Consider the following 221674-nt stretch of genomic DNA (forward strand, 5'->3'; position numbering starts at 1 on the left):
ACGCTTTCCCCAGCACCTACTACGGCTATTGAATTGGATTTAAAAAAGAACTAATCCTTGAAACAGCAGATGAGGCAAACGTTCAGCGCCAAGCGGTTGAGTCCATTGCGCTTCGCCCTGGCCTGTGGAACCGTGGGAAGCCGCTCAGAATGGTTTGCCCGGACGTTGACGCCATGAAATTGGTCTGTTCTCAGGCTGAACTCAACGCCGCTCTGCAGCTCGTCAGTCGGGCCGTTGCGTCCAGACCTACCCATCCGGTGCTGGCCAACGTGCTGCTGACTGCGGATGCCGGCACCGGGCGGCTCAGCCTCACCGGTTTTGACCTCAACCTCGGGATCCAGACGTCCCTGCCCGCATCGGTTGAGAGCAGCGGTGCCGTCACCTTGCCGGCGCGTCTGTTGGGGGAAATCGTGTCGCGTCTCTCGAGTGAGTCACCCGTGACCCTCGCGAGCGATGACGCCGGCGAACAGGTGGAGCTCACCAGCCTCAGTGGCTGCTACCAGATGCGGGGCATGCCCGCCGATGAGTTTCCCGAGCTGCCCCTGGTGGAAAACGGCACGGCCCTGAAGCTGGAGGCTGCTGCGTTGGCTCGCGCCTTGCGCGCCACCCTGTTCGCCAGCAGCGCTGATGAGGCCAAGCAACTCCTGACCGGGGTGCATCTGCGTTTTTCCGGTTCCCACCTGGAAGCAGCGTCCACGGATGGCCATCGCCTGGCGGTGCTCGCCGTGACCGATGCCCTCCGCGAAGCTCCGACGCTGGAGGGTGGGGAAGCCAACGACGGAGAAGCCGCCGATCTTTCCGTCACCCTGCCGGCTCGGTCGCTGCGGGAGGTGGAACGTCTTGTGACCAGCTGGAAAGGCGACGATCCAGTCACCTTGTTTTACGACCGTGGGCAGGTGGTGGTGCTCGCGGCCGATCAGATGGTGACCAGTCGCACCCTGGAGGGCACCTATCCCAACTACCGCCAGTTGATCCCCGACAGCTTCAGTCGGGTGTTTGAACTGGATCGCCGTGGTTTCGTCGCTGCCCTGGAGCGGGTGGCGGTGCTGGCGGATCAGCACAACAATGTGGTGCGGATCAGCAGCGAGCCTGAGTCGGGGCTGGTGCAGATCAGCGCTGATGCCCAGGATGTCGGCAGTGGTTCTGAGTCGTTGGCGTCTGATCTCAGCGGTGAGCCCGTGCAGATCGCTTTCAACGTGCGTTACGTGCTGGATGGCCTCAAGGCCATGGAAGCCGACCGGATCAAGCTGCGTTGCAATGCGCCCACCACGCCGGCCGTGCTCTCCGCCGCCGATGATGACTCCGGGTTCACGTATCTGGTGATGCCCGTTCAGATCCGCAGCTGAGGCCTTGTCCCGTCCTGATCAGATCCTTCTGAGCGATCTGTTGCGCCATCGCGTACGTTGCGACCAGGGGCTCGACCATGGTCCCGGCGTCATGGCCTGGATGCATCCGCCCGTGCATCGTCTGCTCGGTTGGGTCAGTCGTCCATCGGCGCTGCGCACCCGTCGTGCGGTCTGGCGTCTGGATCAGTGGCGCGGGCTCAGTGAGCAGGAGGTGTTCGTCAAGGGCCCACCGGCTGAGGCTGATCTCGTGACGCTGGAACGGCTTCCCACACTCCTGGAGGCCGATCTGCTCGATCGACAGGGTGAACGCCTGGGGAGCATCGCCGACCTGGCGGTGGTGCCGGCCACAGGCCAGATCCTCCACTATCTGGTGTCGCGCAGCGATCCGCGCCTACCCGGCAGCAGCCGTTGGCGACTCACACCCGACCGCATCGTCGATCAGTGCCCCGGCCAGGTGTCCACGGCGCTGAGGGAGCTGGATGAGCTGCCCCTGGCCCGCTCCAGTGTTCGACAGGATCTGCTGCGTCGTTCCCGCTCCTGGCGTGAGCAGCTGCAGCAGATCGGTGATAAGGCCGGAGAGCGACTGGAGGGTTGGCTGGAGGAGCCTCCCTGGGACGAACCTCACGATGAGAGGCCTGATCGCCCTTCCCGCTCCCCCCATTCTGATCGGGGTGATGACGATCCGGATCCCTGGATCTGAACCGCTGTCGGCAACACTGGAGACAGCTGATCAACCTCCAGTGGCCCAGTCCCCCGCTTCGGCGCCGTCGTTTGACGTGACGGCCGCTCTCCGCAAGGAGGGACTCACCGAGGAGGACTACCGCGAAATTCAGCGCCGTCTCGGTCGTGATCCCAACCGGGCGGAACTCGGCATGTTCGGGGTGATGTGGTCGGAACACTGCTGTTACCGCAACTCCAGGCCGCTCCTGCGAGGTTTTCCGACGGAGGGGCCCCGCATCCTGGTGGGACCGGGGGAGAACGCCGGGGTGGTGGATCTGGGCGACGGGCACCGTCTCGCGTTCAAGATCGAAAGTCACAACCATCCCTCGGCGGTGGAGCCCTTTCAGGGCGCGGCCACGGGGGTCGGTGGCATCCTGCGTGACATCTTCACCATGGGCGCCCGTCCGATCGCCCTGCTGAATGCCCTGCGTTTCGGCCCCATGGAGGAGCCCTCCAATCGGGGACTGCTGGAGGGGGTGGTGGCCGGCATTGCCCATTACGGCAACTGCGTTGGCGTGCCGACGGTGGGCGGTGAAGTCGCCTTTGATCCCTCCTACAGCGGCAACCCGCTGGTGAACGCCATGGCCCTGGGGCTGATGGAAACGGAGGAGATCGTCAAATCCGGAGCCTCCGGTGTCGGCAATCCCGTGGTGTACGTGGGCAGCACCACCGGTCGTGACGGCATGGGGGGTGCCAGCTTTGCCAGCGCTGAACTCAGTGGCTCCTCCCTCGATGACCGCCCGGCTGTGCAGGTGGGTGATCCCTTTCTGGAAAAGGGGTTGATCGAAGCCTGTCTGGAGGCCTTCCAGAGTGGTGATGTGATCGCCGCCCAGGACATGGGAGCGGCCGGTCTCACCTGCAGCTGTGCCGAAATGGCCGCCAAGGGGCATGTGGGCGTGGAGCTCGATCTGGATCGGGTGCCCGCACGGGAAGAGGGCATGACCGCCTACGAATTTCTTCTCTCCGAGTCGCAGGAGCGCATGCTCTTCGTGGTGCGTGCCGGTCGCGAGCAGCCGCTGATGGAGCGTTTCCGCCGCTGGGGGCTGCAGGCGGCCGTGGTGGGACAGGTGTTGGCGGAGCCCGTGGTGCGGGTGTTGCAGCACGGAGCGGTGGCCGCTGAAATTCCCGCCCGCGCCCTGGCGGAAGACACGCCGATCAATTCCCACAGCCTCTTGGCCGATCCCCCCCTCGACATCCAGCAGCATTGGCAATGGCAAGACTCCGAGCTTCCCGGTGCCGCGTTGGAGCACGACTGGGGTGCCGATCTGCTCGCCCTGCTCGATGATCCGACCATCGCCAGCAAGCGCTGGGTGTATCGCCAGTACGACCAGCAGGTGCTGGCCAACACCGTGATTCAGGCCGGAGGCGCTGACGCCGCGGTCGTGCGACTCCGGCCTCAGCAGGGGGACGGGTCCCTGCAGGGAACTGAGCGCGCTGTGGCGGCCACGGTGGATTGCCCGAATCGCTGGGTGGCGCTGGATCCCGAGCGTGGTGCGATGGCGGCGGTGGCGGAAGCGGCCCGCAACCTGAGTTGCGTCGGTGCCGATCCGCTCGCGGTGACCGACAACCTGAACTTTCCCTCACCCGACACCGATCGCGGCTACTGGCAACTGGCCATGGCCTGCCGTGGTCTGGCTGAGGCCTGCCGCCGACTGAACACCCCCGTGACCGGTGGCAATGTCTCCCTCTACAACGAGACCCGCAGTGATGATGGCGCGTCCGTGCCGATCCATCCCACGCCCGTGGTGGGCATGGTCGGGGTGGTGGAGTCCATCGCCAAGGTGATCGGTCTGGGGTGGCGGCAGCCGGCGGATCCAGTGGTGCTGCTGGGGGTGCCGATCGATGGGCAGGCCGATGATCGGCTCGGGCTGGCAGGCAGTGCGTATCAGGGGGTGATCCATGGTGCCCTCACCGGCCGCCCGCCTCGTCCGGATCTGGATCTCGAGGTGAGAGTGCAGGCCCTGGTGCGGGCGGCGATTGGCCAAGGCCTGTTGGCGTCCGCCCACGATTGCAGCGACGGTGGCCTGGCGGTGGCGTTGGCGGAGAGTTGCCTGGCGGTGGGCCTGGGTGCCGCGATTGACCTGGGCAGCAGCGGGTCCCGTCCGGAGCAGCTGTTGTTTGCGGAGGGTGGCGCCAGGATCATCGTGTCGGTGAAGGCGGAAGCCCTTGAGGCCTGGCAGGCGCTGTTGGCTGGAGCGCTCGGTTGTGACGTTCCGGCCACGCCCCTCGGCTTCGTCACGGATCAGGGGCGGTTGACGATGCGCTCGGGAGATCAGGCCCTGCTGGATCTCGATGTCGCCGCGATGCGCCTGGCTCACGACCAGGCACTGCCCCGACGCATGGCGGCATGATGCAAAATTGTGACCACATCATGACGTCGAGGCGCTCTGTGCATCAGTCCGAGACGGAGCGCCCCGACCGGATGGAGGAAGCGTGCGGCGTGTACGCCGTGCTCGCCGCAGAGCAGCCGGTGGCGAACCTCACTTATTTCGGCCTGTATTCCCTGCAGCATCGCGGCCAGGAGTCGGCGGGAATCGCCGTTTTCAACCAGGGCAAGGTGCGCCTGCACAAAGACATGGGCCTGGTCAGCCAGGTGTTTGATCAGGACGTCCTGGCCCGCATGCCCGGTCATCTGGCCGTGGGCCACAACCGCTATTCCACGACCGGCAGCAGCAGGGTCTGCAATGCCCAGCCGGTGGTGCTGATGACGCGCCTCGGCCCTTTCGCCTTGGCTCACAACGGCAATCTCGTCAACGCAGCGGAACTGAGGCAGCGTGTTGATGATGGCCAGGCCGAATTCACCTCCACCACCGATTCGGAATTGATCGCGCTGGCGATTCAGCAGGCGGTGGAGCGCGGCCTCGATTGGCAGCCGGCGATCACGGAAGCCGTGGCCTTGTGTCGTGGTGCTTTCAGTCTGGTGATCGGCACCAATGACGCCCTCTATGCCCTTCGCGACGGCTATGGCATCAGACCGCTGGTGTATGGCCGCCTTGGCGATGCCAGCGAAGGGCACTGGGTGGTGAGCAGTGAAACCTGTGGGCTCGACATCATCGGCGCCAGTTATGAGGCGGATGTGCAACCCGGCGAAATCGTGCGCTTTCATTGCGGTGAACCGGAGCCATCGATTCAGCGGTGGGTGGAACCTTCCACCAGGATGTGCGTGTTCGAAATGATCTATTTCGCCCGGCCAGACAGCCGCTTCTTCGGAGAATCGCTCTACAGCTACCGGCAACGCATCGGTCAGATCCTGGCGAAGGAATCGGCGGTGGAAGCCGATCTGGTGATCGGTGTGCCTGATTCGGGCATTCCTGCCGCCATCGGGTATGCCCAGGCGAGCGGATTGGCGTTTGCCGATGGCCTGATCAAAAACCGCTACGTCGGTCGCACCTTCATTCAACCGACCCAGGCGATGCGGGAAGCGGGGATACGGGTGAAATTGAATCCGTTGCCGGATGTGCTGGCCGGTCAGCGGGTGGTGGTGATCGATGACTCGATCGTGCGCGGCACCACAAGCCGCAAGCTGGTGCAGGCCCTTCGCGATGCCGGTGCCACCGAGGTGCACATGCGGATCAGTTCCCCACCGGTCACCCATCCCTGTTTTTACGGCATCGACACCGACACCCAGGATCAGCTCATCGCCGCCCGTCTCACGTTGGCGGAGATCCAGGAGCATCTCAAGGTCGATTCCCTCGCCTATCTCAGCAAAGAAGGCATGGTGGAAGCGGCGCGGGCCAGTTCGTCCCAGTTCTGCACCGCCTGTTTTGACGGTGCCTATCCGGTGCCGATGGATGAGGCGATGCGCTCCAGCAAGCTCATGCTCGAGCCGGCCGGTGTGGCGGCCTCACTCCGCTGAGTCCTTCGTGCCGTTGATCAGCGGCACCAGAGCCTTCAGTCTCTCGCCTTCTCGCAGCGGCAGTTCCAGGCTGTCATCGGTGCTGATCGCTGTTCCGGCCAACCGTCCATGCCGCCCCTGGCTGGAGATCAAGCCCAGCAGCGGCGTCGCCAGGCAGACGGACACGAGGCGATCGTCCGGCGCAGCCGTCGCGTTCAGATCGATCGCCAGATCGCCCAGATCGCCGCGGTGGCACAGTCTCAGATCACCGAGAGGGCGTCGGATCAACCGACCCTGACGGGTGGCGGCGATCAACTGGCCGGGAGCATCGGCAGCCAGGCTGACAGCCCCGACCAGCTGTTCTCCCGGCAGCAGGCGCAGCGCCACCGGCCCCTGGGCCAGCTTCCCCATCAACGGCAGCGCCGTGTCATCCACCGGCAGCCGTAGCACCCGGCCGATGTCGGTCACCAGGGCGATCGTTCCCCCCTCGGAGCAGATCACTCCAGCCTGGAGGCTGACGCCCTCCTTGAGCTTCAGCACGCTGGCGGCCCGCCCCGACAGTTCCTGCAGGTCCTGCAAGGGCAGACGCTTGAAGCGACCATCGCTGCTCAGCAGACCGAGGGACAAAGTCCGGCTGGCGTGATCGTCGTCGGTGTCGGGAAGCTGCAGCAGGTTGATGACGGTTTCACCCTCCATGGCGGTGGGTAGAAACCGTTCGAGCGCTCCTGGCTGTTGTCCGGCGAATTCCCAGCGCACCAAGGCCACCCGGCCCTGGGCGGTGAGGGCCAGCAACCGGGGGGGTGGGGCGATCGGCAGGATCAGGCGGGCTGGTGACGGTTCATCGCCGAGGGCGGCGGCGTCCTGCAGATGCATCCGGCCCAGCACCTGGGGGCTGATCACCTTGACCTGGCCATCGGCTTGGATCAGCAGACGGGCATCGCCAGGAAGTGCGCCCAGGGCCTGCTTGCGTTGCAGTTCGGCATTCGGGCGTTGGCTGGCAGCCCGTTCGGCCAGCAGATGGTCGCCGCCTTCGATCAGGCGGGTGCGGCGCGGCGTGGCGAATCGTTTCCTGAGCTGCTTCAGTTCATCCACCAGAGCCGCCAGCAGAACGTCCCTTTGCTCGAGCAGGCGTTGCAGGCGACTGCGTTCCTGACGCAGTTCCTCGGCTTCTTTCCGCAGGCTCTCCTGCTCCAGTCCGGTGAGTCGACGCAGCGGCATCGCCAGAACGGCATCGGCCTGTCGTTCGCTCAGGTCGAGGTGCACCATCAGGCTGGCCCTGGCGCTGGCCGCATCCCGCGCCTCCTGGATCATGCTGATCACCTGTTGCAGTGCCTCGAGTGCGCGGTTGAGACCCTCCACCACCTCGAGGCGATCCTCGGTTTTGCGCAGGGCATGGCTGGTCCGACGGATCAGGGTCTGCTCGCGGTACTCGAGGAAGGTCTGCAGCAGCTGGCGCAGGGAGAGCTGCTGCGGTTGACCGTTCACCAGCGCCAGCAGGATGGCTCCGAAGTTGCTCTGCAGTGACGTCCGTCGTTGCAGGTCGGCAAGCACCTTGCCTGGATCGGAATCCCGCCTGAGTTCCACCACCACCCGCATGCCGTCGCGGTCGCTCTCATCCCGGATGTCAGCGATGCCACCGATGCGCCCCTCGTTCACCTGCTCCGCCAGCTTTTCGATCCAGCCCGCTTTGCTCAGTTGAAAGGGCAGTTCGGTGATCACCACGGCATTGCGCTTGTGGCGCCCCTTGCCCGGCTGCACCTCCTCGATGTGAGCCACGCCCCGCATCGGGATGCTGCCGCGACCCGACAGGTAGGTCTCCCGGACGCCACTGCCTAACAGCACTTCGCCGCCGGTTGGGAAATCCGGGCCGGGAATCAGGGTCAGGAGCTTGTCATCGCTCAGCTCCGGTTGGCGCACCAGGGCCACCAGGGCATCCACCACTTCGCCGAGATTGTGGGGCGGGATGTTGGTGGCCATGCCCACGGCAATCCCGGCACAGCCGTTGAGCAGCAGGAAAGGCAGCTGGGCCGGCAGCACGGTCGGTTCCTGCTGGGAGCCGTCGAAGTTCGGAGCGAAATCAACGGTGTCGTCGCCGATCTCATCGAGCAGTCCCTGATGGGCGATCGGAGCCAGGCGGGTTTCGGTGTAGCGCATGGCAGCCGGCGGATCGTCATCCACGGATCCGAAGTTGCCGTGGCCATCCAGCAGGGGGTGGCGGCTGGAGAAGGTCTGCACCAGCCGCACCAGAGCGTCGTAGACCGCCTGATCACCGTGCGGGTGATATTTGCCGAGCACATCGCCCACGACGCGGGCGCACTTGCGGTAGGGCCGATCCGGTGTCAGGCCCAGTTCGTGCATGGCATAGAGGATGCGACGCTGCACCGGCTTGAGGCCATCGCGGGCATCGGGCAAGGCCCGACCCACGATCACGCTCATCGCGTACTCGAGGTAGGAGCGCTGCATCTCCTGATGCAGGGCGATCGGTTGAACGCGCTCCTCGGCCATCCGGATCGGAAATTCTGAGGGCGGAAGGGGCTCAGCCTACAGATCTCCCCTGGGATGACCAGTCCTCTCAGCTGGCGCTGCTGGGATCGGCGTTGGCTTCTGCACGCTCCACCGCATCCTGGAGGGCCGGGTTTGCCAGCAGCGTGCGCGCCGCCAGCCTCAGGTTCAGCCCCCACAGCTGCTGTTTCTGATGCCCGGGGAGCACGTAATTCGGATCGTCGGCCAGGGCTTGTCGCGCCAGGGTCAGCGCCTCTTCATCACCCGGTGATTGGCTGTTCAGTGCAGCGGCCAGGGCGAGCATGGGTTCGGCGTTGCGCTTGATCGTGAGCACGCGTCGCCAGCGTTGAATCGCCTCACGGGTGTTGCCCATTTCGAACAGCACGATCGCCTGGTTGTTCACCGCTTCCCAGAAGGTGGGTTTGAGGCTGGCGGCTTTTTCAAAGGCCTTGAGTGCGGCGCCGTAGCGCGATTGCATCACCCTGGCGTTCCCCAGGTCGAAATAGGCGGCGGGATTGTTGGGATCGAGCTTCAGCCCTTCATCGAGCAGGGGGATGGCATCCTCCGGCCGGTTGTCGCGCAGGGCCAGGGAGGCCTCGGCAAACCAGAGTCCGGCTTTGTTGGGATTGAGTTCCTTGGCCTTGGCCAGGGAGCGGGCGGCCGCATCCAGTTGCTGGCTGCGCAGTTGGGCCTCAGCCAGTACCGACCAGAGCCGTTCATCCTCCGGCTGGAGCCGCACGGCCAGCGCCGCCAGCCGGGCGGCTTCTTCCGGTTGACCCAGCTTGAGCAACTGCGCCGCCGTGCGCCCGATGCCGATGCCGGATCCCTCCAGTTCCTGCTGGCTCGGCACATACACCGTGGGAATGAGCGCCTTGGCAGGCAGGGGCAGAATCGCGCCGGCCAGGGCGAGCAGGGTCGCTGCACACCTGGTTGCACCGGGTTTGAAGCGAACGTTGCGACCCATCACTTTGATGTCGATCCGTTCAGGGTAGGAGGGCTCTCCACGCGCGCTGCCTCGGCGTTGCGTCTCCACATCCAGGGCTTGATTCTGCGCAGCGCCGAACCGCGCAGCTTCTCCAGCCAGGTGGCGTCATCCCAGCTCAGGGCCTGGTCGCGCTGCAGGCTGAGGATCCAGGGCCGGGGCTGCACATCGGGATCCTCACTGCAGGGCAGGGGCCCCTCATTCCAGGGGCAGACCTCCTGGCAGATGTCGCAGCCTGCAAGCCATGGACCCAGGGCGGCCTGGATCGTCTCCGGTAGTTGCGGGCTGCGGTTTTCAATCGTGTGATATGCGAGGCAGCGGCGGGCATCGACCACAAAGGGTTCCCGGATCGCGTCCGTGGGGCAGGCGTCGATGCAGCGTTGACAGCGACCGCAGAGGGGTTCGGCGGGTTGATCCGGCGGCAGGTCGAGACTGGTGAGCAGGTGGCCGATCACCATCCAGGACCCCCGTTGGCGGTGGATCAGGTTGCTGTGTTTGCCGATCCAACCCAGACCGGCCTCCTCCGCCCAGGCCTTGTCGAGCAGGGGGTCGGCATCCACGCAGGCTCTCCAGCCCACGCCGGGATGCTGCTGCTCCAGCCAGCGTCCGAGTCGCTTCAGCCGTTGCATGACGACGCGGTGGTAATCCCGGCCCCAGCCATAGCGGGCGATCGCCAGCGTTCCTGGTTCCCGCCTGGCTGCCACGTGGTAGTTCAGACCCACCGCCAGCAGGCTTCTGGCACCGTCGAGCAGCCGTTCCGCCGCCAGCCGCCGTGGTGCGGCCATCCAGGCCATGTCGGCCTGATGTCCTGCCTCCAACCAGCGTTGCAGGGCTGCCGTCCGCAGTTGGAGTCGGGCACTGCCCGGCAACCGGGCGAGACCCACCGGCTCGAAGCCCTGCTGCCGAGCTTCCCGCTTCAGGGCTTCGGCCAGCCTGGCCAGATCAGTGTCAGCGGACACGGAAAGCGACCGTACAGTTGGACGACTTCAGGCATCTTGCCGTGTCCGCTTCTGCTCCAGGTTCCTCGTCCACGCTGCGACTCGCCCCTGTGCTGCGCTGGCTGGGTCTCACGCTGGTGGTGCTCCTGGTTCTGCAGATCGCTGTGGTCCTCAGTGGTGCCGACTGGGCGGAGGCGTCGTTTCAACAGCTGCTGATCGAACGGCTCGTCAGCCAGGCCCCGATGGGATTTGTCGGCTTGTTGCTGATGTTGATCGGGTCGCGCCTGGATCATCCCGTTGCCGATCGCCAGCCGATTCGTTGGGTGGTGTGCGTGCTTTCGGCTCTGCTGGCGATTGCCATGATCGCTGTGGTGCCGATGGCGATCAGTGGCAATCAATCGCTCGCCGGTCAGGCGGATCAGACGCTGCAGCAGCGCCGCAGCCAGCTGGAGATGGCCCGACAGCAGGGAAAGAATCCCGACAACGTGAAGATGCTGGGAGAGCAGCTGGCCCAGGCCGGACAACTGCCTGCTGACGCCACCGATGACGACAAGGCCAAAGCGGCCCAGGAGTTCATCGATGGTCAGCTGCAACAGATGAACGATCAGCTTCAGCAGGCGGAGCGCCAGCGCAATCTGGCGATGAATCAACGTCGTTTCGGTGGCACCGTCAGCGCCGTGGTGCTGGCCATTGCCTTTGTGCTCCTCGCATTCGCGGCTGTTCTCTGATTGCTGGTTAGGTTGGTTGGATCACGTCGCCTCAAGGACCGAGACGTTTCTTGGTGCAGTCCAACCCCAGACCCGATCTGCCGCTCAGCGCCAGACTTCAGCAGGATCTCAAGAATGATCTGATTGCTGGTCTGCTGGTGGTCATTCCGTTGGCCACCACGATCTGGTTGGCGACCACGGTGAGCCGTTTTGTTTTGGCGTTTCTCACGTCGATTCCAAAGCAGTTCAACCCCTTCATCACGCTCAACCCCCTGCTGCAGGACCTGATCAATCTGGCCCTCGGCCTCACGGTTCCCCTGCTGGGGATTCTTCTGATCGGTTTGATGGCCCGCAACATCGTGGGCCGATGGTTGCTGGAGTTCGGTGAGGGCACCTTGTCACGGATTCCCCTGGCGGGATCGGTGTACAAAACGCTGAAACAGCTCCTCGAAACCTTCCTTCGCGACAATTCCAAGCGGTTTCGCCGTGTCGTTCTGGTGGAGTACCCCCGCGAGGGTCTGTTCAGCGTCGGTTTCGTGACCGGTGTGGTGGGCCCCTCGTTGCAGGCCGAACTCGAGGAGCCCCTCCTGAGCGTGTTCATCCCCACCGCTCCCAACCCCACCACCGGCTGGTACGCCTTGGTGCCTGAGTCATCGGTGCGGGATCTCAATCTCTCGGTGGAGGATGCATTCCGCACGATCATTTCCGCTGGAATCGTCAATCCGGATGAACGGGAAGCCCCTGTGAATCGCAGTTTTTCCAGTCTTCTCTCCCAGTTGCGCGCTACCTCTCCGTCGTCCCGCGCCTCGGAAGCGTGATCAGCGATCTGCCTGTGCCAACCTTCGCTTGACCTCCATGCAGTCCCGTTCCCTGGCCCGTGAGCTGGCGCTCCTGGTGCTCGGTCAGCTTCCTGACCGTGATGGCCAGGTGATGGCAGATCTCTCCCTGGAGACCCTGCTCCAGAAGGCGCTCGACACCCTGATGCAGCACTGGCGGGAGACCCTGGATGGCTGTGCCGCTGATCTGGAGAAGGCCCAGCAGCATCTGCTCGACAGCGAACTGCAGGATGGTGGTGATCGCGGCAGCGATCGAGCCGGAACTCAGGTGGTTGCTGTCCGCGATCAGCTGCAGGCGTCGATCGGCGCTGCCGAACAGGTGCTCAATGGTCTCTCCGGATGTCTGGAGCTGCCCCGCCTGCTGGCACTGGCGGATCAGGATCAGGTGCGTGATGACGCCCGCCGCCGGGTGGCTCTGGTGCTGGAGCAACGCAGTGCGATCGATGCCCGTCTGGATGGGGTGATGGAAGGTTGGCGTCTCAGCCGTCTGCCACGGATTGATCGCGACATCCTCCGCTTGGCGGTGGTTGATCTCACCGCTCTCCACACGCCGGCAGCGGTGGCCTGCAACGAAGCCGTGGAGCTGGCCCATCGCTACAGCGATGATCAGGGCCGGCGCATGATCAACGGCGTTCTGCGCCGACTGCAGCAGGCGACAACAACTGCCGCCAGCTCCTGAGCCCCATCCTCTGATCTCTGGTCACCACCCTGCCGCTTCGATGGTTTACGACTGGTTCAACCGCACCTCCGTTCCCAACGATGAGGAGGCCCCGTCTCCACCAACCCCCGAGGTTGGTGAGGCTGCGGCTGAAGCAACGGAGGAGGATCCGCTGGAGTGGGCCCGTCAGGCCTACGCCCGCCTGAAAGCGCAGAAGGCCCAGGTTCAAGCCCAGGTTCAAGTCCCCTCGGCTCAGGACACTCCGGAGCAGGAGCGCGCGGCGGAACCTGACTCCCCACCAGCCCCGTCGGCTCCCCTGTCGTTGTTGGAGCTGGCGGCGGCGCAGCGTCAGGAGCGTCTGCAGGAGCTCGCGAGTCGGGCCTCCCGCCTCGAGGAGCCCGCACCGGTTCCCCCCGTTCGCACTGCGCAGACCTCCGAGACGGTTCAGGACAGTCAGGAGCCCCAGCTCGGTGACTTTGACGACACCTTCACCTGGTCGGCGGAGGTTCTGGCCGCCCAGGGCCGCGAGGTGGATCAGGTGTCGCTGGAGGAGATCGATTGGCTCGGTCGCCTGCGCCGCGGTCTGGAGAAGACCCGACAGGGCTTTGTCACCAGCCTGCTCGAGACTCTCGGTGATGACCCCCTCACCCCCGAGGTGGTTGATGATCTCGAGGCTTTGCTGCTGCGGGCGGATGCCGGAGTGCAGGCCACCGATCAGGTGATGGAGGCTCTGCGGCGTCGCCTCAATGAGGAGGTGGTGGATCCCGGAGAGGGGATCCGTTTTCTCAAGGAGCAGCTGCGCGGTCTGCTGGAGCAGCCGATTCAGGCCAGCGGCGTTGAACTGCTGGCGCCGGAACGGGGTCGTTTGAACATCTGGTTGATGGTGGGCGTCAACGGTGTTGGCAAGACCACCACCCTGGGCAAGCTCGCCAATCTGGCCGTGCGCAGTGGCTACAGCGCTCTGGTGGCCGCGGCCGACACCTTCAGGGCCGCTGCGGTGCAGCAGGTGACGGTGTGGGCGGAGCGGAGCGAGGTGCCGGTGATCTCCAATCCGTCAGCGAACGCCGATCCTGCCGCTGTGGTGTTCGATGCGATCGGTGCGGCCCGTTCCAAGGGTGTGGATCTGCTCCTGGTCGACACGGCCGGACGACTGCAGACCAAGCACAACCTGATGGAGGAGCTCCAGAAGATCCGACGCATCGTCGATCGACTCGCTCCGGAAGCCAGGGTGGAGTCGCTGCTGGTGCTGGATGCCAGCCAGGGGCAGAACGGCCTCAAGCAGGCGATGGCCTTTGCCAAGGCTGCTGATCTCACCGGTGTGGTGATCACCAAACTCGATGGCACCGCCCGCGGTGGTGTCGCTCTGGCGGTGGCATCGGAAGCCGGCTTGCCGATCCGGTTCATCGGCGCTGGCGAGGGGATCCGAGATCTCCGCCCTTTCAACAGCTTTGAATTTGTCGAGGCGTTGCTGGCTGGCCGCTGAACCCTTGCTACTTTGCGGGTCCTGCCATGGTCGGCCGTGAGCAGCAAGCCACCACGGCGCCATTCCACTCCGCGTCAACGCAGCAGCGTTCAGCCGTTGACGGCCACGGCGTCTCTGCGTCAGCTGCTCGACAGCCTCTCCAACGAGCAGCGCACCAATCAGGACCTTCTGGTTTCGCTGGGATTCGCCCTGCGCAGCTTCACCAACCTGCATCGGTTTCTGGAACTGGTGCCGGTGGTCGCCTCCCGTCTGGTGGGCGTGGATGGTGCCTTGCTGGTGCCCTTTCAGCCGGATGGTCGGCTCTGGCGGGAACAACTGCAGGTGCTTCCTGTGGAACGTTCGGAGGAACTGCTCCGCCAGATCGCGGCCTTTGGACCCGGCCATGCCGTCGGTTTTGCCTCTGAAGAGGCGCAGGTGCAGGCCCTGGATCAGCTTGTGCAGCGCCAGCTCGGCCGTTCCGATCTGTTCGCCACCTCCCTGGTGGCGCGGGGACGGCAGCGCGGGCGGTTGTATGTCTTCAACAGCACCGGGCCGCTGGTCTGGAGTGAGGTGCACCGCCGCCATGTGCAGCTCGTCGCCGATCTCACCGGCGTGGCGATTGAGAACGATCTCATGCTGCAGGAGGCGCGCCGGCATGAGCGGGTCGATCGACAGCTGAGCATCGGTGCCGAGATCCAGGCCCAGTTGCTGCCGGATCACTGCCCGGTGATTGAGGGCGTGGAACTTTCGGCCCGCTGTCGGCCTGCGTTTCAGGTGGGCGGCGACTACTACGACTTCATTCCCACCCGTCCGGAACTGATCGGTCGGCGCCGGGAGCGGGGGCGTTGGGCTCTGGTGATGGGCGATGTGATGGGAAAGGGGGTTCCCGCTGGCCTGTTGATGACCCTGTTGCGCGGCATGCTGCGCGCTGAGGTGCTGAGCGGCCTGCCGCCGGATCGGATTCTTCACGATCTCAACCAACTGGCGCAGGAAGACCTGGCCCAGTCGCACCGGTTTGTGACTCTCTTTTATTCCGATTTCGATCCGCGCACCCGTCGGCTCCGTTTTGCCAATGCGGCTCACAATCCGCCCTTGATCTGGCGAGCGCAGCAGCGCAGCATCGGGCGGCTGGATGCGCCTGGTCTGTTGATCGGACTGCAACCGGAAGCGGATTACGGCTGTGGTCAGGTGGTGCTCGAACCGGGTGATGTGATCCTTTATTACACCGATGGGGTCACCGAGGCCCCGGGAATCACCGGGGATCGCTTTGATGAGGCCAGGCTCATGCGCACCCTGGAAGGTGCTTGTCGATCCGGGATGGGATCCCAGGGAATCCTCGATCAGCTCTTCACCCGATTGGATCGCTTCGTGGGTGCGGACCGGCAGCTGGAGGACGATGCTTCGATGGTGGTGCTCAAGGTGCGCGAGGAGGTGATGCTGCCGTCCGTCCCCCGTGCGTCCCTCTGACAAGCTGAAGCTGTGTGCTGGGATCGGCAGCGATGACAGGCGGGGTGACGGGTGGCGGAACGACGACCTGGAGTGATCGTTTCGATCAGGGCCTGCATCCGGCGATTGAGCGTTTCAACGCCTCGATCGGGTTCGACATCCAGTTGCTGCAGGAGGATCTGGATGGGTCGATCGCCCACGCCAGGATGCTGGCGGAGTGTGGTGTGATCAGCGCCGCTGAGGCCGATCAGCTCTGCGGCGGGCTGGAGCAGATTCGCAGCGAGGCTGCGGCGGGAACCTTTCAGCCTGGGCTCGCTGATGAGGATGTGCACTTCGCTGTCGAGCGGCGGCTGATCGCCCTGCTCGGACCGGTGGGCAAGAAGCTGCACACCGGTCGCAGCCGTAATGACCAGGTGGGAACGGATCTGCGCCTCTGGTTGCGGCGGCGGATGGAGGGGTTGGAGCAGGGGATCGTGCGGTTTCAGCGTGCCCTGCTGGTGCAGGCTGATCGCCATCGTCAGACCCTGATTCCCGGGTACACCCACCTGCAGCGGGCCCAACCCCTGTGTCTGGCCCATCACCTGCTGGCCTACGTGGAGATGCTCGAGCGCGATCGGCAGCGGTTCGCTGATGTGCGCACGCGCGTCAACATCTGTCCGCTCGGTGCCGCTGCTCTGGCTGGAACCTCGGTGCCGATCAACCGGCGCCACACTGCTGCGGCCCTCGGCTTTGATCAGATCTATGCCAACAGTCTTGATGCCGTGAGCGACCGCGATTTCGCGGTGGAGTTCAGCGCTGCCGCCTCCCTGGTGATGGTGCATCTCAGCCGACTGGCGGAGGAGGTGATTTTCTGGGCGAGTGAAGAATGCGGCTTTGTGCGCCTGAGCGACCGTTGCGCCACGGGCAGCAGCCTGATGCCGCAGAAGAAAAATCCGGATGTGCCCGAACTGGTGCGCGGCAAGTGTGGCCGGGTCTTCGGTCACCTCCAGGGTTTGCTGACGATGATCAAAGGCCTGCCGCTCGCTTACAACAAAGACTTTCAGGAAGACAAGGAAGCGCTCTTTGATGTGGTGCGCACCACGGGCGATTGCCTCGAAGCGATGGCGATCCTGCTCGAGGACGGTGTGGTCTTCCAGCCGGAGCGTCTCGAGCAGGCTGTGGTCACGGATTTTTCCAATGCCACCGATGTGGCCGACTATCTCGTAGCGCGGGGGGTTCCCTTCCGAGAGGCCTATCAGTTGGTGGGTGCCGTGGTGAAACGGTGTTTGCAGGAGGGGCAATTGCTGCGGGATCTGAGCCTGGAGCAATGGCGCGCCTTTCACCCGGTGATCGAGGCGGATCTGCTGGAGGCCCTGGTGCCGCGTCAGGTGGTGGCGGCCCGTCTCAGTGAGGGTGGAACGGCGTTTGTGCGGGTGGAGGAGCAGTTGGCGCTGTGGTTGGAGCGACTGCCCGTCACGGCCGGCTGAACGAACCGTCTGACTGGGTCTACGCTGAGCAGGCCGTAGGCCATTGGCCCTTTCAACAACGGTCCACCAGGAAAGTGAGCATTTTCGTCGGCAATTTGCCCTTCCGCGCAGAGCAGGAAGACGTCATTGAACTGTTCGCCGCCTATGGCGAAGTCACCAATTGTGCCCTTCCTCTTGAGCGCGATACCGGACGCAAGCGCGGTTTCGCTTTCATTGAAATGGCAGATGAAGCGGCTGAAGCCGCAGCCATTGAAGCTCTGCAGGGTGCGGAGCTGATGGGTCGTCCGTTGCGGATCAACAAAGCCGAACCGCGTGGCAGCGCACCGCGTCGCGGCGGCGGTGGTTATGGCGGTGGCGGCTACGGGGGTGGCGGCTATGGCGGCGGTGGTCGTGGCGCAGACCGCGGCGGCTACGGCGATGGTGGCGGCTCCGGTGCGCGTGGTTGGGAAGACCGCAGTTATGGCGGCGGTGCGCCTCAGGCCGGTGCTGATGACGACGGCCGCAGCCGGCGTCGACGGGGTGGCGCTGCTCCTGCGCCTCAGAGTGATGACTACGGCGATTACGGCGGTGCCGAAGGCTGAGCGCTGATCGCCACCTCTGGCGCGCTGTTCAGATGGCGGGATGTTCAGAGCCCGGCAGCTTCCAGTTGTCGGGCGGCATCGTCGAGCACGCTCAGGTCAGCCCCCTTGCGTTGGGCGTTCTGACCAAGATCGCGGCGCCAGTGCCGCGCTCCCGGCACCCCTTCCACCAGATGCACCAGGTGGCGGCCTAGATCCCAGAGGCGGCCGCCGCGTTGGAGGTGGCGTTCGGCATGGGGAAGCAGCCCTCGCACCACGCCGGCGGCGCTGATGCTTCGGGCTGGATCGCCATAGATCAACGCATCGATGGCCGTCCATCGCAGTGGATGGGCGTACACAGCGCGGCCCACCATGGCGCCATCGCAATGCTGGAGAGCCTCAAGGCAATCGTCCGGAGTGTCCAGGCCTCCGTTCAGTTCGATCAACAGCTCCGGTCTGCGTCGCTTCAAGGCGATCACCCGGTCGTATTGAAGCGGTGGAATCGTGCGGTTCTGTTTCGGATCCAGACCATCGAGCCAGGCCTTGCGGGCATGCACGGCAAAGCGACTGGCGCCAGCGTCGGCCAGCCGATCCACAAAGGCCTGCAGCAGGGCATCGCTATCGAGGTCATCGATGCCCACGCGGTGTTTCACCGTCACCGGCAGAGGCGAGGCTCTGACCATGGCCTCGACGCAGCGGGCCACGGTGTCGGGTTCGGCCATCAGGCAGGCTCCGAAGTTGCCTGCCTGCACCCTCGGGCTCGGACAGCCCACATTGAGGTTGATTTCGTCGTAGCCCCAGTCGGCCGCCATCCGCGTCGCCTCTGCCAGGAGGGCGGGATCGTCGCCTCCCACCTGCAGAGCCAGGGGATGCTCCATGGGATCGAAGTCCAGCAGCCGCTCTCGCCGCTCGCTGTGGTGTAGGGCCTGCACCACCACCATTTCGCTGTAGAGCAGGGCCCGGCGGCTGATCTGCCGCATCAACATTCGGAAATGGCGGTCGGTGCAATCGAGCATCGGCGCCACGCTGAAACGCCACGGCGGTTCCCGTTTGGGCTCGATCGGAGGCTCCATGTCCCCATGCTGCCTCGCACCGGCTCCCGCCTCCTTTAAAACGGAGTCATTGGGTTGTTGGTCCAGTGATGACATCGGGACTTTCCGACAGGCTTCTGCCCCGCCGGTCGCTCCTGCTCAGCGGTGTGGCGGGTGTGGCGGCTTGGCTCGCGGCGCCGAGGCCTGTCCTCGCTGCCTCCAAGGCCGGTGAGTCTGCCTGGAACCTCTCCGATGCGGAGTGGAAGAAGCGTTTGTCTCCCGAGGCTTATCAGGTGCTGCGGCGGGAGGGAACGGAGCGACCCTTCAGCAGTCCGCTCAATGCGGAACAACGTTCCGGCACTTATCACTGTGCCGGTTGTGATCTCCCCCTGTTCTCCGCCAAGGCGAAATTCGACAGCGGCACCGGCTGGCCGAGCTTCTGGGCACCGCTCAACGGCGCGATTGCCACAAAAGTAGATTTCAAATTGATCATTCCGCGCACCGAATACCACTGTCGTCGTTGCGGCGGACATCAGGGTCATGTGTTCAATGACGGCCCAAAGCCCACAGGAAAGCGCTACTGCAACAACGGCGTCGCCCTGCGGTTCCAGCCGGCTGCATGACCTGATCGTGGTTGGGGGTGGTCCCGCTGGTTATCTGGCGGCGATCACGGCGGCGGAGCTGGGGCTGGAGCGGGTTGCGGTGCTGGAGGCCACGCCCGAGCCGCTCACCAAGGTGCGTCTCAGCGGTGGTGGGCGCTGCAATGTCACCCATGCCTGCTGGGATCCGACAGATCTGGTGCGCCATTACCCGCGTGGAAGTCGGCCGTTGCGTGGCCCGTTCAGTCGTTTTGCCTGTGGCGATGCGGTGGCCTGGTTTTCGGAGCGCGGCCTCGAGCTGGTGGAGGAGGCCGACGGCCGGATGTTTCCCCGCGCTAATCGTTCCGATGCGGTGATTCAGTGCCTGCAACGGGCGTCCCGGGACGCCGGTGTGCAGCTGCACACCGGATCACCGGTGCGGGGGCTGGTGCGCTGTGCCGATGGCTTTCAGCTGGAGGGTGCCGGTCGGCCGTCCCTGCCCCGTTCGTCCTGGCAGGCCCGACGCGTGCTCCTCGCCACCGGTGGGCATCCCAGTGGCCGCAAGCTGGCTGCTGGCCTCGGTCACCGGATCATTGCGCCCCTGCCGTCCCTGTTCACGCTGGCCCTCGACGCCGCCGGCTTGACGGCCTGTTCCGGCGTCGCCCTCGATAATGTGGAGCTGCAGCTCAGCCTCCCTGGCGGACGCTGGCAGCAGCACGGCAGGGTGTTGATCACCCACTGGGGATTGAGCGGGCCGGCGACGTTGCGCCTCACGGCTTTTGCGGCTCGGGCGCTCCATGCCGAGCGTTATCGCGGTGTTCTCACCGTGCGCTGGCTGGGCGGGTTGAGCCCCGAGCGGGGGGTGGCGGTTGTGCGAGCGCTCCGCCATGACCAGGCCCGACGCACCCTTGCCGCGGCCAGGCCCTGCTCCGATCGCCTGCCCCGTCGGCTCTGGTTGGCCCTATTGGAGCAGGTGGGGGCGGATCCTCAGCGCCGTTGGGCGGATTGCCCCGCCGCCTGGGAACGGGCTCTGGCGCAGGCGCTCACCGGCAGCAACTACAGCATTCGTGGTCGTGGACCGTTCGGTGAAGAATTCGTCACCGCCGGTGGCGTCGATCTGGGTGACGTGAATCTGGCCACGATGGAAAGTCGTGTGGTGCCCGGGCTGCATTTCGCCGGAGAGCTGCTCGACGTGGATGGCGTCACCGGCGGCTTCAATTTTCAACACTGCTGGAGCAGTGGCTGGTTGGCGGGTCAGGCGATCGCAGCAGCGCTCACTACTTGATCTGGTCGAAGACCGTGAACATCGGCAGATACATCGCCAGCAGAATCGAGCCGACAATGCCACCCACCACCACGATCATCGCTGGCTCGAGCATCGAGGTGAGCGCTTTCACCGAGGCCGTCACTTCATCTTCGTAGAAGTCGGCCACTTTGCTGAGCATCTGATCCATCTCTCCCGTTTCTTCGCCGATGGCGAGCATGCTCAGGGCCATCTCGGGCAGCACGTTCTGGCGAATCAGGGCAGCACTGAGCAGCACGCCTTCCTGCACGAGGCCACGGGAAGCGAGGATCGCATCGGAAATGATCGAATTGCCGGCTGTGTCGCTGGAAATCTCCAGCGACATCAGGATCGGCACACCGGCACGGGTGAGGGAACTGAAGATCCGGCAGAACTGTGCTGTGGCGGTTTTCATGATCAGATCGCCGAACAGGGGCAGGCGCAGCAGCAGACGGTCGATCGCGCGTCGTCCCTTGGCGGTGGCGTAATACCGGCTCAGCATCCACAACGCCATCAGCATCACGCCAGCGAGCAGCAAGGACAAGGGTGAACGCAGCAGCTCGCTGAGATCCACCATCAACTGGGTGAACAGGGGCAGTTCAGCCCCGAGGTCCTTGAAAATGCCGGCGAAGGTGGGAATCAGAAAGATCGTCATCCCCAGGAAGACGAGAATCGCGATCACCAGCACGGCCACGGGGTATCCCAGGGCTCCTTTGATCTGGTTCTGGAGTCGGGCGTTGTCTTCCAGCAGCTTGGCCAGCCGTTTGAGGGATTCGTCGAGCACCCCACCGGCTTCACCGGCCTCCACCATGGCGATGCTCAATGGGTCGAACACCTTGGGCCACTGGCGCATGGCCGCCCCCATGGCTGTGCCCTGGTTCACTTCAAGGCTGATCTGCAGCAAGGCCCGTTTGAACATCGGCAGGCGCTGCTGACGGGCCATCAGATCGAGGCTGCGCACGATTGGCACGCCTGCATCCACCAGGGCTGCCAGCTTGCTGGCAAACACCGCTTTGTCTTTCACCCCCGGGGCTTTTTCCAGGGCTGCGTTCCAATCGATGGAGAGCCATGAGCGTGAGCCAGCCCCAGTGCGCGGGCTGTCGCCCGTGGCGCTTGGGTCCGCCACCAGGCTGTTGGCGCGGATGCCGCGACGGCGCAGCAGCTTGCGGGCGCTGGTGACGTCTTTGGCCTGAATGCGAATGCTGCGGTTGTCGCCGGCAGGACCGCTGTAGGTGGCAACAAAACTGGCCATGGCTCAGCCGGATCAGGATCCGCCCAGCAAGCGGTCCAGTTCACCCGGTTTGCCCGCTTTGGCCATGGCCTCATCCCGGCTGATGCTGCCGGCCGTCACCAGATCGGCCAGGGCCCGCTCGAGGGTCTGCATGCCCAGATCCGCACCGGTTTGCAGCTGGGAATAGAGCTGGGCGGTTTTGCCTTCACGGATCAGGTTGGCGATCGCCGCTGTGTTGATCAGAATTTCCTGGGCCATCACCCGGCCGAATTGCCCCGGTTTCGGATCGAGCCGACGGCAGAGGGTCTGGGCGAAAACGGCCACCAGGCTGCCGGAGAGTTGCACCCGGATCTGGGTTTGCTGGCCGGGAGGGAACACATCCACCATCCGATCCACCGTCTGGGCGGCGGAACTGGTGTGCAGGGTTCCAAACACCAGATGACCGGTTTCCGCTGCGGTGATCGCCAGCTGGATCGTTTCGAGATCGCGCATTTCACCCACCAGGATCACGTCCGGGTCTTCGCGCAAGGCGGCGCGCAGTGCATTGGCAAAGCTGCGGGTGTCTTCATTGAGCTGGCGCTGGTGCACCATGCTGCGGTCGCTGCGATACACGAACTCGATCGGGTCTTCGATCGTGAGGATGTGTTCGCTGCGGCTGTGGTTGATGTGGTCGAGCAGGGCGGCGAGGGTGGTGGTTTTGCCCGATCCAGTCGGTCCGGTCACCAGCACCAGGCCCCGCGGTCGGGCACAGGTGTCCACCACCACCGGCGGCAGCTCCAGCGAGGCGATGCTGGGGATCGTGTTGCCCAGGGCCCGCAGGCAGGCGGCGTAGCTCCCCTTCTGCCGATACACGTTGACGCGGAAGCGGGCCACCCCCTTGAGGCCATAGGCGCAATCCAGCTCCCAGGTTTGCTCCAGGGTCTTGCGCTGGCTGTTGTTGAGCATCGAAAAGATCAGTCGGTTGCAGCTTTCTTCGCTGAGCGGCGATTCCGAGAGGGGGCGGAGCTGTCCGTTGAAGCGCCCATAGGGCGGCTGCCCGCTGGCCAGATGCAGGTCGCTGCCGCTGCCCTGCACCAGCTGCTCCATCAGGTCTTCGATCATCAGCTCCATGGCGGGCGCCTCACTGACGTGGGGTCAGACAGTACGGACATTCCAGCCAGCCTTCCTGCAGTCCGCCACCGCAGCCCTGGCAGGTGAGGCTGTGCAGGGCTCGGGCGCGGCGTTCCGATTCCAGACCGGCGTCGGTGAGGATCATCCGGCCCACTTCCTCCAGGGTCGTCTGGCCGCGGCGCACCAGCTCCAGGCTGTAGCCCAGCAGCGTCGTCATGCCGCTTTCCAGGGCGAGTCGCCGGATCACGTCGGTGGTGGCGCCACGGGCCACCGCCGTCGCCAGCTCCTCATTCATCCGCAGCACTTCGTAGACCCCTATCCGGCCCCGATATCCACTGCCCTGGCAGTGGGGACAGGCCTGGCCGTCGCCATCGTGGTGATGGGCTCGCACAAAGCGCACATCCGCTTCGTTGTGGGTCATCAGTCCGAATCGCCCCAGTTCGCTGGCATCGGGCTGATAGCTCTCGCAGCAGTGGTGGCATACCTTGCGCAGCAGGCGTTGCGACACGATGCCGATTAGGGAGGCGCTGACCATGAACGGTTCCACCCCCATCTCGCTCAAGCGGGCGATGGCACTCGGTGCATCGTTGCAATGGAGTGTGGTCAGCACCAGGTGACCGGTGAGCGCCGCTTCGATCGCTGTCTTGGCGGTCTCCAGGTCGCGGGTTTCGCCCACCAGCAGCACATCCGGGTCCTGACGCATGAAGGCGCGCAGGGCGGTGCTGAAATCAAAGCCTTTGTCGCGGTTCACCTGGCACTGCGTGATGCCCGGCAGGGTGTATTCGATCGGATCTTCCACGGTGGAGATGTTGATTCCCGGGTCGTTGCGCTCCGCCAGCAGGGAATACAGCGTGGTCGATTTTCCCGAGCCCGTCGGTCCGGTCACCAGGATCATCCCGAAGGGTTTGGCGCCGAGATTGCGCACCAGATCCAGGGCCGCCGGGTCGGTGATCAAGGTGTCCAGCCCCAGCTGGGTGGCGGAGCTGTCGAGCAGGCGCAGCACAATCTTTTCGCCGAAGCGGCTCGGCAGGCTGTTGACCCGGAAATCCACCGTGCGCTCCTGGAAGCGCCTGCGGATGCGGCCGTCCTGTGCCTGGCGGCGTTCGGCGATGTCCAGGTCGGCCATGATCTTGAAGCGGGAGGTCACGGCGGGCACTAACCGACTCGGCAACGGTTCGCTGTAGCTCTGCAGCACGCCGTCCTGTCGGAACCGCACCTGCAGGCCTGCCTGCTGCGGTTCCACATGAATGTCGCTGGCACCCAGTTGCAGGGCCTGCAGCAGGATCCGGTTCACCAGATTCACCACCGGTGAGGTTTCGGAATCCCTCAGGCTCTGCTCCAGATCTTCGTGCAGGCCCGCCAGTCGAGCGTTCTCGTCGGCGTCGTCCTCAAGCACTCCCTCCGGGTCGAACCCATCGAGCAGGGATGGCGCTGGGGTGTCGCGGCTGTCGTCGCGGCTGTCGTCGCGCCGGGCCAGGAGCGGTTGCAGCTGCTGGGTTAAATCCTTTCGGCGCATCGCCTCCTGCAGTTGCGCATCAGCGGCGGCATCGAGCCGCTCCGGCACAGGAACCTGAAGCAGCAGCTCCAGCTCCAGTCGCTGCTGGTGCCACGGGTTCTGTGCAGCGGCGGCAGGTGCGTGGACGGTCAAGCGTCACTCCGGGGCAGTGTCTGGAGCGGCAGGTGCGGGCTTCCGCCGCTTGTGGGAGGTGAGCCCCACCCATCAACATGTTTAAACGTGAATCCGCTTTCGGTCAGCATGAGTGGTGATCCCTCCTCCCCCGCGCAAGAGCCCGTCCGTGATGCGGCGCCTCAAGGCGAGGCCCAGGCATCGGTCGTCGAGCCTGCCGATGCCAACCCTGCGGCCGCGGAGCAAGCCGCTGCGAACCAATCCCCTGCTGACCAGCCCGCTGCGGACAATGAGGCCAGGCTGGAACAGCTGGAGCGCGAGCACAGCACCCTCCGCGATGAGCACGAGACCCTGCGCAGTCAGTACATGCGCATCGCTGCCGATTTCGACAACTTCCGCAAGCGCCAGAGTCGCGATCAGGACGATCTCAAGCTTCAGATCACCTGCAGCACCCTGAGCGAGATCCTGCCGGTGGTCGACAACTTCGAGCGGGCGCGCCAGCAACTCAACCCGGAAAGTGAGGAGGCGCAGTCGCTGCATCGCAGCTACCAGGGTCTCTACAAACAGCTGGTGGATGTGCTCAAGCAGCTGGGCGTTGCGCCGATGCGGGTGGTGGGTCAGGAGTTCGACCCGACTCTGCATGAAGCGGTGCTGCGCGAACCGAGTGATGAGCACGGCGAAGATGTGGTGATCGAGGAGCTACAGCGCGGCTACCACCTGCAGGGCCGCGTGCTCCGCCACGCCATGGTGAAGGTCTCGATGGGTCCGGGTCCTCAGGTTCAGGCCGGCGCAACCTCGGCGACGGAGGCTTCGGCCGAGAGTGCTGAGCCGGAGGGCGGACAACCCGACCATGACCAGGCCTGAGGGGCACAAGTTGGCCCTTAGGGTGACGCAGGGATGACGAGCTGATGGCCGATTACTACGAGATGCTCGGCGTCGGTAGAGACGCCGATGCCGACACGCTGAAGCGGGCCTATCGGCGTCTCGCTCGCCAGTATCACCCGGATGTGAACAAGGATCCCGGCGCGGAGGATCGCTTCAAGGAGATCGGGCGGGCCTACGAAGTGCTCAGCGATCCCCAGAGCCGTGCCCGCTACGACCAGTTCGGGGAAGCGGGGCTCGGTGGCGCTGCCGGCATGCCCGATATGGGCGACATGGGCGGCTTCGCCGACCTGTTCGAGACCTTCTTCAGTGGGTTCGGCGGTGCTGGCAGCGGTGGTCGGCAGCGGCGGCGTGGGCCCCAGCAGGGCGACGATCTGCGCTACGACCTCACCATTGACTTCGAACAGGCTGTCTTCGGGCAGGAGCGGGAGATCCGGATTCCCCACCTCGAAACCTGCACCACCTGCAACGGCAGCGGCGCCAAAACCGGCAGTGGACCCACCACCTGCACCACCTGTGGCGGCGTGGGTCAGGTGCGTCGCGCCACCCGCACCCCCTTCGGCAGTTTCACCCAGGTGGCGGAATGTCCCAGCTGCAATGGCAGCGGTCAGGTGATCGCCGATCCCTGCACCGCCTGTGGTGGTCAGGGGGTGCAGCAGGTGCGCAAGAAGCTGCGCATCAACATTCCTGCTGGAGTGGATACGGGCACCCGCCTGAGGGTCGCCGGTGAGGGCAACGCTGGCCTGCGGGGTGGTCCCGCCGGTGATCTGTATGTGTTTCTCACGGTCAAACCCCACCCCAGCCTTCGCCGGGATGGCCTCACCGTGCTCTCTGAGGTGAAGGTCAGTTATCTGCAGGCGATTCTCGGCGACACGATCGAAGTGGAAACCGTGGATGGGCCCGCCGATCTCGAGATTCCGGCAGGGACCCAACCCAATGCTGTGCTCACCCTCGAGAACAAGGGAATTCCCAAACTGGGCAACCCGGTGGCCCGCGGCAATCAACGCATCAGCGTCACGGTGCAGCTGCCCACCCGACTCAATGACGATGAACGGCGTCTGCTTGAGGATCTGGCCGGTCACCACTCGGCCCGCGGTGAGCAACACCATCACCACAAGAGTGGCCTGTTCGCCCGCTTGTTCGGGCAACGCTGACCGTGGCGTCGTCTGGGGCCGATCAGAGCCTTGATCTGCGCGGCACGCCCTGTCCGGTCAATTTCATTCGTTGCCGCCTGGCCCTGGAGACGCTTCCGTGCGGCGCTCAGCTGCAGGTGACGCTCGACCGGGGTGAGCCGGAGGCGATGGTGCTTTCTGGTCTGCAGCAGGACGGTCACGCCGTCTCGGTGCTTCACACCGATGCGGATTGGTTGAAGATTGTGGTGACCCGTGGACCGGCCTGAGCGCCAGCCCGGTGTGGTGGTGGCGCTGCAGGCCAATTACCTCGAGGTGGAGTTGGAGGGGGTTGGGTCGGGGCTGCGGCTTCTCTGCACCCGTCGCACCCGACTTGCCCATCGGGGTGCGGCGGTGCATGTGGGAGATCACGTGTGGGTGGAGGCGATCGATCGGCGCCAGGCCCGGGCGGTTGTGGCCTCGGTGGAACCGCGCAGCAGTTGGTTGGCACGACCGCCGGTGGCCAATGTCACCGCGGTGGTGGTGGTGCTGGCGGTGGAACAACCGGCTTTCGATCCCGACCAGGCCAGCCGGTTTCTGCTCACCGCCGAACAGACCGGCTTGGCGGTGCAGGTGCTGCTGAGCAAATCGGATCTGATCCCAGAGGAGCCGTTGCGCTTGCTGGTGCAGCGTCTGCAGGGCTGGGGTTATGGCGTGCTGCCGGTGTCGAGCCAGACCGGCATGGGCCTGGACACGCTGCGTTCCCAGCTGGCCTGCCAACCGCTGTCGGTGCTGTGCGGGCCTTCGGGGGTGGGCAAGAGTTCCCTGCTCAATGCCCTGATTCCTCAACTCGAACTCCGGGTCGGCGCGGTGTCTGGTCGGTTGCAACGGGGCCGTCACACCACCCGGCACGTGGAGTTACATCCCTTGGCTTCCGGAGCGCGGGTGGCTGACACACCCGGGTTCAACCGTCCGGAGTTGCCAGCCGATGCCCATAACCTGGAGGTGCTGTTTCCGGAATTGCGTTCTCGGATCGCCCAGCACCCCTGCCGTTTCCGAGACTGTCTCCACCGGGATGAGCCCGGTTGCGGCGTGGATCGCGACTGGGATCGCTACCCCCTCTACCGGCGTGCCGTGGAGGACCTGCTGGCTCTCAGCCGCCCATCCCGGGGAGGTTGAGGTTGAGCCCACCGGTGAGCTCCTCCATGCGCTCTTTCATCGTGCCGGTGGAGCGTTCGTAGGCGGATTGCAGGGCGGCGAGCACAGCGGCTTCCGCAGCAGCCTGGCCTTCGGCGAGCAGGGCGGGGTCGAGACGCACCCGCAGGGGCTGTTGATTGCCCGAGAGCCAGATGCTGGCCCTGCCATCCTCAGAGCTCCCCTCGATTTCCATGGCATCCAGTTCCTCCTGGAGCTTCTGGGCGTCCTGCTGGATCTGCTGGGCCTTCCGGAAGGCTTCCGTGAGCTGACCGAAATTGGGGAGTCCGAACCCTGCCATGACGCGTTGGGAAGAACAGGCAGGTTACGCGGTCAGTGCGGAGTGGTTTCGGGGAAACCGAGTCGCTTCACCTCCGGGTGCAGATGGATGCCGTGATGCTTGGTCACGGTGGTCTGCACCAGTTCGATCAGGTCGCTGATCTGTTCGGCCGTGGCGTGGCCCAGGTTCACGATGAAATTGGCGTGCATCGGCGACACCTGGGCATCACCGATGCGCTGGCCTTTGAGCCCGAGCGCTTCGATCAGACGTCCGGCTTTCAACGGCTCCGGATTACGGAACACACTGCCGCAGCTTGGCCACTGATAGGGCTGGGTTCCGGTGCGATGGCTGAGATTGCTGCTGGTGCGTTGGGTCAGCGCTGTCGGGTCGTGGCCGGGTTCCAGCTGGAAGTGACCCCGGATCACCAGATGGTGACCGTTCTGCAGACGGCTGTGTCGATAGTCGAAGTCGAGGTCGTTGGGCTCAAGCCTGAGCCTGGCTCCGCAGGTGTCGCCATCGAGACTGAGCACATCCACAGCCACCAATCGCTCGGCGGTGCAGCCCCCCTGGGCTCCGGCGTTCATCACAGCCGCTCCTCCCACGGTGCCAGGAATGCCCACCGCCCATTCCAGGCCGTGCAGGCCAGCGCGGGCCGCCCGCCGCGCCAGCGTCGGAATCGGTTCACCGGCCCAGGCGCTCACCGCTCCGCTGTCGGCATTGAGGTCACTGCCCTGCAGTTTGCGCAGGCAGAGCGTCAGTCCGGGCAGGCCGTCATCGTGGATCAACAGGTTGGAGCCCGCACCGATCACGCGGCAGGGGAGGCCTTCGTCCTGAGCCCACTGGAGCAGGGCATCGAGTTGCTCGTCGTGGGAGGGTTCCGCCAGCCATTCAGCTGGGCCACCCACCCGCCAGGTGGTGTACTCAGCGAGCGAGACCTGACGCTTGAGCAGGCCGGACTCCACCAGCTGCATCAGGCCGCTAACGGGGAATGCTGGGGCTGGGGCGAGGAAACGCTGTCGTCGGTCAGTCGTTTCCACAGGCTGTTCACATCACCGGCACCCATGGCCAGCACCAGATCATCCGGGCGACTGTGCTCCTGCACCAGAACGGTCAGCTCGTCCATGCTGTCGGCCACAAGCACGGCTTGTTCCGGCGCCAGATGGCGCATGGAGCCTGCGAGGGCATGGCTGCTGACTTCGGCGATCGGTGCTTCACCGGCGCTGTAGACGGGTGCCAGCAACACCAGGTCGGCCACGGTGAGAGCGGCGGCGAACTGATCCAGGAATTCCTGGGTGCGGCTGTAGCGGTGGGGTTGGAACACCACGGTGAGCCGTTGGGGCTGGCGGGGCAGGGGGCTGCGGCCACTGCTCACCATCAATCGCGCCATGGTGAGGGTGGCACTCACTTCGCTGGGGTGGTGGGCGTAATCATCCACGATCTGACGCCCTTGCCAGTCACCGCGGAAATCGAACCGGCGACCGGGTGCCTGCAACTGCTCCAGACCGCGTTGCAGTCGGCTGAATTCCACCCCAGCCAGACGGCAGGCGGCAAGGGCGCCTGTCACGTTGCTGAGGTTGTGCAGGCCCGGCAGGGGCAGGGTGATGCGGCCCACCAGCCCACCATCTTCATAGAAGTCGGCGACGGTGCGATCGCCATCGAGGCGCACCGGGAGGGCCGCGAAGTCAACACCTTCGCAGCGCTGCACCGACCACCAGGCGGTCGCCTGGAAATGGTCCCGCAGGATCGGGTCGTCCTGATTGGCCAGCAGCCGCTCGCAGCCGGAGGCGAAGCGCTGCAGCGTGGCCACGAGGTCATCGAGGCCGCTGTAGTGATCGGTGTGATCGAGCTCCAGGTTGGTGAGCACGCCGAGCTCGGCCTGGAATTTCACCAGGGACCCATCCGACTCGTCCGCTTCAGCCACCAGGTAGCGGCCGCTGCCGGCATGACCATTGCTGCCGTAGCAGGGCACCACGCCACCGATCACGGCGGTGGGATCTTCTCCCGCAGCGGCCAGCAACGTTGTGATCACGGTGCTGGTGGTGGTTTTGCCGTGACTGCCCGCTACGGCGATGGCCGGTTGTTCCGCAATCAGGGCAGCGAGGATGTCGGAGCGATGCCAGATGCTGAGCCCCCGGGCCCGCGCTTCAACCAATTCGGGATTGGATTCTGGGATGGCGGTGCTGACCACCACCAGAGGCGGGGAAGCCGAACCCGCGACGAGTCGGTCGATGCTGCTGGCCACCTGGGCATCCATCACGGTGATGCCACGCGCCATGAGCTGTTGCACGATGGCCGAGTGGCGCGGCTCCGAGCCGCTGATGCTGAAGCCCCGTTCCGCCAGGATCAGGGCGAGGGCCGACATGCCGATACCGCCGATGCCGATGAAATGAATGGGCTGCTGGCGGCTGAGCAAACGGGCCAATGGGCTGGATCGTGAGTCCGAAAGATAAGTCAGGCGTCGCGAGAAAGCTTGCCTTTGATCCGCCGCTGCGGCCTGGGATTGCGCCGTGTTACGGGCTGTGGTGGCACCGGGCGCCAGCAGGGGAATGGAGGCGTGGCATCAGGGAATTCAGAAGATTTCTGTATGATCGGCGGCCAAACACCCCATGCGGTAAGCCGCTGTTGCCATGACCCTGCGCGTTGCGATCAATGGATTCGGCCGAATTGGTCGCAACTTCATGCGTTGCTGGATCAGCCGTGGTGCTAACACCGACATCGAAGTGGTGGGTCTGAACGACACGTCGGATCCCAAGACCAATTCTCACCTGCTCACCTACGACACCATGCTGGGTCGGATTCAGGGAGCTGAGATCGGTTATACCGACGACACCCTGATTGTGAATGGCAAAACGATCAAGTGCTATTCCGACCGCAATCCTCTTAACCTTCCCTGGAAGGAGTGGGACATCGATCTTGTGATCGAATCCACCGGTGTCTTCAACACCGATGAGAAGGCCAGCATGCACCTCCAGGCCGGTGCCAAGAAGGTGATCCTCACCGCCCCTGGCAAGGGTGATGGCGTGGGCACCTTCGTGGTGGGTGTGAACGCCGACCAGTATCGCCACGAGGATTTCAACATCCTCTCCAACGCCAGCTGCACCACCAATTGCATGGCGCCGATCGTGAAGGTGATCGACCAGGAGTTCGGCATCGTCAAAGGGTCGATGACGACCGTGCACAGCTACACCGGTGACCAGCGCATCCTCGACGCCAGCCATCGCGACCTGCGTCGTGCCCGTGCTGCAGCCATGAACATCGTTCCCACCACCACCGGCGCCGCCAAGGCCGTGGCGTTGGTCTATCCCGCGGTGAAGGGCAAGCTCGATGGTCTCGCCCTGCGCGTTCCCACCCCCAATGTGTCCCTGGTGGACATGGTGTTCAACGTGAGCAAGACCACCACCTCTGAGGAAGTGAACGCTGTTTTGAAGGCTGCTTCTGAGGGGTCCGCCAAAGGCATCATCAAATACTGCGAGCTTCCCCTGGTGTCCACCGACCATGCCGGCACCGATGAATCCACCATCGTGGATGCTGAACTCACCAAGGTGATGGGCGGTGACCAGGTGAAGATCCTCTCCTGGTACGACAATGAGTGGGGTTACAGCCAACGTGTGGTCGATCTCGCTGAGATTGTGGCCAAGAACTGGAAGTGAGCTCAGTGAAGTGAGCTGAGTCAACATCAGCAACAGTGGCCCCCTCTGAGCAGGGGGCTTTTCAGTTTCAAGACCGAAGTCCAGTCTTGAATCAGTCCTGGAAATGTTGAAATTCTCCGCTCGCTGACACATTGCCTCGGCCATCACTCCAGTGGATGCCTGCGTTGGCGTTGGACGTGATCCGGCCGATCCGTTGCCGGCCCGGCGCCTGGGCAATCCATGGCGTGGCCCACTCCGGCGGCAGGCTGAGCACGAGTTCGAAGTCTTCTCCTCCGTTGAGGCACCAGCTCTCCCGGTTCAGCTGCGGGGGCCAGCCGGGAGCCAGGGGCAGCGCTGTGGGATCCAGTTCAGCGCTGCAGCCGCTGCTGTGGCAAAGATCCTGCACGGCTCTCAGCAGTCCGTCACTGCTGTCGGTGCCAGCTGCGCGCCAGGGCAGATCCAACGGCTTGCAGTCCAGGAGGTCGCGGAGTGCGGCAAAGCGTGGTTGAGGTCGTTGATGCTGCAGGATCGCCGCTTCATGGAGACGGCGATTGATCGAGTGGTGGAGAGGGTCGACCTCCCCGCGCAACAGGGCGAGCCCCAGCCGGCTGAGCCCATGGGGGCCACTCACCACGAGCCAGTCTCCGGCCTGCGCCTGGTTGCGATGCAGTCGCAGGGGTCCGCAGTGGCCCAGGGCGGTGATCGCGAGCATGCGCTGTTGCCCTGTCGTGCAGTCGCCCCCTAGTAAGGAGCCGCCATGGCGGCTCAGGGCTGCGCTGAGTCCTTCATAGACCCCTTCCGCCCAGCGCCAGGGCGTGTGGGCTGGTGCCACCAGGCCCACGGTGATCCCCACGGGTTCGGTGACGCCGCTGGCAGCCAGATCGGAGAGGTTGGCGCCGGCAGCCCGCCAACCCACATCCTGGGGGCTGGTGGTGGTGTCGCTGAAGTGAACACCCTCCACCAGCAGATCGGTGTTGATCAGCAGGGTGTCGTTGCCGCCTTGCACGGCTGCCGTGTCGTCATCGAACTGGCCTGGAGGGGCAAAGCGCGCCAGGCGGCGGATCAGCTCCGCTTCTCCCAGGTCGCGCAGGCATTCCGTCACGGCTGCGGTCTCAGGCAGGGCCATGCTCTCAGGCGTGGGCCTGCAGCCGATCGGCGCCGTCCGTCACGGTGATGCTCAGCACCCGGTCGTCCACACCGAGCTCCTCGAGCACGTCGAAGCCATCCACCACGTAGCCGAAGGCGGCGTTGCGTCCATCCACCAGGTTGAGCCCGGCGGGGGTGAGCTCGGCCTCATAGAGGAACATGAAGAACTGGGACGATCCGTCATCCAGCGCCTGATCGGAGTGGGCCCATCCCAGGGTGCCCAGGGTGGCGAAGGGAAGGGTCGGCGTCGCTTTGTAGAGCCCCACATCCTCGAAGGTCTGGTTGTAGAGCGTTTCAGGCTCGCCGGGCACCCGGATCTCCAGGGGCACATGGCGTTCCTGTTTGGTGCTCGGATCGATGTAGCCGATCTCCGGACCTTCCGGATCACCCGTCTGCAGGATGTAGAAATCCTCAGCCCGTGTGAAGGGAAGGCCGTCGTAGAAGCCTTTGCTGGCGAGATCGATGAAGGCGCCCGCCGTCAGAGGTGCGTTGTAGCCATCCACCACGGCCGTCATCGCTCCCTGGGTGGTGTTGATCGTCACGGTGGCCCGTCCCAGCAGGCGGGGCAGGGCGTTGAATTCGGCGGGGATCTCGGGGATCGCGTCCTGCATCAGCATCGCTTCCAGGTCGCCGATGCGATTCAGGGTGCTGCGGCGTGTTTGCAGGAAGTCGGCTTTGTCCTGGGCCTCCACCTCCTCCTGGAGCTGGTGGATGCCGTCCGAAACGGTGTCGAGCAGGTGCTCAGCGCTGGCCTGCTCCGGTTCGGGAATGGCCTCGAGGATGACCCGACGCCGGGTGGCGAGCAGGGCCTGGCTGCGGCTGAGCGATCGGGACAGGGCACTCCAGCGCTTGGCGCGCAGGTCATCGCTGGTTCCCTCCAGACGATGCTGAAGCTCGCGCAGATCGGGCTGATCGAAGGGCAGGGCATCCCGCAGGATCGCCGCCGGGTCTTTGACGGCGTTGCCCTGCGGTAAGCCGGCATGGGCCGGTTCAGCCAGGACCAGCCCAAGGGCGCTGATCAGGGCAACCAGCAGGGCGGAGAGACGCTGAAGTGCCATGGGGAACCCAGGTGCTGCCTGGACTTTGGCACAGCCGTATGATCCCCTGAACCGTTCAGCGGGAATGATCTCCAGCAACGACTTTCGCACCGGCACCACGATCGAGCTCGACGGTGCCGTCTGGCGCGTTGTCGAATTCCTGCATGTGAAGCCGGGCAAGGGGTCTGCCTTCGTGCGCACGAAGCTGAAGGCGGTGCAGAGCGGCAGCGTTGTGGAGAAAACCTTCCGGGCCGGGGAGATGCTCCCCCAGGCCATGCTCGAAAAGTCCACGCTTCAGCACACCTACATGGAGGGTGAGGATTACGTCTTCATGGACATGTCGTCCTATGAGGAGACCCGTCTCACCGCGCAGCAGATCGGCGACAGCCGCAAATACCTCAAGGAGGGAATGGAGGTGAATGTGGTCTCCTGGAACGGCAAACCCCTGGAGGTGGAGCTGCCCAACTCCGTGGTGCTGGAGATCACTCAGACCGATCCGGGTGTGAAAGGCGACACGGCCACCGGAGGCACCAAGCCCGCCATCCTTGAGACCGGTGCCCAGGTGATGGTGCCCCTGTTCCTGTCCATCGGCGAGAAGATCAAGGTGGACACGCGCAACGACACCTATCTCGGCCGCGAGAACGGATGACCATGCAGCTTGATCACGACCAGCTCCATCGCCTGCTCACGGCGCTTGGTGAGAGCGACATCCAGGAATTCCGTCTGGAAGGGGATGATTTCCGCCTTGAGGTGCGTCGCAACTTGCCCTCGGCCGTGGTGCCTGTTGCCGCTGCCGCATCGGTGCATCCCTCCGTGGCTGCTGCCGCTCCCGAGACCGCCGCAGCAACTCCGGCCACGCCACCGCCGGCGGTGGCGGCAACCCGTTCCGACCTGCAGGACGTGACCGCGCCGATGGTCGGCACCTTCTATCGCGCGCCTGCTCCCGGAGAGGATCCGTTCGTCGAGGTGGGCACGCGTATCGGTGTCGGTCAGACCGTGTGCATTCTCGAGGCGATGAAGCTGATGAATGAGCTCGAGTCGGAGGTCTCCGGTGAGGTGGTGGAGATTTTGGTGGATAACGGCACGCCGGTGGAATTCGGTCAGGTGCTGATGCGGGTCAAGCCCGGCTGAGACAGATCCCAGGCGGCGCGCAGTGCCGCCACCATGCTGTCGCTGCGAGCGATTCCACGGCCAGCGATGTCAAAGCCGGTGCCGTGATCGGGTGAGGTGCGCAGAAACGGCAGGCCGAGGGTGGTGTTCACCGCCTGGTCAAACGCCAGCAGTTTCACCGGGATCAGCCCTTGATCGTGATACAGCGCCAGAATTCCGTCCGGACTGTGGCGCTCCGGTCCCTGGATCCAGGCTCGAGCAGCGGGAAGCCAGCAGGTGTCCGGTGGCAGCGGTCCCTCCAGCTGAATCTCCGGGTGCTCTGACGCCCATTGGTGCAACAGGGGGATCAGCCAATCCCGCTCCTCCTTCCCCAGGTTGCCTTGTTCGCCGGCATGGGGGTTGAGGCCAGCCACCAGCAGGCGGGGTGTGGGATTGAAGCGTCGGCAGAACTCCGCCAGGTGGTTGAGCTTCTCCAGCAGCAGGTCCGGCGTGAGCGCCTGGGGAACGGCTGCCAGGGGAATGTGCGTGGTGGCCAGCAGGGTGTTGAGGCGCCAGCCGGTCAGGGGCGAGAGCGCGGTGAACAGCATGGCGGCGCGATCGGTGCCGCACAGTTCCGCCAGCCGTTCCGTCTGGCCTGGGTAGTGATGGCCAGCGGCGTGCCAGGCATGTTTGGCGATCGGTGCGGTCACGAGGGCGCGACCTTGACCGGCCAGCACCGCCCTGACCGCGTCAGTCAGCCATTCGAAACTGCACGCACCGGTGAGGGCCGACGCCTCCCCAGGTCGGATCGGGGCTGGAACGGGTCGATCGAGAACCTGCAGCCGCTCCGGGTCGGCCAGGCGGGTGATGCCGCGCGCGTGCAGATCGCGGTGGACCGCTTCCAGGCTGCGGCGACAGCCCACCAGCACCGGGGTCAATTCGCGGGGGAGCTCCTCGGAAGCCAGAGCTTTCAGGGTCACCTCCATGCCGATGCCCGCAGGATCGCCAAGGGCAATCAGCAGGGTCTGACTAGCGTCGGTGCACTCAATCGACATGGCGATGCTGCGCTGGTTGCTTCTGGGGCTGTTGTTGTATGGGCTCGGGACGGCTCTGCGTCATGGTTGGCTGGAGGTGCAGTGGCATCGTCTGTTGCATGACGCCGGTCTCACCTTCGTTGATCCGGATGAACCGATCGAGCTCCACGAGCTGCCTCTGTTCAAGCCGACGCCTTGAAGCCCTCCGCCTCCCAGCAGTCGAGCAGACCGCTGCGGTAGGTGGGATGCAGCAAGGTATAGCCAAGCTCCTCGCAGAGCAGAGTGTTGCTGACGCGCCGGTTTTCGGCCCAGAAGGAGCGGGCCATGGCACTCATTGTCTGGCTTGCGTCGCTGTAGGGACGCGGTTGGGGCAGGGTGATGCCGAGCAGCTCGGCCGCATAACCCTGGATCTGCGCCGAGGCCGCCGGTTCGTCGTCGCTGATGTTCACGACGGGCGGCCGCCTGCCCTGGGCTGCCTGCTGGATCAGGTGCCAGCAGGCTCCGGCGATGTCATCCACATGCACACGGGAAAACACCTGGCCGGGCTTGTCGATCGGTTGGAGATCACCGCGAAGAATGGCCTGAAACGGTGATCGCCCAGGACCGTAGATGCCTGGAAGCCGCAGGATCTGCACCGGCCCATCGAGGCTTTGCCAGGCCTCTTCGCAGGCCAGACGGCGTTGGCTGCGCTCCTGCATCGGCGTGGCTGGATCGGATTCGTGCACCCAGGCCCCCTGACGGTCGCCGTAGACGCCGGTGGTGGAGAGATAGCCCAGCCACTGCAGGGGCAAGCGTTGCAGGGTTTCGCCCAGGCAGCGGATCACGGGATCCTGGCCATCCCGTTCGGGAGGGATCGTGCTGAGCACATGGGTCACCCCCTGGAGCTGCTCCGGGTCGGGCAGCTGGTTCAGCTGGCTGTCGAAGCGCAGGGTGCTGGGGTCGCTGCGGTCAGCGGGCAGTCGCACGCTGGTGAGCACGCGCGTTCCGAGCTGCCGGGCCAGGGCAGCGAAGTGGCTCCCACTGAAGCCCGCACCCAGCACCAGCAGAGTCGGCTCAGCGGGCAGGGGCCGGCACCGGTTGACAAGATCCGAAAGCATCAGTACAAGTGTATTAGTTGCTGATCATCCGTGGCGAATTCCTGCCTCAGCCTCGTTGCGCCTCCCCCCATCATCGCTCCGCCGCGGCGCCAGCCGTTTGCCTCGCTTCGCCTCGGTGTTGTGACGGCCGCCTGTGTAACCGGGGCGTTGCTGCTGGCGCCGGAACAACCCCAGCAGCAGGCGGCGATCTGTGAGCGGCGTCAACCGGCGGCGGCTTGTCGGGTCTGGTGAGGCGTGGCTCTGACGCCTTGCCCATCAGGCCGGTTGGAGTTGCCAGCTGCCGCTCTGGAGGTCATCGTCGGCATCGCGGTTGTCCAGATCGGCAACCTGTGCGGTGTCGAGATCCGGCTGGGCCCACTGCAACAGGCGGAGTGCCAGACGTAGGTCCCCATCCATCCAGGCCCGGATCGCCATCGCGCGTCGCGGGTCGTAAAAACGCTGCCGGCGATACCAGTCGAACGCATCCGCGTCGGATTTGTGTCCGTTGCAGGAGAGGCAAGCGGGAACACAATTTTCGGTGACGCTCAGACCACCACGGCTGCGGGGCAGCACATGATCAATCGATTCGGATGGTTTGCCGCAATAAATGCAACTTTTTCCGGTGTAAGTGTGGAGCGATTGACGCCATCGTCGGACACGTAACTTCGGGCAGAGATCTTCAAGGAAAACCGCATCCCTGTTGTGCATCCGAGTGCCTCGGTTGGGCGCAGTGTGCCGCCTCCAGGCCCGACGTCAATGTGTCGAAGACTGCATTTCCGCCCTTTGGTTGCTGTGAGCCAGCTGCCATTCATGGCCCACTCATAGTTGACTGGTGCCTTTCGCCAGGCGGGCTACATTCATAGCTTCCGGTTGATTGATCACGGCTTCATCGGGGCTGCGCTGTTATCTCGGTTTGTCTCCCACCGGCCTCGTGCGGGTGATGCATCCCTACGACGCCGTGACTTACGCGCAGGTGCGACGCATTCGGCCGAGGGGTATCTGGCGCGGTGCCGCCCAGGGTTGGGACTTTCCCCTCGCCGCAGCTCAGAGCCTGCAGGAGCAGCTGGGCTCTCGTTTTCCCGTGCGCGATGACCTGGCGCGCTGGCTGCAGTGGCATCGCCATCCCCTGCCGCCGCTGCCGCCGCACCGCCAGCTTGTGGCGCTGGCTGATCTGGAGGTGCCCTTGCGGGATGGCCGGCTGCCCCTGCCCCATCAGCGCTCCGGGGCGCGTTGGTTGCTGGCCCGGCGTGGTGCCGTGCTCGCGGATGAGATGGGCCTGGGCAAAACGCTCACCGCTCTGCTGGCAGCACGGGCCATGCTGCGCGCCCAGCCCCTTGCTTTGCAGGTGATCGCTCCGGTGGGTTTGCACGATCACTGGCGCCGGGAGGCCAGCGGTCTGAATCTGGACCCCAGTCTGCTCAGCTGGGCCAATCTGCCGCAGGAGCTGCCGGAGGCGGGCACCCTGTTGCTGGTCGACGAAGCGCATTTCGGTCAGTCCATGGCTGCGCAGCGCACCCAGGCCCTGCTGCGCCTTGCTCGCCACCCCCGCTTGCGGGCGATCTGGCTGCTCACCGGTACGCCGATGAAGAATGGGCGTCCGGATCAGCTCTTTCCTCTGCTGGCTGCGATCGACCATCCGATCGCTCGCGATCAGCGTCGTTTTGAAGAGCGCTATTGCCACGGTCACTGGAGTGAGCGGAGTGGTCAACGCCGTTGGCAGTCGGGTGGAGCCAGCCATCTGGAGGAATTACGCCGTCTCACCCGCCCCCTGGTGTTGCATCGACGCAAACAGCAGCTGCTGGGTCTTGCTCCCAAGCAACGGCGCCTGCACCCCCTCGTGCTGTCGGAGCCGGAAGCTCGCGGCATGGACCATCGCGTCGATCAGGTGATCGACGACTACCGCCGGCGGGTGCGAGCCGGTCTGGTGCGCTCCGATGCGGAAGCCTTTGCCCTGCTCACGGCCCTGCGACAGATCGCTGCCGAATTCAAGCTGCCGGCAGCCGAGCAGCTCATTCGCGACTGTTGTGCCGAATCTGGCACCGTGGTGCTGTTCAGCACGTTTGTGGAGCCGCTGCATCTGCTGCAGCAACGGCTGGGCGGTGCCGTGCTCAGCGGTCGTCTTCGGCCGAGCGAGCGCCAGGCGGTGGTGGATCGCTTCCAGGCCGGTGGCATCGACCTGTTGCTCAGCACCTACGGCACCGGAGGCCTGGGATTCACCCTGCACCGAGCCCGGCACATCATTTTGCTGGAGCGCCCCTGGACCCCTGGTGCGGTGGATCAGGCGGAAGACCGCTGCCATCGCATCGGCATGGAGGGAGAGCTGATCAGCCATTGGCTGCAGCTCGGTGTGGCCGATCAGTTGGTGGATGGATTGGTGGCCAGCAAAGCGAAGCAGATTGAGGTGCTGCTGGGCCCGCGCCGGCTGTCGTTGCAGCGTCAACCCTTGCCAGCGTTGCTGACGCGTTGCCTGCAGGACGCCTGACGCACCTTCAGCTCATGGCGGACCATCGGATCCACCGTTGAGCCCTTGCTGTTCATCAGCGCCATGGCCCGATCCACATCCCTGCAGGCCTGGTCGATGCGGCCCAGCAGGATGTAGAGCAGGGAGCGATCGGTGAGCGGTGCCGGATCGGTGCGATGGGCCCGCACCACCGCATTGCAGCGTTGCAAGGCCTGGTCCAGCTGGCTCAGGTCAAGCTCCTCAAGGCAGGCCTGGCTGTTGAGTTCCGATGGTTCGGGTCGGGCGGTGGAGTCGGAGCGCCCGGCGCTGCCCAGACCTGCGATCAGAAGGCCGGCCATCAACAGGCCGGCCAGCAGGCGCCTGGGATCAGTAGCTGTAGCGCTGTTCACCGTAGGAAGAAGAGGAGTTGGATCCGTAGCTGGAGGTTTTGGGCTGGTTTTCAGGCAGTTGACCGGAGCCGCTGGAGGCCCCGAACAGATCGCCGAGGTAGCGGCCGCAATCGGGATAGTTGCCGGGTGAATTGACCACCGCTTCCGTGATCATCACTGAGGCATGCTCCGGCGACGTTTTGAACAGACTGTTGCCTTGCCGTTTGATCACGGCATAGGAGGCCTCCCAGCTGACGCTGTGGCTGTTGCCGTTGCTGCGCATGAAGCAGTAGATCTGCGCGCCTTTGGCAGCGGTCGGATCCGTGCTGGCCTGATTCGCCTGGGCACGGATCCCCACCAGCCCTGCGCCGGTCAGTCCGGCCAGGGAGAGGGCAACAGCAAGACGGTGACGGATCCTGACCATGGCTGGACGTTGAGGACGATCTGCGCCAACGTATCGATTCACCTGTTTCTGTCCAGGTCTGCTTCAGGACTCGCCGATCCCGAGGGGGGTGAGCAGTTTCACCACCAACGGCAGCACCAACAGCACGGTGATCAGACGCACGGCATGGAGCGCGGCCACGGCGGCTCCGACCCCGAATTCAGCGCCCACCAAACTCATGCCGCTGATGCCGCCGGGAGCGGCGCCGAGCAGGGCGACCACGGGATCAACCCCGAGCAGGCGACTGGTCCAGAGTCCCACCACGAGGCCGGTCATCACCAGGGTGAGCGTGATCAGCACCGCGGGCCGCCAGAGCTGTTGCAGCTGATGCAGGGCGTCCCGGGTCAGGCCTGTGCCGATCACCGTGCCGATGCCGATCTCCAGGGCTGTGCGCGTGCCGTGAGGCCATTCGGCCACTGGCAGGCGTCCGCTCATGCTGACCAGTCCGGCGCCGAGCAGAGCACCGGCGAGGGGAGCGGCGGGAATGCCGGTGCGCAGGGCCAGCAGGCCCAGGGTTGCTCCAGCCAGCAGATACACCAGAGGCGTTGCCGGAACAGGCATGGAAGGGATTCCGATCAGGAAGCCTTCCAGTCTGATCTGCCATGTGTTGTCATCGGCTCAGTCCTTCCGGCTCGCCGCGGCCATGACCCAATCCGTGTCCTTTCGCATCACCCGCACCGCTGAGGATGTGGCCCAGACCCTCAACGCCCTCTCGCAACGGTTGGTGAAACTGGAGCAGCGGCTTGAGAGCCTGGAGCTTCAGCTGCGCCAGCAGCAGCAGGCCGGCACGATGGCCGCCGAAGAGCTTGAGCGCCTCGATGGTGTGGATTTGATCCTGCAGGAGTGTCAGGACCTGCTGCGCGAGTCTGAAGCGATCACGGAACCATCCAGTCGTGATCAGGACATGGCGCTGGAGAGCCTGGCCGCCTGAGGCTGAGTGGCTCTGGAACACCAGCACATCCTGGCCTGAGGTGTCAAAATAAAAAGAAAGCCAACCATGGCACACACCAATTCCCTCTCTTGTGCTCCGGGTGCTTCCCTCCGCCCGGCCCGGATTGCTTCTCCCTCCTGCGCCCGCCGAGGTTTTGTGGAGGGGGGCCACCAGTTGGAGAAACTGGAATTTGCTCTGGCTGTGGCGATGAGCCGTGGCGATGATGACCGCTCCGCCCAGCTGCGTGAGCAGATTGACGCCCTCGGTGGCAATGTTGAAGAACCGGGAACCTGACGCCCTCGGCAGCAGTATCGATGCAGCAGGTCCAACACCTGACTGTTTTTTATGCTGAGTAGAGATAAGATTGAAACAGATTGATTGTTTGCATTGACCTCCACATTGCTGAAGTCCACGCCAGCGCGTTCGCTGTCTGTGGCTGGGGCGGATCAGCGACAGTCGCATCTCAACCAGGCACAGACACTGTTTGCTGAAGCACGTGCCCATGCCGATGCCGGGCGGATTGATGCTTCGGCTGCATGCATTCTCAAAGCCCTGGATCAGGAGCGGCGTGCCAGTAGCGTCGGTCCACAGGTGCTGCAACTGATCAAGCCGAGATCGTAATCACGGTTGATCGCCGTCAGCCAAATCTCATTGATCAAGTAAGCGGGTGACCGGACTCGAACCGGCGACGTTCAGCTTGGGAAGCTGACATTCTACCACTGAATTACACCCGCATGAGCGGCAGTGTATGTCACTGCCGCGGCGTTTTCGATTGCGTTCAGCCTTGCAGCGCTTCCGCTGCCGCGGCAACGCCGGCCCCCATGCTGCCCTTGTGTAGACCCAGCGCATGGAGTGTGGCCTCGATCGCCGACACGGCGGTGAGCACATCGCGATCACAGACGAAGCCGAGGTGGCCGATCCGGAACACCTGGCCCTTGAGATGGTCCTGGCCACCGGCCAGGAGGATGTCGAAGCGATCTTTCACGGCCTTGCGCAATTGCTCGGCGTCGAGGCCTTCGGGGGCCACGGCCGTGATCGCCGGGCTGCCATGACCTTCCGCGGCGTAAAGGCGCAGGCCGATCGCTTTCATGCCGGCCTGGGCGGCGGCCCGGTGGCGGGCATGACGGGCGAAGATCGCCTCCAGGCCTTCAGCCTGCATCATCTCCAGGGCCGCTTCCAGGGCGAAATAGAGGTTGACCGCCGGTGTGAATGGGTTGCTGTGTTTCGCCGCCGTTTTCCGATACGGACCCAGATCGAGATAGAACTTGGGCAGATCGGAGCGCTCGTAGGCCTGCCAGGCCCGCTCGCTCATGGCCACAAAGCTCAACCCCGGCGGCATCATGTAGCCCTTCTGGGAGCCAGAGGCCACCACATCCAGGCCCCAGGCATCCATCGGCACGTTGCTGGCCCCCAGGCTGGTGACACAGTCGGCGATGGTGAGTGCCGTGCCGTGGGCTTTCACGTGGGCGCTGATGGCTTCCAGGTCGTTGATCACCCCGGTGGACGTTTCCGAATGGGTGAGGATCACAGCGCGGATCTCTTTCTGCGTGTCTGCTTCCAGGGCTTTGCGGAAGGCCTCCGGATCGAGGGGCTGCCCCCACTCGGCCTTGATCACCTCCACGTTGAGCCCGTAGGCGCGGGCCACTTTCACCCAGCGTTCCCCGAACTTGCCGTTGTCACCACAGAGCACCCGATCACCGCGGCTGAGGGTGTTGATGATTCCCGCTTCCATCGCTGCGGTGCCGCTGCCCGTGATCACGAGCACATCGCCGCTGGTCTGATGCAACCAACGCAACTGTTCAGTGGTGCGTTGCACCACGGCCTGGAACTCACCGCTGCGGTGTCCGATCGGATGCCGGCCCATCGCCTTGAGCACCGTCTCGGGCACCGGGGTCGGCCCGGGGATCATCAGGGTGAGCTTGTCCTGCACGGGCCTCGGATCGGGAATCAGTCATTGTAAAAAATGACCACAGGCCGCCTGTTGCAACGCGAACACCCATGCCCGAGGCCCCCTGCACGGATCCGTCTGGCCTGACCCTGCCGGTGTGGGTGGCGGCAGCGGCGCGGGCGGCTCTCCAGTGCCTGCTGGGGATGCCGGTCGACGAGAGGCAGGTGTTGACACTGCCCGATCGCAGCGAGCCCCTGCACGTGCCGGTGCAGTCGGTCGCTCCCTTCGCCCAGGGTGAGCAGGCTCTGGCGATCAGCCGGTGTGATCCCGGCCCGGGGCTTGACCTGACCCGGGGGCTGGAGATCTGGGTGCGGCTCTGCTGGCGGCAGCCGGCGCCGATCGAAGCGGAGGGCGACGACTGGCTGGAGCTGGTGGCCGGGGAAGGGGTGGGGCGGATGGAGGCCAATCAGCGGCTCTGCATTTCTTCCTTCGCCCGCCAGTTGTTGCAACGGAATCTGCGGCCGTTGTTGCCTCCGGGCCGCGCCCTCAGGCTCGAGGTGATCCTGCCGGCCGGCCGGGCGCTGGCGGAGCGCACCAGCAATGCCGCCTTCGGGGTGGTGGATGGACTGGCCCTGATCGGGACCCAGGCCGAGGTGCAGGCCAGCGCCTCGCCCGACCAGCTCCAGGCGACGCTCGAGCAGCTGACGCAACTCACCCGGGCTGCCGCTTTTGAGGGCGGCCTGGTGGTGGTGATCGGTGAAAACGGCCTCGATCTCGCCCGCAGCAGCGGTCTGGCGGAACGGGTGCCCGTGCTCAAGGTGGGCAACTGGATCGGTCCGGTGTTGGTGGCGGCGGCGGAAGCGGACGTTCAGGAGCTGTTACTGCTGGGCTATCACGGCAAATTGATCAAACTGGCCGGTGGGATCTTCCACACCCATCACCACCTGGCCGATGGCCGCCTTGAGGTGTTGGTGGCCCTGGCGGTGCGTGAGGGCTGGGCCACGGAACGCCTGCAGCCCCTGCTCCAGCTGCCATCGCTGGAGGCGGCTCTCCTGGCCTTGTCGGAGTGCGACCCTGAGGCGGCAGGCGCTTTGTGGCAGGCGATCGCGGCCGCTGTGGAGCAGCGCAGCCGCACCTACCTGGAGCGTTACGGTCGTTGGCCGCTCCGCATCGGCGCCGCCCTTTTCGATCGTTCCCGTTGCCTGCGCTGGGCCGGGCCTGAGGGCCTGCGCCTGCTGAACCGCTGGGGTGGTGGCGTGCAGAGCCCGATCTGAGCCCTTCATTACGCTGAAGATCACGACGGTCGTCCTGATTCGACCCACCTGCCGAGATGTCCTCAATCCAGTCCGATGGCCAGCGCAAGCCGGCCATCGTCATTCTTGATTTCGGTTCCCAATACTCCGAGCTGATCGCCCGGCGCGTGCGTGAAACCGAGGTGTATTCGGTGGTGTTGGGCTACAGCACCTCCGCCGAAGAGCTTCGCGAGCTGGCGCCGAAGGGAATCATTCTCAGTGGTGGCCCCAGTTCGGTGTATGCAGAGGGGGCTCCCCTTTGTGATCCGGCACTCTGGAGCCTGGGGATCCCGGTGCTCGGCGTCTGCTACGGCATGCAGCTGATGGTGCAGCAGCTAGGGGGGCGCGTGGAGGCGGCCACCGGCAAGGCGGAATACGGCAAGGCTCCTCTGGTGGTGGATGACCCCACCGACCTGCTCACGAATGTGGATGACGGCTCGACGATGTGGATGAGCCACGGCGATTCCGTTGAGGCGTTGCCGCCAGGATTCGTGGGCCTCGCCCACACGGCCAACACGCCGATGGCGGCCGTGGCCGACCATCAACGCCAGCTTTACGGCGTGCAGTTTCACCCCGAGGTGGTGCATTCCACCTGCGGGATGGCCCTGATCCGCAATTTTGTGTATCACATCTGCGGTTGTGATCCCGACTGGACCACGGCGGCCTTCATTGACGAGGCGGTGCGGCTGGTGCGGGAGCAGGTGGGTGAGAAGCGGGTGCTGCTGGCCCTGTCGGGTGGTGTGGATTCCTCCACGTTGGCCTTTCTGCTCAAGAAGGCCATCGGCGATCAACTCACCTGCATGTTCATCGATCAGGGATTCATGCGGAAGGGGGAGCCTGAGTTCCTCATGGATTTCTTCGATCGCAAGTTCAACATTCATGTGGAGTACATCCACGCGCGTAAGCGCTTCCTCGACAAACTCGCCGGCATCACCGATCCCGAAGAGAAGCGCAAGATCATCGGCACGGAGTTCATCCGGGTGTTCGAGGAGGAGAGCAAGCGCCTCGGCCCCTTCGATTACCTCGCCCAGGGCACCCTGTATCCGGATGTGATCGAGAGTGCCGGCACCAACATTGATCCCAAGACCGGCGAACGGGTGGCCGTGAAGATCAAGAGCCACCACAACGTGGGCGGCTTGCCGAAGGATCTGCAGTTCAAGTTGGTGGAGCCGCTGCGCAAGCTGTTCAAAGATGAGGTGCGCAAGGTGGGCCGCAGCCTCGGTCTGCCCGAGGAGATCGTGCGCCGCCATCCCTTCCCCGGACCGGGCCTGGCCATCCGCATCCTCGGTGAGGTCACCGATGAGAAGCTCGACTGCCTGCGCGATGCCGATCTGATCGTGCGCGAGGAGATCAAGGAGGCTGGCTTGTATCACGAGATCTGGCAGGCCTTTGCCGTCTTGCTGCCCGTCCGCTCCGTGGGTGTGATGGGCGACAAGCGCACCTATGCCTGGCCGATCGTGTTGCGCTGCGTGTCGAGCGAAGACGGCATGACCGCGGATTGGTCGCGCCTGCCACCGGAGTTGCTGGAGCGGATCTCCAACCGGATCGTCAATGAGGTGAAGGGGGTGAACCGGGTGGTGCTCGACATCACCAGCAAGCCACCGGGCACGATCGAGTGGGAGTAGGGGGCGATTGGGGGCTGGTGATCCAGGCCCATCGTCGATACCCTGAGCGCCCGGCCCGAATGTGTTGTGACCGCTGCCGCCCAACAGCAGGACCAGCAGCTGCAGCGGCGTCTGCAGCAGGACAGCATTCAGCTGGCCGGCAAGACGATCTATATCAATCCGTTTCTTTACTGGCGCCGCTTCGACAGCAACACCGATCGCTGGTTGCGGGAACCCGGCCAGCTGGGTGAAGAGCAGATCAGCTCCAACCGTCGTCGCTTTTATCCTGAACTGGCCTGGGATCTGCTCGATGAAGACGCCGTTCGCATCAAGGACGGTGCTGTGGAGATGTTTCTCAAGAGCCTGGAGCTGATCAGCACCTTCCACCCCGAGCTCACCTCCGGCCAGCTCCTGGAGGTGGAGCGCAAGATGGCGGTCACCAAGAAGCGCTCATTTGAGCGCTGGGTGGAGAAGTCGTATCGCCGGCGCTTCAAGCAGGAGGTGCGGGAGCGGCGCCGTTTCGCCCGCGACCGTTTCCTGCGGGGCTGGCGGGAGTGGTTGGCGCTTGACACCACCCATCAGGCGATCGCTCCCCTGCTGGCCTTGATCGTGCTGGCGGCGGTGGGGGGGTGGACCCTCGGGGCCTCCCAGTCGCCTTGCCCCACGTTGATGCTGCCCGCAGAGCAGACTGGAGAGCGCTGATCGCCACCGGGCCATGGCCGACTCCCGACCCTTCGACGCCATGCGGCTGGCCCTGATGCAGGACGTGTTGCCGGTGGGGCTGGCCTTGCTGGACCGGGCGCGGCGTGGTGGTCCCGGCCGGGTGGTGGAGAGCTTCACGACCTCGCCTGAGCCGTTCAGTGATCTGCGCTCGGAGGGGGAGCCGGCGGCGCGTGAGGTGCGTGAGCGCCTCGATCAGGTGAGCCCTGGCCTGGGCAATCCGGTGATGGAGGTGGCTGTGGAGGTGGAGGACATGGTCGAGGAGATGATCGAGGAGAAGGGTGAGCAGGAGTTGCCCGTGTCTGCGGAGGATGAACGGCTGGCCCTGCAGGCGGCCCTGACCCGGATCGAGCAACGCCTTGTGCAGCTGCGGCAGCAGCTTGCATCCTGAGGGCATGGTCTGAACCCGCCATGACACGCACCATCAGCAGCCGGGATGGCCATCGCCACAGCGGCATGGGTCAGCAGCCTCTGGTGCTGTTGGGGCTGGTGCTGGTGTTCTGCGGCGCCATGCTGACGCGACTCACCTGGTTGCAGGTGCTTGAGGGTGCCCATTACAAGCAGCTGGCCGACGAGAATCGCATCCGCTTGGTGCCCCGTTCCCCGATTCGGGGCCGTCTGCTCGATCGCCATGGCAAGGTGCTGGCGTCGAGCAAGCTCACCTATTCGCTGTATCTCGAACCGCGTCTGGTGGATGACACCAGCTGGCCGGACCTGCGTGATCGCCTCGCCAGGCTGCTCAACCTCTCCGCCCAGGATCTCGACGCCCGCCGCGGTCGCGGTATCGATCGTGATGGCTATCGGATCACCCTGGCCACCGACCTGAAACCCGAGCAGGTGCTGCGTTTCCGGGAACAGGCCCTCGGGCTCAAGGGTGCCCAGGTGGATATGGACATCCTCCGCTACTACCCCCACGGATCACTGGCCTCTCACGCCCTCGGTTACACCCAGCCGATCACGGAAGAGGAATACGAGCAGCTGGCTGAGAAGGGCTACAAAATTCGTGACCGCATCGGCCGCACCGGTGTGGAGGCTGCATACGAAAGCCAGCTCCGTGGCCAGTGGGGTGGGCAGATGCTCGAGGTCAATGCGATGGGCGAGGTGCAGCGCAACCTTGGCGATCGGCCGTCGGTGGCGGGCAAAGACCTCACCCTCACCCTCGATCTCGATCTGCAGAAGGTGGCGGAACAGGCGTTGGCGGATAAACCCGGCGGCGCGATCGTGGCCATGGATCCCCGCACCGGTGCGGTGCTTGCTCTGGCGAGCAAGCCGAATTTCGACCCCAATTTCTTCTCGAAACTGGTCACCACCCAGAAGGAATACGACGCCCTGTTCTCCAATCCGGTCAAGCCGCTGTTGAGCCGGGCGATGAATCCCTATGACCCCGGCAGCACCTGGAAAGTCGTGACGGCGATGGCCGGCATGGAATCGGGCAAATTTCCGGCCGACACCAAGCTCAACACCACGGCCTGCATCACCTATGGCGGCCACTGCTTTCCGGATCACAACGGTGCCGGTTTCGGTCGGATCGGCTATGCCGATGCCCTGCGCTTTTCCAGCAACACATTCTTTTATCAGGTGGGTGTGGGCTCCGGCTCCAGGGCGCTGAAGAAGGCCGCCACCCAACTTGGTTTTGGCAGAAAGAGTGGCATCGAGATCGGCTGGGAGGAGAGTGTGGGCCTGGTGGGCGATGAAGACTGGGCTGCGGCCGGTCGTGGCTGGGCTCAGCCGGGCACCACCCCCTGGATTCCGGAAGACATGGCCAGCGCCTCCATCGGTCAGTCGGTGGTGCAGGTCACGCCGCTGCAGCTGGCGCGCGCCTATTCCGTGTTTGCCAATGGCGGTTGGTTGGTGACGCCCCATCTCGCCGATCAGGGACTCGACTGGACCGCTCCCTCCCGGCGCACCAAAGTGGCCATGAAACCTTCCACCCTCGCCAAGATCCGGGAGGGCCTGCGCAAGGTGGTTTCCGATGGCACCGGCTATGGCCTCAATGGACCGGGGATTCCCCCGGCGGGTGGGAAAACCGGCACGGCGGAAGACAGCACCGGTGGGCCTGACCATGCCTGGTTCGCCACCTATGCCCCTTACCCTGAAGGCGAGATCGTGATCGTGGCGTTCGCCCAGAACACCCCCGGCGGCGGCTCGGTGCATGCTCTGCCGATGGCCAAGAAGGTGATGGAGGTGTGGAACCGCAAGCGGGCGAAGTAAGGATCAGGCGACCTGGGCCAGCTCCGGCTTCAGCACGTTGCGGTAGTAGGTGCGCAGCTGTTCCGTGGCCCCGGCCCAACCCCAGCGCTCCGCTTCCGTCCGGGCCGCCCGGCGCAGGGCCTGCCGTTCGAGATCGTTGCCCAGCAGTCGTTGCGTGGCCTGGATCAGGCTTGCGGCGCCTCCATCGGCCCCATCCGGCTCGTAGAGGCAGCCGTTGAGGCCATCGCTGATGATGTCGGGGATGCCACCGCGGTTGGCGCCCACCACCGGACACCCCGCAGCCATCGCCTCCAGCAGCACCAGCCCGAGGGTTTCAGTGCTGGAGGGGAAGAGGAAGGCATCGCCGCTGGCGTAGGCACTGGCCAGCTCTTCGCCAGCGAGATAACCCACGAAGGTGGTGGCGGTGCCTTCGAAATGGCGCTCGAGTTGCTGGCGGTGCGGTCCGTCCCCCACCAGGGCGAGGCGAGTATCGGGCAGGGCTTCCAGCACCGGACGGATCCGCTCGATCTGTTTTTCGGCAGACAACCGGCCCACATAGAGCAGCAGGGCGCAGCGGTCGTCGTGTGCGCCCAGCAGCCGCTGACGCATGGCGTCGCTGCGCAGCTCGGGTCGGAACAGCTCGGTGTCGACGCCTCGCTGCCAGAGGGCGGTGTGCTGGATGCCCTTCTCGCTCAGCTCCTTCACCATGGCGGTGGAGGTGCAGAGGTTCAGTTCCGCCTGGTTGTGGGCCGCCTTCAGCAACTCCCAGAGCAGGGGCTCGAGCATGCCCATGCCGTAATGCTCCAGGTATTTCGGCAGATGGGTGTGATAGCTGGCGATCAGGGGGATCGCCTTGTTTTTGGCCAGCCAGATGCCGCCGAGGCCAAGAACCGCCGGATTCACCACGTGCACCAGATCCGGCTGGAAGGCGTCGATCGCTTCCGACACAGCGGGCCGCGGCAGGGCGAGCTTGAGCTCCGGATAGAGCGGCAGCGGCATGGCCGGCACACCGATCACGCCTGCGCCCATGTACTCGCTCGGAGCGCCTTCCGGGCAGAACACCAGCACCTCATCGCCGGCCTCCACCAGGTGTTTCACCGTCTTGGTGAGACGGGTGACGATCCCATCCACCTTCGGCAGAAAGGTTTCAGTGAAAAAAGCGATCTTCACGGAGTGGCGGTGCAGGCAGGGAATGCGGAATCAGGCTTTGGCCCGGATCGCTTCGGCTTGTTGGTTGGTCCAGGCTGACACGCAGGGGATCCGCTTTCGATCGCAACGGTCGGCGTAGCGCGTGGCGATCTCCACCACTTCCTTGAGCAGGCCGTCATCAAGGGTGGTGGGGTTGAGCCCAAGCTCGATGAAGCAGCGGTTGTCCACGATCAGATCGTTCTCCACCGCTTCGTTGCGCGGGTTGGGCAGGTTGTTGATGGCGGCGCCGGTGAGGGCGGCCACCTTCTTGGCCAGTTCGCCCACCTGATGGCTCTCGGTCATCTGGTTGAAGATCTTCACCCGCTCCCCCTTCTGTGGCGGGTTCTCCAGGGCGAGCTGCACGCACTTCACCGAATCACGGATGTGGATGAAGGCGCGGGTCTGACCGCCGGTGCCGTGCACCGTGAGCGGATAGCCGATCGCCGCCTGCATCAGGAAGCGGTTGAGCACCGTGCCGTAGTCACCGTCGTAATCGAAGCGGTTGGTGAGGCGCGGGTCGCGGTCGGTGGCGTCGGTGTTGGTGCCCCAGACGATGCCTTGGTGCAGATCGGTGATGCGCACCAGATCGTTTTTGTTGTAGTAGAGGAAGAGCAGCTGATCCAGCGTCTTGGTCATGTGATAAACGCTGCCCGGGCTGGCCGGGTGGAGGATCTCCTCCTCGAAGCGGGAGCCATCCGGCTGGGGCACCTCCACCTTCAGGTAGCCCTCAGGGATCGTGGCGCCGCGGTGGGAGCCGTAGCCATACACGCCCATGGTGCCCAGGTGCACCACGTGGATGTCGAGGCCGCTCTCGACGATGGCGGCCAGCAGGTTGTGGGTGCCGTTGACGTTGTTGTCCACGGTGTAGCGCTTGGTGGCGCTGCTCTTCATCGAATAGGGCGCAGCGCGCTGTTCGGCGAAGTGCACCACCGAGTCCGGGCGCTCCTCCAGGAGCAGATCGAGCAGGCGTTGGTACTCATGGGCAATGTCCATGTGCATGAAGCGCATCGGCTTGCCACCGATGTCCTCCCAGGCCTGCAGCCGCTCGCCGATGCTGGTGATCGGGGTGAGGGATTCCACCTCCAGATCGATGTCGATCTTGCGACGGCTGAGATTGTCGACGATCAGCACCTCGTGGCCCTGATCTGCCAGGTTCACAGCACACGGCCAGCCGCAGAAGCCGTCACCGCCGAGAACGAGAACTTTCACCCCAAACTCCTGCCGAAGCGTGCAAGCCGCTGATCTGGGGCAAGCTACTACAGGCTTTTCAGCTGATTGCCGCGGAGATGGCCATCAGGCTCAGCACCAGCACGGTCCCGCCGAGAATCAGCAGCCGGGAGCCGTTGCTGCGGCTGGCGGAAGCGTCCATCACCTCCATCCGGGGCTCTTTGGCGAAGGCGTTGAGACGGCCGCCGTCTTCCTGAGTGACCTGCATGGCCTTGCACTGCATCTGCGCAGACCTTATGGAGGCCGTTCAGCTGTGGCTTGCTTCTGCCATGCAGCTTCACGGCCGGTGATCCTTCGTTACGTCACCCGGCCGCTGCTGGGGGAGCTGGCGGAGGCCTCCTGACGCAGGGGCAGGCGACCGGCGCGATGGGCGAGGCGGCCGGCCCGCACGGCGTCAGCCATCGCTTCCGCCATCGAAGCTGGATCGCCCGCCAGGGCGATGGCGCTGTTCACCAGCACCGCGTCCGCGCCCATCTCCAGCGCCTGGGCGGCCTCACTCGGCACCCCGATGCCCGCATCCACCACCACCGGCACGCCGGCGTTTTCGATGATCAGGGCGATGTTGGCGGCATTGCGCAGCCCCTGACCGGATCCGATCGGCGAGCCCAGGGGCATCACCGTGGCGCAGCCCACCTCCTCCAGGCGTTTGGCGAGCAGTGGATCGGCGTTGATGTAGGGGAGCACGGTGAAGCCCTCGTTCACCAGCTGTTCCGCCGCTTCAAGGGTGCCGAAGGGATCGGGGAGCAGATGGCGGCTGTCGGGGATCACCTCCAGCTTCACGAAGGTGTTGTCCTCCTGGCCGGCCAGCTTGGCCAGCTCCCGGCCGAGGCGCGCGACCCGAACCGCTTCCTCAGCGGTGGCGCATCCGGCGGTGTTGGGCAGCATCCAGATCCTGGTCCAGTCGATCGCCTCCATCAAGCCGGCATGGCCGGCGGCCACAGCCTGCACGCGGCGCACGGCCACGGTCACCATCTCGCAGCGCGAGCGCTGGAGGCTGGCCTGCATCGTGCTGAGGTCGGGGTATTTGCCTGTGCCGGTGAAGAGCCGACTGCTGAAGCAACGGCCGCCGATGTGCAAAGGATCGTCTGCGGCGGACGGGCTTGCGGGGCTGGAGGTGAGATCCATGGCGCGTGCGGCGGATTGGTGTGAGAACCGGATCAGGCGGTGCTCCCGTCGTTCGGGATGGCACTACCGTGCGCCCATCATCCATTTCCATCCATGCCTGTTCCAGTCGCCGTGGATCTGCCGGTTCAGTCTCCGGTGGTGTTCGAGGCTGCCCTGCCGTTGGATTCCTCCCAACTGGCGGAGCCGATGGTGCTGGAGGGAACGGTCGACACCTTTGATCCGGTGGCACGGGCCGCATCGCTCGCCGCCTCGATGCCGCGTCAGTGGTGCGGCTCCTACCGCTCCTTCACCGGCGGCGCGGTGCAGCCCGTGGAGGTGACGCTCGCCAGCGTGCAGCCCATGGGGCAGATGGTGGTGCTGCGCGGCGACATGCGCATCGGCGAGACCAGCACGCCGGTGCAGGGCAATCTGAATGCCAAGTCGGATCAACTCGACCTGTTGCCCCTGGCGGATCCGCTCACCGCGGGGCTCGAGCCCGGTGGTTCCTTCCTAGGCCTGCAGGGTGCCACCCTCTCCGGCTGGGTTGCACCCCGGATGACCTCCCTCGGTGGTCGCCTCAATCTCGCTGCCGAGTGTGCGAACTCAGAAGCCCTTCCGATCCGCGGCCTCTGGTGAGGTGGTGCTGCGGGCAGCACTGCGGCGCAGTTGCTGCTCGACACGCTTCAGGCGGCGGGACGCGGTGGCGTTGGCCGGCTCCAGCTTCAGCGACTGGCGGTACAGCTCGGCGGCTTCGTCGAGGTCGAGAAGACGTTCCCTGGCGAAGGCCAGATTGTTGAGGGCCACGGGATAGTCGGGCTTCGCCTGCAGCGCCGCTTTGTAATGCTTCACTGCCCCCTCGAAATCCTTCTGGGCGGCGAGAGCGAAACCGAGCGCATTTTCCACGAGGGCCCGTGCTTCTTCCGGCTCTCCGGCCAGACGTTTCAGAGCCTGCCGCAGGGTGGTGATGGCCTGGGGATAGAGGCGTTTGCGCAGTTGCACCGACGCCAGTTCATAGAGCTGGCCAGCGTCGCGGGAACCAGCGGCACCCTCCTGTTCAAGGCGAATGAGGGAGAGCTCGTCGCGACGCACACGCAACAATTGCCGACCCACCAGCACGGCCACGATCGACAACAGGCCGATCAGACCGAGCAGGTAAGTCTGGGGAACGAGGATGTCCATGAACGCTGACTCCTCGGTTCAGTTTGACCTCAGGCCTTGGCGGTGGTGACCACGGTGGTGAAGGTGCCGGGATCGACCATGGCGAGCTGGGCGAGCATTTTGCGGTTGATCCGCACGTCGGCTTTCTTGAGGCCACCGATCAGGCGGCTGTAGCTCATGCCATTGAGGCGAGCGGCGGCATTGATCCGAGCAATCCAGAGACGGCGGAAATCACGCTTGCGACGACGACGGTCGCGGTAGGCGTTGCAGAGGGCCTTCATCACCCGCTGATTCGCGGTGCGGAAGAGGGTGCCATTGCTGCCGCGGAAACCGCGGGCGAGGCGAAGGATCTTGTTGCGGCGCTTGCGGGCGACATTGCCTCTTTTGACGCGAGCCATGGATGTGGAGAAAGCTGGTTAAAGGACGATCTGAACGCGGTTCCGTGTCTGTTCGCTCGAGGAACAGGCCTGGGATTCAGGCGTAGGGCATCATCAGGGCCACACGCTCTTCATCGGTGCGGTCCACCACAGCCTTGGTGGCGAGGTGGCGCTTCAGCTTTGGGCTCTTGTGATCGAGCAGGTGATTGCGGAAGGCGCGACGACGCAGGAACTTGCCAGTGGCCGTTGCTTTGAACCGCTTGGCGGCAGCTTTGCGGGTCTTGAGCTTGGGCATGTCTCTGGCAGCGCGTGGCACAAACAACAACAATACGCCTTCGACTGCCACCCTTGGATGACCCGCTGGCCCGCCGTAGTGATGCAGGGATGGATTGCGCCCGCCCTGGTGGCGGTCACGGCCCTCAGCGGCGGGTGCCGGGCCCAGGATCTCGCTGGGCCACCCGCCGCTGAGGAGATCACCTTGCCGCGGCCCACCCACCGGCAGGTGCCCAGGCCACCGGCGGCGACGGCCCAGGCCCTCTGGGTGGCGCTGGCGGACCATCTCGGTCAAGCCGCAGGGGGTGATCAGGCGGCCGCTCTACTGACCCTGCGCAGTGCCGGGGCGGCACCGCTGCGGTTGGTGGCGCCCGGCGGGGGCTCCGAGCCCCTGGCGTCGGGGGCCAGCCTTCGTTTCAGCTGGCGGGCGGTGCCGCTGGCCAAGCCGGTGGAGCTGGCGCGGCAGGTGGCCGGGCCTTTCGCCAGCTTTGAATCCGCCGATCGGGTGGCGCAGCGCTGGCGCGCGCAGGGGGTGGACGCCCTGGTGGCCCATCCCAAGGATTGGCAGGTCTGGGCGCCTGAGTCGGCGTCGCCGCTGCCGGACGTGCTCACCCGGCTCTGGACCGCCACGGTGCAGGCCACGGTGCAGCCGGTGCTGGAGGGGCCCAAGGGTGGTCGCACCCTGCAGGGCCCGCTGTTGATCGAGGCGCCGGATGGTTTGCGCTGGAAGGGGGGGGTGATGCGAGGGCCGTTCCGGCTCCAGGCCGATGCCTATGGCAGCTGGACCCTGCTGGAGCAGGTGCCGTTGGAGCGCTACCTGGAGGGTGTGGTGCCCCATGAGATCGGTGCCGGCTCACCGGCTGCAGCTCTGCAGGCCCAGGCCGTGCTCGCCCGCACCTGGGCCCTGGCGAACAGCCACCGCTTCGCGGTGGATGGCTACCACCTCTGCAGCGACACCCAGTGCCAGGTGTACAGCGATCCGCGGCAGGCCGGACCGGCCGTGCGCCAGGCGATTCAGGCCACCGCCGGCCAGGTGCTGCAGTGGCAGGGATCGCCGATCAGTGCGGTGTATCACGCCTCCAACGGCGGCGTGATGGCTGGGGCGACGGAAGCCTGGGCGATGGACCCGGCGCCCTATCTGCGTGGCCAGGCCGATGGCGATCAGAACTGGAGCGGTGCGGTGGTGTTGCCGCTGCAGAACGATGCGGCGGTGCAGGCCTTGCTGAACAGGCGGCAGGGGGCTTACGGCGCCGGCCATCCCCGCTTCCGCTGGTCGCGCACCTACAGCGCCAGCCAGTTGCAGGCAGCCCTGGCCACCCAGGCGCCGCGCTTGGGCGTGGTGCAGGCGGTGTCGGTGCTGGAACGGGGCCCGAGTGGCCGGGTGCTGGCGCTGCAGATCAAGGGCGATGGCCCGGGGGCTCCCCAGGTGTTGCGCCTCGATGGGATCCGTCGCACGCTGCAGCGCTTGCCCAGCACCTTGTTTGTGGTGAAGCCTGCCGGCGCCGGGCTCTGGCGCTTCCAGGGCGGTGGCTTCGGCCATGGGGCGGGTCTGTCCCAGGCGGGAGCGATCGATCTGGCCCAGCGCGGCCAGACCGTGGACCAGATTCTTCGTCACTACTACCCCGGCACAACCCTGGTTCCCGTATCCGCCCTCAGGCAGGCCCCTTAGAGTCCGGGCATTCCGGGGTGGTGGATGGCCGTGGCCGCAGTGATTGGCGATCACCGACGCGGCAAAACGGCCCTGTTTCTGGCGGCGTGCGGCTGTGCGGGGGCTGCTCCCCACTGGCTGGATCCGATGCGCAGCCTTCTGCCGGCGCTCACGCTGGCCCTGGTGCTGGGCGGTTATGGCTTGCGCACGGTGCTGCGCGCCCGTCGCCCTGCTGGCAGCGCCGATGCGGCGTCTGCGGCGGCGAGCGAGGTTTTGGATGCCTGGCCCAGCGTGGATGTGGTGGTGGGCGCCCGCGATGAGGAAGCGGTGGTGGCCCGACTGGTGGAGCGGCTTGCGGCTCTGCGTTACCCGACTGAGAAGCTGACGTTCTGGGTGGTGGATGACGGCAGCCAGGACCGCACCGGGGCGATCCTCGATGCCCTCAAGGCGGAGCATCCCCAGCTGCGGGTGCTGCACCGACCACGGGGCGCTGGCGGTGGCAAGTCGGGGGCCTTGAATGCGGTGCTTCAGCAGCTCCGCGGCGACTGGTTGCTGGTGCTCGATGCCGATGCCCAGCTCCAGGAGGACGTGCTCGAGCGATTGCTCCCCTATGCGGTGCAGGGGGGATGGGCGGCGGTGCAACTGCGCAAGGCGGTGGTGAATGCGGGCCAGAGCCTGCTCACCCGGGTGCAGGCGATGGAGATGGCCCTGGATGCCTTGATCCAGCAGGGGCGACTGCTCGGCGGTGGTGTGATGGAGCTGCGCGGTAACGGTCAGCTGTTGCGGCGCCCCAACCTTGAGGCTTGCGGCGGTTTCAACGAGCACACGGTCACCGATGACCTCGATCTGAGTTTTCGCCTGCTCACGGAGGGATCCCGGATCGGTTTGCTCTGGGATCCGCCGGTGCAGGAGGAGGCGGTGGAATCGGTTCCGGCTCTCTGGAAGCAACGACAGCGCTGGGCGGAGGGTGGCCTGCAGCGTTTCTTTGATTACTGGCCGCAGCTGCTCTCCAATCGGTTGAGCCCGAGCCAGCGGCGCGATCTCGCCTGTTTCTTCCTGCTGCAGTACGCCCTGCCGGTGGTGTCGTTTGCCGATGTCGTCACCAGTGCTGCCACCCGCACGGTGCCGGTGTATTGGCCGCTTTCGATCGTGGCCTTCAGCGTGTCGGGCCTGGCCTACTGGCGCGGTTGCCGGCGACCGAGCGAGGGTCCGGAGCTGCCCCAACCCGACCTGCTGTCGCTGCTGATGGCCATTGCCTACTTAGGCCACTGGTTTGTGGTGATCCCCTGGGTGAGCGTGCGCATGGCGGTGTTCCCCAAACGGCTGGTGTGGGCGAAAACCAGCCACCGCGGCGAGGCGACGGCGGACGTGTGAGCCTGGTCTCCGAGGCCCATCGACGCCACTGGCAGCAGCGGCGACGCCAAGAGGCGGAACGCATTGCAGTGCGGCGTGAAAAGGCGGAGCGCAAAGCCGAAGCAGCGGCAGCGCTTCTGAAGCAGCATTGGCCTCAGATTCAGGCTGTCTGGTTGTTCGGCTCGGTGCTGGAGCCTGGATTTGGCCTCAGATCAGATATTGATCTCTGCATTGAGGGTTTGCCCTCTGATGCTTTGTTTGCAGCAATGCATCAAGTGGATCAACTCCAACGGGATGTGGTGGATCCTGAATCGCTGATCCCTGTGGATCTGGTGCGACTGGAAGCCTTGCCAGAGCATTGGCAGAAGCGAATTCGAGAGCGTGCCCGATTGTTGCTTCCATGACCCAGCTTCCGTTTGATCGTGAGCTGCACGATCTCAGAGTGGACCTTAAGGTTGAGCGTTTGAAGTTGGCTTCGCTTGCGGAGAGCTTGGCGGATCTTCTCGCTGACTGGGAATTGGCCTCGGCTGCACAGGAGCGCTGTGATTCAGCGGCTCTGCGTTTGCAGAGTTTCTATACCGGGATTGAACGCTGCTTTGTGCAAATTGTGCGAGTTTTGAATGGTGGACCTCCCGACGGGGCCGACTGGCATCGGCGCTTGTTGGAGCGTATGGCTGTTGCCACCGAGAGTCGCCCTTCGTTGCTGACGGCATCCACGCTGAAGGATCTTGCTGAATTAATGCGTTTTCGGCACGTGGTACGTCATCTTTACTCCTATGAGCTTGAGAGAGGTCAAGTGCTGCGTCTGCTTCAGAAAGCGATCCAGCTTTGGCCCGATCTGATGCAAGAGCTGCAAATCTTCGAAGCTTGGCTTCAGGACGTTGCGCGTTAAATCAATTTTTGATGTTTTCTTGCGTGCTCGACAGGTGCGGGGGGGGATCAGATTCAGCGGAGGGATTTAGCCCGGGGTCTCCAAATCCACATCGAGAACATCGCCGTTGAAGAAGTCAGCAAAGCGCTTCACTTTCTCGTCCATCGGTGAGCTTGGAGGCCGAGAGTCTGGCGGTTGCTGTTGGGTGTGTTGGGCTTGCGCGGGTCTGGGTTGATCAGGCTCTGCATTGCCTGGGCTTGGTGCTGGAGCCGCTGGCCTTGGCGGTGAAGCCGCGGCTGGTGGTGGTGCTGTTGCTGGGGTGGGCGGTGCGGCCGGTGCGGTCGGCTTGGGGTTGGGCTTGGTGGCGGCGGTGCCGCTGTGCTGCTCCAGTACCAGCTGACGCGTTCCCCCCAGAGCTCGGCTGATCGCCTGCTCCAACAGGCTGGCCCGACTTTGCACCATGCCCATCCAGTTGCCGGCCACCTGCACCACGGCCCTGTGGGCATCCAGTCGCACCAGTTGGGCCTGCTGGGAGAGCAGCATTCGCGTGGAGGGCAGCTCCAGGCTGCCGAGGATCTGCTGCCACAGCTCCGTCAGGTTGGTGGGATCGGGCGCACTGACGCTCGCCTGCTCTTCTGGTGCTTCTGGCGGGGGCTTCGTTGCTGGGGCGACAGGCTGGGTGGGGGGCAGGCTCACCGCCGCTTTCGCTGGTGCTGCAGGAGGAGCCACCGTTGGGGTGACCGCAGGGGCTGAGTGCACCCCCTGTGTTGGCTGGGCCTGGGACTCAGGTTCCGCCAGCAATCCCAGCAGCAACACCTCCAGCCATAGGCGCGGCTGCACACTGAGGCGGAGCTGTTGCTCACTGCCGCGCAGACGCGCTTGCCACTGGAGCAACCGTTGGCGGCCGATGCGTTGGGCGAGCGGCGGCAGTTGATCCCGGAGCTGGGGTGACACGCTGGTGAGTTCCGGACGCTCGGGTGCAGCCGCCATCAGCACGAGATCGCGAAGGATCGCTGCCAGCCCCTGCAGCACCGCGCCGGGATCGCGGCCTCGATCGAGCAGGCGACGGCTTCCCTCGAGCAGGGGCAGGGGTTCGCCGTTTGCCAGGGCCTCCGCCAGGCCGATCAGCTCCTGTTCCGGCACGGCTCCCAGCAGCTCCCATACCGCTTCGGCCTTGATCGGTGCCGGCAGCAGGCTCAGCTGATCGAGCAGGCTTTCGGCGTCGCGCAGCCCCCCCTGGGCCCGTTGCGCCACCACATGCAGGGCCTCAGGCTCAATGCCGATCGCTTCCTGCTCGGCGATCCAGCGCAGGTGCGCTTCCAGAGCCTCCAGCGGAATGCGGCGGAAGTCGAAGCGTTGGCAGCGGCTGAGGATCGTGGGCAGCACCCGTTGCGGGTCGGTGGTGGCCAGCACGAACACCACCCGCGGTGGGGGTTCCTCCAGCGTTTTCAGCAGTGCATTGAAGGCAGCGGTGGAGAGCATGTGGCATTCATCCACCACATACACCTTCCAGCGCGCCTGCACCGGTGCGAAGCGCGAGCGTTCGATCAGATCGCGGATGTTGTCGACGCCCGTGTTGGAGGCGGCGTCGATTTCGATCACATCGAGGGCGGTGCCGGCGCTGATCGTGGTGCACAGCTCGCAGGTCCCGCAGGGCTCAGGCGTGGGGGTGTCGCTGCTGAGGCAGTTGAGCGAGCGGGCCAGGATGCGGGCGCTGGAGGTCTTGCCGGTGCCGCGCGGGCCGCTGAACAGATAGGCCGGAGCGATCCGATCGCTGCGCAGGGCGTGGCTGAGGGTGGCGGCGATCACGTCCTGCCCCACCAGCTGGTCAAACCGCTGGGGTCGGTATTTGTGATGCAGCGGCTGATAGGCCTGACTCATGCGCTGCCAGCGGAACCCAGAGACTACTCAGCCTGGTTCGGAGGCTTCCCTTCCGGAGCCCCCTCCAGCAGGGCGACGATCCGCTGCTCCATCTCCTCCACCGCGGCCAGTTCATCGGCCAGGGTCTGCCCCGCCTGCAGCAGGCGTCGACTGTGGCGGTTGCCCCGCTCGGCAGCGCCGTTGTCGGGCCCGCCCCGGATCCAGCCCTCCGCCTGCTCGAGGGTGGTTTCCAGCTTCTGGAGCAAGCGCAGCCGCAGCTGTTCCAGCTGCTCCAGGCCGCGCTTCGCCCGTTCGCGGGAGGCCTGATCCACCAGCCCCTTGCGCAGCAACAGGCCGAGGCCCGTGAGCAGGGCCGCCGGCATCAGCTGGCCCAGGGCCAGAGCGCCGAGACTGCCGGTGTGCAGCCAATCTTCCACCTGGCCGCTGCGGTGGCGACCCGTTTTGCACCAGGTGGCGAAATGCTCGCAATTGTTGAAGAGCAGGTTGTAGCGCTGCTCGCCGATGCGGCTCATCGCCCGGCGCAGGGTGATGCCCGCGGGCGAGGCCTGGGGGTGGTCCACCACCCGGATCTCCAGGCCACGGCTGAAGTCGTTCAGCGGGCTGCGCAGGATTTCGCGGCCTTCGAGGTAGTGGGCGACGCTGCCATCACCCAGATCGATGCCGTGATGCAGAAACAGGCCGTGCTGGCGGGGAACGGTGAGGTGATCGGCAGCGGCCACGGGGATTCAGATCACAGGCCTAGGCCGATTCCTGCTGACGCTCGTTGCCGGGCAGGGGCAGCACCTTGCCGCCGGTGTGTTCCTCCACCATGGCGCGCGTCACGGTGAAGGTCTTCACGTTCTTGCGAGAAGGCAGCTCATACATCAGATCGAGCATCAGCTCTTCCACGATGCCGCGCAGGGCCCGGGCTCCGGTTTTGCGGCGGTGCGCCTCGTGGGCAATCGCTTCCACCGCTCCCGCCTCGAAGTCGAGTTGCACGTTGTCCATGCTCAGCAGGGTGCGGAACTGCTTCACCAGGGCATCGCGCGGTTCGGTGAGGATCGATTCGAGCGCGTGCTCATCCAGGGGCTCCAGCACCGCACTCACCGGCATGCGACCGATGAACTCCGGGATCAGGCCGTATTTCACCAGGTCGTCGGGTTCCAGGTGCCGTAGCACCTGGGCCGCCTGCAGATCCCGGTTGGCCCGATGCCGGCCCCGGCCAGCGTCGGGCATGAAGCCGATCGAGTTGCGGCCAAGTCGTTTCTGCACCACGTCATCCAGGCCCACAAAGGCACCGCCGCAGATGAACAGGATCTGGCTGGTGTCGATCTGGATGCAGTCCTGATAGGGGTGCTTGCGGCCCCCCTGGGGCGGCACGTTGGCCACGGTGCCTTCCAGCATCTTCAGCAGCGCCTGCTGCACCCCTTCGCCCGACACATCCCGGGTGATCGAGGGGTTCTCGCTCTTGCGGGCGATCTTGTCGATCTCGTCGATGTAGATGATGCCCCGCTGGGCCTGATCCACATCCATGTCGGATTTCTGCAGCAGCCGCAGCAGGATGTTTTCCACGTCTTCGCCCACGTAACCGGCTTCGGTGAGCGTGGTGGCATCGGCCACGGCGAAGGGCACATCCAGCAGCTCCGCCAGGGTCTGGGCCAGCAGGGTCTTGCCGCAGCCGGTGGGGCCGATCAGCAGGATGTTGCTCTTGTGCAGCCGTGTGGCGGTCTGTTCGGTTTCGCCATTGCCGTCGCCCTGCCAGGCCAGGCGTTTGTAGTGGTTGTACACCGCCACCGACAGCACTTTCTTCGCCGCTTCCTGGCCCACCACCTGGCGGTCGAGGAAGGATTTGATCTCCTGGGGTTTCGGGATCGAGGCGAGTGTGGGAGCGGGTTTGCTGCTCTTGCGGGGGGCCTGGCCGCCCTTGCGGGCCGGTTCGGCGCCATGGCGGGGATTGCCCTGGGCGTCGATCAGTTCCTCATCGAGGATCTCGTTGCACAGATCGATGCATTCATCGCAGATGTACACACCGTGGCCGGCGATCAGCTTCCGCACCTGCTCCTGCGACTTGCCGCAGAAGGAGCACTTCAGATGGGCGTCGAATTTGGCCATCGGGCGCTGATCACTTCAACGGTTTGCAGACGGAGTAGCCGTGCGGCCGATCCGGACTCCAAGGATCGCGGCAGAGCTGAGCCATGTCAGCCCTCCGTAACGATTCCTCCGTCACCGGAACTGTCCACGACGCGATCAATCAAGCCGTATTCAACCGCTTCCGCCGGTGAAAGGAAGTAGTCGCGGTCGGTGTCTTCGGCGATCTTCTCCAGGGGCTGGCCGGTGTGTTCGGCCATCAGTCCGTTGAGGGTGTCCTTGAGGAAGAGGATCTCCTGGGCCTGGATTTCGATGTCCACCGCCTGTCCCTGAGCCCCGCCGAGGGGTTGGTGGATCATGATCCGGGCGCTGGGCAGGGCGAGCCGTTTGCCCTTGGTGCCGCCGGAGAGCAGGAAAGCCCCCATGGACGCCGCCAGGCCATAACAGATCGTCACCACATCGGGCGCGACCTGCTGCATCGTGTCGTAGATCGCCAGGCCGGCGGTCACCGAACCACCCGGGGAGTTGATATAGATCTGAATCTCTTTTTCAGGATCCTCGGCCTCGAGGAAGAGCAGCTGGGCCACGAGGGCATCGGCCACCTGATCGTCGATGCCGGTGCCGAGGAAGATGATTCGCTCTCGCAACAGGCGCGAATAGATATCGAAGGAGCGCTCACCCCGCCCCGACTGCTCCACCACTGTGGGCAAGACGCCCGGAGACGCGGAGGGCAGGCCCGAAACGGGGCGAATGCCCCGCCAGCGGTTCTGAATCGGATGGTGGTGTCGGGCGTCGATCACGCGGCGGCAGGAGGCGTTCTCAACTCAATCTATGGGTGCTGCTCGGCCTGATGCTGATCAGGCGTCCGCCGCAGCGGCGTCGGGGTCGGCTTTGGCCTTGGCCTTGGCTTTGCTCGTTTTGGCAGCGGCTTTTTCCGTGATGCTGCTGTTCTCTTCCAGCCAGCCGAGCAGCTTGTCGCGCAGGAGGTCGTCCACCACGGCATCGCGCAGGCGCTGGGGATCGATGTCGCGCTCGCCGGAGAGCTGGCGTTTCACCTCCTTCAGCTTCGCTTCGATCTCCTCTTCTTCCACCTTGAGGTTTTCGGCTTCGGCCAGGGCGCTGAGGGCGAGGCTGCGGCGCAGGCGTTCCTCCGCCTCAGGCCGGGACGATTCCATCAGGGAGCGCACCAGGTCGGGGGTGAACAGCGACTTCACGTCCATGCCCTGCTGGGCGAACTGGCCGGCGGTCTGTTCCACCAGGTTGCGCACCTCCTGTTGCACGAGGCTGGCGGGGAGTTCCACCTCCAGCTGCTCCACCAGGGCTGCCAGCAGGGCGTCATGACGATTGCTCTGTTGACGACGCTCGGCGTCGTCCTTGAGGCGCTTCTCCAGGTCCTGGCGCAGTTCCGCCATGGTGTCTTTGTCGCTGGCCTGCTTGGCGAAGGCGTCATCCAGCTCGGGCAATTCGCGGGTCTTGAGATCCTTGAGGGTGATCACGAAGCTGGCTTTGCGGCCGCGCGCATCCTCCTTGGGGTAATCCTCGGGGAACTGGCAATCCACGGTTTTCTCCTCACCGATCGCCATGCCGAGGATGCCCTCCACGAAGCCCGGGATCATCTGTCCGTCTTCCAGCTCCACATCCATGGAGTCGGCACTGCCGCCTTCGATCGCGGAGCCGTCGTCGCTGTAGGTGCCCTCGAAGCTCACCACCGCCACATCGCCGTTGGCGGCGGGGCGATCCTCCACCGGCACCAGGGTGGCCATCTGCTTGCGTGATTGCTCGAGCATGGCGTCCACCTGGGAGGGATCAAAGCGCACGCTCTCGGCTTCCGCTTTCAGCCCTTTGGTGGCTTTGAGCTTTGGAACCGGGGCCACATCGGTTTCGAGGGTCACAGTGAGGTCTTTGCCCGGATCAAAGGCCTCCAGCAGCGGTTCGAAACCACCGCTCAGATCCGGTTGCCCGAGGGCTTCGATGTTTTCCTGCTCGATTGCTTCGCGCCACACGGCGTCCACGATCGATTCCAGCGCCGTGGCCCGGATGCGCAGTGGTCCGATCTGTTGCAACAGCACGGCGCGAGGCACCTTGCCTTTGCGGAAACCGGGCAGATTGATCGTGCGACTCAGACGTGAAATCGCCGCTTCGTAACTCTCCTTGCAACGGGCCGCCGGAACCGCCACTTCCACCGACAGGCGGCTGCCAGGGCAGGCGGTGGTTTTGACGGTCAGGGTGGCGGCGCTCATGCGGAAGGGTTCGGGCAGCCCAACACTTTATGGAAGCGCCAGCGCCGGACCCGCCACGTATTGTTATGGCACCGTTTTCCCGGTCCTCCGGCCCGTTGCTCCCGCCGGAATCCGAACCAGGGCCTGAGGCCTGCGTCCTGACTGCCGTTCCCCATCCCCACCGCTTGCCCTCTCCTTCATCGCTGTCTCGAGGCTCCCTGCCTGACCGCCCGCTCACCGTCGCCGTGCTGGGGGCCAGCGGTGCTGTGGGTCAGGAGCTGCTTCATCTGCTCGAGACGCGCGACTTTCCTGTTGGCGAGTTGAAAGTGCTGGCTTCAGTGCGCTCCGCCGGCAGCAGCCTGGCCTGGAAGGGTCGCGATCACCGCATTGAAGAGGTGTCCAACGCCGCCTTCCAGGGGGTTGATCTGGTGCTCGCCTCCGCCGGTGGGTCGGTGTCGCGGCAGTGGCGGCAGGCGATCACGGAGGCCGGTGCCCTGCTGATCGATAACTCCAGCGCCTTCCGCATGGAGGAGGGCGTGCCGCTGGTGGTGCCGGAGGTGAATCCCCAGGCTGCCTTCTCCCATCAGGGAGTGATCGCCAACCCCAATTGCACCACGATCCTGCTCACGCTTGCCCTTGCTCCCCTGGCGGCGAAACGGCCGATGCGACGGGTGCTGGTCAGCACCTATCAGTCGGCGAGTGGTGCCGGGGCCCGCGCCATGGAGGAACTGCGCCGGTTGAGCCAGGTGGTGCTGGATGGTGGTACACCCACCAGTGAGGTGTTGCCCCATTCCCTCGCCTTCAACCTTTTTCTGCACAACTCGCCGCTGCAGCCGAATCTCTACTGCGAGGAGGAGATGAAGATGGTGAATGAAACGCGCAAAATCATGGGTCTGCCCCACTTGCGTTTTAGTGCCACCTGCGTGCGTGTGCCGGTGTTGCGGGCCCACTCCGAGGCGGTGAATGTGGAATTTGAGCAGCCGTTTCCAGTGGAGGAGGCCCGCGCCCTGCTCGCTGCGGCTCCCGGTGTTGAGTTGATCGACAACGTCGAGGCGAACCGGTTCCCCATGCCCATCGATGTGACCGGTCGGGATCCGGTGGCGGTGGGTCGGATCCGGCAGGACATCAGTGATCCCCATGCCCTGGAGTTCTGGTTGTGTGGTGATCAGATCCGCAAGGGTGCCGCCCTCAACGCGATTCAGATCGCCGAACTTCTGCTTCCCTCGCCATGAGCCTCGCCGCTGCCCTTTCCCCCACGCCCTTCGGCCGTCTGCTCACGGCGATGGTGACCCCCTTTGATGCCGAGGGTCGGGTCGATCTGGCCCTCGCCGGCCGCCTTGCGCGCTATCTGGTGGAGGAGGGGTCGGATGGGCTGGTGGTCTGCGGCACCACCGGTGAATCGCCCACCCTGAGTTGGCAGGAGCAGGTGCAGCTGCTGGAGGCGGTGCGCCAGGCGGTGGGTCCAGGCGTGAAGGTGTTGGCCGGCACCGGCAGCAACTGCACCGCCGAAGCTGTGGAGGCGACCCGGGAGGCGGCCGCGGCTGGAGCCGATGGCGCTTTGGTGGTGGTGCCTTACTACAACAAGCCGCCCCAGGAAGGGCTGGAAGCCCATTTCCGCGCCGTCGCCGAGGCGGCGCCCCAGCTGCCGTTGATGCTTTACAACATCCCCGGCCGCACCGGCTGCTCCATGGCGCCGGGCACCGTCGCCCGCTTGATGGATTGCGCCAATGTGGTGAGTTTCAAGGCCGCCAGTGGCAGCACCGATGAAGTGACGCAGCTGCGCCTGGCCTGTGGCGCCAGACTGGCGGTGTACAGCGGCGATGACGCGCTCACCCTGCCGATGCTCGCCGTGGGCGCTGTGGGTGTGGTGAGTGTGGCCAGCCATCTGGTGGGTCGCCGCATCCGCGCCATGATCGAAGCTCAGCTCAGTGGCCGCAACGCCGAAGCGCTCGGACAGCACGAGCAGCTGTTGCCGCTCTTCCGAGCCCTCTTCGCCACCACCAATCCCATTCCCGTCAAAGCCGCCCTCGAGGCCAGCGGCTGGCCGGTCGGAGCCCCCCGTCTTCCCCTTGTTCCCCTCAGTGCCGCCATGCGCGATGACCTGAACCAGACCCTCGCTGCCCTGCGTCAGACCTGACGCCACGGCTGGCAGGCGATCACGCCTTTTTGTTTCGACATCACCCCTTTGTTTCATGACCGCTTCGATGACCAAAAGCCATAACGGCCAATCCGTCGGCAAGGAACCGACGCTGCGCGTGATCCCCCTCGGGGGCCTGCATGAGATCGGCAAGAACACTTGCGTGTTCGAGTACGGCGATGACCTGATGTTGGTGGATGCCGGCCTGGCTTTCCCCAGCGATGGCATGCACGGCGTCAACGTGGTGCTGCCGGACACGAGCTTTCTGCGTCAGAACCAGAAGCGCATCCGCGGCATGATCGTGACCCACGGTCATGAAGATCACATCGGTGGCATTGCGCACCACCTCAAGCACTTCAATATTCCCGTGATTTACGGGCCCCGTCTGGCCCTGTCGATGCTCACCGGCAAGATGGATGAGGCGGGGGTGACCGATCGCACCACGCTGCAGACCGTCGGCCCCCGTGATGTGGTGCGGGTGGGTCAGCACTTCTCGGTGGAATTCATCCGCAACACCCACTCGATGGCCGACAGCTTCTCGCTGGCGATCACCACACCGGTGGGCACGATCATCTTCACCGGCGATTTCAAGTTCGACCACACGCCGGTGGATGGCGAGCATTTCGACCTGGCCCGTCTCGCCCATTACGGCGACAAAGGCGTGCTCTGCCTGTTCAGCGATTCCACCAACGCCGAAGTTCCCGGTTTCTGTCCGCCGGAGCGCTCCGTGTTCCCCAACCTTGATCGCCACATGGCGCAGGCAGAGGGCCGGGTGATCATCACCACCTTCGCCAGCTCGATTCACCGCGTGTCGATGATTCTGGAGCTGGCACTCAAGAACGGGCGCAAGGTGGGCTTGCTTGGCCGTTCGATGCTGAATGTGATCGCCAAGGCCCGGGAGCTCGGCTATATGCGTGCTCCCGATGATCTGTTCGTGCCGATCAAGCAGATCAACGACGTGCCCGATCGGGAAACGTTGCTGCTGATGACCGGCAGTCAGGGCGAACCGCTGGCGGCCCTCAGCCGCATCTCACGCGGTGAGCACCCCCAGGTGAAGGTGAAGTCCACCGACACGATCATCTTTTCGGCCAGCCCGATTCCTGGCAACACGATTTCTGTGGTCAACACCATCGATCGGTTGATGATGCTGGGCGCCAAGGTGGTGTATGGCAAGGGCGAAGGCATTCACGTGTCTGGCCACGGATTCCAGGAAGACCAGAAGTTGATGCTGGCGCTCACCCGCCCCAAATTCTTTGTGCCGGTGCACGGCGAGCACCGCATGCTGGTGTGCCATGCCAGAACCGGGCACGCCATGGGGGTGCCCGAAGACAACACCCTGATCATCGACAACGGCGATGTGGTGGAGCTCACGGCTGAGTCGATCCGCAAGGGCGATCCGGTGAAGGCCGGGATTGAATTGCTTGATCAGTCGCGCAACGGCATCGTCGATGCGCGGGTGCTCAAGGAGCGTCAACAGCTCGCGGAAGACGGCATCGTCACGATCCTGGCGGCGATCAGCACCGATGGGGCGATGGTGGCGCCGCCGCGGGTGAATCTGCGCGGTGTGGTCACCACGGCGGATGCCCGCAAGATGTCGCTGTGGACCGAGCGGGAGATCAGCTGGGTGCTGGAGAACCGCTGGAAGCAGCTCAGCCGCAACAGCGGCGGCAAGACGCCGGAAGTGGATTGGATGGGCGTGCAGCGGGAAGTGGAGGTGGGCCTGGGCCGGCGCATGCGCCGCGAGCTGCAGGTGGAGCCACTGATCCTCTGCCTCGTGCAGCCCGCTCCTGGAGGCACGCCGGTCTACAAGGGCCGTGCCGATGCCGAGCCCGATGACCGGCCCGCACCCCGGGGCCGCGGTGGCCGTGGTGGCCACGGTGGTGGTCAGGGTGGACACCACGGTCGGCGTGAGCGTGCGGCGGCTCCGGCGAAGGCAGCACCCGCTCCCGCCGCTGCAGCCGCCTCGCCCGCTCCTGCTGCTGCCAAGGTGGCCGCAGGACGGCCCGAGCCCGAGCAGGAGATGCCGGCCGGTCGCACCCGTCGCCGTCGTTCGGCTGCGGCCTGAGCGCCGCCGGCGCCTGGGCGCAGAACCTTCAGCGATCGCGCAGATCGAGTCGCAGCAGGGCCCCTTCGAGCAGGAGCAAGGGGTCGGGCTGGGGTGCTGGGATCGGTGACGCGGGCTCTGGTGACGCGGGCTTGATCGGCTCGGGCTCTGGCGGTTGCGGATCTGGTGGTGGCTCCGGTGGGGTGGCGTCACCCGCGGTTGGCGTCGCTGTGTCGAGCCAAGGTGTTGCCGAGCTCAGCGTCTCTTCCTGAGTGCTCACCAGCACCGTTGGCTCGCTGAGGAAGGGATCGCGGGTCAGGGCGTCGGCCTGATTCGCTTGTGAGGCTGGCGGCTTGGACACCGACTGCTCACAGGCTTCGAGCCCCTGTTCCGCCAGCTCCCGCAGGGTGTCGGAGGGTTGGCTGTCCAGCACCAGGCGGTAAGGGCCGTTGGCGGCGATCGGATCCTTGAGGCCATGGAACTGCACGTGGCCCAGCAGCAGGGCCACAAAGGCGCGCCAGGCCAGTCGCGCTTCGTCGTTGTCGCCGCCGGCCGGCACACTCTCCAGCTCCTGCAGCAACTGTTCGGTGATCGTCGCGGCACGGCGGTAGTCGCCAGCGCCGTAGGCCTGCTCCGCATCGAGATAGCGCTTCTGGAAGTCGTCGTTCATGGCGAGACGTGGTTCATGGCGAAACGTTGCGCTGTTCCAGTTGTACCGAGCCGGCATTCCAGTGAATCCGCCAACCGGCCGGCAGGTCGCGGCCGGCTGCCGCGGCGCCCGGGCGGATCGCCTGGGCCAGCTCGGCCAGACAGGCGGCGGTGACGGCGGGAGCGCCGTTGCGGCGCAGCCAGTGGGCCAGAAGATTGCGGCGCACGGGCTCCGGTTGGCTGGCCAGAGGCCGCCTCGGCAGGCGTCGGCGGGCCTGCGGGGCAGGGCCTGCGTCCAGGCCCACAAGACCCTGCAGGGCCAGATCCATCAGCTCGCTCTGGCTGTCCTGAAGCCCCGCCATCCGGTCCGCCAGGTTGGCCAGGCGCTCCGTGCAGCCAGGGTGCAGGCTCTCCAGCACCGGCAGCACCTCGGCGCGGATGCGGTTGCGTCCGTAGCTGGGGTCGTTGTTGCTGGGGTCCTGCCACACCGGCAGGGCCAGCTCCTGGCAGATCGTGGCGGTGTCTGTTCGGCTGAAATCCACCAAGGGACGCACCAATGGCAGCTCACCGTCGCTCTTCAGGGGGCGCTGGCTGCGCTGACCACCGAGTCCGGCCAGATCCGTTCCCCGTGCCAGCTGCAGCAGCAGGGTTTCAGCGCGGTCGCTGGCGGTGTGGGCGGTGATCACGGCGCAGCAAGGGCTCTGGGGGTGCAGGGCGTTGAGCCGTTCGGCTTCGGCGGCGAGGGCGCCATACCGCCAGGCGCGGGCACCGGCTTCGCTGCGCTCAGGGCTCTCCAACGCGGCGCGCGTCACTGTGACACGCTCAACAGCCAGATCCAGTCCCTCGGCACAGCACCAGGCCTGCAGGTCCGCCGCGATCCGGCTGGATCCCGCCTGCCAGCCGTGGTCACCGTGCCAGAGATGGAGCTGCCAGCGATGCAGGGGCTGCAGGTCCCGCAGCAGCGCCAGCAGGGCCATCGAGTCCTGTCCGCCCGAGAGGGCCAGCAGCAGCCGACCGCCCTGCGGCAACCAGTGCGGTTGGCGCAGCAGGCGCCGATGCAGGCGGTCGTGCCAGACGGTCCAGCCCATGGGACGCGGCGAGGGTGCGGTGGGAGAATTGACTGATCCGAACTCGAATCATGACGCGCCTCAGCTCCCTGCCTGCCGCCCTGCGTGAGCGCCTCGCGCAGCGCTCGGCCCTGAAGGTGATCGCCGGCCTGATGAATTTCGATGCCGCCTCGGTGGCCCGGGTCGCCCGCGCCTCCGGACGCGGTGGCGCCGATCTGATTGATGTGGCCTGTGATCCGGAGCTGGTGACGCTGGCGCTTGCTGAGTCTGCTGGCCTGCCCGTGTGCGTGTCGTCGGTGGAGCCCGAGCAGTTTGTGGCAGCGGTGGCGGCCGGTGCGGCGATGGTGGAGATCGGCAATTTCGACGCCTTCTACCCCCAGGGCCGGATCTTTGGAGCGGCTGAGGTGCTGGAGCTCACGCGCCAGACCCGGGCTCTGCTGCCCGAGGTGGTGCTGAGCGTGACCGTGCCCCACGTGCTGCCGATGGATCAGCAGGAGCAGCTGGCGGTGGATCTGGTGGCGGCCGGTGCCGACCTGATCCAGACCGAAGGCGGCACCAGTGCCAAGCCCTTCAGTGCCGGCAGCCTCGGCCTGATCGAAAAGGCGGCACCCACCCTGGCGGCCGCCCACAGCATCAGCACCGCGTTGCATCAGGCCGGCCTTTCGACCCCTGTGCTCTGTGCATCCGGCCTCTCGGCCGTGACGGTACCGCTGGCGATCGCCGCCGGTGCTGCTGGTGTGGGTGTGGGTTCGGCCGTGAATCGCCTCAACGATGAGCTGGCGATGGTGGCGGTGGTGCGCGGTCTGCGTGAGGCGCTCGGCAGCGCCCTCACCACTCGGGTCTGAAGGCTGCCGGGGCAGCAGGTCTTGGCCTCAGCGAACCACCACGATCTGGTCTGCCGTTGCTCCCGGCACAAGATCGTGGTGGATGCGCCGGTCGAAACTCACCAGGCAGCCGTCGTTGGCGACGGCCACAGCCAGCAGATAGGCATCCGTGATCTGGCGTGGACCCAGCAGACAGTGCCATTTCAGATGGCGTGGATCCAGCAGGCTCAGGGCACCTCCCCAGAACTGGTGGCTGGGATGGCGGCAGGCTTCGGCCAGCCGTGACGCGATGGCGGCGGGGGGCTGGGCATTGGGGTAGCTCGGCTGCGACATGATGCGAATCACACCGTTCTGGCTGATCGGACAACTTGCCCAGCCGGCTGCGGCATGGTGGCTGAGCCACTGACTGGCAGTGGAGTGGAGGCTGTGTTGCCCGTCGAGCAGGGCAATGATCACGTTGATGTCAAGCAGGGCGCGCATCAGAGATTCAGCGCATCACGCAGGGCCTCCACATCAGCGTTGTTGGTGATCCGGCTCGGATCCCCGGCAAAAGGGCGGAAGCCGCAGGGATGGGGTCGAGCCGCAGCCTCGCTGGGTGAATGGTGCGCTTGGGTGAGGGCTTGACGCAAGAGCGTCGACACCACCTGACCTGCGCTCATGCGCTGTTGCTTGGCGAGATCTTTGGCGGCTTGCAAAAGGTCATCATCAATGTCGAGGGTTGTCCTCATCTGATGCGCTGATGCAGTTGCATCAACCCTAGCCCCCTCGTCGCAACAGGGGCGCTTCTGGTCAGCTCTGGATAGTTTGCGTAGGGTTCCAGCAGCGTTGTTGGAACCCTGATGAACACCCTCGGCTGGTTGCTGCAGTGGCCGATCCGTGCGTTGGTGTTGCTGCTTGTGGCGGCGTTGCCCCTGGGGGTGGAGATGGCCAACTTCGGAACGGCCCTCTGGGCGGCGGTCCTGATCGGTCTGCTTGGCACCCTGTTGATCTGGCCCCTCAAGCTGGTGCTCGGACCGGCCTGGGCGATCACATCGTTGGGGGGTCTGATTTCGCCGGTGTCGTTTCTGTTCAACTGGTTGATCACGATCGTTCTGTTCGCGATCGCGGCCTGGTTGATCAACGGCTTTCGTCTCAAGCACGGCCTGTTCAGCGCCATCCTCGGGGCGGTGGTCTACAGCGTGATCAGCGCTTTCGTGCTCCGGGCCCTGGGGCTTGTGGAGCTGTAGGCCTCCAGGCTGGCGCGATGGATCACGCCGCCAGCTGATCGAGCACCTGGCGGGCCCGCTGCACCACAGGGGCGGGGACGCCGGCGAGGCGGGCGGCTTCGATGCCGTAGCTGCGGCTGGCGCCGCCGGCCTGCACGCGATGCAGAAACAGCAGGTCATCGCCGGTTTCCTCCACCAGCACCTGGAAGTTGGCCACATTCGGGCGTTCTGCCGCCAGGTTGTTGAGCTCGTGATAGTGCGTCGCGAACACGGTGCGGGCCTTGAGATCGCCAGCCAGGTGTTCGCTCACGGCCCAGGCGATGGAGAGGCCATCAAAGGTGGCGGTGCCACGGCCGATCTCATCGAGCAGCACCAGGGAGCGATCGGTGGCGTGATGGAGGATGTTGGCGGTTTCCGCCATTTCCACCATGAAGGTGGATTGGCCGGCGGCGAGATCATCGACGGCGCCGACGCGGGTGAAGATGCGATCGGTGATGCCCACCGTGGCCGATTCGGCCGGCACCCAGCTGCCGATCTGGGCGAGCAGTTGGATCAGGCCAATCTGGCGCAGGTAGCAGCTCTTGCCGCTGGCATTGGGGCCGGTGAGCACCACCAGATCGGTGCCCTGGCCCAGGTGCACATCGTTGGCGGTGAAGCTCCGTTCCACCAGCAATTGCTCCACCACCGGGTGCCGTCCGGCCGTGATCTGCAGTTCGCGGCCGTCGCTGATCGTGGGCGCGCACCAGGCGCTGGTGGCGGCCACCTCCGCCAGACCACACACCGCATCCAAGGCGGCCACAGCGCGGGCGGCCTGACGGATCGGAGCGGCCATGGCGCCCACCTGTTCCCGCAGTTGGCAGAACAGTTCGTATTCCCGCTGGCAGGCGCGGGCCCGCAGCTGAAAGATCGTGCCTTCCCGTTGTTTCAGCTCAGGGGTGATGAAGCGCTCTTCATTGGCGAGGGTCTGGCGTCGGATCCAGTGGTCCGGCACTGAGGCCGCCTTCGCTTTGCTCACCGCCAGGAAATAGCCGAAGGTGCGGTGATACTGCAGGCGCAGGTTGGCGTTGCCGCTGGTCTGCCGTTCCAGTCGTTCCTGCTCAGCCAACCAGGCCTCCTGATCGTCGAGCTGGTTGCGCAGGCCATCCAGCAGCGGATCAACGCCGTCGTGGATCAGGCCGCCTTCACTCAGCGACAGCGGGGGCGTGTCGATCAGGGCATGGCGCACCGCTTGCGCCAGCTCCGCCAAGGCCGGATCCGGTGTGCAGAGAGCCTGCAGCCAGTCGGGGTGCCGATCGTCGAGGCCAGTGTTGAGGCGCCCGGCCAGCTGGGGCAGCCGTTCGAGTCCATCGGCGATCGCCACCAGATCACGGGCTCCGGCATGGCCGGCACCGGCGCGTCCCGCCAGTCGTTCCAGGTCGGCCATGGACCGCAGCAGGCGGCGCAGACCTTGCCGCAGGCTGCGCTGCTCCACCAGGGTCGACACCAGCGCCTGACGCTGCTCGATCTGACGGCGATCCATCAGTGGCGCCTCCAGCCAGCGCCGCAGACAGCGACCACCCATGGCGGTGAGGGTGCGATCGATCGCCCAGAGCAAGGACCCCTGCAACTGCCCATCCCGCTGGGTGCTGGTGAGTTCCAGGTTGCGGCGCGTCTGGGCGTCGAGGATCAGGGCATCGCCGCTGTGGACAATCTGCGGCACCTCCAAGGGCACGTTCAGGTCGTCCTCCAGGGGCTGGGTGTCGCGCAGATAGCGCAACAGGCCTCCGATGGCACGCAGGGCCAGGGGTTGATCGGCCAGGCCGAGGCCATCGAGGTTCGCCAGGCCGTAATGCTGCTGGAGGGTGGCTTCCGCTTCCGGACGGCTGAACGGCGTGGTCGCCATCGGCGTCAACCGCAGCCCCTGCGGGCACCAGGCCGGCGCCGCCGATTCCTCGGGTGGCGCCGCCCAGACCAGTTCTGCCGCCTCCAGCTGGCTCAGCTGCTGATGCAGGCCGGCACTGCCTGTCTGCTCGATCACCCGCACATCGCCGGTGCTCACATCGGCATGGGCCAGGCCCCAGCGGAACGGTTGCGTCCCCTTCGCGGCCTCCACCACCACAGCGGCCAGCCAGTTGTTGCGTCGGGCGCGGAGCATGCCCTCCTCCAGCACCGTGCCCGGGGTGAGCACCCGGGTGATGTCGCGCTTGAGCAGGGCTCCTTTAGCGGGGGTGGTTTCGAGCTGATCGCAGAGGGCGACGGAGTAGCCGCGACGGATCAGATCGGCGCAGTAGCGCTCTGCGGCGTGATGGGGAATGCCGGCCATCGGCACCCGGCCGATCGCCTTGCCGCCTTCTTTGCCGGTGAGGGTGAGTTCCAGCACGCGCGCGAGCTCGATTGCATCCTCGAAGAAACACTCGAAGAAATCCCCCAGCCGGTAGAGCAGCACCCGTTCGGGATGGGCTGCCTTCAGCTCCACGTAGTGGCGCAGCATCGGCGTCAGCTGCAGCGGATCCACCTGGCTGTGATGGGCCCAGGCCGGCGCATCGCTGCCGTCATCATGTGCGTCGGCGGCTTCATTGCCGTGGTCGCTCGCCGGTGTTGCCTCCGCCTCCTGCTCGCGGCGCTGGCGCGGCCGTTGGCGGGCATCAGCGCTCAGGCTGGCATCACTGAGGTCTGCCGTTGCAGCGGCGTCCTGGTCGGAGCGGCTGCGTTGCGGCTGTGGGTCCGCGGCGGGTTCAGGAGCTCCGAACAGATTGCCCTGCAGGGCCTGTTCCGGGGGCTGGGCAGCGGACCTTGGCATGGGGGCGCGTCCGGTGCGGGCACTAGCGGGATCGTACCGATCCCGGGTGGGGTCAAAGGCGCCAAGGGTTCAGCACCTTCACCCCATCCAGCATCCGCTCATGACCGAAATCTTCGGAAAAGAGTACGGAGCAGTGGCTGCGAATGGCGGCTTCGGCGATCAGGGCATCAAACCAACTGAGTTGTTCCCGTGCGGCCAGCTCGTTGGCATCCAAAATCATCGCCGTGTCGGTCGTCACCACATCAAACCCAGCCATCGCTTCCAGCAGGGCGCGGATCTGAGCAGCGCTCAGGGCGGGCCGTAACTTGCGCGTTGCAACTGATCGCAGTTCGATCAATACCTGTGTGCTGATCACCACGTCATCCCGGCCGACCACCTCCGGCAGCCACCGTTGCATGCGTGCCTGTTTTTTGGGTTCGCGTCCGTCCAGTCGATAAGCCCAGACGTTGGTGTCGATGAAAACGCGCATCAGGACTGTGCATGCAGCGATTCCCTGCTCCAGGGTTCACTGCTGGCGCAATCGAGGCCGGAGGCCAGGGCTTCCAAGCGGTTCAGGGCTTCCAGACGCCGGCTGCGGCGGTCGACGTAGCGGTGGAGGAACTCGCGCACAACAGCGTTGACGGATGTCTTGTCGCGCAACGCCACTTCGCGTGCCTGTTGAAGCAGGTCGTCGTCGATCGCCAGGGTGAGGTTGGCCATGGCGTCATCGTGGCATAACTGCCGTGCAGCACGGATCCTGCGTTTGTGATTGCTGGTCCCGGGGTCATCCCCCGTAACCTGAACCACCGGCTGCCGGCCTTCGACCCATGCCCGCCTTCGAGCTCTCGGCGCCCTATTCCCCGAAAGGTGATCAACCGACGGCGATCCAGCAGCTGGTGGAGGGGGTGAACGGCGGTGAGCGCTTCCAGACCCTGCTCGGGGCCACGGGCACGGGCAAGACGTTCACGATGGCGAATGTGATCGCCCAGACCGGCCGGCCGGCCCTGGTGCTCGCTCACAACAAAACATTGGCAGCTCAGCTTTGCAACGAGCTGCGGGAATTTTTTCCCCACAACGCCGTTGAATATTTCATCTCCTATTACGACTACTACCAGCCGGAGGCTTACGTTCCGGTCAGCGACACTTACATCGCCAAGACGGCCTCGATCAATGAAGAGATCGACATGCTGCGGCACTCGGCGACTCGCTCTCTGTTCGAGCGACGCGATGTGATTGTGGTGGCCTCGATCAGCTGCATCTACGGCCTGGGGATTCCGAGTGAATATCTCAAGGCGGCGGTGAAGTTCGAGGTGGGAGACACCCTGAACATCCGCGCTCAGCTGCGGGATCTGGTGAATAATCAATACAGCCGCAACGACACGGAGATCGCCCGCGGCCGCTTCCGGATCAAGGGCGATGTGCTTGAGATCGGCCCCGCCTACGACGACCGGTTGGTGCGGATCGAGTTGTTTGGTGATGAGGTGGAGGCGATCCGCTACGTGGATCCCACCACCGGTGAGATCCTCCAGAGCCTGGAGGCGGTGAACATCTATCCCGCCAAGCACTTCGTCACCCCCAAGGATCGCCTCGATGTGGCGATCAAGGCGATCCGGCGTGAACTGAAGGAGCGGTTGGAGGTGCTGCACAGCGAGGGCAAGCTGCTGGAGGCCCAGCGGCTCGAGCAGCGCACCACCTACGACCTGGAGATGCTCCAGCAGGTGGGTTACTGCAATGGCGTGGAGAACTACGCCCGTCACCTGGCCGGGCGTGAAGCGGGCAGCCCACCGGAATGCCTGATCGATTACTTCCCCGACGATTGGCTATTGATCGTGGATGAGAGCCACGTCACCTGCTCCCAGCTGCAGGCGATGTACAACGGCGATCAGGCTCGAAAGAAGGTGCTGATCGAGCATGGCTTCCGCTTGCCCAGCGCTGCCGATAACCGGCCCTTGAAGGGGGAGGAGTTCTGGCAGAAAGCGCGTCAATCGGTGTTCGTGAGCGCCACACCGGGCGACTGGGAGCTCAAGGTGAGCAAGGGTCAGGTGGCCGAACAGGTGATCCGGCCCACCGGGGTGCTCGATCCGATCGTGGAGGTGCGGCCGACGACGGGACAGGTGGATGACCTGCTCGGGGAAATCCGCAGCCGCGCCGCCAAACAGCAGCGCGTGCTGGTGACCACGCTCACGAAGCGAATGGCGGAAGATCTCACCGACTACCTCGCCGAACATGAGGTGCGGGTGCGTTATTTGCACTCGGAGATTCACTCGATCGAGCGGATCGAGATCATCCAGGACCTGCGCCTTGGCGAATACGACGTGCTCGTGGGGGTGAACCTGCTGCGGGAGGGTCTGGACCTGCCGGAGGTGTCACTGGTGGCGATTCTTGATGCGGATAAGGAGGGGTTCCTGCGGGCGGAACGCTCCTTGATTCAGACCATCGGCCGGGCGGCACGGCACGTGGAGGGCGTGGCGCTCCTCTATGCCGACACGATGACCGACTCGATGGCCAAAGCGATTGAGGAAACCGAGCGGCGTCGGAAGATCCAGCAGGCCTACAACGAGAAGCACGGCATCGTGCCGACGGCGGCGGGCAAGAAGGCCAGCAATTCGATCCTGAGCTTCCTGGAGCTCTCCCGCAAACTGAAAAGCGAAGGCCCCGATGCCGATCTGGTGCAGGTGGCCGGTAAGGCGGTGCAGGCTCTCGAGGATGACGCTGAGGGCATGGCTCTCGATGCCCTGCCGGAACTGATCGAGCAGCTCGAAGCGAAGATGAAGGAGGCGGCCAAAAAGCTCGACTTTGAAGAAGCCGCCAACCTGCGCGACCGGATCAAGCAGCTGCGCCACAAGCTGGTGGGCAGCCATTGATCAGGTGGGCAGGGATCATGAGTCCAAGGGTGATGCCGTGCCCTGGGCTGCATGCCGAACGGCGCCCCCGAGGCCGAAGCCAGCATGCACCGCTTGCAGGGCCGCCACCCCATCCGCTTCCGCCACCACACAACTGGTGCGGATCTCACTGGTGGCGATCAGTTCGATGTTGAGGCCGGCCTCGGCCAGATAGCGGAACATGCGGCCCGCCGTCCCGGCGGTGGCGGGCATGCCGGCGCCCACGGCGCTGACCCGGGCGATGGCCGGGCCATCTTCCAGTAAGGCTCCAGGCCACTGGGCCAGCAGGGAGCCGAGGGCCTGGTCGGCAGCGGCTCGATCCTCGCGTTTGAGCGTGAAGCTGATGTCGCGGCTGCCATCCGCGTGTTGCCGCTCCGACTGCACGATCGCATCCACGCTGATGCCCGCGTCGGCCAGGGCTGAGCAGAGGGCTGCGGCGGTGCCGGGCCTGTCGGGCACATGGCGCACGCTCACCTGGGCCTGGTCGCGATCAAGGGCGACACCCCGCACCTCCGGCTCGCCGGCGCCGGAGGCGGGGGGGTTGATCTGCAGTTGCCGCTCCGACAACTCGAAGGCTTCGCTGGCGGCCCGCAGCGCCTTGCCGCCCATGGCGGCAGCGATCACGCAGCTCACCTTCACTTCGCTGGTGGCGATCAGACGCAGGTTGATGCCCTGCCGCGACAGGGTGTCGAACAGGCCGGCGGCAATGCCGGGGCGCCCCATGATCCCAGCGCCACTGATGCTCAGCTTGCTCATGCCGCCCTCGGCCACCAGCTCGCCGCCCATGGCGTCGACGAGATCGGTGCAGATCCTGCGGGCACTCTCCAGATCCGTTTCCGCCACCGTGAAGGTGATGTCGTTGCTGTTGCCCTCGTGGGTGGCCTGAATGATCAGATCCACATTCACCTCGCCGGCGGAGAGGGCTTCGAACAGGCGGGCGGCGACGCCGGGCTGATCGGGCACGTGGGAGAGGGCGAGCACGGCCTGCCGCTCCACCAGCTCCGCACCATCCACAGGACGGCCCAGTTCCAGGCCTTCGCGGCCGATCGGCCGGGCACTGCGGCTGGTGAGGGTGGTGCCGGGTTCCTCGCTCCAGCTGGAGCGCACGACCAGGGTGACGCCGTAGTTGCGGGCGATCTCCACGGCGCGGGGGTGAAGCACGGCGGCGCCGAGGCTGGCCAGTTCGAGCATCTCGTCGCAGCTGATCTGCTCCATCAGCTGGGCGTCGGCCACCTTGCGTGGATCGGTGGTGAGCACGCCGGGCACATCGGTGTAGATCTCGCAGGCATCGGCGCCGAGGGCGGCGGCGAGGGCCACGGCGGAGGTGTCGGAGCCGCCGCGTCCGAGGGTGGTGATTTCGGCGGTGCCGCCACTGCTTTGACTGGTGCCCTGAAAACCGGCCACCACCACCACCTGCCCATCACCGAGGCGGCTGCGCAGGCGATCGGTGCGCACGTCGAGGATGCGGGCCCGGCCATGGGCCGATTCGGTGACGATGCCCACCTGGGCGCCGGTCATGGACATCGCTGGAACGCCGAGGGCATGCAGGGCCATGGAGAGCAGGGCAATCGACACCTGTTCGCCGGTGGCGAGCAGCATGTCCATCTCCCGCTGGGGCGGGTTGCTGCAGAGGGCCCGGGCTTTGGCCGTGAGCTCATCAGTGGTGTGGCCCATCGCCGACACCACGATCACCAGGTCATGCCCTTCGTCGCGGCGGTTGGCGATGCGGCGGGCCACCGCCTGGATGCGCTCCACGCTGCCGACGGAGGTGCCGCCGAACTTCTGCACCAGCAGGGCCATCCATGCGCCTCATGTTGGTGGCGATTGTCTCACTGAGGCCGTGGAGTCCTTTCAGCGCAGAGGCGTGAGTTGCAGGCCTGCGCTGCAGAACCGTTCGAAATCCTGGTCGAGGCTGAGCAGCCGCCAGCCGCCTTGGATCGCCACGGCCGCCAGGTAGGCATCCATCCAGAGTTTCGGGGCGGGACGCTGATGATCCGCCAGCTGGAGCCAGAGTTCGCTCACGCCGGCCGGCTCATCGGCGATCAGGATCCTGGGATGGGCCAACAGGATCTCCAGTGAGGCACGGGCATCGCGGTTGCTGAGCGGCGGGGAGCCATAGGCGCGATGGAGAGCCGGTGTTGCCATCAGCCGCAGGTAGCTCTGCTGGGTGGCACGGCACCAGAGCCAGTGATCGGAGCTTGGAGTGTCTTGAAAGGCCCGGCGGGCCTGGGTATGGCCTGGATGGGTGTCGAAACTGATCGCCAGCCACACATTGGTGTCAATCAGCGTGGCCGTCATTCCTGTTGCGGAGATCGGTGAGCTCGTGGGTCTGGAGGAGGTCTTGCTCGAGCTGAAGCGCGTCCGGCACCGTGTGCACGGTCGGGGCTCTGGTGGATCGAATCAGGGGGAGTCCCGTCGCATCGGTTTCCACCAGGATGGATGCAGCGGGCGAGGTGCCGCATGACGGGCCCTTCAGGCCCTGGCGGATGTAGTCGGCAATCAGATCCTTGAGAGTGCGTTTCTGCTGGAGGGCCCGTTGCTTGGCTTGCTGGATCAGGGCATCGGGCAGATCGATGGTGGTTTTCATGGCGCTGCAATTCCCCCCAGACCTGAAGTCAGGTTACTGGCTGGCCAGCTTGCTGGGTCAGTGCCGCAGTCTTTCTCACGTCATCCCAACAGCCCGTCGCGGAAGGCGTCGCCGGGGTGGGCGCCCCGTTTGAGGGCGGCTTCCACATCCAGCAGCCGGCCCAGCAGCTTCAGGCAGCGGCTGGGAGGCCGTCCCTTCAGTTGCTTGCGCATCACGTAGATGCGCTTGGGGTTGCCGATGCCGGCCGCTTTGGCGATCACGCCCACGTCCCGTTCGCCCTGCTGCTCCAGCAGGCTCACCCAGAGCCAGCCGCGGATCTGGCCGGTGAGGGTGGCCACGATGCGCAGGGCCGGTTCGCCCGCTTCGATCAGGCCATCGAGGCGGCTGATCGCTTCGCCCACAGCCCCCTCCAGCAGGGCATCACCCACTTGCAGGGCGTTGCTGGCCTGGCCATCGATCAGTTGGGCGATGGCCGTGGCGCTGATGGTGTTGGCGCCGCTGCTTTCGGCGTGGAGGGCCAGTTTCTGCAGTTCCATGCTCAGCCTGGCGCTGTCGTTGCCGATCGCTTCGATCAGGGCATCGATCGCGTCGGGGGCGAGCTGCAGCTTCAGCTCGGCTGCAGTGCGTTCCACCAGCTGGCGCTGGCCGGCTCCATCCCACACTGCCGGCAGCTGGAAGCCTTGCTCTGTGGCCAGGCCGGCTTTCACGAGCTTCTGCAGGGCCTTGGTGGTGCGCAGTCGGCCGTCGGGCTTGGACGGGTTGGTGAGCAGCAGGTGGCTGTTATCAGGGATCAGCGCCGGGGCGGATTCGAAGCGGTCGGCCAGCTCGCTTGGGCAGGCATTGCAGAACGGCGAGCGCTGCAGCAGCACCACCCTTCCGCCGCCGCCGAACGGTGGCGTGCGCGCCTCCTCCAGCGCCTGCAGCGCCTGGCCCGTTTCAGCGCCATCAAGTCGGCTCAGGTTGATGCTGCTCCAGGCGGGATCCACCACATCCGCGATCAGCGAGTTGATGGCCCGCTCCAGAGCGGCACTGTCATCACCCCAGAGCAGGTGGATCGGCATGGTTAGGGGAGAGCGCTGAGGATGGGCAGTTCCGTGCAGGCGCTGAAATCCCGGTCATGGGTGATCAGGGCGGCGGAATGGCATTGAAGAGCTGTGCTGAGTTGCAACGCGTCGGGAAAGTTCAGTCGGTAGCGGTGACGCAGTCGGGCGGCGCGGCTGGCAATCGCCTGGGTCACGGGAACGAGTGTCCAGTGGTGGGGATCACTCAGCTCGGCTTCGTAGCGCTCTGCCAAGGCGTCTCTTTGCTGGCTGATCGGTCCTGTGAGGAGTTCGGCCAGGGTGATGGTGCTGATCACGCCGCGCCATCGGCCCTCCGCCAAGCCCCGAAACAGGGGGGCATAGGTGTCAGCCCAGGAGCTGGTGCCGTCGAGGAAATAGATCAGGGGAGCCGTGTCGATGCACACCGAGCTGCCGTCAGGCACGGTATCGAGCTCAAGCGGATCCATCAGCTGTCAGTCCCATTCGCTGCGCAGTTTGTGAACGACGTCGGCAGCGTCGCTGGAGCCTGTTGCCTGATCCCAGCAGCCGCTGCCGCTGCCGCGCAGGGCAAGTAAGCCAGGGTTGAATGTTTGAAGAGCACCTCCGCCTTGCGCTGGAACAAGGGCGGCGACAGGTTGGCCGCGTCGTCGGATCAGGATGCTCTCACCCTGTTCAGCTCGATGGAGCAATTCAGGAAGACGGCGCCGCGCGGCTTCAGAACCCAGGCTGTCCATCAGAGTCCCTGCCCCAGTGAACGTACAGACTGTACGTATCTTAAGGCGTTTGGCGTGTTGTCTTCTGCCCCGTTCAGCGGCGACCATCCGATCTTCACGGAAAGCATCCGGCGCATTCGTGAGTATCTCGGTGAGACCGGTCTGGAGCCGCTGCCACAGCAGGTGCTGGAGCGGTTGGTGCACAGCAGCGGTGATCTGAACCTGGCGCCCCTGCTGCGCTTCAGCGACGGAGCCTGTGGGCAGGGAATCGAGGCGCTGCGCCATGGCGCCCTGATCCTCACGGATACGGCGATGGCCGCCGCGGCGGTGGCGCCGATGGCGGCGCGCACCCTGGGCAATCCCGTGCGCTGCCTGCTCGAGTGGGCACCCACCCAGTCGCCGCCGGGCTCCACCCGATCGGCGGCGGCGATGGCGCAGGCCTGGCCCGAGCTCACCCAGGCCGCTGCAGCCGCTGGTCAGCCCATGCCCGTGCTGCTGATCGGCAGCGCCCCCACCGCGTTGGAGCAGCTGCTGGATCAGCTGGAGGCCGGGGCGGCGGCGCCTGCTCTGGTGATCGGTATGCCGGTGGGGTTTGTGGGGGTGGCGGAGAGCAAGCGGCGCCTGGCGGCCAGTGGGTTGGCCCAGATCCGCCTGGAAGGAAGCCGCGGTGGTGCCGGCCTGGTGGGCGCGGCGACCAATGCCCTGCTGCGGGCGGCGAGCTCAGAGTTCCCTTAGGGAATCGGTTTTGCTGCGGAAGGTGTTGAGCAACAGCTGCAGGTAACTCACGCTCCGTAATTTGATGTTGGCGGTGAGCGACATGCCCACCTGCAAAGGGAGGTTGGTGCCGTTCTTGAGCTTCAGTTGTTGGCTGTCGAGCGTGATCGTGGCCGGGAAGCGGTACTCATCACGACCCTTCTGGGCATCGGGCGCGAGGGCATCGGAACCCACCGACGACACACTGCCTTCGAGCACACCGAAATCGGTGGCAGGGAAGGAATCGATGCTGATTTCCGCCGGTTGCCCTTGGCGCACGAAGCCGATCTTGCTGCTGGGGATCTCCACATCCGCCTCGAGGGTGTTGAAGGGCACCACCTTCAGGGCTGGCTCGCCGGTCTGGGCCACGAAGCCGGGCGTGGTGAGCTTCAGATCGAAGACGACACCATCCACCGGTGCTCGCAACGACTGGTAGCCAAGGGTGACTTCCGCTTCCGTGATCTGAGAGCGCAACTGGGCGAGGTCGCTGCGTAGGCCGGCGATTTCGGCATTGATCTGCTCCACCTCCTGGTTCAGCACGCTCTGCTGGCGGCGCCCCTCCACCAACTCCTTGCTCACGTTGCCGCGCAGCTCCTCCACCTTGTTCTGCTGCTGCAGATACTGCAGTTCCGAGGAAGCTCCCTCCTGCGCCAGCTTGGTTAGGCGGTTGAGGATCTTCTCCTCCAGCGCCAGCCGGGCTTCGAGACTGCTGATCTGCTCACGGTTGATCTCGGCACTGCGCTGTTTTTCCTGCTGTTTCAGGGCCAACTGCTGTTGTTTCTGCTGCAGTTGTTGTTGCTTCTGGCGCTGGGATTCCTGGAGCGACTTCAGTTCTTGGCTGCTGCTCTTCTGATCGAGTTCGATCAACACCTGGCCTTTCTTCACCCGTTCGCCACTTTTCACCAGGATCGCCTTCACCACGCCACCGGAGGGGATCTGCAGATCCTTCACATCGCCGACGGGCTCCAGCTTGCCCTGGGCCACCACCACCTCTTCGGTGCGGGCGATCGCCAACCAGCCGATGCCGATCACGGTGGTGCCTACCAACGCCCAGGTCACGGAGCGAAGCCAGATGTGGCTCTGCTGCAGCACCGACTCGTTGTGGGTGAGCGAGCCGGCCCGTCGCTCCAGTTGATCCTGCGCTTTGCGGATCAATCCGCCCACGGGGTTGGTGTTGTGGTCCGACATCTCAACCGGCCTCCTGCTGGCGATAAAGGGCGTAGTACCGACCGCGTTGCTTGATCAGATCGTCATGGCTGCCGATCTCGGCCACGACGCCGTCATGCATCACCACGATCAGATCAGCGCGCCGCACGGTGGCAAGGCGGTGCGTGATGAAAAACACCGTGCAGTCCTGCAGGGCGCTCACCAGGTTGTCGCAGACCCGTCGCTCTGTTTCGTAATCAAGGGCGCTGGTGGCCTCATCGAGCACCAGCAGCTTCGGGTTGCTCAGCAGGGTGCGGGCGATGGCGATGCGTTGGCGTTGGCCGCCGCTGAGCGAGGCGCCCCGCTCGCCCACCGGGGTGCTGTAGCCACTGGGCAGGGCCATGATGAAGTCGTGGGCATCGGCGAGCTTCGCCGCCATCACGATCGCATCGCTGCCAGCATCGGGTTGGGTGAGCGCGATGTTCTCGCTGATCGAACCGGAGAACAGCAACGGGTCCTGAGGCACGATGCCGATCTGGCGGCGCAGGGAATACAGCTCCACCTTGTCGATGTCGTAGCCGTCGATCAGGATCCGGCCCTGATCGGGGCTGTAGAGCCGCGGCAGCAATTTCATCAGGGTGCTTTTACCGCTGCCGCTCTGGCCCACGATCCCCACGAAGGTGCCGGCCTTCACTTGCAGATTGATGTCTTTGAGCACCGGGTCCATGTCGGGCCGGAAGCGGAAGCTGAGGTTGTCGAAGCGCACCTCGCCCTCGATCGGCGGCAGGGGCACCTTGGCTTTGTCGAGCGAATCCGATTCCTGCGGCGTGTCGATCACGTCGGCCAGCCGCTCGAAGCTCACCTTGAGCTCCTGGATGTTTTGCCAGATGCTGGAGAGGCGCAGCAGCGGCTGGGTCACGTAGCCGGAAATGATCCGGAAGGCGATCAACTGGCCCAGGGTGAGGTCACCGCTGAGCACGAGCGTGGCGCCCACCCAGAGCACGAGCAGCTGCGACAGCTTCTGCAGCACCTGGGAGGTCTGGTTCAGCACGGTGCCGCTGATCGTTTTCTCAAACGAGCGGTTGATGTAGGTGGCGTAAAGCTCCTGCCAGGAGAAGCGACTCACCATTTCCACGTTCTGGCTTTTCACGGTCTGGATGCCGGTGAGCACTTCCACCAGATGGCTCTGGGTCTTCGCATTCGCCTCGGCGGCCTGCCGGTATTGGCGGCGGAAGAGGGGGGCGCCGATCAGGGTGAGGGCGATCTGTATCGGCAGCACCGCCAGAGCGATCAGGGTGAGCAGCCAGCTGTAGATCAGCATCACCACGATGTAGATCACCGAGAAGGCGGCATCGAGCAGGGTGGTGAGCGCCTGGCCGGTGAGGAAATTGCGGATCTTTTCGAGCTCGCTGATCCGAGAGCCCAGTTCACCGACGGGCCGTTTGTCGAAATAGCCGAGCGGCAGCCTGAGCAGATGATCAATCACCTCGGCGCCGAGGCGCTGATCGATGCGGTTGGTGGTTTCAGAGAAGAGGAAGGTCTTGAGGCTTCCCAGCACCCCTTCCAGCAGTGTCACGGCCACCAGGGCAATACCCAGCACCTGGAGGGTGTCGAGGCTGCGCTGGGTGATCACCTTGTCGATGATCACCTGGATCAGCAGGGGGTTGGCCAGGGCGAAGAGCTGCACCACGAAACTGGCGATCAGCACCTGCACAAGCACGTTGCGGTGACGGCGCAGGGCCGGCCAGAACCAGGAGGGGCCGAAGCTCTGGTTGAGGGTGGCGTTGGAGCGCTCGAGCAGCAGCACATCGAGGCCGTCTGGGAAGGCGGCTTCGAGTTGATCGGGCGCCAGCTCCACGATGCCGTCGCGGGGTGAGGCGAGGGTGAGACCGCTCTGGTTGCTGCGGGCCACCAGGGCGAAGCTGCCCTTCCAGGGCACCAGGGTGGGGGTCTGCAGGCGGGTGCCCATGGCGGCAGTCACATGGGCGCCGGACACATGCAGCCCGAGCCCGGCGGCGATCTGACCGCAGAGACGGAGGGTCGGTTCCTGACCGCGTCGGGTCATCTCCCGCAGCACTTTCTCGATCGCATCACGGCGGAAGGGCAGCTTCATCAGCTGCGCCAGCATCTGGAAACAGGCAAGTGTTTCCTGCAGCACGCCTTCAGCGCGAATCAGGCGCAGCCGTTCGAGCCAATCGCCATCCGGGCTGAAGCGGCTCACCGGCGTCGGTCCCGCTGGCGTTGGGGAGTCGCCATCGCTGGCGTTGTCTGGGGCGTTGTCTGGGGTGCTGGCCGCTGTTGTGTTCGGAGTCGGGGTGCGGAGGATCCGCTCCACCAGGTCGCTCGGCAGGCTGATCAGGCGCGCTGGGAAGGGCTGGCTCTCGGGGGGCAGGGCTGGGGGGGTGATGCGTGCGCCCGGGTTGCTGCCCCCCCAGGCCGATGTCAGAAACACCTGGCGCCCGGCCGTTTCTGCCTCCTCAAAGGCCGTGGAATCCAGGGGGACGCGGCGAGCGCTTTGGAGCGTCTCCTGCAGCAGCTCTTGGCAGGTGGCGTCGGCGCGGACGCTCTGCGATTGCAGATCCTGGATCAGGGCGGCGGTTTCCGAGACCCACAGCTGACCCTGGCACCAGCGGCGGAAGCTGTCTTCCTGTTGGTAGAGCTCGGCCCAGAGCTCATCGCTGATCGCTGCAGCGGTGACCGTATCGCTGGCGATCAGATTTTCGATGCCGCGCCCATTGAGCAGGCTGGCGGCACCGAGCACGGCGCCGGCTTCGAATTTCCCCAGGGAGAGCAGGCGGCCCTGGCTCTGGCCGACCAGGCGAGCCCGCCCGTTGAGCAGGATCAGCACCCGGCCGGGAATCACGCCGGGATCCACCAGTTGCTGCCCCAAATCGAAGGAGAGCAGCTGGGCCTGTTGCAACACCTGCTGTTGCGCGTCCTTACTCAGGCAGCCGAACCAGTCGTGTTGGATCAACTGACCGGCGAGTGCCTGGGTCATGGCTTCGAAGCGTCGCCCGAAGTCCGATCGAGCGCGCTCAATCTATGGGCCGTTTCCTGTTGGAGCCACTCCTGCAGCAGCTCCACGCTCATCTGTTCGGCCATCCGGGCATCGAAGCTGGCCGCCGCGTAGCGCTCGAGGCGGGCGATCACCCACCAGCGATCGATGCGGAACGGTTCGAGCAGGGCCCCGGGCTGGGCGGCGCGCAGCTTGTCGGCGAGGCTGGGGTGCGCCTGGTTGAGGGGGACTGGGCCCACCACGCCGTTGGTGCTCTGTTCCGGGCCCTGGGAGAAGCGGGAGGCGAGTTCGGGAAAGTCGGCCTCACCGTGGGCGATCTGCAGATAGAGCTCCTGGGCTTGCGAGCGGCTGTCCAGGCGCAAGAGGCTGTAGACAACACGATCCAGCCGGCCCTTCTGCTGCAGAAAGCGTGCTTCCGCTTTGGCGCCGAACTGGTCGCGGGCGAGTTTGGCCAGGCGCAGTTGGCGCTCCTGCGGCTCGCTGGGTGCGGCCTCGAGGCTGGCGGCATCCAGTTCCACTTTGGCGATCAAACTGCTGATCAGCATCCGCTCGATCAGGGTCTCCAGCAGCTGGTGCTCCCTGAGCAGATCCAGGCCCTGTGCACCGATCAGGGCGTGCAGATCGGGCAGCGTTGGCGTGAGCACGGGCTGGTGTCGGTCGAGGTGAGCGTAGGTCTCGCGTCATCCCCACAACCTGTAACGCTTCTCTGCCTGCCTGGGGAACGCAAGCACTCCTGCGTGTGAGAATCGCCCCACCGACCCGGCGTCGCTCCTCTCCATGCAGATCCTCAACACCCTCACCGTGCTGGCCCTGGTGGTGATGTCTTTCGCCCTGATCGTGGCCGTCCCTGTGCTCTACGCCTCCAGCGAAGACAGCGGTCGCTCCAATCGTTTGATCCTGCTGGGCGGCATCGTGTGGGTGGCATTGGTGCTGGTGAACTGGGGAATGAGCTTCTTTGTGGTGTGAGCCAGGGGGCTCCGTCCGTTTCGGGCTGATGCCACGATGGCTTTGCGCACACTCGGCATCCGCCCATGGCCACCTTTGAAGGACGTTTCACTGATGTGCAGGAGTTGCGCATCGCTGTGGTGGTGGCCCGTTTCAACGACCTGGTGACCGGTAAGCTGCTGAGTGGTTGTCTGGATTGCCTGGGCCGGCATGGCGTCGACACGTCGGCTGAGAGCTCTCAACTCGATCTGGCCTGGGTGCCGGGATCGTTCGAATTGCCTGTGGTGGCGCAGAGCCTGGCCCGCAGTGGTCGTTATCAGGTGTTGATCACCCTCGGGGCGGTGATCCGCGGCGATACGCCCCATTTCGATGTGGTGGTGGCGGAAGCGAGCAAGGGCATTGCTGCCGTGGCGCGCGACACCGGTGTGCCGGTGATCTTCGGGGTGCTCACCACCGACACGATGCAACAGGCGCTGGAGCGGGCCGGCATCAAGAGCAACCTCGGCTGGAGCTACGGCCTGCAGGCCCTGGAGATGGGCAGCCTGATGCGAGCTTTGCCAGGGGCTGCATGACGGTTGGATTGACCGAAGGCCCCTCCGTGTTGCATGCTCTTTGGGTCGCGAGGGACACAGCCCAAGCGCCCGACCTGCGGATGTAGCTCAGTGGTAGAGCATCTCCTTGCCAAGGAGAGGGTCGAGAGTTCGAATCTCTTCATCCGCTTGTCTTGATTCATTGTCTCCGGATCAGCAGCTGCTGGGGTTCGGCGGATTCGAAGCCCAGCAGCTGATAGAAGCCGGCGCTGTTGGTGGTCATCAGATACACCCGCTCCGTGTTGCGAATCGCTCGGGCGCTGAGCAGGGCCTCCACCACCCGCCGGCCCAGGCCCCGGCCCTGCAGGTCGCCGGCCACCACCACATCCCAGAGCACGGCCCGGTGGATGCCATCGCTGGTTGCCCGCCCGAAGCCCACCATTCGCTTGCCGCGCCACAGGCTCACCACCACCGTGCTGCCCGCCAGCATCCGTTTGAGCTGCCCGTCACTCCTGTTCTCGGCCCAGAAGGCGTGCTTATCGAACAGGCGGCGAAGCTTCAGCAGCCCCCGGCTCGGCCGCAGGTCGGGCCCCATGCCAAACCAGCGCAGCCCCGGGGCTCCGGGCGCATGTTCCACCAGGCGGTAGCGGGTCATGGCTGTGAACACGAGTGATCATCATCGGCCACGGCGAAAACACCCCACCCGGCCTCAGTAGGCTGGCCAGCACTGACCTCGGCCGCCTCCATGCTCAAGCTCCTGCTGGGTGACCCCAATGCCCGCAAGCTGAAGCGCTACCAGCCGATCGTTTCCGACATCAACCTGCTCGAGGAGGAGATTGCTCCCCTCAGCGACGACGACCTGCGCCGCCGCACCGCCGATTTCCGCCAGCGCCTCGAGAACGCCGGCAGCCTCGACAACCAGCGCCCCCTGCTCGATGAGCTGCTGCCCGAGGCCTTTGCCGTGGTGCGCGAAGCGGGCAAGCGGGTGCTGGGCATGCGCCACTTCGATGTGCAGCTGATCGGCGGCATGGTGCTGCATGAGGGCCAGATCGCCGAGATGAAAACCGGCGAGGGCAAAACCCTGGTGGCCACCCTGCCCAGCTTCCTCAATGCCCTCACCGGCCGCGGTGTGCATGTCGTCACGGTGAACGACTACCTTGCCCGCCGCGACGCTGAGTGGATGGGCCAGGTGCACCGCTTCCTCGGCCTTTCGGTGGGTCTGATCCAGCAGGACATGACCCCCACCGAGCGGCGCCGCAACTATGGCTGCGACATCACCTACGCCACCAACTCGGAGCTGGGGTTCGATTACCTGCGCGACAACATGGCCACCGACATCAGCGAGGTGGTGCAGCGCGAGTTTCAGTATTGCGTGATCGATGAGGTGGATTCGATCCTGATCGATGAGGCGCGCACACCCCTGATCATCTCCGGCCAGGTGGAGCGGCCCCAGGAGAAATACCAGCAGGCGGCCCAGGTGGCGGCCGCCTTGGAGCGGGCGGCGGAGATGGGCAAAGACGGCATCGACCCGGAGGGTGATTACGAGGTGGATGAGAAGCAGCGCAGCTGCACGCTCACCGATGAGGGTTTTGCCAAGGCCGAACAGCTGCTCGGGGTGAGCGATCTCTACGACCCCCAGGACCCCTGGGCCCACTACATCACCAATGCGCTCAAGGCGAAGGAGCTGTTCATCCGCGATGTGAACTACATCGTGCGCGATGGCGAAGCCGTGATCGTGGACGAGTTCACCGGTCGGGTGATGCCGGGGCGGCGCTGGAGCGATGGCCAGCACCAGGCGATCGAGGCCAAGGAGGGCCTTGCCGTGCAGCCGGAAACCCAGACGCTCGCTTCGATCACCTATCAGAACTTCTTCCTGCTCTATCCGCGCCTGGCCGGCATGACCGGCACCGCCAAAACCGAGGAGGTGGAATTCGAGAAGACCTACAAGCTTGAAACCACGATCGTGCCCACCAACCGGCCCCGGGCCCGGCAGGACCTGGCCGATCAGGTGTACAAAACGGAACAGGCCAAGTGGCGGGCCGTGGCGCGGGAAACCGCCGAGATCCATCGTCAGGGACGGCCGGTGCTGGTGGGCACCACGAGTGTGGAGAAGAGTGAGCTTCTCAGTGCTCTTCTGGCCGAAGAGGCGATCCCCCACAACCTGCTCAACGCCAAACCGGAGAATGTGGAGCGGGAGGCCGAGATCGTCGCCCAGGCCGGGCGTTCCGGCGCCGTGACGATCGCCACCAACATGGCCGGCCGCGGCACCGACATCATCCTCGGCGGCAACAGCGACTACATGGCCCGGCTCAAGCTGCGGGAGGTGCTCTTGCCCCGGTTGGTGCGCCCCGAGGAGGGCCATCGCCCGCCCGTGCCCCTGCAGCGCAGTGCTGAAGGGGGTGGTGGTTTTGCCGCTAAAGCGGCCCCCGCCAGCGGGCCCCATGGCCACGCCCCCAGCGAAGCCAAGGCGATCGGCAGCCTCTATCCCTGCCAGCTCAGTGATGACACCGATCAGGCCCTCGCCGATCTCGCCCGCGACCTGGTGAAGGCCTGGGGCGATCGGGCCCTGAGCGTGATCGAGCTGGAGGATCGGATTGCCACGGCGGCGGAGAAAGCGCCCACGGAGGATGAAGCGATTGCGGCCCTGCGCGCGGCGATCGCCCGGGTGAAGGCGGAATACGACGTGGTGGTGAAGCAGGAGGAGGCGCGGGTGCGCGAAGCGGGCGGCCTGCATGTGATCGGCACCGAACGCCATGAATCGCGCCGGGTCGACAACCAGTTGCGCGGCCGCGCCGGCCGTCAGGGCGACCCCGGCTCCACTCGCTTTTTCCTGTCGCTGGGCGACAATCTGCTGCGCATCTTCGGTGGCGATCGGGTGGCCGGTCTGATGAATGCGTTCCGCGTGGAGGAAGACATGCCGATCGAATCCGGCATGCTCACCCGTTCGCTGGAAGGCGCCCAGAAGAAGGTGGAAACCTATTACTACGACATCCGCAAGCAGGTTTTCGAATACGACGAGGTGATGAACAACCAGCGCAAGGCCGTGTACACCGAGCGGCGGCGGGTGCTGGAAGGGCGCGAACTGAAGAAGCAGGTGATCGGTTATGGCGAGCGCACGATGAACGAAATCGTGGAGGCCTATGTGAATCCCGACCTGCCGCCGGAGGAATGGGATCTCTCCCAGCTGGTGAGCAAGGTGAAGGAGTTCGTGTATCTCCTTGAGGATCTGGAGGCTGAGCAGCTCAAGGGGCTCTCACTCGATGAACTGAAGGCCTTTCTGCAGGAGCAGCTGCGCAACGCCTACGACCTCAAGGAATCCCAGATCGAGCAGCAACGCCCCGGCCTGATGCGGGAGGCGGAGCGCTTTTTCATCCTCCAGCAGATCGACACCCTCTGGCGCGAACATCTCCAGGCGATGGATGCCCTGCGGGAATCCGTGGGGCTGCGCGGCTATGGCCAGAAGGATCCTCTGATCGAATACAAAAACGAGGGCTACGACATGTTCCTGGAGATGATGACCAACATGCGCCGCAATGTGATCTACTCGATGTTTATGTTCCAGCCGGCACCGGCGGCTGCGCCGGCGGCCGCCGAGGGCGTCACCCCAGCGTGAGGGTCGTGGGGCCAGTCCACCTTCATCGGGCACCGTGGTGACGCCATGGGCATGAACATTAAGGACCCCCAGGTGCACGCCATGGCAAAGGAGCTGCAGGATGCTCTCTACGACGATCAGGGCTTGCCCAAATGAGCCACCCCAGGCTGTGCTGGTGCATCTCAGCGCCGCATCGAGACTGGAGTTGGGTTTGGTGTCCGAAGGTTCGCGTCACAGGGTGGAAGACACGGAGGTTGAACAGCTTCTTCTGATCTCCCCCTGCTGTTCAAGGGTGATGACTTCGCCCACAAAGATGTGAAGCAGGCGGTTTGAACGCTGCTCATTCAGCCTGCGCTACCGGGGTTATCCCCCAGGAACTCGAGAATCTCCCGGTCTTTGAGGTTCTGGGAATCGCCCTGGCAGATCTCGCTCAATGGTCTCCCCGCCGCCACCGCTTTGAGGCAGGTCTGCAGCGTGCCCACCTGACTTTCGAGCTGGTCGATCCGCTCCATCAGGTTGCGGATCACGTTCGCTTCCGCATCCGGTAAGGCGGAGTGGGCGAGGGGATTGATGCGCACGCCGCTCTGGTGGATCACCCGGCCGGGGATGCCCACCACCGTGCAGTCGGCTTCCACATCGCGCACCACCACCGAGCCGGCACCGATGCGCGTGTTGCTGCCCACCTGGATCGCCCCAAGCACCTTGGCGCCCGCCCCCACCACCACATCACTGGCCAGAGTGGGGTGTCGTTTGCCGTGCTCCTTGCCCGTGCCCCCCAGGGTGACGCCTTGATACAGCAGGCAGCGGTCGCCGATTTCGCTGGTTTCACCGATCACCACCCCCATGCCGTGGTCGATGAACACGCCGCTGCCGATGCGGGCACCGGGATGGATTTCCACCCCCGTGAGGCTGCGCCCGAGCTGACTGAGCAGCCGAGCCGGCAGTTTCAGTGGCAGGCGTGAGCGCCAGAGCCGATGGCTGATCCGGTGCAGGGTCACCGCCTGGAACCCCGGGTAGCAGAGCAGGATCTCCAGGGGGCCGCGGGCGGCCGGATCCCGCTCGCGGATAATCGCCAGGTCGGCGCGGATCGCTTTCAACATGCCTTTCCGCCGCCAGCACGCGCGCCTGAAGCCATTCTCGCAGCTGGCTCAACAGTGCTGCGGTCCGGTCGTGGGTAGAATGGTAGAAAGCGAAGGCATGGCGCGGTTGTCGCTGAGAGTTGCGGATGAGCATGAACATCAAGGACCCCGCCGTGCATGCCATGGCCCGCGAGCTGGCAGCTCACAAGGGCACCACGGTCACGGATGCTGTTCGCCAGGCCCTCAAGGCTGAGCTGGCTCGTGTTGGTTCCGCTTCGACGTCTCAGGCTGCCGAGCAACGGGAGCAGCAGCTGATGGAGCTGCTGCCGCGGTTTCGTCACTTGCCCTGGCCTGAGGGCGTGTCATCGAGGGAGCTGCAGGATGCCCTCTACGACGACAACGGCCTGCCCCTCTGAGCATGGTCATCGACACGTCGGCATTGATGGCCATCCTCAAGGCTGAGCCCGAGGCGGCTGACTTCCTTCGCTGCCTGAGCCGCAGTGAGCTCAGTTTGCTCAGCACGGCAACGCGTCTGGAAACCAGCCTGGTGGTGGAGGGGCAGCTAGGAGCAGCGGGGTTGCCCGAGTTGGAGCTCCTGCTCAGTCGCGCTGGGGTTGAAACGGTTCCCTTTGAGCTCACCCACTGGCATTGGGCACTGCAGGGATGGCGCCGCTATGGCAAGGGGCGTCACCGGGCGGCGCTCAACCTTGGCGATTGCTTCAGTTATGGCCTTGCCCGAGCCCTCGATCAGCCCTTGCTGTTCAAGGGAGAGGATTTCGCTCTCACCGATCTGGCCTCAGCCGGCCTGTAGGCCGATCTCCTTGCGCAGCAGTTCGATGGTGTCGCCGCTGAGGTAGCTCTCGGCGCAGTGCACCTGGGGCATGCGCATCAGCTGGGAGCGGTTCTGACGCAGACTCTGCTCCACCAGCGGCAGGCTCGGCCGGTCGCACAGCACATGGCTGGCGGCCCGCAGCAGCGCCAGCAGCCGACTGCCCACATCCGGGGTGGCGGTCATCAGCAGCAGCTCATTGCCGCGCATGCTGTGCAGAATCACCTCGGCGGCCCGCAGGATGCCGGGGCTGATGCTCACCAGACCGACGCAGCTGCCGGGCCGGAGCTCCTTGAGCATCGCCAGCTCCTCGCGGAAGTCGTTGAGGTCTACCGCCACGGCGCGCACGCCATGGCGCTTGGCCAGCTCCTCCACCGGTTGCAGAAAATAGCGGCTGGTCACCACCGTGCCGTTGCTGGCGCTCTCCAGCACGCTCTCCAGCTCCTCCATCGGCACCACCTCCACCGGCACATCGAGGTTGGGCTCCAGTTCCTCGGCGATCAGCATTGAGGCGCCGATGTCTTCCCTGGGGGTGCTTACCAGCACCCGGGCGCCGCAGCGCAGGCGCCAGTCGATTTCACGGGTGAGCAGCTCGCGGGTCTGCTGCAGCGTGCAGCCGGCATTGAGCAGGCCATCGACGCACTTGCGCACCTCCCGGTCGAGATCGGTGACCCCCCGGTTGCGGATCTGCACCGGTGTGCGGATTTCCCGCGGCTTCTGCTGGTCGCGCACATAGATGCCCGAGCCCGCCATCGCTTCCACAACCCCATCGGTTTCCAGCTGCCGATACACCTTGCTGATCGTGTTGCGGTGCAGGCCGGTCTGCATCGCCAGCTGGCGCGTGCTGGGCAGACGATGGCCGGGGGGGTAGTGACGGGCGGCAATCGCGAAGCAGATCTGGTTGTAGAGCTGGGTCGACGCCGGAATGTCGCTTTCCTGTTGGATGTGGAATCGCACGCCGGTAGACCGGATCGGAATGCGGCCACCCTAAGGAGCGATCGGCCTGGTGACAATTGGCGTGCTGGCCTGCGCTCAGGCGGGGCCGGTCTGGCTGGCCACTCTGGCGGCGGTGGTTCGTAGCGGTGCCGGAATCGTGCGCACCGCCTTGGTGGCCACCTGGCTGTCGTCGCCGTCTTTTTTCGCCAGCGGTGTTTTGCGCGGTGTGAGGAACATGATCATGTTGCGGCCCTCCCGCTTTGGGGCCTGCTGGATTTCCGCCTGCTCCTCCAGATCCTTGGCCATCCTGCGCAGCAGGGTTTCCGCCAGGGCGGTGTGCTGAATCTCGCGGCCGCGGAAGATCACGGTGCACTTCACCTTGTCACCGGCTTTGAGGAAGCGGGTGGCCTGACCGATCCGCACGTCGTAATCGTGCTGATCGATCTTGTAGCGCATCTTGACCTCCTTCACCTCGGTCTGATGCGACTTCTTCTTGGCTTCTTTGGCTTTTTTCTCCTGCTCAAACTTGTATTTGCCGTAATCCATGATCCGGCACACCGGCGGATCGGCCTTTTCGCTCACCAGCACCAGATCGAGCTCGCGATCTTTGGCCACCTCCAGGGCCTTCTCCCGGTCGATCACTCCCAGCTGCGCTCCGTCGGCGTCCACCACCCGCAGCTGCGGATAATTGATGCGATCGTTGATGTTGGGCAGCTCCCTGACGGGAGCACGACGGTCAAAACGGGGACGTGGAGGCATTCAGGGCGTTGAGGGGACAGGGAAGGGCCGCAGCTCGGCTGATCCAGCCGTGGCCCTTGACTTTTCACCTTAGACCGCTCCTGATCTGTGTCATCGCTTCGTTGAGGGCATCCGCATCGCTTAGCCAGCAGGGTTGATGCTGGCGGCGGAACCAGGTGCGTTGCCGTTTGGCGAACTGGCGCGTGCGCTGGCAGGTGCGGGCAATCGCGTCCTCCCGGCTGAGGCTGCCGTCGAGCAGCAGAGCAGCCTCGCCGTAGCCGATCGTCTGCAGCAGGGGCAGCTCCGGGCCGTAGCGCTCGCGCAGGCGGGCGGTTTCCTCCACCAAGCCATCGTCATAGAGCTGTTGGGTGCGGCGCTCGATGCGTTGACGCAGGTCGGCGGGATCGAGGCCCAGTTCCAGCACTCGCCAGGGTGGCGGGCTGCTGCCTTGCTGGCTGCTGATCGGTTGCCCACTGGCGTAGAGCACTTCCAGGGCCCGCTGGGTGCGCACGGCATCGGCCGGGGCGATCCGGGCGGCCGCCGCCGGGTCGGCCTGTCGCAGCAGCTGGTGGCACACCGGTTGCCCGAGCGCGTCCAGCTGGGCACGCAGCTCCGGCTGCGGTGGCACCGCCGGTGGCCGCAGGCCACCGGTGAGGGCTTTGAGATAGAGGCCGCTGCCGCCCACCAGAAAGGCGATGCCGCGTTGCGCCAGGCTTGCTTCCACCAGCGGGGTGGCGATCGTCTGGAACTCCTGCAGCGTCAGGGGTTGGTCGGGGCGGCGCAGATCGAGCAGATGGTGGGGCACCCGCTGGCGTTGCGCTGCCGTTGGCTTGGCGGTGCCGATGTCCATCTCGGCGTAAAGCTGCCTCGAATCCACATTGAGCACCTCCAGCTCGAGGCGCTCCGCCAACTCAAGCGCCAGGGCGGTCTTGCCACTGGCGGTGGGCCCGAGCAGCACCACTACCAGTGGTGTGTCTGTGGGGCGGGGCGCGCGCGGATCGAGCATGCGTCAAACCAAGGGGGTGCACCCCCTTGAGAAATGGCGCCTCAGAGGCCTCTGCAAGCGCCTCTGGCGCGCCGGTGGTAAATTAAGCCTGACAGGAGGCCCGGCACACGACGAACGCATGAGCGAAGCCTCAAAAGTTCAGGCCGCCTACGGAGCCGAGCAGATCCAGGTGCTGGAAGGCCTGGAGCCGGTGCGCAAGCGCCCGGGCATGTACATCGGCACCACGGGTCCGCGCGGTTTGCACCACCTGGTGTACGAGGTGGTGGACAACTCGGTGGATGAGGCCCTCGCCGGCCACTGCTCCGAGATTGAGGTGGTGCTCGGCGACGACGGTTCCGCTTCCGTCACCGATAACGGCCGCGGCATCCCCACCGACATTCACCCCCGCACCGGTAAGAGCGCCCTCGAAACCGTGCTCACCGTGCTCCACGCCGGTGGCAAGTTTGGGGCCGGTGGCTACAAGGTGTCCGGCGGCCTGCATGGTGTGGGCGTTTCGGTGGTCAATGCCCTCTCCGAATGGGTGGAGGTCACTGTGCGTCGCCAGGGGCAGGTGCATCGTCAGCGCTTTGAGCGTGGTGCCCCGATCGGCAGCCTCGCCTCCGCGCCCCAGCCGGTCGAGGAGAAGGGCCGCACCGGCACCAGCGTCTGCTTCAAGCCGGATCTGGAGATTTTCACCGGCGGCATCGTTTTTGATTACGCCACCCTTTCGGCGCGCCTGCGCGAGCTGGCTTACCTCAACGGTGGTGTGCGCATCGTCTTCCGCGATGAGCGGGAGAGCGCCCTCAACGCCGAAGGTGACGCCCATGAGGAGGTGTACTTCTACGAAGGCGGTATCAAGGAATACGTCGCTTATATGAATGCGGAGAAGGATCCGCTCCATCCCGAAATTATCTATGTGAATGCCGAGAAAGACGGCGTTCAGGTGGAGGCGGCCCTGCAATGGTGCGTGGATGCCTACTCCGACAGCATTCTCGGCTTCGCCAACAACATTCGCACTGTGGATGGCGGCACCCATATCGAAGGCTTGAAAACGGTGCTGACCCGCACTCTCAATGCCTTCGCCAAGAAGCGCGGCAAACGGAAGGAATCCGATTCCAATCTGGCGGGAGAGAACATCCGTGAGGGCCTCACCGCCGTGCTGTCGGTGAAGGTGCCCGAACCGGAATTTGAAGGCCAAACCAAGACCAAGCTCGGTAACACCGAGGTGCGCGGCATCGTTGACAGTCTGGTGGGTGAGGCCCTGAGCCAATACCTGGAATTCAACCCCTCGGTGATCGACATGATCCTCGAGAAAGCGATCCAGGCCTTCAATGCGGCGGAGGCCGCCCGCCGCGCCCGCGAACTGGTGCGCCGCAAGAGCGTGCTGGAGAGCTCCACCCTCCCCGGCAAGCTGGCCGATTGCAGCTCCCGCGATCCGGCTGAATCCGAGATCTACATCGTGGAGGGCGATTCGGCCGGTGGCTCCGCCAAGCAGGGCCGCGATCGCCGCTTCCAGGCGATCCTTCCCCTGCGCGGCAAGATTCTCAATATCGAGAAAACTGACGACGCCCGTATCTACAAAAACACTGAGATTCAGGCCTTGATCACGGCCCTGGGCCTGGGGATCAAGGGTGAGGATTTTGACGCCAAAAACCTGCGTTACCACCGGGTGGTGATCATGACCGACGCCGATGTGGATGGCGCCCACATCCGCACCCTGCTGCTTACCTTTTTCTATCGTTACCAGAAGGAACTGGTGGAAGGCGGTTTCATCTACATCGCCTGCCCGCCGCTCTACAAAGTGGAGCGCGGTAAGAACCACACCTATTGCTACAACGAGCAGGATCTGCAGACCACGCTCGCCGGTTTCGGTGAGAAGGCCAACTACAACATCCAGCGCTTCAAGGGCCTCGGTGAAATGATGCCCAAACAGCTCTGGGAGACCACCATGGATCCCACCACCCGCTTGATGAAGCGTGTGGAGATCGAAGATGCCCTTGAGGCCGATCGCATCTTCACGATTCTGATGGGCGACAAAGTGGCGCCGCGGCGGGAATTCATCGAAACCCACAGCGCCGAACTCGACATGGCCAAGCTCGACATCTGATGCCGATGGCGCTGACCTCCCTGTTGCGTTGGAGCTGGCTGCTGGCTGTGGCCCTGCTCGCCCCGGCCGCCCTGCCCGCTGGCGGTGCGGATCGGCGTCAGCCGGAGGTGCGTCGCCGCGAAGCGGGTGGGCCTCTGCTCAGTGGAGCTGATGCCCTGCTCCAGGGGTCGCCCCGTGTGGCCGCACCAACACTGCGCCGTCTGGAGCTCGGCACGCCCCTGCAGCTGCTGCGTCGTTGGCGCGCCGATAATGGCCAGGAATGGATTCAGGTGCAGGTGGCTCGCACCGCAGCGATGCCTGTGGAGGCTCAACCCCAACGGGGTTGGTTGCATGGCTGAATCGTTGCTCCTGCCGGGTCAGGCGTTGTTGGTGGGGCTCGGCGCCATTCCCGGTGCCTGGTTGCGCCTGCGGGTGGTGAACCACTTCGAGCCGATCGTGCCCCGCAAGCACTGGGGCACCTTCACGGTGAATCTGATCGCCGCTTTTGCCCTCGGCCTGGTGCTCGGTCTGCAGACGAGTGGTCGCTGCCAGCCCGCTGCCGCTGGGGCCTCGCCCCTGATGCTGCTGATTGCCGTTGGTTTTTTCGGCAGCCTCAGCACCTTCTCCACCTTTGCGGTGGAATTGCTCAACACCCTGCGCCAGCGCCACTGGGCGGAAGCGCTGCTGCTCGGCGTGGGCTCGATCGTGGGTGGTCTGCTGGTGGCCGGGCTCGGTTATGGCCTCGGCCTGGCGGAGGGGGCGGCATGACGGCGGATCCGCAGGCGCAGCAGCGCCAGCTCTCCCTTCGAGCCGAACTGGAGGAGCTGCTGCTGGTGGCGATCGGAGCCGTCCCCGGCGCTCTGTTGCGCTGGCAGGTGGGGGTGCACCTGCACGACAAGGACGTGCTCGTGAATGTGCTCGGCGCCTTGATCCTGGGCTGGATGGTCGGTCGCCGCGTGCCGCCCCGTTGGCAGCTGCTGGTGGGGATCGGTTTCTGTGGTTCGCTCACCACCTTCAGTAGCTGGATGGTGAACAGCGTCGCCCTGATCGCTCAGGGCGACTGGGCGTCAGCGCTCGGCCTGCTGGCGCTGACGCTGGGCCTGGGTCTGGGTGCCGCCGCCGTGGGATTCGGAGTCGGGCGGATCAGGCGGCCAGGGCAGTCTCGATCGCCGCTTTGAGCTCAGGATCCTCGGGGGTGACGCCGCTCTTGAAGCGGCCGATCACCGTGCCGTCTTTGCCCACGAGGAATTTTTCGAAATTCCAGGCCACATCGCCGGCGGGGTTGGTCTGGTTGAGGCTGGTGTAGGGCTCGGTGGTGCTGCCCGTCGCGTGCACCTTGTCGAACAGCTCGAAGCTGGCGCCGTAGGTGGTGGAGCAGAAGCTCTTGATCTCATCCAGCGTGCCCGGCTCCTGGGCGCCGAAGTCGTTGCAGGGGAAGCCGAGCACCTGCAAACCTTTGGAGCCGTAGGCGTCCTGCAGAGCCTGCAGGCCGGCGTATTGCTTGGTGAAGCCGCAGCGGCTGGCCACATTCACGATCAGCAGCACCTGGCCGCTGTAGTCGCCGAGGCTCTTCTCGCTGCCATCGGCGGCGCGCACGGTCACGGCGCTCACGTTCACGCTCATCGTTCTTGAGTGGGGCGGCCATACACTAAGCACGCCCTGACGGATGCCGATGGATGAGGCCAAAGGGGGGGCGGCATCGGCAAGCGTCACAGCCGCTGACGTGGCGGCCGTGGTGGCGCAACAGCTCGAGGCGATGCTCGCCACAGGCAATTACGACGCCGTCAAGATGCTGCTGGAGCCGGTGCAGCCGGTGGATATCGCCGAAGCGATCGGCAGCCTGCCCCGCACCCTCCAGGCCCTCGCCTTTCGTTTGCTCAGCAAGGACGAGGCGATCGAGGTGTACGAATATCTCGACCCGGCCGTGCAGCAGAGCCTGTTGGAACGCCTGCGCTCCGGTGAAGTGCTGGAACTGGTGGAGGAGATGTCACCCGATGACCGGGTGCGTCTGTTTGATGAGCTGCCCGCCAAGGTGGTGCGCCGCTTGCTGGCCGAGTTGAGCCCGTCGGAACGGCGGGTCACCGCCCAACTCCTCGGGTATGCGCCGGAAACCGCCGGGCGTCTGATGACGACGGAATTCATCGACCTCAAGGAATTCCACAGCGCTGCCCAGGCCCTCACGATCGTGCGCCGCCGCGCCCGCGACACCGAAACGATCTACAGCCTCTATGTGACCGATGGCCAGCGTCGCCTCACCGGCATCCTGTCGCTGCGCGATCTGGTCACCGCTGATCCGGAGGATCGCATCGGCGATGTGATGACCCGCGATGTGGTGAGCGTGAGCACTGACACCGACCAGGAGGAGGTGGCGCGGGCGATTCAGCGGTACGACTTCCTCGCCGTGCCGGTGGTGGATCGGGAGCAGCGGCTGGTGGGGATCGTCACCGTTGATGACGTGATCGACGTGATCGAGCAGGAGGCCACCCGCGACATCTACGCCGCCGGTGCTGTGCAGGCCGGGGATGAGGACGATTATTTTCAGAGCAATCTCTTCACCGTCGCCCGGCGCCGGGTGGTGTGGCTGGCGGTGTTGGTGGTGGCCAATGGCTTCACCACCCAGGTGATCGCCATGAACGATGGGGTGCTCAAGCAGGTGGTGATGCTGGCCGCCTTCATCCCTTTGCTGATCGGCACCGGTGGCAACGTCGGTGCCCAGAGCTCCACGGTGGTGATCCGCGGCCTCAGCACCCAGCGGATTCAGGCCCTCGGACCGCTGAAGGCGGTGGGTCGGGAGGCGATCGCCGGTGCCCTGCTTGGATTGCTGATGCTTGTGGTGGTAGTGCCCTTCGCCTGGTGGCGGGGCGAGGGCCCCCTGGTGGGTGCGGCCGTGGGCATCAGCCTGATGGCGATCACCACCCTGGCGGCAACGGCCGGGGCGGCGCTACCGCTGCTGTTCAACCGCATGGGCCTCGATCCGGCCCTGATGTCGGCACCCTTCATCACCACCGCCACCGATGTGGCCGGGGTGTTCATCTATCTGCGCACGGCCGCCTGGCTGCTGGAGCGCCTGCCGACTCTGGCGACCTGACGCTGCCTCCTCAAAGCTGGCGGGTCTAGGTAATTCCACTCAAAACAGGCCTGGCTTGCATTCCTGAGAGAGGCTTCACACTTCTTCAGGTGTAGGGTTCACATAACGCAAAGGAGCAGACATGGCCGTCTCCCCGCCCCCCAGAGCCGCCACCCCCAAAACTGTTTCCGCGGTTCCATCTCGTCCGACTGGTGACGTCGATCTGGTGCGCTCCTACCTGCGGGACATCGGTCGTGTGCCGTTGCTGAGCCATCAGCAGGAGATCACGTTGGGTCGCCAGGTGCAGGAGCTGATGGAGCTGGAGGCACTGGAGGCTGAGCTGCGCGATCAGCGCGGTGGTGAGGCGGTGCCGGCAGCGGAGCTGGCGACAGCGGCGGGGTTGAGTGCGCTGCAACTGAAGCGGAAGCTGCAGGCGGGCCGCCGCGCCAAGGAGCGGATGGTGGCGGCGAATCTGCGCTTGGTGGTGAGTGTGGCCAAGAAATACACCAAGCGGAATATGGAACTGCTGGACCTGATCCAGGAGGGAACGATCGGCCTGGTGCGGGGAGTGGAGAAATTCGACCCAACGCGGGGCTACAAGTTCAGCACGTATGCGTATTGGTGGATCCGGCAGGGGATCACGAGGGCGATAGCGGAGAAGAGCCGCACGATTCGGCTGCCGATCCATATCACCGAGATGCTCAACAAACTGAAGAAAGGGCAGCGAGAACTGAGCCAGGAGCTGGGGCGCACACCAACGGTGACGGAACTGGCGGGGTTTGTGGAACTGCCGGAGGAGGAGGTGAAAGACCTGATGTGCCGGGCACGTCAACCGGTGAGCCTGGAGATGAAGGTGGGGGATGGGGATGACACTGAATTGCTGGAGCTCCTGGCGGGTGATGGTGAATTGCCGGAGGAGCAGGTGGAGGTGGAGTGCCTGAAGGGCGACCTGCGGGATCTGTTGGAACAACTGCCGGATCTGCAACGGCGTGTGTTGCGGATGCGGTATGGGATGGACGGCGAAGAGCCGATGAGCCTCACCGGGATTGGGCGCGTCATCGGCATCAGCCGCGATCGCGTCCGCAATCTGGAGCGCGATGGTCTGGCCGGTCTGCGTCGCCTCAGTGATCAGGTGGAGGCCTACATCGCCTGCTGAGTGCGGCTGGTTTGCTTGGCGATGGCGAGGAGCAGCGGATTCACCAGCTCCGGCGCTTCGTCGTGGGGGCAGTGACCAACGCCGGGAAGGATCTGAAGCGAACGAATGCAGGGGAAACGCCCAGCCCAGGCCCGGGCTTCCGCCACCGGCTCCCACGGATCGGCTTCACCCCAGATCAGATGCACCGGCAGAGCCAGATCGGCCAGGAGAGCCGGGGCGAGATAGTCATCAAACAGGTTGATGAAACCGCGAAACGCTTCGGCGGCGCCTGGTCGGCGGCTGGGTTTGTAGAGCAGTTGCACCAGCTCGTCATCCACATGGGCGCCGCTGGGGTAGGCCTGCCGCAGCACCTGCCGGATCAGTGCCGGTCGGGCGGCGTTGCGGAACAGGGCCGTGCTCAGCCAGCGCTGCCGCACCATCGTCTTCAGCAGCGGCCGGATCCAGGCCATCCAGGCTGGCTGCCGGCTCAGTTGTTTGTCGTCCATCAGCCGCTGGGCACAGTCGATCAACACCAGGCCGCAGCATGGGCTCGGCCCCGCATCCGCGTTCAGCAGCTGGGCCGCTCGCAGGGCCACGACGCCGCCGATCGAATTGCCCACGAGCAGCACCGGCCGGCCCACGATCTCCCGGCAGAACGCGGCCACCTGGGCCCCCCAGAGCTCGAAGCCGTAGTGGATCGCCTCGTTTGCGGGATCATCCGCTGCTTCATCGGCGAGCCGTGCCCGCGGCTGGCTGCTGGCGCCGAACCCCACCAGGTCGAGCGCGTAGGTGGGCAGGTGAGCCCCAAGCGCGGGCAGGGTGTGGCGCCAGTGCTCCTTGCAGGCGCCGAAGCCATGGATCAACACCACAGCTGGCAGCTTGTCGCCGGGCTCAACAGCGTTGGGTTCAGCGGCATCAGGCGCGTTATGACCGCCCGTCCAGCTCACCTCCAGCTCAGGTCCCTGTCCCTGCGGGCGGGGCCAGCGCCAGAGGCCGCTCATGCCGGGCTGTCGGAGGGAGCGGCGTCGCCTTCCGCGTCACCCTTGCCGAACAGGCGCTCCTCCAGCCCCTTGATCACCACATAGAAGGGGGGCACCACCCCGAGCGAGAGGATCGTTGCCACCACCAGGCCGCCGAAGATCACGGTGCCGAGCGATTGCTGGCTCTGGGCGCCGGCGCCGTTGGCCACCACCAGGGGGAGGAAACCGGCGAGGGCGGCGATTGCCGTCATCAGGATCGGCCGCAGCCTCGATTCGGCCGACGCGATCACCGCTTCACTGGCGCTCATGCCTGAGTCCAGATGCTGCTCGGCCACTTCCACGATCAGGATGCCGTTCTTGGCGGCCAGACCGATCAGGGTGACCAGGCCCACCTGGGCATACACATTCAGATCGATCGAACGCAAGGCAAGGAAGCCAAGCGCTCCGAGCATGGCCAGAGGGACGGTCATCAGGATGATCACCGGCGTCACGTAGCTCTCGTATTGGGCGGAGAGCACGAGATACACGATCAGGATGCCGAGACCGAACACGAGGATGCTGGCGCTGCCGGCGGAGAGCTGCAGGGCCGCCAGACCGGTGAAGGCGTAGCCGATGTTGTTGAAATCCAGCTGCTTGAACAGGGTCTGGATCGCTGTGAGGGCCTGACCGGAACTCTTGCCGATGGCCTGGGCGCCCTGCACCAGCACCGTGCGGTAGAGGTTGTAGTGGCTGATGATCGGCGGTGCGCTGTCGAGCTCCGCTTCCGCGAACTGGGACACCTGCACCAGATCGCCATCCTTGTTCTTCACGTAGTAATTGAGGATGTTCTCCACCTGGGAGCGCTGATCGGCGCCCGATTGCACATACACGTTGCGAACCTGGCCGTTTTCGTAGGTGAGGCCGGTGTAGGTGCCGCCGGCCAGGGTGGCGATGGTGTCCATCGCCTCCTGGTAGTCGACGTTGAGGGCCCCCATCACGGCCCGATCCACCTTGAGGCCGAAGGCGGGAGCGCTGGGGATGAACTGGCTGTAGAGCGAGGAGAATTCACCGCTGGCTTTACCCGCCTTGATCAGTTTCTGGGCCTGATCATTGAGCTGGTTGAAGGTGTAATCGCCGCTCAGATCATTGAACTGGAAGTAGAAGCCACCCTGGGCTGAGAACCCCGGCACCGGCGGCGGTTGGCCGATCACGGCCATGCCACCGCTCAGTTGCGACAGCTTGGCGTTGAGCCGATCGGCGATCGCGAAGGAGCTGTTCTTCTGGCCGGGCCGCTCACTCAGGGGCTTGAGACCCACCATGATCGTGCCCTGGTCGGGGCTGGAGCCGTTGAAGCCATAACCGCTGATGACGGCCGCGGAGAGCACATCGTCTTCCTCCTTGAGGATGGCGGCGATCTCCTTGCCCATCGCCTGGGTCTGGCTCAGGGAGGCGCCGTTCTGCAGCTGATAGATGCCGAGGATGTAGCCCTGGTCTTCGTCGGGGATGAAGGCCTGGGGCAGGGCCGCGAAGGCGAGCACCGTGAGCACGATGCCGCTGCCCAGGGCCACCATCACCCAGCGCCGGGCCTTGATCAGGTTGGTCACCAGGCGGGCATAGCCGTTCTGCAAGCGATCGAAGAACCGGTTGAACACCCGAAAGATCAGGGGGAGATTGGCGCCGGCCAAGCCACCCACCACCACGCCGAGCACGTAGGTCCAGCTGCCGAACGATGCGGAGCTGAAACGACCGAAGGCCAGACCCACGATCACGCCTGCGACGGGCCAGGCCCAGCCTTTCGGCTCCTTCTGTTCGCCACCTTTAAGGATCAGGCCCGAGAGCATCGGCGAGAAGGTGAGGGCGTTGAAGGCGGAGATCGCAATCGAGAAGGCGATCGTGAGGGCGAACTGCTGGTAGATGATGCCGATGCTGCCCGGATAGAAGGCCACAGGAACGAACACCGCCATCAACACCAGGGCCGTGGCCACCAGGGCGCCGAACAGTTCACCCATGCAGGCGAGCGCCGCTTGCCGGGGCCGCAGGCCCGCTTCAATGTTTTTAGACACCGCTTCGATCACCACGATCGCGTCGTCCACCACCAGGCCGGTGGCGAGCACGAGGCCGAGCAGGGTGAGTTGGTTGATCGAGAAGCCGAACACCTTGATGAAAGCGAAGGTGCCGATCAGGGAGATCGGGATCGCCAGGCTGGGCACCACCGTGGCGCGCCAGTTCTGCAGGAAGATGAACAGAATCAGAAGCACCAGCACAATCGCCAGGCCGAGGGCATCGATCACCCCTTCCACCGACGATTCAATGAACTGACCGATGTTGTAAACCTGCTGCACCGTGACACCCGGTGGCACGGTGGCCGCGAAGGAGGTCATCTCCTTCACCACCGCATCGGCCACATCCAGCGCATTGCTTTCCGGGGTCTGGAACACGGCCACGGTGATCGTGTCGTAGTTCGATGTGTTGATCGCAGCCGTGGTGTAGTTGTTGAAGCCGTATTGCACCTCACCCACGTCCTTGAGCAGCAGCAGGTTGCCGGTGGGGGAGCGACCCACGATCAGATTGTTGAAATCGTCGATCGAGATCAGATTGCCGTTGTTCTGCACCAGCAACGGATAGGTGTAAGCCTGATTGCCCGCCGCCGGAGGGCCACCCACCAGACCACCGATGGCCGTTGTGTTCTGCGCCTGCACCGCATCCACCACCTCCTGGGCCGTGAGCTTGTTGGCAGCCAGCTTGTCGGGATCGACAAACAACCAGTAGGCGGGATTGCTGCCACCGAGGATGTTCACATTGGCAACTCCTTCCACCCGCCCCAGGGGGTAGTAGAGCTGTTCGTATACCAGGCCGTTCAGATAGGCAGCATCAAACTGCCCCTGGGTTGACGACACCTGATAGGCCAGCAGGATTGATGGGGTGCTCTGCTGCACCGACACGCCAGTAGCAGACACCTGGGCGGGCAGCTGCGGCATCGCCAGCGACACGCGGTTCTGCACATTCACCTGATCGATGTCGATGTCGGTGGTCTCATCGAAATAGACCTGAATGATGCTCTGCCCCTCCATGTTGCTGGTGGAGGAGATGTAGGAGGCGCCAGGAACACCGTTGATCTGCTGCTCAATCGGGTTGGTCACTGCCTGTTCCGTGACCAGGGAATTGGCACCGCCGTAGTTCGCCGTCACCTGGATCAGGGGCGGGGCGATATTGGGCAGGTTGGCGATCGGCAGGGTGGGGATCGCGATCACCCCCATCAGCACGATCAGGATGCTGCAGACGGTGGTGAGAACCGGCCGCTTGATGAAATTATCGGAAAACGCCATGTCGGTTTCAGTTGCTCCCACTCTTGCTGGCGAGCTTCACCGGCATGCCATTGCTCAGCAAGGCGGTGTTGCTGACCACCACCGTTTCGCCGCGATTGAGGCCGGATTGGATCGGGTAGAGATTGTTCTGCAGCGTGCCCAGTTGCACCGCTTTCTGCACCACGATCGGCGTGCTGGTGGGAAGGCTTTCCAGTTTCTTCTTGCTCGCTGCCGGGATCACCGTGGAGGCCTTGATTTTCGGTAGCGCTTTGCTCAGGGGCACCACCACATACACGAAGGGTTGCTGCGCCTGCATGAACACCGCCTGCACCGGCACAGCCAACGCCTGGGTCTGGCCGGTGATGATCTGACTCTTCACAAACTGGCCGGTCTTCAACTGGCCGGTGAGGTTTGGGAAGGTGGCCTTCACCATCAGGGTGTTCGGCGATTGCTTGCTGCCTGAAATGCCGAAATAGGGGGAGATGAAGGTGACGCTGCCTTCGCCGGTGATCGGTGGGGTCGTCTGGGAACTCACGCTCACCGTTTGCCCCACCTTCACCCGACCGGCCTGGGTGGCCGGGATCTGCATCAACGTCCACAGGGTGGAGTTGTCGACGATGCCGGTGATCGCCTGACCTGTTTTGACGTAATCACCCAGTTTCACCGTGTCGAGGTCTCCCACGACTCCATCGATCGGCGACCGCACGTATTTGTATCCCAGGTTGGCGGCGCTGGCGAGGGCCTGATCGCGGGAGGCGATCGCCTGGGTGGCGTACTGGTCGCGGGTCTTGGCTGAAGCCGCACCTTGCTTGTAGAGGAACTCGTAGCGTTCGGCGTTGAGTTTGTCGGTGCGGGCCTGGGCGCGGGCCGCATTGAGGGCAGCGCTCTGTTGCACGTTGTCGAGCACCAGGATCGGCTGGCCTGCTTTCACGCGTTGGCCTTCGGTGGCGATGATCTTCACCACCCGGCCGTCGGTTTCCGGCCGCAGGGCCACATTGGTGGTGGACTCCAGCATGCTGATGGCTTCAATGCTGGGATTGAAGGTGGCCTCGTTGATCTGAGCCGTTTTCACGGTCAGAAACTGTTGAGCCGGTTGCTTCGGTTTGCTGCAGCCCACCAGCAACGTCGCCGCGATCGCGGTGCAGGCCAGAGGACCTCTCACGTGCAAAAGAAAATCTGTGTGGACGTTACCGGGTTTTCTCGGGCTTGATCGTTTGTGTCTGCCACTCCTGGCGATGCCACAGGTTGGTTGCGGCCCGCGCGTTCAACGCGCATCGACCGGAGCTGAGGAGTGGTGCAGCACGATGCGGATGTCGCCCTTCTCGGTTTTGTAGAAGGTCCAGGTTTTCTCCACCGTGGTGGTGACGCCCTTGTCGTCGGTGAGGGTCACGAACCCCATCGTGTTGGCGGTTTTGCCGAACAGCTGCACAACGTTGTCGTTCACTGTGCAGGATTTCCAGCGGCGGTAGGTGGCGAATCCCTTGCCGATGGGGAAGGCGCTGTCGGGTCCAACGAAATAGGCGAGGGCGCCGGCGCGGGTTGGGCGGAAGGTGTCCTGACCGGTGGCCAGGGTGGGCTTGAAGGCCACGGGCCCGATCGCATAGCCATAGGCCACATCAATGATGGTGCCGGCCTTGGTGCGGGCTGCAGCTTCACCCTCCACATAGAAGCTGTTGCTGATGGCGATCAGCGCATTGCACCAGGCTTTCTGGGCCTGTTCCACCTCCTTCACTGTGATCGTGTTGTCAAACACCTGCACCTGAGGGTTGGCATGGCCAACGGTGGGGCTGAAAGCCGTCAGGGCCAGGGCGGCGCTGCTGCCGGCAGCGAGAAGCCTGCTCAGGTGCATCGTGAATCGTGGTGCAACAGATCGGATGGACAGTAGCCAGGTTGGATGGCTCAGGCACAACCCAAAGCGGCAAGGCCTGAGGCAATCGCTGCATAACAGCGTTCTAGCTGGCTGTCGCTGATGCAAAGCGGCGGCAGCAGATACACCACATTGCCGAGGGGGCGCAGATACACACCTCGCTGAAGGGCTTGGTGCTGCAGCTGGCGGCCGATCGGGTTGAGGTAATCGGTGGCGCCGATCGCCAGCTCGAACGCCGCCATCGTGCCCAGGCAGCGCACCCGCGCCACGCCGTTGAGCGTCTGCAGTCGCTCCAGATGCCGCCGGTGCCTGGATTCGAAGCCGCTGTAGGCCTCAGGGTTGGCTTCGAGCTGATCGAGGCTGGCGAGGGCGGCGGCACACCCGAGCGGATTGGCCGTGAAGCTGTGGCCGTGGAAAAAGGTGTGGCTCGGTTCCCGGCTGATGAACCCCTGATAGAGCCGTTCGCTCGCCATCGTCGCGCCCATCGGCAGGAAGCCGCCGGTGAGCCCCTTCGACAGAGCGATCAGATCGGGTTCGAGTCCGGCCAGGGCGCTGGCGAACAGGGCGCCGGTGCGTCCGAACCCCGTCATCACTTCATCGGCGATCAGAAGGGCGCCCCTGTCCTGCACGCGGGCCTGCACGGCTTGGAGAAAAGCGGGGCGCACCAGGCGCATGCCGGAGGCACCCTGGATCAGCGGTTCCAGAATCAGCGCTGCCGTTGGCGTCTCCAGGGCCTGGTCGAGGGCAGCCAGCGCCTCCCGCTCCCGAGCCTCAACGCTGCTGTCGCCCCAGTGGGTGTGCGGCCAGGGAAGGCGGCGAACGTCGAAGAGCAGGCTGTCGTAGGGGTCGGTGAAGACGGAGCGATCGCCCAGGGCCATCGCCCCGAAGGTGTCGCCGTGATATGCCCCTTCAAACGCGATCAGCTGACGCCGCTCGCTGCCCTGGTTTCGCCACCACTGCCAGGCGATCTTGAGCGCCACCTCCACGGCCGTGGAGCCGTTGTCGGAGAAAAACATCCGCTGCAGGCCGGTGTGGGCCGCCAGGCGTGTGGCCAGCTGCTCCGCGGGCGCATGGCTGAAATTGGCGAAGATCACCTGTTCCAGCTGTTCGGCCTGGCGGGCGATGGCGGCGGCGATGCTCGGTTCGCCATGGCCGTGCAGGGTGACCCACCAGCTACTGATGGCGTCGATCAGTTCGCGCCCGTCCTCGAGGCTGAGCAGGCAGCCCCGGGCGGCGCGCACCCGCAGAGGTTCGGGGTGCAGAGCCACCTGGGTGGTGGGGTGCCAGAGATGGGGGTGCCAGGCCATCGCCTCAGCTTCGCGCCCCGGCTGCCAGCGCGCGCAGGCAGCGGCACAACGTGGTCATGGGTCCGGGCTCAACTGCTCTGATCGGTGCTGTTGCGTCCTTGCAACAGTGCTTTGTGGTTCAGGGGCTTTCTCAGGATTGGCCGCCGCCGATACGGTCCCGCCGTCCTCCGTTTCGGACTTTTCCCGTGTTGACCCACATCGTCACCTTTGATCTGGCTGTTCCCTACAGCCAGTGGCTTGAAGGGTTTGATGCCCACGCTGCCAAGCGCACTGAGTTCGGCATCACCACCGTGTTCCGCGGCAAAGCGGCTGACGCCGACGACAAGGTCTGCGTGATCCTCCAGGCCGAACCCGGCGTGCTGGAGCGCTTCATGGAGGCATCCGCCGAAGCGATGAAAGATGCCGGCCACAAACCGGAAACCACCCAGGTGAAGGTTTACACCGCTTGATCGGCTGAGCCGTTCTCACTCCAGCGTTCTTTGTCCCCTCAGCCATGTCTGCCTCGGTCACCAACGTTCCGCCCCACCAGCCCGACGTCCTCAACGGTCTGCCGCCGGTGGCGGTGATCGGTGCCGGTCCCGGCGGCCTGGTGGCTGCGCGCTGGCTGCTGGCCAAGGGGTTTGACTGTTTGTTGCTGGAGTCGTGCGCGGAGCTGGGCGGTCAGTGGAACGGGGCGAATCGCCGCAGCGCCACCTGGCCCGGTCTGGTGACCAACACCAGCCGGGTGATGACCGCCTTCTCCGATCTCGATCATCCCGAGGGCACCGCCACCTATCCCAGCCGCGAGCAGGCGCAGGTCTACCTGCAGCGCTACGCCGAGCGCTTTGATCTGTTGCGCCGCATCCGTTATGGCTGCGAGGTCACCGAACTGGATCGTGACCCTTCAGGACAGGGGTGGCAGCTGCGTTGGCGCGAGAAAGGCGTGTTGCTGCAGGCCCGTTTCCAGCAGGTTGTGGTGGCCACCGGTGCCCAATCCTGTCCGAGCACGCCCAACCTTCCCGGCCTGGAGAGTTTCAGCGGTCGCCTCGGGGTGCACCACACCGCCCACTTCCGCGGTGCCGAGGGCTTCCGCGGCGCTTCGGTGCTCAGCGTCGGTTGTTCGATCAGCTCTCTGGAGATCGCCACTGCCCTGGCCCAGCAGGGCGTGGAGGTGCATGCCACCTACCGCCGGCAGCGCTACGTGCTTCCCAAGCTGCTGGCGGGTGTGCCCAACGATCATGTGATGTTCACCCGTTCAGCGGCTCTGGCGGCTGAATGTCTGCCGATCGAGGCGGTGGCGGAGGCACTCAAGGCTGAGGTGCTCCGCCATGCCGGCAGCCCGGAGCAGTGGGGGGCTCGCCAACCCCATGCCAACATCCTGCAGGCTGGTATCAGCGGTTGCCAGGGCTTCCTGCCCCTGGTGGCCGAGGGCCGCATCCAGGTGCATCCCTGGATCGAGGCGATCGAGGGCGACAGCGTGGTGTTTCAGGACGGCAGCCGCGAGCGCTTTGACGCCCTGCTGCTCGGGACGGGCTTCCGCTTCCACCTGCCCTTCCTCAGTCGTGACCTGTGCGAGCTCATCAACCTGCAGGAGAAAAGCATGGGCCTCTATGCCCAGACGCTGCACCCGCAGCTTCCCGGGCTGGCCTTCATCGGCTTTTATGGCTTGATCGGCCCGTACTGGCCTGTGCTCGAACTGCAGGCCCGCTGGCTCGCTGGTTGCTGGGGTGATGCCACCCAGCTGCCGGATAGGGAGACGATGCAGGCGGCGATCAATGCCCAGGCAGCCCGTCCGCTGCCGGCAGAAGGCGTTCCCATGCAAGGGATGGCCTTGCAGTTCGCCCGCCTGGCTGGTGTGGAACCCACCCTGTCGCGCTGGCCTGAGCTGGAGCGGGCATTGCTCTTTGGCCCTCTCTCGCCGGCCTCCTTCCGCTTGGAGGGCCCCGATGCGCTGGCGGAGGCGCCCCAGCGCACGCTTGCGGCGGCCGCCTGCTTCGGGCATCAAGCCGACACAGTGCTCAGGCCGGAGGAGGCGGGTTTGCGTGACGCCCTCAGCCAGCCTGCCCGGGAGGCTGTACCCCTGCCCTGATCTGGTCGGGTAGGTGGGCGCAGAGGTAGCTGATCAGTTCACGGGTGGCGGGGCTGGGGTGACGACTGCGGGGAAAGATCAGGTGAATCAGCTCCTCGCACTCGCCCTCCCAGTCGGGCAACACCCGCGCCAGCCGGCCGGCCTCGATGGCATTGGTCACGATCACGTTGGGTAGCAAGCCGATGCCGATGCCGGTCTCAACGGCCCGCAGTTGCACATCCAGGTTGTTCACCAGCAGTCGGGGCTGGTGGCTGAAGCGTTCGATCTGAGCGTGGCGGCGCAGGGCCCAGATCGGTCCCGCTTCGCTCACGGCGGAGGGCCAAGCCACGCTCGGCCAGTCGGCCAGGGCTTCGGGATCTTCGATCGCTCCGCGCGCCTCCATCAGCACCGGACTGGCCACCAGCCAGTTGCGCACCGGCAGCAGCGGCCGAGCCACCAGATGGCGACTGTCCTCCAGCTCCGGCCGCACCCTGAGCGCCAGATCGATCGGGTCGCGGGAGAGATCCACGATTCGATCGCTGGCCTCCACCTCCACCTGAATGCGCGGGTAGGCCTGCAGGAAGGCCGGCAGCAACCGTGTGAGGTAGGTCTGGGTGATCTGCACCGGGCAGGAGAGGCGCACGCGTCCGCTCGGTTCCGCCGCCAACTCGTTCAGTTCTTCGATCGCGCGCTCGAAGCAGAGCAGCCCTTCACGGCAGTGGGCATACACCCGCTCGCCAGCCGTGGTGAGTGTCACATGGCGGGGGGTGCGCCGCAGCAGCTGCACCCCCAGCGCCTGCTCCAGGCGCGTGATCCGCCGGCTCAGCCTCGATTTGTCGATCCCCGTCGCCCGCTCGGCAGCACTGAGGCCTCCGTGCTGCACCACCAGCACGAAATCATGCAGATCGGACGGGGAGACGGGAAGGCTCAAACCCTGCTGTTGAACACCTCAGCCGATCGGAGGGGTGCTGAGTTTGTAGCCGCTGTCGATGGTGCTCTGCGGCAGGGGCTGGCTTTCCTCGTTGGGGATCATCACTTCGATGTAGGCGGCGCCGTCGTGGGCGTCGATCTGATCGAGCACTGCATCGAGCTCCGCCACGGTGCTCACCCGGGCGCTGAGCCAATTGCGGCAGCCGAAGGCTTCCGGCAACAGGTGGTAGTTCACCGGCGCCAGATCGTCGTAGCCGTGGCCGCGTTCGCTGATCACATCCTCGATGCCGAAGAGGCCGTTGTTGAGCACGAAGATGCGCGGCTTCACGCCGTAGCGCCCCATCACCGCCAGTTCGTTCAGAGTGAGTTGGTGAGAGCCATCGCCGGTCACCATCCAGGTGTGCCCTGATGTCTTGGCCATCGCCACCCCGAGGCAGGCCGGAGTGCCCCAGCCGATCGAGCCCCACAGGCCCTGGCCTTCGGCGCTCACGCCCTCCGGCAGCAGCACCTTGTTGAGGTGGGTCATGCAGGTGCCGGTTTCGATCACCAGCGTGTCGCCGGCGCGCAGGCGGCGCTGCAGGCGCGGGTAGAACGTGGCCGAGCAGGTGGCATCGCCGGCTGCTCCCACCAGCGGCATCGGCTCAAGCTTGAGGCCGTGATCGTTGCAGCGGGTGCTGACGCGTTCGCAGAGGGCGTTGAGTACATCGTCGATCGCCACATTCACGAACACTTTGCTGCCGGCGCGCACAAAGTTGTCCTGGATCGACACCACCTTGGCGGGGTCATAGTTGCCCGTCCACAGGCCGGTGTTCAGTTCGGTGGTGATGATGCCGCCGATGTCGAGCACCAGATCGGCGTTGCCCACGAGATCGCGCACCGCATCCGACGACGACCAGTCGCCGGCGTAAAGCCCGGCGTACTGCGGCATGGATTCGTCGATGGTTCCCTTGTCGTTGGGGGTGAGGGCGGTGGGCAGATTGGTTTTGCGGATCAGCTCCAGGGCCTGATCGCGCACGCCATAGCGGCTCACCAGGTGGGTGAGCACGGCGACAGGTTTCTGCGCTGCTGCTAGGCGCGCCAGGATCGTGCCCACGGCGGCTTCCAGCTCCTGCGGCACGCTGTGCTGTCGTTTGATCGCCACCAGCGGTTGGCCCTGCACCGGGGTGCCGAGCACCGGCTGGCCGCCGTTCACCTCCGAGATCACCAGGTAGGCCGGTCTGCTCTGGCGCAGCGCCTCGCGGATCACGCGCTCGAGCTCATCAATGCAGTTGTCCGGCGTGAGCACCGCGCTCACGCAGGCCGCTTCGGCCGACAGCACCTGGAAGCGGTCGTAGACCGCATCCCCCAGGTTGTGGTGGGTGATCAGCCCCTGCTTCTGGATGCGTTCACTGGGCATGCCCACCAGGTGAAACACCGGCAGGCGATGGGCCTTGCTACCCATCACGCCATTGATGGCGGAGAGTTCACCCACGCCGTAGGTGGTGGTGAGCAGCGCCGCCCCGCGGATGCGGGCGTAGCCATCAGCGGCGTAGGCGGCATTGAGTTCATTGGCGCAGGCCACCCAGCTCAGGCCGGGCACCTCCTCCGCCGCATCGTCGATCGAGAAGGCGTAATCACCGGGAACGCCGAAGATCTGGTCGATGCCCAGCTGGGCGAGGCGGCTGAGGGTGTACTGAGCAACGCTGGGAGCGGCCATCGTTGGATCATCAGCGAGTGGGAGTGATTCGTTCATAAACAGGGGATCACATCGTTAACCTTCCCCTCCAAAATCTCTTTGGATTGTCGGAGCGTTGTCTCCTTTCAACGGCCTCACCACTCGAGCCCTCCTCCAGTGGTGGCAGCAGCACGGTCGCCGCGCGCCAGGCCTCAAGCCCTGGATGGTCACGCCTGAGGGGCGTTGGCCCCTGCCTGGGCAGGCGATTGATCCCTACGGCGTTCTGGTCGCCGAGGTGATGTTGCAGCAGACCCAGCTGCAGGTGGTGTTGCCCTACTGGCGGCGCTGGATGGCGGCCTTTCCTTCCTTGGAGGCCCTGGCGGCGGCGGAGGAGCAGGCCGTGCTGCTGCAGTGGCAGGGGCTGGGGTATTACTCCCGTGGTCGGCGCCTGTTGGCGGCAGCGCGATCGATCCGGGAGCAGTGGCGCTGCGGTGCCGATCGCTCCTGCGAGGCCTGGCCCCGGGAGCTGGAGCTCTGGCTTGCCCTGCCCGGGGTCGGTCGCAGCACCGCCGGCGGCATTCTCTCGTCGGCGTTCAATAGTGCACTGCCGATTCTTGATGGCAATGTGCGCCGGGTGCTGGCCCGCCTGCAGGCCCATCCGCGGCCACCGATGCGGCAGCAGGCCCTGTTCTGGCAGTGGAGCGAGGCCCTGGTCGCAGCGGCCCCCGGCCGGGGTCGGGATTGCAATCAGGCCTTGATGGATCTGGGCGCCACGCTCTGCACGCCGCGCCAGCCCTCCTGCGGTGTGTGTCCCTGGCGCGCGAGCTGTGCTGCCTACGCTGCCGGCACTCCCGATCACTACCCCGTGAAAGACGCCCCCCGCTCCGTGCCCTTTCAGGTGATCGGTGTGGGCGTGGTGCTCAATGCAGCCGGTGAGGTGCTGATCGATCAGCGTCTCAACGAGGGCTTGCTCGGAGGACTCTGGGAGTTTCCCGGCGGCAAGCAGGAGCCCGGTGAGGCGATCGCGCACACGATTCAACGCGAGCTGCAGGAGGAGCTGGCGATCGAGGCGGAGGTGGGTGACGAGCTGATCCGCCTGGAGCACGCCTACAGCCACAAGAAGCTGCGCTTTGTGGTGCATCTCTGCCGCTGGCGTTCCGGTGAACCGCAGCCCTTGGCCAGTCAGCAGGTGCGTTGGGTGCGGCCACACGATCTCGATGCCTACCCCTTCCCCGCCGCCAACGCCAGGATCATCGCGGCCCTGCGCCAGCATCTCGGCATCGCCGCCGGCGATCTGCCCCAGGCGGGCTGAACCCTGTTGGCAGCCAGGCGATCCCTGGCCAGGCTGCCAAGCAGACCGCTGCACGATCCACCATGGCCGATCCCTCCCCGCAGGTGCTCTGCCTCGGAGAGGCCCTGGTGGATCGGCTCGGTCCGCCGGGTGGTGATCCCCTCAGCGCTGCGCCGGAGCAGTGCGATGACCGGCTTGGCGGCGCGCCCGCCAACGTGGCCTGTGCTCTCGCCCGTCTGGGCACGGCGGCAGGCTTCATCGGCCGGCTGGGCGACGATGCCATCGGCGCCAGCTTCCGTGAAGTGCTGGTGGATCGCGGTGTCGATCTGCGCGGGCTGCAGTGGGATGCCGCTCGCCCCACCCGGGTGGTGCTGGTGCGTCGTCACCTCGATGGGGAACGGGTGTTTCAGGGGTTCGCGGGCGATCGGGGGCAGGGGTTTGCCGATCAGGCCCTTGAGCCGGAGGCTCTCGCCCTGGCCTGGCCTCCCCTGGCGGCCGCGGTGCGCTGGTTGCTGGTGGGCACCATTCCCCTCGCCAGTGAGGCCTCGGCCGCGGCGCTGGGGTCCGCGCTCGCGCTGGCCAAGCGTGATCAGGTGCGGATCGCCCTGGATGTGAACTGGCGCCCCACCTTCTGGAGGGCTGACGCCGATCCTGCGGCCGGTCCGGATGCCGCAGCCCTGGCTGCGATCGCCCCTCTGCTGGAGCAGGCGGCGCTGTTGAAGCTGGCGCGGGAGGAAGCGGAATGGCTGTTCGATACGGATGATCCGGTTGCCGTCAGCGCCCGTTTGCCGCAGCGGCCGGATGTGGTGGTCACCAATGGGGGTGATCCTGTGCGTTGGTGCATCGCCGGGCACAACGGCGCGATGCCGGTGCTCGCACCGCCTCGGGTGGTGGACACCACCGGTGCCGGTGATGCCTTCACCGCCGGCCTGTTGCATCAGCTGGTGCGGCTGACGCCTGCCGTTGGTCATCCCCTCGAGCTCAGTGAGGCTGTGGTGGAGCAGGTGGTGCGCTTCGCGGCGGCCTGCGGTGCTTTGGTGTGCGCTGGGGCGGGAGGCATCGATCCCCAGCCCTCGGCCGCGGCTGTGGAATCCTTTCTGGCTCAGGCGCCCGTGCAGGCGTCCAGCTGAATCGCTGGCTCGCGCAGCTGGGCCAGCCGCCCGCCCTCCTGGCGGTGGTTCAACCTGAGTGTCCAGGCATCGGTGAGCTCCAGGCTGAGCCGCTCGGGCCACTCCACCACCAGCAGGGCGCCGAGGGCGCGGGCCTCCTCCTCTTCCTGCAGAAACAGGTCATCGGCGGCAGCGGCCAGCTCCAGCCGGTAGAGATCGAGATGCACCAGCGGCGGCTGCCCCTGCGGGTAGTGCTGGGCGAGCGCGAAGGTGGGGCTGGTGATCGGTTCGCTGATCCCCAACCCCTCCGCCATGCCCTGCACCAGGGAGGTTTTGCCGGCCCCGAGCGGGCCCTGCAGCAACAGCAGGGAGCCGGCGGGCAACCAGCCGGCCAGCGCGCGACCGAGGTCGCGTGTCGCCTGCAGATCCGTGAGGATCCAGCTTCCCTCTGTAGATTGAAGGTCTGGCGAGCCCGAAGCCTCGGAGACTCTGCAGAGATTCCTGTCCACGTCCTCCCCAGGGAGTTTTCAACTCATGGTGGCAACACCCACGGCTACGACCGGCCTTCAGGTCGCTTCCGACTACGTCGTTGCGGATATCAATCAGGCCGATTTCGGCCGCAAGGAGCTCGACATCGCTGAGACCGAGATGCCCGGTCTGATGGCGCTCCGTCAGAAATACGGCAGCGAGAAGCCCCTCAAGGGCGCCCGCATCGCCGGCTCCCTGCACATGACGATCCAGACGGCCTGTCTGATCGAGACCCTGGTGGAGCTGGGCGCTGAGGTGCGCTGGGCCTCCTGCAACATCTTCTCCACCCAGGACCACGCCGCTGCCGCCATGGCCGCCCGCGGCATTCCGGTGTTCGCCGTCAAAGGCGAGACCTTGGAGGAGTATTGGGACTACACCCATCGCATCCTGGCCTGGGGCGATGGCGGTGCCCCAAACATGATCCTTGACGACGGCGGCGATGCCACCGGTCTGGTGATGCTCGGCAGCAAGGCGGAGCAGGACAGCAGCGTGCTCGACAACCCCTCCAACGAGGAGGAGACCTATCTCTTCGCCTCGATCAAGAAGAAGCTGGCCGAAGATCCCAGCTTCTACTCCCGCACCAAGGCGGCAATTCAGGGCGTGACGGAAGAGACCACCACCGGTGTTGCCCGTCTCTACAAGATGCAGAAGAGCGGCGAACTGCCCTTCCCGGCGATCAACGTCAACGACTCGGTCACCAAGAGCAAGTTCGACAACCTCTACGGCTGCCGTGAGTCGCTGGTCGACAGCATCAAGCGCGCCACCGATGTGATGGTGGCCGGTAAGCAGGCCCTGGTGATGGGCTACGGCGATGTGGGCAAGGGTTCGGCCCAGTCGCTGCGTGGGCTCGGCGCCACCGTGTGCATCGCGGAAGTGGATCCGATCTGCGCTCTGCAGGCCGCCATGGAGGGCTATCGCGTGGTGCGTCTGGAAGACGTGGTCGATCAGATGGACATCTTCGTGACCGCCACCGGCAACTACCAGGTGATCCGCAACGAGCACCTGCTGAAGATGAAGGACGAAGCGATCGTCTGCAACATCGGTCACTTCGACAATGAAATTGATGTTGCCTCCCTCAAGGCCTACGAGTGGGAGAACATCAAGCCCCAGGTGGATCACATCACCCTGCCCAGCGGCAACCGGATCATCCTTCTCGCCGAGGGCCGTCTCGTGAACCTGGGTTGCGCCACCGGCCACCCCAGCTTCGTGATGAGCAACTCCTTCACCAACCAGGTGCTGGCCCAGATCGAGCTGTTCACCAAGGGCAACGAGTACGGCAAGGAGGTGTACGTGCTGCCCAAGCACCTCGATGAGATGGTGGCCCGTCTCCACCTCGATCGCATCGGCGCCAAGCTCACCGAGCTGAGCAAGGATCAGGCCGATTACATCAACGTGCCTGTAGAAGGCCCCTACAAGCCCGACCACTACCGCTACTGATCCCCGCCTCGGGTTGCGTTGACGCCCCATGGAAGACTTGCGCGAACGTGCGCAGGCTCCATGGGGCTTTCTGAATTCCTCACCCAGCTGCCCCAGTGGATCGGGCAGGCCGTCGAGGCCAATCCCTGGGCGGGCTACGGCGCGATTTTCGCGGCGATGTTCCTGGAGAACCTCTTTCCGCCGATCCCCTCGGAATTGATCATGCCCTTGGGGGGCTTTTACGTGCAGCAGGGCCAGCTGCAGTTCATTCCGGTGGTGCTCGCCGGCCTGATCGGCACCGTGCTCGGTGCCCTGCCCTGGTATGGAATCGGTCGCCTGATCAACGAGGAGCGGATTGAGCAGTGGCTGGGCCGTCATGGCCGTTGGATCGGCATCAGCCCCGAGGAGCTGGCGCGCAGTCGCCGCTGGTTCAATCGCTACGGCACCGCTCTGGTGTTCTGGGGGCGGCTGGTGCCCGGCATCCGCACCCTGATTTCCGTGCCCGCCGGCATCGAGTTGATGCCGCTGCCGCCCTTCCTGATCTGGACGACGGCCGGCAGTCTGATCTGGACCCTGCTGCTCACCGTGGCCGGCATGGTGCTGGGTGAGGGCTATAGCAACGTGGAGCTGTGGATCGAGCCGGTCTCCAAGCTGATCAAGGTGCTGCTGGTGATCGCTGTGCTGGCGGGAGCGGTGTGGCTCGGGTTGAGGATCTGGCGGAGACGCAACACGGCCGACTGAAGCGTCGGCCGCGAAAGGTTTGCGGTTCCGGCCCTGTGGGCCCTTGACTCAGCTCAGAACGGCACTTCCTCTTCGCTGGGGCTGCCATCGCCGAAGTTGCCTCCGAAGCCGCCGGCCGCGGCATCGCTGTCGCGCTTGGAGCCGAGCAGCTCGAGACGGTCGACCCGCACCACGGGTTTGCTGCGCTCCTCACCGCTGTTGCGATCGGTCCAGCGCTCCAGCTTGAAGCTGCCGATGATGCCCAGCAACGATCCCTTCTTCACGTAGTCGGCGGCCACCTGGGCCTGTTTGCCCCAGATCTCCAGGTTGAACCAGTCGGGTTCGTCGTCGCGGCTGCGGCGGTTCACGGCCATGGTGAGGTTCGCCACCATGCTGCCGGATTCGAAATAACGCACTTCAGGGTCGCGGCCGGCTCGGCCGACCAGGGTGACGGAATTCACGCCCATGTCAGTCTCCAATGTGGTTGGGTCAATGATGCGCCACAGCTGTCTGGATCGACAGTTGTTGTGGCTGCTTTCAAGGAGTTCCACCGTTCGGATCGAGTGTCACAGGCTGGTGGGCTGAAGGGCCGCTCAACTGCCCCTATGATTCGCCGACCTGAGCCGGGCCAAGGTGCTTTTTCGTCGTTTCCAGCTGTCCCGTGACATCGGGATCGACCTGGGCACAGCCAACACCCTTATCTATGTGTCGGGCCGCGGCATCGTGCTGCAGGAGCCCTCGGTGGTGGCCCTGGATCTGGAGCGCGGTGTGCCCCTGGCGGTGGGGGATGAGGCCAAGCTGATGCTGGGCCGCACCCCGGGAAACATCAAGGCCGTGCGGCCCCTGCGCGATGGCGTGATCGCCGATTTCGATGCCGCCGAGCAGATGCTCAAGACCTTCATCCAGAAGGGCAACGAGGGCCGCGGCATCGTGGCGCCCCGCCTGGTGGTGGGCATCCCCAGCGGCGTCACCGGTGTGGAGCGGCGTGCCGTGCGTGAAGCCGGTCTGGCCGGAGCCCGTGAAGTGCATCTGATTGATGAGCCGGTGGCGGCGGCCATCGGTGCCGGTCTGCCGGTGACCGAACCCGTCGGCACGATGATCGTTGACATCGGCGGTGGCACCACCGAGGTGGCGGTGCTGAGCCTCGGCGGCACCGTGCTGAGTGAATCCGTGCGGGTGGCCGGTGATGAGATCAGCGATGCCATCGGCGTGTATCTCAAGAAGGTGCACAACCTTGTGGTGGGTGAGCGCACAGCGGAAGACATCAAGATCCGGATCGGCTCGGCCTTCCCCGACAACGAGTTCGATCAGACCGTGATGGATGTGCGCGGTCTGCACCTGCTGTCGGGGCTGCCCCGCACGATCCAGCTCCAGGCCGGTGACCTGCGCGAAGCAATCGCTGAGCCGCTCAATGTGATCGTGGAAGCGGTGAAGCGCACCCTGGAGCGCACCCCGCCCGAGCTGGCGGCCGACATCGTTGATCGCGGCATCATGCTGGCCGGCGGCGGCGCCCTGGTGCGGGGCATCAGCGACCTGATCAGCCACGAAACCGGCATCTTCACCCACATTGCTGAAGACCCGCTGCTGTGCGTGGTCAATGGCTGCGGCCAGGTGCTGGAGGATTACAAGCGTCTGCAGCGTGTGCTCGACACGCCCGAATACGTGCGCAACACGGTGACGGCCTGAACCGATGGGCTCCTCCCAGTGGCCGACCGTGCCACGCCTGCGGGGCTGGCGACGTCTCTGGCCCTGGTTGGCGCTGCTCGCCGCCCTTGCGGCCGTGCGCTGGAGCAAGGGGGCTGGTTTCGCTGATGCCTACGCCCTGTTGAGTCGCCCCTTCTGGCCCGGTTCTGCCCAGAGGGAATGGCTGCAGTCGGCCGCCAGCCTTGAGCAGCGCGCCCGCCTGCAGCTGTTGCAGCAAGACAATGCCCGCTTGCGGGGGCTGCTGGAGTTGGATCGCAACGCCGATGTCAGTCGCCGTGTGTCGGCGGCGGTGATCTCCCGCCGGGTGGAGGGTTGGTGGCAGCAATTGGAGCTGGGCCAGGGGTCCCTCGCTGGCCTCGCTGCCGGAGACGCGGTGATGGGCCCGGGTGGGCTGCTGGGCCGGGTGCAGAGCGTCACCCCCTCCACAGCTCGCGTCCGTTTGCTCACCTCACCGGGCAGTCAGGTGGGGGTGTGGGTGCCGCGAACGCAACAGCATGCCCTGCTGGTGGGCGTGGGCACCAGCAGGCCCCAGCTGCGCTTTCTCGATAAGGACGTGAAAGCCCGTGCCGGCGATCTGGTGAGCACCTCACCCGCCAGCACCTTGCTCCCCCCCAATCTGCCGGTGGCAGTGATCCAGTCGATCAACCCCCGCGGCGTGCCTGCGCCCGATGCGGTGGTGGAACTGGTGGCGTCACCGGATGCCGTCGACTGGGTGCAGGTGCAGACCCGCTGATGGCACGGCTGCATCAACAACCGATCTGTGTGGCCTCCGCCCTCTTGGTGCCGCTGCTCACCCTCGCCACCCCCACCTGGCTCACCCTCTCGGGGGTGGCGCCGAGCTGGGCGATTCTCTGGCTGCTGCCCTGGTCGCTGGTGGATGGCCCGGTGTCCGGGCTGGTGGCCGGCGCCTGTGTGGGGCTGGTGCTGGATGGCCTCAGCGGCAACGGCCTGACACAGGTGCCCGTGTTGATGCTGCTCGGTTGGTGGTGGGGGAGGTTGGGCCGCCGTGGGCGGCCGATTCAGCGCAGCCTCAACCTGGGGCTGCTCGCCTGGATCGGCAGCATGGCGCTCGGCCTCAGCCTCTGGGTGCAGCTGCGACTGCTCCAGGGCCTGGATGCTCCGGTGCTGCAGCACTGGGCCTGGCAGCTCTGTCTGTTGCAGGCTGTGCTCACCGGTCTGCTTGCGCCCATGCTCGCGTCCTGGCAGCTGCTGATCTGGCGCCGCCGCGCCCCGGCCTGATGCTCTTCGCCTGAGTTCGCCCGAGATGGTTCTCTCCCTGCGCCGCCGCACTGTTCTGCTCGCGCTGCTGCTGAGCGGCTCCACCCTGCTGGCCTGGGGCTGCCGCCCGGCGGCCCGCACCGAGGGGCCGCTGCAGCTCTGGACGCTCCAACTGGCGCCCAAGTTCAACGGTTACATGGAAGGGGTGATCGATCAGTGGGAGCGTCAGCACCCAACGGCACCGGTCCGTTGGACGGATCTGCCCTGGGGATCGGTGGAACGCAAGCTGCTCGCCGCCGTTTTCGCGCGCACGGCGCCCGATCTGGTCAACCTGAATCCACCCTTTGCGGCCAATCTCGCCAGCAAGGGCGGACTGGCGGATCTCACGCCCCTGTTGCCGGAGGGGGCATCCAGCCGCTATCTGCCGTCGGTGTGGCAGGCGGCGCGCGATCCCCAGGCCGGTCAGATCGCAGTGCCCTGGTATCTCACCGTGCGCCTGAGCCTGGTGAACCGCGCCCTCCTGGCGGAGGCGGGCTTGAAGCAGCCGCCGCAGCGCTGGGAGGAGGTGCCGGCGTTCGCGCGCCGGATTCGCCGGACCACCGGGCGCTACGGCCTGTTTGTGACCGTGGTTCCCGACGACTCCGCCGAATTGCTGGAGTCGATGGTTCAGATGGGGGTGACCCTGCTGGATGACCGCCAGCGGGCGGCGTTCGACTCGGCGGCTGGCCGCCGCGCCTTTGCGTTCTGGACCGATCTCTATCGCGAAGGCCTGTTGCCGCGTGAAGTGGTGAGTCAGGGACAGCGACGGGCAATCGAGCTGTATCAGAGCGGTGAGCTGGCCGTGCTGGCCAGCGGTGCCGAGTTCCTGCGCAGCATTCAGACCAACGCGCCTGGAATCGCGGCCCAGACCGAGCCATTTCCGCCCCTCACCGGTGTGGATGGCACCGCCAATGTGGCCCTGATGACCCTGGCGGTGCCCCGTCAGAGTGCGCGTCAACGGGAGGCGGCGGCCCTGGCCCTCTTCCTCACCAATGCCACCAACCAGGCCCGCTTCGCGCGAGAGGCCCGGGTGCTGCCCTCCTCGCGGCAGGCCCTCAACCAGGTGCGGGCCGAATTGGAGGCGGAGGCGCCGACCACACCGCAGCAGGCGCAGATCCGTCAGGCGCGCCTGCTGTCGGCCCAGACCCTGGAGTCGGCGAAGGTGCTGGTGCCGGCCAGCCCGGGCATCAAGCGGCTGCAGAGCATCATCTACACCCAGCTGCAGCGGGCCATGCTTGGCCAGATCAGCAGCGACGAGGCGGTTCAGGAGGCGGCGCTGCAGTGGAATCGCTACGCCGAGGCCCGCTGGCACTAGAGCGTTTTCTTAAGATAATCGGAAGTCTCAAGGCCCTGTGATCGCTTCTCTCGTAATCGGTTTGCCCTGAACGGTAGGGTTGCGACTCCTCACGAGCGGTTCGCATGCCCGAAGCCGGGCCATCCAGCACGCCGAAGGCGACGATCCTTGTGGTGGATGACGAACCCGCCGTGCGGCGCGTGCTTGTGATGCGGCTGCAGCTGGCCGGGTACCAGGTGATCTGCGCTGAAGATGGCGAGAAGGCGCTTGAGCTCTTCCACCGCGATAGCCCGGATCTGGTGGTGCTCGATGTGATGCTGCCGAAGCTCGATGGCTTCGCGGTCTGCCGTCGACTGCGGGCTGAGTCCTGCGTGCCGATCATTTTCCTCTCCGCTCTGGAAGCGATTTCCGAGCGGGTGGCCGGCCTGGATCTCGGCGCCGACGACTACCTGCCCAAGCCCTTCAGCCCCAAGGAGCTCGAAGCCCGGATCGCCTCGATCCTGCGCCGTATCGGCCGCGGCTCCGCCACGGCGGAACCGCGTGAGGTGCCGGTGGGGCAGGGCGTGCTGCGCCTGGGTGATCTGATGGTGGACACCAACCGTCGCCAGGTGACCCGTGGCAGTGAGCGTATTGCCCTCACCTACACCGAGTTCAGCCTGCTCGAACTGTTGTTCCGCGAGCCCGGCCGGGTGGTGCCTCGCGCTGAAATCCTGGAGCAGCTCTGGGGCTATCCTCCCCGCCGCGCCGCTGATCTCCGTGTGGTGGATGTGTATGTGGCGCGGTTGCGGGGCAAGCTCGAGCCCGACCCGCGCAATCCGGAATTGATTCTCACCGTGCGGGGCATCGGCTATGCCTCCCAGCGCATGGGAGATCTTCCCCAGGTGGCAACCGGCTGAGGCACCGCCGCTGGCGAAGCGGTCGGGCAGGATGGCGCCCGACTGCTGAAGGCCCGTTGTCTGAGCTGCGCGACACCCGTTTAGAGAAGGCCAACGCTCTGCGGGAGCTGGGGCGGGAGCCCTATGCCCTGCGGTTTGAGCCCAGCCACCGCACGGCGCAGTTGCAGGCTGACCATGCCGACCTTGCCAATGGCGAGGAGCGCCAGCTGGAGGTGGCGGTGGCCGGCCGGGTGATGACCCGACGGGTGATGGGCAAACTCGCCTTCTTCACCCTGGCGGATGCCTCCGGCCCGATTCAGCTCTTTCTGGAGAAAGCCAGCCTCGGTGACGCCTTCGCCCAACTCACCTCCCTGGTGGATGCGGGGGATTGGATCGGGGTGCGGGGGATTCTGCGTCGCACCGATCGCGGTGAGCTGTCGGTGAAGGTGGCCGAGTGGCAGATGCTCACCAAGGCACTCCAGCCCCTCCCGGATAAATGGCATGGCCTGGCGGATGTGGAGAAGCGCTACCGGCAGCGATACCTCGATCTGATCGTCAGCCCCCAGTCGCGCGAGACCTTCCGGCGCCGCGCCCTGATGGTGAGTGCGATCCGGCGCTGGCTGGATGACCGCGATTTTCTCGAGATCGAGACGCCCGTGCTGCAGGCGGAGGCCGGTGGGGCGGAAGCGCGGCCGTTCATCACCCACCACAACACGCTCGATCTGCCCCTCTACCTGCGCATCGCCACCGAGCTGCATCTGAAGCGCCTGGTGGTGGGTGGCTTCGAACGGGTGTATGAGCTGGGGCGCATCTTCCGCAACGAAGGGGTCAGCACCCGCCACAACCCGGAATTCACCTCCGTGGAGGTGTATCAGGCCTATGCCGACTACGTCGACATGATGAACCTCACCGAGCAGTTGATCGCCTCGGTGACCGAACAGATCTGCGGCACCACCCGCATCACCTACCAGGGCACGGCGGTGGATCTGACGCCCCCCTGGCGCCGGGCGACGATGCATGAGCTCGTGCAGGAAGCCACAGGTCTCGATTTCACTGCGTTCACAGGCCCTGGAGCCGCCGGTCGCGACGCCGCCGCAGCGGCCATGGCCGCTGCGGGGTTGGAGGTGCCGGATGCGGCCGACAGCGTCGGTCGCCTGCTCAACGAAGCCTTTGAGCAACGGGTGGAGGCCACGCTGATCCAGCCCACGTTTGTGATCGACTATCCGATCGAGATCTCCCCGCTGGCCCGCAAGCACCGCAGCAAACCGGGCCTGGTGGAACGCTTCGAATTGTTCATCGTCGGTCGTGAGACCGCCAATGCCTTCAGTGAACTGATCGATCCCCTCGATCAACGCCAGCGACTCGAGGATCAGCAGGCCCGTCGGGCTGCAGGTGATGACGAAGCCCATGGGGTGGATGAGGATTTCCTCCAGGCCCTGGAGGTGGGCATGCCCCCCACCGGCGGCCTCGGGATCGGCATCGATCGGCTGGTGATGCTGCTCACCGACAGTGCTTCGATCCGCGATGTGATCGCCTTCCCGTTGCTGCGTCCCGAGGCCCGACCCGTCAGCATGGATAATTAGACCCAGTGGCTGGGTTCTCTTCCCATGAGTGGTGAGCGCGTAGGTTTCCGCTTCAAGCACGCCGATGCGGTGGTCAAGCGCAATCCCCAGGGGCGCTCCCGGCGCGGCTGGGTGATGGAGCCGGTGGAGCAGACCACCAGCCGTGGCACCAAGATGCCCGCTTACCGCATCCGTTGGCGCGACAGTGAACGACCTGAGATCGTGCTCCAGCACATGCTGATTGCCGATCCTGATCCCACCCCGCCGCCGGAGAATGTGAGCCTCGAACCACCGGCTCCCAAGGCCTGATCAGCTGAGACCCTGGCGGCGCCGCAGCTCCTCCAGTTCCTGTTGAGCTTCAAACAGGGCCCAGTCCTCATCCAGGCTCCGTCCCTGCTGTTGCTGGGAAGCGCTTCGGTGCAAGGCATCGAGTTGGTGGTCGAGATCCCGGAACTGCTGGCCGAGCTGGCCCAGTTCCTCCCACAGCTGCCGCCCCTGATCCATCAGGGTCTGCGTATGGGCTTCAGCCCGTCGTGCCAGATCCATGGCGCCGGCAGCGCGAGCTCGATCACTGCGGCCGCGCCAGTCGCGCACTTCCCGGGCCAGGCTGAGCAGCTGGCGGCGATGCTCCTGTGCCTGCTCCTGCAGTTGGCGGCGACGGCGTTGCAGGTCCTGTTGCCGGTCGTGCAGGTGCTGCTGGCGCAGCAGTTGATCCTGCTGAGGGTTGGAGCGCAGAAAGGCGTTGAGACGCTCCTCCAGGTTGCGTTCGAGTTGATCCAGCCAGCTGGGAGCCATCAGTCGGCCTCGGGGGCTGGGGAAGCCGCCGGGGTTGCCGGTGAGGTGATCAAGGGCGCTTCGATCTCCTGCTGCAGTGGTGTGATCGCTCCGTCGCGGGAGCGCAGCAGCAATTGGGTGAGGCGGGCCACCGATCCCTCCCCGAGATCCAGTGCACTGAGCCGTTCAAAGGTCTGCCCGTAGAGCGTTTCCAGCTCTTCGATCAGGGATTCGCGCTGTTGGCGGATGGTGCGGCGCTGTTCCTCGCGACTCATGGCTGTTTCTCGCGACGCATGGCAGCGGCGATGACGGGATCAAACCTCAGTCTGCCGCTTCCAGCAGATGCAGGGAGAGGCTGTCGGCGGCGTCATGCCAGCGGGCTGCGCAGCGCCAGCCCGATTCCTTTGCCAGGGCTTCGGCCATCGCCGGGCTGTATTTGACGCTGTATTCCGTGACCAGGGGCTCCCCTGCCGCGAACTTCCACCGCTGGCCGTCGATGCTCACCTCTTGCTCACAGCAGCTGATCAGGGCCATTTCCACCCGGCTGTGGTCGGCTTGCCAGCGGGCCCGGTAGCGAAACCGCTCGGGGTTGAAATCCGCCTGCAGATCCTGGTTCAGCCGTTGCAGCAGGTTGCGGGCGAAGGCGGCGGAGATCCCGGCAGCGTCGTTGTAGGCCGCCTCCAGCTGCTGGGCCGGCTTGGGATGGTCAAGGCCGAGCAACAAGGGGCCTCCCGCCAGCAGGTGGCGAAAGCGTTGCAGCAGCTGCACGGCCTCCTGCCGATTGAAATTGCCCAGGGAGCTGCCGGGGAAGAAGCCGAGCCGCTTCTGGCCCTCCAGCAGCGGATGGGGGGGCAGGGCGTCGAGTTGGCTGTGGTCGCAGCAGATGCCGAGCATCGGCACCCGGGGGTGGACCGGTTGGAGTGCGGCGAGCGCCTCGCGCAGATGGGAGGCGCTGATGTCGAGGGCGACATAGGCGGTCGGTTGCAGGGCCGCCAGCAGGGGCCCCACCTTGCGGGCACTGCCGGCACCGAACTCCACGATCACCCCCGCACCGAGCCTGGTGGCGATCTCAGCAGCGCTGGCGTTGAGCAGGGCGATTTCGGTGCGGGTGAGGGTGTATTCCGGCTGCTCGCAGATCTGATCAAACAGGCGCGAGCCCTCGGCGTCGTAGAGAAACCAGGCCGGCAGCTGGCGGGGCTGACGTGCCATGCCCTCGTGCACCAGTTGGTGCATGTCGGCGGCAGCGGGATGAAGATCGATCAGGTTCATCGGCACAAGCGCAGGCCGGAGGCCATCCAGCGCGAGGCGGGTGGGAAGAAATTGCGGTAGGTGAGGCGGCTGTGCCCCGCTGGGGTCCACCGGCTGCTGCCGCGCAACACAAACTGGGAGGTCATGAATTTGCCGTTGTATTCCCCCACGGCACCGGCTGCCGCCTGGAAGCCCGGATAGGGCCGATACGGACTGGCGGTCCATTGCCACAGCTCCCCGTGGGCTTGATGCAGCGCGCCGTTGAACTGCCGCGCCGCCACCTCCCATTCCGCTTCGCTGGGCAGTCGGGCGCCGGCCCAGCGGGCATAGGCGTCGGCCTCAAACCAACTGAGATGACGCACGGGACGCTCGGGCTGCAGCGGTTGGCGACCCGCCAGGGTGAATTCCCACAACCAGGGGCCTTCGGGGGCATCGCGGCGCCAGTAGCGCGGTGCCTGCCACTGCCGCTCCTGAAGCAGCGCCCAGCCCTCGCTCATCCATAGATCCGGTCGTCGGTAGCCGCCGTCCTCGATGAAGCGATGGAACTCGGCATTGGTCACCAGCCGGTCCGCGATCGCGAACGGTTCCAGCCACACCCGATGGCGCGGCCCCTCGTTGTCGAAGTGGAAACCGTCGCAGCTGTGGCCGATCTCCACCAGGCCAGCGGTGGGCTCCAGCCAGCCAGGCCCATCCGCGGCTGCCTGGGTCCAGGTGACTGGCGTGGGCTGGTCGGCATCGCTGCGATACACCGGCTCCAGCGGCTGACGGCTGAAGCCATCGAGCAGGTCCATCAGCAGCAGCTCCTGGTGCTGCTGCTCGTGCTGCAGGCCCAGCTCCACCAACTCCAAGCAGTGGCGGTCGTTATTGCGGTTCAGCAACCGCTCCAGCGAGGCGTCGACCCGGCGGCGCCAGGTGAGCACCGCCTCGATCGTCGGTCGGCTGAGCAGACCGCGCTGCGGTCTCGGTTGCCGGGGGCCGATGGCGTCGTAATAGGAGTTGAACAGGTAGCCCCAGCGGCGATCCGCCGTCTCGTGCTCGGGCCAGAAGCGCTCCAGCACAAAGGTTTCGAAAAACCAGGTGGTGTGCGCCAGGTGCCATTTCGGCGGGCTCGCATCCGCCATGCCCTGCAGGCAGAGGTCCTCCGGCTGCAGCGGTTCGATCAGGCGTTCGCTGCGGCGGCGCACCTCCAGCAACCGCGACAGCAGGGAAGGCAACGTGCTCAGCGGCATGGCCTGCTGGTCATTCGGCGAGCCCCTTCTACCATCAGCCCACTGCGGCGGGAACGATGGAGATCGGCTCTGTGCTCGCGGAGCGTTATCGGATCGATCAGAAGCTGAGTGGTGCTGCGGCTGAGGCTGCAGCTGGCGTGGGTGCCACCGCTGGCTCAGCTCCCCAGGGGATCCTCTGGCGTGCGGCCGACACGCTCGCTGCCGATGCGCCCGTCGCCCTGCGTGAATTGCGCGATCCCGCCGCCCAGGCCCGTTTCCGGGCGATCTGGCCGGCGATGCAGGCGGTCTTGCACCCCCAGATTCCCCGCTTCGGTGGCCTGTTGGAGGAACACGGTGCCCTCTGGCTGGTGCGCGAGTGGCAGCAAGGTCAGAGCCTGCGCCAGATCCAGAGCCAGCGCAGGGAACGCCAGCTGGTGTTCGGCGCCGGGGAGGTGCTGCTGCTGCTGCGGCAGTTGCTGCCAGCCCTGGCCGTGCTCCATGGCCGTGAGCTCGTGCATGGGGATCTCAACCCGGGCAATCTGCTCCGCCGCGATCAGGACGGTCTGCCGGTGCTGATCGATTTCGGCCTGCTGCAGCAGGTGGGCCAGCAGCCGATCGCCGGAGCCACCGCCGGCTTTGCCCCTCGGGCCCAGGGGCGCGGCGAAGCGGCCGCGGCCTGGATGGATCTGCATGGCCTCGGGGTCACGGCCCTCACCCTGCTGAGCGGTCGTGCACCGGAGCAGCTGTTGGCTGAGGGGAGCGATCAGGCGAGTCCCTGGCGCCTGCCCGACAGCCTCAGCCTGGAGGCTCCTTTACGACGTGTGCTCGAGCGTCTGTTGAGCGAGCGTCAGGGCGAGCGTTTCGAGCAGGCCCGCGAGGCCTTGCAAGCGCTTCAGGCCGTGGCGATGCCGGAATCCACCGGTCCCCAGGCGCTCTCGGAGCGCACGGTGGTTCTGGCGCCGGTGGCGCCGATTCCCGTGCCGGTCCGGGAGACCACGCCTCCCGCCCTGCCGAGTCTGGAGCCTGAGCCTGCGGCAGCTGCTGAGGCCCCCGCGTCGCGCAGCCGGCCTCGGCAGGAGGAGCGTCAGCAGGCGGCGGAGGGGCGTCTCTGGCCTGTGGTGGCGGCACTGCTGATCTCCGCCGTGCTTGGAACAGCGATCGGCTGGTTTCTGCTCAGCCGGGGCCGGGCCCCCGATCGCGCCCCTTCCACGGAGCGGGATGTGGTGGGGCGGGCGCCGACGGCAAGCCTGCCGCCGGCGGAGGTGGATCAGCGGCAGCAGCTGCTCAGCCGCCTTCGTGCGCTTCAGATCGACCGCAGCTGGTTCCTGCAGCTGGTGGATGCCAGCCTGCTGGCCCGCTTCCCGGAGCGGAACGGCCGCCTGCCCAGCGACTCGCTCGAGGATGCGCCGCTGCGCCGGGTCTGGAATGAGCTGGCGGAGGAATGGCTGGCCCGGGTGGAGCAGCTGCCACCGGATCTGCGCTCCCGCCTCGGCCGTCTCAAGGGAGCGGATTGGCAGAAACAACGGGAGGCCCTGACCGCACAGGGCGTCAACCCCCGGGTGGTGGAGCAGCTGGTGAGTGCGTCGGCCCAGAATCTTCTGCCAGGGGTGGTGAGCGGCAGCAAGCCGCCGGAGCCCTATCTGCAGCTCTGGTATGCGGCGGCGATGCGAGGCCTGGCGGATGTGCAGATCGAAACCCTGAAGGCCAGGCCCGATGCGCCGGTGGTGCTCTCCAGCCGGGTGCCTTCGGGCGGCGCCCGTTTGATCACCATCCAGGTGCCGGCGGGCCGTCGTCTCGTGCTCGGCATCAACGGCACTCCCCTGATGCAGATGACGGTGTATGGCGCTGATGGTCAGGTGGCGGCGGAACGGGGCCCGCTGCGGGTGGTGACGCTGACGCCGGAGGCGGGCTCTCCGGTGCAGGTGTTGGTCACCAACGAGGGGGTCTCCTCCGGCCTGCTCACCCTCTCCTGCCGCGCCGATCGTCCGGCCCCGAAACCCCTGCCTGAGGTGGATCCGCAGCCGATTCCAGATCCAGCCACCGGCGCCCGCGGCTCCGTGGAGACGATGCCGGAACCGCCTGGCCCCAGGCCGGCGGGGATGCCGGAACCCATGGCTGAGCCTGCACCGCCGGCTGAGCCCGCTGCGCCAGACACACCGCCAGGGGCTGCCGGAACTCAGTAGCGAGCCATCTCAGTAACGAGCAATGGCCGCTCGCGTTTCCTTTTTCAGCTGCTTCTCCTTCTCGGCGGCGCGCTTGTCGTGCAGCTTGCGGCCTTTGCCAAGGCCGATGGTCACCTTGATCCACGACCCCTGCAGGTGCATGTTCAGCGGGATCAGCGCCAGTCCCTTCTGGTCGAGCTGGCCCCGCAGCTTGTCGATTTCGCGCCGGTGGGCCAGCAGGCGCCGAACCCGCAGGGGGTCGTGGTTGTAGTAGCCGCTGGCGTGGCTGTGGGGGGCGATGTGCACGTTGTGCAGCTGCAGTTCGCCGTTGCGGATCAGGCAGAAGCCATCGCGCAGATTGGCCTGACCGGCCCGGATCGATTTCACTTCCGTGCCCACCAGCTCGATGCCGGTTTTCAGCGTTTCAAGAATCTCGTATTGATGACGCGCCAGGCGGTTGTCCGCCAGCAGACGGTTGGCCGCTGCCCTGGCTGCAGCGCTTTTCTTTCCTCCCCCCTTGGCCATCACCGTTACCCTTCCTCCATGGCGATCGTCTCATCCGGTGCCGGCCGGTCCCCTCTGCTGGATCCCACCACCGCTCCGGAGCGGCGGGAACAGCCGCTGCTGGCATCGAATCGGGATGAGGGTCTCAGGCCGCGTCGTCTCGAGGATTACATCGGCCAGCCCGAGCTGAAGCAGGTGTTGGCGATCGCGGTGCAGGCGGCCCTCGGCCGTGGCGACGCTCTCGATCATGTGCTGCTCTACGGCCCACCGGGCCTGGGCAAGACCACCATGGCCCTGGTGCTTGCCGAGGAGCTCGGGGTGAGCTGCCGGATCACCAGTGCCCCCGCCCTCGAGCGACCCCGCGACATCGTCGGTCTGTTGGTGAACCTGCAGCCGAATGAGTTGTTGTTCATCGATGAGATTCACCGTCTCACCCGGGTGGCGGAGGAGCTGCTCTATCCGGCGATGGAGGATCGCCGCCTCGATCTCACCGTGGGCAAGGGCAGCACGGCCCGCACCCGCACCCTGGAGCTGCCACCGTTCACGCTGGTGGGGGCCACCACCAGGGCCGGGGCGCTCAGTTCACCCTTGCGCGATCGCTTTGGCCTGATTCAACGGCTCGAGTTTTATGGCCAGGAGGATCTGGAGGCGATTGTGGAGCGGGCCGCGGGTCTGCTGGGTCTCCGCCTCACGCCGCAGGCCTGCGCTGAAATCGCCGGCCGCTGCCGCGGCACGCCGCGGATTGCCAACCGTCTGTTGCGCCGGGTGCGGGATGTGGCCTGCGTGCGGGATGTGGAGGGAGCGATTGACGCGGCGCTGGTGGATGACGCCCTCCGCCTGCATCGCGTCGATGGCCGCGGTCTCGATGCCAGTGATCGCCGCCTGCTGGAGCTGCTGCTGCAGGCCCATGGCGGCGGACCGGTGGGACTCGACACCCTGGCGGCGGCCCTCGGTGAGGATCCCACCACCCTGGAAGCGGTGGTGGAGCCCTATCTGCTCCAGCTCGGTTTTCTGCAACGCACCCCCCGAGGCCGGGTGGTGACGGCGGCAGGACGCGAACATCTGGGCTGGCCGGCCGCGGAGATCGACGCCGCATGATGCGTCGTTGTCTGCTGCTTCTGTTCACGCTGCTGTTGCTGGCCCAGCCGGCGTCAGCGCTGAGCGACGTGGTGCCAAGCGATCAGGCCCTGTTCGAGCAGGCCCTGGCGGCGAGTCGGCAGGGAGAGGCAATTGAGGCCCTGCCCCTCTGGGATGCCTTCCTGGCGCGTCATCCCGAGGATGCGGCGGCCTGGAGCAACCGCGGCAATGTGCGCCTGGTGCTTGGTGATCCGGAGGGGGCCATCGCTGATCAGACCGAGGCGATCGCGTTGGCGCCAGACGCCATCGACCCCCATCTCAATCGGGGCACCGCCGAAGAAGCCCTGCAGCGCTGGCCGGAGGCCGCCGACGATTACGCCTGGATCCTGGAGCGGGATCCTGCCGAGGCTTCGGCTCTTTACAACCTTGGCAATGTGCGCGCCTCCCAGAACGCCTGGTCGGCTGCCGCCGATCTCTATGGCCAGGCGGCGCTGGCTCGACCTGGATTCGCCATGGCCCGCTCCAGCGAAGCCCTGGCCCGGTATCAGCTGGGTGAGCTCGACGCTGCCGAGCAGGAGCTGCGCAAGCTGATCCGCCGCTATCCCCTCTTCGCCGATGCCCGCGCTGGCCTGTCAGCCCTGCTCTGGCGCCGCGGCCGCGGCGGCGAAGCGGAAAGCCATTGGGCCGCCGCCGCCGGCCTGGATCCCCGCTACCGCCAGAGCGACTGGTTGCGCCAGGTGCGGCGCTGGCCGCCCAAGCCCACCGCCGACCTCGCGGCGTTCCTCAAGCTGGAGAGCCCATGAGTGATCCCTCCCGGCTCTGGCCCGCCCGTCTCGAGCGGGAACTCCCTGAGCTGCTGGAGCTGCGTCGCCATTTGCATGCCCATCCCGAGCTCAGCGGCGAGGAGCACCAGACGGCGGCCCTGGTGGCCGGTGAGCTGCGGCAGCGCGGCTGGCGGGTGCGTGAAGCGGTGGGTCGCACCGGCGTGGTGGCGGATCTGGGGCCTGACCAGGGCCCCAGGGTGGGGCTGCGGGTCGACATGGATGCCCTGCCGGTGGAGGAGCGCACCGGCCTTCCCTTCGCCTCCCGTCGTCAGGGAGTGATGCATGCCTGCGGCCACGATCTGCACACCTGCGTGGGGCTCGGCGTGGCGCGGTTGCTGGCGGCCGAACCGGCGTTGCCCTGCGGCGTGCGCTTGTTGTTTCAACCGGCTGAGGAGCTGGCCCAGGGAGCGCGTTGGATGCGGGAGGACGGCGCCCTGGAGGGGCTGAGTGCTCTCTATGGCGTGCATGTGTTCCCCTCCCTGGCGGCGGGCACGATCGGGGTGCGCAGCGGCAGCCTCACGGCAGCGGCCGGTGAACTGGAGATCGAGGTGATCGGGGAGGGCGGCCATGGCGCCCGGCCGCACCAGTCAGTGGATGCGATCTGGATCGCGGCCAGGGTCGTCACCGGTTTGCAGGAGGCGATCAGTCGACGCCTTGATGCCCTGCATCCAGTGGTGGTGAGCTTCGGGGCGATTGAGGGCGGCAAGGCCTTCAACGTGATTGCTGATCGGGTGCGTCTGCTCGGCACCCTGCGTTGTCTGGATGCCGAGTTGCATGCCCGGCTGCCGGCCTGGATCGAGGAGACCGTGCAGGCGATCTGCGCCAGTTTCGGTGCCACGGCCCGGGTGAGTTATCGCTGCATCGCACCGCCGGTGCACAACGATCCAGCGCTCACCGATCTGCTCGAGCGCTGTGCAATCGACCAGCTGGGGCGCGAGCGGGTGCTGCGTTTGGAGCAGCCGTCTCTGGGTGCGGAGGATTTCGCTGAGCTGCTGCAGGACGTGCCCGGCAGCATGTTCCGCCTCGGGGTGGCGGGGCCGGAGGGATGCGCGCCCCTGCATCACGGCAGTTTTCTGCCGGATGAGGCGAGCCTGGCTGTGGGAATCCGGGTGCTTACGGCCACCCTGCTGACCTGGTTGCAGGAGGCTGGCGGCCAGGAGGTGGGGCGATGACGTCGCCGGTCCGCCCCGCTGGTCACGTGTGGTTGTCGTTGGCGGCTCCGTTGCTGGTGTTGCTGGGGCTGGTGGCGATGCTGCAGCGCCAGGGCAACGATCGGCTGCAGGCCCTGCCTGCGATTCTGGTGGGACTCGCCCTGGTGATCAGTGCGATCGTCGGCCGACGGCGTCGGCGTCATCGCCTGTTGCTCGCCTTGCGCAGCACCTGGGCGGAGCGCCCCTCGCGACCACGGGATTGATGCCTGCCATGCCTGAGTTTTCATCGCTGCCCGATCCGGCCGCCTTGCGTGCGGCGATCAGCTCGGGGGACCCAACCCGGGCGATGCCGGCTCTGGCCGGGCTGCGGCAGTTCCCGGAGGACCAGACCGAAGCGGTGGTGGTGCCGTTGCTGATCCTCGGTTCCGAGCAGGAGGCCTTTCTGGTGCGCTCGCTCAGTTGCAGTGGGCTCGGGGTGCGCCGGAGCGAGGCGGGCTGGGCGGTGCTGTGTCGTCTGATCCGCGAGGACGAGGACGCCAATGTGCGCGCCGAAGCTGCCAATGCCCTCGCCAGCTTCGGCGTTGAGCGATCCTGGCCCCTGCTGCGGGACAGCTTCAGCGCCGATCACGCCTGGTTGGTGCGCTGCAGCATCCTCTCGGCCCTGGCGGAGCAGCCGGCGATGGAGCCCGGTTGGTTGCTGGCGCTGGCCCGTGAGGCGATTGCTGATGCGGATGGCACCGTGCGGGTGGGCGGAACGGAGATCCTGGGCCGGTTGGTGCGGGAGCAGGGTGGTGCTGCCACTGGGGCGCCGGTCATCACTGCTGAGGCCCGCAGCCTTCTGCAACGGCTTCAGCAGGATGGCGATCACCGGGTGGTGGCGGCGGCCCTGAATGGTCTGCAGTCCTGATTGGTCAGCGCTTGCTAGCGTTCGATCACCACTAGGGGTGCCTTCAAGTCGCTTGCGGCCTGAGGGCTGAGATCACACCCTCCGAACCTGATCCGGGTCATGCCGGCGCCAGGGAAGTGACCAAGCGTGATCCCAGGCCGTCCGGCCAGCTCCTGTCGTCCCATCGCTCTACGGATCATGCGCGCTTCCTGGGTTACGGCCCGTCGGGGTCAGGCCAATGTCTCCCAGATGCACTACGCCCGTCAGGGGGTGGTGACCGAGGAGATGGCCCATGTGGCCAAGCGGGAGAATCTGCCCGAGTCGCTGGTGATGGAGGAGGTGGCCCGCGGCCGCATGATCATCCCGGCCAACATCAATCACACCAATCTGGAGCCGATGGCGATCGGCATCGCCAGTTCCTGCAAGGTGAACGCCAATATCGGCGCCTCTCCAAATGCCTCCGATGTGGATCAGGAGGTGGAAAAGTTGCAGCTGGCGGTGAAGTATGGCGCCGACACGGTGATGGATCTGTCCACCGGTGGTGTGAACCTGGATGAGGTACGCACGGCGATCATCAACGCTTCACCCGTGCCGATTGGCACCGTGCCCGTGTATCAGGCCCTCGAGAGTGTGCATGGCTCGATCGAAAAGCTTGATGAAGACGACTTCCTCCACATCATCGAGAAGCACTGCCAGCAGGGCGTCGATTATCAGACGATTCACGCTGGTCTGCTGATCGAGCACTTGCCCAAGGTGAAAGGGCGTCTCACCGGCATTGTGAGCCGTGGTGGCGGCATCCTGGCCCAGTGGATGCTGTATCACCACCGTCAGAATCCGCTGTATACCCGTTTTGACGACATCTGCGAGATCTTCAAGCGCTACGACTGCAGCTTCTCACTCGGCGATTCACTGCGACCCGGTTGTCAACACGATGCCTCTGATGCGGCGCAGTTGGCGGAATTGAAGACCCTGGGCGATCTGACCCGTCGCGCCTGGAAGCACGATGTGCAGGTGATGGTGGAGGGTCCGGGTCACGTGCCGATGGATCAGATCGAGTTCAACGTGAAAAAGCAGATGGAGGAGTGCAACGAAGCGCCCTTCTATGTGCTCGGCCCTCTGGTCACCGACATTGCTCCCGGTTACGACCACATCACCTCAGCCATCGGTGCGGCGATGGCCGGTTGGCACGGCACGGCGATGCTCTGCTATGTGACTCCCAAAGAGCACCTCGGTCTGCCCAATGCTGAGGATGTGCGCGAAGGTTTGATCGCCTACAAGATCGCGGCCCATGCGGCTGACATCGCCCGGCACCGGCCCGGTGCCCGCGATCGCGATGATGAGCTGAGTCGGGCTCGGTACAACTTCGACTGGAACAAGCAGTTTGAGTTGTCACTCGATCCGGAGCGCGCCAGGCAGTATCACGACGAAACCCTGCCGGCGGATATCTACAAGCAGGCCGAGTTCTGCTCCATGTGCGGCCCGAAGCACTGCCCGATGCAAACCAAGATCACCGATGCCGACATCGAGGGTCTGGAAGAAGCACTCAAGGCCAAAGGGGGCGCCGAACTGGCCGGCGTGAAGATGGACAAGGCGGAGTGATCGTGATCTGACTCGAGAAGGCGGAGATGTGGTTCAGTCGGCATCTCCGCTGTATCGGGATCTGAAATCAGCAATCGTGCGCTCCAGCCCGGTAGCGAGGGGGACTGAGGGTTGCCATTGAAGAATCTCTTGAGCCAGCTTGATCACGGGCTGGCGTTGCAGCGGATCGTCCTGCGGCAATGGCTGATGGACGATGGCCAGATCGGGATTGATCCGATCACGCACCATGGTCGCCAGCTGTTGGATGGTGAATTCGTCTGGGTTGCCGATGTTCATCGGTCCGGTGTGATCACTGTTCATCAGGCGGATCATGCCTTCGATCAGATCATCCACGTAGCAGAAGGATCGCGTCTGCTGGCCATCGCCATAGAGGGTCAAAGGGAGCCCCTTCAGTGCTTGCATGATGAAGTTGCTGACGACGCGACCGTCATCGGGAAGCATGCGGGGGCCATAGGTGTTGAAGATGCGCATCACACGGATTTCCGTGTTGTGCATGCGCTTGTAGTCGAAACAGAGTGTTTCAGCGATGCGCTTGCCTTCGTCGTAGCAGCTGCGAATGCCGATGGTGTTGACACAGCCGCGATAGCTTTCCGGTTGTGGGTGCACCTCGGGATCGCCATACACTTCGCTGGTGCTCGCGAGGAGGAATCGCGCTTTCACGCGCCGAGCCAGGCCCAGCATGTTGTAGGTGCCCAGAAAGCTGGTTTTGGCCGTTTTGATCGGGTTGTATTGGTAGTGAATCGGGGACGCAGGGCAGGCCAGGTGCCAGATCCGGTCCACCTCCAATTTGATCGGTTCAGTTACATCGTGACGAATCAACTCAAACTTGGGATGACCGACCCAGTTCTGTATGTTGGCTTTGCGTCCGGTGAAGTAATTGTCGAGACAGATCACTTCTTCGCCGGCTTGCATCAGCCGATCGACCAGGTGGGAGCCGAGAAAGCCGGCACCGCCGGTGATCAGATTGCGAGGTTGAGGCATGGCCAGAAATGAAAAGGCCCCGCTTTGAAGCGCGGGGCCATCCAATCATTCACGTGTGAATTGGTGTCGCGTTCAAGCCAGCAGCGCTTTGGCTTTGGCCACCACATTCTCCACGGTGAAGCCGAACTTCTCCATGCAGGTGCCGCCGGGCGCGGAGGCGCCGAAGCGATCCATGGTGACGGTGGCGCCATCGAGGCCCACGAAACGATGCCAGCCGAAGGCTTCCGCAGCTTCCACCACGATCCGCTTGCGCACGGCGCTGGGCAGAACCTCTTCCTTGTAGGCGTCGCTTTGCTCATCGAACAGCTCCACGCAAGGCATGGAGACGACGCGCACCTTGTGGCCTTCCGCCGTGAGCTGCTTCGCCGCTTGCACGCAGAGATCGAGTTCAGTGCCGGTGCCGATCAGGATCAGCTCGGGGGTGCCGGCGCAATCCTCGAGGATGTAACCGCCGTGGGCCACCTTGTCGATCGAGGAGTTGGCCTGGTTGGCCATGGCCTGGCGGCTGAGGCAGAGCGCACTCGGACGCTTGCGGTTCTGGATGGCCAGCTTGTAGGCGCCACTGGTTTCGTTGCCGTCGCCGGGGCGGAACACCAGCAGGTTCGGCATCGCCCGCAGAGAAGGGATGGTCTCGATCGGCTGGTGGGTGGGGCCGTCTTCACCAACGCCGATGGAGTCGTGGGTGAGCACATAGATCACACCCAGCTCGCTCAGAGCGGAGAGTCGCATCGAGCCGCGCATGTAGTCGGCGAACACCAGGAAGGTGCCGCCGTAGGGGATCAAGCCGCTGTTGTGGTAGGCGATGCCGTTGAGGATCGCCGCCATGGCGTGCTCGCGCACGCCGAAGTGGAGATAGCGCTTCTCCGGGCTCTCCGGCTGGAAGGAGCCCGTTTCACCGGCGATGTCGGTGTAGTTGGAGTGGGTGAGGTCAGCGGAACCACCGATCAGCTCGGGCAGGTTCGGGCCCAGGGCACCCAGGCAGATCTGGGAGTGCTTGCGGGTGGCCAGACCTTTGTCGTTGGGGGTGTAGGAGGGCAGATCCTTGTCCCAACCCTGGGGCAGCTCACCGCGCAGCATCCGCTCAAATTCGGCGGCTTCGCTGGGGTACTTGCTGCGGTAGCTGGCCAGCGCCTGGTTCCATTCGGCCTCGAGGCTGGCACCGCGTTCGATCGCCTGACGGTATTGGTCGTAGGCCTCCTGGGGCACTTCAAACGGCCCGTGGTTCCAGCCGAGCTGCTTGCGGGTGAGTTCCGCCTCTTCTTCGCCGAGGGGAGCCCCGTGCACTCCGGCCGTATCGCTCTTGTTGGGAGAGCCGTAGCCGATCGTGGTGGTCACCTTGATGATCGACGGCTTGTCGGTGACGGCTTTGGCGGCCTCAATCGCATGGGCGATCGCATTCACGTCGGTGTTGCCATCAGCCACGTGCTGCACGTGCCAGCCGTAAGCCTCGTAGCGCTTGAGCACATCTTCGGTGAAGGACACATCGGTGCGTCCGTCGATGGTGATGTGGTTGTCGTCGTAGAGCGCGATCAGCTTGCCCAGCTTCAGGTGACCCGCCAAAGAGCAGGCTTCCGACGACACACCCTCCTGATTGCAGCCATCGCCCATGATCACGTAGGTGTAGTGATCGACGACCTTGGCGTCGGGCTTGTTGAATTTGGCCGCGAGATGGGCTTCCGCGATCGCCAGGCCCACGGCATTGGAGATGCCGGCACCGAGCGGGCCCGTGGTCACTTCAACGCCAGGGGTCTCGAAGGTTTCCGGGTGGCCGGGGGTTTTGGAGCCCCACTGACGGAACTGCTTGATGTCGTCGATCGTCACCGAGTCGTAGCCGGTGAGGTGCAGCAACGCGTAGAGGAGCATGCAGCCGTGGCCGGCCGAGAGCACGAACCGATCCCGGTTGAACCAGAGGGGGTTTTTGGGGTTGTGCTTCAGGAACTTGTCCCAGAGGGTGTAGCCCATCGGCGCTGCACCCATGGGCAGACCGGGGTGGCCGCTCTTGGATTTGTTGACCGCATCAACGGCCAGCATGCGGATGCTGTTGATGCAGAGGGTGTCGAGGGAAGCGGGCGCGGCGACCATGGCGTGGTGACGAAGTACAGAACAGGGGATGCGCAGAGTCTGAATCAGCGCATGCGACGGAAGGCAAGGCAGACGTTGTGGCCGCCGAAGCCGAAGGAGTTGGAGAGCACCGCATCCAGTGTGGCTTCACGGGCGGTGTTCGGAACGACATCCAGATCACAGTTGGGATCTGGGTTGGCGTAGTTGATCGTGGGGGGCACAACGCCATGGCGGATGGCGAGGATGCTCGCCACCGCTTCGATGCCACCGGAACCTCCCAGCAGGTGACCGGTCATCGATTTGGTGGAGCTCACAGGGATCTGATGGGCCCGATCGCCGAGTGCGCTCTTGATGGCAGCGGTCTCGTTGCTGTCGTTGGCTGGGGTGCTGGTGCCGTGGGCATTGATGTAACCCACACACTCAGGGGCCAGAGCGGCATCGTCGAGCGCCAGGCGGATGGCAGCGGCGCCGCCCACACCACCCGGGGTCGGGGCGGTGATGTGGTGGGCATCACAGGTGGTGCCGTAGCCCACGATCTCCGCCAGCACCGTGGCGCCCCGGGCTTCGGCGTGGGCCAGGGTTTCGAGCACCAGCAGGCCTGCCCCTTCACCGATCACGAAACCGTCCCGCTCGGCGTCAAAGGGGCGACTGGCTGTGGCGGGATCATCGTTGCGGAACGACAACGCCTTGGCGCTGGCGAAACCGGCGACTCCCAGGGGCGTGATCGCCGATTCGGCACCGCCGCAGATCATGGCGTCGGCTTTGCCCAGCTGGAGGATCCGGAAGGCATCACCGATCGCATTGGAGCCGGCGGCGCAGGCGGTGGCTACCGCGGAACTGGGACCCTTAGCGCCGAGGGCGATGGCCGCCAGCCCGGTGGCCATGTTGGGAATCATCATCGGTACCGTGAAGGGGCTGACCCGCCCCGGTCCCTTGTCGGCCAACACGTGGGCCTGGGTCTCCATCGTCAGGAGGCCGCCGACGCCGGAGCCGATGCTGATGCCGATGCGGTGGGCATTGGCGTCGGTGATCTCCAGGCCGGAATCGGCCAGGGCCTGCTTGGCTGCCACCACGCCGAATTTGCAGAACCGATCCCAGCGCTTGGCTTCCTTCGCTTCGAGATAGCCGCTGGGGTCAAAGGCTTTCACTTCCGCCGCGAAGCGGCAGGCGTGGGCGCTGGCATCAAACAGCGTGATCGGAGCCACACCGTTGCGGCCGGAGGTCAGCCCGGTCCAGTAGTCGGCAACCGTGTTGCCGATCGGCGTCACCGCGCCGAGGCCCGTGACCACGACACGTTGGAGACCCTCCACCATCCCGATCCTCAGGCCTGCTTGTCTTCGATGTACTTAACTGCGTCACCCACGGTGGCGATGCCTTCAGCGGCTTCGTCGGGGATTTCGATGTCGAAGGCTTCCTCCAGAGCCATCACCAGCTCGACGGTGTCGAGCGAGTCGGCGCCGAGATCATTCTGGAAATTGGATTCCGGCTTCACGTCGCCGGCATCAACGCTGAGCTGCTCCGCCACGATCGAACGGACTTTTTCGAGGATCGCTTCCTGGGACATGGCCGTGAAGACGGGACGACGCATCCTACGGGCTGGTCTCGCGGTCGTTAACAACGGTGACGGCGACGTGCCACAGGTGGTTCAGCTCCGGTTGTGACGGGTACCTTGGCGCCAAGCCATCAGTTCAGGAACGGGCACATGTCCCACGCCGTCAAGATCTACGACACCTGCATCGGCTGCACCCAGTGTGTGCGTGCCTGCCCTCTGGATGTGCTCGAAATGGTGCCCTGGGACGGCTGCAAGGCCGGTCAGATCGCCTCGTCCCCCCGCACCGAGGATTGCGTCGGTTGCAAGCGCTGCGAAACCGCCTGTCCCACCGACTTCCTCAGCATCCGCGTCTATCTCGGTGATGAAACCAGCCGCAGCATGGGTCTGGCCTACTGATTGAGTGGGTTCATCGATAGGCCATAAGCTCAGCCCGGCGACTGCCGGGCTTTTTTGATATGTGCGGAATCGTTGCGGTGATCGGCTCGCGGGATGCGGCCCCCCTGTTGCTTGAAGGCCTCAGGCAGCTGGAGTATCGCGGTTACGACTCCGCCGGGATCGCCACGGTGGAGGCCACCCAGCTGCATTGCCTCCGGGCCAAGGGCAAGTTGGTGAACCTGGCGGCACGGTTGGAAGCGGAGGGAGCACCGGGCTACTGCGGCATCGGCCACACGCGCTGGGCCACCCATGGCAAACCGGAGGAGCGCAATGCCCATCCCCATCGCGATGGCAGCGGCACGGTGGCGGTGGTGCAGAACGGCATCATCGAGAACCACCGCAGCCTGCGGGAGCAGCTCATGGCTGCAGGCGTGGTGTTCGAGTCGGAGACCGACACCGAGGTGATTCCCCACCTGATCGCAGCCCGGCTGCAGGCATTGCGTTCTGAGGGGCGCCCCGCCGATGGCGCCCTGCTGCTGGAGGCGGTGCAGGCGGTGTTGCCGCAGCTGCAGGGCGCCTATGCCCTGGCGGTGGTGTGGGCGGAGGTTCCCGGCGCCCTGGTGGTGGCCCGCCGGGCGGCGCCGTTGCTGATCGGTCTTGGTGAAGGGGAGTTTGTCTGCGCCAGCGACACGCCGGCTCTCGCCGGGATTACCCGCACGATCCTGCCGATGGAGGACGGGGAAGTCGCCCTGCTCAGCCCTTTGGGCATCGAGCTCTACGACGCTGAGGGTGTGCGGCAGCAGCGCACGCCTTCTCTGTTGAGCGGCACGGATCATGTGGCCGACAAGCGCCATTTCCGCCACTTCATGCTCAAGGAGATCCATGAGCAGCCGGAGACGGCTGAGCTCTGGGTGGCGCGCCATCTCCCCAGCGGTTTGCCGGAGTCGAATCCGGTGGCCTTGCCGTTCGATGAGGCCTTTTACTCCGGGGTGGAGCGGATTCAGATCCTGGCCTGTGGCACCAGTCGTCATGCGGCCTTGGTGGGGGCCTACCTGCTGGAGCAGTTCGCCGGATTGCCCACCAGCGTGTTCTACGCCAGCGAATTCCGTTATGCGCCGCCGCCGCTGGCGCCCCACACCCTCACCATCGGGGTGACCCAGTCGGGGGAAACGGCCGACACCCTCGCCGCCCTGGCGATGGAGGCAGAGCGCCGCCGCGCCCTGGGCGATGACGCCTATGCACCACGCCAGCTGGGGATCACCAACCGGCCTGAGAGTTCCCTGGCCCGCCAGGTGGAGCACATCCTCGACATCGGCGCCGGCATCGAAGTGGGTGTGGCGGCCACCAAAACGTTCCTCGGTCAGCTGCTGGCCTTCTATGCCCTGGCCCTCGCCTTTGCGGCCCGGCGCGGCAGCCGGCCGGTGGCGGAGATCGCAGCTCTGGTGGCGGAGTTGCGCCAGCTTCCCAGCCAGCTCACGCAACTGGTGGAGCGTCACGATCGGGAGTCGGAAGCGCTGGCCCACCGCTTTGCTGAAACCCAGGACGTGATCTTCCTGGGGCGTGGCATCAACTATCCGATCGCGCTGGAGGGAGCGCTCAAGCTCAAGGAGATCAGCTACATCCACGCCGAGGGCTATCCCGCCGGCGAGATGAAGCACGGCCCGATTGCCCTGCTCGATGCCCACGTGCCGGTGGTGTCGATTGCGATGCCCGGCGTGGTGTTCGAGAAGGTGCTGAGCAATGCCCAGGAGGCGAAAGCCCGCGATGCGCAGCTGATCGGTGTGGCACCGGAAGGACCGGACACGGCCCTGTTTGATGCCCTGCTGCCGGTGCCGGAGGTGAGCGAGTGGGTGAGCCCCCTGCTCACGGTGGTGCCGATGCAGTTGTTGAGTTACCACATCGCTGCCCATCGCGGCCTCGATGTGGATCAACCGCGCAACCTGGCCAAGAGCGTCACCGTGGAGTGAGTCGGCTCAGGCCTTGAGCGCGGCTGTGGCGTCGCTGCGGCCATATAGATCGTCGAAGCGGACGATGTCGTCTTCGCCGAGGTAGGCCCCGCTCTGCACCTCGATCATCTCGACGGGGATGCGGCCCGGGTTGCTGAGCCGGTGTTTGCAGCCCAGGGGGATGTAGGTGCTCTGGTTTTCGCCGATCAGCTGCTGTTCGCCGTCGCGCTCCACCAGGGCGGTGCCCTTCACCACAATCCAGTGCTCGGCGCGGTGGTGGTGCATCTGCAACGACAGGCTCGCCCCCGGTTTCACTGAGATCCGTTTCACCTGCCAGCGATGGTCTTCGACCACGCCGGTGTAGGAGCCCCAGGGGCGATAGATCCTGCGGTGGGCCTTGCCTTCGGGGCTTCCGTCGGCCTCCAGCTGCTTCACGATCGTCTTCACGTTCTGGGCCTGGCTGCGGTCGGCGATCAGCACGGCGTCGTCGGTTTCCACCACCACCAGGTTCTCCACCCCCAGGCCCACCACGAGGCGATGCTCGCTGCGCAGGTAGCAATTGCGGCTGCCTTCGCTGATCACCCGGCCGCGCAGCACGTTGCCGTCGTCATCCCGATCGGCCGTATCCCACAGCGCACTCCAGCTGCCCACATCGCTCCAACCCGCCGCCAGGGGCAGCACCGAACCCAGCGCCGTTTTCTCCATCACCGCCACATCGATCGCCACATTCGGGCACTTGGCGAAGGCTTCCCGCTCCAGACGCAGGAAGTCGAGGTCGGCCACGTCCTGCTCCAGGGCGGCGCGGCAGCAGCTCACCACTTCAGGCGCCAGCCGCTCCAGCTCGGCGAGCATGGCGCTGGCCCGGAAGAGGAACATGCCGCTGTTCCAGGTGAAGCGACCGCTGGCGAGGAACTGCTCGGCCGTGGCCCGATCGGGTTTCTCCACAAAGCGGGCAATCGGCACGGGCTGGAGCGATCCCGCCTGCAGTGGTGCTGCCGCTTCGATGTAGCCGTAGCCGGTTTCCGGCGCTGTCGGCACGATCCCGAAGCTCACCAGACGGCCAGCTTCCGCGTCGGCGCGCCCGGCTTCGATCGCGGCACGGAAAAGGGCCGCATCGCGGATCACATGGTCGGCGGCGAGCACCAGCAGCAGCGGATCGTCGCCGCGGGCGGTGGCCTGGAGGGCCGCCACCGCCACCGCCGGTGCCGTGTTGCGCCCCATCGGCTCCAGCAGGATGGCGCCCGGCTCCACACCGATCTGGCGCATCTGTTCGGCCACGATGAAACGGTGGTCGTCGTTGCAGATCAGCAGGGGAGCTGCGAGACCGCTCAGCCCTTCCAGCCGTTGCTGGGTCTGCTGCAGCAGGGTCTCGTCGCCGCTGCCCCCCAGGGGCCAATACTGTTTGGGATAGCTGGCGCGGGAGAGGGGCCAGAGACGGGTGCCGGTGCCGCCGCAGAGGATCACCGGGATCAGGGGGGTGGTCACCGTGGGCTGAGCCGAACGTGGCGCCAGTGTCGCGCAGGGCCCCAGGGGCTGTCAGCTCTTGATGCCGGTGTTTAGAGCTCCAGCAGCCCCGGTGGTGGCGTGAGCAGCAGCCAGCCCTCCTCGAGGTGCACCTCCGGCACGATCGCCTCCACGAAGGGAATCAATTGTTTGCGGCCATCCGTGCGCTCCACCTCCAGCAGGTCGTTGCCACCGCTGATCAGATCGGTGACGCTGCCGATCGCTTCAGCATCGGCCTGGAGCCGCACCTCGAGGCCCACCAGATCGAGCAGGTGAAACTCGCCATCGGCCAGGGCAGGCCGGTCATCGGCGCGCACCAACAGGGTCTGGCCCACCAGGGCTTCGGCGGCGCTGCGGTCGTTGACCCCGTCGAAGCGCACCACGAACAGCTGTTTGCCGGGCAGCTGCCGACCGCTGCTCAGCTCTACGGGGCGGGGTTCGCCGCCACGGGCTTGCAGCCAGCGGGTGCCGGGCGTGGTGAAGCGCTCCGGGAACTCACTGGCGGGATTGATGCGCAGCTCGCCGCCGAGCCCCTGGGCACCCACCACGGTTCCCACCGCCAGCCAGTCGTTCGGCTGTGGAGCGTTGGTGGGTTCAGGCATCGAGCACCTCCACCAGCTCGATCACTTGGCTGGCGATGCTGAGAGCTTGATCGGCATCGCCTGGATCAAACAGATCCGCGGGTGGGGTGGCATCCATTGGGTAACGCGATTGAATCGCCATGCGACTGAGCCCCCGGAGTGGAAGGGCTTGGAGGGCCTGGGTGTCGAGACCGGCTTGGTCGAGTTGTTGGACGAGATCATGCAGCACGTGGGTGTGCGGGGGCTCGATGCCGAGCTCCAGCAGTGCTCCGTTGAGGGATTTCTCGGCGGCTTGTGAGGCGAAATAGCAAGCCTGAGCCAGAAACCCGTTGTCGCGGGCGAGCCGCGCCAAGGCCAGGTCATTCCTGGCCTGATGGAGCCAGGCCTCAGGCCGGGAGTTCATGGCTGTTGTGCGCGTAAAGGTTGTTGCGCAAGTAAAGGCTGGGCATCGCGAGCCACATGGCGCCAGATCACCGACGGATGCTCGGGGAGCTGTTGCCAGGCCACGCGGTCCAGCCCGATCGCGTCCTGGGCGACACCATGCGCGAGCAGCTGATCGGCCCATTGCTCGGCTGCTTCTCGGCTCTCGGCCACCACCAGCAGATCCGTATCGGAGAGGCCATCCCAGTCGCCTCGTGCTCTGGATCCAAACAGATAAATCTGATCAGGCCTGACTGTGCTGCCTGGAGGGGATGAGACCAGCACCTGATCGATGCGTTGTTTCAGCTCAGTGAGCCACTGCGCATGCCGTTGCTGGCGCAACACATGAAAGCTGGTGACGGCAGCCATGCCAACGCCCTGGCAACGTTGTTCCATTCTGGGGTTGATCCTTGCGTCGGCTCCCCTGCGCCAGAATGCGCTCACGATCGCTGCCCGCATCCATGGCCTCCACCGCTCCGATCCTGCCCGGTGCCACGGTGAAGGTGGAGGATCCCCGTTCGATTTACAACGGGTACACCGGGTTCGTGCAGCGGATCAGCGGGGATCGGGCGGCGGTGCTGTTTGAAGGCGGCAACTGGGACAAGCTCGTGACCCTGCGTCTCAGGGATCTGAGCGCCGCCTGAGGGTGATGTGGGCCGGCGTCCGGGTGCAGTTGCGGCGGGTCGTGCTCGACTCCGACACCCGAGCCGGACGCCTCTACAACCTGATCATCTTTGGCACGATTCTGGTGAGTGTGGCGGGGCTGATGGTCGAGCCCCATCCGCTTCATCTCGCTTCTGATGATGCGGTGCCGGCCTGGGTGCACAGCCTTGAGCGGGCCTGCCTGCTGGTGTTCATCGCCGATTTTCTGCTCCACCTCTGGGTCACGCCCCAACCGCTGGTCTATCTGCGCAGCTTCTACGGCCTGATCGACCTCTCGGCGGTGCTGTTCTTTTTTGTACCCCAGATCAGCAGTGGCTTGATCCTCTGGATCTTCAAGTTCGGGCGGGTGCTGCGGGTGTTCAAGCTGCTGCGCTTTCTCGATGAGGCCCAGCTGCTCGGCAACGCCCTGCGCGCCAGTGCCCGCCGCATCGGTGTGTTCCTGTTCTTTGTGGTGATGGCCCAGGTGATGCTGGGGTATGTGATGGTGATGATTGAAAGCAGCCACCCCCAGACGCAGTTCCAGACCGTGGGCCACGGGGTGTATTGGGCGATTGTGACCATGACCACGGTGGGCTACGGCGATGTGGTGCCCCAGACCGTGCTCGGTCGCCTGTTGGCGGCGGTGGTGATGCTGCTCGGCTTCGGGATCATTGCCATCCCCACCGGCATCGTCACGGTGGAGACCATCAATCAGGCCCGGCAGGATCAACGCTCGTGTGGGGACTGCGGCCGCACTGGCCACCGCCACCGGGCCGCCCACTGCGATCAGTGCGGGGCGGTGTTGCCAGAGGCTGTCTCAAGGTCCTGATCCAGTCATTCAGGCGATCGTCAGCAGAATGCCCCTATGAACCGCTCTGCCGATTGGTTGCATCACACCAGGCGGTTGAAAAAGCCCTGAAGGCTTTGCATCTCCATCACGGTCAGCAGAGTTGGGGTCATGGTCTGGGGCGCTCGTTTCGGGATTTGCCGGCCTTCGTCTCCGAACCCTTGGCGGCGAGAGTGCCTGACCTGGAAGACAGGCTTCGGGTGCTGGACGCCCTGTATATCCCTACGCGCTATCCCGATAGCCTTCCAGAAGGTGCTCCAACCGATCACTTCGGTCGCCTGCAGAGTTCTGACGCCATCACCCATGCCAGTGCGCTTGTTGACGCAATCCGTGTGGCGATGGCCAACTCCTGAACAGGTCCTCGCTGATGTACGACTCTGGGCGCAACAGCAGCAGCGTCAGGTGCCCAGTCTTCGTCAGGTGGGGGTGTTCGGCAGCTACGGCCGAGGCTCCGCAGCATTCGGCAGCGACCTGGACCTTCTTCTGGTTGATGCTCAAGCCACCGGCGGCCAGATCGAGCGTCTCCAGGTCTGGCCCCTGGGTGACCTCCCTCTCAGTTGTGATGCTCTGGTGTTGACCCCTGAGGAATTGGATCAACGGCTTTCTGATGGCACTCGGATGGCGGCTGAGCTCAGGCGCGATCTCCGTTGGATGCTTTGATCTCTGCCAAGAGAGCAGCTGCAGCGTGCTGTTCGGCTTCACGCCTGGAGCCGCCCCAGCCCTCAGCGAGGAGATCGGGCAGGCTGACGCGGCAATGGAAGCGGCGCGGGTCGCCGTGGCGCCTGCTGGCCTCGCGGGTGTCGTAGGCCGGTAGGCCCAAAGCCTGGCCCTGGCTCCACTCCTGCAGGGCGGATTTGCTGTTGCCCCGATGCGGATCGGCGAGAACGGCGGCGCTGGTTGGCTGCCAATAGGGCGTCAGCCAGGCCTGCACCGCCTGCAGCCCCCCGATGGCATAGATCGCGCCGATCAGCGCTTCACTGAGTTCGGCGCGCAGGGTGGCGTGGCCGGCGACATCACCGCTGGCCATCGCACCGATCTGCCACCAGCGTGCGATGCCGATCTGCTCTCCCAACTGGGCCAGCCATTGATCGCTCACCAGCTGGGCGCGCAGGGCGGACCGTTCCCCCATCGGCAGCTGGGGCTGGGTGCTGGCAATGAACTCGGTGGCGGCCAGGCGCAGCACCGCATCGCCGAGAAATTCCAGCTGCTCGTGATGGGGATGCAGGCCGCTGGAGGTGTGGGTGAGCGCTTCATTGAGCTGGGCAAGCTCGTCGTCCTTGAGCGGCAGCGGCGGGCTAAGGCCGAGTTGCTGCCAGAGCTGCTCCAATTGCTCGCGACGGGCGGCATCGATTGGCGATGGTCGGGGCACTGCCATGGCGCAGGCGCGGCATTTCCCATGATTGCCTTCGAAGACCATTGGGGCCGGTTCTGGTGGAAGACGTTGTTGCTGTGTGCACTCTTTGGCCATGACCTATTGGCTCAGCAAGATCCTGCCCCTGGCCCTGCTGCCCCTGGGGCTCAGCCTGATGCTGTTGCTGCTGGGGTTGTCGATGCGCTGGCGCTGGCCCCTGATCGGTGCCCTTGCCCTGCTCTGGTTCTTTTCGCTTGGTCTGGTGAGTCAGGTGCTCTGGCGTTGGTTGGAAGCGCCCTGGCAGCGCTTGCCTGCGGCTGCAGCCCCAACGGCCGATGCGATTGTGGTGCTCAGTGGCGGCCGCCACCCCGCCCCCGGTGCCGCCCGGGTGAGAGAGTGGGAGGACCCCGATCGCTTCCTGGCTGGCCTCGATCTCTACCGCGCCGGCAAGGCGCCGCGGCTTCTGTTCACCGGCGGTGCCAGCCCCTTCCGGCCCGGTCAGCCACCGGAAGGTCAGCGCTATCTCGCCGAAGCGGAGCAGCTGGGTATTCCTTCCGAGGCCATGGCCAGCACGCCGGTGGTGGTGAACACCGCCGAGGAAGCGGTGGCGATTCGGCGGCTGCTCCAGGCTCCCTCCGCCAGAATCCTTCTGGTCACCAGTGCGTTCCATATGCGCCGGGCCCAGCGGCTGTTCGAGCGGCAGGGGCTGGAGGTGAAGCCGTTTCCGGTGGATTTTCAAACCCGTGGGGCCTGGGCCGGCTCCCTGTGGCGGGATCCCAGCCAGTGGCTGCCAACAGCTCAGGCTCTCGATCACAGTTCCCGCGCTCTGCGCGAGTTGTTGGGGCGACTGGTCTATCGAGCTTGGTGAAGAGTCACTGAGCCAAGGGGGTGAAAGCAGGACATAAGCCGGGTTCTGTTCTCCCTTCCGGGGAAGGGGGGTGGTCATCTATCTGGGATCGCCGTTACCGACGACCTCGAGCGGCACGTTGTTGGCGGAACGGGGCTGATGGCCAACCGTCGTTCCTGGGCCTTGCTCCCGGCCGGGGTTTACCGAGCCAGCACCTCTCGATGCTGCTGGTGCGCTCTTACCGCACCTTTGCACCCTTGCCTGTGCCGGCGAGCCGGCCATCGGCGGTGTGTTTCTGTGGCACTCTCCTCACGGTCACCCGCACTGGGCGTTACCCAGCAAGCCTGGCCATCGGGGAGCCCGGACTTTCCTCAACCGAGCCCATCGCCCCGTGGGACGACGCCTCGATCGCGACCACCTCGCCTGCTTTCAAACCCCATAATGGCCATTGAGGGGCTGTAGCTCAGCCGGATAGAGCGACGGTTTCCTAAACCGTAGGTCGTGGGTTCGAGTCCCGCCAGCCCCGTAGTCGACACTACATTTGGTGGGGTGGTCAGATCGTGCACCCCCGCTAGCGTTGCGCCAGTGAACCCGGTGCCATGACCCAGCTTCACGATCTGCGGCTGAGGCTCCTTGTTCAGCAGGAAAGCGAGCGCATCGCCGACTCCCAGCCCACCGATCTCGACCTCTCGGTGGTGCAGGCCCGCTGCCTCTGCTGGTTGGCCCTGCTGGCCGAAGCGCACGAAGACCAGGCCAGCGATGCCGAGCGTCGTGGCGACACCGAGCAGGCGATGGGCTGGTTTGCCGATTCCATGCGCCTCCGCGATGTGATTCAGGTGGTGAGTTCGATCGAAATTCCCCTCCCGGGTGCTGTCGATGACAGTGCCGATGGTCCTGATTCAGAGGGCGGAGATCAGGGTTTTTCGGGGGATTTTTCGGGAGAACCGCCCCTGGCAGCGTGATCAGGTGCCATAGTGGAAATTGATCTAGAGGGTCTGCGGTGCCTGAAGAGCCCTGTCAATGCCCTGACTGCCAACGCTTCTACCGGGAGCACGACCGTCTGATCCGTGAATGCCCCACCCTGCGTCAGCAGCAGGAACTTTCTTGGGCCGCTCTGCAGGCGTTCCGCACCCTGTCGGGGCGTGTGCTGGAAGACCTGCAGAAGCAGCACGGCGCCCGCACTTCCGAATCTCAGGCCCACGCCACCCCTGTGGGCGGCACTGAGGAGCCGGCCGACGCGATTCAGCAGGCGATGGCCGATCTGGAAAACATCAATGCCCACCTCTTCTCGATCGAGGCCTTGATGGAGCGCATCTTTGATGTGCGTGTGCCCGACGACATCGAGCAGAAGTTCCGCGAGCTGGCCGGTGAACTTGCCCCTGATCCGCTCAATGCTGATCGGTTGCGTCTCAACCGCCTGCTCCATCAGACCCCCGACCTGCCCGATCGCGGCTGACGATCAGCAGCTCGCTCTCTCACTGGCTTGACTGCTCACTGGCTCACCCGTTCACTGAGGCGGGCGATCATTCCCTCTTCATCGGCGGGCACCACCTGAATCTCCAGATCGGGGATCCAGGAGAGCGCATCGGCCAGTTCCTGTCTTAGCGCCCCATCGTGTTCGCCGATGCCGCCCGTGAGCGCGAGCACGTCGACGCCGCCCAGGCTTGCGGCCATGGCGCCGAGTTCCTGCAGCAATCGGTGGCGGAACACCGCCAGCGCCAGTGATGCACCGGCATGGCCAGCGGCGGCCTGCTCACGGATCTCGCGCATGTCGCCGCTCAGCCCTGAGAGGCCCTTGAGGCCGGCCCGTTTCTGCAGCAGCTCCGCCAGTTCCGCCTCGCTGAAGCCTTCTCGCATCAACTCCAGCAGCACGCCGGGGTCGACGCTGCCGCTGCGGGTGGCCATCACCAGCCCCTCCAGCGGCGTGTAGCCCATGGTGGTGTCGATGCAGCGGCCGCCGCGCACCGCCGCCAACGACGCCCCCGCCCCAAGATGGGCGCTGATCAGGCGCAGCTGACTGGAATCACGGCCCTGGGCCTGCCACTGCGCGGCCACGGTTTCCGCCACGTGCTGATGGTTGAGGCCATGAAAGCCGAAGCGTCGCAGCCCCCGGGCGCGCAGTTCTGCCGGCAGCGCGTAGGTGCGGGCCGCTTCCGGCAGGGTGCTGTGGAAAGCGGTGTCGAAACAGGCCCACTGCGGCAGCTCCGGCGCCCAGGCCCGGGCCCAGGCGATGCCCGTCAGGGCCGGCGGATTGTGCAGCGGTGCCAGCGGGATCAGCGTTTGCAGCTCCTGCTCCACCGCCGCATCGATCCGGGTGGGGGCGATGAAGCGTTCACCGCCATGCACCACGCGGTGGCCGATGCGCACCAGCGCCTGGCGATGGTCGGCCAGGGCCGGCGCCAGCCAGTCGTCCAGCACGCTATGGAGCTCCTCCCCGTGAGCCAGGCTGCGCCCCCGGTGCCAGCAGGCCAGCCCACCCTGTTCGAGCAGGGCGGCCTTGAGGCTGGAGCTGCCCAGGTTGATCACCAGGGTGAGCGGAGCCATCAGCGCACGTCGCAGGTGATCTCCACGTTCAGGGGCTGCACGTTCCAGATCGACTCGCAATACTCCCGGATCGAGCGATCGGAGGAGAAGAAGCCGGTGCGGGCCGTGTTCAGCAGCGACATCCGGTTCCAGTGCTGGCGATCGTGCCAGGCGCGGCTCACCGCGTCCTGGGCGCGCAGGTAATCGGCGAAATCCGCCATCACGAAGAAGGGATCGCTGCCGGTGAGGTTGTCGAGCAATGGCCGGAACAGGTCGCTGTCGCCATTGCTGAAGTGACCGATCTCCACCAGGCGGATCGCTTCGGCGAGTTCGGGCAGCGACTGGATCACCTCCCAGGGGCGGTAGCCGCTGTGCTTGAGGGCGCCGATCTCCTCCACCGTTTTGCCGAACAGGAAGAAGTTCTCACCGCCCACCCGCTCGCGGATCTCCACATTGGCGCCATCGAGGGTGCCGATGGTGAGGGCCCCGTTCATGGCGAACTTCATGTTGCCCGTGCCGGAGGCCTCCTTGCCGGCGGTGGAGATCTGCTCCGACAGGTCGGAAGCGGGATAGACCTGCTCGCCCAGCTTCACGTTGTAGTCGGGCAGGAACACCACCCGCAGGCGACCATCCATGTCGGGGTCGGCATTCACCGTTTCGGCGATGCCGTTGATGAAGCGGATGATCAGCTTGGCCATGTAATACCCCGGGGCGGCCTTGCCGCCGAAGATCACCGTGCGCGGCGCCATGCCATCGGCCTGGCCGTTCTTGATCCGCAGGTACTGGGTGATCACCTGCAGGGCATTGAGGTGCTGGCGCTTGTATTCGTGGATGCGCTTCACCTGCACATCGAACAGGCTGGCGGGATCCACCAGCACACCGGTGTGGCGGTGGATGTAACCCGACAGTTTGCGCTTCACCGACAGCTTGGTGGCGCCCCAGTGCTCGAGGAAGCCGGAATCGTGCTGCCGCTCCTCCAGCCGGCGCAGCTGCTCCATGTCGGTGATCCACCCTTCGCCGATGTGCTCATCGAGCAGGGTGGCCAGCTCGGGGTTGGCCAAGGCCACCCAGCGCCGGGGGGTGACGCCGTTGGTCACGTTGGTGAACTTCTCCGGCCAGAGCTCGGCGAATTCCGGCAGCAGCTGGCTCTTCACCAGGTCGGAGTGGAGGGCGGCCACGCCGTTGACGTGATGGGCGCCGATCGTGGCCAGGTGGGCCATGCGCACCGCCTTGCCTCCTTCTTCATCAATGATGGAGAGCTTGCGCTGGATCGCATCGTTGCCGGGGTAGCGCAGACGCACCTGCTGCAGGAAGCGACGGTTGATCTCGTAGATCAGCTCCAGGTGGCGGGGCAGCAGGTCGGCAAACAGGCCGAGATCCCACTTCTCCAGGGCTTCCGGCAGCAGGGTGTGGTTGGTGTAGGCCACCGAGCGGCTGGTGATGTCCCAGGCCTTGTCCCACTCCAGATGGCGATCATCGATCAGCAGCCGCATCAGCTCGGCCACGGCGATCGCCGGGTGGGTGTCGTTGAGCTGAACGGTCCAGTAGTTGGGGAAGTCCTCCACGGCCAGGCCGCGGTGGTCGAGGCTGCGCAGCATGTCCTGCAGCGAGCAGCTCACGAAGAAGTGCTGCTGCTTGAGGCGCAGGCGGCGGCCTTCATCGGTGCCGTCATTCGGATAGAGCACCTTGGAGAGGGTTTCGCTGCCCACCTTCTCCTCCACGGCGCCGTAGTAATCGCCGATGTTGAAGGCGTAGAAGTCGAAGCTTTCGGTGGCATCGGCGCGCCAGAGCCGCAGCCGATCGCAGGTGTTCACCCGGTAGCCCAACACGGGCACGTCGTGGGGCACACCGATCGCATGCTCGGCCGGGATCCAGCGGGAGCGGTAATTGCCCTTGTCGTCGATGTAGCTCTCGGTGCGGCCGCCGAAGCCCACGAAGCAGGCCTCATCCGGCTGGGGCAGTTCCCAGGGCCAGCCCCCCTTGAGCCACTTGTCGGTGACCTCCACCTGCCAGCCATCGCGAATCAGCTGATCGAAGATGCCGAACTCGTAGCGGATGCCGTAGCCGGTGGCGGGCACCTGCAGGCTGGCCAGGGATTCCATGTAGCAGGCGGCGAGGCGACCGAGGCCGCCGTTGCCGAGGCCGGGCTCCTCCTCCACTTCGAGGATCTGCTGAAGCGACTCGATGCCGAAGCGCTTCAGCGCTTCCTCCGCCGCCTGCTGCATGCCCAGGTTGAGCAGGTTGTTGTTGAGCTGCGGGCCGATCAGGAACTCCGCCGACAGGTAGGCGACGCTGCGCTGCGGCTGGGCCCGGATCGCCTCCAGGCTCGCCAGATAGCGAGTCATCAGGCGGTCGCGCACCGCGTAGCTCAGAGCCATGTAGAGGTCATGGCGGCTGGCGGTGGGGGCGAGCTTGCCGAGCGTGAAGAAGAGGTGCTCGGTCATGCCGTCAAAGACGGCGTCGGCCTCCAGGCCGGCCCGTTCCGGGTCGGCGTAGCAGCCGGGGGTGGGCAGACGCAGATCGAGGCGTTGGGAGGGTGTGCTGCTCATGGAGTGGGAAAGGGTGAGTCGGGAACGCTGATGTGACAACCGATGGACCGCTGTGTTGCCTGGGCTCAGGCCTTGCAGGAGCCGTGGCCGAGGCTCCAGCGCCAGTTGTTGATCTCCGGAGCATCGGTGCCGTGCTCGTAGGCGTAGGCGCGGTGCATCTGGATCTCGTCCTTCATCTGCTCCTTCACATGGGCGGCGCGGGAGCCGAGCTTCTCCACCCGATCGATCACATCGATCACCAGGTCGTAGCGGTCGATCTGGTTGCTGATCGCCAGCTCGAGCGGCGTGTTGATGTTCCCCTTTTCCTTGTACCCACGCACATGGAAGTTGTTGTGGTTGGGGCGGTTGTAGGTGAGGCGGTGGATCAGCCAGGGATAGCCGTGGAAGTTGAAGATCACCGGCTTGTCGGGGGTGAACAGGCTGGCGAAATCCACATCGCTGAGGCCGTGGGGGTGATCCTTGGGTGCCGCCAGGGCAAACAGCTTCACCACATTCACGTAGCGGATCTTGATGTAAGGAATCCGCTCCCGCATGATCTCGATTGCCGCCAGACACTCCTTGGTGGGGATGTCGCCGGCGGAGGCGAGCACCACATCCGGATCATCCGGTTCAACGCCGCAGTTGTCGTTGCAGGCCCACTCCCAGATGCCCGCACCCTTGGCCACATGGCGGCGGGCCTGATCCAGGGTGAGGTATTGCAGATGCTTCTGCTTATCCGACACGATGATATTGGCCACATCGGTTTCGGTGAGCGCCGTTTCGGCCACCGCCAGCAGGCTGTTGGCATCCGCCGGCAGATACACCCGGGTGATGCTGCCCTTCTTGTTGCCGGCCAGATCGATGAAACCGGGATCCTGATGGGTGAAGCCGTTGTGGTCCTGACGCCACACGGTGGAGGAGATCAGGCAGTTCCAGGGGCCGATCGGGGCACGCCAGGCGATCTCTTCGCAGTGCTCCAGCCACTTGCAGTGCTGGTTATACATCGAGGCCACCACATGGGCGAAGGCCTCATAGGTGTGGAAGAAGCCGTTCCGCCCTGTGAGCAGATAGCCATCCATCATGCCCACCAGGGTGTGCTCGGAGAGCATCTCCACCACGGCCCCATCGCGGGAGAGTTCGCTGCCGTTGAGGTCTTCCGGCAGGAAATCAGCCATCCACACCTTCTTGGTGGCGCCATACACGGCCTGCAGACGGTTGGAGGCGGTTTCGTCGGGGCCGAAGAGGCGATAGCCACCGGGGTTGAGGCTGATCAGGTCGCGGATCAGTTCGCCCAGGGGATAGGTGTTTTCCTTCTCGGTGGTGCCGGGACTCGTGACCGGCACCTCGTAGTTGCGCAGATCGGGGAAGAAGAGCTCCTTGCGCAGCTCACCGCCGTTGGTGTGGGGGTTGGAGCCCATGCGGCGATCCCCCTTCGGAGCCATGGCGCGGATCTCTTCGCGCACAGCGCCGTTGTCATCGAAGAGTTCCCAGGGGCGGTAGCTCTTCATCCAGTCTTCGAGCAGGCGCAGGTGGCTCTCGTTGCTCTTCACATCGGCCACCGGCACCTGGTGGGAGCGCCAGAAGTTCTCGATCTTCTTGCCGTCGATCTCCTGGGGGCCGGTCCAGCCCTTGGGGGAGCGCAGCACGATCATCGGCCAGCGGGGGCGGAAGGCCTCGCCACTGCTGCGGGCCTGGTCGCGGATCGCCCGGATCTCCAGCACCGCCTGCTCCATCGCCACCGCCATCTGGCGATGCATGGTCATCGGGTCGGAACCTTCGACGACGATCGGGCTCCAGCCATAACCCTTCAGCAGGCTGTCGAGTTCCTCGTGGGGGATGCGGCTGAGGATCGTCGGGTTGGCGATCTTGTAACCGTTGAGGTGCAGCACCGGCAGCACGGCACCGTCTTTCACCGGGTTGATGAACTTGTTGATGTGCCAGCTGGTGGCGAGGGGGCCGGTTTCGGCTTCACCGTCGCCGACGCAGGCGATCGTGATCAGCTCCGGGTTGTCGAACACCGAGCCGCAGGCGTGGGAGAGCACATAACCGAGCTCGCCGCCTTCATGGATCGAACCCGGCATTTCGGCGGTGCAGTGGCTGCCGATGTGCCCGGGGAAGGAGAACATCTTGAAGAACTTCTTCAGCCCCGCCTCATCGAGTGATTTGTCGGGGTAACGCTCGGTGTAGCTGCCATCGATGTACACGGGGCCGCGGGCGCCAGGAGCACCGTGACCGGGGCCCGACATGTAAATCATGTCGAGGTCGTATTTGTTGATCAGCCGGTTGGCGTGGGTCCAGATGAAGGCCTGGCCGGGGCTGGATCCCCAGTGGCCGAGCAGGCGATTCTTGATGTGTTCCGGTTGCAGCGGCTCGCGCAGCAGCGGATTGTCCTGCAGGTAGATCATGCCCACGGCCAGGTAATTGGCCGTGCGCCAGTAGGCATCCAGGCGCTGGAGTTCCTCCTCCATCGGCGCCTGCACGTGCGCGGCGGCGGCCTGATAGGGCGTGGTGGTCATGATCCTGTCTATCCAGGGTTCACTACGCGGAAGGTAGCCATGGCCTCCGGGCCTGGTCGTCAACAACGGCACATCGACACCGTGCGGTGGCCCACGTCAGCGGCTCACCGGGAGCATCAGTGGGCAGCGTTTGCCTTTAAGGTCCCCCAAATTACGGACCGACCCGGCATGGTTCTCCCCCTGGAGCTGGCCCAGCTGCCCGAGATCCTCACCCAGCTCAGTAGTCACGATCTGGAGGTGGCCGAGACCCTGATCGGGGTGATCCGCTTCCTGCTGATCTTCGTGGCGGCGCGCACGATGGCGGAAGTGCTGGTGCGGCTGCAGTTGCCCACCATCCTCGGCGAGCTCCTCGCAGGTGTGATCATCGGCGCCTCCGGCCTGCATCTGCTGGTGCCCCCCGACACCCAGGCCCAGCTCAGCCAGAGCTTTGTGTCGCTGATCAGTGGCCTGGCGGCGATCCCACCCGACACGATCCCGGAGATCTACAACGAGACGTTCCCGTCGTTGCAGGCGGTGGCGACGCTCGGTCTGTATGCGCTGCTGTTCCTCACCGGGCTGGAAAGCGAACTGGATGAACTGGTGGCGGTGGGCGGTCAGGCCCTCACCGTGGCCGTGGCCGGTGTGGTGCTTCCCTTCGCCCTCGGCACCTTCGGCCTGATGAGCCTCTTCCACGTGGAGCTGATCCCGGCGATCTTCGCCGGGGCGTCGATGACGGCCACAAGCATCGGCATCACCGCCAGTGTGTTCGGAGAACTCGGTTACCTGAAAACGCGTGAGGGGCAGATCGTGATCGGCGCCGCCGTGCTCGACGACATCCTCGGCATCGTGATCCTGGCGGTGGTGGTGTCGCTGGCCAGCGGCGGTTCCCTGGCGATTGCACCGATCGTGAAGCTGGTGGCTGCGGCGATCGTGTTTGTGGTGGCGGCGATCGGCCTCAGCCGCACCGCGGCCCCCGCCTTCGACTGGTTGATCGACAAGCTCAAGGCGCCGGGGGAAGTGTTGGTGGCCTCCTTTGTGATCCTCTCGTTCAGCTGCTTTGCGGCCACGGCGATCGGTCTTGAGGCGGCCCTCGGCGCCTTTGCCGCCGGCCTGATCCTCAGCGGCTCCAAGCACAACCACGCCATTCAGCAGGCGGTGCTGCCGATCGTGACCCTGTTCGCCACGATCTTCTTCGTGCTGGTGGGTGCGGGTATGGATCTGTCGGTGATCAACCCGCTCGATCCGGCCAGCCGCTCGGCCCTCGTGGTGGCCGGCTTCCTGCTGGTGATCGCCATCGTCGGCAAGATCGCCTCGGGTTGGGCCTTCCTCAGCGACAAGCCCACGCGCCGCCTCGTGGTGGGTCTGGGGATGATGCCCCGGGGCGAAGTGGGTCTGATCTTTCTCGGCCTGGGCACCAGTGCCGGCCTGCTCTCACCCTCGCTGGAGGCGGCGATTCTGCTGATGGTGATCGGCACCACCTTCCTGGCCCCGATCCTGCTGCGCCTGGTGATCGGTGGCGACAAACCCGACGATGGCGACAGCGTCGATGAGGCGGTGGCGGCCGATCCGGTTGGCTTGATCTAACGCCGCGCCAGCAGCAGAAACAGGCTCCAGCCCACCGTGATCAAGGCCAGGCTGGAGCCCCAGCCTGGCCCGAGCGTCCAGCTGAGCAGCAACTGCAGCACCAGCCCCACGGCGAGGGCCAGCAGCAGGCTGCTGATCACCAGGGCCACCTGCTGGCCACCGTGGCTGAGGGGCCCCTGGGTCAGGCTCTCCTCCAGGCGCTGCAGCGGGCCGCTGAGGGGGATGTAAAGCGCCAGCGCCCAGAACAGGCCACCGCGCAGCATGGCGGGATCCACCAGGGGGCCGAGGCCGCCGCTCCACTCGTTCACGATCCGCGCATCACCAGGGCTGCCTAGCATCGCCAGCCCAGTGGGCGATTGCGGTGACCCTTGCTCCAGATGCTGCTCCGACCCGCCAGGTCGAGCCCTGGCGCTTCCGCGGCCATGCCGTGCACAGTCTCAGCTGCGGCCCCAGTGCCTCCTCCGGTGCTGAACCAGGCCAACCGGCCCTGCTGCTGGTGCATGGCTTCGGTGCCTCCACTGAGCACTGGCGCCACAACATCCCCGTGCTCAGCCGCAGCCATGAGGTGCATGCCATCGATCTGCTCGGCTTCGGCCGCAGTGCCAAGCCGTCGGAGCTCGCCTACGGCGGTGCCCTCTGGCGCGATCAGCTGGTGGCCTATGTGCAGGAGCGGATCGGCCGCCCCACGGTGATCGCCGGCAACTCCCTCGGTGGCTTCGCGGCTCTGGCCGCCGGCGCTGCCCTTGGCCCGGAGGCCGCCGGCGTGGTGCTGCTCAATGCGGCTGGACCGTTCAGCGACGAGCAGCAACCCGCCAAGGGCTGGGGCGCGATCGCCCGCCAGACGATCGGTGCGGCGCTGCTCAGGAGTCCGGTGCTGCAGCGCTTGTTGTTTGAGAACCTGCGCCGGCCGCGCACGATCCGGCGCACCCTCAACCAGGTGTATCTCGATCGCACCAACGTCGATGACGCCCTGGTGGAGGCGATCCGCCGCCCCTCGCTTGATCCCGGAGCCTTCGGGGTGTTCCGCACCGTGTTCGACATCCCCCGCGGTCAGCCCCTTGATGAGCTGTTTGCGCAGTTGCAGGCTCCGCTGCTGTTGCTCTGGGGCATCCGCGATCCCTGGATCAACGCCGCCGGCCGGCGCGCCAGTTTTCAGCGCCATGCCCCGGCGGCCACCACGGAGGTGGTGCTGGAGGCGGGCCATTGCCCCCACGATGAGGTGCCGGATCAGGTGAATGCGGCCCTGCTCGAGTGGCTGGCGAGCCTGCCGAGCCAGTCGTCAGGTCCATGTCGGCCAGAACACCGGTGATTCATGGTCGCGGCGGTACTTTCCCGCCAACCTGGATCCAACGGATCAATGGCCATGACGCTCACGCAGCAGTCCGCGCCCTACGCCCATTGGGAGTATGTGCACCCCGACTCGGGTGATCGCCTCCGGCTCGTGCCCGAACGGGGCGGCCTGGTGAGTGAGTGGCGCTGCGATGGCCGCGAGGTGCTCTATTTCGATCAGGAGCGTTACGCCGACCCCACCAAGAGCATCCGGGGCGGTATCCCGGTGCTGTTCCCGATCTGCGGCAATCTCCCCGGCGATGTGCTGCCGCTGGCCCGTGGCGAGTTCACCCTCAAGCAGCACGGGTTTGCCCGCGACCTGCCCTGGCAGCTGCAGCTGCTGGAGGATCAGGGCGGTGTGCGCCTCAGCCTCAGCGACAACGCCGAGACCCGGACGGCCTATCCCTTCCCGTTTCTGGTGGTGATGGAGGTGCGACCCGTGCCCCAGGCCCTTGAGATCAGCGTCACGATCCGCCATCAGGGTGATGATCACCAGGGTGAGGAGCCCACGAGCGACGTGGCCACCGAAGCGATGCCCTTCAGCTTCGGCCTCCATCCCTACTTCAAGGTCACCGACCTGAGTCGCACCCACCTGGAGGGGTTGGCGCCGGTGTGCCTGAATCATCTGGAGATGGCCGAGGCTGACACCGCCTCCCAGCTGGCCCGTCTGCCCGAGGGCGTTGATTTCCTCACCCGCCCCGCCGGCCCGGTCACCCTGGTGGATGACGTCGCCGGCACCCGGTTGCAGCTGCAACATCTCGATCCGATGGATCTCACCGTGGTGTGGACCGAGCCGCCGCGGCCGATGATCTGCCTCGAGCCCTGGACCGGGCCGCGGCAGGCGCTGATCAGCGGCGATCGCAAGCTTGTGCTCGCTCCCGGTGAGAGCCGCACGCTCGGCTGCCGTTATGTGATCAGCTGAATGTGATCAGCTGAGCGGATATGGCGTCGCCACCCCCGGCAGGCGGCCGCGGCTCAGTTGCTGCAGCGGATCAAATTCCCGCTTCATCGCCTCGATCAGGGGTCGGGCGGGGGCATCGAGCCAGGCCGGTAGGGCCGCGCTGGGATCGGTCGGCTCCGGCTGGACCAGCACCGTGAGCTGACCGCCCAGCTGGGCCACCCGTTGCCGCACCGCCTGCACCGCATAGGCAGGCGTTGCTGAAGGATCGGCTGCGCTGGTGCTCACTTGCCAGAGGTCGCCGCTGCCGGCCCCCGCCGCCAGCTCGCCCCGCCAGCCGCTGAGGCTGGCCAGCTCCCGGCTGGCGAGCAGGTCGGCGACCCGGGCCGGCGGCAGGGCCAGACGCAGGAGCCAGGCGCAGGGGCCTGTGGGAGCGGCAGGGGCTGGCAGGGGGCTGCCCCAGGCGTGTCGTTCCGCGCCCAGCTGGTGGTGCGCGGCGAGGGCCTCGAGGCGGCTCAGCTGCGCCTCCACCGCCGCATCACTGACGCTGGCGATTCCCACCTGGATGCGCCAGGCGGTGTCGGGCGCGCCTTGCCAGTTGATCCACTCCGGGGTGAGCGTGCTGGCCACCACCTCAGCGCGCCAGGCCTCCAGCGCCTGGAGCTCGCCGGCCAGCTGCAGTTGGGCCCGGGCTGGCCGGATCGGCTGGGTGCGCAGGGTGAGGCTGTGGATCAGGGCGAGGCTGCCCCAGCTGCCGCAGAGCAGGCGCATCAGGTCGTAGCCGGCCACATTCTTGACGACGCGGCCGCCCGCCTGGGCGCTGATGCCGTCGCTGCGGAGCAGGCCGATGCCGATGATCTGGTCGCGCACGCCCAGGTGCCGCTGGCGCAGGCCACCGCTGAGGCCCCGCGCCACCAAGCCGCCGATGCTGCCGGCGGACTGGCAGGGTTCCGGCAGGAGGGGCTCGGGCCTGCTGCCCCAGGGCCAGTCGATCGGCAGCCACTGGTTGTGCTCCGCCAGGGCGGCCTGGAGCTCGGCCAGGGGCAGACCCGCCTCCACGGTCACGGTGAGATCGTCGACGGCGTGGTGGAGGATCCGCTTGAGTTGCCTGGTGCTCAGGCGGGGCTGGGCGCCGCCATCGGCGGCTGGTTGCAGCGGTGCTCCCCAGTGCAGTCGCGTGCCGAGGCCACAGGGCACCCAGGGGTGGCCGTTCTGGTGCAAGCCGCGCACGGTGTCCTGCAGTTCACCCAGGCCGTTGGGTGCGATCAGCTCGTGATGGCGCGGTGACGCGGTGATGGCAACAGAGGCTCGAAGGCCATGATCGTGCCATGACCATCGTGGTGATCGACGACGACCCCACCGGCTCCCAGACGGTGCACAGCTGTCCGTTGTTGCTGCGCTGGGATCAGGACACGTTGCGCCGGGGCCTGCGCCATCCCTCGCCGTTGCTGTTTGTGCTCGCCAACACGCGGGCCCTCGCGCCGGCAGCCGCTGCAGCCCGCAACCGGGAGATCGTCAGCACCCTGGTGGCGGCCCTGGCGGCGGAGGCGATTCCGCCTGAAGCGGTGCAGCTGGTGAGTCGGGGTGACTCCACCCTGCGCGGCCATGGTGTGCTCGAACCCCAGGTGCTGGCGGAGGTCTGGCAGGACAAGGTTGGCCCGGTGGATGCCACCTTGCATGTGCCCGCTTTCCTGCCGGGGGGGCGCACCACGGTGGGAGGGGTCCATTTGCTGCATGGCGAGCCGGTGCATTTGTCTGCCTTTGCCCAGGACCGCGTCTTTGGCTACAGCACCAGCGATCTGGCCGCCTGGCTGGAGGAGAAGAGCGCTGGTGCGATCGCCGCCGCCTCAGTGGCTCGGCTCGGAGGGGAGCTGCTGGATCAGGCAGACCTGGTGGGATGGTTGGCGGCTCTCAAAGGCAACCGACCGGTGGTGGTCGATGCGGAGCGGCCGGAGCAGCTCGCGGCCCTCGGCGCTGCGGTGGAAGCGCTCAGGGGGCGCAAGCGTTTTCTGTTCCGTTCCGCCGCCAGCCTGCTCAATGGCCTGGTGGATGGGGGGCGGCTGGCGCCAGGCCAACGGCCATTGGGGCCTCAACCGCGCGATGCCGCCAGCCTGGCGGCCCTGCGTCGCCGTGAGGCCACGGGCCAGGCGCTGCCAGGGCTGGTGCTGGTGGGGTCTCACGTACCCCTGGCGGACCAGCAGCTGGCGGCGCTGCTGGCGGAGGAGCGTTGCGTGGGCCTGGAGCTGCCAGTGGCCCGGATCGCCCGGGTGCTGGAGGGTGGCAGCGCCGATCTGTTGCTGGCGGATCTGGAACGGGAGTGGTTGGCGCGGTTGCGGGAGGTGCTGGCGGCTGGGCGCACGCCGGTGTTGTTCACCAGTCGGGGTGAGTTGAGTTTCGGGGGCGATGCCGCGGCCATCGAACGACGCCTGGCCTTCGGGATGGAGCTGGCCCGGTTGATGGCCCGTCTCGTGGCGGCGCTGGCTCCCCAGCTGGGCTACGTGATCAGTAAAGGCGGAATCACCACCGGCACTGTGCTGGCGGAGGGGCTGGGGCTGGAGGCGGTGCAGCTGGAGGGTCAGCTGCTGCCGGGCTTGTCGCTGGTGAGGCCCATGGGTGTGGATCCAAAGCCCATGGGTGATTGTTCTGATGCTGATCGTGATGCGGTGGCTGGGCTGCCGATCCTCACCTTCCCAGGCAATCTCGGCGACCCGAGCACCCTGGCGGAGGCCTGGCGTTGGATGGAATGGGGCGGGGCGGGGAATGCTTGAGGCAAAGGCTGCGGCTTTGTTGTCTGCGAGCTCCCTCGACTCAACGCCATGTCGTCACCCAACAATCCTCAAGCTCGAACTGGGCCTGAATCTGCGCGATCCAAGGCTTCTCCCGACTGTCTCGATTCCGACAGCCTCCATTCCGACAGTGTCCATAGGTATGACGCATTGTCATACCTATGGACAGCCGAGGCATCGACAAGACCCCCCGCAACATCAGCCGCATCAGGCCCTGCGCCGCTGGATCCTGTGGTGAGTGTGCGCGTCCGAACCACCACCTTGGCCGAGCTGGAGTGGCTCAAGCGCCGTCTCGGCATGAATCGGAGCAACTGCATCCGGATGGCCGTTGAGCACTACCTCGCCGCCCATCGCCTGGAGTCTGTGGCCGGCGAGCAGTCGCGCCTGATTCAGGAGTTGGAGGGGTGGCCAGCTGTGGAGACAGGGCTCTGGAGTGGCGACATCGTGCGTTTGGCCACGCCGCTTCGGATCAATCGCTCCCAGACGAGCGACCTGGCCGTGGTGTTGCAGGCCAGCCCCTGGGTGGGCACCCATCCCACCCTCAGTGTTTGTCCCATGGACACCACGAGGACGATCGGCCAGGGCCTTCAACCGCGTGAAACCGTGGCGCCTCAGGTGCGCCTCTATGAACAGCCGACCCCCATGACCGATCTCCCCTTCCCCTTTTTCCTGATGTTGGATCGTGTGAGTTGGGTGGATCGTCAGGCGGTGCTTCGGCGGCACGGGCGTCTCAGCGATCAGGCGATGCTGCGTCTGCGTTCCGCATTGATGCGCTGGTTCGCTTGTTCCCCTGGGGGGCAGTCGCTCTGAGGCGCTGACAATCCGGCAGATCGGGCCAGCAGTTGCATCGGATGCAGGACCTCCGGACCATCGACGTCCAGATGGCGGCGCAATTGCAGGCTGCAGCCGATGTTGGCGCTCGCGATCACGCTGGCACCGGTGCCGCTCAGGTCTTGTGCCTTGATCTGGCCGAGCTCGGCCGCCTCGGCCGGCTGCACCAGGTTGTAGATGCCGGCGCTACCGCAACACACGCCCGCTTCGGTGGCCTCGCGCAGCTCCAGCTCCGGGATCGCCCGCAGCAGCTGGCGTGGCTGGGCGGCGATGCCCTGGCCATGGATCATGTGGCAGGCATCGTGATAAGCCACGGCGATCGGCAGCGGTTGCAGGGAGCGGCGGAACGCGTCTGAGAGGCCCCGGGCCGCCAGGAATTCATGCACGTCTTGCACCGGCCAAGGGAAACCTGTCTCCTCACCGGAGTCTGCGTCTGGCCCTTCAGCGAGAATCGCGTTGTAGGCCTTCATCGTGTGACCGCAGCCGGAGGCCGCCACCAGCACCGCATCAAGGCCCTCAACTCCCGCAGCCGCCTCGAAGCTGCGGACCAGATCGCTGGCCAGTTCCCGGGTCTGTTCGAGTTGCCCCTGGTGGTGGCTCACGGCACCACAACAGCCCTGATCGGCTGGGATCACCACCTCGAATCCGTTCGCCTGGAGCACCGCCACCGTCGCCCGATTCACATCCGGATCGAAGCAGCGCTGCACGCAGCCAAGCACCAGCCCCACCCGGCCGCGGCGTTCGCCCCGGGCCGGATTCCGCAGGGGAAAGCGATCTCTGAACCCCTCCGGGGCTAGGGGCGGTAGCAGCGCCTCCATGGCCGCCAGCTGGGGTCCGAGCCAGCGGGGCAGGCCGGCGCGGCGGGCCAGGGTCTGGAGCGGTCCTCCTGCGTAGACGCGCAGGGGGGTGAGCAGGGCGCGCAGCCGGCGCGGATAGGGGAGCACCGCCAGCAGCAGCTGGCGGAGGCTCTGCTGCCAGGGAGAGCGCAGCTCGGCCTTATTCAGCTTTGGGCGGGTCGCTTCGATCAGCTGGTCGTAGCGCACGCCGGAGGGGCAGGCGCTGACGCAGGCGAAGCAGCCCAGGCAGCTGTCGAAATGGGATGCCACGGTGGCATCGAGGCTCAGCTCGCCCGCTTCGATCGCCTTGAGGGTGTGGATGCGCCCCCGCGGTGAATCCATCTCTGTGCCCAGCACCCGGTAGCTGGCGCAGGTGGGGAGGCAGAAGCCGCAATGAATGCAGGGGTCGGTGGGGTCAGCGATCGCCATGGCGCCATTGTGATGGGCTGATCCGGATTCCGGCTTGTTGCAGCCGGCGCCTGAGGGTGGTGTCGTTGCGTTCCCGCAGGCTGTTGACAACAGGAGAATGCCCGTAGCCGTGCAGCGTGGTCTGGGGATTGCACGTGAGCGGGGCTCGCAGCCAGTTCACGATCAGGGCATGGCGCACGATGGGGCTGCGATTGCTGCTGGAGGCGTGAAGGGTCCAGGGGGTGTGGACCGTGGCGTCGCCGAAGGCCATCGGTGCCGCCACGGTGGGGAACCTCTCCGGCAGGCCGATGGGCGCACTGACAGCGGCCTGGGGTTGATGCAGAAGGCAATGGCGATGGCTGCCCGCCATGAACTTGAGAGGGCTGTTCATGGCATCCATTGCCTGCAGCGGGATCCACACCGACAGGGCCTCCAGGCTGTCGCTGGCGATGAAACGGGCGTCCTGATGCCAGGCGGTGCCGGGGTCCCCGGGGTTTCGGCTGTACAGGGTGACCGCCAGCAGTTCCAGCGGTGCTCCCTTGAGGTCGCAGGCGCGATCCAGACGCTTGAGGAGGCTGGGGGTTCGCAGCAGCCGTGCCAGGGCAGGCAGTTCATCCTGAAGAAACCAGAGGTGTTCACCGCTCTGTCGCCAGATGGCAGCGGAGTCGATGATCCGAGGGATGAGCTCGCGCAGTTGGAGGCGTGTCGTTGGATCGAGAAATCCCGGAATGAAAACGAAACCGTCTCGGTTGAAGTGGGCTTCAGTCAGTTGCACGGCTCAGCAGATACAGCTTGAGCATCCAGTTGTTGGGGGGGGTTGCCGTCGGCATCAGTTTGAAGTGACTGAAGCCGATTCGGTGGTTCGGTTGGTGATGGTGTTGCCAGTGGATCTGGCGCTCCAGACTGCGCTTCAGGGCGCTTGCGGGCAGCCAGGGGCGCACCTGGGCCATGAGGCGATCGACGGCCGGATCGGGCCAGGCACTGCCCTGTTGCAGTCGTCCGGCAGGGAACAGTTCGAAGCCGAGATGGCTCAGACCATCGTCTCCCCAGTCGAAGGTGGCCGACCAGGACAGGGCGTCGCAGTCGAGCAGATGCTTCAGCTCGGGATCCTCCAGCGCCGGGTGACGTCCCCGGAGCCAGGCGGTCTGGCCGGCACCGGTGAGGTTCAGGCGCCAGCGGCCCTCACGATGGGCGGGGCGACCCGGAAACAGGCCGAGATGGCTGATCGCAACAGTCTCCCCAGGCAGGGTCTCGGGCCAGGGTCGTGACGCGATCGTCCCTTGGGCATTCGACTCTGGCGGCAGCAGTTCGTTGCGCAGGCACTGCAGGGCCTGCACGGTGTGGATCTGGTGGTTCATCAGCCGCAGGAACAGTCCCGGTGGCCCTTGGAAAGGTTGGTCGAACTCCAGCCAGGGATTTCGCAGACCGCCGCGGCCGCTGCTGAGGGCCCGATCCAGGGCCTGCAGAAGGGGTGACCAGGCGTCCCACCCCCGGCGTGCGCTGGGGTGGGGAACCGGTAGGGAGAGATCCGCTGGCGCGTCGGGATTGTTCAGTGGTATCTCGAGCAGCGCCACCGCTCCGATCGGCGGGGTGGGGCTTCGCATCACACAGCTCTTCGCATCACACGTAGCAGTGCAGGGTGGTGCGGGATTGGTTCAAGCGTAGAAATCCTCCCAGCACCACCCTGGAGCGTGGACCCAGCGTCGGTCGGATTCGATGGGGGTGAACTCCAGCGTTGAACAGCAGCAGATCACCAGCTGCCAGGTCGTGCTGTTCCCGATTGGCAAGGATCTCCAGCTCACCCCCGCCGCTGGCGGCCTGCAGTCCGTAGAGGAAACTCATCTGCAGATTCGGGTCGAACAGGGTGTCGGTCAATCGACCGGTCTCGACCAGGTTGCAGTGATTCCAGTCGCGCTCGCAGTGATCCGGGATGGTGCCCCCCGGTGCCATCTCCCGCAGGGCCCAGCCCGGCAGGGGGGTGCCGTCGGCAAGCCGCAGAGGATGAACAGGCAGCTCGAACCGCTGTTCGAGCCAATGGCAGAGGGGCTGGAAGAAGAGTTGATCGAGCCGTTGGCAGGGTTGACTCGGTCGCGCCTGAAGGTTGTGTCGATAGCGATCGGGATCCGTGCCGACGCAGCTGCGGGGCAGGGTGCGCCCCCATGGCGTGTTGGCCCAGGCCCCTTGATACTGAGGGCTGCGCAGCTCATCGCAGACCGTGCTGATCGCTTCGTGATCCCAGCCCGGTCGGTCGTGACGGAGAGCCAGCTCGCCCGCCAGGACGCTCTGAAGCAGCGTCGGCGTCAACTGGCCTAAAAACGCGCGATGATCGCCTCGGCGAAACCGCTGCAGCTCACCGGCTCCACGGCCGGTTCCATCAGCCGGGCCAGGTCGTAGGTGACCTGCTGATCCGCGATGGCGGCGCTGAGGCCCTGCGTGATCAGGTCGGCGGCCTCCTGCCAACCCAGGAACTCCAGCATCATCACGCCGCTGAGGATCACCGAGCCCGGATTGATCCGATCCAGACCAGCGTGCTTCGGCGCGGTGCCATGGGTGGCTTCAAAAATCGCCGCGTGATCGCCGATGTTGGCGCCGGGGGCCATGCCCAGGCCACCCACCACGGCGGCGGCGGCATCGGAGATGTAATCGCCGTTGAGGTTGAGCGTGGCCAGGATCGAATACTCCTGGGGCCGGGTCTGGATCTGCTGGAAGATGCTGTCGGCGATGCGGTCATCGACCAGCACCATCTGCTTCCACTGGCCGTTGCCGTGGCTGCTGCCGATCGCCGCGATCACGCCCTGCACCTCGGCATCGATCGCGGCCTTCTTCTCCGGCGTCAGGCTGTCGTAGCCCGGTTCGATCCTGCGGGCATTCGCCTGCACGCTCAGGTTGGGATCGCCCTCGAGATTGCTGAGGATCCAGCTTTCCCGCTCGGTGATGCACACGTCACGGAATTCGCTGGTGGCCAGCTCGTAGCCCCAGTCGCGGAAGGCGCCTTCGGTGAACTTCATGATGTTGCCCTTGTGCACCAGGGTCACGTGGCGCTTGTCGCCCTCCAGGCGCAGGGCGTGCTGGATCGCCTTGCGGATGTGGCGCTGACTGCCGTGCTTGCTCACCGGCTTGATGCCGATGCCTGAGCCGGCGGGGATCTGGCGCTGGCCCAGTTTGCCGTTGGCGGGGATCACCACCTCGTTGAGGTGCTTGCGCAGCTCCTGCCCCACCGGGTCATCCGCTTCCCACTCCACCCCCATGTAGATGTCTTCGGTGTTTTCCCGATACACGATCACGTCGAGATCTTCCGGGCGTTTGTGGGGGCTCGGTGTGCCGGCGTAGTAGCGACAGGGGCGCACGCAGGAATACAGATCAAAGATCTGGCGCAGCGCCACGTTCAGCGAACGGATGCCGCCACCGATCGGTGTGGTGAGCGGGCCTTTGATCGCCACCCCATAACGGCGGATCGCTTCCAGGGTGTCTTCGGGCAGGTACTGATAGGTGCCGTAGAGGTCGCAGGCCTCATCGCCGGCATACACCTTGAACCACTCGATGCGGCGCTCGCCGCCGTAGGCCTTGGCCACGGCCGCATCCAGCACCTTCTGGGTGGCGGGCCAGATGTCCACGCCGGTGCCGTCGCCGCGGATGAAGGGGATGATCGGGTCGTTGGCCACCAGCGGCTGACCGTTCTCGAAGCGGATCGGGGTGCCCTGGCTGGGGGCCGTGAGCTTCTCGAACTGAGCCATGGCACTGCGCCGCCGGGCGGCATCACATCGGGGCCGAGCCTATGACTCAGGGGGGATCCCTACAGTTCGCCCTGATCCGCTGCGCCATCGATGCCGAACCCCAGTGGTGTGTGGGTGGTGGCGGCCTGCTTCAACGAGCAGGACGTGATCACGACCTTCATCGACCGCGTGTTGGCTGTGCCCGGGGTGCACCAGCTTGTGCTGATCGATGACGGCTCCCGCGATGCCACGGTGGAGCGGATCCTGACCTGGCAGGCGCAGCACCCGGAGGCGCCGCTCACCCTGTTGGAGCTGACCCGCAACTTCGGCAAGGAGGCGGCGATGCTGGCCGGCCTGGATTACGTGGCGGGTCGCTGCGAGGCGGCGGTGCTGATCGATTCCGACCTGCAGCACCCTCCGGAGCTGATCGAGGCGATGGTGGTCGAGTGGCGTGCCGGCGCCGAGGTGGTGACCGCCGTGCGCGATGACCGCGACCAGGAATCGCGCCTGAAGGTGGCAAGCGCCTCCTGGTTTTATCGGGTGTTCAACCGGCTGGTGGATTCGATCCAGCTGCAGGAGGGGGCCGGTGACTACCGCCTGCTCGATGCTCCGGTGGTGGAGGCACTCATCCGCCTGCGCGAATCCAGTCGTTTCTCCAAAGGCCTGCTGCCCTGGACCGGCTATCGCAGCGTCGAGCTGCCCTATCAACGGGTCAGCCGGGTGGGTGGCACCACCTCCTGGAGTCCGCTCAAGCTGTTTGGCTATGCCTTCGACGGCATCTTTTCCTTCTCGGTGTTGCCCCTGAAGGTGTGGAGCGTGATCGGCGCCTGTGTGTCGCTGCTGAGCCTGATCTATGCCCTGGTGATTGTGCTCGACACCCTGCTCACCGGGGTGGATGTGCCCGGTTACGCCACCTTGAGCGTGGCGATCCTGTTTCTCGGTGGTATTCAGCTGATCGGCATCGGCGTGCTCGGGGAGTACATCGGACGGATTTATGTGGAAGCCAAGGCCCGCCCCCACTACTTCATCCGCTGCATCCACCACAGCTGAGCGTTTTCAGGCGGTCACAGCGCCTGCAGAGCACGCCACTCGCGTTGACGCCAGCTGGAGGCGGCAAACGGTTGCGACACGGCGAACCCCAACGCCTGCAGATCCGTGTCGAGGGGGGCGCCGGGGTGGGCCAGCAGCAGGGGGGCGGTTTCACCAGCCCGCTCCTGTCCGGCCAGGCGTTGCAGCTCTCGCCAGGCGGCGTTCAGCGGGGCGCCGGCCATCTGGCCGGTGAAGAGCACGCCGGCGAAGCTGCGGTTGCTGCTGAGGCCGTGGCGTCGCATCGGTCGGCGCGCCCGCTGGCTGAGCAGTTGCAGCACCAGCCACTTGAGCAGCCCGGCCTGGCGCCAGGCCTCCCACCAGCAGCGCAGGGGCAGCCCGGTGGGCAGGGGTTCAGCGGTGCTGCGCAGCCACACGATCTGCTCCCGATCGGCCACCGCCAGCAAGGTGTGCAGCACCAGAGGCACCAGATGGATGTGCTGGTGGCCATCGAGGTGGATCGGGCCAGGGCCGCGCAGTTGGCGGAAGCGGGCAATCTGGGCTGCGATCTCCTGCCCCAGCTGCTCGCTGAGGCGCCGCCGTTGGTGTGGTGGCCCCAGGGAGGCGAGCAGCCAGCGCCCGAAGGAGAGGCGCAGGTGGCCGCGTGCATCGACAAGATCGGGGATCGCCGCTGCCGGTGCCGCAGCCGGGCCCTCGGTGAGGCAGAGATGCAGACAGAGCTGCAGATCCGGTCGTTCCGCTTCCAGAGCGCTCCAGCCGGCGACGCCCGCTGCTGCCGCCGGGCCGTTCACGAGCAGGCTGGCGCCATCGAGTCGGCCGGCTTGCGCCAGCTGCAGGATCGCCCGGTTGGTGGCGTCGCTGAGGCCGAGATCGTCGGCATGGAGGCGGGGCCGGGGGGCGTTTGGATTGAGCTGGCCGCTGCGCCGTTGCAGGCTGAAGCGGGCCGCCCGCGACCAGATCAGGGCATTGAGCACGGTGGGGGTGAACACCAGCACCACCAGCTCCAGCGGTGGCGCCAGCAGACCGCCGATCACCAGCGGCAGCAGGCTGCACACCGAAAGGTTCACGCCGTATTGGAGCAGCAGCCAGCGGCGGGCGAAGCGTTCGCCGCCGGTCTCCGGTCGGAAGGTGACCTGGGCGTGGCCGAGATAGCCCGCAACGGAGGCGGCCAGGAAGGCCAGGGGGTTGGCCAGCCACACCGGCATCAACACACTGAGGCCGAGCAGCACGCCGGCGTGCACCGCGGCGGCGACGACGCCCACCAGGCCGTAAAGCCCCACACGGCTGCTGAGTGACCTGCTGCTGGTAGGCCGTGGATTCATGGTCGCAACCGTAACGGCAGCTGGCGCCGCCGGCCTGCATCCTTCACCCTGGAAGTGAGGGGGGTGTTGGGCGAGTGAATGCAGCGGAAGCGGTCGATAGCGTGGCACTGGCCCAGGCGCTCGCCTCAGCGGTGACCCTGGTGCGGCAGCAGTTCCCTGCGGCCACGGCCAACCTCAGCCCCTGGCGGGATGATCCGCTCACCCGTCGCTGGAGCGAGGAGGAGACCCTGGATCTCGCCTTCCACTTTCCCGGTTGGAGCCCGCGCCTGCAGTGCCGCAGCCTGCTGCTGCAGCTGCGCCTCAATCACAACCGGGCCCTGCTCGGGGTGTTGATGCGCGGCATGACCTACGAGGGTGAGCGCTGGCGCCTGGCCACCGTGGGCGACTGGCAACCCTCCGGACGCCACCTGCCCCAGCCCGATCGGGTGCATCAGCTGCAGCAGATCTGCCGCGACCTGCACAACCTGTTTCCGCTGGCCTCGTAACCCTTCGCAACCCTTGTGGCCGTCCGGATGGACGTGGCTTTTAAGGTTTGTCGCATTGCCGAATCGTCCCCTCCATGTCCGTCGCTCTGGCTGCCCAGCTGCGTGAAGGCACCAAGAAGTCGCACACCATGGCCGAGAACACCGGCTTTGTGAGCTGCTTCCTCAAGGGCGTCGTTGATAAGGGCAGCTACCGCACCCTGGTGGCCGACCTCTATGTGGTGTATAGCGCCATGGAAGAGGAGATGGCCCGCCTCTCCGGTCACCCCGTGCTCGCGCCGATCGCCTTCCCGGAGCTGAACCGGCGTGACGCCCTGGAGCAGGATCTCACCTATTACTACGGTTCCGACTGGGCCCAGGTGGTGAAGGCCACCCCTGCCGCCGAGGCCTATGTGGCGCGCATCCGTCAGGTGGCCCAGGACTCCCCGGAGCTGCTGGTGGGGCACCACTACACCCGCTACCTGGGCGATCTCTCCGGCGGCCAGATCCTCAAGACGATCGCCCAGAAGGCGATGAACCTGAGCGGTGATGAGGGTCTGAACTTCTACTCCTTCCCGGCCATCGCCGATGAGAAGGCCTTCAAAACCACCTATCGCGCTGCGATGGATCAGTTGCCGATCGATCAGGCCACCGCTGATCGGATTGTGGAGGAGGCCAACCATGCCTTTCACCTCAACATGACCATGTTCCAGGAGCTCGAGGGCAACCTGGTGGCCGCGATCGGCAAGGTGCTCTTCGGTTTCCTCACCCGTCGCCAGCGGGCCGGCAGCACGGAGGCCGTGGCGGCTTGATCGCCCACGCCACGATCAACTCCATCCGGGTTCTGGTGCCAGGCACCGGGACCCGCTTCCGTTGTGGGGGGTTGGCTGTGGCCCTCCAGACCGCTCGTCTGCTCGGCCGGCTCCGGCCCACCCAGGTGGTGACCTATCGGGCCCGGGAGCAGGAGCATCCCTGGCTCGAGGATCTGCTCGCCCAGGAATCGACGCCCGGCGCTGCCCTCTGGCTGGTGAGCTGGGGGTTTGATGTGCCGGCGTTGCTGGCGAAGCTTCGGGGGCGGCCCGTCGTTTATCAGGCCCACAGCAGCGGCTACGGCTTTGATCTGCCGCCGGGGGTGCCGGTGGTGGCCGTCAGTCGCAACACCCTCGGGTATTGGGGCGATCGGGCGCCGCGCAATCCCCTGTTTCTGGTGCCGAATGCGCTCGAACCGCAGTGGTTGGAGCGGGGTGCCCGCCCCGGCGCGGCAGACCGCGCTCAGGATCGGCGTCCGATCGATGTGCTGGTGCAGCAGCGCAAGAGCAGCCCCTATGTGCTGGAGCGCCTGGTGCCGGCCCTGCGGGAGCAAGGGCTCACGGTGGAGGTGCAGAGCGGTTGGGTGGACGATCTGGTGGAGTTGTTCAACAGCGCCAGCGTGGTCCTCTATGACTCGGCCGAGTATTGGCGTGGCCGCGGCGTCAGCGAAGGGTTTGGATTGCCCCCGCTGGAGGCGCTCGCCTGCGGTTGTGTGCTGTTCAGCAGCTTCAACCATGCTCTCGCCGATTGGCTCACCCCTGGTCTCACCGCCCATCAGATCGGCCAGGGGTCGCTGCAGAACGACCTGAGCCGGATTGCGGCGGCGGCAGTGATGCCGGAGCCCTGGCGTCCGCAGCCGTCCGTGCTGGAGTCCCTGCTGGCCGAGGTGTCGGAAGAGCGCTGGCTCGACCATTGGCAGCGCACCCTGGAGCAGCTCGAGCAGCTGCAGGCCCAGAACGCCCTGGGGCTTGACCCGGCCGCGGCGCTCCGCTCGCCCTCGACGCGCCGTCTGCGCTGGGAGCAGCGCCTCGATCGCCTGCGCGGCAAGGTGGCCGATCGGTTGCCTGGCTGGCCGAACCGGAGAAAACCCTGAGGGATCGGGCGGTCTAAGGTCGGCCGAGATGGATTGGGTTGGCCCTTTGCTGCGCAAACGTTGTCTGAACGCTTGGTTGCAGCACAAGGCTGATTGCTGACGGTCTTCATGCCCCTGCAAAGCCAGACCTGGAGCAATCTCAGTCAGCTGCTGCGTGCTCTGCCGCAGCGCCGGGTTCGCCTTCTGGTGCTGGTGTTGATCGCGTCCCTGTTTCAGGGGCTGCTCGATGTGTTCCTGGTGGCCTTGTTGGCCCGCCTCGTGGGGCTGTTGGCTGGAGCGCGACTCGAGGATTATCTGCCCGGCATCCGGGTGTTCGGTGGTGGTTTTCTTGATCAATCGGGCTGGCTGGTGGCCCTGTTGATTGCATCCTTCTGGTTCGCATCCGGAATTCGCTTCAGCGTTTCTCTGATGCAGAGTCTGCTGAGCGCTGAGGTGTGGAATGACCTTGTGAATATGGTGTATGCCAATTTAATGCGCCAGAACTATGAGTTTTTTATTCGTAATCGAACTGCCAATCTGTCGGAAAAATTCAATCGTATTCTCAACAGTGTGTCGACAGGGGTGATCAGCCCGTTGATTTTAATCGCCGGCAATGTGGTGTCGGTGTCGGCGCTGTTGATCGGTGTGATTGTGGTGCTCGGGTTCAAGGCCTTGGTCGTGTTTTTGTTGATGCTGGCGGCCTACGTGCTTGCGTCGCGCATTATCACTCCCTATCTGCGTTTGGCGACCAAGCAGCGCATCCGTTATGGCAGAAGAATCAATCTTCTATTGATGGAATCGTTGCGCTCCATGCGTGAAGTGCAGCTTTATTCTGCTGAAAATTATTTCGTTTCCCGGTTTGCCCATGATGGCGTGATCGCCAAGCGTTACGACCGCATCGGCCGTCTGCTTCCCGATGTGCCCCGCTTGGTGATTGAGCCTGCTGGAATCACGATTCTGTTTCTGGTGGGGATCGGCCCGGCGTTGTTCAGTGGTGATGCCGGAGCGATTCGTGATGCGGTGCCGGCTCTCTCCGCCCTTCTTGTGGCGCTATTGCGCATTTCCGGTCCGCTCCAGTCGATGTTCCGCAGTGTCAATCGTCTCCGCGGTGGTTTGCCGGAGATTGTGGATGCCTTGGAACTCCTTCGTTTGCAACCGGAGCGCTACCTGCTCTCTTCGCCGGGCGTGCCGACGCCCGAGGGCGTCATGCCCCGTCGCTTCATCCAGCTCAAGGATGTGAGCTTCAGGTATTCAGCGGATGGCAAAGAAGTGATCAGGGATGTGAATCTCACCGTGCCGATTGGGGCGCGAATTGCCCTGGTGGGTCGCACTGGTAGCGGCAAAACCACCCTGGCCCATCTCCTCCTGGGCCTGTTTCAACCCACGCAAGGAGTGTTATGCCTGGATGGGGTGGAGGTGGCGGCTCAGGAGCTCCCCGCCTGGCAGGCGAATTGTGCCTTTGTGCCTCAGAACATTCGCCTTGTGGATGGCAGTATTCGCGACAATGTGGCCTTTGGTTGTGATCCCGAAACGATTGATGATGATCGGGTCTGGAATGCCCTGGAGGCCGCCCAATTTGATGAGTATGTGGCTGGTATGACCTATGGCCTCTACACAATGATTGGTGAGAACGGCATCAAGTTGTCGGGTGGTCAGCGGCAGCGTTTGTCCTTGGCTCGGGCGTTTTTCCGCGGTGCCAAGGTGCTGGTGCTGGACGAAGCTACCAGTGCTCTTGATAACAAAACCGAGCACGACGTGATGCAGGCTCTCGACATCGTCGGTCGACGTTGTACGACGATTGTGATTGCCCATCGCCTCTCCACCGTCAAGAAGTGCGACCTGATCCATGAAATGGCGCAAGGGCGCGTGATCGCCAGCGGTGATTTCCAGCAACTGCAGGAGCGCTCGTCCTCTTTTCGTGCCATGGCTTTGATCGAGAACGGCTGAACGCTCGATGGCCGATTTCGTTGTTCTCGCCACTGCCGACTGGGACCATCCACTTTGGACGAACAAGCAACACACCGCACTTGAACTGGCCGCCCAGGGCCATCGCGTGCTGTATGTCGAGTCGCTCGGCATTCGCGCCCCTCGGGTCGGGGCAGCCGATCGCAGGCGGATCCTGCGGCGACTGCGGCGGATGTTGCAGCTGCCGCGGCAGCGGCGGGAGCGCCTGTGGGTGTGGTCGCCGCCCGTGCTCCCGGGCGGGCATGAGGGACTGGGCCTGCGCCTGAACCGGCGTCTGCTGCGCAGTGGCCTGGAGTTGGCCTGCCGTTGGCTTGGCTTCCGCCATCCGATTCTCTGGACCTACAACCCGCTCACGGGCCTGTATCTCGACATTGAGAGCTTCGATGGCAGCGTGTATCACTGCGTTGATCGGATTCAGGAGCAGCCGGGGATGCCGGTGCAGCGCCTCGAGGTGAACGAGGAGCGACTGTGCCGGGCGGTGGATGTGGTGTTCACCACCTCGCCGGAGCTGCAGACCAGTCATCTCCGCTGGAATGCGAACACCCTGATGTTCGGCAACGTGGCCGACCAGGGCCATTTCCGCCGGGCGATGAGCGGCGATCGGCCCTGCCCGCAGGCGCTGGCCACCCTCCCGCCGCCGCGGCTGCTGTTCATGGGGGCGATCGATGCCTACAAGCTCGATCTGGAGCTGCTGCTGCAGCTGGCCCGCCGCCATCCCGATTGGTCGTTGGTGCTGATCGGTCCGGTGGGTGAAACCGATCCGAGCACGGATGTGAGTGAGCTTCAGGCCTGCGCCAATGTGCATCTGATCGGCCCCCGCCCCTATGGCGATCTGCCCGACTGGCTCGCCCATGCCGATCTGGCCCTGTTGCCGCTCCAGGTGAACGGCTACACGCGCCACATGTTCCCGATGAAGTTCTTCGAATATCTGGCGTCGGGATTGCCGGTGGTGGCCACGGCCATTCCGGCGCTTCAGCCCCACGGCGATGTGGCCTGGCTCTGCCCACCGGATTCGACTGCGTTTGAGCGCGCGATCATCGCCGCCCTTGAGGGGCAGGGACCGACGCAGGAGCAGCGCCTGGCGAGGGCCGCCGCTCACACCTACGCCAGCCGCACCCGCGCCATGCTCGATCAACTCGACCTCGTGGGTCTGCTGGCGGAGGCGGAGCGCCAACAGGCAGGCCCGCTGGCGGGTTATCCAAGTCGCAGGGAGCGCTTTGGGCAATGGTGCACCGGTCTCGGATCGCAGCTGCTGGTGGCCCTGAGCCATCAACTGATGCGTCGCGGCCATCCCGAGTTGGCGCTGCGGTGTTTGCAGGGCCGTCTGTGCTGGGGCGAGGGGGATCGGATTCTGCTGGGGGGACTGGTGCTGCCGTTGGTGCGTTGCGGTGCCTACGGGCAGGCGCGGGAGGTGATGGAAACGCTCTGGCTGCGTGACGGCCATCTGGGGGAGCTCAAGCAGTTGCTGTTCCGCCGCGGCAACCGCCCCTCCGAGCGCCAGGAGCAGGTGCTGCTGTTTGAGGAGCTGGTGGGCAGCACGGTGTTGCCACTCCACGCCCGGAACTATTGCCTGGTGGTGATGGCCCATCGCTGCGTCGATCTCGATGACCAGCCCCGGATGCGTCGCTGCGTGATCGCGATTGATGCGATGGCCAAAGGGCTGGAGCAGGACCCGGGCACGCGTCTGTGCCGGCGGGCGAACCGCCGCAACCGCACCAAATTGCTGGTCTCCTGTTACGCCACCCTGCAGCGTCTGCACCTGGGCCTGCAGGATTTCGAGGCCTTGGTGGCCTTGGGCCGTCGCGCCCTGATCTTTTTCGACAGCCTCGATCTCAACCGGATCGATCCAGACACGTCCTACCGACTCACCCGCAACAGCCTGCGGGTGCTGTCGCTCAATGTGATCGAGGCCTGGCGCACGAAGGATCATGGCCTGCTCCAGCGGGCGTTGCAGTCGATGGAGCATCTGCGGGACCACTGCGAGCAGGAATGCTTCGATGGCCAGTCGGCTCAGGAAAATCACCGGGGCTTTGCCGATGCGATGGTGCAGCTCAGCCACGAGCTGGAGGCTGCGTTGCCAGGCGATGGGTTGGAGGCGGTGCGGAGCTTGCTGGTGCTGATGATCCGCAGTGAGCGGGAGTTGAGCACGGAGGAGCGTCGCCGGCGGTTCGCCGATCAGATCGAGCCGCTGTTTCGCGCCTATCTGCCCCAGTTGGAACGCTGCCGTGAGCAGCCCTTGCCATGACCAGCAACGGCCGCCGGGTGGTGCTTTACATCGACAGCCTCAAGCTGGGGGGTGCCGAGCGGGTGACGCTCACCTGGGCCCAGTGGCTGCGGGAAGCGGGCTGGCAGCCGCTGCTGCTGACGCGCAAGCCCCGCAGTTGGGATTTCTATCCGATTCCGGCCGGTGTGATCCGGGTGGTGGAGCCGACGGATGCGACCTGGATGCGTCGCCTGGGTCCTGTGGCGTTTCCGTTTCGGATCCGGCGGCTGTGCCGGTGGCTCCAACGGGAGCGCGTGGATCTGGCCATCGGTATCACCTCCCTGCCGGCGATCAAGCTGTTGTTCGCCTGCCGCGGGCTGGGTGTTCCCTGTGTCGTCTCGGAGCGCAATTATCCGCCCCTGAAGCGGATCGGCCTGATCTGGAGCGCCCTGCGCCGGCTCAGCTATCCCTGGGCGGCCCTGCACCTGGTGCAGACCCAGGCGGTGGGGCAGTGGCTGACCCAGCACCTCCGCGCCCAGCGCCAGCTGCTGCTGCCCAACCCCGTGCAGTGGCCCCTGCCCGCCTTTCATCCCCGGCTCGACCCGGAGCCATGGCTGGCGGCCGCCGGCGTCAGGTCGGATGACCCGGTGCTGCTGGCGGTGGGCACCAAGGCGGAGCAGAAGGGGTTTGACCGGCTGGTGCGCTGGTTTGGCGAGCTGGCGCCGCGCCATCCCCGCTTGCAGCTCGTGATTGTGGGCCTGGATGAGCAGCCCTATCACGGTCGTGATCAGCAGGCTGATCTCTTGGCTTTGTTGCGGGATCAGCCGGAGCTGCGATCCCGGCTTCACTTTCCCGGCCGGGTGGGCAACCTGGCGGCTTGGTATGCACGCAGCCAGATTTTTGTGTTGTCGTCTCGTTATGAGGGCTTCCCGAATGTGCTGCTGGAGGCGATGGCCGCCGGATGCTGCTGCGTGGCTGCCGATTGTCCCCAGGGGCCGGCCGATCTGGTGGACGACGGCGTGAATGGTGTGCTGCTGCCCCTGGAGACGGACGATCAGACCTGGGTGGAGCAGCTCGATCGCCTCCTGTGTACAGCGGCGAGCCGGGTCCGCTTCGGGGCCGCGGCAACGGCCGTGCGCGAGCGTTATGCGCCCACTCGCCTGCGCCGGAACCTGATGGAGGCGCTGGAGCCACTTCTGGCGAACCGGTTGGATCGACGTGGTGGCTGAGATGGACGATCACGATCGCGATGATCTCTGGTTGGTGCTGCCCCATCTCGGTCCTGGCGGGGCGCAGAAAGTGGCTGTGCTGGCGGCAGAGCACTTTCTCGCCAAGGGCTGGCGGGTGCGGATCGTCACGCTTCTGGCGGAGCCGCCTCTGGCTCACACCCTGCCGGAGACCTTGCCCTGGAGCGATCTCAGCCCTGCGGTGGAGCGGCGCTGGCGTCAACACCGGATCCGTCGCCGGGCTCATCGGTTGCTCGCCAAGCTGGTGATGGGGCCGCTTCTGGGGTTGCTGGAGCCCGTGCAGCCCCACACGACCGGCTGGCGTTCCAGGCTGCTGCGCTGGTGCGTGGAGGGGATCAGTGGGCCGCCGGCCCTGGTGCTCGCCGAACGGCTGCAGGCGCAACGGCCTCGGCGGGTCCTGGCCCTGCTCAGCCGCACCAGCATGCTCTGCTGCAGTGTCCTCTGGAACCAGCCCTGCCATCTGGTGGTGTCGGAGCGCAATGACCTCCGCCGCCAACGCCTGCCGTTTCCCTGGCCCCGGTTTCGGCGCTTGCTCTATCGCCGCGCTGATGTGCTCACCGCCAACACGGCAGGGGTGCTGGAAAGCCTGGCTCCCCTTTTCGCCGAGCGACAGCTGGCCCTGCTGCCCAATCCGCTCCCCATGCCTCGCCTCGACGCTCAGCCGGTTGGGGCGGGTGAGCGGGAGGGTCTGGTGTGCGTGGCCCGCCTGGTGCATCAGAAGGGCCTGGATGTGTTGATCGAGGCCCTGGCCTCAGGGGAAGGGGCTTTGATGACCTGGCCACTGACGCTGGTGGGGGATGGCCCGGAGCGACCGGCACTGGAGCGGCAGGTGCGCAATCGAAGGCTGGCGGAGAGGGTGCGTTTCATGGGATTCCGATCCGATCCGCAGACGTTCCTCCAGCAGGCGGCGGTCTTTGTTCTGCCGTCGCGGTTTGAGGGCATGCCCAACGCCCTGTTGGAGGCGATGGCGTTCGGTCTGGCGGTGGTGGTGACCGATGCCTCCCCCGGCCCGCTGGAGGTGGTGGATCACGGCGTCACCGGCCTGGTGGTGCCGAGTGAGCAGCCCCAGGCTCTGGCGGATGCGCTCGAGCGGCTGGCGGCGGATGCTCCCTTACGCGCCAGGCTCGGGGCAGCGGCACAGACCCGGCTGCGTCAGATGGATTGGTCGGTGGTGGGGCCGATCTGGGATCAGCTGGTGGGGGGGGCATGAGCCTGCAGCGGTTGCTGGTGTTCGCGCCGACGCGGCGAGCGGCCTCGGAAACGTTTGTGCGCGCCAACCTCGAGGGACTGCCCTGCGAGGTGGTGGCCTACTTCGGCGATGAGTGCCCCCTTGGTCAGCCCGATCGCCTCGCCTATGGCCTGGCGGTGCTGCTCAGCAAGGTGTGCACCCGGCTGGGTTGGCTGCGGCTGGCGGGTTGGCCGGCGGCTCAGGTGGCCAGGTGGTTGATGCATCGTCATCAGCCCGATCTGGTGCTGGCGGAATTCGGCTTCCATGCCGTGCGGGTGATGGAGGCCTGCCCGCGCGCCCGCGTGCCGCTGGTGGCGCATTTCCGAGGCTCCGATCTCTCGGCCGCTGGCAAATTGGGGGTGTTGCGCGGGCGTTACCGGCGGCTGATGCAGCTGGCGGCTGGCCTGATCTGCAAATCCCAGCCGATGGCCCGTACCTTGCGCGCGTTGGGGGGGGATCCACAGCGGATTCTGATCAGTGCATCGGGGGCGAATGCCGCCCTGTTCTCTGCCGGCGATGCGGCAGCAGCTCCAGCCATTGCTTTGGCGGTCGGGCGGTTTGTGGAGAAGAAAGGGCCCTTGCATACGATCCGCGCCTTTGCCCGTGTGCCCCTGGGGGAGCTGTGGATGGTGGGAGAGGGGCCCTTGCTGCCTGCGGCTCGGCGTTTGGTGGCGGAGCTCGGCCTTGAGGATCGGGTGCGGTTTCTCGGTACCCAGACCCAGGAGCAGGTGGCCGAGCTGATGCTCCGGGTGCGCGTCTTCGTGCAGCATTCCCTGGTGGCGGCTGATGGCGACAGTGAGGGCAATCCGGTGGCGGTGATGGAGGCCCAGTTGAGCGCCCTGCCGGTGGTGGCCACCCGGCATGCTGGCATCCCCGAGGTGGTGCTCGAGGGCGTTACCGGCCTGTTGGTGGAGGAGGGCGATGTGGAGGCCATGGCGCTGGCGCTGGAGCGACTGCTGGCCGAGCCGGCCCTGGCGGCTCGCCTGGGTGCGGCCGGCCGGGAGCGGGTGCTGGCCCGCTTCACCCTCGACCATCACCTGCAGGATCTGATGGCGTTCCTGGAGCGCGTCGCGGCGGACGGAGTGTGATGGCGGCACCACGCAGACTGCTGTTGATCCGCGGCCTGGGGCACAGCGGCACCACGATCCTCGATCTCGCCCTCGGCGCCCATCCCGCCATTACCGGATTGGGGGAGGCGGTGCGGCTGCTGGAAACGCCGGCGGCAGGCGACGCCCACCGCGGTCCGGCCCAGTTGCGAGGACCGTTGCGCTTTGAACGGGCCTGCACCTGTGGTGCCGTCGCCGCCGCTTGCCCTGTGTGGGGGCCGGTGCTGGCTTGGTTGCCGGCCAACGATCACCGGCCGCTGCTGGAGAAGCTGCATCACTTGCTCGATGCGCTGGCACCCGCCGAGGACGCCTGGGTGGTGGAGTCCTATCAGGACGATCGCCATCTGCCCCTGCTCAGCGATCCCTCCCTGGAGATCCGGGTGATCCATCTCACCCGCGACGTGCGCAGCTGGGTGCATTCACGGGCCCGGGATGGCCGCCGCCAAGGCCATTGGCTCCCGGGTCTGGCGCCGCTGCTGCGCTGGTGGCGCCTCAGCGCCCGCCATGAACGGCTCCTGGCACGCTGCGGCAAACCCGTGTTCCGGCTGGGTTATGAGGAGCTGGCGCTGGCACCGGAAGCGAGCCTGCGTCGCCTCTGCCGTTGGCTGGAGCTCGACTTCCACCCCGCCATGCTGCAGCCGGTGTTGCACTCCGGTAGCCACATCCTCGCCGGCAATCGGGTGCGCTTTGATGTGGAGAAAGGACGGGCGATTCACTACGACGCCGACTGGATGGGGATGGGCGCCGGGGTGGCACAGCTCGCCCTGCTCTGGCCCCCCCTGGCTCGCCTGAATCGCCGTTTGGTTTATTCCGGTTTCGCCGCCGGCCAGCGATAGATCCGGCCGTTACTCACGGCGGGATCAAACCGATAGATCGGCACAAACGAGGAAATATCGATGCCGTATTTCTCCAGTTTGTTGCCGGAGCCGATATCGAGAAAGAAGTCACCGGGGCCTGGTTGATAGAGCTGGCCGCGCTGGCGACCTTCGAGAATTCGATACTGTTTTTTGTCTGGGTCGAGATACACCAGGCGATCGAACGGCAGCCGTTTGATCGTGTCGGAATGTTTGAACCATGACTTGCTGAAAATCAGGTTCACCGGTTCACCTTTGCGGCGGGCCTTCCGCGCGACGGCATCGGCCTGATCGAGGGTGGCTTGCCAGGAGCGCTGGGTCTGGTGGATGTCGGTCCAGCGGCTCACAAAAGTCTGGGCGAAGCGATGTTCCACGATCAGCACCAGGCTGCTGAGGCCAATCGCCAGCAGGTTGATGGCCGGCCAGGACCATTGGGACTGCAGCCGGGGTTCCAGCCATGCACTCCAGAGAAAGAGCAGATCGAGCAGGGCGATCCAGTGCACCGGCAAGGCCATGTAGTTGGTGCTTTTGAAGCCCACCAGGGCAAACAGCGCTAGGCTGTAGGCCAGGGCAGCGATGTTGAGGCCATCGAGCAGCTGGAAGCGGGCTTGTTGGCGTGCGATCACCACAGCGCGGCCGATGATGAAAGCGGTGAGCGATGCCGTGCGCAGATCCAGTTCCAGGGCGGAGAAGCGCAGGCCGGCGTCATAGCGCGCATCTCCGAAGAACACACTCGGCAGCACGCTCAGACCAAGCACCGCGGCGCACCAGAGCGGAATCAGGCCGATCAGCATGGCTTCGAGCTGATAGGCCTCCAGCCAGCTTCGCCAGCCATGGCGCGACCAGCGGCGGGAAGCCTGCAGCCCTCCCAGCGAACCGGCCAGCACGGTGGCCATCGCGGGAATCACGAACAGCAGGATGGCCGTGTCTTTGGTGAAACTGCCCAGCAGCGCTGCCGCCAGCGCGATGGTGCCATCGCGGCCGTTGCGGCTGTGGAGATAGCGGCCATAGGACGTAGCGAACAACGCCAAGAACAGGGTGAGCAGCCGCTCGCTGTAGATGAACTGGAAATAGTTGTAGGCCGCGGCGGGGGTGAAGAGAAACAGCAGGCAGGCGATCCACACCAGGCTGGTGCTGCGAGTGCTTTTCGCCAGCAACAGGGTCAGTTGCACGGCAAGCACAATCGTGAGAATGAGCTCGATGGCGCTCACTGCAGACCACACCTTCACGTAGGGGGTCAGCCAGCTGAGGAGATGAAGATCCTGATGGGCGAGAGGAAAGAAACGGAAATCGTTGCGTCCCATCGATTCGCTGATGAAGGAATCACGCAACGAGAAATTGGAAAGCAGCAAGCCGGTGTTGACGTCGTCAAACCAGGTGAGAATTTCCTTGTAGAACCAACTGCTCTCGCTGATCATCACGAGGGCGTAGGCGATCAGCAGCACCGACGGCAGGGGGTGGCGGCGAATCGCCCGCAGGATGGTTGGGACGGGCGAACGCCAGGTCCAGGATTCCGAACGGATCAGCAGGGCGATGCTGAGGAGGACCACGCCGATGAACAGACCGTGGGCCCAGTCGTTGTAGGTCTGCAGCAGCTGGCCGCCTGCCGGGGAAAGAGCAGGCGGCAGCAGCGTTCTATTGCCGATCAGCCAGGCCCAGGCGACCAGGCCCAGCAGGCTTAGCAGTGCTGAGACGATTGCCAGGCCCAGCCAATAGCGCTTGAACTGCTGCAGCGTCATCGCCTTGTCACTGTTTGCGGTAGATCCTGCCGTTGTGCAGCGTCGGTGCGTAGCGGTAGATCAGGCTGTAGTCGCCCGGCTTCGGTGCCGTGAAGTCGCGTGAGTCACGGTCGATGTTGATCAGCAGGTCACCCGGTTTGGGTGTGTAGGTATCTCCTTCGCCGATGCCATCTTCCACGGTGTAAGTGCCCTCGTCCGGATCACGAATGATCAGGCGGTCGTAGGGCAGGCGGCCAAGATGGCGTTTACGCGAAAACCAGGTGGTGCGATTGCGAATGATGTTGACGTCATCACCGTTGGCTTTTTGCTCGCGAGCCAGGCTCTCCAGCCTGGTGTAGGTCTGTTGCCAGGAGTCCTGGCGGCTTTTCATGTTGGCGACGGTGTTGAAAAACGAGAAGCCGGCCAGGTGCTCCAGGCTGATCCAGCCCAGGCAAGCGACGACACCGATCGCTCCCGTAAGGCCCGGGCTGGAGCGCTGTTGCAATGTTGGGGCGATCGCTTCTGACCAGATCCAGAGCGCGTCGAGAACGGTGATCAGTTGGATCGGCAGGGCGAGATAGCTGCTGCTCTGCCAGCCGATCAGCCAAAACAGGGCAGCGCCATAGAGCAGGGCGGCGATGTTGAGACCATCGAGCAGATTGGCCTGGATCCGACCAAGGGCGATCCCTAGAGCGCGCCAGGCCGTGAAGCTGCTGATCAGCCAGAAACGCCAGTCGGGCCGAAAGATGAATTCACCACCTTTGTTGTAGGCCCCTTTCGCGGCATAGGTGCTGGGCAGCAACGAAAGCACGATGTAGAAGCACACAAACACCAGCGTCAGCGAACAAAGCCAGAGCTCCAGCCGGTAGTGCTTGGCCAGGGTGCCGGTGTTGGTGAGACTGAAGCGCGGGTATCCCTCCATCCTGCCGAGGCTGCCAAGGACCAGGGTGATCAAGGGCGGGGCGATGAACAGCACAATGGCGATGTCTTTGATGAAGATGCCGATCAGGCCGAACAGAATCGTGCTGTAAAACGAAGCCTGAGATTTGCTGAGTTGGTAGTGGAGATAACTGGCGAAATAAAGGCAGAAAAGAAAGGTGAGCAGGCGTTCGCTGTAGGTGAATTGAAAGAAGGCGGTGCCTGTGCTGGGCTGGAACAGCAACAGCAGGCTGGTGATCATCAACAGGGCCGGAATGGCGACGCGACCGGTGATGCGTCGGATGAAGCGCGCACTGAGCACCACGATCGCGAACAGCTCGGCCGCACTCACCAGCATCCACACCTTCACATAGGCGGTGAACCAGCTGAGAACGTGGAGATCCTGATGAGCGAGGGGAAAGAAACGGAAATCGTCCCGTTTCATCGTCTCTCGCAGGAAGTCCTGGCGGAAGCTGAAGTTGTTGAGAAGATGGTCGGCGATCACGTCCTTGTACCAACCCACGAGCTCTGGATAAAACCAGCTGGTGCCCTGCACCATGGCCACGGTGTAGCCGGCCCAGAGTGCGAGCACGAGGGGATGGGAGCGGGCCCAGCGCCAGGGTGTCAACGGTTCGGAGGTGTCGGGGGCGCGGCGGATCAACGCCACCAGCGTGATCACGGCGACGGCGAGCAGAACGAGAAACACGTCGTGGCTGGAGCCGCTGTAGTGCTTCAGCAGTTGTTTGCCCGCATCGGAACTGGGATCAGGCAGCAGTGACCGGTTCTGCAGCAGCCAGATCCAGACGCCCAGCCCCAGGCCGCTGACGACCGCCAGCACGCTGTTGATCCAGGCCAGGGGTGAGGTCATCGAATCGCCAGGGCCGGCAGGTTCTTCACCAAATGATCCACGGCCTTGAGCTGACTGAGGAAAGGCTCGAGCTGTTCCAGGGGCAGGGCGCTGGGGCCGTCGCAGCGGGCCTGGTCGGGATCGGGATGGGATTCGAGGAACAGACCGGCCAGGCCTACGGCCATGCCGGCGCGGGCCAGTTCCAGCACCTGGCTGCGGCGCCCACCGGAGGCGGCACCGCCCGGGTCGCGGCACTGCAGGGCGTGGGTCACATCGAAGATCAGGGGCAGGTCGTTGCAGCAGCGCTTCATCACCCCAAAGCCGAGCATGTCGACCACGAGATTGTCGTAACCGAAGTTGCTGCCCCGCTCGCAGATCAGCAGCCGTTCGTTGCCGCATTCGCGGAACTTCTCCACCACATTCGCCATCTGCGAAGGGCTGAGGAACTGGGGCTTTTTGATGTTGATCACCGCGCCGGTGCGGGCCATCGCCTCCACCAGATCGGTCTGACGGGCGAGGAAGGCGGGCAGCTGAATGATGTCGCACACCGCGGCGGCCGGTGCGGCCTGCTCTGGCGTGTGCACATCGGTGATCACGGGGATGCCGTGGCGGGCTTTCACCGCCTGCAGCATCGCCAGGCCCTCGTTGAGGCCGGGGCCGCGATAGGAGTGGATCGAAGAGCGGTTGGCTTTGTCAAAGGAGGCTTTGAACACCAGCGGGATGTCGAGGCGTTCGCACACCGCTTTGTAGTGGCCGGCCACCTCCAGGGCGAAGTCGCGCGACTCGAGCACGTTGACGCCGCCGATCAGCACGAAGGGGGCGTCGTTGGCGAAGCTGAGGGTGCCGAGGGCGACCTGCTGGGCGGCCATGCACAAGGAACGGACGGCCGGAAGCCTAGGCCGGCTGCGGCGAGCAGCCGTAACCTGCGCCCCAACCTGTGCGGCTGGCTGTGGTGGTGACTCCGATCCCGATCTTCATCGGCTACGACCCGCGCGAGCGGGCCGCCACCAATGTGCTGATCGACAGCCTGGTGCAACACAGCTCGATGCCCCTGGCGATCACACCACTGGTGACGCCCCAGCTGGAGGCCCAGGGGTTGTATCGGCGCGAGCGCGACCCGAAACAGAGCACGGCGTTTTCGTTCACCCGCTTTCTGGTGCCCCACCTGATCGGCTACGAGGGCTGGGCGATGTTCATGGACTGCGACATGCTCTGCCGCGGCGACATCGCGGCGCTGTGGCAGCAGCGCGATGACCAGTACGCCGCCATGTGCGTGCAGCACGAGCACGTGCCCGGCGAAACGGTGAAGTTCCTCGGTGAGGTGCAGAGCGCCTATCCGAAAAAGAATTGGAGCTCCCTGATGCTGCTCAACGGCAGCCGCTGCACCAAGCTCACGGTGGACTATGTGAACACCGCGTCGGGCCTCGAGCTGCACCGGTTCCACTGGTTGGAGGGCGATCACGAGATCGGTGCCCTCGATTCCGGTTGGAATCATCTGGTGGATGTGCAGGACGCCGATGGCGCCGCCGCTGCCTCGCTGCTGCACTGGACCCTGGGCGGACCCTGGTTCCGGGAGCAGCGGCGCATGGGCGGTGGGCTGGCGGCGGAATGGTTCGGCGCCCGCGATGACGCCATGAGGCTCTGGGACTGATGGGCATGCAACCCTCCATCCAACGCACCGTCGTGGCCGTGCCGGCCCGGCTGCAGTCGTCTCGCCTGCCGGGCAAGGTGCTGGCGGAGATCGGCGGCAAGCCCATGCTCCAGCGGGTGCTGGAGCAGTGCGCCAAGGCGACGGGGCCGGCTGCGGTGGTGCTCTGCACCGACAGCCCGCAGCTCAAGCAACTGGCCGAAGGCTGGGGCTTTCCCGTGCTGATGACCTCGCCGCACTGCAGTTCCGGCAGTGAGCGGATCGCCTCGGTGGCTGAGCTGCTGGTGGCCCTGGCCTGGGATGTGCCAGCTGCCGACGGGGACGACGCCAGCCGTCAGCAGCGGCTGGCGAGCACGGCGGTGATCAATGTGCAAGGCGATCAGCCCTTTCTGGATCCGGCGGTGGTGACGGCGATGGACGCGGAATTCCGTCGCCGTGACCCAGTGCCGGCGGTTGTGACGCCGGTGTATCGGCTCCAGCCGGACACCATCCACAACCCGGCGGTGGTCAAGACCCTGCTGGCCCACGACGGCCGCGCCCTTTATTTCTCCCGCTCGGCGATCCCCCATGTGCGCGATGTGGATCCGGCTGATTGGCATCACCACAGTCCCTACTGGGGCCATGTGGGCCTCTACGGCTTCCGCGGTGATGTGCTGGCGGCCTGGCACCTGCTGCCGATGTCACCGCTGGAGGATCTGGAGCGGCTGGAGCAGTTGCGCCTGATCGAAGCGGGCCACACGATCAGCACCTTCCCGGTGGAGGGCACCTCCCTCTCGGTCGACACGCCCGAGCAGCTGGAGCAGGCGCGGCAGCTGGCGGCTCAGGGCTGAGGCCTCAGCTGTTGCACCAACGGCTGGTAGTGGGCCACAGCTGTTGGAGATCAAGGTTGGGTAGCGCCTGCTGTGCCCGCTTGAGATCGTCGGCGTGTTGGCGACCCATCTCCGCCAGCAGGTCATCGGGAATCACCGTCTTGGTCGCACTCACGTTCACCTTCTCGCCCCAGGCGGGTTCCTGGAAAGGGATGCCCAGGAAGTGGCAGAGCTCTGAGTAGGTGGGTGTTGTGAACAGGGTTTCGAACAGGCCAACAAAGCAGTGCTCCAAGCCAAAGGCCTGATCGAGAGCATCGAGGGTCTGGCCGTAGTCGCTGCGCAGCCCCCGCCCTTTGGCGACCCGTTGGCGCAGGGCGGCCACTTCCGATGCCGCATCGCGGCGCCCCTGCTTGCGCAGTTTCATGCGTTGGCTGGAGATCAGCCGCTCGATCGGATCGCGCATCAGAAACACGGGCCGCACCGGAATGCCTCGCTGCGCGAAGGCGGCGCGGATCTCGCCCAGGGTGGCGGCGCTGAGCAGGGCATAGGCGGGGGTGATGTCGCCGGTGAGCCGCACCGGACCGCTGCGCAGGCGGGGGCGTTGCAGCAGCCAGCTGAAGTAGTCGACGTAGCGCTGCGGCTTGCGGATGAACCACTGGCGCAGCCAGCTGCGGGGCTGAATCCAGCTGCCGGGGCGGCGGATGTCGACGTCGAGGCGTCGGAAGCGGGCCAGTTCGGGCACCGTGCGCGCGTCATACACGTGGTATTCCTTCAGCACGCCGAAATCGGCGTCGGGGCGGCTGTGCAGCTGCTGATGCAGCCAGGAGGTGCCCGCCTTCTGGGCGCCGACGCCGAGCAGGAACACGCCCGGATGGGCGCTGTTGTCAGTCATTGCGATCTCTCCAGCCGTGGCGTTGCAGGCTCTGCCACGCGCCGCGGGCCTGCAGGATCCGCTCCGCCAGCTCCCGCACGGCGCCGTGGCCGCCGCGGCGGTGAAGCACGGCATCGGCCTGGCGGCGCAGGGGCCGGGCCGCATCCACCGGTGCCAGCAGCAGGCGCACCTGCTGGCGCACGGCCAGGTCGTTGAGGTCATCGCCGAGGAAGGCGGTGGTGGCGCTGGTCACGCCGAGCTGCTGTTGCAGCTGCGCCAGGGCCACGGGCTTGTCCTTGATGCCCACCAGGCAATGGGTGATGCCCAGTTGGCGGGCCCGCATCTCGGTGGCGCCGCCCTTGCCGCCGCTGAGGAAGGCCAGCTGTAGGCCCGCCTGCTGCAGCAGGCGGATGCCGAGGCCATCGCGCACGTCAAAGCGCTTCTGCAGCTGCCCTGCCGGATCGAACCAGAGGCCGCCGTCGGTGAGCACGCCATCCACATCGAGCACCAACAGCTCCAGGGCCGCCAGGGCCGGCCGTTGCTGGCGCCATTGCCATTCGCGCAGGAGGCGTCGCATCAGGCCAGCCCCGCCTGCACCAGATCGTGCAGCCGCAGCAGCCCCTGCAGCCGGTCGCTGGTATCCACCACCGGCAGCACCCCGATCGGTTTGCGCCGGTTGTGTTCCATGCGCTGCAGCGCCTCCACCGCCAGCAGATCGGCGGCCACGGTGATCGGATCGGCGGTCATCAGGTCGGCGGCGGTGAGGCTGGCCCAGCGCTCGCTGCCGTGGTTGCGCAGGGCGCGACGCAGGTCGCCGTCGGTGATCAGGCCGATCAATCGGCCCGCCTGCTGGGGATCCTCCACCCAGCCGCTGCCGATCGCCCCCTGGGTGAGGCGGCCAATCACCTCGGGCAGAGGGGTGGTGGGCCGGAGAGGAGCCAGTTGGGCTGCGGGCACCATCAGGTCGGCCACGGTCATGGTGAGCTGTTTGCCCAGGGAGCCGGCCGGGTGGTTGAGGGCGAAATCGGCGGGGGAGATGCCGCGCCGCTCCATCCACACCGCCGCCAGGGCATCACCGATCGCCATCGCCACCGCCGTGCTGGCGGTGGGGGCGAGGTTGAGGGGGCACACTTCCCGATCCACCGAGGCCTCCAGCACCACGTCGCTGCCGCGGGCGAGGGAGGACTCAGCCCGACCCACCAGGGCGATGCGGGCGGTGCCGCGCCGCTTCAGGTGGGGCAGCACCTCCAGCAGTTCGCTGGTTTCGCCGCTGTTGGAGAGCAGCAGGCAGACGTCGTCGGGGGCCACCACCCCTAGATCGCCGTGCAGGGCATCGAGGGGGTTGAGGTAGAGGGCCATCAGGCCGATCGAGGAGAAGGTGGCGGCGATCTTGCGCGCCACGATGCCGCTCTTGCCCACGCCGGTGATCACCAACTTGGCCTTGCGGTCGGCGCAGCGTTCGAGCAGGGCAAGGGCCCCTTCCACCTGCTCACCGCTCAGGCGTTCAGCGGCGGCGGCGATGGCGGCCGCCTCTTCCTGCAGACAACGGGTGAGGGCAGACAAGGCGGTGCCGGTAAGGTCGAACCGATTCTGCGGCTTGAACCGGCCCGGACACCATGGCACTGCGGGGCGCGGGATTGATGCGAGAGCGTTGGCGCCGCGTTCTCGGTGGCTTGCTGCCCGGCGTTGAGCGCCAGCCCACGCTTGCGTTGGATTCGTCGGGTCCGCGGCGCCTGGTGGGTTATCTCGGCGACAAGGACTGGAGCTTGAGCTTCATCTGGAAGGACCTGATTGCAACCCAGGCGATGGAGGGGCTGGATTGCCTGCAAGCGTTGGATCCAGAGCAACTCAAGGACGCTTGCCGGGGTGCTGATGCCCATGTGCTGGTGCTGTCGCACGGCCATCTGAAGACGGTGCTGCAGGCGGGTGTGCCGCCGGAGCGGGTGCTGCTGTATTTCGACCACGTGCGCCTTGGCAAGCGGCTGCGCGGTTTGCAGGGGCTCGGCGCGGTGCTCGCCCAGAACTGGTTTGAGCTGGAGCTGCTGGCGATCGCTGGCGCCCAACCGGAGACGCTGCATCACTTCCCGGTGGGTGTGGATCGGCGACTCTTTTATCCCCCTGAAGCCCAGGGCGACACCTCTGTCGTTCCGCCTCGCTCGCTTGATGTGGTGTTTCTCGGCCAATACGTGCCAGAACGGGTGGCGAGTTACCACCGGCGCAAGCGGATCGCCTTGGAAGCCGACCTGGCCTCGGCCTTGGTGGAGGCTGGGCTGAGGGTGGCGATTCTCGGTCCGGGCTGGGAGGGCGCGGAGCATCGTTTGCATCCCGATGTGCAGTGCCTGGATCTCCCCCATGCCGACTTCGGGGCGCTGTTGCGCTCCGCCCGGTTGGTCTGTTCGGTGTCGGCGCAGGAGGGCGGGCCGCTGTCGTTTCTGGAGGGTCTGGCCTGCGGTTGCCTGATGGTGTCCACGATGACGGGGTTTGCCCTCGATTTCCCCTCAGGAACCGATGGCGTCTGGCACGTGCCCCTGCGAGCTCCGCTGCAGGCGTGGCTGGAGCGCATTCAGACGGTTCTGGCCGAGGCGCAACCGCAGCTCGCTCCGCTCAGTGCGGGTCGGGAGCAGTTGCTGCAGGAGGCCGACTTTGAGGTGCTGGCGGCCAAGCTCGTGGGCCTGTGCTGGGGGGAGGTTCGCTGATGGATAAGGCCATGGCGGTGCTGAGGCGTGCCACGACGCTGGTGGAGCGGATGGCGGGGCCGCGCACCACGCAGCGGTTGCTGTTGGTGACGGTGCGTGGCACCTCCTTCTGGCCTCAAGGTGCGCTGCTCGGGGCCCGTCTCTGCGCCAAGAACAATTGGTTCAGCACCTCGATCGCCATCGGCTCCCTTGGCCTGAAGCGACGACCGATGTGGCCCGAGTTGCGTCTGGTGGTGGCCGATTCCTGCCTCGCCGCCGGCGAGCCGGCGTTGGCGCTGGAGCACGCCCAGGCCCTGATCGGGGTGGACCCCGATGGCTTTGACGGCTATCACATCGCCAGTGAGAGCCTGCTGTTGCTGGGGCGGGCGCAGGAATCGATCGCCCTCTTGGAGCAGGGGCTGCAGCGCTGCGCTGATTCAACGCAAGGTGGACGCTCTCGCCACGTGCAGCGCCATCTGCAGGCCTATGCCCGGCGCGCGTGGTGTCCCTTGTATGACCTTTGGACACAGTCGGTATTGGTGGAGGCGTCCCCGGAGATCGAGCTGGCCAAGCCTCTGGGCGCGCCGCTGCGCTGGCGACCCCAGGCCATCCAGTACTGGAGTCAGGGGCAGCCGCCGGCGGATGTGGCGGCCTACACCGAGCGCTGGAATCGGGTGCTGGCCGGCCTTGGGTTGGATCCAGTCGACGTGTTTGACCGCTCGGCGGCCCGGTCATGGATGGCCAGCCATTGCAACGACTTTCTGGTCTCGTTTGACTCGGCACCCCATTACGCCGCCGAATCGGATGTGTTCCGCCTGGCCTATGCCTCGGTGGCCGACTGCCTCTGGCTCGACAGCGATCTGCTCCCGGCCGAGAGTGCAGCTGCCGTCTTGGAGCGGGCCCTGGGCGAGGAGGCCAGCCTGCTGTTTCTCAAGCGCAAGGTGCCCTATCTGCAGAGCAGCGTGTTCATGGCCAGGCGGGGCTGTCCTTTCTTTGCGGCGATGGCCCGAAGCCTGCAGGGTTTCAACTACGCCAGCCCCGAGTTCGCCGGTGTCAGCCGTCTGCATCTGATCCACGACCTCTCTTTCGGTCCGGCCCGCTATGCCGACACACTGATGCAGCTCTGCGAGCAGCATCAACCGGTGCAGGCTTGTCATGACCAGCTGCCTTGGCTGCAACAAATGCGCTTTCCGCAGTTTTCCCTGTCCTTCTTCAGTGGACCGCTGCTCGTGGCGGGAGGTGGCCATCGTTTGGCGTACAAAACCACGGCAAGCCACTGGAAGGTGTGGGCGCGGCAGCAGGAGGGCCCGTAGGAATGCCCACTCCGGCTGCCATCAGCCTTCCGGGCATTCCAGCGTCGTTGCTGCAGGTCCTGCAGGCGGAGGCGCAGCGGCAGGGGCTGGGCGTGCTGGCGTTGGTAGGGGGCGCGGTGCGGGATGCCCTGCTCCATCACGAGCATCGCGATCCCTGGCGTGGCCTGCCCGATCTCGATCTGGTGGTGGAGGGATCCAGTGAGCGTCTGGCCCATGGCTTGCGGCAGCAGCTGGGGCCAGAGCGGGTGAGCGAGCTGCGGGTGCATGGACGCTTCGGCACGGTGGAGATGGTGGTGGATGGCGTGCTGCTCGACCTGGCGCAGGCGCGGCAGGAGCGCTATCCGGCGCCAGGTGAGAACCCCGTGGTGGAGCCCGGGCCACTGCCGCAGGATCTGGCGCGCCGGGATTTCAGCGTCAATGCGATGGCGCTGCTGCTCAGCGACGGGTCCCTGCTCGATCCCCATGGCGGCCGCCAGCATTTGGCGCAGCGCCAGTTGGCCTTTCTGCACCCCAGCAGCGTGGCCGACGACCCCACCCGGGTGATCCGGGCGGCCCGCTACGCCGCCCGCCTCGGCTTCAGCCTCGCCCCGCAGGCGCTTGATCAGCTGCAACGCACCCTTCAGGCCTGGCCCTGGCGCTGGCGCCTTGGCGACGATCCTGCCAGCGCCCCACCGGCGCTCGCCACCCGCTTGCGCATGGAGCTCGAGCTGCTGTTGGAGCGGGAGGCCTGGGCGGCGGCCCTCAGCCAGCTGCAGGCCTGGGGCGCCCTGGTGCTGCTGGATCCGGCGCTGCAGCAGCACCCCCGGGCGCTGCAGCGGCGCCTGCGTTGGGCTGCGCGCTTGCAGCTCCCTCTGCTTTGCGCCCTCGTGGCCGCCGCCGACGCACCGCTGGAATTGGCCGCGCGTCTCCAGTTGCCGCAGCAGCAGCAACGCTGGCTTGAGGAGCTTGGCGCCTTTCAGGCTTGGCTCATGGAGCAGGTGCTGCCTGAGGCCTGGCAGGGCTGGAGCCCTGCCCGTTGGTGTGAGGCCCTGGAGGCACGGCCCTGGCCTTCTGAGGTCGTGGCGCTGGCGGTGAGCCAGCAAGGGCCGTGTTGGCGGCCCCTGCTGCGCTGGTGGGGCCGCTGGCGTCACGTGACGCCACCTCGCTCGGCCCGGGAGCTGATGGCCACCGGGCTGCAGCCCGGGCCTGCATTGGGGGAGGCGTTGCGCCGGTTGCGCCTGCAGCGGCTGGAGGCGATGCGATGACGCGGCAACCGCTGATCCTGCTGGTGTGTGCCGCCTTTGCCCTGCGCGCCCTGAGCCTGATCGAGGCCACCGGGCTCTGGAGCGATGAGCTCTACACGGTGGGCAAGAGCTTTCAGCCGAGCCTGGCGGCGATGTTGGCGATGCTCCGGCAGGACACCCACCCGCCGCTGTATTACGGCCTGCTCTGGGGCTGGGGGCAGCTGCTGCCTCCATCGGGCCTGACGCTGCGCCTGTTCTCCTGGCTGGCCTATCTGGCCGGCGGGGTGTTGATCACGGCCCAGTCGCGGGCGCTGGCACGGGATCAGGCGGTTGGTGGGGCCCGGCCAAGCGTTGCGATGGCCTTGGCCGCCCTGTTGGCGTTCTGTTCGCCCTATCCGGTGCGCTTCGCGATCGAGGGCAAGGGCTATGCCCTGCTGGTGCTGTTGGTGGCCCTGGCCTGGTGGTGGCGTCGGGCCGGTCGCCCTGGCTTGTATGGCCTGGCGGTGGCGCTGGCCGCCTGCACCCACTACTACGGCCTCTTTCTCTTCGCGGCCGCGGCCGTCTGGGATGGCTGGCAGCGGCGCTGGCGCCTGGCTTGGGCCGCGGCGCTGGCGTTGTTGCCAGCGCTGGGGTGGATCGCATTGGCGTCGGCCTATCTGATGCGCAGTGGCACGGGGGCCTGGATCGGGCGCCCTGATTTCGCCCTGTTGGAAGACACCCTGGCGCGGGGGCTGGGGCTCTGGCCCCTGCCGAAACTGGCTCTGCTTGGGCTGGCGTTCTGGGCGATCCGGCGCTGGGGGGTGGCCCATGACGGGGCCGGCCAGCGCTGGCAACAGCCGGCTCTGGCGGATCGCAGCGGCCTGATGCCGTCGCTGTGGATGGTGCTGGCGGTGGTGTTGGTGTCGTTCTGGAAGCCGCTGGCCTTCAGCCGTTACTTCGTGGTACTGATCCCGGCCCTGATCCCCTGGCTGGCGGTGCAGGTGGCGGCCTGGCGCCTGAACCGGCGCGGCGCCGTGGTCGGCGCGGCGGCGTTGGTAGGGCTGCTGCTGAGCTGGTGGTGGCACAGCTTTCAGGAGCTCGATCCCGCGGTGAATGGCCATGGCACCCGGGAGAGCGATGACTTTCAGCTGCTCAGCCAGCGCCTGGGGGATGCGCCGGATCGCTTCTCCCGCCGTGAGCGCCTGCTCAATCTCAGCGACCGGATCGAGGTGGCGGCGGGGCGGATGCCAGCGCCAAGCCAGCCCTGGCGGGATGCGGCCAGCCTCAATGTCCTCCTGGAGCGAGACAACAGACCAAGGGAGCTCTGGCTGGCCGACAGCGGCAACCGTGCCGGTGTGGCCCCACGCCTCAAACCCTTGAAGCGCCGCGCTGAAGCGGCGGGATACCACTGCGAGCGGCTGGAGCTGGCCAGTCCCTATGCCCAGGCCCTGCGCTGCACACTGGATCCAGGCTCTGCCCAGCCATGACGCAACCACGCCTGCCCCGGGTGGCGTACATCACAAGCCGCGGCCACAGCGGCTCCACCCTGTTGTCGCTGCTGCTCAGCGGTCACAGTCGGGTGGTGAGCGCCGGTGAACTGAAGATGCTGGTGCAGCCCGACCCCCAGCGGCGCCTCTGCAGCTGCCATCGCCTGGTGGCCGATGCCTGCCCGTTCTGGAGTGCGGTGCAGGAGCGGGTGATTGCGGCGTTGGGAGTGCCCTTGGCCCAGTTGGCGCTCACCGATCAGGGCGATGCCGCCATGTTTGCGCGCCACAACGGGGCGCTGTACGCCGCGATTGCGGCGGAGAGCGGCTGCGAGGTGATCGTGGACTCGTCGAAGTCGTTGCCGCGTCTGCTGCGGCTCCTGGAGGTATGCCAGAGCGGCACGGAATCCGGTTTCGAGCTGCTGCCGATTCACCTGCATCGGGGGCCGTTCGGTTCGATGAACAGCGCCCGCAAGCGGGGGGAGGAACTGCGTCGCGCTGCCTTCAACTACACCAGGATGTTTTTTCTCACCCGGGACGGGTTGCGGCGCCAGCACGCCCTGCGGGTGTATTACGAACGCTTGGCAGCGGATCCGCGCGCCGAGATGGCCCGGGTGATGCGTTGGCTGGGCTTGCCCCTGGAGGAAGCGCAGTTTCAGTGGCGGGAGGGCGTGCGGCGCGATATTCACGGCAACGCCATGCGTTTTGGTAGCTCGGCGGAGATCCGGCTGGATCAGAGCTGGCGCCAGCAGCTGAGTTGGCGCCAGAAGCTGGGCGTACTGGCTTGGACCCTGCCGGTGCGGCTGCGTTCGCATTGGTTGTTTCAGCGCACGCGCCGCCTGATTGAACCGGGCCTGCGTCCTTTTGCCTGAGGGATGGTTGTTCCCTTGGTGAAAGCGGGCGATAGCCTCAGCCCATGAGCTTTCTGGCCGGCCTGAACGACGCCCAACGGCGGGCGGTGGATCACCACGAAGGGCCGCTGCTAGTGGTGGCGGGTGCGGGCAGCGGCAAGACCCGGGCCCTCACCCACAGGATTGCCCATCTGATCGGCGAGCACGGCGCTGATCCGGCCCAGATCCTGGCGGTGACCTTCACCAACAAGGCGGCCCGGGAGATGAAGGAGCGGCTGGAACTGCTGTTGGCGCAGCGGTTGGCCCAGAGCCAGTTCGGCCAGCCCTGGAGCACCCTGCCGCCGGTGGAGCAGCGGCAGCTGCGTTCCCGCATCTATCGGGAGGTGACCAAGGACCTGTGGATCGGCACCTTCCATGCTCTGTTCGCGCGGATGCTGCGCTTTGACATCGACAAGTTCAAGGATGCGGAAGGCCTGAGCTGGACCAAGCAGTTTTCGATCTACGACGAGACCGACGCCCAAAGTCTGGTGAAGGAGATCGTCACCCAGGAGCTGCAGCTGGATCCCAAGCGCTTTGATCCGAAGAAGACGCGCTGGGCGATCAGCAACGCCAAGAACCAGGGCTGGCTGCCGGATGACCTGGAGGCGAATGCGGAAGGGCAGCGGGGCAAGCTCACCGCCGATGTGTATCGCCGTTACCGCAAGGCCCTGGCGGCCAACAACGCTCTTGATTTCGACGATCTGCTGCTGCTGCCCGTGCAGTTGCTGCAGCAGAACGAGCAGGTGCGCGCCTACTGGCACCGCCGCTTCCGCCATGTGCTGGTGGATGAGTATCAAGACACCAACCGCACCCAATACGAGCTGATCAAGCTGCTGGTGACCGACGGCAAGGATCCGCAGGTGTACGACAACTGGAGCGGCCGCTCCGTGTTCGTGGTGGGCGACGCCGACCAGAGCATCTACAGCTTTCGCGCCGCCGATTTCACGATCCTGATGGGTTTTCAGGACGACTTCGGCGACAAGGCTCCCGACGACAGCACCCGCACGATGGTGAAGCTGGAGGAGAACTACCGCTCCACCGCCACGATCCTGGAGGCGGCCAATGCCCTGATCGCCCACAACAGCGAGCGGATCGACAAGGTGCTCAGGCCCACCCGCGGCGAGGGGGAGCTGATTTCGCTCACCCGCTGCGACGACGAGATCGCCGAAGCCGAAGCGGTGGTGCACCGGCTGCGCATGATGGAGGCGGCCAACCCGGAGCTGGGTTGGGGCGACATGGCGGTGCTCTACCGCACCAATGCCCAGTCGCGGGCGATCGAGGAATCGCTGGTGCGCTGGCGCATTCCCTACGTGGTGGTGGGTGGTCTGCGTTTCTACGACCGGCGCGAGATCAAGGATCTGCTCGCCTACCTCCGCCTGCTGGTGAATCCGGCCGACACCGTGAGCCTGCTGCGGGTGATCAATGTGCCGCGGCGCGGCATCGGCAAAACCACGATCCAGCGGCTCACCGATGCGGCCAATCAGCTCGGCATTCCGCTCTGGGATGTGGTGAGCGATCCGGAGGCGGTGCGTTCCCTCGGGGGCCGTTCCGCCAAGGGGTTGCTGCAGTTCTGCGAGCTGATCGGTGGCCTCAAGGAACGGATCCATGACGCCGCTCCGTCGGAGCTGATCCAGACGGTGATGGAGCAGAGCGGCTATGTGAGTGAGCTGATCGCCGACGCCACCGATGAGGCGGAGGAGCGGCGCCGCAACCTGCAGGAACTGGTGAATGCGGCGCTGCAATACCAGGAGGAGAACGACGAGGGCGATCTCGAGGGCTTCCTGGCCTCGGCGGCCCTCGCGAGTGACGCCGACAGCAAGGACACGGCCGCCGATCGCGTCACCCTGATGACCTTGCACAGCAGCAAGGGGCTGGAGTTTCCGGTGGTGTGTCTGGTGGGGTTGGAGCAGGGGCTGTTCCCCAGTTACCGCTCCCTCGATGATCCGGCCTCGCTGGAGGAGGAGCGGCGGCTCTGCTACGTGGGCATCACCCGCGCCAAGGAGCGCCTGTTTCTCTCTCACGCCAGTGAGCGCCGGCTCTGGGGCGGCATGCGCGAGGCGGCGGTGCCGAGTGTGTTCCTCTCCGAGCTGCCGGAGGCCCTGGTGCAGGGCGATGTGCCCCGCAGCGGTGGTGCGGCGCTGCGGCGGGAGCAACGGCTGGAGCGGCTCACCCGGGTGGATCGGGACGATGCGCGCCGGGCGGCCCCCGCCAATGCGGTGCGTCGGCGTCAGGCGGGCCCGGCACCGGGCAAGAGCTGGAGCGTGGGCGATCGGGTGCTGCACAGCAGCTTTGGCGAGGGGGAGATCACCCACACCTTCGGCAGCGGCGAGAAGGTGTCGATCGCGGTGAAATTCGCCGGCATGGGCCCGAAGATCCTCGATCCGCGCCTGGCGCCGATTCAGCCGCTGCGTGAGTAGGGGCAGTACTGTCAACGCCTTGCTGCATCGGCCGCATGGGTCCACGCCGGGAGCTGGTTTCGGTCTCCGCTGAAACCCATTGCTATGTGTCGGGCTACTGGTCGATCCGTGGCAATCAGAAGCGTTCCGGGGAGCACTACAACACTCTGCTGCCGCACAGCCTCGATCTGATTCGGGGGCAGTCACTGGTGTTCTTCACCAGTGGCGATGCGGTTTCGCAGTGGGTGAGTGATCTCTGCGCCGCCCGTTCGATTCAGCTGCAGTTGAAGGAACGACAGATCGAGCAGCTTCCGGCCTGGACCATGGCGGAGCAGCTGGTGGAGTGTTGCCGCCGCATGCAGCTGGATGCCTGGAGTCGCCCCGATCGTTTCGGCGGCGAGAAGGGCGTGATTCACTACTGGCGCGATCTCAAGGGTTCAGGAGCGGAGACGTTTCATCGCATGCATGCCATCTGGCTGAGTAAACCCGCCCTGGCTGCCGAATGTGCTCTGGAGGCCAGTGAGAATCGCGTGGTGTGGATTGATGCCACCGTGTCGCGGTTCAATCGCAGCCGCAGCAACTGGCGCTTCTGGTTGACAGCGAATTGCCCTGGAAGGCTCTCCCATTACGGCAGTCAGATGCGCCGGCTTGGACGCCAGCTTCCCCTCAATGCCTCTTACCTTTCGGCGCCGCGCACTCTCTGGCCTCAGGTGCGGGATCTCTTCACCACCGTTGCTGAAGCCGCTTATGCGATGCCCTACGGCAATGATGCGGAGACTTTGTTTTCGGAATGCCTGCAACGACATCCAGAGTGGTTTCACTGCATCGGCATGCCCTACTCCCGCTTGAAGGGCCGCTCGGCTTTGAAAGCACGTTTTCAGGACGGCTGGCGTGGTGTGTTGAATTTTCGATGATGCGTTCTTTGCTGCAGCGGCTGAAGGGCAAGACCGTCAAAACGTCGAAGACGACCTCCCAGCCTCGGGATGGCGATTTGAGCAACGGATTTGGTGCCAAGCGGCTGCTGCGTTCGCTGACGCCCTGCTCCGGAGGGGTGCAGCCGCTGGAGCGCTCTGAGGTGCTCGTGGATGTGCAGGTGCTCACCCGTTATTGCGCGATTGAGCGGCCTTACTGGACCTGCTTTTTGGAGCACTATCACGGTCTCGGCGTGCGCCGACTCCAGGTCTGCGTGCAGAGCGAAGCCGAGGCCGAGGAGCTGCTTGCCATGGGTGCGCCTGAAGCATTGGACCTCTGCGTGCACCGGTTGCCGGCGGATCGGGATCCGAGTGCTGCTTTGCACAGCCTTCCCTTTGCATCCCTCGCCGAGCAGGCGCCCTTCACCCTGATGGTCGACTGCGATGAATACCTGCAACCGCTCCGGCCAGATCTGAGCGTGGTCCAACTGGCAGCGGTGTTTCCCCAGACAGCGCAGTGGTTTTTCCCCTGGTTGATGCGTCCCTGCCTGGAACCGGCTGATCAGCAGCTGGGGGGCTTCTGGGGGCACGTGGGCAAACCGTTGATTCGCTCCGAACGGATGGCTGGGGTGGCTCACGACCATGCCTTTCGCCTGCATCCCTCATCTCAGGATTCCGTCCCTGGTCCTGCTTCGGCGCCGGCGGGGATTTTCGGCTTTGCACTGGTGCATTACTGGTCGCGTAGTTTTCGTGACGCTCTGCTGAAAACCTTCAACAATCGCTTCCGCGATGCCAAGAGTGCGGATCTTGATCAGGCGTTAACGCTCATCCACGCAGGCGATTTACCTGTTCGCCTTCGGCTGCTGGCCTATCTCTGGGTGCAGAACGGCTACCTTCAGGCCCCGAATCATCCGCTTGAGACGCTCGATCTTGAGCTCGAGCAACACATGCTGCGTCGTTGTCTGTCTGAGGCTGAAGAGGAGATTTGTCGCGACAGTTTTGACCGTTACTGCGAGCAATTACGTGCTGAGAGCCACACCTTGCCGCTCTATCCGGCGATTCCGCTGCATGCCCTGGCGGAGCGGTTGCCCCTGCCTCACACCAGACGCGCGTAGGGCCAGAGCTGCTCGACCTGATCGCCGAAGCGCTCTCGGCAGGCGGTGTAGGTGGGGGCGTAATGATGCGCGATGGCTCTCAACAAGTTGGTGTCGCGGAACTGGGGGCCTGGCGCGGCATTGATTTTTTTCGTGAGCTCGGGCGGCGGCAGTTTGAGATTGAGGAACCGGGCGAGCCTGGTGTGACTGTGCTGCTGGAAGAGGCGCTCGTGGAACTCCACCAGCACATCGTTGGCAGGGAACGCGGCCTCGATCGCCGCCAATGTGTGTTCGTAGCGACTATGGCGCTCACAGCGCGCCGACCGATAGTGCACGGCCAAAGCCCGATCCGGATCAGCGATCCGGCTGAGTTCCGGCACATGCCCCTCGCGCCGAATCAAACGCAGCTGCGACTGAATCCGATCGACTGGATCGCGCAACAAAAAAATCAGCTTCACCGTGAAACCACGGCGGCGCAGCTGACGGCGGATGTGGCGCAGCCTGTCGGCATGGAGTTGGGCGTAGTAAGGCGAGATATCGCCGGTGGCGTGAATGGTGGGGTTGTCCGCCACTAAGTGATCGAAATAGTCGAGATAGTGGTGATGGCGCACCCGCATGAGGAGTTGTTTCTGCTCGGTGGGCAGAGCCAGAAACTCCTCATGGCTGAAGCGGCGCGCCGAGCCGAAGCTGGCGTTCAGTTGTTCCTGGCGACGGCGATGGCGACGCCATTGGCCGCGCAGGCTGGCTTTGGGATTGACGAGGGCGTTGTATTCCTTCGTGAAGCCCATGTCGACGGCATCGCAGCGGTTCAGCTGCTGGTGCAGCCAGGTGGTGCCGGCTCTCTGGGCCCCCAGTCCGAGAATGAACAGCTTTTCGGTCACAACACCGATCCGATCGGCCGCCAACCTGGATTGGTGTGCCGGATCCGGTCGTTGAAGCTGCGGGTGCAGGCGATCAGCAGTGGGCCGCAGGTCTGGGGATCCACCAACAGTTCCAGCAGGGCCTGGTGAGCGCTGCTGCCTGCCGTCATCGCCCCCAGCTGGAGCGTGACGGCGGCTGGTTGATCGCCGTCCGGCTCGAGCGCTCGCCAGGCCAGGCGGTTGGCGGGGGCGAGGCTGCTGGCGATCCCGTCAGTGAGCAGGCCAAGGGCACCGGGGAGGGCCGGGATCGTTTCGGCGTGGAGCTGGAGGCGGCGTGAGCGATCCGGCGGCAGCATTTCCAAGAGGTGACCCAGAAGTCCGAAGCCGGTGATGTCGGTGGCGGCATGGATGGCGCCGGGATCATGGCGTTGCAGGCCTTGGAGTGCCTCCACCAGCTCGTGTTGGCTTTGGTTCATCTGCTGCTGTGCCCGCTCCAGGTCGGCGGCTGTGGCGACACCGGCCATGGCGGCAGCAAAGAGCACGCCGGTGCCGAGCGGACGGCTCAACCAGAGTTGATCGCCGGCCTGCAGGCCGCGCTTGGGCCAGAAGCGCTCGGGTGTAATGGCACCCTGCACGCTGAGGCTGATCTGCAACCCCAAGCTGATTGGGCTCGGAGTGGCTTCTGGGCCACTGTTGCGTGCTTCCAGGGTGTGGCCGCCGATCAGCTCGGCGCCCTGTTCGCTGAGGGCGTCGCGGATGCCAGCGAGGCTCTGGCCGAGCAGATGCTGTTGCAGGCCCTCAGCCACGGCCGGCAGGGTCACCACCGCCTGGGCCGAGCGGGGCAGGGCTCCGCAGGCCCAGAGGTCGGAGCAGGCATGGAGAGCGGTGAGGCGGCCATTGCGCCAGGGATCGCTGAGCAGGGCGGGAAAGCCATCCACGCTCTGCAACAGCAGCTGGCCTTGATCGTCATGGCCCAGGGACTGGGCATCCTCCGGCAGGCGGCCAAGGCGATCGAGGCCGGCGTTGGTCAGTGCCCGTTGCAGGGGCTGGGCTGGCAGCTTGGCGGCGCAACCGCGGCAGAGCATGGCGGCTTGCTCCGCACCCTCTGCAGCACCGGTCATGGCTGAGTGCGGCTGCAGGCGCGCCATGAAGCGCCGGTCGATCCGTTGTTTCCAGCGCCAGAGCCAGCGCTGCGGGCCGAACCAGAGCGGCCCCCAGAGGGCCCAGGCCTGGGGGCGATTCCCCAGCAGTTGCAGGGCGCGGCGCTGGGGGTACCAGGGGGGTGGTGTCCGGCCAGCCGCCAGCGATTCCAGGGACCGGGCCAAAGGCCGGGCAGCGCGCACGGCCCAGACGCCCGAGGGCGGCCGGGGCGCCGCGTCGATCACGGCGCAATCACCTGCGGCGAGGATCTCGGGATGGCCGAGCACCTGCAGGCTGGTGTTGGTGCGCAGGCGCCCTCGGCCATCGCAGGGCAGGCCGCTGGCGGCGAGCCAGGCGGGAGCACGGCTGCCGCTGCAGTTCAAGACGGGGCCGCGACCTGCTGGCTCGGCAGCCAGCAGCTGGATTCGGGCGTTCTTCAAGGCGGTGCGTAGGGAGGCCGGCAGGTGATCGAGGTTGCGGGCTTGCAGTTGCAGGCGGCGTTGGGGCCAGCGCTGGCGCAGGGCGAGCACCACCTCCAGTGCCGCCAGACCACTGCCCACCACCGTGAAGGGTGATGCCGGAGTCTCGCGATCACCAGCAGCCCCGTCCTCAGCATCCTGGCTGTCCAGCCAGGCCAGGGCCGGCTCCAGGGGCTTGATCGCCTGGCTGCCTTCCAGTGCCGGGGTAATGCAGCCGAGGTTGCAGCTGAGGCGCTCGTAGTGAAGGGCGGGGCGGTCCTGCAGCCGCAGCTGCTGGCTGTGGGGATCGATCCCGGTGATCTCCGCCTGCACGAAGGCGACGCCGGCTCGATCGGCCAGGGCGGCGAGATCGAGGCTCACGTCGCCTGGCTGGTAATCGCCGGCAATCAGGCCCGGGATCATGCCGGAATAGAGGCTGGTGCGGCTGCGGCTCACGAGGGTGATCAACCCCGGCGGCCGGCGTTGCGGTTGCATCGCCCAGCGGCGCAGCAGCAGGGCGTGGCTGTGGCCACCGCCGGCGAGCAGCAGATGTTCAGAAGCCGACGCTGGCACGAAAGACCCAGGTGAGTGCATCCCAATCCTGAACCTCGTTCTTTTCGGCGAAATTCACACCCCAGGTGAGACGAAAGGGAATGCCGCCGGTGAGATTGATTGAGGCGGCTGCCTGAGCAGTGCCGCTGCGGTATTCCACAAACATCCCCCACCACTCGTTCACCACGAGGCTGAGGGTGCCGATCGGACTCCAGCAGAGATCGTTGTCGACCGCGAACGACCCCGTGCGGTCTTCCACGCCATCAATACAGGCAAAGCGCAGCGGGTTTTCCCAGCTGTTGACACTCTGGTTGGCAAAACGTCCCGTGCCGAAACCACCATTGGCAATCAACAGGGGGTAATCCTTGCCGCCGCTGCCGAGCCACCAGCCCTTGGAGGCCATCAAATACAGGTTGCGGCCGGTGTCGGTGTTGTCATCCCACTGGATCACCTGTTCACCACCGAAGGCGATGCCGCCAGTGTCGCCGATGGCTGTGGCGATGCGGAAGCCACTGGCCACACCTTCACCCACCTGGGTGGTGCCACCGGCGGCGTTGTCTCCCTGGTAGACGCTGCGGAAGGAGGTGTTGAGGCCAACGCTCCAGCTGCCCGCCTGCAGCACATTCACGTTGAGAATGGCGGTGGCATCGCCGTTGTTCCAGGCGAAGAAGGATTCATCCTTGGCGCGACGACTGTTGCCCAGCACAGCCACATCACCGAACCAACGCTGGCTCCAGCGGAAGCCATTGGGAACGAACCAGCCAATGTCAGGACCCACCAGCCCGTCTGAGAAGGCAATGGAGCGATCCAGCGCCTGCAGCTTCGGCGGCGGCGGCAGTTCGGGCACGCGGCTGGGTTGGTCCTGCTCGATCGCCAGCGCCTCGGGCGGCGGTGCTTCCTTCTCTTCCACCACCACGGTGGTGGAGTCTTCAGCGGTGATGGTTTCAGTGCTTCCGTCGCCCTCAGTCACTTGGATCTGGACCTCTGTTCTCTCTTCAACCTCGGCGATCGCATCGGTGCTGGGCACCGGTTCCCACACCACCTCAGTGGTGATGGTGGTGGGTTCGCCGGCGAGGGTTTCGCTGTCGCTGCTGGGCACCGGCTCCCAGACCACCGCTTGGGGCATGGCTGGCGCCGCGGGTTGGGGCCCGCTCCCGCGAGCGTCGCGGTTGGGCTCTTCCACCGGCTCCCAGACGATCGGCGAAGCGTTCTCCTGGCTGCCGTCAGGGGCTTTCGCTGGCCCGCCACCATCCACGGCCGGCACCAGGATCTGTGACTCCTCCGCCTGCTTGGGGGTCACCGGTTCCCACACCACCTGAGCGCGCAGGGGGGCACTTGCAACAGCTCCCGCTCCCGCCCCCAGCAGGGCCCCGGCCCCCACCAGAGCGAGCCAGCGCTGGCGGCGCCCTGCGCGGCGCCTCACCAACCGCACCCCACCTGTCGCCATCAAGTCGCCCCCCGGTAGCCCTGGGGGTTGGCCGATTGCCAGGCCCAGCCATCGCGGCACATGTCGGCGAGGGAGCGCTGCGCTTTCCAGCCGAGCACGGCTTCCGCCTGCTTGGGGCAGGCTTCCAGTTTGGGCACATCACCGGGGCGGCGTCCTACCACTTCGTAGGGGATGGTGATGCCTGTGGCGGTTTCAAAGCCATGCACCACATCCAGCACACTGAGCCCTTGCCCCGTGCCCAGGTTGAGGGTGAGGGAGGTGGGGGCATTGGCCTGAAGCAGGTGCTCAACAGCAGCGCTATGGGCCTCCGCCAGATCCATCACGTGCAGGTAATCGCGGATGCCGGTGCCATCGGGGGTGGGGTAGTCGTTGCCGAACACCTTGAGTTGCTTCAGCCGTCCAGCGGCGATCTGCGTGATGAAGGGGAAGAGATTGTTGGGGATCCCCAGCGGGTCTTCGCCGATGCGTCCCGAGGGGTGGGCGCCCACGGGATTGAAATAACGCAGGGCAGCAACCCGCCAGGGGCCTGAAACAGACAGTGCGTGTAGCATCTGCTCCACGGCCAGCTTGGTTTGGGCGTAAGGGTGAATGGGGTTGGTGGGGGTGGTTTCGGTGAGAGGGAAAACCTCTGGCTCGCCGTACACCGTGCTCGTGCTGCTGAACACCAGCACCCGGCAGCCATGGGCGTCCATGGCGCTCAACAGGGCGCGGGAGCCGCCCACGTTCACGTCCCAGTAGCGCAGGGGTTGGGCGACGGATTCACCGACGGCCTTGAGACCGGCGAAGTGGATCACCGCCTCGATCGGGGAGCCGGCGGCCGCGGCGCCGGAGAACATCCGCTCGAGCAGGGCCGCATCGCGCAGATCGCCGCGCACCAGCTCGAGCCGATCCGTCACGAGCGGCACACCCGCCAGCTCCTGAACGCGCTCCAGGGCGATGGGGGAGCTGTTGGAGAAATCGTCGAGCACCACCAGGTCGTGGCCAGCCTCGAGCAACACCAGGCAGGTGTGGCTGCCAATGAAGCCGGCACCACCGGTGATGAGCAAACGGGCCATGGCGGAGCTCAGGCCTCGCCTTCGGCGTTGAACCCGGATGCGAGCCCTGTGTCGAGCAACACCCAGCCGGCCACCGGGCTGCCCTGGAGGGCGAGCTGCTCGCGCAGCTGACGCAGCTGCTCCCGCTTGGCGGCGCCGGGGGCGGTGAGCAGCAGCTGGGTGCTGCAGGCGCGGGTGGCGAGCAGATCGCGGCTCACCACCAGCTCGCGGCTGCTGCCGAGGGCGCGGCGCAGCTCAGCGCTGAAGGCCTCCAGGGCGGCGGGATCGAGGTTGCCCACGGGGATCAGGGCCACCGCACCACGTTCTCCACCGCTGCCGAGCCCTGAAGCGGCGAGGGGTCCATCGGCGAGCAGCTGGATCGGGCCACTCCAGGCCTGCGGTGCGAGCTCGCCCTGGCAGGGCAGGCGCTCGAGCAGGGGACCGGGCAGGTCGCGAGACAGTTCGTCGCTGCTGAAGACGCGGCCGCTGCGGCGGTCGCTCACCAGGGCACCACCGCTGCCCAGCACCAGACCGGCGAGCAGGCCGAGGGCGAGGGTGCGGCCCTTGCGGGGGCTCACGGGTTTGTCGAGCAGGGTGGGGGTGGAGATCAGCTCCCAGGGGCTGGTGGCGCGGGCCTGCTCCAGCTCGAACTGCTTGAGCTGGTTCTGCAGGGTCACCAGGGTGGCTTCATCGCGCAGGGCCTGTTGGGTGAGTTCGCGGTGGCGGCTCACCACATCCTTGGGGCGATCGAGGGCCTGGAGGTTGGCCTTGGCCAGATCGAGCTCCCCCTTGAGCAGGGCGATCGTCTGCTGATTGATGTAACGCACCAGGGTGTTGCGTTCGCGCTGGAGCTTCTGCACCAGGGGGTCGCTGTCTTTGAAACGGGAGCGCAGCTCGGCCAGGCGGGTTTCCACCGAGGTGAGCTGGTCGAAGGTCGACGACTTGTCGGTGAGAGACGCGAGCTGGGAGGCGAAGTAGAGCGAACCGGCACCGGCCTTGGTGGCTTCCTGGATCTGCACCTCGAGCGCCTTCACCTTCTGCTGGGCGGCGGTGCGGGCCGCCTCAACGCTGCCGCCGCTGCCTCCCACCGATGCGCCAGAGCCAACGCCATCTTTCGACACACCGGCACCGGCCACGTTGCCGGCGAGGGGCAGGCCGTCGAGCAGGCCGAGACCGTTGGCGTAGCCATAATCGAGGGCGGCGCGGCTGCTGGCCTCAGCCTGGGGCTTGATCTGGGCGATCTGGGCCTGGAGGTAGGCGATCACGTTGCTGAGCTCGCGGGAACGGCCGCGGTTGGAATAGCTCTGGTAGGCCTGGGAGATCATGCGCGTGATCGGCAGCACCAGCTGTTCGTTGGTGTCGCGGAATTCCACGTTGAGCACGGAGGTGCCCTTCTCCTCTTCGGCGGTGATCGCCGATTTGGCCCAGTCCTGGAAGCGCATTGCTTTTGCCACTTCAGGTGGTTTGCGCGCCTTGACGGCATCAAACACGGGCAGCAGCACCGAGGGGCTGTTGAGGATCTGCACCTCGGTGGCGATCGAATCGTTGCCGCCGGCACCACCAAGGCCGGCGATGGCTGCCAGTGCAGGGTTCTGGGACAGCAGGGATGCTGCCCCACCAGCCTTCTCTCCGGACAGCACGATCTGGAACTCGCCCTGATACACCGGCTTTGTGCGAGCGAGTTGAATCCCTGCGATCAAGAGGCCGAGAGCACCTCCTCCCACAATCCAGGTCCAGCGGCGCCCCAGGGCACCGGCCACCTGGCGCAAGTCAATCTCATCATCGGCGCCGGGCTGGGCGAGCAGGGGCTGTTCAGCGGGGGCGGTGGTTGTCATTCCTTGAAGAGGCTGTACACCGAATAGATCCCCACGGCCGGGCCGGTGAGCTCATTGAGCACGGTGACGGTGGCGGAGAGGGGCGAGTCGTTGACGCGCACCACATCGCCGGCCATCAGGATCGGGTTCTTGAAGGAGCCGGCGGGGGAGGGCCCGCCCACGAAGAATTTGCGCTTGTCGGTGCTGCCGTCGCGGTTGAAGCGGATGAACTCCACCTGGCCGCGCAGCAGCTTTTGGCCGCCGGCGGCGGCGAGGGCCTGATCGAGCGAGGCGCCCTGGGGCAGCACCTTGGAGCCGGGGTCACGCACGCGCCCGGTGACGAACACCTGCACGAAATCGGGGCTGAGGTTGGTCTGGCCGGCCTTGATGATCTGCTCGCGCAGCTCCACCGGCGAACGGGCCACCACCACGGTGTCGCCATCGAAGAGGCGGATGTTCTGGGTTTCGTTGCCGTCGGTGATCAGCTCGAGGAAATTGAGCTGGGTGCGCATCTTGCCGCCGCCGCTGCTGAGGGGGCGCTTGCGGGTGACGGACACCTCGCTCAGCTTGGAGAAGGGGGTGACGCCACCGGCGGTGCGCAGGGCATCGAAAACGGTGGGAAGGCGCAGGCCACGGTTGATCTCCACTCCCTCGATCCGGGGCCCCACCTGGGCGGCAGGGTTGACTGTGCCTGTGCCTGTGCCTGTGCCGATTTGGCCGGTGGCCAGGTTGATCGAGCCGGATTGAGCGACAGAACCGGCCTGTTCAGCTCCCACCACCCCCTGCTGGCCGGAGAGGTAGTAATAACCCGGGCGTTGCACCTCACCGCCGATGTAAACGCGGATCGGCCGGTAGGCGGCCGGGCTCACGAACACCTGGGGATCGCGTACGTAGGCGCTGAACTGCTGGGTGAGGAAGTAGCGCAGCTCCTCCACCGTGAGCCCTTCCACGTAAAGGGAGCGCAGGCGGGGGAGATAAAGGGTGCCGTCGGGGCCGATCGAGAACACGCCGGAGTATTCGGGCACATCGAGCAGCTCCACCACCACCGCATCACCGGGGCCGAGGATGTAGGCGTCCTGGATCGGGGCGGTGGGGATCGGCCGCGGCGCTGGGGCCTGGCCTGGGGCGCTGATCGTGATCGTTTCGCTCACCGATTCGCGCAGCTGCAGGGTCTCTTGCAACTGCTGCTGCGCCATGGCCGCCGGCAGTCCGAAACTGCTGGCCAGCACAGCGGTTCCCAGCCAACCGACCGTACGACGTCGTTGATGGATCAACGTATTCATGCAGGAGAACGTACGCGACACCCCGGTGCCGGGTGCAGCGCTGGGGTCGGGTGCACAGCCGTCTGCGCCTGCTGAGCTGCCCTGCTGCGATGCCCTGCTTTGGATTGGTGCCGAAGCCGTGGCACACTCGCCCCACGACGTCGTGGCCGAGACAGTTGAGCCCTGCTCCTGTCCGCTGCGACCGCAGGCAGAGGTGATGTGCCTGCACGATGACCTGAACGTTGTGTATGGCATCAAACAGCGCGCCTCCTCGTTCAATACCAGCCGGATCCGGCGTCCACCGCCAACAGCGATGCGCTGGGCACGCTGCGGATCCTGGTGCAGGAGATCCCGCAGAAGGAGAGCTACGGGATGCTTGCCTGCAACGGGGTGCTGTTCAACCACGAGAGCCCGCGGCGGGGTGAAACGTTTGTGACGCGCAAGATCACGCGGGGCCTGGCGCGGGTGGATGCCGGACTCGACGACTGCCTCTACATGGGCAATCTCGACTCACTGCGCGACTGGGGCCACGCCCGCGACAGGAGCTCTGCTGGGCTTCACCAGGAGTGCCCGGCCTTCTGTGCGGTCTGTACAGAACTGGAAAACAGTCGGTGGACTGACTTGGCCCGTCTCTGCCTCGCACGCATGCAGGATGCAGTTAGAGTGCATGCAACGCCTGCATTCGCCTCATGGCCACCCTTCAAATCCGCGACTTGCCAGACCCGCTGCATCAACTCCTGCAGCTGCGGGCACGGCGCTCTCACCGCAGTTTGAGCCAGCAAGCCCTGATGGATTTGCAGGAGGCCAGTGGTGGCGATCCGCGTGAGCGGCGTCGGCAGGCTCTTGCCGATCTGGCCGCTTTGGCGGAAGAGCGTGGTGGAGCTGCATTTGAGCCATCTCCAGAAGCGCTGATCCGCCAGGACAGGGAGCGTTGAGGTGGCTTCGCTGAAATCACGCAGCCTCGTATTGGATGCTTCGGCGGTGGTGCGGATCATTGAGGGATCTCCTCAGGCAGTTGCCTTTCAGCAAGCGGTTGTCGACGCTGAATTGGTTCTGGCGCCTGAGCTGATGCTCACTGAAGTGTCCAATGCTCTCTGGCGGCTACAGAGAGCTGGTCAGCTGCAGGTCGAAGGCTTGCAGCAGTGCCTCAGCCGGGGTGCTGCGCTTGTGGATCACATCGAACCCGACCGTCACCTTCAGGTGGAAGCACTGGCACTGGCGTGTCATCTGGATCACCCGGTTTACGATTGCCTTTATCTGGCTTTGGCGCGCCGAGAAGCGGCCGTGCTGCTTACGGCTGATCAAAAACTCATGGCTCTTGCCACGCAGGTCTTGCCGTAGCCGCTCCCTATCTGTTGGCTCAGCCAGTGCCACGCTCCGTTTGAACAGCGATCGCGTGGACTTACCGCGTTTTTCAGAGCGCTCCAGACCTGATTCGCTCCCTGCTGCCGAATCGAGGCGATAGCGCCTCGATGGTGTGCTCTGGCCCGGTGGTGCTGCTGGAGGTGATGGTGATCACACCCCACCAACGGCACAAGCTGGGTCCCGCTCGGCTACCGTGACAGCTCCAGGTGTTTCTGGCCGAGGTGCACTGGATCAGCCTGGAAGCGCTGAGCCGGCAGCAGGATCTTGATCCACTGCTCAACCTGCTCACCCTGCCCGTGCGGCCCGAGGCCGAGCTGCCCGCGGGCAGTCAACAGACTGCTGGTGCAACGGTTTCCCCAGCTCACTGAGGCAGAAATCATGGAGATCGCCGGTATCCCTCGAGAAGAAATCCGTCACACCCGGCGGTACAGGACTGGCTAGCCGAAGGCCGGCAGGAGGGCCGCGAGGAAGGCCGCGAGCAAGGCCGCCAACAGGAAGCCGCCAGCGTCACTCTCCGCCAGCTGGCCCGCCGCTGCGGCCCCCTGAGCGAGGCCACCACCGCCCGCATCCAGTCCTTCCCCCTGGAGCAGCTCGAGGCCCTGGCTGAAGCCCTGCTCGATTTCCAGGGCGCCGACGACCTCACCGCCTGGCTGTCCACCAACAGCTGAATCGCTTCCAGCTGGTGCTCTAAGACTTGGGCGAATGCCCTGGTGATGCGCTATTCGGTGTCACTCCATCCGACTTGTCGAGTAGCCCAAGCCCGAGTGAACTTGGCCCAGGACTGGCTCGCCGAAGGCCACCATCGCCCGCATCCAGTCCCTTCCCCTGGAGCAGCTCGAGGCCCTGGCCGGCGCCCTGCTCGACTTCACAGGCCCCGACGACCTGCCAGCCCGTGGCGCTCTGTCCAGCTAGCGTCAATAGGGCACCGGCCAGCGGCGATGACCCTCACCACCAGCCCACATCCGGATCTCCTGCAGCTGAGATTCCCTACAGATCTGCGGCTCACCCCCGACCAGTTCGAACTGCTGTGCGCTGAAAACCGTGAGGCAGTGCTTGAGTTGGCCGCGGATGGCCATGTCATTACGATGACGCCAACAGGTGGCGAAACCGGAGCCCGCAACGGAGAGCTCTTCTTTCAGCTCAAGCTGTACGCCAACCGCACAGCGCAGTGGAAAGCCTTCGATAGCTCCACTGGTTTCCAACTGCCAGACGGTTCTGTTCTGAGCCCTGATGCGTCCTTGGTCTGTCTGGAGCGCTGGCAGGCTTTGCGTGCGGAAGAGCGTCGACGCTTTGCACCTCTCTGCCCCGACTTGGTGGTGGAACTGTCCAGCCCCAGCGACGAGGGGCCGCGGGGGGTGACTGCCTTGCGCCAGAAAATGGCTTCTTATCAGGCCAATGGCGCCCGGCTGGGTTGGCTGCTGCTGCCTGATCAGCAGGCCGTGGAGGTGTGGCCCGCCAGCGGCGCCTCGCAACGCCTGGAGCAGATTGACGTGCTGGAGGCCACGCCTGAGTTCCCCGGGCTGCAGTTGCAGCTGGCTGAGATCTGGGCGGGTTAAGTGGCGCGCTTGGCAGCAGTGCCTTAGTCGGGCCGCTGCGCTCGTGGATCACATCGAACCCGATCGTCACCTTCAGCTGGAAGCCCTGGCACTAGGCGGCCTGGCTGACGACCAGCGTCTGAACCCTCCAAGCTGCAGCTCCAGCGGCGCTCGCCAGAATGGCGGCGGTGTGAGGTGGCAGTGCTCTCCGACAAGCTCTTTTTCTGGCTGTTCCAGAACCAGCCCGATCGCATCGTCAGCCTGTGCGGTGAACTGCCGGTGGACGCCGAGGGCTACAGCTTCACGGCACCGGTTCTGAAAGAACGGGAATACCGGCTGGATGGTTTGTTTCGTCCGGCGGCGGATCGTCCAGACCTTCCGGCTCTGATCCTGGAGGCGCAGATGGCACCGGATCCGGGCTTTCTGCGGCGTCTGTACGCCGAATCAGCGCGTCTGCTCCAGCAAGAGCCAACCATCCACCACTGGCAGGTGGTGGTGATCACGCCCTCGCGGCTGCTGAATTTCGGTGCGCCACAGCCGGTAGCCGAATTTCTGGAACACCGGGTGCGCTGGGTGGAGCTTCAACGCGAACGCTGGCAGGAGCCGGTGCCGCTGCTGCAGCGTTTGCTGGCACTGCTGCTGGAGCCCGAGAGGGAGCTTCCTTCGAGCAGCGAAGAGTTGCGCCAGGCCGCCACGGGTTCAGCCCTGGAGAGTGATCTCGATGATGTGATCGCCGCTATCTTGATTACACGCTTTCCAAGTCGTTCCATCCCTGAGGTCTGTGCCATGGGCGGAATCACCGTTGAAGACTTCACCCACAGCCGGATCTACCAGGAGATCGCCGGCATCGGCCGCCAGGAAGGCCGCCAACAAGGCGAAGCTGCCGTCACCCTGCGCCAGCTCAGCCGCCGCTGCGGCCCCCTGAGCGAAGCCACCACCGCTCGCATCCAGTCCCTGCCGCTGGAGCAGCTGGAGACCCTGGCGGAAGCCCTGCTCGATTTCCAGGGCGCCGACGACCTCGCCGCCTGGTTGTCCTCCAACAGCTGAATCGCTTCCAGCTGGTGCCCTAAGAGTTTGCTGAAAAACCCCGTCGTCTCTGCGAAAATGGGCCAACTGCCCAGCTGAGATGCGAGGTCAGCGAGAGCGCAGCGGCTCCCTGTTTTCCTACGTGTCGATTGAGGAGAGGATTCCGGCCAGCCATCCGCTGCGGCGGATCCGGAAACTGGCCGATCAGGCTCTCGACCGGCTCAATCCAACCTTCTGCGCGCTGTATGCCGCAGAAGGCCGGCCCTCAGTGCCACCCGAGCAGCTGCTGCTGGCCTCGTTGCTGCAGGCGTTTTACGGCATTCGCTCGGAGCGGTTGTTGCTCGAGCAACTCAACTACAACCTCCTGTTTCGCTGGTTTGTGGGGCTGAGCCCTGATGATCCGATCTGGCACCCCACCACATTCACCAAAAACCGTGAGCGGCTGCTCAATGACCAGGTGATGGGGAAGTTCCTGGAGAAGCTGATGGGTGCACCAGAAGTCAAACCGCTGCTCAGCGATGAGCACTTCTCAGTGGATGGCACGCTGCTGCAGGCCTGGGCCTCCCATGCCTCGCTGGAGCGGATCGACGGTCAGGACGATCCCCCGCCGCCGCCATCAGGACCTGGCGAGGGCTTTGGTCAGCCCAAAGAGGGCAAGAAGCGTGCCAAGGTTGATTTCCGTGGCATCAAGCTCAGCAACCAGACCCACCGCTCCAGCACCGATCCCGAGGCCTTGCTGGCCCGGAAATCCAACGCTCACCCGGCCCAACCGAGCTATCGGGGCCATGTGCTGATGGACAACCGCCATGCCCTGATCGTGGATTGCAAAGTCACGCAGGCCACGGGCACCGGAGAACGGGATGCCGCCAAAGCGATGGCTGCAGATCGTCCCGGTGCCCACCAGAAAACTCTTGGCGCCGACAAGAATTACGACACCCGGGGCTTTGTCGCCGAGATGCGCCGCATCGGTGTGACGCCCCATGTGGCGCAGAACACAGCTCGCCCTGGTGGATCAGCGATCGATGGCCGCACTGCCCGCCACGAGGGCTACGCCAAGTCGATCCATGCCCGCCGCGGCATCGAGAAGGTGTTTGGCTGGATCAAGCAGTGGGGCGGACTGCGCCAATTCAAGCTGCGCGGCACTGAGAAAGTGAGCGCCGTGTTTGGCCTGCATGTGATCGCCTACAACCTGATTCGCATGGGCAACCTGCTCAAGGCGAAGCCTTCTCCGAGGGAGTGGCCGGCGATGGCAGCGGCATGACCATGAACAGATGGTTGCCCAGAGGTGTGTGCAGGTGCCAGCGATCAGGCAGCCCCAGCGGGGCCAAACGCCTGAAATCTTGTGTTCTGAGCCGCTGAATCGCTGAACTCCAGCCCGAACGGAGCGCGGTCAGCGTTCAGGAGGGAAAACGCGGCCAGCAAGGCAGTTTTTCTGCAAACTCTTAAGCCAGAATGTGATCGGATGCACGGGATGCCTTGGTGGACGGGGCCCACGGCGACTGCGCGGGGTTCTGTGCAGCTCAACCATTGATCGATTCAGCAACGCGGCTGCTTCCCCTGCTGCTGAGCCCACCCCATTCCTGCTGCCCTGATGCCGGCACCCGCAATCACCACCCCAACCACCAGCCCGCCCCAATCCACCTGCACCCTGCTGCTGGGCATCTGGGGCCACCTCAGCCGCCGGCGGCGGATCCAGCTGGGGCTGCTGTTGGTGGTGATGCTGGCCAGTGGCGGGGCGGAGCTGGTGTCGCTGGGGGCGGTGCTGCCGTTTCTGGCGGTGCTGAGCGACCCGGAGCGGCTGTGGCAGCAACCGCTGGTGCAGGTGCTGGCGGCGCGGGTGGGCTTCACGGAAGCGAGCGAGCTGTTGTTGCCGGCGACGCTGGCGTTTGCGGTGGCGGCGGTGCTGGCGGCGGTGGTGCGGCTGGCGAACCTATGGCTGAACGGCCGGCTGGCGGCAGCGGTGGGGTCTGACCTGAGCTGTGAGGCCTACCGGCGCACGCTGTATCAGCCCTATGGGGTACATGTGCAGCGCAACAGCGCCGCGGTGATCACGGGCACCACCACCCAGATCAATCTCACGGTGGTGGCTCTGAATGCTCTGCTGCAGCTGATCACCTCTGCTGTGGTGGCCGCCGGCCTGCTCACGGGGTTGCTGGTGATTGATGCACCGGTGGCTGTGGCTGCTGCGGCCCTGTTTGGCAGTGCCTACGGAGTTTTGGCGATGACTGCGCGGCGGGAGTTGCGTCGCAATGGCCAAAGGATCGCTGAGGCTTCCAGCCAGCAGCTCAAAGCGCTACAGGAAGGGCTTGGTGCCATTCGCGATGTGTTGCTCGATGGCAGCCAATCCACCTATCTGCAGATCTACCGCCAAGCCGATCGCCCCCAACGCCAGCTTCAGGCGAAAAATATTTTCTTAGGCGCTTTTCCCCGCTACGCACTCGAAGCCTTGGGCATGGTGGCGATTGCCCTGCTCGGTGGGTTGCTGGTGTGGCAGCGAGGCAGCGGCGCTGCTGTGATTCCTCTCCTGGGTGCCCTGGCCTTGGGGGCGCAACGCTTGTTGCCCGCCTTGCAGCAGATCTACAGCGGTTGGGCGGCGTTGAAGGGCTACAACGCTGCAATTCAGGCTGTATTGGCGATGCTCAACCAGCCGCTGCCGCCGCTGGTGCAGGTGGCCGAACCGCTGCCCCTGCGCGAGGGCATCCGCCTGGCGGCGGTGCACTTCCGCTATGGGCCGGAGCAGACGGAAGTACTGCGGGGGCTGGAGGTGGAGATCCGCCGCGGCGAGCGCATTGGCTTGATCGGCAGCACCGGCAGCGGCAAAAGCACCACAGTGGATCTGCTGATGGGTCTGCTGGCGCCCAGCGCCGGGCGGGTGCTGGTGGATGGGATGGATCTGCATGATCCGGCGCATCCGGAGCGGCTGGCGGCCTGGCGGGCGGCGATTGCTCATGTGCCCCAGAGCATCTACCTGGCCGACAGCTCGATTGCTGAGAACATCGCCTTTGGCGTGCCCCGCGATCAGATCGACCTGGCCCGCGTGTGGCAGGCGGCGGCCCAGGCCCAGATCGCCAGCTTCATTGAGGCGAGCCCGGAGGGTTATGGGAGCTTTGTGGGCGAGCGGGGTATCCGCTTGAGCGGCGGCCAGCGCCAGCGAATTGGCATTGCCCGAGCGCTCTATAAGAACGCGCAGGTGCTGGTGTTGGATGAGGCCACCAGCGCGCTGGATACTGCCACGGAGCAGGCGTTGATGGACGCGGTGAATGCGTTGAGCCAGGAGCTCACGATCGTGATGATTGCCCACCGGCTGAGCACGGTGGAGCGCTGTGATCGGGTGATTTGCCTTGCTCAAGGCACTGTTGCAGCTGATGGACCTCCTCAGCTTGTTTTGGCCGCTCAAGCCTGATTGTTAATCCTCGTGTTTTTCTATGCTATTCAACTCAGGCTCCCGCATCCTCATCACCGGCGGCACCGGCAGCTTCGGCAAGGCGTTCATCGCCGAAACCCTAAAGCGTTTCCCCGACATCAAGCGGCTGGTGGTTTATAGCCGCGATGAGCTCAAGCAGTGGGAGCTGCAGCAGCTCTATCCAGAGAGTCAATATCCCCAGCTGCGCTTTTTTCTTGGCGATGTGCGCGATCAAAATCGCTTACGTCGAGCCCTAGAGAGGGTCGACACGGTGGTGCATGCAGCAGCGCTCAAGCAGGTGCCAGCGGCGGAGTACAACCCGATCGAGTTCATCAACACCAACGTGCTCGGCGCTGAGAACGTGGTGCAGGCCTGCCTCGACACCGATGTGAAGCGGGTGGTGGCCCTGAGTACTGATAAGGCCGCCGCCCCGATCAATCTCTACGGCGCCACCAAGCTCTGCTCCGACAAGCTGTTCATCGCCGCCAACAACATCAAGGGCAGCCGCAATCTGTGCTTTTCCGTGGTGCGCTACGGCAATGTGATGGGCTCGCGCGGCTCGGTGATTCCCTTCTTTCTGGAAAAGGCGAAAACCGGCGTGCTGCCGATCACTGATCCGGCGATGACCCGCTTCAACATCTCGCTCAGCGAGGGTGTGGCGATGGTGCAGTGGACACTCGAGCATGCCTTGGGCGGCGAGCTGTTCGTGCCCAAGATCCCCAGCTACCGCATCACCGATGTGGCCGAGGCGATCGGGCCGAGCTGCGAGAAGCCGATCACTGGCATCCGGCCCGGCGAGAAGATCCACGAGGAGATGATCACGGCGTCGGACAGCTTCACCACGATCGACCTGGGTGCCTACTACGCCATCCTGCCCAGCGATGGCCGCGTGCAGCAGCGCTATCAGGAGGCGGGCATCACCAGCACCGCCGTGCCACCGGGTTTCGCCTACAACTCCGGCTCCAACCCAGACTTCCTCACGGTGGAGCAGCTGCGGGCGTTGATCCGCGAGCACGTGGACCCTGCCTTTGTGCCGGCATGAGCAGCGAGCCCAGGCCCTTCCTCCCCTACGGCCGCCAGACCATCACCGAAGCCGACATCGCCGTGGTGGTGGAGGTGTTGCGCAGCCCCTTCCTCACCCAGGGGCCAGCGGTGCCTGCCTTTGAGCAGGCGGTGGCCGCCAAGGTGGGTGCTCGCCATGGGGTGGCGGTGAACAGCGCCACCAGCGCTCTGCACATCGCCTGCCTGGCCCTGGGGCTGGGGCCAGGCGATCGACTCTGGACCTCGCCGATCACCTTTGTGGCCTCGGCCAACTGCGGCCGCTACTGCGGTGCGGAGGTCGATTTTGTCGACATCGACCCTGCCACCGGACTGATGAGCGTGGCCGCACTCCAAAACAAGCTGGAGCAGGCCGAACGCACCGGTTCCCTGCCGAAGGTGTTGGTGCCGGTGCATTTCACCGGCAGCAGCTGCGACATGGCGGCGATCGGGGCCTTGGCTGGGCGCTATGGCTTTGCGGTGCTGGAGGACGCCAGCCATGCGATTGGAGGCCGATACCAGGGCGAGCCGGTGGGCAACTGCCGCCACAGCGCCATCACGGTGTTCAGCTTCCACCCGGTGAAGATCATCACCACCGGCGAAGGCGGTCTGGCGACCACCAATGATCCGCTGCTGGCCCAGCGCATGGCGGAGTTGCGCAGCCACGGCATCGTGCGCGAGAGCGAGCGCTTTGAGCGACCAGCGGCTGGGCCCTGGGTGTATGAGCAGCAGCAGCTGGGCTTCAATTACCGGATCACCGACATCCAGGCGGCGCTGGGCCTGAGCCAGTTGCAGCGGCTTGATTCAATCGTGGCGGAGCGCAACCGAAAACCGCAGCGCTACCGAGAGTTGCTGGCGGATCTGCCGGTGCGATTGCTGGAGGTGCCTGAGGTTGCAGCATGAAAATCTGCGTAATTCCCGCTCGGGGTGGCAGCAAGCGCATACCTCGCAAAAATATTCGTAATTTTTGTGGCAAGCCAATGATTGCATGGGCAATTGACTCTGCCCTTCAGTCAGGATTGTTCGATAAAATCATTGTATCCACTGATGATGAAGATATTGCTAATGTGGCACAGGCCGCCGGGGCAGAGATACCGTTTATCAGGCCGGCTGATCTTGCTGACGATTTAACGCCGACGGTACCTGTCATCGCTCATGCGGTCGAGACTTGTCAGGAGATTGGCTGGTGCATCGAGTACGCCTGCTGCATCTATCCTTGCGTCCCTTTCCTCAAAACATCTGACCTAACTGCTGCGTTTGGGCTGCTGCAAACATATGACTCCTCTTTTGTCTACCCCGTAACTGAATACTCTCACCCAATCCAGCGTGCGATGCGTCGTCTTCCAACTGGCCAAATGCAATTACTTCAGCCAGAGCATGAATTAACCAGAACCCAAGACTTAGAGAAAACGTATCATGATACTGGGCAGTTTTATTGGGGAAGAGCAAGTTCTTGGACCGCATATGCAATGATGCATTCGGCTGGCATAGGCTTGATAGTGCCCAGCTGGCGCGTCGTCGACATCGACACTGACGACGATTGGAAGCGAGCCGAAATAT

General features: G+C 65.5%; 215 protein-coding genes, 3 tRNA genes, 1 other RNA gene, 4 pseudogenes and 1 riboswitch (1 of these 224 cut by a window edge). Of the genes and pseudogenes, 122 read left to right on the forward strand and 101 right to left on the reverse strand.

The genetic code is table 11. The annotated features are described in order from the left end of the window. Positions 1–173 precede the first annotated feature (173 nt). The 4 genes from dnaN to purF are packed head-to-tail and all read left to right on the forward strand — an operon-like array spanning position 174 to position 5922. Complete coding sequence (gene dnaN, locus SynRS9909_RS00005) at positions 174–1346, forward strand: DNA polymerase III subunit beta (RefSeq protein WP_007101135.1); 1173 nt, start codon at positions 174–176, stop codon at positions 1344–1346. Positions 1347–1350: 4 nt separating this feature from the next. Then, positions 1351–2046 carry a hypothetical protein gene (locus SynRS9909_RS00010; protein ID WP_007101134.1) on the forward strand — a complete coding sequence of 232 codons (696 nt, stop codon included), beginning with the start codon at positions 1351–1353 and terminating at the stop codon, positions 2044–2046. Positions 2047–2050: 4 nt separating this feature from the next. Then, a complete protein-coding gene (purL, locus tag SynRS9909_RS00015; protein WP_370587904.1) occupies positions 2051–4417 on the forward strand; it encodes a phosphoribosylformylglycinamidine synthase subunit PurL in 2367 nt (788 codons plus the stop codon). 20 nt (positions 4418–4437) lie between these two features. After that, positions 4438–5922, forward strand: coding sequence for an amidophosphoribosyltransferase (purF, locus tag SynRS9909_RS00020; RefSeq protein WP_240307734.1), 1485 nt, complete (start codon positions 4438–4440; stop codon positions 5920–5922). On the opposite strand, the gene SynRS9909_RS00025 is transcribed toward purF, so the two are convergent. The 3 genes from SynRS9909_RS00025 to queG all read right to left on the reverse strand — a co-directional run bounded on the left by SynRS9909_RS00025 (position 5911) and on the right by queG (position 10344). After that, a complete protein-coding gene (locus SynRS9909_RS00025) occupies positions 5911–8406 on the reverse strand; it encodes a DNA topoisomerase (ATP-hydrolyzing) subunit A (protein ID WP_007101131.1) in 2496 nt (831 codons plus the stop codon). The two genes, purF and SynRS9909_RS00025, sit on opposite strands and share 12 nt — an antisense overlap. 67 nt (positions 8407–8473) lie before the next feature. Continuing rightward, entirely contained in the window at positions 8474–9367 is an 894-nt protein-coding gene (locus SynRS9909_RS00030; RefSeq protein ID WP_007101130.1) for a tetratricopeptide repeat protein, read from the reverse strand. Further along, on the reverse strand, positions 9367–10344 hold the full coding sequence (gene queG / locus SynRS9909_RS00035) for a tRNA epoxyqueuosine(34) reductase QueG (RefSeq protein ID WP_007101129.1): 978 nt from the start codon (positions 10342–10344) through the stop codon (positions 9367–9369). Before queG ends, SynRS9909_RS00030 begins: the two co-directional genes overlap by 1 nt. A gap of 41 nt (positions 10345–10385) precedes the next feature. Here queG and SynRS9909_RS00040 point away from each other — a divergent pair, with 41 nt between their 5' ends. The 7 genes from SynRS9909_RS00040 (at position 10386) to SynRS9909_RS00070 (ending at position 17479) form a co-directional block, all read left to right on the forward strand. Further along, a complete protein-coding gene (locus tag SynRS9909_RS00040; RefSeq protein WP_038001768.1) occupies positions 10386–11051 on the forward strand; it encodes an HpsJ family protein in 666 nt (221 codons plus the stop codon). 50 nt (positions 11052–11101) lie between these two features. Then, positions 11102–11848 (forward strand): DUF502 domain-containing protein, encoded by a 747-nt coding sequence (locus SynRS9909_RS00045; protein ID WP_007101127.1) that lies wholly within the window; start codon positions 11102–11104, stop codon positions 11846–11848. Positions 11849–11885: 37 nt separating this feature from the next. After that, on the forward strand, positions 11886–12545 hold the full coding sequence (gene nusB, locus SynRS9909_RS00050) for a transcription antitermination factor NusB (protein ID WP_007101126.1): 660 nt from the start codon (positions 11886–11888) through the stop codon (positions 12543–12545). Positions 12546–12585: 40 nt separating this feature from the next. Continuing rightward, entirely contained in the window at positions 12586–14007 is a 1422-nt protein-coding gene (gene ftsY, locus SynRS9909_RS00055; protein ID WP_007101125.1) for a signal recognition particle-docking protein FtsY, read from the forward strand. A gap of 36 nt (positions 14008–14043) precedes the next feature. Then, on the forward strand, positions 14044–15453 hold the full coding sequence (locus SynRS9909_RS00060; RefSeq protein WP_038000988.1) for a PP2C family protein-serine/threonine phosphatase: 1410 nt from the start codon (positions 14044–14046) through the stop codon (positions 15451–15453). Between the two features lie 32 nt (positions 15454–15485). After that, complete coding sequence (gene argH / locus SynRS9909_RS00065; RefSeq protein ID WP_007101123.1) at positions 15486–16898, forward strand: argininosuccinate lyase; 1413 nt, start codon at positions 15486–15488, stop codon at positions 16896–16898. A 74-nt stretch (positions 16899–16972) separates the two neighbouring features. Further along, positions 16973–17479 (forward strand): RNA-binding protein, encoded by a 507-nt coding sequence (locus tag SynRS9909_RS00070; protein WP_007101122.1) that lies wholly within the window; start codon positions 16973–16975, stop codon positions 17477–17479. 44 nt (positions 17480–17523) lie between these two features. Here the strand turns inward: SynRS9909_RS00070 and dusA are convergent, their stop codons facing one another. Next, positions 17524–18528 (reverse strand): tRNA dihydrouridine(20/20a) synthase DusA, encoded by a 1005-nt coding sequence (dusA, locus tag SynRS9909_RS00075; protein ID WP_007101121.1) that lies wholly within the window; start codon positions 18526–18528, stop codon positions 17524–17526. A gap of 68 nt (positions 18529–18596) precedes the next feature. Here dusA and msrB point away from each other — a divergent pair, with 68 nt between their 5' ends. Beyond that, on the forward strand, positions 18597–19109 hold the full coding sequence (msrB, locus tag SynRS9909_RS00080; protein ID WP_007101120.1) for a peptide-methionine (R)-S-oxide reductase MsrB: 513 nt from the start codon (positions 18597–18599) through the stop codon (positions 19107–19109). Further along, complete coding sequence (locus tag SynRS9909_RS00085) at positions 19036–20349, forward strand: NAD(P)/FAD-dependent oxidoreductase (RefSeq protein WP_050752467.1); 1314 nt, start codon at positions 19036–19038, stop codon at positions 20347–20349. Before msrB ends, SynRS9909_RS00085 begins: the two co-directional genes overlap by 74 nt. Here the strand turns inward: SynRS9909_RS00085 and SynRS9909_RS00090 are convergent. Genes SynRS9909_RS00090 through SynRS9909_RS00100 form a run of 3 tightly spaced genes read right to left on the reverse strand, consistent with a single transcriptional unit; the run spans position 20342 to position 24335 of the window. After that, entirely contained in the window at positions 20342–21598 is a 1257-nt protein-coding gene (locus SynRS9909_RS00090; protein ID WP_007101118.1) for a type II secretion system F family protein, read from the reverse strand. The genes SynRS9909_RS00085 and SynRS9909_RS00090 overlap by 8 nt on opposite strands. A 12-nt stretch (positions 21599–21610) precedes the next feature. Then, complete coding sequence (locus tag SynRS9909_RS00095; RefSeq protein ID WP_007101117.1) at positions 21611–22687, reverse strand: type IV pilus twitching motility protein PilT; 1077 nt, start codon at positions 22685–22687, stop codon at positions 21611–21613. 10 nt (positions 22688–22697) lie between these two features. Next, positions 22698–24335 (reverse strand): GspE/PulE family protein, encoded by a 1638-nt coding sequence (locus SynRS9909_RS00100; protein ID WP_007101116.1) that lies wholly within the window; start codon positions 24333–24335, stop codon positions 22698–22700. Between the two features lie 108 nt (positions 24336–24443). Here SynRS9909_RS00100 and grpE point away from each other — a divergent pair, with 108 nt between their 5' ends. From grpE to rsgA, 4 genes are read left to right on the forward strand one after another with little or no spacing between them, the layout of a single operon-like run. Beyond that, positions 24444–25178: a nucleotide exchange factor GrpE gene (gene grpE, locus SynRS9909_RS00105; RefSeq protein ID WP_007101115.1), complete on the forward strand. Its 735-nt coding sequence runs from the start codon at positions 24444–24446 to the stop codon at positions 25176–25178. Between the two features lie 44 nt (positions 25179–25222). Next, entirely contained in the window at positions 25223–26350 is a 1128-nt protein-coding gene (gene dnaJ, locus SynRS9909_RS00110; protein WP_007101114.1) for a molecular chaperone DnaJ, read from the forward strand. Between the two features lie 2 nt (positions 26351–26352). Then, positions 26353–26595: a sulfurtransferase TusA family protein gene (locus SynRS9909_RS00115; RefSeq protein WP_007101113.1), complete on the forward strand. Its 243-nt coding sequence runs from the start codon at positions 26353–26355 to the stop codon at positions 26593–26595. Further along, on the forward strand, positions 26582–27484 hold the full coding sequence (rsgA, locus tag SynRS9909_RS00120; protein ID WP_007101112.1) for a ribosome small subunit-dependent GTPase A: 903 nt from the start codon (positions 26582–26584) through the stop codon (positions 27482–27484). The genes SynRS9909_RS00115 and rsgA overlap by 14 nt, the downstream gene beginning before the upstream one ends. Here rsgA and SynRS9909_RS00125 read toward each other — a convergent pair. From SynRS9909_RS00125 to murC, 3 genes are read right to left on the reverse strand one after another with little or no spacing between them, the layout of a single operon-like run. After that, positions 27459–27800, reverse strand: a complete 342-nt coding sequence (locus SynRS9909_RS00125) for a YbaB/EbfC family nucleoid-associated protein (RefSeq protein ID WP_007101111.1) — start codon at positions 27798–27800, stop codon at positions 27459–27461. The genes rsgA and SynRS9909_RS00125 overlap by 26 nt on opposite strands. 32 nt (positions 27801–27832) lie before the next feature. Beyond that, complete coding sequence (murB, locus tag SynRS9909_RS00130; RefSeq protein WP_007101110.1) at positions 27833–28750, reverse strand: UDP-N-acetylmuramate dehydrogenase; 918 nt, start codon at positions 28748–28750, stop codon at positions 27833–27835. Beyond that, positions 28750–30201 carry a UDP-N-acetylmuramate--L-alanine ligase gene (gene murC, locus SynRS9909_RS00135; protein ID WP_007101109.1) on the reverse strand — a complete coding sequence of 484 codons (1452 nt, stop codon included), beginning with the start codon at positions 30199–30201 and terminating at the stop codon, positions 28750–28752. Before murC ends, murB begins: the two co-directional genes overlap by 1 nt. Before the next feature lie 205 nt (positions 30202–30406). Between murC and gap the strand changes: the two genes are divergently transcribed. Beyond that, entirely contained in the window at positions 30407–31429 is a 1023-nt protein-coding gene (gene gap / locus SynRS9909_RS00140) for a type I glyceraldehyde-3-phosphate dehydrogenase (RefSeq protein WP_007101108.1), read from the forward strand. A gap of 91 nt (positions 31430–31520) precedes the next feature. Here gap and thiL read toward each other — a convergent pair whose 3' ends face one another. Further along, positions 31521–32534: a thiamine-phosphate kinase gene (gene thiL / locus SynRS9909_RS00145; protein ID WP_007101107.1), complete on the reverse strand. Its 1014-nt coding sequence runs from the start codon at positions 32532–32534 to the stop codon at positions 31521–31523. A 4-nt stretch (positions 32535–32538) separates the two neighbouring features. Then, on the reverse strand, positions 32539–33612 hold the full coding sequence (locus SynRS9909_RS00150; protein WP_007101106.1) for a peptidylprolyl isomerase: 1074 nt from the start codon (positions 33610–33612) through the stop codon (positions 32539–32541). A gap of 64 nt (positions 33613–33676) precedes the next feature. Between SynRS9909_RS00150 and efp the strand changes: the two genes are divergently transcribed. Both efp and accB read left to right on the forward strand, forming a co-directional pair. Further along, entirely contained in the window at positions 33677–34240 is a 564-nt protein-coding gene (efp, locus tag SynRS9909_RS00155; protein WP_007101105.1) for an elongation factor P, read from the forward strand. Next, positions 34237–34722, forward strand: a complete 486-nt coding sequence (gene accB, locus SynRS9909_RS00160) for an acetyl-CoA carboxylase biotin carboxyl carrier protein (RefSeq protein ID WP_007101104.1) — start codon at positions 34237–34239, stop codon at positions 34720–34722. The genes efp and accB overlap by 4 nt, the downstream gene beginning before the upstream one ends. Here the strand turns inward: accB and pdxA are convergent. Then, entirely contained in the window at positions 34692–35735 is a 1044-nt protein-coding gene (gene pdxA, locus SynRS9909_RS00165; protein ID WP_007101103.1) for a 4-hydroxythreonine-4-phosphate dehydrogenase PdxA, read from the reverse strand. The two genes, accB and pdxA, sit on opposite strands and share 31 nt — an antisense overlap. Between pdxA and SynRS9909_RS00170 the strand changes: the two genes are divergently transcribed. Continuing rightward, entirely contained in the window at positions 35719–35913 is a 195-nt protein-coding gene (locus tag SynRS9909_RS00170; protein ID WP_370587874.1) for a 4-hydroxythreonine-4-phosphate dehydrogenase, read from the forward strand. The genes pdxA and SynRS9909_RS00170 overlap by 17 nt on opposite strands. Here SynRS9909_RS00170 and SynRS9909_RS00175 read toward each other — a convergent pair. Then, positions 35897–36811, reverse strand: coding sequence for an SDR family oxidoreductase (locus tag SynRS9909_RS00175; RefSeq protein WP_007101101.1), 915 nt, complete (start codon positions 36809–36811; stop codon positions 35897–35899). The genes SynRS9909_RS00170 and SynRS9909_RS00175 overlap by 17 nt on opposite strands. Before the next feature lie 30 nt (positions 36812–36841). Between SynRS9909_RS00175 and SynRS9909_RS00180 the strand changes: the two genes are divergently transcribed. Beyond that, a complete protein-coding gene (locus SynRS9909_RS00180) occupies positions 36842–37042 on the forward strand; it encodes a hypothetical protein (RefSeq protein ID WP_050752465.1) in 201 nt (66 codons plus the stop codon). Between the two features lie 24 nt (positions 37043–37066). On the opposite strand, the gene SynRS9909_RS00185 is transcribed toward SynRS9909_RS00180, so the two are convergent. After that, on the reverse strand, positions 37067–37498 hold the full coding sequence (locus SynRS9909_RS00185; RefSeq protein ID WP_038000980.1) for an HNH endonuclease: 432 nt from the start codon (positions 37496–37498) through the stop codon (positions 37067–37069). A gap of 232 nt (positions 37499–37730) precedes the next feature. Between SynRS9909_RS00185 and SynRS9909_RS00190 the strand changes: the two genes are divergently transcribed. Further along, a complete protein-coding gene (locus tag SynRS9909_RS00190) occupies positions 37731–39272 on the forward strand; it encodes a DEAD/DEAH box helicase (protein ID WP_186593829.1) in 1542 nt (513 codons plus the stop codon). Here SynRS9909_RS00190 and SynRS9909_RS00195 read toward each other — a convergent pair. The 3 genes from SynRS9909_RS00195 to SynRS9909_RS00205 all read right to left on the reverse strand — a co-directional run bounded on the left by SynRS9909_RS00195 (position 39227) and on the right by SynRS9909_RS00205 (position 40622). After that, positions 39227–39589, reverse strand: a complete 363-nt coding sequence (locus tag SynRS9909_RS00195) for a hypothetical protein (RefSeq protein WP_007101098.1) — start codon at positions 39587–39589, stop codon at positions 39227–39229. The genes SynRS9909_RS00190 and SynRS9909_RS00195 overlap by 46 nt on opposite strands. 28 nt (positions 39590–39617) lie before the next feature. Then, on the reverse strand, positions 39618–40043 hold the full coding sequence (locus SynRS9909_RS00200) for a DUF6554 family protein (protein ID WP_007101097.1): 426 nt from the start codon (positions 40041–40043) through the stop codon (positions 39618–39620). A gap of 63 nt (positions 40044–40106) precedes the next feature. After that, positions 40107–40622, reverse strand: coding sequence for an AbrB family transcriptional regulator (locus SynRS9909_RS00205; protein ID WP_007101096.1), 516 nt, complete (start codon positions 40620–40622; stop codon positions 40107–40109). Positions 40623–40704: 82 nt separating this feature from the next. On the opposite strand from SynRS9909_RS00205, the gene SynRS9909_RS00210 reads away from it, so the two are divergent. Then, positions 40705–40992, forward strand: a complete 288-nt coding sequence (locus SynRS9909_RS00210) for a hypothetical protein (protein WP_038001762.1) — start codon at positions 40705–40707, stop codon at positions 40990–40992. A 66-nt stretch (positions 40993–41058) separates the two neighbouring features. Continuing rightward, a complete protein-coding gene (locus tag SynRS9909_RS00215; RefSeq protein ID WP_038000976.1) occupies positions 41059–41286 on the forward strand; it encodes a hypothetical protein in 228 nt (75 codons plus the stop codon). A gap of 368 nt (positions 41287–41654) precedes the next feature. Here the strand turns inward: SynRS9909_RS00215 and SynRS9909_RS00220 are convergent. After that, positions 41655–41726 (reverse strand) — tRNA-Gly (locus SynRS9909_RS00220). 44 nt (positions 41727–41770) lie between these two features. After that, positions 41771–42922, reverse strand: coding sequence for an alanine--glyoxylate aminotransferase family protein (locus SynRS9909_RS00225; protein WP_007101092.1), 1152 nt, complete (start codon positions 42920–42922; stop codon positions 41771–41773). Positions 42923–42990: 68 nt separating this feature from the next. Here SynRS9909_RS00225 and cbiD point away from each other — a divergent pair, with 68 nt between their 5' ends. The 5 genes from cbiD to mrdA all read left to right on the forward strand — a co-directional run bounded on the left by cbiD (position 42991) and on the right by mrdA (position 48707). Continuing rightward, positions 42991–44154, forward strand: coding sequence for a cobalt-precorrin-5B (C(1))-methyltransferase CbiD (gene cbiD, locus SynRS9909_RS00230; RefSeq protein ID WP_007101091.1), 1164 nt, complete (start codon positions 42991–42993; stop codon positions 44152–44154). A 56-nt stretch (positions 44155–44210) separates the two neighbouring features. Further along, positions 44211–45797: a glutamine-hydrolyzing GMP synthase gene (guaA, locus tag SynRS9909_RS00235; protein WP_007101090.1), complete on the forward strand. Its 1587-nt coding sequence runs from the start codon at positions 44211–44213 to the stop codon at positions 45795–45797. A 66-nt stretch (positions 45798–45863) separates the two neighbouring features. Continuing rightward, entirely contained in the window at positions 45864–46478 is a 615-nt protein-coding gene (locus tag SynRS9909_RS00240; protein WP_007101089.1) for a hypothetical protein, read from the forward strand. A 13-nt stretch (positions 46479–46491) separates the two neighbouring features. After that, positions 46492–46887 (forward strand): hypothetical protein, encoded by a 396-nt coding sequence (locus tag SynRS9909_RS00245; protein WP_007101088.1) that lies wholly within the window; start codon positions 46492–46494, stop codon positions 46885–46887. A 20-nt stretch (positions 46888–46907) separates the two neighbouring features. Continuing rightward, positions 46908–48707: a penicillin-binding protein 2 gene (gene mrdA / locus SynRS9909_RS00250; RefSeq protein WP_007101087.1), complete on the forward strand. Its 1800-nt coding sequence runs from the start codon at positions 46908–46910 to the stop codon at positions 48705–48707. Positions 48708–48710: 3 nt separating this feature from the next. Here mrdA and SynRS9909_RS00255 read toward each other — a convergent pair whose 3' ends face one another. The 4 genes from SynRS9909_RS00255 to SynRS9909_RS00270 form a co-directional block, all read right to left on the reverse strand. Next, positions 48711–49856 (reverse strand): glycosyltransferase family 1 protein, encoded by a 1146-nt coding sequence (locus SynRS9909_RS00255; protein ID WP_007101086.1) that lies wholly within the window; start codon positions 49854–49856, stop codon positions 48711–48713. Between the two features lie 30 nt (positions 49857–49886). Continuing rightward, on the reverse strand, positions 49887–51083 hold the full coding sequence (locus tag SynRS9909_RS00260) for an NAD-dependent epimerase/dehydratase family protein (protein ID WP_007101085.1): 1197 nt from the start codon (positions 51081–51083) through the stop codon (positions 49887–49889). A gap of 58 nt (positions 51084–51141) precedes the next feature. Beyond that, on the reverse strand, positions 51142–51309 hold the full coding sequence (gene psb34 / locus SynRS9909_RS00265) for a photosystem II assembly protein Psb34 (protein ID WP_038001761.1): 168 nt from the start codon (positions 51307–51309) through the stop codon (positions 51142–51144). Positions 51310–51398: 89 nt separating this feature from the next. Then, positions 51399–52226, reverse strand: a complete 828-nt coding sequence (locus tag SynRS9909_RS00270) for a thiazole synthase (RefSeq protein WP_007101083.1) — start codon at positions 52224–52226, stop codon at positions 51399–51401. A gap of 93 nt (positions 52227–52319) precedes the next feature. Here SynRS9909_RS00270 and SynRS9909_RS00275 point away from each other — a divergent pair, with 93 nt between their 5' ends. Then, complete coding sequence (locus SynRS9909_RS00275) at positions 52320–52841, forward strand: hypothetical protein (RefSeq protein WP_007101082.1); 522 nt, start codon at positions 52320–52322, stop codon at positions 52839–52841. On the opposite strand, the gene SynRS9909_RS00280 is transcribed toward SynRS9909_RS00275, so the two are convergent. From SynRS9909_RS00280 to rpmI, 3 genes are all read right to left on the reverse strand, one after another. After that, positions 52809–53384, reverse strand: coding sequence for a tetratricopeptide repeat protein (locus tag SynRS9909_RS00280; protein WP_007101081.1), 576 nt, complete (start codon positions 53382–53384; stop codon positions 52809–52811). The genes SynRS9909_RS00275 and SynRS9909_RS00280 overlap by 33 nt on opposite strands. Before the next feature lie 29 nt (positions 53385–53413). Beyond that, entirely contained in the window at positions 53414–53761 is a 348-nt protein-coding gene (gene rplT, locus SynRS9909_RS00285; protein ID WP_007101080.1) for a 50S ribosomal protein L20, read from the reverse strand. Between the two features lie 76 nt (positions 53762–53837). Continuing rightward, positions 53838–54035, reverse strand: coding sequence for a 50S ribosomal protein L35 (rpmI, locus tag SynRS9909_RS00290; RefSeq protein WP_038000973.1), 198 nt, complete (start codon positions 54033–54035; stop codon positions 53838–53840). A gap of 57 nt (positions 54036–54092) precedes the next feature. Between rpmI and SynRS9909_RS00295 the strand changes: the two genes are divergently transcribed. Genes SynRS9909_RS00295 through SynRS9909_RS00310 form a run of 4 tightly spaced genes read left to right on the forward strand, consistent with a single transcriptional unit; the run spans position 54093 to position 57906 of the window. Next, positions 54093–55682 (forward strand): SpoIID/LytB domain-containing protein, encoded by a 1590-nt coding sequence (locus tag SynRS9909_RS00295; RefSeq protein WP_116431296.1) that lies wholly within the window; start codon positions 54093–54095, stop codon positions 55680–55682. A 24-nt stretch (positions 55683–55706) separates the two neighbouring features. Next, a complete protein-coding gene (locus SynRS9909_RS00300) occupies positions 55707–57035 on the forward strand; it encodes a glycosyltransferase family 2 protein (protein WP_007101077.1) in 1329 nt (442 codons plus the stop codon). Next, on the forward strand, positions 57032–57418 hold the full coding sequence (locus SynRS9909_RS00305) for a nucleotidyltransferase family protein (RefSeq protein ID WP_162858306.1): 387 nt from the start codon (positions 57032–57034) through the stop codon (positions 57416–57418). Before SynRS9909_RS00300 ends, SynRS9909_RS00305 begins: the two co-directional genes overlap by 4 nt. Beyond that, on the forward strand, positions 57415–57906 hold the full coding sequence (locus SynRS9909_RS00310; protein ID WP_007101075.1) for a hypothetical protein: 492 nt from the start codon (positions 57415–57417) through the stop codon (positions 57904–57906). The genes SynRS9909_RS00305 and SynRS9909_RS00310 overlap by 4 nt, the downstream gene beginning before the upstream one ends. Positions 57907–57972: 66 nt before the next feature. Here SynRS9909_RS00310 and SynRS9909_RS00315 read toward each other — a convergent pair whose 3' ends face one another. From SynRS9909_RS00315 to tig, 5 genes are all read right to left on the reverse strand, one after another. After that, on the reverse strand, positions 57973–59766 hold the full coding sequence (locus SynRS9909_RS00315; protein WP_007101074.1) for a DNA polymerase III subunit gamma/tau: 1794 nt from the start codon (positions 59764–59766) through the stop codon (positions 57973–57975). Positions 59767–59789: 23 nt separating this feature from the next. Continuing rightward, positions 59790–60485, reverse strand: coding sequence for a lecithin retinol acyltransferase family protein (locus tag SynRS9909_RS00320; protein WP_007101073.1), 696 nt, complete (start codon positions 60483–60485; stop codon positions 59790–59792). 19 nt (positions 60486–60504) lie between these two features. After that, the gene (gene clpX, locus SynRS9909_RS00325) at positions 60505–61857 is read right to left on the reverse strand and encodes an ATP-dependent protease ATP-binding subunit ClpX (protein WP_186593769.1); all 1353 of its coding nucleotides are present in this window, start codon (positions 61855–61857) and stop codon (positions 60505–60507) included. An 86-nt stretch (positions 61858–61943) separates the two neighbouring features. Further along, positions 61944–62633 (reverse strand): ATP-dependent Clp endopeptidase proteolytic subunit ClpP, encoded by a 690-nt coding sequence (gene clpP, locus SynRS9909_RS00330; protein ID WP_038000969.1) that lies wholly within the window; start codon positions 62631–62633, stop codon positions 61944–61946. 57 nt (positions 62634–62690) lie between these two features. Next, complete coding sequence (tig, locus tag SynRS9909_RS00335; RefSeq protein WP_007101070.1) at positions 62691–64073, reverse strand: trigger factor; 1383 nt, start codon at positions 64071–64073, stop codon at positions 62691–62693. A 164-nt stretch (positions 64074–64237) separates the two neighbouring features. Here tig and SynRS9909_RS00340 point away from each other — a divergent pair, with 164 nt between their 5' ends. The 3 genes from SynRS9909_RS00340 to SynRS9909_RS00350 are packed head-to-tail and all read left to right on the forward strand — an operon-like array spanning position 64238 to position 68254. Beyond that, a complete protein-coding gene (locus SynRS9909_RS00340) occupies positions 64238–65284 on the forward strand; it encodes an aspartate-semialdehyde dehydrogenase (RefSeq protein WP_240307733.1) in 1047 nt (348 codons plus the stop codon). Beyond that, positions 65281–66189, forward strand: coding sequence for a 4-hydroxy-tetrahydrodipicolinate synthase (gene dapA, locus SynRS9909_RS00345; protein WP_007101068.1), 909 nt, complete (start codon positions 65281–65283; stop codon positions 66187–66189). The genes SynRS9909_RS00340 and dapA overlap by 4 nt, the downstream gene beginning before the upstream one ends. A 55-nt stretch (positions 66190–66244) precedes the next feature. Beyond that, complete coding sequence (locus tag SynRS9909_RS00350) at positions 66245–68254, forward strand: ribonuclease J (protein WP_007101067.1); 2010 nt, start codon at positions 66245–66247, stop codon at positions 68252–68254. 28 nt (positions 68255–68282) lie between these two features. Here the strand turns inward: SynRS9909_RS00350 and SynRS9909_RS00355 are convergent, their stop codons facing one another. Together SynRS9909_RS00355 and tilS are read right to left on the reverse strand one after the other, a co-directional pair. Next, positions 68283–68960 (reverse strand): hypothetical protein, encoded by a 678-nt coding sequence (locus SynRS9909_RS00355; RefSeq protein ID WP_186593855.1) that lies wholly within the window; start codon positions 68958–68960, stop codon positions 68283–68285. Further along, on the reverse strand, positions 68917–69969 hold the full coding sequence (tilS, locus tag SynRS9909_RS00360) for a tRNA lysidine(34) synthetase TilS (RefSeq protein ID WP_007101065.1): 1053 nt from the start codon (positions 69967–69969) through the stop codon (positions 68917–68919). Before tilS ends, SynRS9909_RS00355 begins: the two co-directional genes overlap by 44 nt. Positions 69970–70019: 50 nt before the next feature. Between tilS and SynRS9909_RS00365 the strand changes: the two genes are divergently transcribed. Continuing rightward, positions 70020–70793: a DUF561 domain-containing protein gene (locus SynRS9909_RS00365; RefSeq protein ID WP_007101064.1), complete on the forward strand. Its 774-nt coding sequence runs from the start codon at positions 70020–70022 to the stop codon at positions 70791–70793. Between the two features lie 27 nt (positions 70794–70820). On the opposite strand, the gene SynRS9909_RS00370 is transcribed toward SynRS9909_RS00365, so the two are convergent. Continuing rightward, positions 70821–71252 carry a TA system VapC family ribonuclease toxin gene (locus tag SynRS9909_RS00370; protein ID WP_007101063.1) on the reverse strand — a complete coding sequence of 144 codons (432 nt, stop codon included), beginning with the start codon at positions 71250–71252 and terminating at the stop codon, positions 70821–70823. Beyond that, complete coding sequence (locus tag SynRS9909_RS00375) at positions 71252–71500, reverse strand: hypothetical protein (protein WP_007101062.1); 249 nt, start codon at positions 71498–71500, stop codon at positions 71252–71254. The genes SynRS9909_RS00370 and SynRS9909_RS00375 overlap by 1 nt, the downstream gene beginning before the upstream one ends. Before the next feature lie 111 nt (positions 71501–71611). On the opposite strand from SynRS9909_RS00375, the gene SynRS9909_RS00380 reads away from it, so the two are divergent. Further along, entirely contained in the window at positions 71612–71998 is a 387-nt protein-coding gene (locus SynRS9909_RS00380) for a phage holin family protein (RefSeq protein ID WP_007101061.1), read from the forward strand. Between the two features lie 22 nt (positions 71999–72020). Here the strand turns inward: SynRS9909_RS00380 and mutS are convergent, their stop codons facing one another. Genes mutS through SynRS9909_RS00395 form a run of 3 tightly spaced genes read right to left on the reverse strand, consistent with a single transcriptional unit; the run spans position 72021 to position 75455 of the window. Then, a complete protein-coding gene (mutS, locus tag SynRS9909_RS00385) occupies positions 72021–74756 on the reverse strand; it encodes a DNA mismatch repair protein MutS (protein WP_007101060.1) in 2736 nt (911 codons plus the stop codon). A gap of 52 nt (positions 74757–74808) precedes the next feature. Continuing rightward, positions 74809–75225 carry a PIN domain-containing protein gene (locus SynRS9909_RS00390; RefSeq protein ID WP_007101059.1) on the reverse strand — a complete coding sequence of 139 codons (417 nt, stop codon included), beginning with the start codon at positions 75223–75225 and terminating at the stop codon, positions 74809–74811. Further along, positions 75225–75455, reverse strand: coding sequence for a DUF2191 domain-containing protein (locus SynRS9909_RS00395; RefSeq protein WP_007101058.1), 231 nt, complete (start codon positions 75453–75455; stop codon positions 75225–75227). Before SynRS9909_RS00395 ends, SynRS9909_RS00390 begins: the two co-directional genes overlap by 1 nt. Positions 75456–75562: 107 nt before the next feature. Here SynRS9909_RS00395 and uvrB point away from each other — a divergent pair, with 107 nt between their 5' ends. Continuing rightward, positions 75563–77599 (forward strand): excinuclease ABC subunit UvrB, encoded by a 2037-nt coding sequence (uvrB, locus tag SynRS9909_RS00400; protein ID WP_007101057.1) that lies wholly within the window; start codon positions 75563–75565, stop codon positions 77597–77599. A 15-nt stretch (positions 77600–77614) separates the two neighbouring features. Here the strand turns inward: uvrB and SynRS9909_RS00405 are convergent, their stop codons facing one another. From SynRS9909_RS00405 to SynRS9909_RS14135, 6 genes are all read right to left on the reverse strand, one after another. Continuing rightward, a complete protein-coding gene (locus SynRS9909_RS00405) occupies positions 77615–79417 on the reverse strand; it encodes an aspartate kinase (RefSeq protein ID WP_007101056.1) in 1803 nt (600 codons plus the stop codon). 51 nt (positions 79418–79468) lie between these two features. Continuing rightward, on the reverse strand, positions 79469–79915 hold the full coding sequence (locus SynRS9909_RS00410; protein ID WP_007101055.1) for a TA system VapC family ribonuclease toxin: 447 nt from the start codon (positions 79913–79915) through the stop codon (positions 79469–79471). Then, positions 79896–80204, reverse strand: a complete 309-nt coding sequence (locus SynRS9909_RS00415) for a hypothetical protein (protein WP_007101054.1) — start codon at positions 80202–80204, stop codon at positions 79896–79898. Before SynRS9909_RS00415 ends, SynRS9909_RS00410 begins: the two co-directional genes overlap by 20 nt. An 80-nt stretch (positions 80205–80284) precedes the next feature. Next, positions 80285–81265, reverse strand: a complete 981-nt coding sequence (gene holA / locus SynRS9909_RS00420) for a DNA polymerase III subunit delta (RefSeq protein ID WP_007101053.1) — start codon at positions 81263–81265, stop codon at positions 80285–80287. Between the two features lie 2 nt (positions 81266–81267). Further along, positions 81268–81711, reverse strand: coding sequence for a PIN domain-containing protein (locus tag SynRS9909_RS00425; RefSeq protein ID WP_007101052.1), 444 nt, complete (start codon positions 81709–81711; stop codon positions 81268–81270). 6 nt (positions 81712–81717) lie between these two features. Beyond that, positions 81718–82065, reverse strand: coding sequence for a type II toxin-antitoxin system Phd/YefM family antitoxin (locus tag SynRS9909_RS14135; protein ID WP_370587879.1), 348 nt, complete (start codon positions 82063–82065; stop codon positions 81718–81720). Between SynRS9909_RS14135 and SynRS9909_RS00435 the strand changes: the two genes are divergently transcribed. Further along, positions 82036–82692, forward strand: coding sequence for a precorrin-8X methylmutase (locus tag SynRS9909_RS00435; protein WP_007101050.1), 657 nt, complete (start codon positions 82036–82038; stop codon positions 82690–82692). The genes SynRS9909_RS14135 and SynRS9909_RS00435 overlap by 30 nt on opposite strands. Here SynRS9909_RS00435 and SynRS9909_RS00440 read toward each other — a convergent pair. The 3 genes from SynRS9909_RS00440 to SynRS9909_RS00450 are packed head-to-tail and all read right to left on the reverse strand — an operon-like array spanning position 82678 to position 87516. Further along, complete coding sequence (locus tag SynRS9909_RS00440) at positions 82678–83898, reverse strand: HlyD family secretion protein (protein WP_007101049.1); 1221 nt, start codon at positions 83896–83898, stop codon at positions 82678–82680. The genes SynRS9909_RS00435 and SynRS9909_RS00440 overlap by 15 nt on opposite strands. Position 83899: 1 nt before the next feature. Next, positions 83900–86854: a peptidase domain-containing ABC transporter gene (locus tag SynRS9909_RS00445; protein WP_007101048.1), complete on the reverse strand. Its 2955-nt coding sequence runs from the start codon at positions 86852–86854 to the stop codon at positions 83900–83902. Then, entirely contained in the window at positions 86851–87516 is a 666-nt protein-coding gene (locus SynRS9909_RS00450) for a peptidylprolyl isomerase (RefSeq protein WP_007101047.1), read from the reverse strand. Before SynRS9909_RS00450 ends, SynRS9909_RS00445 begins: the two co-directional genes overlap by 4 nt. A gap of 133 nt (positions 87517–87649) precedes the next feature. Between SynRS9909_RS00450 and psbZ the strand changes: the two genes are divergently transcribed. From psbZ to SynRS9909_RS00465, 3 genes are all read left to right on the forward strand, one after another. Then, the gene (gene psbZ, locus SynRS9909_RS00455) at positions 87650–87838 is read left to right on the forward strand and encodes a photosystem II reaction center protein PsbZ (RefSeq protein ID WP_007101046.1); all 189 of its coding nucleotides are present in this window, start codon (positions 87650–87652) and stop codon (positions 87836–87838) included. 65 nt (positions 87839–87903) lie between these two features. Then, entirely contained in the window at positions 87904–88389 is a 486-nt protein-coding gene (gene ribH / locus SynRS9909_RS00460) for a 6,7-dimethyl-8-ribityllumazine synthase (RefSeq protein ID WP_007101045.1), read from the forward strand. Between the two features lie 76 nt (positions 88390–88465). After that, a tRNA-Gly gene (locus SynRS9909_RS00465) sits at positions 88466–88537 on the forward strand. Positions 88538–88546: 9 nt separating this feature from the next. Here the strand turns inward: SynRS9909_RS00465 and SynRS9909_RS00470 are convergent. After that, a complete protein-coding gene (locus SynRS9909_RS00470) occupies positions 88547–89002 on the reverse strand; it encodes a GNAT family N-acetyltransferase (protein WP_007101044.1) in 456 nt (151 codons plus the stop codon). Positions 89003–89092: 90 nt separating this feature from the next. Here SynRS9909_RS00470 and secA point away from each other — a divergent pair, with 90 nt between their 5' ends. Continuing rightward, complete coding sequence (gene secA, locus SynRS9909_RS00475; RefSeq protein WP_007101043.1) at positions 89093–91960, forward strand: preprotein translocase subunit SecA; 2868 nt, start codon at positions 89093–89095, stop codon at positions 91958–91960. Positions 91961–92283: 323 nt separating this feature from the next. Here secA and cysE read toward each other — a convergent pair. Then, positions 92284–93057: pseudogene (gene cysE, locus SynRS9909_RS00480) on the reverse strand (serine O-acetyltransferase); the annotation flags it as partial. Positions 93058–93170: 113 nt separating this feature from the next. On the opposite strand from cysE, the gene SynRS9909_RS00485 reads away from it, so the two are divergent. Together SynRS9909_RS00485 and SynRS9909_RS00490 are read left to right on the forward strand one after the other, a co-directional pair. Next, positions 93171–93434: a type II toxin-antitoxin system VapB family antitoxin gene (locus SynRS9909_RS00485; RefSeq protein WP_007101040.1), complete on the forward strand. Its 264-nt coding sequence runs from the start codon at positions 93171–93173 to the stop codon at positions 93432–93434. A 2-nt stretch (positions 93435–93436) separates the two neighbouring features. Beyond that, complete coding sequence (locus tag SynRS9909_RS00490; protein ID WP_007101039.1) at positions 93437–93829, forward strand: type II toxin-antitoxin system VapC family toxin; 393 nt, start codon at positions 93437–93439, stop codon at positions 93827–93829. On the opposite strand, the gene SynRS9909_RS00495 is transcribed toward SynRS9909_RS00490, so the two are convergent. From SynRS9909_RS00495 to miaA, 3 genes are all read right to left on the reverse strand, one after another. Then, positions 93815–94804: a GntR family transcriptional regulator gene (locus SynRS9909_RS00495; protein WP_007101038.1), complete on the reverse strand. Its 990-nt coding sequence runs from the start codon at positions 94802–94804 to the stop codon at positions 93815–93817. The genes SynRS9909_RS00490 and SynRS9909_RS00495 overlap by 15 nt on opposite strands. Positions 94805–94879: 75 nt before the next feature. After that, complete coding sequence (infC, locus tag SynRS9909_RS00500; protein WP_007101037.1) at positions 94880–95542, reverse strand: translation initiation factor IF-3; 663 nt, start codon at positions 95540–95542, stop codon at positions 94880–94882. Positions 95543–95606: 64 nt separating this feature from the next. Beyond that, positions 95607–96527, reverse strand: a complete 921-nt coding sequence (gene miaA, locus SynRS9909_RS00505) for a tRNA (adenosine(37)-N6)-dimethylallyltransferase MiaA (RefSeq protein ID WP_050752463.1) — start codon at positions 96525–96527, stop codon at positions 95607–95609. Positions 96528–96645: 118 nt separating this feature from the next. On the opposite strand from miaA, the gene gyrB reads away from it, so the two are divergent. From gyrB to SynRS9909_RS00525, 4 genes are read left to right on the forward strand one after another with little or no spacing between them, the layout of a single operon-like run. Then, on the forward strand, positions 96646–98613 hold the full coding sequence (gene gyrB, locus SynRS9909_RS00510) for a DNA topoisomerase (ATP-hydrolyzing) subunit B (RefSeq protein WP_186593770.1): 1968 nt from the start codon (positions 96646–96648) through the stop codon (positions 98611–98613). After that, complete coding sequence (locus SynRS9909_RS00515) at positions 98613–98951, forward strand: hypothetical protein (RefSeq protein ID WP_038000964.1); 339 nt, start codon at positions 98613–98615, stop codon at positions 98949–98951. Before gyrB ends, SynRS9909_RS00515 begins: the two co-directional genes overlap by 1 nt. Continuing rightward, complete coding sequence (locus SynRS9909_RS00520) at positions 98944–99360, forward strand: CrcB family protein (protein WP_007101033.1); 417 nt, start codon at positions 98944–98946, stop codon at positions 99358–99360. Before SynRS9909_RS00515 ends, SynRS9909_RS00520 begins: the two co-directional genes overlap by 8 nt. Then, entirely contained in the window at positions 99357–99770 is a 414-nt protein-coding gene (locus SynRS9909_RS00525) for a CrcB family protein (protein WP_007101032.1), read from the forward strand. Before SynRS9909_RS00520 ends, SynRS9909_RS00525 begins: the two co-directional genes overlap by 4 nt. Here SynRS9909_RS00525 and SynRS9909_RS00530 read toward each other — a convergent pair. Continuing rightward, a complete protein-coding gene (locus tag SynRS9909_RS00530; protein WP_007101031.1) occupies positions 99736–100215 on the reverse strand; it encodes a glutathione peroxidase in 480 nt (159 codons plus the stop codon). The genes SynRS9909_RS00525 and SynRS9909_RS00530 overlap by 35 nt on opposite strands. A 49-nt stretch (positions 100216–100264) precedes the next feature. Here SynRS9909_RS00530 and mgtE point away from each other — a divergent pair, with 49 nt between their 5' ends. Both mgtE and SynRS9909_RS00540 read left to right on the forward strand, forming a co-directional pair. Then, on the forward strand, positions 100265–101680 hold the full coding sequence (gene mgtE, locus SynRS9909_RS00535) for a magnesium transporter (protein ID WP_007101030.1): 1416 nt from the start codon (positions 100265–100267) through the stop codon (positions 101678–101680). Positions 101681–101801: 121 nt separating this feature from the next. Continuing rightward, positions 101802–102815, forward strand: coding sequence for an RpoD/SigA family RNA polymerase sigma factor (locus SynRS9909_RS00540; RefSeq protein WP_038000963.1), 1014 nt, complete (start codon positions 101802–101804; stop codon positions 102813–102815). Here the strand turns inward: SynRS9909_RS00540 and SynRS9909_RS00545 are convergent. From SynRS9909_RS00545 to bioA, 5 genes are all read right to left on the reverse strand, one after another. Further along, the gene (locus SynRS9909_RS00545) at positions 102800–103795 is read right to left on the reverse strand and encodes an alpha/beta fold hydrolase (protein ID WP_007101028.1); all 996 of its coding nucleotides are present in this window, start codon (positions 103793–103795) and stop codon (positions 102800–102802) included. The genes SynRS9909_RS00540 and SynRS9909_RS00545 overlap by 16 nt on opposite strands. Continuing rightward, complete coding sequence (locus SynRS9909_RS00550; RefSeq protein WP_007101027.1) at positions 103792–107079, reverse strand: efflux RND transporter permease subunit; 3288 nt, start codon at positions 107077–107079, stop codon at positions 103792–103794. The genes SynRS9909_RS00545 and SynRS9909_RS00550 overlap by 4 nt, the downstream gene beginning before the upstream one ends. 7 nt (positions 107080–107086) lie before the next feature. Then, positions 107087–108220, reverse strand: a complete 1134-nt coding sequence (locus SynRS9909_RS00555; protein WP_007101026.1) for an efflux RND transporter periplasmic adaptor subunit — start codon at positions 108218–108220, stop codon at positions 107087–107089. 102 nt (positions 108221–108322) lie between these two features. Continuing rightward, positions 108323–108907, reverse strand: a complete 585-nt coding sequence (locus tag SynRS9909_RS00560) for a hypothetical protein (protein WP_007101025.1) — start codon at positions 108905–108907, stop codon at positions 108323–108325. A 50-nt stretch (positions 108908–108957) separates the two neighbouring features. Further along, complete coding sequence (gene bioA / locus SynRS9909_RS00565) at positions 108958–110232, reverse strand: adenosylmethionine--8-amino-7-oxononanoate transaminase (RefSeq protein WP_007101024.1); 1275 nt, start codon at positions 110230–110232, stop codon at positions 108958–108960. Positions 110233–110420: 188 nt separating this feature from the next. Here bioA and SynRS9909_RS00570 point away from each other — a divergent pair, with 188 nt between their 5' ends. Together SynRS9909_RS00570 and SynRS9909_RS00575 are read left to right on the forward strand one after the other, a co-directional pair. After that, on the forward strand, positions 110421–110681 hold the full coding sequence (locus tag SynRS9909_RS00570; RefSeq protein ID WP_038000961.1) for a DUF3764 family protein: 261 nt from the start codon (positions 110421–110423) through the stop codon (positions 110679–110681). A gap of 44 nt (positions 110682–110725) precedes the next feature. Then, a complete protein-coding gene (locus SynRS9909_RS00575) occupies positions 110726–112300 on the forward strand; it encodes an NAD(P)/FAD-dependent oxidoreductase (protein ID WP_007101022.1) in 1575 nt (524 codons plus the stop codon). Here the strand turns inward: SynRS9909_RS00575 and SynRS9909_RS00580 are convergent. Then, positions 112263–113210 (reverse strand): LysR family transcriptional regulator, encoded by a 948-nt coding sequence (locus SynRS9909_RS00580; RefSeq protein WP_007101021.1) that lies wholly within the window; start codon positions 113208–113210, stop codon positions 112263–112265. The genes SynRS9909_RS00575 and SynRS9909_RS00580 overlap by 38 nt on opposite strands. A gap of 18 nt (positions 113211–113228) precedes the next feature. Beyond that, complete coding sequence (locus SynRS9909_RS00585; RefSeq protein ID WP_038001749.1) at positions 113229–114905, reverse strand: alpha-keto acid decarboxylase family protein; 1677 nt, start codon at positions 114903–114905, stop codon at positions 113229–113231. 94 nt (positions 114906–114999) lie between these two features. Here SynRS9909_RS00585 and mutT point away from each other — a divergent pair, with 94 nt between their 5' ends. After that, the gene (gene mutT / locus SynRS9909_RS00590; RefSeq protein ID WP_007101019.1) at positions 115000–116175 is read left to right on the forward strand and encodes an 8-oxo-dGTP diphosphatase MutT; all 1176 of its coding nucleotides are present in this window, start codon (positions 115000–115002) and stop codon (positions 116173–116175) included. 62 nt (positions 116176–116237) lie between these two features. Next, on the forward strand, positions 116238–117284 hold the full coding sequence (locus SynRS9909_RS00595; RefSeq protein WP_007101018.1) for a carbohydrate kinase: 1047 nt from the start codon (positions 116238–116240) through the stop codon (positions 117282–117284). Here SynRS9909_RS00595 and tsaE read toward each other — a convergent pair. Beyond that, positions 117257–117772, reverse strand: coding sequence for a tRNA (adenosine(37)-N6)-threonylcarbamoyltransferase complex ATPase subunit type 1 TsaE (gene tsaE, locus SynRS9909_RS00600; RefSeq protein ID WP_038000960.1), 516 nt, complete (start codon positions 117770–117772; stop codon positions 117257–117259). The genes SynRS9909_RS00595 and tsaE overlap by 28 nt on opposite strands. Positions 117773–117797: 25 nt before the next feature. On the opposite strand from tsaE, the gene ahcY reads away from it, so the two are divergent. Together ahcY and SynRS9909_RS00610 are read left to right on the forward strand one after the other, a co-directional pair. Then, the gene (ahcY, locus tag SynRS9909_RS00605; RefSeq protein ID WP_007101016.1) at positions 117798–119228 is read left to right on the forward strand and encodes an adenosylhomocysteinase; all 1431 of its coding nucleotides are present in this window, start codon (positions 117798–117800) and stop codon (positions 119226–119228) included. Positions 119229–119288: 60 nt separating this feature from the next. After that, entirely contained in the window at positions 119289–119948 is a 660-nt protein-coding gene (locus SynRS9909_RS00610; RefSeq protein WP_007101015.1) for a DedA family protein, read from the forward strand. A gap of 53 nt (positions 119949–120001) precedes the next feature. Here SynRS9909_RS00610 and SynRS9909_RS00615 read toward each other — a convergent pair whose 3' ends face one another. Continuing rightward, positions 120002–120394, reverse strand: a complete 393-nt coding sequence (locus SynRS9909_RS00615) for a single-stranded DNA-binding protein (RefSeq protein WP_007101014.1) — start codon at positions 120392–120394, stop codon at positions 120002–120004. Positions 120395–120560: 166 nt separating this feature from the next. Here SynRS9909_RS00615 and SynRS9909_RS00620 point away from each other — a divergent pair, with 166 nt between their 5' ends. The 7 genes from SynRS9909_RS00620 to SynRS9909_RS00650 all read left to right on the forward strand — a co-directional run bounded on the left by SynRS9909_RS00620 (position 120561) and on the right by SynRS9909_RS00650 (position 126928). Further along, entirely contained in the window at positions 120561–121613 is a 1053-nt protein-coding gene (locus tag SynRS9909_RS00620; RefSeq protein WP_007101013.1) for a rod shape-determining protein, read from the forward strand. Between the two features lie 4 nt (positions 121614–121617). Continuing rightward, positions 121618–122364, forward strand: coding sequence for a rod shape-determining protein MreC (gene mreC, locus SynRS9909_RS00625; RefSeq protein ID WP_007101012.1), 747 nt, complete (start codon positions 121618–121620; stop codon positions 122362–122364). Next, on the forward strand, positions 122364–122870 hold the full coding sequence (locus SynRS9909_RS00630; RefSeq protein ID WP_007101011.1) for a rod shape-determining protein MreD: 507 nt from the start codon (positions 122364–122366) through the stop codon (positions 122868–122870). Before mreC ends, SynRS9909_RS00630 begins: the two co-directional genes overlap by 1 nt. A 25-nt stretch (positions 122871–122895) precedes the next feature. Next, on the forward strand, positions 122896–124203 hold the full coding sequence (locus SynRS9909_RS00635) for a sugar ABC transporter substrate-binding protein (RefSeq protein ID WP_186593771.1): 1308 nt from the start codon (positions 122896–122898) through the stop codon (positions 124201–124203). 104 nt (positions 124204–124307) lie between these two features. Continuing rightward, complete coding sequence (gene rpaB / locus SynRS9909_RS00640) at positions 124308–125078, forward strand: response regulator transcription factor RpaB (RefSeq protein ID WP_007101009.1); 771 nt, start codon at positions 124308–124310, stop codon at positions 125076–125078. Positions 125079–125134: 56 nt separating this feature from the next. Then, the gene (lysS, locus tag SynRS9909_RS00645) at positions 125135–126640 is read left to right on the forward strand and encodes a lysine--tRNA ligase (RefSeq protein ID WP_007101008.1); all 1506 of its coding nucleotides are present in this window, start codon (positions 125135–125137) and stop codon (positions 126638–126640) included. A gap of 24 nt (positions 126641–126664) precedes the next feature. Next, positions 126665–126928 carry a hypothetical protein gene (locus SynRS9909_RS00650; protein WP_006042532.1) on the forward strand — a complete coding sequence of 88 codons (264 nt, stop codon included), beginning with the start codon at positions 126665–126667 and terminating at the stop codon, positions 126926–126928. Here the strand turns inward: SynRS9909_RS00650 and SynRS9909_RS00655 are convergent, their stop codons facing one another. From SynRS9909_RS00655 to egtB, 4 genes are read right to left on the reverse strand one after another with little or no spacing between them, the layout of a single operon-like run. Then, positions 126929–127414 (reverse strand): hercynine metabolism protein, encoded by a 486-nt coding sequence (locus SynRS9909_RS00655; protein WP_007101007.1) that lies wholly within the window; start codon positions 127412–127414, stop codon positions 126929–126931. Then, on the reverse strand, positions 127414–127668 hold the full coding sequence (locus SynRS9909_RS00660; RefSeq protein ID WP_007101006.1) for a hercynine metabolism small protein: 255 nt from the start codon (positions 127666–127668) through the stop codon (positions 127414–127416). The genes SynRS9909_RS00655 and SynRS9909_RS00660 overlap by 1 nt, the downstream gene beginning before the upstream one ends. Before the next feature lie 46 nt (positions 127669–127714). After that, complete coding sequence (egtD, locus tag SynRS9909_RS00665) at positions 127715–128662, reverse strand: L-histidine N(alpha)-methyltransferase (protein ID WP_007101005.1); 948 nt, start codon at positions 128660–128662, stop codon at positions 127715–127717. Beyond that, positions 128659–129870: an ergothioneine biosynthesis protein EgtB gene (egtB, locus tag SynRS9909_RS00670; protein ID WP_007101004.1), complete on the reverse strand. Its 1212-nt coding sequence runs from the start codon at positions 129868–129870 to the stop codon at positions 128659–128661. The genes egtD and egtB overlap by 4 nt, the downstream gene beginning before the upstream one ends. Before the next feature lie 56 nt (positions 129871–129926). Between egtB and SynRS9909_RS00675 the strand changes: the two genes are divergently transcribed. Continuing rightward, positions 129927–132032 (forward strand): protein kinase, encoded by a 2106-nt coding sequence (locus SynRS9909_RS00675; protein WP_007101003.1) that lies wholly within the window; start codon positions 129927–129929, stop codon positions 132030–132032. 9 nt (positions 132033–132041) lie between these two features. Here the strand turns inward: SynRS9909_RS00675 and smpB are convergent, their stop codons facing one another. Further along, on the reverse strand, positions 132042–132536 hold the full coding sequence (gene smpB / locus SynRS9909_RS00680; RefSeq protein WP_007101002.1) for an SsrA-binding protein SmpB: 495 nt from the start codon (positions 132534–132536) through the stop codon (positions 132042–132044). A gap of 18 nt (positions 132537–132554) precedes the next feature. Here smpB and ruvB point away from each other — a divergent pair, with 18 nt between their 5' ends. From ruvB to thiC, 6 genes are all read left to right on the forward strand, one after another. Beyond that, entirely contained in the window at positions 132555–133613 is a 1059-nt protein-coding gene (gene ruvB, locus SynRS9909_RS00685; protein WP_007101001.1) for a Holliday junction branch migration DNA helicase RuvB, read from the forward strand. Then, positions 133613–134395, forward strand: coding sequence for a tetratricopeptide repeat protein (locus SynRS9909_RS00690; RefSeq protein WP_038001746.1), 783 nt, complete (start codon positions 133613–133615; stop codon positions 134393–134395). The genes ruvB and SynRS9909_RS00690 overlap by 1 nt, the downstream gene beginning before the upstream one ends. Continuing rightward, positions 134392–135588, forward strand: coding sequence for an amidohydrolase (locus tag SynRS9909_RS00695; protein ID WP_007100999.1), 1197 nt, complete (start codon positions 134392–134394; stop codon positions 135586–135588). Before SynRS9909_RS00690 ends, SynRS9909_RS00695 begins: the two co-directional genes overlap by 4 nt. Continuing rightward, positions 135585–135830 (forward strand): DUF3188 domain-containing protein, encoded by a 246-nt coding sequence (locus tag SynRS9909_RS00700; protein WP_038000955.1) that lies wholly within the window; start codon positions 135585–135587, stop codon positions 135828–135830. Before SynRS9909_RS00695 ends, SynRS9909_RS00700 begins: the two co-directional genes overlap by 4 nt. 8 nt (positions 135831–135838) lie before the next feature. After that, positions 135839–136474 (forward strand): HEAT repeat domain-containing protein, encoded by a 636-nt coding sequence (locus SynRS9909_RS00705; RefSeq protein WP_007100997.1) that lies wholly within the window; start codon positions 135839–135841, stop codon positions 136472–136474. A 23-nt stretch (positions 136475–136497) separates the two neighbouring features. Next, positions 136498–136606: riboswitch (TPP riboswitch) on the forward strand. 45 nt (positions 136607–136651) lie between these two features. After that, a complete protein-coding gene (gene thiC, locus SynRS9909_RS00710) occupies positions 136652–138052 on the forward strand; it encodes a phosphomethylpyrimidine synthase ThiC (protein WP_007100996.1) in 1401 nt (466 codons plus the stop codon). Positions 138053–138085: 33 nt separating this feature from the next. Here the strand turns inward: thiC and SynRS9909_RS00715 are convergent, their stop codons facing one another. The 4 genes from SynRS9909_RS00715 to acpP all read right to left on the reverse strand — a co-directional run bounded on the left by SynRS9909_RS00715 (position 138086) and on the right by acpP (position 142658). After that, complete coding sequence (locus tag SynRS9909_RS00715; protein WP_007100995.1) at positions 138086–139033, reverse strand: UDP-glucuronic acid decarboxylase family protein; 948 nt, start codon at positions 139031–139033, stop codon at positions 138086–138088. A gap of 72 nt (positions 139034–139105) precedes the next feature. Beyond that, entirely contained in the window at positions 139106–141115 is a 2010-nt protein-coding gene (tkt, locus tag SynRS9909_RS00720; RefSeq protein WP_007100994.1) for a transketolase, read from the reverse strand. A 44-nt stretch (positions 141116–141159) separates the two neighbouring features. Further along, a complete protein-coding gene (gene fabF, locus SynRS9909_RS00725; protein WP_007100993.1) occupies positions 141160–142407 on the reverse strand; it encodes a beta-ketoacyl-ACP synthase II in 1248 nt (415 codons plus the stop codon). Between the two features lie 8 nt (positions 142408–142415). Next, entirely contained in the window at positions 142416–142658 is a 243-nt protein-coding gene (acpP, locus tag SynRS9909_RS00730) for an acyl carrier protein (RefSeq protein ID WP_007100992.1), read from the reverse strand. A 138-nt stretch (positions 142659–142796) separates the two neighbouring features. Between acpP and psaC the strand changes: the two genes are divergently transcribed. Together psaC and glmS are read left to right on the forward strand one after the other, a co-directional pair. Continuing rightward, entirely contained in the window at positions 142797–143042 is a 246-nt protein-coding gene (psaC, locus tag SynRS9909_RS00735) for a photosystem I iron-sulfur center protein PsaC (protein ID WP_007099573.1), read from the forward strand. Positions 143043–143101: 59 nt separating this feature from the next. Further along, complete coding sequence (glmS, locus tag SynRS9909_RS00740; RefSeq protein ID WP_007100991.1) at positions 143102–144988, forward strand: glutamine--fructose-6-phosphate transaminase (isomerizing); 1887 nt, start codon at positions 143102–143104, stop codon at positions 144986–144988. A 6-nt stretch (positions 144989–144994) separates the two neighbouring features. Here the strand turns inward: glmS and SynRS9909_RS00745 are convergent, their stop codons facing one another. The 4 genes from SynRS9909_RS00745 to SynRS9909_RS00760 all read right to left on the reverse strand — a co-directional run bounded on the left by SynRS9909_RS00745 (position 144995) and on the right by SynRS9909_RS00760 (position 147840). Next, positions 144995–146452: a mannose-1-phosphate guanylyltransferase/mannose-6-phosphate isomerase gene (locus SynRS9909_RS00745; RefSeq protein WP_007100990.1), complete on the reverse strand. Its 1458-nt coding sequence runs from the start codon at positions 146450–146452 to the stop codon at positions 144995–144997. Between the two features lie 71 nt (positions 146453–146523). Then, positions 146524–147072: a ribosome maturation factor RimM gene (rimM, locus tag SynRS9909_RS00750; RefSeq protein ID WP_007100989.1), complete on the reverse strand. Its 549-nt coding sequence runs from the start codon at positions 147070–147072 to the stop codon at positions 146524–146526. Further along, positions 147065–147454: a HEPN domain-containing protein gene (locus SynRS9909_RS00755; RefSeq protein WP_007100988.1), complete on the reverse strand. Its 390-nt coding sequence runs from the start codon at positions 147452–147454 to the stop codon at positions 147065–147067. The genes rimM and SynRS9909_RS00755 overlap by 8 nt, the downstream gene beginning before the upstream one ends. Then, a complete protein-coding gene (locus tag SynRS9909_RS00760; protein WP_038001744.1) occupies positions 147451–147840 on the reverse strand; it encodes a nucleotidyltransferase domain-containing protein in 390 nt (129 codons plus the stop codon). The genes SynRS9909_RS00755 and SynRS9909_RS00760 overlap by 4 nt, the downstream gene beginning before the upstream one ends. Before the next feature lie 92 nt (positions 147841–147932). Between SynRS9909_RS00760 and SynRS9909_RS00765 the strand changes: the two genes are divergently transcribed. The 4 genes from SynRS9909_RS00765 to SynRS9909_RS00780 are packed head-to-tail and all read left to right on the forward strand — an operon-like array spanning position 147933 to position 149620. Further along, on the forward strand, positions 147933–148115 hold the full coding sequence (locus tag SynRS9909_RS00765) for an NAD(P)H dehydrogenase subunit NdhS (protein WP_007100986.1): 183 nt from the start codon (positions 147933–147935) through the stop codon (positions 148113–148115). Between the two features lie 5 nt (positions 148116–148120). Continuing rightward, a complete protein-coding gene (locus SynRS9909_RS00770; protein WP_007100985.1) occupies positions 148121–148942 on the forward strand; it encodes an ion transporter in 822 nt (273 codons plus the stop codon). Next, complete coding sequence (locus SynRS9909_RS00775; RefSeq protein ID WP_240307732.1) at positions 148903–149313, forward strand: HEPN domain-containing protein; 411 nt, start codon at positions 148903–148905, stop codon at positions 149311–149313. Before SynRS9909_RS00770 ends, SynRS9909_RS00775 begins: the two co-directional genes overlap by 40 nt. Positions 149314–149362: 49 nt before the next feature. After that, complete coding sequence (locus tag SynRS9909_RS00780) at positions 149363–149620, forward strand: nucleotidyltransferase domain-containing protein (RefSeq protein WP_240307731.1); 258 nt, start codon at positions 149363–149365, stop codon at positions 149618–149620. Here SynRS9909_RS00780 and SynRS9909_RS00785 read toward each other — a convergent pair. Further along, complete coding sequence (locus SynRS9909_RS00785; protein ID WP_050752461.1) at positions 149592–150335, reverse strand: ribonuclease III family protein; 744 nt, start codon at positions 150333–150335, stop codon at positions 149592–149594. The genes SynRS9909_RS00780 and SynRS9909_RS00785 overlap by 29 nt on opposite strands. A gap of 91 nt (positions 150336–150426) precedes the next feature. Between SynRS9909_RS00785 and SynRS9909_RS00790 the strand changes: the two genes are divergently transcribed. Continuing rightward, positions 150427–151179 (forward strand): YdcF family protein, encoded by a 753-nt coding sequence (locus tag SynRS9909_RS00790; RefSeq protein ID WP_186593772.1) that lies wholly within the window; start codon positions 150427–150429, stop codon positions 151177–151179. 18 nt (positions 151180–151197) lie between these two features. Here the strand turns inward: SynRS9909_RS00790 and rnpB are convergent. After that, positions 151198–151589: RNase P RNA component class A (gene rnpB / locus SynRS9909_RS00795), an RNA gene on the reverse strand. Positions 151590–151610: 21 nt separating this feature from the next. Here rnpB and SynRS9909_RS00800 point away from each other — a divergent pair. The 3 genes from SynRS9909_RS00800 to SynRS9909_RS00810 all read left to right on the forward strand — a co-directional run bounded on the left by SynRS9909_RS00800 (position 151611) and on the right by SynRS9909_RS00810 (position 152614). Further along, positions 151611–151684, forward strand: a tRNA-Arg gene (locus SynRS9909_RS00800). A 73-nt stretch (positions 151685–151757) separates the two neighbouring features. After that, a complete protein-coding gene (locus tag SynRS9909_RS00805; protein WP_007100980.1) occupies positions 151758–152120 on the forward strand; it encodes a hypothetical protein in 363 nt (120 codons plus the stop codon). A gap of 38 nt (positions 152121–152158) precedes the next feature. Beyond that, positions 152159–152614, forward strand: coding sequence for a hypothetical protein (locus tag SynRS9909_RS00810; RefSeq protein ID WP_007100979.1), 456 nt, complete (start codon positions 152159–152161; stop codon positions 152612–152614). A gap of 35 nt (positions 152615–152649) precedes the next feature. On the opposite strand, the gene SynRS9909_RS00815 is transcribed toward SynRS9909_RS00810, so the two are convergent. The 3 genes from SynRS9909_RS00815 to SynRS9909_RS00825 form a co-directional block, all read right to left on the reverse strand. After that, a complete protein-coding gene (locus SynRS9909_RS00815; RefSeq protein WP_007100978.1) occupies positions 152650–153702 on the reverse strand; it encodes an acetate/propionate family kinase in 1053 nt (350 codons plus the stop codon). Next, positions 153702–156230 carry a glycogen/starch/alpha-glucan phosphorylase gene (locus tag SynRS9909_RS00820; protein ID WP_007100977.1) on the reverse strand — a complete coding sequence of 843 codons (2529 nt, stop codon included), beginning with the start codon at positions 156228–156230 and terminating at the stop codon, positions 153702–153704. The genes SynRS9909_RS00815 and SynRS9909_RS00820 overlap by 1 nt, the downstream gene beginning before the upstream one ends. Before the next feature lie 65 nt (positions 156231–156295). Continuing rightward, the gene (locus SynRS9909_RS00825) at positions 156296–158725 is read right to left on the reverse strand and encodes a phosphoketolase (RefSeq protein WP_007100976.1); all 2430 of its coding nucleotides are present in this window, start codon (positions 158723–158725) and stop codon (positions 156296–156298) included. A gap of 168 nt (positions 158726–158893) precedes the next feature. Between SynRS9909_RS00825 and SynRS9909_RS00830 the strand changes: the two genes are divergently transcribed. After that, entirely contained in the window at positions 158894–160288 is a 1395-nt protein-coding gene (locus SynRS9909_RS00830; protein WP_007100975.1) for a cation:proton antiporter, read from the forward strand. Here the strand turns inward: SynRS9909_RS00830 and SynRS9909_RS00835 are convergent. After that, entirely contained in the window at positions 160285–160626 is a 342-nt protein-coding gene (locus SynRS9909_RS00835; RefSeq protein WP_007100974.1) for a hypothetical protein, read from the reverse strand. The genes SynRS9909_RS00830 and SynRS9909_RS00835 overlap by 4 nt on opposite strands. Before the next feature lie 23 nt (positions 160627–160649). On the opposite strand from SynRS9909_RS00835, the gene SynRS9909_RS00840 reads away from it, so the two are divergent. Together SynRS9909_RS00840 and SynRS9909_RS00845 are read left to right on the forward strand one after the other, a co-directional pair. Beyond that, positions 160650–161597: an alpha/beta fold hydrolase gene (locus SynRS9909_RS00840; protein WP_007100973.1), complete on the forward strand. Its 948-nt coding sequence runs from the start codon at positions 160650–160652 to the stop codon at positions 161595–161597. 48 nt (positions 161598–161645) lie between these two features. Then, positions 161646–162539: a galactose mutarotase gene (locus SynRS9909_RS00845; protein ID WP_038000953.1), complete on the forward strand. Its 894-nt coding sequence runs from the start codon at positions 161646–161648 to the stop codon at positions 162537–162539. Positions 162540–162545: 6 nt separating this feature from the next. Here SynRS9909_RS00845 and SynRS9909_RS00850 read toward each other — a convergent pair whose 3' ends face one another. Then, on the reverse strand, positions 162546–163784 hold the full coding sequence (locus SynRS9909_RS00850; RefSeq protein WP_038001736.1) for an FAD-binding oxidoreductase: 1239 nt from the start codon (positions 163782–163784) through the stop codon (positions 162546–162548). A gap of 59 nt (positions 163785–163843) precedes the next feature. On the opposite strand from SynRS9909_RS00850, the gene SynRS9909_RS00855 reads away from it, so the two are divergent. Further along, the gene (locus tag SynRS9909_RS00855) at positions 163844–165283 is read left to right on the forward strand and encodes a four-carbon acid sugar kinase family protein (RefSeq protein WP_007100970.1); all 1440 of its coding nucleotides are present in this window, start codon (positions 163844–163846) and stop codon (positions 165281–165283) included. Positions 165284–165535: 252 nt separating this feature from the next. After that, on the forward strand, positions 165536–166111 hold the full coding sequence (locus SynRS9909_RS00860; protein WP_162858304.1) for a type II toxin-antitoxin system PemK/MazF family toxin: 576 nt from the start codon (positions 165536–165538) through the stop codon (positions 166109–166111). Here the strand turns inward: SynRS9909_RS00860 and SynRS9909_RS00865 are convergent. From SynRS9909_RS00865 to SynRS9909_RS00885, 5 genes are read right to left on the reverse strand one after another with little or no spacing between them, the layout of a single operon-like run. Next, a complete protein-coding gene (locus SynRS9909_RS00865) occupies positions 166039–167397 on the reverse strand; it encodes a (Fe-S)-binding protein (protein ID WP_007100968.1) in 1359 nt (452 codons plus the stop codon). The genes SynRS9909_RS00860 and SynRS9909_RS00865 overlap by 73 nt on opposite strands. Beyond that, positions 167384–168151, reverse strand: coding sequence for a phytanoyl-CoA dioxygenase family protein (locus SynRS9909_RS00870; RefSeq protein ID WP_007100967.1), 768 nt, complete (start codon positions 168149–168151; stop codon positions 167384–167386). Before SynRS9909_RS00870 ends, SynRS9909_RS00865 begins: the two co-directional genes overlap by 14 nt. After that, on the reverse strand, positions 168138–168980 hold the full coding sequence (locus SynRS9909_RS00875) for a hypothetical protein (protein ID WP_007100966.1): 843 nt from the start codon (positions 168978–168980) through the stop codon (positions 168138–168140). Before SynRS9909_RS00875 ends, SynRS9909_RS00870 begins: the two co-directional genes overlap by 14 nt. A 16-nt stretch (positions 168981–168996) precedes the next feature. Continuing rightward, the gene (locus SynRS9909_RS00880; protein ID WP_007100965.1) at positions 168997–169680 is read right to left on the reverse strand and encodes a hypothetical protein; all 684 of its coding nucleotides are present in this window, start codon (positions 169678–169680) and stop codon (positions 168997–168999) included. Positions 169681–169685: 5 nt separating this feature from the next. Then, positions 169686–171110, reverse strand: a complete 1425-nt coding sequence (locus tag SynRS9909_RS00885) for an NADP-dependent isocitrate dehydrogenase (RefSeq protein WP_007100964.1) — start codon at positions 171108–171110, stop codon at positions 169686–169688. Between the two features lie 90 nt (positions 171111–171200). Between SynRS9909_RS00885 and SynRS9909_RS00890 the strand changes: the two genes are divergently transcribed. Beyond that, complete coding sequence (locus SynRS9909_RS00890) at positions 171201–172139, forward strand: glycosyltransferase family 2 protein (RefSeq protein WP_007100963.1); 939 nt, start codon at positions 171201–171203, stop codon at positions 172137–172139. A 14-nt stretch (positions 172140–172153) separates the two neighbouring features. Here the strand turns inward: SynRS9909_RS00890 and SynRS9909_RS00895 are convergent, their stop codons facing one another. Next, positions 172154–173458: a ChbG/HpnK family deacetylase gene (locus SynRS9909_RS00895; RefSeq protein WP_050752459.1), complete on the reverse strand. Its 1305-nt coding sequence runs from the start codon at positions 173456–173458 to the stop codon at positions 172154–172156. A gap of 74 nt (positions 173459–173532) precedes the next feature. On the opposite strand from SynRS9909_RS00895, the gene SynRS9909_RS00900 reads away from it, so the two are divergent. The 9 genes from SynRS9909_RS00900 (at position 173533) to SynRS9909_RS00940 (ending at position 184386) form a co-directional block, all read left to right on the forward strand. Beyond that, positions 173533–173943, forward strand: a complete 411-nt coding sequence (locus tag SynRS9909_RS00900) for a hypothetical protein (protein ID WP_007100961.1) — start codon at positions 173533–173535, stop codon at positions 173941–173943. Between the two features lie 74 nt (positions 173944–174017). Then, entirely contained in the window at positions 174018–174731 is a 714-nt protein-coding gene (locus SynRS9909_RS00905; protein ID WP_007100960.1) for a heme oxygenase (biliverdin-producing), read from the forward strand. Positions 174732–174766: 35 nt separating this feature from the next. Further along, a complete protein-coding gene (locus SynRS9909_RS00910; RefSeq protein WP_370587885.1) occupies positions 174767–175822 on the forward strand; it encodes a glycosyltransferase in 1056 nt (351 codons plus the stop codon). A gap of 108 nt (positions 175823–175930) precedes the next feature. Next, positions 175931–177748, forward strand: coding sequence for an ABC transporter ATP-binding protein (locus SynRS9909_RS00915; RefSeq protein WP_007100958.1), 1818 nt, complete (start codon positions 175931–175933; stop codon positions 177746–177748). Positions 177749–177755: 7 nt separating this feature from the next. Continuing rightward, on the forward strand, positions 177756–180011 hold the full coding sequence (locus tag SynRS9909_RS00920) for a glycosyltransferase (protein ID WP_007100957.1): 2256 nt from the start codon (positions 177756–177758) through the stop codon (positions 180009–180011). After that, positions 180008–181198: a glycosyltransferase gene (locus SynRS9909_RS00925; protein ID WP_007100956.1), complete on the forward strand. Its 1191-nt coding sequence runs from the start codon at positions 180008–180010 to the stop codon at positions 181196–181198. Before SynRS9909_RS00920 ends, SynRS9909_RS00925 begins: the two co-directional genes overlap by 4 nt. A 1-nt stretch (position 181199) precedes the next feature. Further along, positions 181200–182426, forward strand: a complete 1227-nt coding sequence (locus tag SynRS9909_RS00930; RefSeq protein WP_038001732.1) for a glycosyltransferase — start codon at positions 181200–181202, stop codon at positions 182424–182426. Further along, positions 182423–183532 carry a glycosyltransferase gene (locus SynRS9909_RS00935; RefSeq protein WP_007100954.1) on the forward strand — a complete coding sequence of 370 codons (1110 nt, stop codon included), beginning with the start codon at positions 182423–182425 and terminating at the stop codon, positions 183530–183532. Before SynRS9909_RS00930 ends, SynRS9909_RS00935 begins: the two co-directional genes overlap by 4 nt. Beyond that, positions 183532–184386: a sulfotransferase gene (locus tag SynRS9909_RS00940; protein WP_007100953.1), complete on the forward strand. Its 855-nt coding sequence runs from the start codon at positions 183532–183534 to the stop codon at positions 184384–184386. Before SynRS9909_RS00935 ends, SynRS9909_RS00940 begins: the two co-directional genes overlap by 1 nt. On the opposite strand, the gene SynRS9909_RS00945 is transcribed toward SynRS9909_RS00940, so the two are convergent. Genes SynRS9909_RS00945 through kdsA form a run of 3 tightly spaced genes read right to left on the reverse strand, consistent with a single transcriptional unit; the run spans position 184356 to position 188756 of the window. Further along, positions 184356–186143 (reverse strand): hypothetical protein, encoded by a 1788-nt coding sequence (locus tag SynRS9909_RS00945; protein ID WP_007100952.1) that lies wholly within the window; start codon positions 186141–186143, stop codon positions 184356–184358. The two genes, SynRS9909_RS00940 and SynRS9909_RS00945, sit on opposite strands and share 31 nt — an antisense overlap. Before the next feature lie 7 nt (positions 186144–186150). Further along, positions 186151–187908: a hypothetical protein gene (locus tag SynRS9909_RS00950; protein ID WP_007100951.1), complete on the reverse strand. Its 1758-nt coding sequence runs from the start codon at positions 187906–187908 to the stop codon at positions 186151–186153. Continuing rightward, positions 187905–188756 (reverse strand): 3-deoxy-8-phosphooctulonate synthase, encoded by an 852-nt coding sequence (kdsA, locus tag SynRS9909_RS00955; RefSeq protein WP_007100950.1) that lies wholly within the window; start codon positions 188754–188756, stop codon positions 187905–187907. Before kdsA ends, SynRS9909_RS00950 begins: the two co-directional genes overlap by 4 nt. An 83-nt stretch (positions 188757–188839) precedes the next feature. Between kdsA and SynRS9909_RS00960 the strand changes: the two genes are divergently transcribed. Further along, positions 188840–189538, forward strand: coding sequence for a hypothetical protein (locus SynRS9909_RS00960; protein ID WP_370587886.1), 699 nt, complete (start codon positions 188840–188842; stop codon positions 189536–189538). Continuing rightward, entirely contained in the window at positions 189538–190365 is an 828-nt protein-coding gene (gene kdsB, locus SynRS9909_RS00965; protein ID WP_007100948.1) for a 3-deoxy-manno-octulosonate cytidylyltransferase, read from the forward strand. Before SynRS9909_RS00960 ends, kdsB begins: the two co-directional genes overlap by 1 nt. Before the next feature lie 4 nt (positions 190366–190369). Here the strand turns inward: kdsB and SynRS9909_RS00970 are convergent, their stop codons facing one another. Genes SynRS9909_RS00970 through SynRS9909_RS00980 form a run of 3 tightly spaced genes read right to left on the reverse strand, consistent with a single transcriptional unit; the run spans position 190370 to position 192778 of the window. Then, positions 190370–191236: a sulfotransferase gene (locus SynRS9909_RS00970; RefSeq protein ID WP_007100947.1), complete on the reverse strand. Its 867-nt coding sequence runs from the start codon at positions 191234–191236 to the stop codon at positions 190370–190372. Continuing rightward, positions 191229–191792: an HAD family hydrolase gene (locus SynRS9909_RS00975; protein WP_007100946.1), complete on the reverse strand. Its 564-nt coding sequence runs from the start codon at positions 191790–191792 to the stop codon at positions 191229–191231. The genes SynRS9909_RS00970 and SynRS9909_RS00975 overlap by 8 nt, the downstream gene beginning before the upstream one ends. Continuing rightward, a complete protein-coding gene (locus SynRS9909_RS00980; RefSeq protein WP_007100945.1) occupies positions 191792–192778 on the reverse strand; it encodes an SIS domain-containing protein in 987 nt (328 codons plus the stop codon). The genes SynRS9909_RS00975 and SynRS9909_RS00980 overlap by 1 nt, the downstream gene beginning before the upstream one ends. Before the next feature lie 53 nt (positions 192779–192831). Here SynRS9909_RS00980 and SynRS9909_RS00985 point away from each other — a divergent pair, with 53 nt between their 5' ends. From SynRS9909_RS00985 to SynRS9909_RS01020, 8 genes are read left to right on the forward strand one after another with little or no spacing between them, the layout of a single operon-like run. Next, positions 192832–193911 carry a glycosyltransferase gene (locus SynRS9909_RS00985; RefSeq protein ID WP_038000951.1) on the forward strand — a complete coding sequence of 360 codons (1080 nt, stop codon included), beginning with the start codon at positions 192832–192834 and terminating at the stop codon, positions 193909–193911. Beyond that, a complete protein-coding gene (locus tag SynRS9909_RS00990) occupies positions 193911–195203 on the forward strand; it encodes a hypothetical protein (protein WP_162858303.1) in 1293 nt (430 codons plus the stop codon). Before SynRS9909_RS00985 ends, SynRS9909_RS00990 begins: the two co-directional genes overlap by 1 nt. Before the next feature lie 2 nt (positions 195204–195205). After that, a complete protein-coding gene (locus tag SynRS9909_RS00995) occupies positions 195206–196447 on the forward strand; it encodes a CCA tRNA nucleotidyltransferase (protein WP_038000950.1) in 1242 nt (413 codons plus the stop codon). Beyond that, the gene (locus SynRS9909_RS01000) at positions 196444–197892 is read left to right on the forward strand and encodes a hypothetical protein (protein WP_007100941.1); all 1449 of its coding nucleotides are present in this window, start codon (positions 196444–196446) and stop codon (positions 197890–197892) included. The genes SynRS9909_RS00995 and SynRS9909_RS01000 overlap by 4 nt, the downstream gene beginning before the upstream one ends. After that, positions 197889–198761, forward strand: a complete 873-nt coding sequence (locus tag SynRS9909_RS01005) for a sulfotransferase (protein ID WP_186593773.1) — start codon at positions 197889–197891, stop codon at positions 198759–198761. Before SynRS9909_RS01000 ends, SynRS9909_RS01005 begins: the two co-directional genes overlap by 4 nt. 44 nt (positions 198762–198805) lie before the next feature. Continuing rightward, a complete protein-coding gene (locus SynRS9909_RS01010) occupies positions 198806–201196 on the forward strand; it encodes a UvrD-helicase domain-containing protein (protein WP_007100939.1) in 2391 nt (796 codons plus the stop codon). Between the two features lie 35 nt (positions 201197–201231). Then, the gene (locus SynRS9909_RS01015; RefSeq protein WP_007100938.1) at positions 201232–202089 is read left to right on the forward strand and encodes a hypothetical protein; all 858 of its coding nucleotides are present in this window, start codon (positions 201232–201234) and stop codon (positions 202087–202089) included. Next, positions 202086–203201 (forward strand): hypothetical protein, encoded by a 1116-nt coding sequence (locus SynRS9909_RS01020; RefSeq protein WP_038000948.1) that lies wholly within the window; start codon positions 202086–202088, stop codon positions 203199–203201. The genes SynRS9909_RS01015 and SynRS9909_RS01020 overlap by 4 nt, the downstream gene beginning before the upstream one ends. On the opposite strand, the gene SynRS9909_RS01025 is transcribed toward SynRS9909_RS01020, so the two are convergent. The 6 genes from SynRS9909_RS01025 to SynRS9909_RS01050 are packed head-to-tail and all read right to left on the reverse strand — an operon-like array spanning position 203183 to position 211768. Continuing rightward, a complete protein-coding gene (locus SynRS9909_RS01025) occupies positions 203183–204061 on the reverse strand; it encodes a sulfotransferase (RefSeq protein ID WP_162858301.1) in 879 nt (292 codons plus the stop codon). The genes SynRS9909_RS01020 and SynRS9909_RS01025 overlap by 19 nt on opposite strands. Further along, positions 204058–206211, reverse strand: a complete 2154-nt coding sequence (gene selD / locus SynRS9909_RS01030; protein ID WP_007100935.1) for a selenide, water dikinase SelD — start codon at positions 206209–206211, stop codon at positions 204058–204060. Before selD ends, SynRS9909_RS01025 begins: the two co-directional genes overlap by 4 nt. Continuing rightward, the gene (locus SynRS9909_RS01035; protein ID WP_186593774.1) at positions 206192–207613 is read right to left on the reverse strand and encodes a hypothetical protein; all 1422 of its coding nucleotides are present in this window, start codon (positions 207611–207613) and stop codon (positions 206192–206194) included. Before SynRS9909_RS01035 ends, selD begins: the two co-directional genes overlap by 20 nt. Before the next feature lie 23 nt (positions 207614–207636). After that, the gene (gene galE / locus SynRS9909_RS01040; protein ID WP_007100933.1) at positions 207637–208692 is read right to left on the reverse strand and encodes a UDP-glucose 4-epimerase GalE; all 1056 of its coding nucleotides are present in this window, start codon (positions 208690–208692) and stop codon (positions 207637–207639) included. Between the two features lie 8 nt (positions 208693–208700). Beyond that, a complete protein-coding gene (locus SynRS9909_RS01045) occupies positions 208701–210506 on the reverse strand; it encodes a Wzz/FepE/Etk N-terminal domain-containing protein (RefSeq protein ID WP_186593775.1) in 1806 nt (601 codons plus the stop codon). Then, positions 210503–211768 carry a polysaccharide biosynthesis/export family protein gene (locus SynRS9909_RS01050; RefSeq protein WP_240307730.1) on the reverse strand — a complete coding sequence of 422 codons (1266 nt, stop codon included), beginning with the start codon at positions 211766–211768 and terminating at the stop codon, positions 210503–210505. Before SynRS9909_RS01050 ends, SynRS9909_RS01045 begins: the two co-directional genes overlap by 4 nt. Before the next feature lie 270 nt (positions 211769–212038). Between SynRS9909_RS01050 and SynRS9909_RS01055 the strand changes: the two are divergent. The 13 genes and pseudogenes from SynRS9909_RS01055 to pseF all read left to right on the forward strand — a co-directional run. Then, positions 212039–212287, forward strand: a pseudogene (locus SynRS9909_RS01055) (GDP-mannose 4,6-dehydratase); the annotation flags it as partial. 149 nt (positions 212288–212436) lie between these two features. After that, complete coding sequence (locus tag SynRS9909_RS01060) at positions 212437–212682, forward strand: hypothetical protein (RefSeq protein ID WP_007100930.1); 246 nt, start codon at positions 212437–212439, stop codon at positions 212680–212682. Position 212683: 1 nt separating this feature from the next. Beyond that, entirely contained in the window at positions 212684–213088 is a 405-nt protein-coding gene (locus SynRS9909_RS01065) for a type II toxin-antitoxin system VapC family toxin (RefSeq protein ID WP_007100929.1), read from the forward strand. Positions 213089–213318: 230 nt separating this feature from the next. Beyond that, the gene (locus tag SynRS9909_RS01070; RefSeq protein ID WP_007100927.1) at positions 213319–213480 is read left to right on the forward strand and encodes a hypothetical protein; all 162 of its coding nucleotides are present in this window, start codon (positions 213319–213321) and stop codon (positions 213478–213480) included. Between the two features lie 120 nt (positions 213481–213600). Further along, a pseudogene (locus SynRS9909_RS01075) lies at positions 213601–213780 on the forward strand (DUF4351 domain-containing protein); the annotation flags it as partial. A 130-nt stretch (positions 213781–213910) separates the two neighbouring features. Further along, a pseudogene (locus tag SynRS9909_RS14140) lies at positions 213911–214024 on the forward strand (DUF4351 domain-containing protein); the annotation flags it as partial. Positions 214025–214050: 26 nt separating this feature from the next. Next, positions 214051–214668, forward strand: coding sequence for a Uma2 family endonuclease (locus SynRS9909_RS01085; RefSeq protein ID WP_007100926.1), 618 nt, complete (start codon positions 214051–214053; stop codon positions 214666–214668). 174 nt (positions 214669–214842) lie between these two features. Then, positions 214843–215694, forward strand: a complete 852-nt coding sequence (locus SynRS9909_RS01090) for a DUF2887 domain-containing protein (protein WP_007100925.1) — start codon at positions 214843–214845, stop codon at positions 215692–215694. 79 nt (positions 215695–215773) lie between these two features. Further along, on the forward strand, positions 215774–216934 hold the full coding sequence (locus tag SynRS9909_RS01095) for an IS5-like element ISSysp5 family transposase (RefSeq protein ID WP_007100924.1): 1161 nt from the start codon (positions 215774–215776) through the stop codon (positions 216932–216934). Positions 216935–217264: 330 nt separating this feature from the next. Beyond that, positions 217265–219076 carry an ABC transporter ATP-binding protein gene (locus SynRS9909_RS01100; protein WP_007100922.1) on the forward strand — a complete coding sequence of 604 codons (1812 nt, stop codon included), beginning with the start codon at positions 217265–217267 and terminating at the stop codon, positions 219074–219076. A 22-nt stretch (positions 219077–219098) separates the two neighbouring features. Further along, the gene (pseB, locus tag SynRS9909_RS01105; protein WP_007100921.1) at positions 219099–220118 is read left to right on the forward strand and encodes a UDP-N-acetylglucosamine 4,6-dehydratase (inverting); all 1020 of its coding nucleotides are present in this window, start codon (positions 219099–219101) and stop codon (positions 220116–220118) included. Then, positions 220115–221017 (forward strand): UDP-4-amino-4,6-dideoxy-N-acetyl-beta-L-altrosamine transaminase, encoded by a 903-nt coding sequence (gene pseC, locus SynRS9909_RS01110; protein ID WP_007100920.1) that lies wholly within the window; start codon positions 220115–220117, stop codon positions 221015–221017. Before pseB ends, pseC begins: the two co-directional genes overlap by 4 nt. Further along, positions 221014–221674 carry the 5' portion of a pseudaminic acid cytidylyltransferase gene (gene pseF, locus SynRS9909_RS01115; RefSeq protein WP_007100919.1) on the forward strand. The gene runs 23 nt beyond the window's last position, so the window shows 661 of its 684 coding nt (coding positions 1–661); the start codon lies at positions 221014–221016; its stop codon lies beyond the right edge, outside the window. The genes pseC and pseF overlap by 4 nt, the downstream gene beginning before the upstream one ends.

The organism is Synechococcus sp. RS9909 (assembly GCF_014279595.1).
In the GTDB taxonomy this organism is placed as follows: domain Bacteria; phylum Cyanobacteriota; class Cyanobacteriia; order PCC-6307; family Cyanobiaceae; genus Synechococcus_C.

Excerpts from the sequence above, each read along its gene's own strand:
- SynRS9909_RS00275 (WP_007101082.1), top strand. The coding sequence starts at position 52,320 with ATGCCTGTTCCAGTCGCCGTGGATCTGCCGGTTCAGTCTCCGGTGGTG.
- SynRS9909_RS00575 (WP_007101022.1), top strand. The coding sequence starts at position 110,726 with ATGTCTGCCTCGGTCACCAACGTTCCGCCCCACCAGCCCGACGTCCTC.
- SynRS9909_RS00990 (WP_162858303.1), top strand. The coding sequence starts at position 193,911 with ATGGATAAGGCCATGGCGGTGCTGAGGCGTGCCACGACGCTGGTGGAG.
- SynRS9909_RS00905 (WP_007100960.1), top strand. The coding sequence starts at position 174,018 with ATGTCCGTCGCTCTGGCTGCCCAGCTGCGTGAAGGCACCAAGAAGTCG.
- SynRS9909_RS00390 (WP_007101059.1), bottom strand. The coding sequence starts at position 75,225 with ATGCGCGTTTTCATCGACACCAACGTCTGGGCTTATCGACTGGACGGA.
- SynRS9909_RS00690 (WP_038001746.1), top strand. The coding sequence starts at position 133,613 with ATGCGTCGTTGTCTGCTGCTTCTGTTCACGCTGCTGTTGCTGGCCCAG.
- SynRS9909_RS00845 (WP_038000953.1), top strand. The coding sequence starts at position 161,646 with ATGGCCATGACGCTCACGCAGCAGTCCGCGCCCTACGCCCATTGGGAG.
- SynRS9909_RS01095 (WP_007100924.1), top strand. The coding sequence starts at position 215,774 with ATGCGAGGTCAGCGAGAGCGCAGCGGCTCCCTGTTTTCCTACGTGTCG.
- SynRS9909_RS00970 (WP_007100947.1), bottom strand. The coding sequence starts at position 191,236 with ATGACTGACAACAGCGCCCATCCGGGCGTGTTCCTGCTCGGCGTCGGC.
- dnaN (WP_007101135.1), top strand. The coding sequence starts at position 174 with ATGAAATTGGTCTGTTCTCAGGCTGAACTCAACGCCGCTCTGCAGCTC.
- SynRS9909_RS00150 (WP_007101106.1), bottom strand. The coding sequence starts at position 33,612 with ATGGCACTTCAGCGTCTCTCCGCCCTGCTGGTTGCCCTGATCAGCGCC.
- SynRS9909_RS00415 (WP_007101054.1), bottom strand. The coding sequence starts at position 80,204 with ATGAAAACCACCATCGATCTGCCCGATGCCCTGATCCAGCAAGCCAAG.
- SynRS9909_RS00215 (WP_038000976.1), top strand. The coding sequence starts at position 41,059 with ATGGCACACACCAATTCCCTCTCTTGTGCTCCGGGTGCTTCCCTCCGC.
- SynRS9909_RS00090 (WP_007101118.1), bottom strand. The coding sequence starts at position 21,598 with ATGGCCAGTTTTGTTGCCACCTACAGCGGTCCTGCCGGCGACAACCGC.
- SynRS9909_RS00890 (WP_007100963.1), top strand. The coding sequence starts at position 171,201 with ATGCCGAACCCCAGTGGTGTGTGGGTGGTGGCGGCCTGCTTCAACGAG.
- SynRS9909_RS00660 (WP_007101006.1), bottom strand. The coding sequence starts at position 127,668 with ATGAGTCGCGAGGAACAGCGCCGCACCATCCGCCAACAGCGCGAATCC.
- nusB (WP_007101126.1), top strand. The coding sequence starts at position 11,886 with ATGCAGTCCCGTTCCCTGGCCCGTGAGCTGGCGCTCCTGGTGCTCGGT.
- rpmI (WP_038000973.1), bottom strand. The coding sequence starts at position 54,035 with ATGCCCAAGCTCAAGACCCGCAAAGCTGCCGCCAAGCGGTTCAAAGCA.
- rplT (WP_007101080.1), bottom strand. The coding sequence starts at position 53,761 with ATGGCTCGCGTCAAAAGAGGCAATGTCGCCCGCAAGCGCCGCAACAAG.
- SynRS9909_RS00470 (WP_007101044.1), bottom strand. The coding sequence starts at position 89,002 with ATGACCCGCTACCGCCTGGTGGAACATGCGCCCGGAGCCCCGGGGCTG.
- SynRS9909_RS00650 (WP_006042532.1), top strand. The coding sequence starts at position 126,665 with ATGAGTGGTGAGCGCGTAGGTTTCCGCTTCAAGCACGCCGATGCGGTG.
- SynRS9909_RS00425 (WP_007101052.1), bottom strand. The coding sequence starts at position 81,711 with ATGGATCCGCTTGAGCTCGATACCGTGCCTGACGGCAGCTCGGTGTGC.
- SynRS9909_RS00615 (WP_007101014.1), bottom strand. The coding sequence starts at position 120,394 with ATGGGCGTGAATTCCGTCACCCTGGTCGGCCGAGCCGGCCGCGACCCT.
- SynRS9909_RS00630 (WP_007101011.1), top strand. The coding sequence starts at position 122,364 with ATGGCACGGCTGCATCAACAACCGATCTGTGTGGCCTCCGCCCTCTTG.
- SynRS9909_RS00585 (WP_038001749.1), bottom strand. The coding sequence starts at position 114,905 with ATGGCCGCTCCCAGCGTTGCTCAGTACACCCTCAGCCGCCTCGCCCAG.
- SynRS9909_RS00195 (WP_007101098.1), bottom strand. The coding sequence starts at position 39,589 with ATGGCCGGCCTTCTGATCGCAGGTCTGGGCAGCGCCGGGCGCTCCGAC.
- mgtE (WP_007101030.1), top strand. The coding sequence starts at position 100,265 with ATGGATGAGGCCAAAGGGGGGGCGGCATCGGCAAGCGTCACAGCCGCT.
- SynRS9909_RS00300 (WP_007101077.1), top strand. The coding sequence starts at position 55,707 with ATGGCCGTGGCCGCAGTGATTGGCGATCACCGACGCGGCAAAACGGCC.
- SynRS9909_RS00655 (WP_007101007.1), bottom strand. The coding sequence starts at position 127,414 with ATGGCTCCCAGCTGGCTGGATCAACTCGAACGCAACCTGGAGGAGCGT.
- SynRS9909_RS00755 (WP_007100988.1), bottom strand. The coding sequence starts at position 147,454 with ATGAACTCCCGGCCTGAGGCCTGGCTCCATCAGGCCAGGAATGACCTG.
- guaA (WP_007101090.1), top strand. The coding sequence starts at position 44,211 with ATGTCCTCAATCCAGTCCGATGGCCAGCGCAAGCCGGCCATCGTCATT.
- psb34 (WP_038001761.1), bottom strand. The coding sequence starts at position 51,309 with ATGCAGGTCACTCAGGAAGACGGCGGCCGTCTCAACGCCTTCGCCAAA.
- SynRS9909_RS00270 (WP_007101083.1), bottom strand. The coding sequence starts at position 52,226 with ATGGATCTCACCTCCAGCCCCGCAAGCCCGTCCGCCGCAGACGATCCT.
- SynRS9909_RS00595 (WP_007101018.1), top strand. The coding sequence starts at position 116,238 with ATGGCCGATCCCTCCCCGCAGGTGCTCTGCCTCGGAGAGGCCCTGGTG.
- SynRS9909_RS00635 (WP_186593771.1), top strand. The coding sequence starts at position 122,896 with ATGGTTCTCTCCCTGCGCCGCCGCACTGTTCTGCTCGCGCTGCTGCTG.
- SynRS9909_RS00935 (WP_007100954.1), top strand. The coding sequence starts at position 182,423 with ATGAGCCTGCAGCGGTTGCTGGTGTTCGCGCCGACGCGGCGAGCGGCC.
- SynRS9909_RS00085 (WP_050752467.1), top strand. The coding sequence starts at position 19,036 with ATGACGGCCCAAAGCCCACAGGAAAGCGCTACTGCAACAACGGCGTCG.
- infC (WP_007101037.1), bottom strand. The coding sequence starts at position 95,542 with ATGCCTCCACGTCCCCGTTTTGACCGTCGTGCTCCCGTCAGGGAGCTG.
- SynRS9909_RS00875 (WP_007100966.1), bottom strand. The coding sequence starts at position 168,980 with ATGCGAAGCCCCACCCCGCCGATCGGAGCGGTGGCGCTGCTCGAGATA.
- rpaB (WP_007101009.1), top strand. The coding sequence starts at position 124,308 with ATGCCCGAAGCCGGGCCATCCAGCACGCCGAAGGCGACGATCCTTGTG.
- SynRS9909_RS00025 (WP_007101131.1), bottom strand. The coding sequence starts at position 8,406 with ATGGCCGAGGAGCGCGTTCAACCGATCGCCCTGCATCAGGAGATGCAG.
- ftsY (WP_007101125.1), top strand. The coding sequence starts at position 12,586 with ATGGTTTACGACTGGTTCAACCGCACCTCCGTTCCCAACGATGAGGAG.
- efp (WP_007101105.1), top strand. The coding sequence starts at position 33,677 with ATGATCTCCAGCAACGACTTTCGCACCGGCACCACGATCGAGCTCGAC.
- thiC (WP_007100996.1), top strand. The coding sequence starts at position 136,652 with ATGCGCGCTTCCTGGGTTACGGCCCGTCGGGGTCAGGCCAATGTCTCC.
- uvrB (WP_007101057.1), top strand. The coding sequence starts at position 75,563 with ATGCCCGCCTTCGAGCTCTCGGCGCCCTATTCCCCGAAAGGTGATCAA.
- glmS (WP_007100991.1), top strand. The coding sequence starts at position 143,102 with ATGTGCGGAATCGTTGCGGTGATCGGCTCGCGGGATGCGGCCCCCCTG.
- SynRS9909_RS00185 (WP_038000980.1), bottom strand. The coding sequence starts at position 37,498 with ATGCACAACAGGGATGCGGTTTTCCTTGAAGATCTCTGCCCGAAGTTA.
- SynRS9909_RS00540 (WP_038000963.1), top strand. The coding sequence starts at position 101,802 with ATGGCCGTCTCCCCGCCCCCCAGAGCCGCCACCCCCAAAACTGTTTCC.
- SynRS9909_RS00675 (WP_007101003.1), top strand. The coding sequence starts at position 129,927 with ATGGAGATCGGCTCTGTGCTCGCGGAGCGTTATCGGATCGATCAGAAG.
- SynRS9909_RS00985 (WP_038000951.1), top strand. The coding sequence starts at position 192,832 with ATGGCACTGCGGGGCGCGGGATTGATGCGAGAGCGTTGGCGCCGCGTT.
- ribH (WP_007101045.1), top strand. The coding sequence starts at position 87,904 with ATGGCCACCTTTGAAGGACGTTTCACTGATGTGCAGGAGTTGCGCATC.
- mreC (WP_007101012.1), top strand. The coding sequence starts at position 121,618 with ATGGGCTCCTCCCAGTGGCCGACCGTGCCACGCCTGCGGGGCTGGCGA.
- msrB (WP_007101120.1), top strand. The coding sequence starts at position 18,597 with ATGACATCGGGACTTTCCGACAGGCTTCTGCCCCGCCGGTCGCTCCTG.
- SynRS9909_RS01050 (WP_240307730.1), bottom strand. The coding sequence starts at position 211,768 with ATGAATACGTTGATCCATCAACGACGTCGTACGGTCGGTTGGCTGGGA.
- SynRS9909_RS00355 (WP_186593855.1), bottom strand. The coding sequence starts at position 68,960 with ATGCCGGCTCGGTACAACTGGAACAGCGCAACGTTTCGCCATGAACCA.
- SynRS9909_RS00410 (WP_007101055.1), bottom strand. The coding sequence starts at position 79,915 with ATGACGGCCACGCTGATTGACACCAATGTGTGGCTGGCGATCAGTTTC.
- SynRS9909_RS00885 (WP_007100964.1), bottom strand. The coding sequence starts at position 171,110 with ATGGCTCAGTTCGAGAAGCTCACGGCCCCCAGCCAGGGCACCCCGATC.
- psbZ (WP_007101046.1), top strand. The coding sequence starts at position 87,650 with ATGCAGATCCTCAACACCCTCACCGTGCTGGCCCTGGTGGTGATGTCT.
- SynRS9909_RS00835 (WP_007100974.1), bottom strand. The coding sequence starts at position 160,626 with ATGCTAGGCAGCCCTGGTGATGCGCGGATCGTGAACGAGTGGAGCGGC.
- SynRS9909_RS00550 (WP_007101027.1), bottom strand. The coding sequence starts at position 107,079 with ATGGCGTTTTCCGATAATTTCATCAAGCGGCCGGTTCTCACCACCGTC.
- grpE (WP_007101115.1), top strand. The coding sequence starts at position 24,444 with ATGAGTGGTGATCCCTCCTCCCCCGCGCAAGAGCCCGTCCGTGATGCG.
- SynRS9909_RS00765 (WP_007100986.1), top strand. The coding sequence starts at position 147,933 with ATGGCCTCCACCGCTCCGATCCTGCCCGGTGCCACGGTGAAGGTGGAG.
- SynRS9909_RS00095 (WP_007101117.1), bottom strand. The coding sequence starts at position 22,687 with ATGGAGCTGATGATCGAAGACCTGATGGAGCAGCTGGTGCAGGGCAGC.
- SynRS9909_RS00365 (WP_007101064.1), top strand. The coding sequence starts at position 70,020 with ATGACGCGCCTCAGCTCCCTGCCTGCCGCCCTGCGTGAGCGCCTCGCG.
- SynRS9909_RS00210 (WP_038001762.1), top strand. The coding sequence starts at position 40,705 with ATGACCCAATCCGTGTCCTTTCGCATCACCCGCACCGCTGAGGATGTG.
- dusA (WP_007101121.1), bottom strand. The coding sequence starts at position 18,528 with ATGGAGCCTCCGATCGAGCCCAAACGGGAACCGCCGTGGCGTTTCAGC.
- dnaJ (WP_007101114.1), top strand. The coding sequence starts at position 25,223 with ATGGCCGATTACTACGAGATGCTCGGCGTCGGTAGAGACGCCGATGCC.
- SynRS9909_RS00995 (WP_038000950.1), top strand. The coding sequence starts at position 195,206 with ATGCCCACTCCGGCTGCCATCAGCCTTCCGGGCATTCCAGCGTCGTTG.
- SynRS9909_RS00700 (WP_038000955.1), top strand. The coding sequence starts at position 135,585 with ATGACGTCGCCGGTCCGCCCCGCTGGTCACGTGTGGTTGTCGTTGGCG.
- mrdA (WP_007101087.1), top strand. The coding sequence starts at position 46,908 with ATGACACGCACCATCAGCAGCCGGGATGGCCATCGCCACAGCGGCATG.
- SynRS9909_RS00200 (WP_007101097.1), bottom strand. The coding sequence starts at position 40,043 with ATGGTCAGGATCCGTCACCGTCTTGCTGTTGCCCTCTCCCTGGCCGGA.
- rimM (WP_007100989.1), bottom strand. The coding sequence starts at position 147,072 with ATGCCTGAACCCACCAACGCTCCACAGCCGAACGACTGGCTGGCGGTG.
- SynRS9909_RS00125 (WP_007101111.1), bottom strand. The coding sequence starts at position 27,800 with ATGGCAGGGTTCGGACTCCCCAATTTCGGTCAGCTCACGGAAGCCTTC.
- SynRS9909_RS01020 (WP_038000948.1), top strand. The coding sequence starts at position 202,086 with ATGATGCGTTCTTTGCTGCAGCGGCTGAAGGGCAAGACCGTCAAAACG.
- SynRS9909_RS00545 (WP_007101028.1), bottom strand. The coding sequence starts at position 103,795 with ATGAGCGGCCTCTGGCGCTGGCCCCGCCCGCAGGGACAGGGACCTGAG.
- SynRS9909_RS00895 (WP_050752459.1), bottom strand. The coding sequence starts at position 173,458 with ATGAATCCACGGCCTACCAGCAGCAGGTCACTCAGCAGCCGTGTGGGG.
- tig (WP_007101070.1), bottom strand. The coding sequence starts at position 64,073 with ATGAGCGCCGCCACCCTGACCGTCAAAACCACCGCCTGCCCTGGCAGC.
- murB (WP_007101110.1), bottom strand. The coding sequence starts at position 28,750 with ATGCAGCTGGTGGAGTCCGGCCTGCTCAAGCGTCAGGTCTCGCTCGCT.
- SynRS9909_RS00395 (WP_007101058.1), bottom strand. The coding sequence starts at position 75,455 with ATGGCCAACCTCACCCTGGCGATCGACGACGACCTGCTTCAACAGGCA.
- miaA (WP_050752463.1), bottom strand. The coding sequence starts at position 96,527 with ATGCTCGATCCGCGCGCGCCCCGCCCCACAGACACACCACTGGTAGTG.
- SynRS9909_RS00975 (WP_007100946.1), bottom strand. The coding sequence starts at position 191,792 with ATGCGACGCCTCCTGCGCGAATGGCAATGGCGCCAGCAACGGCCGGCC.
- SynRS9909_RS00530 (WP_007101031.1), bottom strand. The coding sequence starts at position 100,215 with ATGAGCGTGAACGTGAGCGCCGTGACCGTGCGCGCCGCCGATGGCAGC.
- SynRS9909_RS00405 (WP_007101056.1), bottom strand. The coding sequence starts at position 79,417 with ATGGCCCTGCTGGTGCAGAAGTTCGGCGGCACCTCCGTCGGCAGCGTG.
- acpP (WP_007100992.1), bottom strand. The coding sequence starts at position 142,658 with ATGTCCCAGGAAGCGATCCTCGAAAAAGTCCGTTCGATCGTGGCGGAG.
- bioA (WP_007101024.1), bottom strand. The coding sequence starts at position 110,232 with ATGGCCTGGCACCCCCATCTCTGGCACCCCACCACCCAGGTGGCTCTG.
- gap (WP_007101108.1), top strand. The coding sequence starts at position 30,407 with ATGACCCTGCGCGTTGCGATCAATGGATTCGGCCGAATTGGTCGCAAC.
- SynRS9909_RS00370 (WP_007101063.1), bottom strand. The coding sequence starts at position 71,252 with ATGCGCGCCCTGCTTGACATCAACGTGATCATTGCCCTGCTCGACGGG.
- SynRS9909_RS00295 (WP_116431296.1), top strand. The coding sequence starts at position 54,093 with ATGACCCGCTGGCCCGCCGTAGTGATGCAGGGATGGATTGCGCCCGCC.
- SynRS9909_RS00865 (WP_007100968.1), bottom strand. The coding sequence starts at position 167,397 with ATGGCGATCGCTGACCCCACCGACCCCTGCATTCATTGCGGCTTCTGC.
- SynRS9909_RS00930 (WP_038001732.1), top strand. The coding sequence starts at position 181,200 with ATGGACGATCACGATCGCGATGATCTCTGGTTGGTGCTGCCCCATCTC.
- argH (WP_007101123.1), top strand. The coding sequence starts at position 15,486 with ATGACAGGCGGGGTGACGGGTGGCGGAACGACGACCTGGAGTGATCGT.
- SynRS9909_RS00525 (WP_007101032.1), top strand. The coding sequence starts at position 99,357 with ATGACGGCGGATCCGCAGGCGCAGCAGCGCCAGCTCTCCCTTCGAGCC.
- ahcY (WP_007101016.1), top strand. The coding sequence starts at position 117,798 with ATGGTGGCAACACCCACGGCTACGACCGGCCTTCAGGTCGCTTCCGAC.
- SynRS9909_RS00825 (WP_007100976.1), bottom strand. The coding sequence starts at position 158,725 with ATGACCACCACGCCCTATCAGGCCGCCGCCGCGCACGTGCAGGCGCCG.
- ruvB (WP_007101001.1), top strand. The coding sequence starts at position 132,555 with ATGGCGATCGTCTCATCCGGTGCCGGCCGGTCCCCTCTGCTGGATCCC.
- SynRS9909_RS00030 (WP_007101130.1), bottom strand. The coding sequence starts at position 9,367 with ATGGGTCGCAACGTTCGCTTCAAACCCGGTGCAACCAGGTGTGCAGCG.
- psaC (WP_007099573.1), top strand. The coding sequence starts at position 142,797 with ATGTCCCACGCCGTCAAGATCTACGACACCTGCATCGGCTGCACCCAG.
- SynRS9909_RS00940 (WP_007100953.1), top strand. The coding sequence starts at position 183,532 with ATGGCGGCACCACGCAGACTGCTGTTGATCCGCGGCCTGGGGCACAGC.
- egtD (WP_007101005.1), bottom strand. The coding sequence starts at position 128,662 with ATGAACCTGATCGATCTTCATCCCGCTGCCGCCGACATGCACCAACTG.
- SynRS9909_RS00485 (WP_007101040.1), top strand. The coding sequence starts at position 93,171 with ATGAACATCAAGGACCCCGCCGTGCATGCCATGGCCCGCGAGCTGGCA.
- clpX (WP_186593769.1), bottom strand. The coding sequence starts at position 61,857 with ATGGCCAAATTCGACGCCCATCTGAAGTGCTCCTTCTGCGGCAAGTCG.
- thiL (WP_007101107.1), bottom strand. The coding sequence starts at position 32,534 with ATGGCCCTGCCTGAGACCGCAGCCGTGACGGAATGCCTGCGCGACCTG.
- SynRS9909_RS01015 (WP_007100938.1), top strand. The coding sequence starts at position 201,232 with ATGGGTCCACGCCGGGAGCTGGTTTCGGTCTCCGCTGAAACCCATTGC.
- SynRS9909_RS00445 (WP_007101048.1), bottom strand. The coding sequence starts at position 86,854 with ATGACCCAGGCACTCGCCGGTCAGTTGATCCAACACGACTGGTTCGGC.
- purF (WP_240307734.1), top strand. The coding sequence starts at position 4,438 with ATGACGTCGAGGCGCTCTGTGCATCAGTCCGAGACGGAGCGCCCCGAC.
- SynRS9909_RS01060 (WP_007100930.1), top strand. The coding sequence starts at position 212,437 with ATGGCCACCCTTCAAATCCGCGACTTGCCAGACCCGCTGCATCAACTC.
- SynRS9909_RS01005 (WP_186593773.1), top strand. The coding sequence starts at position 197,889 with ATGACGCAACCACGCCTGCCCCGGGTGGCGTACATCACAAGCCGCGGC.
- galE (WP_007100933.1), bottom strand. The coding sequence starts at position 208,692 with ATGGCCCGTTTGCTCATCACCGGTGGTGCCGGCTTCATTGGCAGCCAC.
- SynRS9909_RS00950 (WP_007100951.1), bottom strand. The coding sequence starts at position 187,908 with ATGACCTCACCCCTGGCCTGGATCAACAGCGTGCTGGCGGTCGTCAGC.
- SynRS9909_RS00310 (WP_007101075.1), top strand. The coding sequence starts at position 57,415 with ATGACCCAGCTTCCGTTTGATCGTGAGCTGCACGATCTCAGAGTGGAC.
- dapA (WP_007101068.1), top strand. The coding sequence starts at position 65,281 with ATGAGCCTCGCCGCTGCCCTTTCCCCCACGCCCTTCGGCCGTCTGCTC.
- holA (WP_007101053.1), bottom strand. The coding sequence starts at position 81,265 with ATGCCGATCCACCTGCTCTGGGGTGATGACAGTGCCGCTCTGGAGCGG.
- SynRS9909_RS00380 (WP_007101061.1), top strand. The coding sequence starts at position 71,612 with ATGAACACCCTCGGCTGGTTGCTGCAGTGGCCGATCCGTGCGTTGGTG.
- SynRS9909_RS00945 (WP_007100952.1), bottom strand. The coding sequence starts at position 186,143 with ATGACGCTGCAGCAGTTCAAGCGCTATTGGCTGGGCCTGGCAATCGTC.
- SynRS9909_RS00820 (WP_007100977.1), bottom strand. The coding sequence starts at position 156,230 with ATGAGCAGCACACCCTCCCAACGCCTCGATCTGCGTCTGCCCACCCCC.
- SynRS9909_RS00715 (WP_007100995.1), bottom strand. The coding sequence starts at position 139,033 with ATGCCTCAACCTCGCAATCTGATCACCGGCGGTGCCGGCTTTCTCGGC.
- SynRS9909_RS00830 (WP_007100975.1), top strand. The coding sequence starts at position 158,894 with ATGGTTCTCCCCCTGGAGCTGGCCCAGCTGCCCGAGATCCTCACCCAG.
- SynRS9909_RS00490 (WP_007101039.1), top strand. The coding sequence starts at position 93,437 with ATGGTCATCGACACGTCGGCATTGATGGCCATCCTCAAGGCTGAGCCC.
- SynRS9909_RS00560 (WP_007101025.1), bottom strand. The coding sequence starts at position 108,907 with ATGCACCTGAGCAGGCTTCTCGCTGCCGGCAGCAGCGCCGCCCTGGCC.
- cbiD (WP_007101091.1), top strand. The coding sequence starts at position 42,991 with ATGCCCGAGGCCCCCTGCACGGATCCGTCTGGCCTGACCCTGCCGGTG.
- SynRS9909_RS00915 (WP_007100958.1), top strand. The coding sequence starts at position 175,931 with ATGCCCCTGCAAAGCCAGACCTGGAGCAATCTCAGTCAGCTGCTGCGT.
- SynRS9909_RS00205 (WP_007101096.1), bottom strand. The coding sequence starts at position 40,622 with ATGCCTGTTCCGGCAACGCCTCTGGTGTATCTGCTGGCTGGAGCAACC.
- tkt (WP_007100994.1), bottom strand. The coding sequence starts at position 141,115 with ATGGTCGCCGCGCCCGCTTCCCTCGACACCCTCTGCATCAACAGCATC.
- SynRS9909_RS00770 (WP_007100985.1), top strand. The coding sequence starts at position 148,121 with ATGTGGGCCGGCGTCCGGGTGCAGTTGCGGCGGGTCGTGCTCGACTCC.
- SynRS9909_RS01000 (WP_007100941.1), top strand. The coding sequence starts at position 196,444 with ATGACGCGGCAACCGCTGATCCTGCTGGTGTGTGCCGCCTTTGCCCTG.
- gyrB (WP_186593770.1), top strand. The coding sequence starts at position 96,646 with ATGAGCGAAGCCTCAAAAGTTCAGGCCGCCTACGGAGCCGAGCAGATC.
- egtB (WP_007101004.1), bottom strand. The coding sequence starts at position 129,870 with ATGCCGCTGAGCACGTTGCCTTCCCTGCTGTCGCGGTTGCTGGAGGTG.
- SynRS9909_RS00190 (WP_186593829.1), top strand. The coding sequence starts at position 37,731 with ATGCATCCCTACGACGCCGTGACTTACGCGCAGGTGCGACGCATTCGG.
- SynRS9909_RS00785 (WP_050752461.1), bottom strand. The coding sequence starts at position 150,335 with ATGGCAGTGCCCCGACCATCGCCAATCGATGCCGCCCGTCGCGAGCAA.
- SynRS9909_RS00315 (WP_007101074.1), bottom strand. The coding sequence starts at position 59,766 with ATGAGTCAGGCCTATCAGCCGCTGCATCACAAATACCGACCCCAGCGG.
- SynRS9909_RS00760 (WP_038001744.1), bottom strand. The coding sequence starts at position 147,840 with ATGGCTGCCGTCACCAGCTTTCATGTGTTGCGCCAGCAACGGCATGCG.
- SynRS9909_RS00375 (WP_007101062.1), bottom strand. The coding sequence starts at position 71,500 with ATGAGGACAACCCTCGACATTGATGATGACCTTTTGCAAGCCGCCAAA.
- SynRS9909_RS14135 (WP_370587879.1), bottom strand. The coding sequence starts at position 82,065 with ATGGTCGCCGCTGAACGGGGCAGAAGACAACACGCCAAACGCCTTAAG.
- SynRS9909_RS01010 (WP_007100939.1), top strand. The coding sequence starts at position 198,806 with ATGAGCTTTCTGGCCGGCCTGAACGACGCCCAACGGCGGGCGGTGGAT.
- SynRS9909_RS00515 (WP_038000964.1), top strand. The coding sequence starts at position 98,613 with ATGCCGATGGCGCTGACCTCCCTGTTGCGTTGGAGCTGGCTGCTGGCT.
- SynRS9909_RS00805 (WP_007100980.1), top strand. The coding sequence starts at position 151,758 with ATGACCCAGCTTCACGATCTGCGGCTGAGGCTCCTTGTTCAGCAGGAA.
- SynRS9909_RS00705 (WP_007100997.1), top strand. The coding sequence starts at position 135,839 with ATGCCTGAGTTTTCATCGCTGCCCGATCCGGCCGCCTTGCGTGCGGCG.
- SynRS9909_RS01085 (WP_007100926.1), top strand. The coding sequence starts at position 214,051 with ATGACCCTCACCACCAGCCCACATCCGGATCTCCTGCAGCTGAGATTC.
- SynRS9909_RS00245 (WP_007101088.1), top strand. The coding sequence starts at position 46,492 with ATGGCCGACTCCCGACCCTTCGACGCCATGCGGCTGGCCCTGATGCAG.
- SynRS9909_RS00280 (WP_007101081.1), bottom strand. The coding sequence starts at position 53,384 with ATGGACATCCTCGTTCCCCAGACTTACCTGCTCGGTCTGATCGGCCTG.
- pseC (WP_007100920.1), top strand. The coding sequence starts at position 220,115 with ATGAGCAGCGAGCCCAGGCCCTTCCTCCCCTACGGCCGCCAGACCATC.
- SynRS9909_RS00350 (WP_007101067.1), top strand. The coding sequence starts at position 66,245 with ATGACCGCTTCGATGACCAAAAGCCATAACGGCCAATCCGTCGGCAAG.
- smpB (WP_007101002.1), bottom strand. The coding sequence starts at position 132,536 with ATGGCCAAGGGGGGAGGAAAGAAAAGCGCTGCAGCCAGGGCAGCGGCC.
- secA (WP_007101043.1), top strand. The coding sequence starts at position 89,093 with ATGCTCAAGCTCCTGCTGGGTGACCCCAATGCCCGCAAGCTGAAGCGC.
- SynRS9909_RS00440 (WP_007101049.1), bottom strand. The coding sequence starts at position 83,898 with ATGTCGGACCACAACACCAACCCCGTGGGCGGATTGATCCGCAAAGCG.
- SynRS9909_RS00790 (WP_186593772.1), top strand. The coding sequence starts at position 150,427 with ATGACCTATTGGCTCAGCAAGATCCTGCCCCTGGCCCTGCTGCCCCTG.
- SynRS9909_RS00920 (WP_007100957.1), top strand. The coding sequence starts at position 177,756 with ATGGCCGATTTCGTTGTTCTCGCCACTGCCGACTGGGACCATCCACTT.
- kdsA (WP_007100950.1), bottom strand. The coding sequence starts at position 188,756 with ATGGCCGCCCAGCAGGTCGCCCTCGGCACCCTCAGCTTCGCCAACGAC.
- SynRS9909_RS00695 (WP_007100999.1), top strand. The coding sequence starts at position 134,392 with ATGAGTGATCCCTCCCGGCTCTGGCCCGCCCGTCTCGAGCGGGAACTC.
- accB (WP_007101104.1), top strand. The coding sequence starts at position 34,237 with ATGACCATGCAGCTTGATCACGACCAGCTCCATCGCCTGCTCACGGCG.
- SynRS9909_RS00855 (WP_007100970.1), top strand. The coding sequence starts at position 163,844 with ATGACCATCGTGGTGATCGACGACGACCCCACCGGCTCCCAGACGGTG.
- pdxA (WP_007101103.1), bottom strand. The coding sequence starts at position 35,735 with ATGTCGATTGAGTGCACCGACGCTAGTCAGACCCTGCTGATTGCCCTT.
- mutS (WP_007101060.1), bottom strand. The coding sequence starts at position 74,756 with ATGCCAAGGTCCGCTGCCCAGCCCCCGGAACAGGCCCTGCAGGGCAAT.
- SynRS9909_RS00610 (WP_007101015.1), top strand. The coding sequence starts at position 119,289 with ATGGGGCTTTCTGAATTCCTCACCCAGCTGCCCCAGTGGATCGGGCAG.
- SynRS9909_RS00520 (WP_007101033.1), top strand. The coding sequence starts at position 98,944 with ATGGCTGAATCGTTGCTCCTGCCGGGTCAGGCGTTGTTGGTGGGGCTC.
- SynRS9909_RS00815 (WP_007100978.1), bottom strand. The coding sequence starts at position 153,702 with ATGGCTCCGCTCACCCTGGTGATCAACCTGGGCAGCTCCAGCCTCAAG.
- kdsB (WP_007100948.1), top strand. The coding sequence starts at position 189,538 with ATGGGCATGCAACCCTCCATCCAACGCACCGTCGTGGCCGTGCCGGCC.
- fabF (WP_007100993.1), bottom strand. The coding sequence starts at position 142,407 with ATGGTGGAGGGTCTCCAACGTGTCGTGGTCACGGGCCTCGGCGCGGTG.
- SynRS9909_RS00175 (WP_007101101.1), bottom strand. The coding sequence starts at position 36,811 with ATGCTTTCGGATCTTGTCAACCGGTGCCGGCCCCTGCCCGCTGAGCCG.
- SynRS9909_RS00925 (WP_007100956.1), top strand. The coding sequence starts at position 180,008 with ATGACCAGCAACGGCCGCCGGGTGGTGCTTTACATCGACAGCCTCAAG.
- SynRS9909_RS01045 (WP_186593775.1), bottom strand. The coding sequence starts at position 210,506 with ATGACAACCACCGCCCCCGCTGAACAGCCCCTGCTCGCCCAGCCCGGC.
- pseB (WP_007100921.1), top strand. The coding sequence starts at position 219,099 with ATGCTATTCAACTCAGGCTCCCGCATCCTCATCACCGGCGGCACCGGC.
- tilS (WP_007101065.1), bottom strand. The coding sequence starts at position 69,969 with ATGGGCTGGACCGTCTGGCACGACCGCCTGCATCGGCGCCTGCTGCGC.
- SynRS9909_RS01100 (WP_007100922.1), top strand. The coding sequence starts at position 217,265 with ATGCCGGCACCCGCAATCACCACCCCAACCACCAGCCCGCCCCAATCC.